Genomic DNA, 227,288 nt, shown 5'->3' with positions numbered 1-227,288 from the left:
GTCCGGTGGCTGGACCGTGGACCAGCCGTTGCCGGCGGGGAGCGTCGAGGTGGTCGGGACGGGCATGATGGCCAGTGCCGAGGTGGCTCACGCCTCAGGCGACAGGGCGACCGCGGGAGCCATCGCCGCGCGCGTTCTCGACGAGGTGCTCGGCACTCTGGCGGGCGCGACGGCGGATCCGACGATGCTGCTCGTCCTCAGTTCCGCGGTGACGATGGCGGCGTCGACCGGTGACGCCGACGCCGCGTACCGGCGGCTCCCGATGCTGCGCGACTTCGTGTCCGCGCAGTTCGAACCGTCCGGCTACCAGGACATCCCGCAGATCGGTGCCTGCGCGCTCGCCTTCGCCACCGCACTCGTCGCCGAGGACCCCGGGTCGGACACCGCGGCGAGGCTCTACGCGCTCGGTGTGCGTTCCTGCGCACGCCTCGACTTCCCGATCCTTCACCACGCCGTCGCGACCTCGAGGTCCCGCGGCGCGGTCGCGGCCGGCGTCTGGGAAGACCTCGACACCGAGATCGGCAGGATGTCCCGGCGGCGTGCCGCCGAGACCATCCTGCAGACCATGATCGAAGCGCTCGCCTAAGCGTTGCGCATGTACGCCCGCACGGTGAGCGGCGCGAAGATCGCGATGAGGACGGCCGCACCGAGCAGCGACCACAGCACGTGGATGCCGACGTGGCCGTTGTTGGTCAGTTCACGCACGGACGTCACCAGATTCGACACCGGGTTGATCTTCACGAACGCCTGCAGCCAGCCGGGCATCGTCTCGGGCTGCACGAAGGCGTTCGAGACGAAGGTCAGCGGGAACAGGATCATCAGCGAGAAGCCCTGCACCGCAGATGCCTTCTTGACCAACATGCCCATGAGGGCCCAGATCCAGGACACCGCGAAGCTGCAGATGATGACCAGGACGGTGGCTCCGATGAGACCCAGCGGTTCGGGGCGCCATCCCATCGCGATGCCGACCACGAACGTGATGACCGTGGCGATCAGGTAGCGCACGACGTCTGCGAGCAGTGCTCCCGCCAAGGGGCTGGTCCGCGCTATCGGCAGCGATGTGAAGCGGTCGAACACGCCCTTGTTCATGTCTTCCCGGAGTTGGGTCCCGGTGACGACCGACGTGGTGATCACGGACTGGACGAGGATGCCCGGGATGATGATCGGGAGATACTGCGACACACTGCCGGCCAGTGCCCCGCCGAAGATGTAGGTGAACATCAACGTGAACACGATGGGCTGGAACACGACGTCGAACAGCTGCTCGGGGTTGTGGCGGATCTTGAGGATTCCGCGGTAACCCATGGTGAGGGACTGGCGGACCGTGTCGAGGAAGCCGACCGAGTGCGGCACCGAGCGGGTGTCGCGGGGATGGGCGGCGGGACGGTCGAGGGTCTGGGTGGTCATGCTGCGTCCTCCTCGGACTCTGTGGCGGAGCCGGATTCGGCACCGTCGGCGGGCTTGCCGGTGATGGTCATGAACACCTCATCGAGGCTGGGTTTGGCCACGGACAGTTCGCGGATGGCGATGTCCGCCGCGACCAGGGCGGTCATCACCTCCGACACGGCATCCGGTCGGGCCAGGGGAACCGCGACCCGTCCGGCCTCCGGGCTCAGCGACCCCTTCTCACCGGTGACCCGTTCGACGATCTGCAGTGTCGCAACGCAATCCGACGACGACGTCGGGCGAACCTGCAACGTGTTGACGCCCACCGAGTCCTTCAGTTCGTCGGCCGTGCCGTCGGCGATCACGACTCCGCGGTCGATGACGGCGATCCGGTCGGCGAGCTGATCGGCCTCGTCGAGGTACTGGGTGGTCAGCAACACCGTCGACCCCTCGGACACGAGCCGACGGATCGTCTCCCACATCTGGGCGCGGGTGCGCGGGTCGAGACCGGTGGTGGGCTCGTCGAGGAACAGCAGCGGGGGAGCGGAGATGAGGCTGGCCGCGAGGTCGAGCCGCCGCCGCATGCCGCCGGAGAACTCGTTGAGCGGTCGGTTCGCCGCCTCTTCGAGACCGAACTCCTCGAGCAGGTCGCTCGCGATGGTCCGTGTCTGCGCCCGGGACTTCCCGAGCAGTCGCGCGAAGATGATGAGGTTCTCGCGAGCGGAGAGGTCCTCGTCGACGGAGGCGTACTGACCGGTGACCCCCACCAGCGACCGGACGGCCACGGGTGCGGCGACCACGTCGTGACCGAAGACGCGCGCCGTTCCGGCATCGGGCCTCAGGAGGGTCGCGAGCATGCGGACGGTGGTGGTCTTGCCCGCGCCGTTGGGGCCCAGCACGCCGTACACCGATCCGGCGGGTACGACCAGGTCGACACCGTCGACCGCATGCGTGTTGCCGAAATGCTTCACCAACCCGCGGGCCTCGATGGCCGGCGCGTCGGAACTGTGAGGTGATGTCATGCCCACGACTGTCCGCGACAGCTCTGTCGTGACGCTGTCGCGGACTGTCGTGGCATGGTTCCCGGCCGACGATCACACTGTGGAGTTGTCAATGTTCGTGCCGTTTCCGCCACAGGGCGGGAGCGTTGGTCCTATGACGGCGCTACGCCGCGATCGGTTCCATGGCCGTCAAAGTTCTTCGGGTGTAGGCCGGTTGCGGTGTGCGGCGGGGATCGACTGTCGGTGGCGGGATGAGCCAGGGGTGTCGGTCGTGGCCCATGACGATGTCCCACCCGGCGGTGTGGACGGCGACGTGGCAGCTACGACAGAGCACGCACCCGTTGTCGACGGTGGTGGGACCGCCGTCGGCGACATGGATGATGTGGTGGACGTCGCACCGGGAGGCCGGAGCTCCACACTTGACGCAGCACCGGTCTCGGGTGAGGACGATCTTCCGGGTGGTGCCGGTGAAGAGCCGTTTCTGCGCGGCGACGGATACGGGTGCACCGTTGAGGTCGACCCCGATTCCCACGACTCGCGCGTCGCAGGCCAGAAGCCGTGCCGCGAGGTCCGAGATCGGTCCGAGCCAGTTGAGCCGGGCTGCGCTCGCGGGGTCCGCCTCGTCGAGGGGGACGGTGACGATCACCTCGGTGGACGGCGGCCCCGACAGGGCGTCGGGTGACAGTCCGCGGGTGCCGGCCTCGAGGAGTTGGGCGAACGCATCGGCTCGTCGCCGGGCCACCGGGCGCGGGTCGGGGGATCCGTCGGGTTCGGGACGGGGTCGTGATGCGGCGTCGAGTGCGGTGACGAGCCGTTCGCCGGTGGCGACGTCGAGGTCGAACTCGCCGGTCAGCCGGCCGTCTCCGGACTGCGACCATCCCAGTTCGTTGAGTGCCGGGTCCTCGGCGACAGGGAGGACGGATGGATCGGCCGGCGAATGGGCGATGGCCACCGCGCGGGCGTCGTCGACGATCTCGGACGGTGTCTTCCCGGCGACAGCGCATCCGATGAGCCGTCGCTCCAGGTTCGACACCACCTCGGAGTCGAGCGCTTCTCCGGTGCGACGCGCGACGTGGTCGACTCCTCGCGCGACGGCGTCGAGATGCTCGGCGGACATACCGCCGTCGCGGGCGTATCGCGCCAGCACCGGGAGGACCTCGGCGGCTCGCCCGAGACGGATCAATCGTGACGCGACGGCCGGTGCGACACCGTTGGCGGCCAACAGCTCCCGCAAAGACATCCCACAGTGCGACGCGACCCCGACGCGTTCGGCCTGCGACGTCAATCGTGTCAACACACCGTCGACGACGGCCCGCAGCGCGACTGCGCCACGGATGGCGGCGACGATCTCGGTGTCGACGTCGGCGACAACTGTTCCCTGTGAACCGAACTCGTCGACCAGTCGGTCGGCGAGCGCGATGAATGATCCCCCGGTCATACTTCGATCGTACATACGTTCGGACTGAGGCGCAAGAGCAAATGTATCGAATAGTATTGAGGGACAACAACATAGAGTGAAACAGACTTCCCCGACGACCAGGCTACGCCTCGGCTCCGACAGAAACAGGGTCGAGAACAGCATCCATCCACAGGAACTCGGACGGATCCGCTCACTCGATGCAGGCAACTGCCCGATCGACGGAGACAACTGCCCGATCGACGCGGATAACTGCCCACTCAGCGCGCTGAGGGTGCGAACAGTCCGAACTGAATCGCCCGAAGCGTCTGTTTCGCAACGTATCCGGTGTTTGAGCGAGTGGCCGAGAACAGGTCCCTCGGATACAGTCGGCGGTTCGCACGCGACCGACCCACCGGATCGGGCCACCCGATCGACAGTGGGACACCAACCATGCCACCCGAGCGTTCACGCAGACATCCCGACGCCGCTGCACGCCGCCACCCGACCGCCGACGCGCCCACCGAGGTCATCGCCCGCGTCCGTCCACGACACCATCGTCGCGCGACCGCACGGCCCGTTCCGCGCCGCCGTTCCGGCCGGGGCCTGGTGCGTCCGCTCGTTGCGCTGGCCTCGTGCGCAGTCCTGCTCGGATCGGGACTCGCGTGGGGCGAGGCGCAGCACATCGGCGGGGGATTCCACACGTCCGACGTGCTGGCCGGCGCGCCGAAGTCGACGGGCAGCGCCGAGAACATCCTCTTGATCGGGCTCGACTCCCGTAAGGACCGCGACGGCAACGACCTGCCGGCGTCGGTGCTCGCCGCGCTGCACGCCGGCGACGGCGACGAGGGCGGCTACAACACGAACACGCTGATCCTCGTGCACGTTCCGGCCGACGGGCAGCACATCACCGCGTTCTCGATCCCGCGCGACGACTACGTCGCGGTGCACGGCATCGACGGGTACGACCACGCGAAGATCAAAGAGGCCTACGGCCTGATGAAGGCGCAGGCCGAACAGAAGCTCGTCGACCAGGGTGTCACCGACCCGGCGACGCTGGAGACCGACGGCCGCGACGCGGGCCGCGCGGAGACCCTGCAGACCGTGCGTGAGCTGACCGGTGTGCCGATCGACCGGTTCGCCGAGGTCAGTTTGGTCGGCTTCTACGACATCGCCAAGGCACTCGGCGGCGTGAAGGTGTGCCTCGATCACGCTGTGAACGACAGCTATTCGGGCGCCCACTTCAGCGCCGGGGTGCACACGCTGAACGCGTCGCAGGCGTTGGCGTTCGTCCGGCAGCGACACGGACTCGACAACGGTGACCTCGACCGCACCCACCGCCAGCAGGCGTTCCTCATCTCGGTGGCGCATTCGCTGCAGTCGTCGGGCATCTTCGGCGATCTCGACAGACTCAACGCACTCGTCGCCGTGGCGCAGCGCGACATCGTGTTGTCGTCGGGCTGGGACATCGTCGACTACGCACACCGCATCGGCGACATCTCGGGTCAGAATCTGGCGTTTCGCACGCTGCCCGTGGTCCGGTACGACACCGTCGACAACCAGGACGTGAACATCGTCGACCCGGCGGCGATCCGCACGCAGGTCCAGACCGCGTTCGGGATCATCCCGCCGCAACCCCCGACGTCCACCGCGACACCGCTCGCGTCGACCGCCGACACGTCGGGCAGCGACACGTCGAGCACCGACAGCGGCTCCACGGACCCCACCTCGCAGGATCCCGCCCCTGATCAGGGCGCCCCGGTCACGAGCACCGCGTCGGGCGTGCCGTGCGTGAACTGAGCGGCAGAACTCAGAGTTCGGAGATGTCGACGATGCCGTCCTGGAGGGCGCGGGCCAGCAGCGATGCCTTCGACGGCGCCGGCCGTCCCACGGCGGCGTACTTCGCGCGGATCCGCGTGATGTGGGTGTTCACCGTCGATTCGGAGATGTAGAGCCGCTTGCCGACCCCGTTCTTGCTGTCGGCGAGAACCCAGGCGCGCAGCACCTCGCGTTCGCGGTCGCTGAGGGCCGGCGGGGTCAGGGTTCGCAGGGGCGATGGGTCGAGAACGGCGGTCATGGAGAGGTCCGATCACAGGGGCGTCGACGGTTCCGACGCGATGGGGCAACGGTAACCAGACGTACCGACACCGAACAGACACATCATCTGGTGTCCCCTGAACGGGGGTCACCCTTAGATGGGGCACGCAATCAGGCGTCGACGTCGACAGGTGAGCGCACGATTTCGGAGCCGTCGGATCCGAAGTCGCGGCGGTACATGTCGCCGCCGTCGCGCACCACGACCGACGCCATCGCCGACCGATTCGGCGGCAGCAGGCGTACACGCACGTCACCCGATGTCGAGGACTCCAGGATGTCGACGATCACGGCGCGCACCCCCACGAGGGCGTCGATCGGCGCCGACCGCATGGGGTCGTCGTCGAGGAGGATCACCTCGACGCCGCGACTGCGCGCCGCCCTCGCCGCATCGGCCACCTCGGTCGTCGCGAGGCCCGGAGCGCGCAACCGGTCGCGCAGGTGCGCCTCGAGCAACCCGCACGACTCACGCTCGGCGGGGGTCAGTTCGTCGCCGGCCGCGATGCGATCGAGCATGGGGCGCGCGAGCTTGTCCAGTTCGGCCAGTTGTGCATCGCGTTCGGCCGCCGCGGCGGTCTGCGCAGCGAGTTCGGCGCTGCGACGTGCGCCCGACCGTCGCAGCTCGAAGATCAGTGTCGCACTGGGGCGCAACGTCAGGCTGAACACCGTGGCCATCGACAGGGGAGCGACGTCGATGAGCGTCACCTGCGGTCCGACGCCGACACGTGCCGGTCCCACGATGGCCGCCACCAGGAACGCGCCGAGCATCAGCGCCATGCCGACCCAGGCGACGTTGGTGCGCCCACGCACGCACAGGAAACACAGGATGGCCGTGCCGAGGGCATGTATCCAGTTCATCCCCGCAGCTCGGGCCGACGGGTCGACAAAAGTCAGCGCGACTCCGCAGCTCACCGCCCCCGCTGACGCCATCGGCACTGCGGCGCGCAGAGGCAGTGGATCGGTGGGGATCACGATGATCCCCACCGTCGCGACGGTGAGGATCAGCAGCGACACCGCGGTGCTCGCGAGCGACGCTGTATCGGGCGGGGTGATGACGAGAATCGCGAACCCGGACAGGCCGAGATAGATCGCGACGACGATCTTCGCCCCGGTGGTGTGCAAGCCGACGAGGGCGCGCGCGTCCTGGGGCGCGTCGGTGTCGAAATGGGTCGCGCGTGGGGTCGTCATCGGGGTCGTGCCCATTCGAGTGTCACCTGGGTGCCCTGCCCGGGGGCCGAACGGATCCCCGCGACACCGCCCGGGAGTTGCTCCATGCGTCCTCGCACACTGACCGCGACACCGAGACGGTGCGGTGGCACGCGGGAGGGATCGAACCCGACGCCGTCGTCGATGATCTCGATGCTCAGCCGATCCGCGGCGATCGCCACCTCGACGGCGGTGCGCGCGTCCGGACCAGCGTGACGGAGGCTGTTGCGCAGGGCCTCGGCCATGGCCGCCGACATCGTGCGCAACACGTCCTGCGGGTAGGTGGTGAGACCCACCGGTGGGTGGCGGATGTCGGTGAACGCGATCGAGTCGTCGATGTCGGTGACGGCGCTCTGCAGCAGGGCGATCGCGGCGGTGGCCGGTACGGAATCGCTACCGGTCTGCTCGGAACCGAGTTCGGCGATCGTGTCGGACGCCAATGCGCGCAGCGACGTCGTCGGACCTTTCCGCGCCGCGCCGAGCAGCACGGTCATCACACCGTCGTGGGTGAGGGCGTCGAAGCGTCGACGTTCGGAGTCGCGGGCTCGGGCCGCGGCCGCCCGCGCCGCGAGATGGAACGCGTCGGTCCGGGTCTCGTCGAGCAACCGAGCAGTGCGCACACCGATGATGACCGCCGCGGTGAACGGCAGGCAGTAGGCGAAGGCGAAGGCGAGATCGGGCCCGAGGGGGACGATGAGGTCGTCGGGGCGCACCACCCGGCTCATGAACGTGGCGATCGTGGTGAGCACGGCGAGGTAGACCAGGGCTCGTGCTCGGGGCCAGGCACCGCCGATCGCGACACCCGCGACGCCGGGGAACTGGGAGAACCACAGTCCGCGCTCGTCGCTGTAGACCCCGTTCTTCCAGGCGACCGGTACCAGCAGCGCCACGATCACGTATGCCGCGACGGCGACGACGATCGTGGGTTTGATCAGATCCTGTTTGCCCAGTGCGGCGACCACACCGATCGCGAGGCCGCTGCCGAAGACGAGGATCGGTCCGCCGAGGGCCCACCAGCTCGACATGTACGAGAACGACTTCACGATGTTCCCGGCGCACAGCAGTCCGTAGGCGATGTAGCCCGCACTCGTGAAGATGGCGAACTGGCGCACGATCCGCCGTTCGGCGTCACCGGGTACGCGGGTCGCGGTGCGGTCGTTCAGTCGCGGGGTCGGCGGGGCATCGGTAGCCATCCGTCCTCCACTGCGCGTTTGTAGAGGTCGGTCTTGGTCGGCGCGGGTCGCCCGGCCGCGGCGTACTTGTTGCGAATGCGACCGAGGTATTGGCTGACGGTGTCCACGGAGAGGCCGGTCAGTTTGGCCACGCGGGCGTTGGCCTCACCGGATGCGTACAGCTCCAACACCTCTCGCTGACGCGGGCTGAGGTTGACCTCCACGAACTCCTGGTCGGCGTCGATGGCGGCGGCCCAGTCCATGGTCGCGATGGTCTCGCCGCGCACGGCGGCACGGATGGCCTCGAGGATCTCCACGGCGCGCGGCGATTTGCGCACCACACCCAGAACGCCTGCGGCAGCGGCCGATCGGACGAGATAGGCCTCCTCGGCGGAGGTGTACACCAGGCACTCGATGCCGTGCGAGCGCAGTTCCTCGACATTCTTGCGCGGGGAGCTGCCGTCGTCGAGACGCAGATCGAGCACCACCAGATCGAGCTCGGTGGTGATCGTCAGCAGGTCCTTCACCGTGGCGCCCCCGCCGACGAAGGCGAGGTCGCTGGTGGTCTCCATCATCGCCTTGAGCCCGAGGATCGCGATCTCGTGGTCATCGATGACTCCGATCCGGGCGGGACGGCCCGGTGGTGGGTCCGGGATGGTCATCGCGTGCCGCGACGGTCGGGTCGAGGCATAGGTGCGGCAGTGCCCGACGCCGTGTCTCGAGGGTGACAGTGCCGATCGACGGTCACAATCGGTTGTTCATAGGAGCGCGCCACCAGTCGATTCTGACCCGAGAAATCGCAGTTCACGGTGCCGCCGCGGAGTCTGCGCAGTGATGTCGTATGAACGGCGTACACGGTTGTTGGGACCGTTCACAAACGGCGAGCCTGGCAGTCTGTACGTATGACGATTCTGGATCTCACGCCCGACGAGCTGCTGACCACCACGCGCACCGTGCGTAAACGTCTCGACCTCGATCGTGAGGTACCCATGGACCTCATTCGCGAATGCCTCGAGGTCGCCCTGCAGGCGCCCAGCGGGTCGAACCGGCAGGGCTGGCAGTGGATGGTGGTCACCGACGCCGACCAGCGCGCGAAGGTGGGGGAGATCTACCGCGAGGAGACCGAGAAGTACCTGGCCTCGCAGGCGTCGGCGGCGAAGTTGTTCTCTGACGATCCCGATCGCTCGCAGGTGCAGCGCAGGGTCGGTACCAGCGTGGAGGTGTTGGGGGAGAACATGGGTCGCGTGCCCGTGCTCCTGATCCCCTGCATCAAGGCCGGCCGGGAACTGCCCGCGGGCAATCAGGCCGGACTGTGGGGCTCACTGCTGCCCGCCGCATGGAGCTACGCCCTCGCGGCGCGTGCGCGTGGCCTCGGAACCGCTTGGACCACACTGCATCTCAACCGCGAAGCCGAGGTCGCCGAAATCCTCGGGATCCCCGCCGGATTCCACCAGGGCGCGCTCATCCCCACCGCCTTCTACACCGGCGACACGTTCAAGCCCGCCCCGCGCGGTGATCTGGACGAGGTCCTGCACATCGATCGCTGGTGACGCCCGATCCGGCACTATCGGGCAATCCGGGTCGCGGGGTGCGGTCGCTGACGGCAGCATGAACTACATGGATTCGCCGAGCCCTGCACGCTCCGGCACCTACCTCGGATGGGCAATGGCGCCTTCTCGTGCCGTCGACCCGACCAGCGGTCACGCTTTCGGCCAGCGCCTCGCTCGCCACACACCGACCGCGGCAATCACCACCGCGGCGAGAGAAAGCAGATCCGACTCGGTGACGCCGTGCTGCAGGGTGAAGCTCAGGATCACGTGGCCCTCGATCGGACCGTTCGCCAGCACCCACGCGACCGCGACGGCGACGAGAACCGCGGACGACGCGAGGCTGGGGCGCGCCAACGACCACGCGGCGGTCACGAACAGCAGGTTCATGATCACCAACGCATGGAAGAACTCCGGCGTGACCGTCATGCGATCAGTGTGCGCGGGATCAGACCCGGTGGTTGCGTGACCGAGAGATTCCGGTGTCGAGCGATCGCGTGGACTTGTCGTCTACGCGGCAGGTGCTTCGCCGTCGATGGCTAGCATCGCCACCGGGAGAGGGGCCTCGATGGATTGCGCGAAGTGGACAGACCTGGTGGAGAGAACCGTCCGCGACATCGATGCGCGGATCCTGAGGGGCGAACTCCCTCACCACGTATTGACCTTCGATGACGCCGCGAAGTGCGCGGCGGCGCCATTCACCTGCATCGATTCGCTGTCCGGAGAAGATCGACAACGCGTCGTCGCGGGAGTCGACGAAGTCCTCCGCATCCGCGCCGGCGGGGTGTGGTGACGGACGTCTGCGGCATCGGTCGGTCAAGCCAGTGCGAGTCGAAGTGCCGCGCGGTCGACCTTACCCGGTCCGCGAAGCGGCAGTGCGTCGACCACGTAGACCTCGCGCGGCGCGGCGGACCGGTCCAGGCGTTCGCTGACCACGGCGCGAATATGTTCGAGGTCGACGGTGCTTCCATTCGACAGCACCACTGCGGCAACGACTTTCTGGCCCAGGCGTTCATCCGGTAGCCCGAGTACCGCGCACTCGGACACCGCTGGATCGCTCAGGATGGCGGCCTCGACGACCTGGGGTACGACGGTCAGTCCTCCGGTGGTGATGGCTTCGTCAGCGCGGCCGATGATGCTCAACACTCCGTCGTCGAGTCGGCCGAGGTCATCGGTGCGGTACTCGCCGGAAACCCTGAACGCACTGTGCTCCGGCATGTTCCGATAGCCGCGCGCCACCATCGGACCTCGCAGGATGACGCGTCCGACGCCGTCGCTGTTGGCCGATTCGAGGACGATCTCGACCCCGTCGAGCGGGACACCGTCATAGACGCAGCCACCACAGGTCTCGCTCATGCCGTAGGTGCGCACGATCGGCACGCCGGCATCAACAGCCCGCTGCTGCAGGCGAATCGGTGTCGCCGCTCCGCCGACCAGCACCGCATCCACCTCGTGCAACGCGGCGGTCGCGTTCGTATCGTCGAGGACCTTGATCAGCTGCGTCGGCACCAGCGAGGTGTAGCGCCGAGGGCCGTCGATCGCATCGATGCCGCGGACGAGATCGGCGGGGTCGAATCCTCTGGACACATCGATGACCACCGGGGTGACACCCCCGCGCAACGAGCGCAGCAGTACCTGGAGGCCGGCGATGTGATGGGGCGGCAGAGCCAGCAGCCAGCCACCCGGCCCGCCCAGGCGAGCGTCGGTGGCTGTGGCCGACGCCTCGAGGGTGGTCGCGGTGTGCAGGGCTCCCTTGGGGACACCGGTGGTGCCGGAGGTGGCGATGACGAGCGCGATGTCGTCGTCGATCTGCTCGCTGGCTCCCAGGGCGGACTCGAGCCGTTCGATTTCTCGCGGGTCAGCGGCGGGGACGGGGAGAGCGGCGATCGATCCGTCGATGATCGCGTGCAGGTCGTCGACGGCGTCGAGAACCGCAGGCCCGGAAGCCAGGGGGAGTGGGGTGAGGCGTCTCAGGACGGACCCGACGTCTCGCCGGGTCGGCCGGTGTCGAACTGCCAACCCGCCTGTTCGAGGAGCCGTCGGACGCGCTCGACGTCGGCGTCGGACGGCATCTCGTCGGTGACCTTGGTGATCAGCACACCGACATCGACGCGGCTGATCGGTTCGTGTGCCGGGTCGGAATCGAACTCGGCGAGCAGCAGGTCGGCGATCTCGTGGACCTCGTCGTCGGTGAGCTGACGACGCAGCAGTGCCATGAGTGGCACGTAATCCTGCTGGGGCACGCCGTTGGGGTATCCGGCGCGCAACCAGTTCATGATCGAGCGCATCAACTGCGGTCGGTCCATGGGTCCCTCCCGGCATACATGGACAACGATGGGTGCGTGGGCGCGGCTACTGCACGCCGATCGCACGATCTTCCCACAACAATGCAGGTGGGAACAGGTGCGCTCAGCGCGCGGGTGCCGCCAGCGGCCAACCGACCGATGCCAGGCGTGACGCCACCTGGTTGATCTCCTCGGGGTTCGGCTCGATCTCGATCACCTTGTGGATCGCGTCGCGGATCTGGTCCTCGGTCACCGGGTCGTCGGTGCCGTGCTCCTTGAAGACTGTGAGGATCGCGCGGGTGACCTGCTCCTCGTCGAGTGAGCGCTTCAGCAGTGCCAGGAGCGGGAAGTAGTCCTTGGGCGGCACGCCCTCGGGGTAGCCCTCGCGCAGCCAGCCGAGGATCGAGTCGAAGGTGTTGCTGTCGGCCATGATCAGCTCACTTCACCGGAGCGAACGGGAAGAGGTTCACCCCGAAGTGATAGTTGATGGTGGTGCGGGTGATCCAGAGGATCCCCACCACGATCACCGCACCGATGAGGACGAACAGCGCGATGCCCGCGGCCCGTAGAGCGGGATTCGTGGATGACGTGCTGCCGTCGGCGTTCACGTCACCGGAGCCGGCGGCGTAGAGGCGCAGACCGATCGCGAACACCGCGGGCAGTCCGGCGCCGAGGATCAGGCCGATCACCAGCACTTTGAAGATCGCTTCGAAGGTTTCCATGTTCAGGTTCCCTGGTTGTCTGTCGGTCCGGCGATCAGCGCGAGCCGACGGTGGACGGGGACTCCGCGGCGACCTCGGCCGGGATCACGGTGTTCGACGTCTCGTCCCATTCGGCGTTGACGTTGTTGTGGTCGACCTTCTGCTGCTGTGCACGCCAGTACATGTAGCCCGAGAGCGCGACCAGGACCACGAAGATGACGATGGCGCCGGGGGCGCCGCCGATGGCGTTGGCGATGAAGAAGCATGCGGCGCCGACCAATCCGGCGAGCGGAAGGGTGGTGACCCAGGCGACGACCATGCGGCCGGCCACACTCCAGCGGACCGAGGCGCCGGGCTTGCCGACACCGGAGCCGAGGATGGAGCCCGTCGCGACGTGTGTGGTCGACAGGGCCATGCCCGCGGCGCTGGAGGTGAGGATGATCGCGGCCGAGGACGCTTCTGCGGCCAAGCCCTGTGGGGCCTTGATCTCGACGAGGCCCTTGCCCAGGGTGCGGATGATGCGCCAGCCACCGAGGTAGGTGCCTGCGGCGATCGCGATGGCGCAGGAGAACACGATCCACACCGGAAGGCCTTCGCTCACCGAGCCGGCGGAGAGGTGACCGGTCGCGATGAGCGCGAGGGCGATGACGCCCATGGTCTTCTGCGCGTCGCCGGTGCCGTGTGCCAGGGAGACCAGCGAGGCGGTCGCGATCTGGCCGGCGCGGAAACCGCTGTCCTTCTTGTTCTCGGCGATCTTCGCGGTGATCGCGTAGATCAGCCACGTGCCGAGGGCGGCGACGACGAGCGCGATCACCGGAGCGAGCAGCGCCGGGATGATGATCTTCTGGGTGATGCCCTCCCAGTTGACGCCCGAGGTGCCGATGGCGGCGAGGCCGGAGCCGATGAGGCCGCCGAACAGGGCGTGCGAGCTGCTCGAGGGCAGCCCGAACAGCCAGGTGAAGAGGTTCCACAGGATGCCGCCGATGAGGCCGGCGAAGATGATGACCAGCGCCTTCTGGCCGTCGAGACCACTGACCAGGTCGCCGGCGTCGGCGCCCTTGGTCTGCTGGATCTTCAGGACGTCCTTGGTGATGGTGGCCGCGACCTGAACCGACAGGAATGCGCCGACGAGATTCAGTACCGCCGCGATGGTCACCGCGACCTTCGGCTTCAGTGCACCGGTTGCGATAGAGGTCGCCATCGCGTTTCCGGTGTCGTGGAAGCCGTTCGTGAAGTCGAATCCCAGTGCCGTGACGACCAGCAACACCAAGATCAGCATCTCTGCGCTCATGACGCTCATTGTGGGGCCACCACTGTGCGAATGTCTAAAGGATCGTGACTGTTACTCACGGCCTGACCTGGCATTTTGTGCTTGCTACAACCCCTGTTTACCGATTGTTCATCTGACCGGACGTCGGGACGCCGCAACGAGCCACATTTACCGCAGACGCGGTGTTGCGCCGCACGCCGGGAACTGCACGTCGTGTCGGCAAAACCGGTGATGCGGCATCATCGATGGAATGCGGGGGAGGAGTCGGTGGTGCGCGACAGCGGTGGCCGGGCTTTCCGCCATCGGTCTGCTGGTCGCTCCCTCAGCACCCGCCGTCGCAGCGGCGTCGTTGTGTGCGCCTGCGGTGGTGATCCCGATCCGGGGTAGCGGTGACGGCAGCATCGGGCCCCAGCGGTATGGCGACATGGTGACCGACGGCTGGGAGGGCGCAACGCTCAGTCGGCTGCTCACCGCCACTTACCGCGATCAGACGGAGATCCGCGCCGTGCCGGTCCTGTCGGTCGGTAGCGGGTACGAGGCCGTCGGCACGGCGGACGGAATCAGGCACCGCAGCTTCGGACGGTCGATGGCGTCAGGGGTCTCGACGGCGGTCGCCGCCTACGACGACGCGCGATCGAAGGGCAGCCCGGGGTGCGCGCCGATGGTCGTGCTGGTCGGGTTCTCCCAGGGCGCGGCGGTGGCCCACCGTGTGGCTGTCGAACTGGCGAAACGCAATGTCGTCGCAGCAGCGTTGTTGATGGGCGACCCCCTGCAGAAGCCCGGCGCTGACGGTGTCGTGGGCACCGGCGATGGCGGAGAGGGCGTCTGGCGGAACCCCGTCGGTGCGTTCGTCAGCGGTGTCGATGATCGGGATGCCGACGCGTACTACGCCCTGGCCGGTGTTCGACGGATGTCGGTCTGCCACTCCAGGGATCCGGTTTGCGACTTCCGCGTCGGCACCGACATCTCCGGCCACCCTCACACGACGTATCTCGCCGACTCGACGACATTCCAGACGTCAGCCGCCACTCCGGCACTCGCGCGGACCGAACTCGCGGTCCTCGCCTCGACCCTTCGCAGCGACATCCGCTGGGCCACCACCCGGTACAACCGGGCTTTCGGTCTGACCGCGATCTGACTCCGACCGCGACTGCTAGGCGGCGGACTCCTCGTCGAGGTCGGTGTCGGCGGCTGCGGGAAGGCCGATGCTCGGTTCGTGGCCACGGAAATTCTCCAGCCACCACCGCCAGTCGTCGGGGACCAGCTCGAAGGGGTTGTCGTAACCGAGTTCGCGTGCGGCCCACACGGGCCAGTGCGGGTTCGACAGGGCCGGACGGCCGAGGAACGCGAGGTCGATGATCCCGCTCCGGATGACCTCGTCGGCCTTCTCGGGGACGCCGAGGTTCCAGCTGGTGGCGATGGGGATGTCGACCTCGGACTTCAGGCGTTCAGCGCGCGACATCATGAACGCCTGCTTACCCATCGGGTTGTTGCGCATGTCGTCGGTGTTGAAGCCGAGCGAGATGTCGGCGAGCTCGAGTCCGTGCTCCTTCATCCAGCCGATCGCGGTGATCGCATCCTCGAACTGGGTGCCGTCGGGGTGGAGGTCATCGGATCCCAGACGCATCGTCAGCGGGTACTCCTCGGGCCACACCTCGCGTACCGCGTCGAGGGCCTCGAGGTGGAACCGCGCCCGGTTCTCGAGGCTGCCGCCGTACTCGTCGCTGCGCTGATTCGCCAGAGGCGAGAAGAAGCTGGCGCCGAGATAGCCGTGGGCGTAGTGCATCTCGAGCCACTGGTAGCCGGCATCCACCGCACGGCGGGCCGCGTCGGCGTAGCTCGTGTAGAGGTCCTTGATCTCGTCGCGGGTGAGTTCGTGGACGGAGAAGTGATGATCTCCGCCGTAGGGGATCGCCGATGGCGCGCGGCACTCCCAGCCCTGCGGGTGGTCGGGCGGAAGCTGGGACCCACCGGGAAATCCGTCGATGGTCTTGTATTTCGGTACTTCGCTGCCCTTGCGGCCCGTGTGGCCCAGCTGAATGGCCGGCACGCCGCCGAACATCTTGATGGTGTCGGTGACCCGTTTGTGGCCCTCGATCTGGCTGTCGTCCCATATACCCGAGCAGCTCGTCGACGTGCGGCCGTCCGGGGTGATGGCGACCTGCTCGGGGAACACCAGCCCGAAACCGCCTGCGGCTCGGGCACCGAGGTAGCTGACGTGGAAGTCGTTCATCTTCCCTTCGGCGGACCGGTACATCGTCATGGGAGACATGACGATCCGATTACGAAGAGTGACACCCTTCAGGGTGTAAGGCGAGAACAGATTGGGCATGGGATCCCCCTGCGGATCGATGCGGCGACTTCGGGCCGCAGGTCACGTCGTCGGATCCTGCGGTGACACCAGTTGACCAAGCATCGGGATCGCTCGCGTTACGGTGCCGGCCCGACTTCGGTAACCGTGTGCTCACCGCAACACGGGAAGTGGTGTGAGCCGGTCACCGCGTGTCCTGGCGTAGAGGGTGATCCGCCGGGATCTCGACGAAGATCAGTTGTCGACCGTCAGGATCGAGGATGTGCATCTCCCTCAGTCCCCACGGCTCCGTCCGTGCCTCGCGGGTGATCGAGACGCCGGCAGACACGAGGTCGCGCTGCGTCGACTCGATGTGCCGCACCTGTAACCACAACGCGGTCGTCGTCTCGTCGCTGTCGAAGGTCATGTGTGAGGCGACCTCGATCAGCGTCGACCCGGCGAAGAACACGACACCGCCCGGATAGGTGCGAGCGATCGCCAGTCCGAGGGTGTCCCGATAGAACGCCAACGTCGCCTCGGGATCGCTCGGACGGAGCAGGACGCGGGCACTCAAGATCTCCATCGACTCTGTCTACCGGCAGAATCGTGGGACATCGAACATAAGTCGGGTTATGGTCGATGGCGATAGTCGACCCGATCGCAGCGTCGGGCATCATCGACCTCAACGTCGAGGAAGGGCAGTCGCATGAGAATCGGTATGGGCATCAACTACGCCGGAGACTTCAGCGAGACCATCAACAACCTGCTCGAGTTCGAGGCCGCCGGCCTCGACCGGGTCGCGGTCCCCGAGGCCTACAGCTACGACGCGGTGAGTCAGCTCGGCTTCATCGCGGCGAAGTCGACCACCCTCGAACTCGCCACCGGCATCCTGCCGCTGTTCACCCGCACGCCCACCAACATTGCGATGACCGCCGCCGGCCTCGACTACATCTCCGGCGGCCGCACCGTGCTGGGTATCGGTGCCTCGGGCCCGCAGGTCATCGAGGGCTTTCACGGCGTGAAGTACGACGCCCCGCTCGGTCGCGCCCGCGAGTACGCCGACATCTGCCGCAAGGTGTGGAAGCGCGAACGCGTGGAGTACGACGGCAAGTACTACAAGCTCCCGCTCACCAAGGAAGACGGTGGCACAGGTCTGGGCAAGCCGCTCAAGCTGATCAATCACCCTGTGCGCGATCGCATCCCGATGGCGCTGGCCGCCATCGGTCCGAAGAACGTCGCGCTCGCCGCGGAGAAGTTCGAGGAGTGGCAGCCGATCTTCTTCCACCCCGATCACGTCGACGCCGCCTTCGGTGAGCCGCTCAAGGCCGGCAAGGCCAAGCGCGACGCCGAGCTGGGGGACCTGCAGATCTCGGTGACCACCGCGCTGCTCATCTCCGATGACGAGACCGCCAAGGACAACGCCCGCGCGCTGGTGTCGCACCAGGTCGCGCTCTACGTCGGAGGCATGGGCGCCCGCGGCAAGAACTTCTACAACGATCTCGCCGTGCGTTACGGCTACGTCGATGAGGCCAAGACCATCCAGGACCTCTACCTCGACGGCAAGAAGCAGGAAGCCGCCGAGGCCGTACCGGACGATCTGGTCCGTCAGATCTCGCTCATCGGGTCGGCATCGGAAGTCAAGGATCGCGTGCAGGCCTTCGAGGCGGGCGGTGTCACTATGGCGCTCGCGACGCCGATGGATGTCGACCATGCGGCCAACGTTCAGCAGATTCGTCTCCTGAAAGAGATGATCAGCTAGACACACGCTGCCGACGACCCACGCGAAGGACTTCGATGCCGTCACCGTTCGATCCCGAGTTGCGCACCTACGACGAGGACCGCGCAATCCACGGCGACTTTCCGCTGAAGCTGCAGATGCTGATGCGGGCGAAGACCATCGTGAAGAAGGCCATCGCGACCGGCACGCCGGTCGAGCCGTTCGACGAGCCGTACACGGTGATCGCCGTCCTCGGCCAGTCGAACGCGGCCGGTGCCGGCAAAGAGGTCGGCGGCACCACGCCCACGCCACCGAACCCCCGGGTACACCAGTGGCCGGGGTGCGGGCGCTATCGCGGACGTAAGCCGCTCGCGGCGGTCGATCCGCTGATCCACGAGGTGCCCACCAACGGTGTCGGCTTCGCGACCGAGTTCGGGTCACTGCTCGCCGACGCCTCGGGCAAGCCGGTACTGCTGGTGCCGACGGCGCGGGGCGACACGTCGTTCTGGCCGAAGAACGGCTACTCGTGGAACCCGGCGAACACCGATGTGCGGGTCAATCTGTTCAAGTACGCGTGCAAGCAGATCGACTCGGCACTGAAGTTCAGTGGCCAACCTTTGAGCGGAATCCTGTGGCACCAGGGCGAATCCGACGGTCCGCTCACGCCGGCCGAGCTCTACCAGGAGCAGTTCGACCTGTTGATCGCCACGCTGCGTGTCCGCTACGGACCGGTGCCGTTCATCCTGGGAGGTCTGAGCCCGGAGTACATGCGCTTCGGCCCGCCGAAGCTCGCCGGTATCGACGCCGTCCACAAGGACACCCCCAACCGGCACCCGAACGCGCGCTTCGTCGACGCGCCCGACGGCATGCTCAACGGGTCGCCGGGCGTTCCCGGCGTCGTGGAAGACCCACACTTCACCGCCGAGGCGGGTCGCCTCATCGGACGTCGGATGTTCGCCGCCTATCGGGAGATGGCCGCCGCCGGCAGTTGAGGTAGGGCTGCGGGCAAAAACGGAAAAATGTACCTTCGTACAGCTCACCCGGCTCTAGGGTCGCGGCATGGACCGGAACACACTCCCATTCCTCCGCGTGGCGGCCCGCACCAGACTTCGCGAACGTAAGCTCCGTCGGATTCTCGGCCCCGACCTGAGCCGACCCGTCTCGTGGCAGGCCACCGACAATCCGTTGGTGGGGGAGACCGCCGAGATCTTCGAGTTGTCGCATGACGTGCACAAGTGGTCGCAGTACTTCGAGGCCTACGATGCCGTGCTCGCCCCGCTGCGAGACCGGCCGATCAGGATGTTGGAGATCGGCGTCTTCCGCGGTGGTTCGCTCGAGATGTGGCGGACGTACCTCCACCCGGACTCGGTGATCGTCGGTGTCGACATCGATCCCGACTGCGCTCGGTTCGACGATCCCGACCGCGACATCCATGTGCGCATCGGCCCGCAGCAGGACACTGCATTCCTGCGACGGGTGATCGACGAGTTCGGTCCCTTCGACGTGATCCTCGACGACGGTTCGCACGTCAACTCCCACATCATCGACTCCTTCACCTACCTGTTCCCGAATGCGTTGGCCGACAACGGCACCTACATGGTGGAGGACATCCACGCCAACTACTGGTGGACGCACGCCGACCGATCCGAGACCTTCGTCGACCTCACCAAGTGGCTCATCGACGCAATGCATGCCCACTACTTCGACAACATCGGGGAGAGCGCCTTTCACGCCGGTGGCGCGGAGCGGAAGCAGGTGGTCCGCGTCCCGTTCGCCACGACGATCGTCGGCAAGATCGAGTTCTACGACTCCGTCGCAGTGATCCATCGCCGCATTCGAGAACTACCGCGCTCGATCTTTCGGGCGTGACTCCCGACGAGGCGCGGCGTCGGTGCGAAGCGGTTCAGGGCGTGCACTGGGTACCGGATCGAAACACCCGTGCCGGGTTGGTCATCGGCTGAACGGGGAGGGTCGGGGCGACCGATGACACCGGTTCGGACAGATCGAATTCCACCGTCACAGGGGTGGCGGGCGGCAGGGTCACCACCGCGTAGCTGACAGGATGGCCGAGTTCGCTGCCGGAGCCGACACCTGTCGGTGTCCCGTCGACCGTGAGACCCGTCAGATGCGACCCCCACGAAGCGTACAGCGACACCGTCACCCGGTTGCTTCGCAGCGGCAGCCGATCGGCCACCGGCAGGAAGGTACCGAGTACCTCGGGTGAGAACCTTTGCATCGGAACGTTGTTCGACAACGTGACGACGACACGGACTCGTTGACGACCATCGGAACAGGTCCCGTAGCGGTATCGGATGTCGCGCGTCAGGTAATAGTCGAGCTTGCTGGCGTAGGAGTTGTTGATCACGACGGCGGCGTAGGGGGCCGGAGAGTAGGGCACGTCGTGTCCCAGCGCGGTCGCCGCGATGCGGGCCTGTTCCGAGGGGCGTTGGCTCCACGCCGCGATCCGCCCGTCTCCGATCGCGTCGGCGAACGCCTTGGCGAGCGCCGTGGTATCGAAGCGTCCGGTGGTGATCCGGTCGATGGTGGCCTCGGCGATGTCGGCCAGATAGGTCTTGCGATCCGACCGATCCCCGTCGAACCGGGCGTACGCGGAGGACTCGGTGAGTTCGACGATGTTGTCGGTGTCAGCGGTGCCTCCGTCGGGGAGTGTGACGGGGCCGGTGACGGCCATGAGCTTGCTGATGCCGACCGGATCGACGCCGACGACGACGTCGGCGGTCACGCCGGTCAGCTGTCGGGCGAGACTTCGCCAGATCTGCGCGGCGTAGGGGAAATGCGGACTCAGATTCGAGTTCTGCCAGATCTGTGTCGGGTCACCCGCGCCGTACAGCGCCTCGTACTGCGGACCGAGATCAATTGACCGGCCTGGCGGCAGCGCCAGGTCTTTCACCACCTGATCGGCGATGATGCGCCCGCGATCGGCGGTCAGCATGATGAACCCGCCCACGAGCCCGCCGGTTCCGCGAGCCTCCGCGTTGTTCTGCAGTGCGATCAGGTAGGTCCGACGACCGTTGGCGCCCAGCATGTCCGGAACCAGGTCCGTTGCGATTCGGGACGCGCGGACGGTGGACTGCAGACGCCCGATCTCGGCGGCGAGGTCGCGTCCGGCGGAGTTCACGGCGGGCAGCCAGGTGTGTACATCGATCCGGCGGACGCGCTCGGCCGCGGCTTCGATCGCCGTCTGCGCGGTGGTGAGCGGTTGGCGAGCATCGACGATCGATTGCAGATCCACCGCACCGGACGCCAACAGCGGACGCCGGGTCAAGGTGCCGGCCGCGGTCGCGGCGGGGGGTAGGGCGTCGCGGGCGACGTCGCGGACCACGTCGGCGATCTGCCGGCCCGACTCGATCGGCTCACCGAGCCAGGGCACCGCGGCCACCTCGTCGAGCAGCCCGTCGTGCGCAGAGTCGGCGGCGCGCGCGGCCGACTCGGTCGCGGTGCGCAGCGACCGATCGACGGCGTCGCGATCCCCGCGTTGCGCGGCGGCCTGGGCCGCACCGACCGCGCTCCGTGCGTCCTGCAGTTGAGTCCGCATCTGCAGGACGTCGTGCGCGGTCCATGCGGCCAGTCCCACGATCGCCACCAACCCACCGACCGCAATCCAGCGAAAGACCCACACGATGATCGCCCGACGGCGTGGACGGGCGTCCACCGCCGCCGCGTCCGACGCACTGTCTTCTTTCGGGTCGCTCACTTCTGTGAATCCCTTCTTTCATGCGCATGCCCGTTGATCATGAACACGTTTCAGGCGACTTCGGGCGGTTTCTCGGAGGGAATTCGGCGGTCGCAAAGAGCGCCGTCGCGAGAAACTCCGCGTGTATGATTTTTCCATCGACAAATGAATGCGGAACTGTTTCGGGCGGCGATTCCGACGACGACAAAACTGGTACGACATTGTGGTTCGACAAGCGTCACCCGGAAAGCGAGGCGAACATCGTGACTGTCGGTGAACAGAGGCGTTCGCGCGGCGCGTGGATCCTGGTGGTAGCGCTGTCGGCCCTCATCCTGGTGTCCGTAGCACCCGCATCGGCCGCGCCCTACCCTCCCGTTCCGCCCACCGGAGGTGTCGTGACCTCTGCCGCCCAGCCGGTCCGTGTCCCGTCGCTCTCGGTCGGCGCCATCGCTCCCGGTTCGTATCCGGTGCAGGCCCGTACCGGTGCCCGCGATGAGCAGCCGAGCGGTTCTTCTGCCTCGGTGGCGACTCCGGTGGCGCTGGTGATCGTCGTCGGCCTCGGCGGCGTCGCCGGCGTTCGAGCCCTCGGCCGTCGCGGATCAGAACCGGTCTGATGCCCGCGAACCGGCGACGCGCGTCCGGTCGCAACCGCAGTCGCTGGGCGTTGCTCGTCGCGGCCGTGGTGGTGGTGGTCGTCGGCGGGTGTTCCGAAGATCGCCCATCTACGCGGCCTTTTCCCGAGGGTGACCGCGCGGCGGCCGCACGTGTGGCCAACCCAGAGGCGACGGTGGTCGATCGAGCCACTCGGTCGCCGACCGTGCCCGGCCACATCTACATCGACGCAATCGGTGTGAACGCCACCGTGATGTCGTTGGGTACCGAGATGGCGCCGGACCCGTTCCTGGGTGGCACCCAGGTGGCCAGTTTCGTGGTGCCGCCCGATCTGGTGCGGGTCGGTTGGTGGTCGGACGGACCGCGCCTCGGCGCGCCCGGGATGGCTGTCCTGCTGGGACACAGTCAGGTGGGCGGCGGCTACGCGGTCTTCAATCGTCTGAGCGCCCTGCGCGACGGCGACAGTGTGACGGTGGAGAACGCATCCGGGACGCGGCGGGTCGACCTGGCTGTCTCGCGCGTGGTCCCGGGCATCGCCAAGAACGACCAGACCGCCTTGCAGACCGTCCTCGCCGACAACGCACGCACCGCGGACCTGGCCATGATCACCTGCAGCGGGAATTTCGATTCGGCGGTGTCAGAGAGTTCAGAGAACACCGCTGTGTTCGCGCGAATCAAGTGAGGGTTCCGTATGTCGTGCGACCGGGATCACCCGAACAATTCGCAAGGCAGGCAAACTGTTTCCCTCACGGGCACCGTCCTCAAACAACTGTGACGAGTCACCACTTCGTGGTAGACAGAATGTGGTTCGGGACCGGCAGATTTCACACGTCGACAGATTTCGAGCACCTGATATGACACCTTCTGTGGAATTCGAGATTCCCACCTCTCGCCCCGTCTACGTGGCGGGGCACCGTGGTCTCGTCGGGTCCGCCATCTGGCGACATCTACGCGCTCGAGGACATGACAACCTCGTCGGCCGCACACACGCAGAATTGGACCTCCTCGACCGGCAGGCCGTGTTCGAGTTCTTCCACACGATCCGTCCGCACACCGTGGTGGTCGCCGCGGCCAAGGTCGGCGGCATCCTCGCCAACAAGTCCTGTCCGCACGACTTCATCTCCCAGAATCTTCAGATCCAGGTGAACGTGCTCGACGCAGCGCTCGCGGTCGAGGTCCCGCGGCTGCTGTTCCTCGGCTCGTCGTGCATCTACCCCAAGTACGCCGCACAGCCGATCCGGGAGGAGTCGCTGCTCACCGGCGACCTCGAGCCGACCAACGACGCCTACGCCATCGCCAAGATCGCGGGCATCCTGCAGGTCCAGGCGACGCGACGTCAGTACGGGCTCCCGTGGATCTCGGCGATGCCGACGAATCTGTACGGGCCGGGCGACAACTTCTCGCCGACCACCTCACATGTGCTGCCGGCGCTGATCCGTCGTTACGACGCCGCACGTCGCGACGGGCTGCCTGTCGTCACCAACTGGGGCAGCGGGACGCCACGTCGGGAATTCCTTCACGTCGACGACATGGCTGAAGCCTGCATGCACCTGCTGCGCACCTACGACGGCGACTCTCAGGTCAACGTCGGGTGCGGCGAGGACCACTCGATCGCGGAGGTCGCCGGGATGGTCGCCGACGCGGTCGGCTACGACGGCATCACCGAGTGGGACACCACCAAGCCCGACGGCACGCCGCGAAAACTACTCGACGTCGGGATCTTGACGACCGGTGGCTGGAAACCGAAGATCCGTCTCGACGACGGCATCCGCTCGGCGGCGCAGTGGTACCGCGAAGAGATGGTCGACGCCTGATCGTCGTCGCTGCGATGCCGGATCGTGGACGCGATCAGGATCCCGATCGCAGTCGCGCCACCACAGGCTTCGGCGTCCAGTCGTGGTCGAACAACCCGAAATTGCGTTCTGCGTCCCTGCTGTCCGGGCTCCAGTCCTTGCTGGTGAAAAGGAACACCGGACCCATGCCGACCTGCGCGCGTAGGTATCGGAGCCCGTCGACGAGGATCTCGGCCTGCTTTGCGGGGGTCACCGACGTCGGTCCCGTGCCGGTCGACTGGCCCCACTCGGTGACCCAGATCCGCATCGCGCCCTGTCGATGTCGCTGCGCTGTCGACCGCAGGGCGGCGATACTCGCGACCCTGTCGAGAGGGTCGGCGGTCAACGGATAGGGGTAGGAGTAGGGGTGTAGGCCGATGGCGTCGAAGAAGCCCCGCCCTCCCGCCCGGTACACGCCCTCGAGGAAGTCGGTGGCGGAGAACCCGCTCGGTCCGGTCGACAGCCCGCCCAGCACGACGGTGGCGTCGCGCTGGACGGCGGTGATGGCTCGATGCGCCGCACGCAGTGTCGCGACGTAACCGGCAGGATCGGGGCGCGCCCAGAACTCGGGGAGGTTCGGTTCGTTCCAGATCTCCCAGTGCGACACCGACGTAGCGAACCTGCGAGCCGCCTGTCCGGCGAACGTCCCGAAGTCGGCGGGCTCGGCGGGCGTTGCGGAACGTGCCTCGACGAACGGGTGTTCCCACCCCGGCGCAGGCCCCGTGAGGAGGGCGAGCACGTGCAGTCCGTGGGCGCGCGCCGAGGTCACGGCGCCGTCGATGCGACCCCAGTCGAAGACCCCCGGCGCGGTCTCGATCTCGTTCCAATTCACCACGATTCGGATCCAGCTCGCCCCGACCGAGACAATGGCTGCGGCTTCGCGGTCGTATCCCGTGATGGTGCGGTCGGTCAGCGTGGCAATGCTCGCGACGCCGAGCGGTGCCGGGGTATCCGCTCGCGCGGGCGCGCAGGCTGCGACGGTGACGGCGAGACACGCGACAAGCGTGGCGATCCCGTGCCGCCTCATCGCGGGGCGCCCGATGTCGAGAGGTCGCGTGCAGGTGATGCCGCGCGAGCGTAGTGAAGCATCGTGCCCAGGATCAACATCTGCGTGGCGACCGGTACCGTCCAGAGCCACCCACCGGGGGCGGTGGCACCCACAGCGACGAGCAGGATGAGACCCACGACCCCGCCGGCGATGAGTGCGCGCGCCGACGATCCGGCGCGGCCCAGCGCCAACAGCTTCGAGTTCGACGCCTGCGCGAAAGCCCCGATCCCGGCGCTGACGATCATCGCGAAGACGAGGAATGTCGCCTCGCGATACTGCGGTCCGGCGAGAAGGGTGACCACGAGGGCGCCTGGCCACGCCAGGGCGGCGACCACGACGAGATAGACCGCCGAGATCCGCACGGAGAACGCGTACAGGGCGTCGAAGGCGCCGCGATCGGAGATGCGCCGCGCCAGTTCGGGGACCAGGACCGCCGACATCGACGCCGTGAGGAGGGTGACCGGGCCGATCACCCTCGTCGCCATCGAGAACTGGCCCACGACGACGGGCGAAGCGATGAGCGCCAGAACGGGGATCTGGATCTGCGGCAACATGGCAGCGAGGGCGTAGACCCAATACCCCGACGCCCCTTGCCGCGCGGCCGACCACATCTGCGCCGATCGGCGACTCGCGTCGGACAGCGGGGCCAGTAGACCGATCACGATCGGTACTACACACACCGTGGTCAGGAGGACGAACCCGACCCTGCCGTCCACCACCAGAGCGACGACGACGACGGCGAGCGGGATGAGACGGTGCGAGGTCACCAGGACGTTGGCGGCCAGCTGCCGATCCCGAGCGGTGAGATGGGCCTGTGCGTAGTTCTGCATCGTGTCCCCCAGCGCGAAGACGATGCCCGCGACGACCACCCACCCGGCTCCGGTCACGGTCGCGACGGCGAGCGCGATCACCGCAGCCGACACCACGAGCAGCGAGTGGACGACGAACAGTGTTCCGGGGAGGTCGGGATGTTCTGCGTCGAGGCGCAGGATGCGGGTGGGGGCACCGAGACCGACCGCCAGACCGACGATCAGACCCGCGGTGTACGCGGTCATCAGATGCCCGAAGTCGGCGACGGTGGTCCCGCGTGCGATGAGCAGCAACGTGATCCCCAGGGCGGCCGAACTCACCGCCCTCGACCCCACCCTCCCGAGGGCGAGCGAGGCGACCCGACGGGTCGTGGTCGGGGTGTCGGTCATCGGATGGATCTCGCGAGAAGACGTCGCACGCGCCGGTATCCCGCAGTCAGTTGAATCCGGAAAGTGACCGCGTAGGCGATGTGGAGACCGGTCATGCCGTAGGAGAGGAGGCGGTCGCGCCCGGTGTGGGCGTACGCCATCCGGACACGGTGACTCTCCCGGACGAACTGCGGCCACAACGTCGCCGATTTCGAGCTCTCGTGGAAGCGCAGCGCGCCGATGGGATCGTCGACGACGACCTGTCGAGGTCGGCTCTGCGCCAACCGGAGTTGCAGTTCGAGATCCATCACGGTGTCGAGGTCCGGGTCGAACCCGCCCGCTGCCCGGAGCAGTTCCGTCCGCATGGCGATCGAGCCCGAGAACGCGACGCAACCGCGCCGCAGGATGTCGCGGACCAGGAGTTCGCGGCCGGGAAAGGTGTCGACGACCGATCCGTCCTCGCGCAGGATTCGGTGTGCGCCCACCACCAGGTCGACCGTCGGATCGGCGCGCACCGCCGCCTGCACGGCCGCGATCCCCCCGTCGATGACCACGTCGTCGGCGTTGAGCCAGATGACGTAGTCGCCGGTGACCCGACCCAACGCCCGGTTGAGGGCATCGGACTGTCCGCCGTCGGGTTCGGAGGTGACTCTCAACCGCGGGTCCGCGCAACTGCGTTCGCGCAGAAGCTCTCGGGTGCCGTCGGTGGATTCGGCGTCCTGTACCACCACCTCGTCGTCACGTCCCAGCTGTCCCAGCACGCTGTTGACCGCGGGAGCGAGATACCGGCCCGGGTTGTAGGAGGGGATGACGACACTGATGCGGGGGACCGCGGGCGCGTTGCTCACAGCGGGGGGTGACCGTTCGATCGGATCGTGCCGTTGACCCGGTGACGCGCGACGTCGAAATCGTCCCGGTCGAGGGTGGTCTCGCCCGGGCGTCGGACATGGTCGTCGCCGACGCCGCGCTCCCGCCGTGGTGTCGGGGAGAACTGCCAGGCGGCGTCGTCGCGGCGGTGACGGCGCGACGGTGCCGCCCGGTCGTCGTCGACGATCACCCGGTGAGGTCGGCGCTGCAGGTGATTCGGTGCGGTCACCGTCGAGTCCGAGAAGCCAGGCATCGGGTACGGATCCGGCTGGTGGGGCCCATGATCGAAAGGCTCGGTTCCGTGGGACATCCCAGGCCGGTGCGTCGCGCCCGAGTTGGTCGGCTCCTCTTTCGGAGCGTGCTGTTCAGGCGTGTCGTCCGCGATGGTCGCGCCGGCCGACGAGTCCGGCCCGACGCCGGCTGCGTCGTCGACCACGGGAGCCGACGCGCGCGTGGGTCGACCGCGGAGCCGGAGGCGCCCGGGCACGAGGATCGCGATGACCGCACCGAGAACCAGTCCTGCGACTCCGAAGATCGCGAGTCGAACCGGTTGAAGTACGGGCACCTTGACCGTGCCGGCGTCGGCGGGCTGCAGTATCAGCAGGCCGAGCGAGGGGTTCCCGCCGCGCAACGGCCGCTCCGCTTGGGAGACGAGGGTCACCAACTCCTGCGCCACAGCGTCGGACAGTGTCGCCGCCTCCTGCGCGCTCGGCGCGGTGGCGGCGATGTCGAGCAGAACCGTCTCGGGGGGCGTGGACACCGAGATGCGCTGTGCGAGTTGTCGACCGTCGATGGACACCCCGGACCGCTGGGCTGCGCGTGCGAGCAACTCGGGGCCGACAGCCATCAAGGCGTAGGTCCGGATACGGGACTGCGCGGCCAGATTTCCCTGGTTCGCGGACGTGACGTCCTGCGCGGAGGTGGCGACGAACAGTCGTGCGGTCGCCCGGTAGGAGTCAGGTGAGGTGGTGGCCAACGCGACCGGGATCGAGACGGCGACGACCGCGCACACGACGATGAACAGCAGACGTCGTCGCAACAGGTCGAGTATTTCGCTCATGGCGCTCCTCGGGTCGTGGTCGCCGGTACGGGGGCGTCGATGTCGAGTGGCCGCCGTCGCCGTCGGAGGACGGCCCGACGGGAGGTGAACCTGCGGGGGGTGAGCAGCCGGCCCGGGCCCATCAGCAACAGGAGCACCGGCGTACACGGCAGGATGCCCAGGAAGTACGGCGTCAACAACGATTCGAGCGTCGAGATCCCGAGCAGTCCGCAGATGAACACGATCAGCGTCGAACGTTCCTCGCCGGTCAGCAGGAACGCCTTCAGTGCGACCGCCGCGACGATGAGCGCGACGCCGGCGACGCCCACCGACAACGTCATGTCGAGCCAGGCGTTGTGCGGTGAGTAGTTCGAGTCGAACACCGAGGTGGTGCCGATGCGCTCCCACGCGGCTGGGCCCTGGCCGAGGACGATCGTGCGTCCGATGAGCAGTTTCGCCTCATTCCAGAGCGTGCCGCGGAAACTGAAAGCCTCGTCGCCGTAGGAGAGCAGCACCGGCGCCAGCGACAGGGCGAGGGACAGACCCAGCCCCAGTGACGCGACGGTGCGCCGTGCGTTCGACAGTCGCAGCGCGATCGTCATCGCGACGACGATCGCCACGCCGAGCAGGGCCGTCCGGCTGCCCGCGAGTTCCCCGAGCGCGACGACCGAGAGCACCAGCGCGGCGGCGGCCGGCCATCGACGGTGCACCAGCGCGAACGGGAGCAGCAGTGCGACGGTGAGACCCAGGACGTTGCCGTTCCCGGCGAACGGCGAGGTGAGGGCCTGCCCCGCCGATCCGCATTTGTCGGTGCGGCATGCGCCCACGGCGCCGGGGACGCCGACCACCGCGGCCACTATGGTCGACGCGATCAGCAGGAGACTCATGCGGCACCCCCAGGCGAGAGCGGCCAGGGTCACGCGCTCGCGCTTGAACGCGGCGATCGCGAGGATGACCGCGGCGAGCACCCAGCGCTGTATCTCGCTCACCGTGCTCCCGGCGAGGAGCAGACCGGCTCCGGCGAGCGCGCTCACCGCGGCGATGATCGCGACCGGCACATCGACGCGGAACCCCCTGGTGTTGAAAGCGTTTCGCATGATCAGCACCGCGATGCCCGCGGACGGGAGATACCAGAGGGTCGGGAACAGGGCGGAGGTCGGCGATCCCACGATGAGCGGGCCCAGGAAGAACGTCCACATCATGGGCCAACCGGTGACCAGCACCACGGCGACGCCGGCCCACCGGTTCTCGTCGGACAGTGCACGGAACTCGCCGCGCCGCACGGTGGCGGCGAGGGCGGCGACCAGCGCGACGGTCGCGTAGACGATGACGAGCATCAGATCACCCCGCGCTCTCGGGGTGGTGCCACCGGAGTATGGATGTCGGTGCGGGTGAACCATGTCCAGCTCGACACGTCCTTCACGGGCCGTGCCGGGGTGCCCGCATACAGCCGGCCGCAGGGGTCGCCCGGGTCGGTCCGTGTACGTGTCGCGCCGGAGGCGAGGAAACTCCGGTCGGGGAGATAGGAATCGGCGACCATCACCACGCCGGTCGCGGTGAAGGTGCGTTCGCCGATCACGATGGTCCCGGCACGCGCGATGTTGTCCTGCAGATCGAGTCCGTGGGTCTGCAGGACCGACCGTATGCCGGCGATCATCGACATCGACCCGACCTCCAGCCGCCCCGAACAGTCGAGGTAGTGCCGGTTGATGATTCCCGCGCCGCGCCGCAGATGCACCGATCCGAGGGTGGGGTCGGCGAGGCGGTACTCGGGAGCGGCGGTGAACTGGTTGAGGTTCCCGATGAAGGCGTCGTCGTCGAGACGGACGAGGCGTAGCCCGCGGATGAGGTTGAGGGTCCCGATCGACGACCCGTCCGCGAGGTGGAACCGTACGGGTCCGAGAACGATGGTCGGGCCGAGGTGCACGCGTCGCCCGATGACGTCTCCGGTCAGGCGAAGCAGCTGGTTCTTGAACCTGCTCGCCGGGAGGAGCCACAGGAACATTCGGACCGCGGTCATGTGAGCACCCCCGGCGCTCGTGGTTCGGCGACGCCGTCGCGGAACCGAGTCGTGAGCAGCGAGACCAGCACTGCTCCGACCACGCCGAGGAACCCGTACAGCGCGATCACCGCGCCGGCGCCGATCCCGTCCGGGCCGGCGGGGGGCATCGCGGCGTCGACGACCGTCACCCTGACGGGCAGCAGGTTCTCCCGCTCCGGGATCACCGTCGCGAGGACGTCGGCGGTCGCATTCGCCATCGTCACCGCCGCGGCCGGATCGGTGGCGCGGACGCTGGTCTCGATCAGGGCGCTGTCCGCCGGGGCGGAGAGGGTGAGATTATCGGCGAGCCGATCGCGATCGATCGGCAACCGATATGTCGAGATGACCCGCTCGAGGAACGAGTCGGTGGTGCCGAAGGCGACGTACTCCGGGACACGGGTCTGCATGAACACGGTCTGGGCGAAACCACCGGTGTCGGTGGAGCCTCCACCGACGGCGGGCAGGACCGTCGCGGTGGCCGTGTAGTACCGCGTCGACGTGTCGGCCACGTACCACCCCGTCGCGAACCCGATGAGGAGTCCGATCACGAGGATTGCCGACCGGGTGCGCAGGAAGGACGCGAGGTCGCCGGCGGTCATGCGACCACCCCGCTCCGGGCGGCGGCGCGGTAAGACTCCTCGAGATCGTCGACGACCGCCGCGATGGAGAACGTCTCGCGGACGCGCGCCCGGCCGCGCTCTCCGGCACGGCGGGCCTCGATCGGATCGGCCAGCAGCGACGCGATCGCGGTGTGCAACGACGACTCCTCGGCGTCGACGACAATCCCGCAGCGGGACTGCTCGACGACGCGGGCGAGCCCACAGGTGTCGGTGACGATGACCGGTACGGCGACCGACATCGCCTCGAGGACCGACATCGGGAACGGTTCGTCGACCGAGGGCAACACGTAGACCGCAGCCCGCGCCATGCGTTCGGTGACCATCTCCGGGGCGACGGCCCCGTCACGACGGACGGCGGTGACGTGCCCGCCATGGCCGATCTCGGCATCGACGGCAGCGGCTTCACCACCGTCGGGACCCACCACGGTGAAGGTCGCGCGGATCCCGGCGTCGAGCAGCGCGTTGGCCACCCGGACGAAAGTGGTCGGGCGTTTGCGACGGTCGAGGCGGGCGAGGAACAAGACCTCCGGCACCGACGACGCCGCGCCGGCGACGACGTCGTGGTCGGGAATCCCGTTCGCGATACGTCTGAACGGCAATTCATGGCCCGCGACGGCGCGCAGTCCGTCCTCCTCGGTGTCGGTCAGGGTGAGTATCTGCGCTGCGCCGTCGAGTGCGGGTCGCGTCGCGAACCGGTCGAGCGGGCCCGCGAGCGCCTTGTCGGACGGGTCGATCATCCCGTGGCACTGCAGGACGTAAGGGACGCCGCGTCGCCGGATCGCTGACACGGCGGGCAGCGTGACGAGGTCGCGCGCGAGGTGGACGTGCACGACATCGACCTCGCTGCAGCATCGTTCGACGAGTCGGCGTACGCCGGGGGCGCGTAGTCCGGCGAACCCGAGGACGCGGGGCGATCGTCGCGGCGGGAACAGTGAGACGGTGACATCGGGGATGTCCACTTCGTGGTCCCAGCCGCTACCTGCGCCTGTCAGGGTGACGTGGTGTCCGCGTCGACCGAGCTCGGCGGCCTGATGGGAGGCCACGCGGGTGGGCCCGCCGAACGCGCCGTCGGGTGTGAAGAGGGTCGCCACGTGCAGGATTCTCATCGGCACGTCCCCGTGACCGGTTGTCCGGCGAAACGTGCCGTGACCCACTGCTGGTCGGTGTCATCGAGGAGTGTGTCGCCGTGTCCTTTCCCGGGTACCGCGCGAGCTGACACCGGGCTGCCGAGGGCGCAGGCGTCGTCGATGGCCGAGCGAACCCACTCGGGAGGGACGAGTTGATCAGCAAGCCCGTACACGACGCGGATCGGGACCTCGGAACGGCGTTGCGGCAGCGCCTGTCGTCGGAGTTCGGTCGTGTACCTGTCCACCGCATCCGCGTTCGGGGCCATGTCGACGGCGCTGGTCTCGGAGAGTGCGCGCGACCGCGCGCCGCTGTCACATCCCACCAGCTCGGCGAGGCGGTCGGGCGGGATCCTCGGCAGGACCTGTGCGACGGTCAGCGCTCCACGGGAGGACCGTGCGGCCCCGACGGCGACCAAAGCCGCGATCGTGCGTTGTTCGGCCGAGAGCCGTTCGTGCTCGGCGAGTTCGGGGACGGGGGTGACGTTGGCGGCCGGCTTGGTCGCCAGTGCGCCGACCAGGGTGAGGCCGGTCCCGAGTGTCGACTGCTGTTCGGCAGCCGACCACACGGCTTGCCCGCCCTGCGAGTCGCCGAACGCCAGCCACCTCGTAGAGACCGTCGATGTCGCGCGGCGCAGTGCCCGTACGGCGTCGATGACATCGAGTGCAGCACTGAGTGGTTCGAGGTAGAGGTGGGCCCCGGACGGGCCGAGACCGCGGTAGTCCGTCGCGGCGACGGCAAAGCCTGCGGAGACGAGAGCAGTCAGGGTGCCGGTGTAGCCGCGGAGGTCCGGCGACTGTGACAGTCCGCAGCCGTTGGCTATGCCGGTGGTGCCGTGGGCGTAGGAGATGACGGGCCACCCGCCGGTGGGTGGCGTCCCCCGGGGTACGAGGAAGGTGCCCGTCACGCGGACCTCGGCGCCGGTCACGGGGTCCACCGAGAGGTAGGTGGCGCGGGCGGCGCTCGAGACGATGCCGGCCACCTCGGGAGTGAGGTCGGTGAGCGGCGTCGCCGACACCACCGTCCCGCGTGCCGAGGCGTGCGGGGACGGTGACGCGGTCACCGGGATCGGTGAGCGGATCGCCTCGGTGGGACCCGAACCGTCCGAGCATCCGACGAGCAGCGCCCCCGCCATGACCGTCGATGCGAGGACGGCCCACGGCGCTCGTCGCGTGCGGGTCACCGTGCACCCGCAGGGGTGAGTGCGTCGCGGATCGCGGCGTCTACGACACGGGCGTCGTGGGTCTCGGCGAAGAAACGCGCAGTGACGAACAGGGTGTCGCCGACCCGGCTGTAGACGAGGTTGAGTTCGTCGCTACGGGTGCAGACCGTGGCCACCGCGTACACGCGGGGTGCGGGCGACAGCGTGTTCCACCGGACCGTGTCGACGGCGGGAGAGGCGGACAGGTCGGAGACGACGAGACGGGTGGGCCCGTCGGCGACGAAGCGGCGCACGTGCGCGGTGCGCAGCGAACGGGGCCGCAGGGCGCCGAGCGCGTCGGCGGCGGCCTGGTGGACGACGAGGTCGGCGCTGTCGATCTGGGCCCGCACGGTGCGGCTCATCGCGACCGGCGACGCGTCGGGGGCGGTGATGGCCCCCACGAAGTTCGAGGTCGACACCACGGTGGCGGGCAGGTAGCGGCGGAGATTCACCATCAGCGTGATCGTCTGTGCGAGCTCGACACCCGCATCGCGCAGGCGGCCGGCGATCAACCAGGTCAATGTCGTCGTGACGCTCGCGCCGGGAAAGTCTCTGTCCCGCAGGGCCCGGAGTCCGGCGGGGAATCCCGGTGGGCTCGACACGCAGATCGTCCGCGTCGCCGCATGCGCCGTCGGTGTGGACGCCGGCGCGGCGTCCGGCGTGGCGACGCGGCGGCCGAATATCGTTCGTGCGGAACGCATCACTGCGGTGGGGTCTCGCCGCAGTGTCGCTGCGAGCGCGTGTGCCGAGGGGCGGCGCACAGGGCGGACCTGGTCGGTGACGAACGGGGGGAAGATGGACGTCTGTTCGTGGGTGAGCGCGGCCACCAATTCGGTGATGAACACACCATCGCCGAGGCCGTGGTCGCAGGTGATCACCAGATGGTCTCCGGTGAGTGAGATGTCGAGTGCCGCGCTAGATTCGTCGCCGCCGCGTTGCATGAGCGCGCCGTGGTCGGTGAGGTCGGTACGTGAGTCGGTGTGGACGGCGACCGCGCGGTCGAGGTCTCGGCGCCAGCGCGACGAGGACAGATCCGGAACGAGCCCGACTCGGGTGTGTCCACCCTGGGACGCGATCATTCGCAGACGTTCCCGGACGCCGGCCTCGCCACCGGGCAGGTCCACAGGACCGAGAAGGGCGGTGTAGCGGGCGCTCGCGAACCGGCGGTCGCTGACGGTCTGCCGCTGCGATCTCATGCCGCACCCACCAATTCGTGGCACCAGAGCGCGTACAAGTTCAGCGCGGCATCCGCGTCGAGTACGGCTGCGGCATATCGCCGACCGTTCTCGGCGAGCGTCTGCATCCGGTCGGCGTCGGGGTGCAGGCCGAGGATGGCATCGAGGAGGGCCGCCGAATCTGCCGGTGCGACCGTGACACCCGCTCCCGAGCGAGCGATCTCCTCTGCGGTGACACCGTTCGGATCCACCGCGGCGATCACCGGCCGACCGCTGGCGAAGTAGCTCGTCAACTTGCTCGGCGACGCCATGTCGGCGACACCGCGCCGTTCGTTGACCAGCAACACGTCAGCGGCGCCGAGCACGGACATGTACTCGGCCTCGGGAAGTGGATCGAGGAACTCGACGGCGCCGACCCCGCGCGCCGCGTCCTGGAGGTGGCGTCGCTGGTTGCCATCGCCGATCAGCACGAAGCGGACGGGCGCGCCGACGGCCGAGGCCGCTGCGGCGGCCTCGATGACGTTCTCGAGTCCCTGTTTGACGCCCATGTTCCCGGTGTGGAGCGCGACGATCTCGCCGGGGCGCCACCCGAGCCGGTCTCGGGTCGCCTCGCGCCGGACCGCGTCGCCGGCCTGCACGTGGGTCCAGTTCCGGATGGTGGTCACTCTGCGCGGGTGGACGCCGAGCGCGGCGATCGACTGTGCGAAGCGATCGTGGATCACCACGACCGCCGTCGCGCGCCGCAGCAGTGCCGCCTCGATCCGGGCGATCAGTGCGCTGGTGCGGCCACGGGCCAGGCCGGTCTCGATGGCGCCCAGGCTGTAGAGGTCCTGCACGATGAGACCGACGGGGATGTGTCGGATCCTGGCATAGCGGCTGACCGCCGCCGCGGCGAGGAGAGGCGGGCTGACCACGATGATGGCGTCGGGACGACCGAGGCCCGCGGCGATCGACCTCGTCGCGAAGCTGATCTCCATGCGTGCGCGCCCGGCGGCGGTCACGATCGACGGGACGTAATGGTTCACGCGTCGGATGATCGGGGTGTCGCCACCCACCGCAGTCGGCGGAGGGACGACTGATTTCCGCCACTGGGGGTAATGCGGCACACCGGTGTGCACCGACACCGCGAAGCCGCGGGCAGAGAGACCTTCGGCCAGGCCCGAGGTGTACGGTCCGATCCCCGTCACCTCGGGGTCGTAATTGATGCCGACGATCGCGATCGACGCACGACCGGGCCTGGCCGCCACCTCACCCGGCCCGCGGTCGGTGCGATGCGAAGCCATCCGGGGGCCTCCTCGGTCGTCGTGCTCTCACCCCCCGGCTGCGGTGCTCCCGCCTGAACTCATATTAGGGAGCATGGCCTCGTCCGGTGTCCATACGACACGACCCGTTGGCGGTGACGATGTGACCGGGTGCGACCGAGGTGCTCACCACCGCTCCCGCGCCGATCGTGGCCCTGTCCCCGATGACGACCCCACGAAGGATCACGGCCCTCGTCGCCACCCAGGCACCGTCGCCGATCGAGATGGGTGCGTTGTCGAACTCGAAGGTCGCCGAGTGCCGGTCGTGGCTGCCGGTGCAGAGCATCGCCTCCTGCGATATGACGGTGTCGCTGCCGATGTGCACCGGTTCGAGATTCAGGATCCAGGCGCCCTCACCGACCCAGGAGTGATCGCCGATGCTCAACTTCCAGGGCCAGTGCACCCGGACCCGATGTCGGATGAGCACCCCGCGGCCGATGTCCGCTCCGAACCACCGCAACAACGCCACCCGCACGCGCGGCGGACACCACCAGGTACAGAAAACCAGGTTCAAGCACGCGAACCACGCGACCTGGACCACCCGCGAACGGCCCTTGTCGTATCCCACGCCGCGGAAGCCCGCGAGCCGGCGGACGGGTGCAGCGTCCACGACTCAGCTCTCCGGTCGGAGGTAGACGGCGTCGAGCTGAAGCATCCGCCCGGTCGTGATGTCGGTGAAACCGGGGTACAGCGCCGCGATCTCGAGACCGTGCTGCGCGGCGAACGCCGCACCGTCCTGCAACGACATCCCCTCGGAGTACATCGGGACGAGCGACAGTTCCAGCTGGACGCCGACGCACCGGTCGGCCACGAATCGTGTCGCGCCCTCGAGCACACGGCGCTCGAATCCCTGGGTGTCGATCTTGAGGAAACACCTCTCGTGGGATGCGATCTCGGCGATGGTCAGCCCGTCGAGTCGGCGGACCGCCACCTCCTCGTCTCCGACGTACCCGATGCCCGGGGCCGCGGCGCGATGGCCGTCGAGCATGTCGAGCATCGAGCTGCTCTCACCGGCGTTGTTGGCGATGTGCATCCGGGCCGTCTCGTCCCTGTCGCCCAACGCATATCGATGTGCAGTCCACAGTGCGTCCCGCCGCGCCTCGGTCTCGAGTCGGGCGAACGGCTCGGACAGCGGTTCGAAGGAGACGATGGATCCGGTCCAGCCCGCGTCGCGGATCTCCCGGCCGTAGCGTCCACCGTTGGCGCCCACATCGATCACGGTCTCGACCCCGGCGTGGTCGAGCATCCGGACGAGCATCACCGCCGGCCCGAGGCCGGGGTAACGGACTACGTCGACGCCCGCCCTGTGCAGGGCCCTGCGGATCGTGCGGACGATGGCCATGGATCACCATAACGCCGGGTCGTGGGCTCTCACGGAAGAAATCATCGAGGCTTCTCGGCCGCGAAGCGGGAAATCGATGGCGTCTGATGGCCCGATCCGAAGACCCTCAGCACCCGTCCTGCGCCACTGCGCGGACGAAACCGCCGGTTTGGTAGAGGTACATGTACGCCCAGTAGAACAGCGGGATGTGCGGGTGATAGTTCACCATCACGAGATCGCCGGTGAAGCACCGCGACACGATGTACTCCGAGCGGGTCACGTGCGGGGTGAAGGTGATGACCATCGCCGACCGCCACCCGTTGGCGGCCGCCTGATCACGCAGGAAGCGGGCCTCACCGCGGGTCGTCTTCGGTGACGGACGAAAGCAGATGACCCGCACGCGGTGCGGCGCATCGCAGATCGCGTCCATGTACTCGTCGGGTTCGTCGTACGGATTCGAGACCAGGACGGTGGACGCGAGACCTCGCTCGGCCAGCGAGATCCCGTAGTCCTCGCGCCCGTCCTGGCGGCCACCGAGCACCATGATCACGTCGACCCTGCGTGGGTTGTCGGCGACCTGCGGGAACACGTACACCGGCAGTCCGGCCGCGGCGATCACGATCACCAGGGCGACCACGCCGAGCGCGATCCTGCGCCCCCGTCGCCTCATGGGCAGAGCGTATCGACTCCCCGCGGTCGCGGCCGGGGCCATGACCGGTGTCACAGACGATGAGACAGCCGGGCCGGCATCATTCCGACCGCATGCACGTACCGATTTGCTTTCGCTGATTTCGGTTGTCGATGGGAATAGGCTGAGCGCGCGGCGCGCGGCGTCGCAGCGGTGACGGGCGAGGTGAGGAGCGCAGACGTGACGACGCGATCGCCCGCACTCGCCCGGTCGCGTCGAGCCAGGCGCACTGTCGTACAGGCGCGTTCCGACGCCTGGATTCACGACTACACACGTCGGGTCACCGTCACCGACACCCTGATCGTCATCGCGGTGGTCTTCGGCGCACAGATGCTGCGCTACGGTCCGGTGTCGTTCGACGATCACGTCGGCCGTGCCCGCGTGCCGATCGGTCTGGTCAGTCTCGGTGTCGTCGCGGCGTGGCTGTTGATGCTGCGGATGCGGCAGTCCCTGGACCGTCGGGTGATCGCCGCGGGGCCCACCGAGTACAGCCGCGTGGTATCGGCCTGCTTCCTCGTGTTCGCGACGTTGGCGATCGTGGACCTGCTCTTCGTTCTGAACATCGCGCGGTCGTTCGTCGCGTTGGCATTTCCCCTGGGGACCGTCGCTCTGCTCACGTCACGGTGGTCGTGGCGCTCGCGGCTCACCCACCGCCGGCGACGCCGACTCGATCTCGACCGTGTAGTCGTGATCGGCGGGATCGCGACCGCGCAGCCGTTGATCGAGCACCTCGACCGCAACCCGGAGCTCGGATACGACGTGATCGGTCTGTGCGTGCCGCCCGAGCAGTCCGAGATCATCGGGCCGCTCGCGGCCAACGGTCGGTCGATCCCGATCCTGGGTGAGTTCGCCGACGCCCGCGCCATCGTCGAGACCGCCGGGGCGAGCACCGTCGCCGTCACCTCGGCCGAGGCTCTGGGCCACTCGGCAATGCGTGAGTTGTCGTGGGACCTCGAGGGTCTCGACGTCCAGATGGTGGTCGCTCCCGGGCTACTCGACGTGGCCGGTCCGCGGATGAGCATGCGCCCGGTCGCCGGCCTGCCGCTCCTGCACATCGACAAGCCCTCCTACAAGGGTGCCAACCGGTTGGCGAAGGCGATGGTCGACCGCATCGGCGCCGTCGCGCTGGTGGTGCTCGTCTCACCCGCGCTGGCGGTCTGCGCGCTCGCGATCACTCTCGACTCCCGCGGGCCGGTGTTCTATCGGTCCGAGCGCATCGGGCCGGGCAACGAACCTTTCCTGATGTGGAAGTTCCGCTCCATGGTGACCGGAGCCGACCGAATGAAGGACGATCTCGCCGACCTCGACGAAGGCGCCGGTGCGTTGTTCAAGATCCGTGAGGACCCTCGCGTGACCAGGGTGGGAAAAGTCATCCGCCGCTTCAGCATCGACGAACTGCCGCAGTTGTTCAACGTGATCGGTGGTTCCATGAGTCTCGTCGGTCCCCGCCCTCCTCTGGCGGAGGAGGTCGAGCGCTACGACGGTCCGGTGGCACGCCGGATGCTGGTGCGTCCCGGCATGACGGGGCTCTGGCAGGTGTCGGGCCGTTCCGACCTCACCTGGGAGGAGTCGGTGCGCCTCGACCTCAGTTACGTCGAGAACTGGTCGGCGATGAGCGACGCCATGATCATGTGGCGCACCCTGCGGGCGGTGGTCGGTCGCTCGGGCGCGTACTGACCGCGGCCCGACCGCTACTGTCGCGGGCATGAGCGCGCCGGTGGTCCCGACCCGAATCCTGTTCGTCTGCACCGGCAACATCTGTCGGTCGCCCATGGCGCAGTACTTTCTCGCCGACCGTGTGCGCGGCGGCGGGGTCGAGGTGTCGGTCGGCAGCGCGGGCACCGCGGCGCTCACCGATCACCCGATGCATGTCCAGACCGAGCGGGTGCTGCGCGAGCGCGGCATCGACTCCACCGACGAGTTCCGTGCCCGCTACCTCACCGCCGACCTCGTGGCCGGTGCCGACCTCGTGATCGGGCTGTCGCGCGAACATCGCGATCACGCGACCGCGGCGGCGCCGATGTCGTGGCGTCGTGTGGTGACCCTGCGGGAACTCGACGCCTACATCGCCGGCGGGGGAGCGCTCACCTCCACCCCGCAGATCGCGGCCGATCGCAACCGCGACGACCTCGACATCACCGATCCCATGCACAAGCCCCCGGCTGCCTTCGACACCCTCGCCGCCGAACTCGATCCGATGATCGACCGGCTCGCGGGATGGCTGCGCGGCTGAGGCGTGGGCCCGGTCAGTAGTAGTAGGGGAACGGGTCCCAGTTCGGGTCGCGCTTCTCGAGGAAGGCGTCGCGGCCCTCGACGGCCTCGTCGGTCATGTAGGCCAGGCGGGTGGCCTCGCCGGCGAACACCTGCTGACCCATCAGTCCGTCGTCGGTCAAGTTGAACGCGAACTTCAGCATCCGTTGTGCGGTCGGTGATTTGGCGTTGATCGCCCGGGCGAACTCGATGGCGGTGTCCTCGAGGTCGGCGTGGTCGACGACCTCGTTGACCGCACCCATGCGCTGCATCGTCTCGGCGTCGTAGGCGCGGCCCAGGAAGAAGATCTCGCGGGCGAACTTCTGGCCGACCTGCTTGGCGAGATAGGCGCTGCCGTACCCGGCGTCGAACGAGCCCACGTCGGCGTCGGTCTGCTTGAACCGGGCGTGCTGGCGTGAGGCGATGGTGAGGTCGCAGACCACATGCAGCGAGTGCCCGCCGCCGGCCGCCCAGCCGTTGACCACGGCGATGACCACCTTCGGCATGGTGCGGATGAGGCGCTGCACCTCGAGGATGTGCAGGCGACCGCCCTCGGCCTGCACGCGCGCGGTGTCGACAGTGTCGGTGGTCTCGCCGCCGGCGTACTGGTACCCCGACCGGCCGCGGATCCGCTGGTCGCCGCCGCTGCAGAACGCCCAGCCGCCGTCCTTGGCGCTCGGGCCGTTGCCGGTGAGCAGGATGGTGCCCACATCGGGGCTGCGCCGGGCGTGATCGAGGGTGCGGTAGAGCTCGTCGACCGAATGCGGTCGGAACGCGTTGCGCACCTCGGGGCGGTCAAAAGCGATTCGCACGATGCCGTTCTCGCGACCCGACCCGACGTGACGGTGATAGGTGATGTCGGTGAGGTCGTCGAACCCGTCGACCGCGGTCCAGTGCTCGGGCGTGAAGGGGTTCGCGGCGTCGTCGCTCATGTGTGAAGAGCGTAGTGGTGGCCCCCGTTCGGGCGTCTCACCTGGGTCGATAACGTTGCGGGCATGACCGATGACCAGCACGAGGGCGGTTTCCGCACCGACATGGCGATCAGCGTCGACAAGGGCGGACCGCGCTACGGCGAGTTCGTGGAATCGGCTCGGCTGTTCATGGACCGGGTGCGGGCGGCGATGCCGACCGAGGAACTGGTCGACGAGCTCATCGACGAACTCGCGGCGATCAACGCCAAGCTCGAGGCCGTCGCCATCGACGAATGGAACTCACCCTCGGGCACGCGGATCGACCTGCCCGCCCGCGGGAACATCACCCTGCCGCCGTATCTGGTGAACCGGGCCGACGCCACGGGAGTCGATGCGACACTACGCTTCACGCGTTTCCACCTCGGCGGCAACAACGCAGCGCACGGCGGCTACATCGGTACCGCCTTCGACGACCTCCTCGGTATGACCGGTGCGCTGGCGACCGGAAAGGTCACGCGCACGGCCTATCTCACGGTCAACTACCGGTCGATCACCCCGCTCTACACCGATCTTTCGGTGACGACGCAGGTCACGAAGGTCGACGGCCGCAAGATCTTCGTCGCCGCGCAGATGCGCGACGGCGACCGGCTTTGCGCCGAGGCCGACGGACTGTTCATCGCCCTCAATCCCGGGCAACCGTAGCGCGAGGGTCTCTCAGGAGCCGTGCACTCCGTCGGTGCAGCCACAGATCTCGCCACCCCACTCCGATTCCGTCGTGACCGGGGCCCGACACATCGCCGGTCGGGCCGGCATCCCGAGAAATCTCGTCGCCAGGCGGCGTCTCGACGCGGTCCAGCGCGCACCGGTCGTCGACGACAGGGGGTCGACCGGATGTTCGCAGGTGGGACAGAGATTGCGTAGCCCCGCTCGGGGTCGAGCGTTGCGGAGTACGGCCACGGTCCGATTGTGCACGCGGCAGGTGGGTGACGATCGCCGATCTGCTGAACCGGTCGATGCCGTGTCACCAGTTCACGAGCGCCTTCGACGCCGCCGAGGCCGTCTCCGGGGTGCGGAGCAGACGCCAGTCCGGGGTGTTCGAGGCATCGATCTCGAACCAGACAATGGCCTCAACCGACGTGGTGGCGAAATAGAGAAAGGCGTCGGTGATCCACTGAGCCTGATCGTCGCCGGGTCGGCAGCCGATCTCATTGACCCACTTCGGACTCGACGGCGCGATCCTGTCGAGTAGTCCCAGTGTTTCGTCGAACAGCGTCCGCGCACTTCCCTCGCCCCGGTTGTAGCCGTCGACCGCCACGATGTCGACGACGTCATCACCAGGGAAACATGCCGTGATCAGATCGGGGCGCTGCTGATGATCGATGTTGGGGCACCAGATCCACCGCACATTGTCGGCGCCGGCGAGATCGAAGCGCGATCGCACCCAGCGGAACGCTTCTCGGTAGTCCCGAGGGCTCCCACCGTTCGACTGCGCGGACCAGGGATACCAGTCGCTGTTCATCTCGTGCGCGAATCGGATGACCAGAGGACCGCCATCGGCTGCGGCACTGTGGGCCCACTGGTCGACGTACGACGCGAAGCTGGTGATCGCGGCCAGTGCGTATTTTGGTTGGGTCACGCCCGCCAGCGGATTCCACGGCTCCCATGTGATCTCCGGGATCGCACCCGTCTTCCGGATCGCCGCCACCGTCTCGAGCGGGTACCCCGTCTGCCACTCCCATGCGACGAAGAAGTTCAGAACGCGGAGTTGTCGACCCAGCCTGGCGGCGACCGTGCTCGACATCGCGACGTCCTCGGCGCGTGACCCGGTGATGGAGATCCCGAAATTTCGCCGCGGGACCGCGTCGCGTGCGCACGACGTGATGGCCAGTCCGCCCGAGGCCGCCAGTGCCGGGGTGAGCAAGCTCGCCCGAAGGGCCAACCGCCGACTGATCACGGGATTCCGAGCGGTACGAGAGCTTTCTCGAACGCGGGCGTCAGCAGACGGACTGCGGTGGCGGACAGATGCGAATCGTCACGATAGAGGAGTGTGCCGTTGCGGACGGCGGGACATGTCGCGCCGTTGCAGAGGTAGCCGTTGAGGTCCACGACGCCGACCTCGGGCAAGGACCCGCGCAGGCTCGCCGAGAGGACCGCGTCGACCTGGTCGTAGGCGGGGAAGCTGCACTTGCTCCAGTCGTCGAGTGCCGACGAGACACATTCGGGAATGTTTCGGCCCGGGTACGGAGTGTCGCGGATGTAGACCAATTTCGCGCCGGACTTTGCCAGTTTTCGCAGACTGCGAGCCCAGTCGTCCTGGACCTCGGACAGTTGAGGGATATATCGGTTTAGTGACGACACGAAAACGATGGCCGGTCGGTCCCGGTCAATCGCAGCGATCTGTGCCCGACGCCAATCCGAACAATAGCGCTGAGAATAGCGGGCTTTCTCACCTACGCGCGGAGCGATCTCAGGCACAGGGCAGCCAGCTTGTGTGACGACCCGGAGCCGCCAATCACGCTGCTTCGCAATGGCTTCTAAGGTTGTCTGCCATTGGTGCGCGTGGCTGTCGCCGAATAGCACCACGGGCAACCCGCCCCGGTCGCCGAACTCGCAGTCGGGCTGGGTTGTCGTCTTGTCCAGTAGACATTCTGATCTCCGGGGCACATCATCTTTTGCCTTGATCGGAGATGGTGTGGTCGAGCCACTGTTCGCCGTCGCGGCTCCGCCGAAGACCTGTGCGAAGTCGGCCGAGGTGGGCGCTTGATTGCCGGTTCCCAACGCGGTCGCCGTCTGAGTTCCCACCGTCATGACCACAGCACACGCGACGAGCGTCGCCGTCAATCCCACCGACGCGGCGGCCTGCGGGCGGACTCGAGCGGACCGTGCGGTCATGATCGGCTTCTCGATCATCTCGTGGGTCGCGGCGGCCAGTGCCAGAGCCGGCGCCATGAGCAGGAGCTTCGCCGTCCACGACAGCTCGCCGAACTGGGCCTCCGCGAGAACCAACACGGGCCAGTGCCACAGGTAGAACGGATAGGACCATCGTCCGATGAGCCGAAGCGGTGCGGTACCCAGTCCTCGCCCCACAACCGATCTGGGACCCGAGGCGATGATCCCCACCACGGCGAGCGTCGGCACCGCTGCGATCCAACCGGGGTACGCCGTGGTCGAGTCGAAGGTGACGACCGCCCAGCCGAGACCGAACACTCCGATGATGCCGACGAGCGACAGCGTTCGGGGCCTGACCCGCTCGAGGACGAACGGTGCGCTCAGGGCCAGCAACGCTCCCACCCCGAACTGCCACACACGCGTATAAGTCGCCATGTACGCCAGCGAAGGGTTGGAGGCGGTGAGCACCGCTCCAGAGATATAAGACGCACCGGACACCGCGGCGATGGTCACCGCGAGAACCGCCGTCGGCCGGGACATTCGCAGCACTCGTGCCAAAAGCGTCACAGCCACCACCAGGGCCGGCCACACCAGATAGAACTGCTCCTCCACAGCGAGCGACCAGAAGTGCAGGATGAGGTTGGTGTCGGCCTGACCGCCACCGAGGTAGTCGTTTCCCTGGGCGATCAGCCGCCAGTTCGCTATATAGAGGATGGCCGAGAGGAAATCGAATGTGGCCTTGTAGGTGGTCAGGGTCGGCAAGATGACGAGGGCGGCCACGCTCGACAGCACGATGACCAGCGCCGCGGCCGGCAGAAGTCGTTTGGCCCTTCGCGCGTAGAAGCCCGCGAACGAAAACCGTCCCGTGCGAGAAACTTCCGCCATGATCAGGCTGGTGATGAGGAAACCCGAGATCACGAAGAATGTGTCCACACCGACATATCCGCCGAGCATGTGCGGGACAGAGCAGTGAAACAGCACGACGGCCAGAACCGCGACCGCTCTGAGGCCCTCGATGTCAGGGCGGTACGTGATCCCGCGGGGTGTCGAATTGATGGGCACTGTTTCGCGATCGACCAGTGAGTTGTGCATGATCAGCTCCAGGGGATGACGAGGTCGAAGTAGCCGCTCGCGATGACAGCCGCGAACAGGATCAGTGCGGAATAGCCGATCGCCTCGAACATGCTGATCCGGTTCTTCCCCGTCTCGAACTGCGTGAACTGCGGAGGTCGAGACGAACTCGGCGCGATGATCCCGAGAACACGAGCGAAGCCGCCGATGAGCGGCACACTCAGGTAGGTGTAGCCGAGAAGAAACAGGCCCATGGTCCAGAACTCGCGCAGACCGTACTGGTAGGTATCGAATCCCCATGCCGCCCAGGAAACCCCGAGGGTCACGATCAGCGTCGCGGCGCCGACCTTGCTGATCGTGCGCGCGAGTGACGACGACTTGCCCACAGCTCCGGTCGCGACCCACCCACGTGTACGACCGGTCAGCTTGTGGGTGATGGCCAGGGCGTGACAGAAGCCATACGCCATCTGAGTCCGCATGACCTCGAATCGCCACTGCCCCACCGAAACACGTGGCATGAGCACGAAATAGACCCACGCGCCCGCCATGAACGGTATGAAGTGCGACGCCCGGATCTGATCGGCGAAGAAGATCGCCATCACCATCGCGGGCACATGCAGGACGAACACGTTCAGTGCCGTGGATATGTAGTACATGAACCCTGCCCAGAAACACAGGCGCTGACGGAGGCTGAGTGGTTGGCGTTGTGCAACCCTGCTCTGCAGCAGGGTGATCGACCCGTTGCACCATCGGTATTGCTGGTTGAGGAACCCGGCGAGGTCCGACGGGCACAAACCCTTGCTGACCAGAATCGGCACGTAGCGAGTTCGATAACCCCCACGGAGCAGAAAGATGCCGGTGTGTACATCCTCGCTGTGTTCGATCTGCGCGAAGCCACCGACGTCGGACAGGGCCTCCCGGCGATACAGGGCACACGTGCCCACGCAGATCGGTGCCCCGGCGCGGTCACGGGATGGTTGCACCCAGCGGTAGAACAGCTCCTGCGTTGCACCCGCTGTGCGCTCCAACCAGTTCATCGACTCCTCGGTCGAGAAGTACTGCGGGCTCTGCACTATCCCCACCTCGCGGTCCTCGGTGTAGGGGACGAGATGTTCCAGGTAGTCGGCCCGTGGGCAGAAGTCGGCGTCGAAGATGGCGATGAAGTCACCGTGACTCTGTCCGAACGCGTACTGCAGGTTTCCTGCCTTCTTCATGTGGCCGCGGTTGGGCCGGACGAGGTAGTCGAACCCGAACTCCTCAGCAGCGGCGCGTACTTCGTCACGGCCACCGTCATCGAGAACCAGCACGCGGAGCTCGCCCCGCCATTGAACGTTCTTCACGTAGGTGTAGGTGTTGAACAGGACGGACATGTCCTCGCCGCAGGTCGGCAGAAAGATGTCCACAGATGGCCACACCGTCCGGTCCGCGTGCCACGCCCGCACGGTTTCCCTGTGTGTTGCCGCGCTGGGGATCCGACTGTTCCAGCCCGACAGGGCGGAGAGCACCGAACCGGTCACGTTCACGGCAAGCACCGCGAGGAGCGGGTAAAGCCACACAGTGTGAATGCTGAAGCGCGCGAGACTGATTCCTGCCAGGACGAAGGCGCAGGCCATGGTGACCTGCACCCATCGCTTCTGTGGGCCCAAGTAGGCGTACAACTCCTGATCGTTCGGGGGAGACACCGATGGTTCGGCGACCGAGACCGGGCGCGCGTGCCTCGGCGATCCGAGCTGGGTGATGCGGGCATCGGTATTCGCGAGTGGAAGTGCCATCCGGCAAGTCCCTTTCGATTCTGGGCAGGGTCAGGACAGCGATCGTCCGCGACAGCGCCGGGGCGCGACTGTGCCGTTGTCCGGCGAGAATCGACAGACAGAGAACAGGAAAGGAGGCGTGGATCGAGCGCATTACGTCGCTGAAATGGTGAACCGAATCTTGACAGGACGCTGGGGGCGTCGCAACAGGAGAGACCGCTGACCTATGACGGGCGTCTCACTGTCGACACTCTCTGATTGATAGAACGTCCCGATATGACGTGTGAAAACGTGTGTAGCCCAACAGCTTCGATCACGTACAGGGTTGAGTGGGTGGCCGGCAGCGTCTCATCTTTTTCGTACGGACGATGTACACCGGGTCCGATCATGGGAATGAATTCCTGCGCACGTAATAGCGCGGAAGATTGCCGATGGTGAATAATCTGTTGGCGCAGAACAATCCGGTTCACTTGCACTGATCGAGATCACTGTGTCGTGCAGAGCCGGCGATCTGGCCGTCGCGCGCTATGGCTCTGTCGAAGACTCTCAGGCGAGCGGACCGGCTTCCAGGGTGAGACCGGCGTCGCGGAGTCGGTCGACGAGGGCGTCGCCCATGGCGGCGGCGGGTGTGAGGACGCCGGTGCGGTTCGGCAGCTTGTCGCGGTCGAGGGCGAGGGTGAGGGCGCTCTCGCCGAGCATCACCGCGGTCGCCTTGTAGCCGGGGTCGCCTTGCGCCTTCACGCGGGACTTGTACCGCTTGCCGGTGGTGGTGCGGGTGTAGACGTCGACGGTGAAATGGCCGTTCTCGCGGGTCTTCTCACTCGGTCCGTCGCCGGCCTTGGGCAGGATGCGGTCGAGGACCTTGCGGGTCGGGGCCATCGCCATGAGTCCGAGGAAGCCGCCGAGACCGACGCTGACGAGCCCTGCGGTCGCGGTCGAGAGCACGGGGTTCTTGCCGACGGCCATCGCCTCGCCGTAGCGGAACTCGGCGCCGTAGGCGTTGCCCAGCAGCGCGTTGGTGCGCCGCACGATGCGGGTGTTGTGTGCGGCCATCACGAACGGCGCCAACGTGCCCTTGATCGACGGGTCGATACTCGATCCCTTGACGATCATGGCGTCGCTGGGCTGCTTGACCGCGGTGCGCAGCCGGTGCTCGCCCGGGCCGGTCGACAACGCCTGCGGGTCGAGCAGGATGCGGCGGGTCTCGGGGTTGCGGGCCTCGGTGGCGATGACACGCATGGAGTCGACGGTGCCGCCGGAGACGCCGCCGGAGAACGAGCTGACCACGAGCGTGGTGTCGGTGAGTTCGCCCTCGCCGGCCTCGGACACGGCTTTGTGGAGCAGGTAGACGCCGATGTCGGACGGCACCGAATCGAATCCGCACGAGTGGACGATGCGCGCGCCGTTCGCCTCGGCCTGCTCACCGAACTTGTCGATGGAGTACCGCACGAAGGGGACCTCGCCGGTGAGGTCGACGTAGTCGGAGCCGGCGTTGACCGTGGCGGCGAGCACCAGCTCGCCGTATTTCAGGTACGGCCCGACGGTGGTGCAGACCACGCGGGTGCGGGCGGCCATCGCGTCGAGCGACGACGCCGAATCGGCGTCGGCGACGATCAACGGCCAGTCGTGCGCCGAGGCGGGCAGCGTGCGCCGCATGGACGCCAACTTCGTCTCGCTGCGTCCGGCCAGGGCGACGCGGGTGCCGGCGGGGGCGTGCCTGGCCAGGTAATCGGCGGTGAGGATGCCCACGAAACCGGTGGCCCCGAACACGACGACATCGAACTCACGAGAGGAATCGGTCATGACACCCGAGGGTAGACCGGCTCGTCGGCGGGCGACACCGGCTCCGGCTGTGCGGCCCCGCGTGACCGCCAACGGTTGTAGAGCCGTGCCGCGAACGGTGCGACGAACAGCATCATGAGCACCCGCACGATCTGCGAGGCGAGCACGAAGGTGATGTTGGAGCCCGACGCCGCGGCGGCCGCCAGCACCGCGTAGATGCCGCCCGGTGTCGTCGCGAGGTACCCGTCGAACATCGACTCCCCGGTCCAGAGGCTCAGCGCCACACCGAGTCCCGCGCTGCCGACGCCGATTCCGACGATGAGGACGACGGCATACGGGAGCACCCGACCGATCGCGCGCAGGCTCTCCTGGGTGAAGCCGAGGCCGGCCTGCCAGCCGATGACCGCGTACCCGGCCGTCACCAGCACGACCGGGACCGAGGCCCCGCCCGCGACGCCGGTCAGTTCGGCGACGACGGTCACGATGAGCGGGCCGAGCAACCCGGCGGCCGGGAGTCGGATGAGGCGGCCCACGCTGATGCCGACGGCCATGGCGCCCGTGAGCAGCAGCAGTCCCCAGAGTTGGTCGCCGGCCGAGGCGGAGTGCGTGGAGGTCGCCGATCCGGTGTGCGCGCCGAACACGGTGGTCGCCACGATCGGCAGGCTCACGGTGACGAGTCCGACGCGGACGTACTGCACCACCGCCACCATCCGCTCGTCGCCGCCGAGTTCCCGGGTGAGTGCGACGAGTCCCGACGCGCCGCCCGCGACGAGGGCCAGCGAGCCGGTGAGCGGGTCGACACGGCGGTGCAGGCCGAGCAGTGCACCGCCCGCGACCGACAACACGAGCGTGCCGAGCGCGATCACGATCACCGGGAGCCACGAGTCGGCGAGACCGGCCAGTACCGACGGCTGCACCATCGTGCCGATGTACACGCCGAGCACACCCTGCCCGGCGATACCGATCGGGCGGGGGAGTGGTGGCTTCTTCGCCGTGCTGCCCTCGGTCCTCGGGGTGCGTTCGCGGGGCGCGAGGCCGGCGAGAGCGAGTGCCGCGGCGACCACGAGCCCCGCGAACAGTGCCGCCGACGGGACGGACAGGTGGTCGAGAAGCGCGGTCGCCGCCGCGGTCACCGCGATCAGTCCGAGCCAGCGCAACAGCATGATGCCAAGACTAGGCTTGCTAATACCTCGGTGTAAACCGATGAAGGCCGGGTGAATGTGAACTATTGTCTTGCCATGACCACGATCGACGTCGCCGAGGCGACCCGCCTGCGGGAGGCGATCATGTCCGTCGCCCGGGCCGCGCGAACCCACCGTCCCGACCACGGTCTCCCGCTCACGCAGATCACGGTGCTGGGCTACCTCGACCGATCGGGCACCACCACCGTCGCCGCACTCGCCGACCGCATGCATGTCCGCGTGCAGTCGTTGACCGTGAGCATGAACAAGCTCGACGACGCCGGCCTCATCGTCCGCCGCACCGACCCCCTCGACCGTCGGCGACAGCTGGTCGAACTCACCGAGGCCGGGCGTGCGCTGATCCTCGACGACCGTGCCCAACGCGACGCCTGGCTCGCGCAGTCGTTCGCCGACAACTTCGACGACACCGAACGTGGGCTGATGATGCTCTGCGTCCCGCTCTTCGAACGCCTCGCCACCGAACGCAGCCGCTGACCGAACCGCCCACCCCGCCAGGTGGGCCGTCGTTTCCGTCAGGTGGGCCGCCGTTTCCGTTGGTTGGGCCGACGTTCGCATCCATCGGGCCGACGTGGCCCGCGCGTACCCTGGCGCACATGCGCAAACCCCTCGTCGCCGTCGTCGGAGTCGTGCTGACGCTCTTCGGACTCGTGTTCGCGCTGCAGGGTTTCGGCGTGCTCGAGGGCAGCGCCATGAGCGACACCGTGCTGTGGTCGGTGCTCGGCCCGATCATCGCGCTCGTGGGAGTCGCGCTCATCGTGGTCGGCGTGCGCGGCAAGCTCCGTTAGCGCCCTCGTGGAATCGTCTGATCACGACACCCGCGTCACCGGCACCCCGGTCGGGCGCCGCGTGGTGCTCGGACTGATCGGACTCGGCGGCCTGGGGATCGTCGCCGGTCCCGCCGCGCAGGGCGGTCTGTCGAAACTCCTCGCGCCGGTACAGGTCCGCGACCCCACCGGACTCATCGCTCTTCTGCCCCTGGGCAACAACTTCCGCTACTACTCCGTCGTCGGATCGGTGGAAGAGGAGTCGTCGACGGACTATCGGCTCGCCGTCGGCGGCGAGGTCGCCACACCGGCCGAGTACACGATGGCGCAACTGGCGCAGCTCCCGCAGACGTCGTTCACCGAGACCTTCCACTGCGTCACCGGGTGGACCGTTCCCGACGTCGCGTGGAGCGGCGTCCGACTCTCGACACTGCTCGACCGTGCCGATCCGAAGCGGACCGCGACCGCGGTGCGCTTCCGTTCGTTCGACGGCACCTACACCGAGAGCCTGCCGATGGAGAAGGCCCGCGGCGACCGCGTGATCGTCGCGTTGCGGATGCTCGACGCCCCGGTCACCCACGACCACGGCGGCCCGGTGCGCATGTACGTCGGCGGGCAGTACGGCTACAAGAGCACGAAGTGGCTGTCGGGTATCGAGCTGACGACCGACGAGATCCCCGGCTACTGGGAGAGGCGCGGGTATGAGCTCGACGGCACCATCGACGACTGACGTCCCCCGTTTCGGCCCGACCGCCCGCTGGGTGCACCGCACGGTCGCGGTGTTGATGATCGCGTGTCTGGTGACCGCGGCGATCCTGTACGTGTCTTCGTTGTCGGTGCTCGTCGGGCACCGACAGATCGTCGAGATCGTGCACGTCTACGGGGGTTTCGCGCTGCCGGTGCCGATTCTCCTCGGGCTGGCGTCGCCGTCGTATCGCGACGACCTGCGTCGGTTGAACCGATTCGCGCCCACCGACCGGCGATGGCTGCGGTCGAAGACCCGTCGCGACGGCACCATCCCGGTGGGGAAGTTCAACGCTGGACAGAAGCTGAACGGCGCGTTGTCGGCGGGGTCGATCATCGTGCTGTTCGTGACCGGAGTGTTGATGTACTTCCCGTCGCTCGTGGGGCTGTCATATCGCACGGGCGCGACCTTCGCCCACGACTGGTTCGCCTTCGGCGTCGGACTGCTCGTCCTCGGACACATGGCCTTCGCCTTCGGTGACGCCGAGGCGCGTCGTGGCATGCGCACCGGTCGCGTCTCGGCGAGCTGGGCCCGCAAGGAACACGGTGACTGGGCCGAGGAGATGGGCGTCGGGACGACGCACGAGCCCTAGCGGGCGGCCACACCGTCGGCGCCGAGCGCTCCGAGGAACGCGAGGCTCTCCGCCGCGGCGGATCCGACCGGCGCGGTGTAGAGGACCAGGTGCTGGTCACCGTCGGCGAGATGTAGGACATCGCAGTCGAGGGTGAGCTCGCCGACGACGGGATGCCGGAAGGTCTTGGTCAGCATCGACGGCGGCTGCACATCGTTGCGGTCCCAGAGACGTGCGAATTCGCGACTGCCATGGCGTAGTTCGTCGACGAGCGCTCGGATCACGGGATCGTCGGGATAGCGGGCCGAGGCGGTGCGCAGTTCCATCACCGCGCTCTGTCGGAATCCGGCGGCATCGGAGATGCCGTAGAGCGCCTCGCCGTCGGGAACCTCCGGCAGGAAGGCGTTCCGGGCCAGGTTCCGGTCGTCGGGCGTGCGGGCGGCGAAGTCCTCCATCAACGCCGCGGCGAGATCGTTCCAGGCGAGGACGTCGAACGCCGCGGACATCACGAACCCGGCCGTCGCCGGGATACGCCGCAGCAGTTCGATGATGCTCGGTCGGACCTGTCGGGAGTGCAGACCAGATCGATTCGGGGCGGTCCCGGCGAGCAGGTGGAGATGGTCGGACTCGGGGCCGGTGAGCCGGAGCGCCCCGACGATCCCGGCGAGCACGTCTGCGGACGGGCGTGGTGCACGGCCCTGTTCGAGGCGGACGTAGTACTCGGTGGAGATGTGCGCGAGCACCGCGATCTCCTCGCGGCGCAGCCCGGGTGTGCGCCGCCGAGGACCCGACGGCAGGCCCACGTCGGCGGGCCGGAGGCGTTCGCGTCGACTGCGGAGGAAGGCACCCAACTCCTGCTTGTCCATGCTCCGAGTGTGCGCGCCGGGCGTCGGCGCAGGGTAGTACCGACTGTGCCTGACTACGGTCCGCCCGCCGTCTCAGGCTGGTGCCATGACGAACTCACACGACAGTGCACCCATCGGACTGCTGGCCGACAAGGTCATCCTCATCACCGGCGCGAGCCGCGGCATCGGTGCGGCGGCCGCCCACCTCTTCGCGGCGGAGGGAGCGGCGGTCGTCCTCGCCGCACGGAGCACCGACGCACTCGATCGCATCGTCGCCGACATCAGGGCCACCGGTGGTGTCGCCGACGCCGTGACCGTGGACCTGGCCGACGCCGCGAGTATCCGCAGCGCGGTCGGGCGCACCGCAGAAATGCACGGACGGCTCGACGGTGCGTTCAACAACGGAGGCATCGTGCAGCAACCCGGTCCGCTCGAGGCCACCAGCGACATCGACCTCGACGACCAGTTCGCCGTCAACTTCCGGGCGCACTGGGTCGCGATGGCCGCCGAGGTCGCCGTGATGCGCACCGGTGGTCGCGGGGCGATCGTGAACACCTCCAGCGTCGGCAGCCGTCGCGCGAACCCCATGCTCCCCGCCTACGGCGCCATGAAGCGTGCACTGAACAGCATCACCGAGTCGGCCGCGGTCAGCTGGGCTCCGGATGGCATACGTGTCAACGGCATCACCCCGGGCGGCACCACCACCGAGATGATGCTCGACTGGGATGCGCGGTCGCCGGGCGTGATCGACGCGACGATCGCGGCGTCCCCGATGGGTCGGATGGCCGCGCCCCGGGAGGTCGCCGAGGCTGCCGCGTGGTTGCTCAGCGACCGTGCCTCGATGGTCACCGGTGCGATACTGCCGGTCGACGGTGGCGGCGGCGCCTGAGCCGGCCGGCTGATCGGCCCGACGGGCGGTGGTCGGGTGTGGGGCACATCGCGTCGACCGCCGGTGATCTGTCGTTAACCTGGAGTGATGAACCCGTCCACCGTGCAGGCCCGCGTGATCGTCGACGAGATGATCCGAGGCGGCGTGCGTGAGGCGGTCCTGTGTCCGGGTTCGCGTAACGCGCCGCTCGCCTTCGCGCTGCACGCGGCCGACACCGCGGGTCTGATCCGCCTGCACGTACGGATCGACGAGCGCACCGCGGGCTTCCTTGCGCTCGGCCTCGCCGTGGCGTCCGGACAACCGGTGCCGATCGTGATGACCAGTGGCACCGCCGTCGCCAACGTGAGCCCGGCGGTCTTCGAGGCCAACTACGCGCGCGTCCCGCTGATCGTGGTCAGCGCGAACCGGCCCTATGAGCTGCTCGGATCGGGCGCGAACCAGACCATCGAGCAGTTCGGCATCTTCGGTACGCAGGTGCGCCTGGCCATCAGCCTCGGGCTCGCCGAGCAGGATCTCGATACCAACAGTCAATGGCGTTCGGGCGTGGGTCGCGCGTTGGCCGCCGCCCGCGGCGCACGCACCGGCAATCCCGGCCCCGTCCAGTTCGACATCCCACTGCGCGAACCGCTCGTCCCCGAGGCGGGTGTGGGGCCCGACGACCCGCTCGACGGTTTCGCCGGCCGCGACAACGGTGCGCCGTGGACCACGGCGGCCGTCGGTCGCCTCGACGTCCCCATCGACATCGACCTGACCGAGCCGACCGTCGTGGTGTCGGGTCACGGTGCGGGTGTGCGACCCGAGCTCGCCGGCATCCCGACGGTCGCCGAACCCACCGCTCCGGCGCCCGAGACCGCGTTGCACCCGCTCGCACTCGGGCTCGTGCGGCCGACGCAGGCGATCATCTGCGGCCGCCCGACGCTGCACCGCGGGGTGTCGCGGCTGCTGGCCGATCCCCAGGTGCGGGTCTACGCCCTCACGACCGGGCCGCGCTGGCCCGACGTCTCGGGCAACGTGCTCGCGACCGGTACCCGCGCGGAGGTGTCGGGCACGCAGTCCGAACAGTGGCTCAAGGACTGCGCCGACGCCCACCAGCGCGCGGTGGGCTCCGTCGACGCCGAACTCGACCGCCCCGGCCCGGTCACCGGCCTGCACGTCGCACGCGTGGTGAGCGCCGCGATGCACCCGGGCGAGCAGCTCGTGGTGGGGGCCTCGAACCCGATCCGCGACGTCGCGCTGGCCGGGCGCGTGTCGCCCGAGGTGCGGGTGTTGTCGAACCGTGGCGTCGCCGGCATCGACGGCACCGTCTCGACCGCGATCGGTGCCGCGCTCAGTGCCGACGGCGTGCGGACCGTGGCGTTCATGGGCGACCTCACCTTCGTGCACGATGCGACCGGCCTGCTGATCGGACCGGCCGAGCCCCGCCCCCGTGACCTCACGATCGTCGTCGCGAACGACGACGGCGGCGGCATCTTCGCGCTGCTCGAGCAGGGTGAACGACGCTTCAGCGGACCCGAATACGACGGCGCTTTCGAGCGCGTCTTCGGCACCCCGCACCGCACCGATCTCGCCGCGGTCTGCGCCGGGTTCTCGGTACCGCACCGCAGGGTGTCGTTGGCGGAGCTGCCCGCGGCGCTGGCCACTGCACCGTCGGCCGCGACCGAGGGTGGGGTCCGGGTGATCGAGGTGTCGACCGACCGGGACCGGCTGCGTGACCTGCACGCGGCCATCGGCGCCGGGCTATAGACCCTGCCCGTCGTGTGGGTGGCCGCCGCGCGCCGGTCGCGTCGGTAGTCTGGCCCGCATGTCCGCCACCGCTCTCCGACGCACGCAGATCGCGCTGCTGCTGATCGGTGCGATCGTCACGATCATGATGGTCGTGGTGGTGGCCGGGTGTTACCGCGACGACTCCTCGATCGACGCCCACCGGGCGACCGCCACCGCCGACGTGGTGACCGCGGGGGCGACCAAGTCGACGGTCCGGTTCTACACCGAGAGCGGCGAACTCCGCAGCCCTCGCCTGGGGATCTTCTACCCGACGGAATTGACTGCCGGACAACGGATCAGCGTCGAGTACGACAGCACGAACCCCGACCTCGTGCGTGTCGCCGGGCGCGATGCGAGCCTCGCGATCATCCCGGCGGTGTCGATCGCCGGCTACACGTGGCTGCTCATCGTGGTCGTGATGGTGCTGCTCGCCGAGGTGACCCGCAGGCGTGGGCGGGCGATCGACGTCTCGCAGCCCACACCGGACACCGTGCGTGCAGGTGACGAACACCGGGTGAACTGACCCGCCGAGCGTTCACGCGGCATTCCGGGCCGTGTCACGTCGAGGTGCCGTGGGAGACAGGTGCGCTGCGCACACTGGGTGCGTGCGAGTGGCGATAGTGGCAGAGAGCTTCCTGCCCAACATGAACGGTGTCGTGAACTCGGTGCTGCGCGTCTGCGAGCACCTGACGGCTCACGGACACGAGGCGATGATCTTCGCCCCCGACACCCCGCGCGGGTTGCCGGCGGCGCCGCGTGAGATCGACGGCGTGCCGGTGCATCTCGTGCCGTCGCTGATGGTGCCGAAGGTGTCGAGCCTCCCGGTCGGCGTGCCGCACCCCTCGCTGTACCGCGCGATGGCCGACTTCGCCCCCGACGTGGTCCACCTCGCGTCGCCGTTCGTGATCGGTGCCGCCGGAGCGCATGCCGCGCGACGCCTCGACGTCCCGACGGTCGCGGTGTTCCAGACCGACGTCGCCGGATTCGCCGCCAGCTACGGCATTGGGATCGGGACGCGCGCCGCGTGGTCGTGGACCCGCCGCCTGCACTCCGCCTGCGACCGCACCCTCGCGCCCTCGACGGTGTCGGTGAAAGCGCTTCAGGACCATGGGGTCCCGCGTGTGTTCCGCTGGGGTCGCGGTGTCGACGCCGAGCGCTTCCACCCCGACCGCCGCGACCACGACCTGCGCGCGCAGTGGAGCCCGAACGGTGTGCCGATCGTCGGGTTCGTCGGACGCCTCGCACCGGAGAAGCACGTCGAGCGCCTCGCGGTGCTCTCGGGTCGGAACGACCGCCAGCTCGTGATCGTCGGTGGCGGACCCGAGCGTGCCCGTCTCGAGAAGCTGATGCCCGACGCGGTGTTCACCGGCGAACTCGGTGGCCTCGACCTCGCGCGCGCCTACGCCAGCATGGACGTCTTCGTGCACCCCGGCGAGCACGAGACCTTCTGCCAGGCGGTGCAGGAGGCGCAGGCCAGCGGTATCCCGGTGATCGGGCCCGACGCCGGCGGCCCCAAGGACCTCATCGCGAACTTCCGCACCGGCTACCTACTGGACGTGCCGACGTTCTCCCAACGCCTGCCCGACGCCGTCGACACCCTCGTCGCCTCGAGCGTGGGCACCGAGTTCGGTGCCGCGGCCCGGCGCGGTGTCGCGGGCAAGACGTGGCCCTCGATCTGCGATCAGCTGCTCGGCCACTACGACGCCGTCCTCGGCCGTGCCGGCAGCCTCGGCGTCCGTCGTTCTGCCTGATCATCGAGCGGTCGGCTGTGGCCGGGCTCTCGATGCGTGCGGGTGGGGCGGGCACGTAACGTTGCTGCCATGACCTCGACCCGCGCCGGCCTCGACAAAGCACCCGCCGATGTCGCCGCGATGTTCGACGGTGTCGCGCGGCGCTACGACATCACCAACACCGTGCTCTCCTTCGCTCAGGACCGCCGGTGGCGCATCGCGACCCGCGAGGCTTTGGGTATCGGGCCGGGTGACGTCGTGCTCGATCTCGCCGCGGGCACGGCCGTCTCGACCGAGGAGCTGGCCCAGTCGGGTGCGCACTGCATCGCCGCCGACTTCTCGCTGGGGATGCTCAAGGCCGGTCACAAGCGGCCCGTACCCAAGGTCGCGGCGGATGCGCTGACGTTGCCCTTCGCCGACGAGAGTTTCGACGCCGCCACCATCTCGTTCGGGCTGCGCAACGTCGCGTCTGTCGACACCGCGCTCGCCGAGCTGTATCGCGTGCTGAAACCTGCTGGGCGACTGGTGATCTGCGAGTTCTCGACACCCACGTTCGGGCCGTTCCGCACGGTCTACATGGAGTACCTGATGAAGGCGTTGCCGTCGGTCGCGACGAAGGTGTCGAGCAACCCCGAGGCGTACGTCTACCTCGCCGAGTCGATCCGCGCCTGGCCCGACCAGTCCGGTCTCGCCGCGAAGATCGAGACCGCCGGATTCGACACCGTCCGCTGGCGCAACCTCACCGGCGGCATCGCCGCGCTCCACCGCGCCGTCAAGTAGCCCGCGCCTCGCCGATCGGGCGATGAATGCCCGGTCAGCGGAAGGGCGGGCGGGAGTCGATCGTGGTCGAGGCGCGGCCCGCGGTGCGCCACAGGCGCGCGACGAGGTCGGAGTCCTCGGGGGTGATCAGGTTGCCCATCACGCGCACCACCATCGACATCAACGCCGCCGAGCGGATACCCGGCCGGCCCAGCACCGGCACCGCCTTCGGGACGGTCAGCACCCCGGCGAGGCGACGGGCGGCGGAGAACGCGGCGCCGTAGTGATCGGCGAGCAGGGCGGGCCAGTCGTCGGTGTGGTCGCGTTCGCCGAGTCGGGCGGCGGCGAAGCGTCCGGTCTCCATGGCGTAGTCGATGCCCTCACCGTTGAGCGGGTTGACGCACGCCGCGCAGTCACCGACCAACATCCAGTTGCGACCTGCCACCCCGGTCACCGCGCCACCCATCGGCAACAGTGCCGAGGTCACGCGCATCGGGTCGCCGTGCAGACCCCAACGCTCGCGCTGCGAGTTCGTGTAATGCCCGACGATCGGCCGTAACGCCATGTGCGCCGGGCGTTTCGCGGTCGCCAACGCGCCGACACCGATGTTCACCAGACCGTCGTCCGAGCCGAGCGGGAACACCCATCCGTATCCGGGGAGCAGGCCGCCGTCGCCGTCACGGAGTTCGAGATCGGACCCCATCCACTCGTCGCCCGCGCGGTCGGACCGCACGTAGGCCCGCGCCGCGACGCCATAGGCGGTGTCGCGGTGCCATTCTCGGCCGAGCTCACGCCCGAGCGGCGAGCGCACACCGTCGGCCACGATGAGCTGACCGACCCGGATCTGCGCTGGCCCGTCGGGTCCGACGACCTCGACCGCGCTCACCCGATCGCCGTCGCGGACCACCCCGACCGCCTTGACGCCCTGCACCATCGTGGCGCCGCGGTCGAGTGCGGCGAGGCGGATGCGATCGTCGAGTTCGGTTCGGGCGATTGCACTTCCGTGTGCCGGGAACCGCCCCGACGGCCACCGGATCTGCTGTGAGGCACCCCAACCGCGCATCGACAGGCCGACGATCTTCGGTCGCGACGACAGGTACGCGCCGAGACCCAGGTGTTCCATCTCGGCGATCGCGCGCGGGGTCAGTCCGTCGCCGCAGGTCTTGTCGCGGGGGAACACTGCGGTGTCGAGGAGCACGACCTGACGACCCGCGGCGGCGGCGTGCGCGGCGGTGGCCGAACCGCCCGGCCCGGCACCGACGACCAGCACGTCGGCGTGCGTCGGGAGGGGCGCGGGAGGCTGCTGCTCCGCGTCGGCGATGGAGGTCACCTGATCCAGTATCACCGAAGCTTCGACGCAACGATTACGCTCGGTCGTAGACGGTCGGGTGAGAACAGTCTCGCCGACCCCGTGGGAGATGGAGCGCCGAGTCGTGCGGACGAGGTTGACGGGAGTCGCGTCGTGAAGACGACGTTCATGGGGCTCGATATGGGCTCCGAGCAGTTCTCCGACGAGATCGGCGGCTCGCTCGCCCGCATCGAGGAACTACTCCTCGCCGAGCTGTCCTCGGGCGAGGACTTCCTCACCGAGGCGGCCACCCACCTCGCCAAGGCCGGCGGCAAACGTTTCCGCCCGCTCTTCGCGCTCCTCGCCGCACAGTTCGGGCCCCGCCCCGACGCGACCGAGGTCATCACCGCGGCCACCGTCGTCGAGCTGATCCACCTCGCGACGCTCTACCACGACGACGTCATGGACGAGGCCGACATGCGACGCGGCACGGTCAGTGCCAATTCGCGGTGGGGGAACAGCGTCGCGATCCTCGCCGGCGACTTCCTCTTCGCCCGCGCCTCACGACTGGTCTCGACCCTGGGTCCCGAGTCGGTGCGGATCATCGCCGACACCTTCGCCGAGCTGGTCACCGGCCAGATGCGCGAGACCATCGGCAACCAGGCGGGCACCGATCCCGTCGACCACTACCTACGCGTGGTGTGGGAGAAGACGGCGTCGTTGATCGCCGCGGCCGGACGGTTCGGCGGTATGACCTCCGGCGCCGCCGACGCCGACATCGAGCGCCTGTCGCGTCTCGGCGACGCCATCGGCACCGCGTTCCAGGTGTCCGACGACATCATCGACATCAGCTCGCAGTCCGACGACTCGGGCAAGAACCCGGGGACCGACCTGCGCGAGGGTGTGCACACGCTGCCGGTGCTGTACGCGCTGCGAGAGTCGGGCCCCGACGCCGACCGGCTGCGCGCCCTGCTCGTGAGCGAGTCCGGTGAGCGGATCCCGCTCGTCGACGACGCCGACGTCACCGAGGCGCTCACCCTCCTCAACGCCTCGCCGGGGATGGATCGGGCCCGCGAGACGCTGCGCGGTTACGCCGACAAGGCCTTCGCCGAGCTCGCCGCGCTGCCGGCCAGCCCGTCGACCGACGCGCTCACCTCGCTGGTCACCTACACCGTCGACCGCATCGGCTGACGCGCTCGGCGTCGGAACTCCCGAGGCAACCTCGAGCGTTGAGCGGGTGAATCCCACCGCTCACCCGAGGAGAACGACCACCATGCACGGGCACGCAAACGGCTTGAAGACGGTGCTGCTGCTGGGCGCCATGTCGGCGATCATCGTCGCGATCGGTGCCGCGTTCCGGAGCCCGGCGATCCTGCTGGTCGCGGTCCTGTTCGCGGTCGGCATGAACGCCTACGTCTACTTCAACAGCGCGAAGATGGCGCTCAAGGCGATGCACGCGCAACCCGTCACCGAGGTGCAGGCACCGGTCATCTATCGCATCGTGCGTGAGCTCGCGACCACCGCGCGCCAGCCCATGCCGCAGCTCTACATCAGCCCGACCGAGGCGCCGAACGCCTTCGCGACCGGCCGCAACCCGAAGAACGCCGCGGTCTGCTGCACCCAGGGCATCCTGCAGATCCTCGACGAGCGGGAGCTGCGCGCGGTGCTCGGCCACGAACTGAGTCACGTCTACAACCGCGACATCCTGATCTCGTCGATCGCGGGCGCCATGGCCGCCGTCGTGAGCGGTCTGGCCAACTTCGCGATGTTCGCCGGGATGTTCGGCGGCAACCGCGACAACGGGCCCAACCCGTTCGCGCTCATCCTCATCTCGCTGCTGGGTCCGATCGCCGCGACCGTGGTGAAGCTGGCGGTGTCACGGTCACGGGAGTTCCAGGCCGACGCCTCGGGCGCCGAACTCACCGGCGACCCGCTCGCGCTCGCCTCGGCGCTGCGCAAGATCTCCGGCGGGGTCCAGGCCGCACCGCTGCCCCCGCAGACCGACATCGCCGCGCAGAGCCACCTCATGATCGCCAACCCGTTCCGCGGCGGCGAGCGCATCGGGAAGATGTTCTCGACGCACCCGCCGATGGAGGAGCGCATCGCGCGCCTCGAGGAGATGGCGCGCGGCGGGCGCTGAGTGCCTACCGGTAGTTCACGAACTGCAGGGCGATCTCGAAGTCCTTGCCCTTGAGCAGTGAGATCACTTCCTGCAGGTCGTCGCGCTTCTTGCTCGACACCCGCAGCTCGTCGCCCTGGATCAGTGCCTTGACGCCCTTGGGACCCTCGTCACGGATGGCCTTGGTGATCTTCTTGGCCTTCTCCGAGTCGATGCCCTGCACGAGCGTGCCCGACAGGCGGTAGCCCTTGCCCGACGACGCCGGCTCGCCCGCGTCGAACGCCTTGAGCGAGATGTCGCGGCGGATCAGCTTCTCCTTGAACACCTCGAGCGCGGCCTCGGTGCGCTCCTCGGTGTCGGAGGTGATCACGATGGTCTCCTCGCCCGACCAGTCGATCTTCGTGTTGGTGCCACGGAAGTCGTAGCGCTGCGAGAGTTCCTTCGCGGCCTGGTTCAGAGCGTTGTCGACTTCTTGCCGATCGATCTTGCTGACCACGTCGAATGATGAATCTGCCATGCGGGCCAGGGTAGTCAGCCTCGTCCGGTTTTCCGATTCGGTGTGCGGCGTTCGCACCGCGTCGTGTCGTTCGCACCACGCTGGGACGGCGCGAACGACACCAGGTGGCGTGAACACCATTGGCAACTGTGGACAACCGGCTGCGGGAGGTCGCTTCGCGGGGCTCGGGACGCCGTGCGTCGCCGAAGCTGAAGCCCATGAGTGCGATTGCGACGACCCGCCGCCGCCTGGCGGCCCAGGGCCATACCCGCGTAGCCGTGGAAGCTGCGCTGCGCGATGGCAGGCTGATCGAGCTCGCGGCCGGTCACCTGCTCCCCGCCGCTGATCTGGGGCCGTTCCCGGAGGATCGACACCACGCCCTGGCGCGGGGGGTGCTTCGGGACCGTCCTTCCGGCGACGCCCTCGCGCGCGTGAGTTCCGCGATCAATCTGAGGCTCCCGGTCACCGGTGCCGATCTCGGCCGGGTGCAGCTCGCACGAGTGGGCGGAACCGCCTCGGGCTCGAAGCGGACGTCAGTGGTGTCGCTGCATCGCAACGTGTCCGCGGCCGACCTGACCGTCATCGACGGGGCCTGGTCGACCACGGCGGCACGCACGGTGGTCGACCTCGCCCGGTCGGAGTCGGTGCGCACGGCGACCATCACCGGAGATGCAGCCCTCCAACGCCGACTGTGCACCATCGAGGAGCTCACCGCGGTCCTGGAGGGCTTGGGGGCCGTCGACGGGTGTGGACGAGCGAGAGCGGTGCTGACCGGGCTCGACGGCCGCGCCGAGAGCCCGCTCGAATCGTGGAGTCGGCTCGTCATCGGTCGCTCGAACCTGCCCACCCCCGACCTGCAACACGAGATCCGTGATCGCGGCCGGCTGGTCGCTCGTGTCGATTTCTGGTGGGAGGAGTTCGGTGTTGTGGGGGAGTGCGACGGGATGGGGAAGTACTTCGGTGAGTACTCGTCGAAGTCGCTTCGCGAGGTCCTCGACGAGGAGAAGTTCCGAGCCCAGGAGCTGGTCGACCTCGGCTACATCGTGGTGCGGTGGAGCTGGAACGAACTCCTGCACCGGCCCGAGGTCGTCATCGAGCGGATCGATCGGGCGCTGCGGAGTCGGTGACCGAGACGTTCGCCCCTGATCGCGTCGTTCGCCCGCATCGAGCGGGGTGCGAACGGCGCGGAACGGTGCGAATCATCGGGACCGGCAAACTGCGCGTGACCACCGGTTTTCGCAACCACGGGGGTGACGTTGTAATCTTCACGGCGTCGCCAGATCGCGTTGAGCGGGTCCGACACACGGCACGTTGCCCGAGCGGCCAATGGGAGCGGACTGTAAATCCGTCGCGAAAGCTACGTAGGTTCGAATCCTACACGTGCCACCACTCATCAAGGACTGTTGAAAGTCCTTGTGAGCTGCGCTTATACGGGCTTGAGCGGCCCGCAGCGAGCGCCGGACCCCAGCGATTTGGCGACACTCGGGGCTGCTGTGTAACCTCGACAAGGCTCTCGGGGCGTCGAACAACGCCTCGGGTCCCGCCCCCTTAGCTCAGTCGGTAGAGCGTTTCCATGGTAAGGAAAAGGTCAACGGTTCGATTCCGTTAGGGGGCTCGCTGGACTCCCAGACCGTCACCGGACTGGGCGGCCATGGCGGTGTAGCTCAGTTGGTTAGAGCGAACGACTCATAATCGTTAGGTCGCCGGTTCGAGTCCGGCCATCGCTACTCCCGAGAGACAAGCTCAGCGGACGCGGCGCCCTCACCGGTGTCGGCATCCGTACCCGAGAACGATTCACCCGAAAGGCAGCCCCGTGGCCTCCTCAACAGATGTGCGCCCCAAGATCACCTTGGCCTGCGAGGTCTGCAAGCACCGCAACTACATCACCAAGAAGAACCGCCGCAACGATCCCGACCGGCTCGAGATCAAGAAGTTCTGCCCGAACTGCGGCAAGCATCAGGGCCACAAGGAATCGCGCTGACCCACCCGTCCCGCCGGTAGCCCGGCGGGACGCGTCGTCTCCGTCGTCGATCGGGTCGAGTACCCGTCGCCCGCGGGAGACGGCGTCCCGGCGACCACGACGCGTGCCGCGATGGTCGCCCTCACGGTCGAGAACCAACACAGATCAGGTCGGTGACACATGAGTGATCAGTCCATTGCGTCGGTCGAGGAACGCCTCGCCATCATGGCCAACCAGACGAGCCTGTCGCCCGAGGAGATCGCCGAGCGCACCGCGGCCCAGGTCGGCTTCCACTACACGGTCGAGGACTACTACGAGGTGGGCCGCGAGAAGGTCCGCGAGTACGCCCGGGCCGTGCAGGACGGCAACCCCGTCCACTGGAACGAGGCCGCGGCCACCGCGAACGGTCACTCGACCCTGATCGCACCGCTGTCGTTCGTCGCCATCCCCGGCATGATCGCCCAGCGCCGTCTCTTCGAGGAGATGGTGGAGGGCTGGGACCTGTGGAAGATGCTGCAGACCGACCAGCGCCTCGTGTTCCACAAGCCCGTCGAGGTCGGTGACCGGCTCATCTGCGTGGTGTCGCTCGACTCGTACCGCCAGATGGGCGGCGCAGACGTGCTCGTCACCAAGAACCAGATCCACAACCAGCACGACGTGCCGGTCATGACCACCTGGACCACGCTGGTGGCCCGCGCCGGCGAGTCCCCCGCGCCGTCGTTCATGCAGACCGTCGCCCACACGATGCTGGTCGAGGGTGCGACCTACGACCACGGTCAGACGATCCCCGACCACAGTGGCTTCTTCACCGAGCCCGATCCGGCCGTCGAGCCCAAGGCCTACGGGGCGATCAGCTTCGACAGCCTGACCGTCGGCCAGGAGCTCGAGCCGCGCACGGTGAAGCTGACCCGCGGCAACCTCATCAACTACGCCGGTGTGGCCGGCGACCCCAACCCGATCCACTTCAGCGACGAGATCGCCGACATCGTCGGCCTCGACACCGTCGTCGCCCACGGCATGCAGACCATGGGCATCAGCGCGGGCTACGTCACCGACTTCGTCGGCGACCCGGGCGCGGTCTACGAGTACAACGTGCGCTTCACCGCGCCGGTCTACGTCCCGCGCGACGGCTACGGGCAGATGGACCTCACCGCCAAGGTGAAGTCGCTCGATCCCGAGACCCGTCGCGGGCAGATCGCCCTCACGGCCAAGTCGAACGGCAAGAAGATCTTCGGCCGCGCACTGGCCAGCGTCCAGTTCTCCTGACCCTCCTCGACCGCCGCGGGCCTGCACGCCCGTGACCACAGCGAATTGGAGTTCGCACGATCGGGTGTCGTACACTCGGTTGTCTGAGGTTCACCGAGCTGCGCGCTGCCCACGGGTGGCGCGTTGATTGTGTGGAACGAAGATGGAATCGGCTCCTCCGGTGCGACGATGGTCGTGCATGTGGAGTCGTGTCCACCGGGTCGGTGCCCGCCACCGGCCCAGAGGGGCGTAGCTCAACTGGCAGAGCAGCGGTCTCCAAAACCGCAGGTTGCAGGTTCAAGTCCTGTCGCCCCTGCCCTCGCCGAGAACGGTGTCATCACGGCTCTCGGTGAACCGCAGGACATCACGCGGCCCGGCCACGTGACGGACACACGTTCGACGAGAGGATGAAGGTGAGCAGACGCGACAGAGCTGCCCGTGCGAAGGGGTCGGTCCCCGATACCGACAACACCGACGCCGAGGCAACCGACGCCGACACCACCGCCAACGCGGACAGCGTTGACGCCACCTCCGCGGACTCCGACGCCCGGCCCAGCGGCAAGCGCTCGTCCACACCGCGTGGCAAGCGTTCGGCCGCCGCCGACACCGACGGTGCCACCACCGCCGGCGGCGTCGCACTGAAGGAACGGTCCACCCGGACCGACACCTCGACGGCCACCAGCCGCAACCCGTTCGTCCGCTTGTGGACGTTCCTGCGACAGGTCGTCGGCGAGCTCAAGAAGGTCATCTGGCCGACCCGCTCGGAGATGGTCCGCTACACGATCATCGTGTTGATCTTCGTGGTCGTGATGACGGCGTTCATCTCGGGCATCGACCTCGGCTTCGCCAAGGCCGTGCTCTGGCTGTTCGGCTGACACCGACCGGTTCGGAGATCACGACGGGCGTTCGCGCCAACCATGGTGTGCCTCGCGCGAAGCGATGTACACGGTAAGCAATGAAAGGGAGCGTGGGCTGCAGTGAGCACCCCTGAGCACGACACCGAGAGCATCCAGGATGCCGACCTCGAGGCCATCGAGTCGGGCAGCGATGTCCTGGACGCGCCGGTCGACGTCGCCGCGACCGAAGAGCTGACCGAGGCCGTCGCCGGATCGATCGTCGACGACACCCCGAGCACCAACGAGGCAGCAAGCACCGACGAGGCGCCCGCCGAGCCCGAGGAGGAGGTCGACCCGGTCGAGGAGCTCAAGAAGGAGCTGCGTCGCGCACCGGGTGACTGGTACGTGATCCACTCCTACGCCGGGTACGAGAACAAGGTGAAGGCGAACCTCGAGACCCGCGTGCAGAACCTCGACGTCGGCGACTACATCTTCCAGGTGGAGGTTCCCACCGAAGAGGTCACCGAGGTCAAGAACGGCCAGCAGAAGAAGGTGCAGCGCAAGGTGCTGCCCGGCTACATCCTGGTGCGCATGGAGCTCAACGACGACTCGTGGGGCGCGGTGCGCAACACCCCCGGCGTCACGGGTTTCGTCGGCATGACCTCGAAGCCGTCGCCCCTGTCGATGAAGGAAGTCCTGCAGTTCCTGCTGCCGCGCGCCGAGGCCAAGAAGCCCGTCGCGGGCAAGGCCGGGGCGGCCTCCGAGGGCGGCGAGACCTCGTCGGCGTCGATCATCGAGGTCGATTTCCAGGTCGGCGAGAGCGTGACCGTCATGGACGGCCCGTTCGCGACGCTGCCCGCCTCGATCTCCGAGGTCAACGCCGAGCAGCGCAAGGTCAAGGTCCTGGTGTCGATCTTCGGTCGCGAGACCCCGGTCGAACTCGGCTTCGCACAGGTCGAGAAGATCTGACCCTTTTCATGACTTCGCGTCTCCAGCGGACGCGGGACGTCCGACACCGGGTGCGACCGGGTCGTCGGACACACACGAAGACAACACGAAGGTAAAAGAGAGATGCCCCCCAAGAAGAAGAAGCTCGCCGGGATCATCAAGCTCCAGATCCAGGCCGGTGCGGCCAACCCCGCCCCGCCCGTGGGTCCGGCGCTCGGTCAGCACGGCGTGAACATCATGGAGTTCTGCAAGGCCTACAACGCCGCGACCGAGTCGCAGCGTGGCACGGTCATCCCGGTCGAGATCTCGGTCTACGAGGACCGCTCGTTCGACTTCAAGCTGAAGACCCCGCCCGCGGCCAAGCTGCTGCTCAAGGCGGCCGGTCTGCAGAAGGGTTCGGGAGAGCCGCACAGCAAGAAGGTCGGCAAGGTCACGATGGACCAGGTCCGCGAGATCGCCAAGACCAAGCAGGAAGACCTCAACGCCAACGACGTCGAGCAGGCCGCGAAGATCATCGCCGGCACCGCCCGGTCGATGGGCATCACGGTCGACGGCTGAGCCGTCCCGCCCGTTTCACACACCAGACAGCGTGGGAGGACCGGCTCGGTCCGCACACCACCCATCCGCAGTAGCTGCGGAGAAGGAATGAATACATGAGCAAGAAGAGCAAGGCATATCTGGCCGCGGCCGAGAAGATCGACAAGGACAACCTGTACAGCCCGCTGGAGGCTGCAGCGTTGGCGAAGGCCACCGGTTCGTCGAAGTACGACGCCACCGTCGAGGTCGCCATCCGTCTCGGCGTCGATCCCCGCAAGGCCGACCAGATGGTCCGCGGCACCGTGAACCTGCCGCACGGCACGGGCAAGACCGCCCGCGTCATCGTGTTCGCCGTCGGCGACAAGGCCGCCGAGGCGACCGCCGCCGGTGCCGACGAGGTCGGCGCCGAGGATCTCATCGAGAAGATCCAGGGCGGCTGGCTCGAGTTCGACGCCGCGATCGCGACGCCGGACCAGATGGCGAAGGTCGGACGTATCGCACGCGTCCTCGGCCCCCGTGGTCTCATGCCCAACCCGAAGACCGGCACCGTGACCCCCGACGTCACCAAGGCCGTCAACGAGATCAAGGGCGGCAAGATCAACTTCCGTGTCGACAAGGCCTCGAACCTGCACCTGGTGATCGGCAAGTCGTCGTTCGCGCCCGAGCAGCTCGCCGAGAACTACGGCGCCGCGCTCGACGAGATCCTCCGCGCGAAGCCGTCCGCGGCCAAGGGCCGGTACCTGAAGAAGGTCACCGTCTCGACCACCTCGGGCCCCGGCATCCCGGTCGACCCGGCCGTCACCCGCAACTACGCGGTGCCCGCGGACGCGCAGGCCTGATCAGGCACCAGCTCCACAAAGAACTCCCCGCGACGATCACGATCGTCGCGGGGAGTTCTTTGTGCTGCGGCGGAACCGAATCGCGGTCTCGATAGTCTGAGGGATATGCGTGACGACAAACTGTTGACCCGGATCGCCGGGTTGCTGCGCCAGGCCGAGGGCACCGACAACGAGCACGAGGCGCAGACCTTCATGCAGGCCGCGCAGCGTCTGGCGACGGCGGCGTCGATCGATCTCGCGGTCGCCCGGGCGCACGATCCGGCCGCGGCGCGCACGGCGCCGGTGGCACGTCAGATCGCGATCGGGACGAAGGGCAAGCGGGGTCTGCGGACCTATGTGGCGCTGTTCGTCGCGATCGCCCACGCCAATGACGTCAAGGTGGATGTCGCGAGCAACTCCACCTTCGTGCTCGCCTATGGCTTCTCCGGCGACATCGACAGCACCGAGGCGCTCTACAGCTCACTGGTGGTGCAGATGGTCGCGGCGAGCGACGCCTACCTCAAGGCCGGCGGCTACAAGAACGAGGTCGCGCACAAGGTGGTGACCCAGCACTCGCGGTGGCGCACCCGCCGTGTGGTCGAGCAGACCCCGCTGTCGCCGATCACCGCGCGACTCAACTTCCAGTCGGCGTTCGCCGAGCGGATCGGTCTGCGTCTCACCGAGGCGCGCGACGAGGCACGGGCCGAGGCCGTCGCGGCGACCTCCGCGCGATCGTCGTCGACCCAGATCGCCCTGCGCGACAAGGAGATCGCCGTCGTCGACTTCCATCGTTCCGAGTCGACCGCGCGCGGTACGTGGCGGGGGGCGAGCGCGAGCGCCGGATACTCCGAGGCGGCGCGGCGCGCGGGGGACACCGCCGGACGTCGTGCCCGGCTCGGCGAACAGGGCCACCTCGACGGGAGCCGCGGCGCGCTGGAATCGGGGTGAGTCCCTCGCGGGGCCGCGACACCCAACGCTCGGCGCTCTACGCCGCCGAGGCGATGGTGTTGTCACTGTTCGAGTCCGAGCAGCCCACCGTCGAACTCGCCGGCACCGCGATCACCCTCCCGCCGGAGGCACGGTTCGGGTCGGTCGAGTCGGTGCGCACCTACGTCGACCGGGTGCTGGCGCGCCCGTCGGTGCAGGAACGGTTCCCGCGGGCGGGTCTCGATGTCGGCGTCCGGGCCCGCCGAGGGCACACCAGTGCGCACTACGAATCGGCGCCGACGCCGGTGATCGCCGTCCCCGAGTCGACGGAAGGGCGCTGGGCGCTGCGGGAACTCGTGGTGCTGCACGAGGTGTCGCATCACCTGACCGAACCCGGTGTCGTGCCCCACGGTCCGGAGTTCGTGGGCACCCTCGTCGACCTGGTCGCCGACGTCCTCGGCCCCGAGGCGGGATTCGTCTACCGCGTGATCCTCACCGACAGCGGCATCGCGTTGCGCTGAGGGGTTCGGCAGATGCCCCACCGAGCGGAACGACGGCCCACCTGGCGGAAACGACGGCCCACCTGGCGCAAATAACGGCCCAACTGACGGAAACGACGGCCCAACTGAGGGCGCGGGGTCACCAGCCGGGGGAGCCGATGGCCTGGAACGTGAGGTAGCTGGGGTGCTTCGGGTCGAGGACGAGGTCCTGCTTGCGACCGTGTGCGCGGATGAGGTCGGGGATCACCGTGAGGTAGCGCGGGACGCTGCCGGCGTAGACGTCGACGCGCAGGCGGTGTCCGATGTCGAGCACGGCGTCGGTGGGGACGAGGTCCACGTCGATGGGCAGCGCGACGTCGGCGGGAACCGGCAGCTTGCGCTTGCGGCTGAGGTAGTGGTGGGCCACCAGCAGCGTGCCGTCCTCGGCGTATTCCGACAGGTCATGGTCGATGGCCCGGTTCGAGACGGTCAGTGCACCGTTGGTGAGGACGCGCGACGTGCCGTCGGGGGCGACGTCGTTGACGGTGACCGCCCAGATGCCTTCCTGACCGGAGGTCGAGACGTGCAGTCGCAGGTTCATCGCACCGCTGATCTGCGTGCGCTCGGTGACCGGCGGCGTGGTGAAGGCGAGCGCCCCGCCCTCCTGGTGACGCGCGTCGGTGGTGAAGTCCTTGCCGAACATCGCGGTGATCCCCGCGGTCACCTGGGTCATGTCCCGCGAGCGCAGCCCGCGCATGTCGGGACGGACGCCGAGCGACCGGGCAGCGGTGACCGGCGATCCGCCGAGCGTGCCGTCGTGGACGGCGTGCCTCGCGGTGCCCGAACGCTTGTCGTCGAGGTAGAGCCGGCGAACCGTCGCGCCGGCACGGGGGAAGGAGTCACCGGAGGTCCACGAGCCGCCCTGCTGCTCGAGGGTCACCGGCCCGTAGTTGTCGACGCCGTTGTCGATCCCCTTGAGCCACTTGTCGAACCACGCGCGCTCGAGGACATCGACACGCGGCGGATGGGTCGGTCCACCGAAACCCGACCCGGCGTCGACGTGATAGCCGTCGGCGACCACGAGCTGCTTGCGACCGGGCTCCATGTCGAGGTGGGAGTAGATCGAGGTGGCGCTGCGACCGAACAGGTCGTGCCATCCGCCGAACAGGAACGTCGGGACGTCGATGCGGTCGACGAGGGGATCGCGCTCGTCGAAGTACGGGTCGTCGTACACGCGGTCGTCGTGCCCGGTGAGGAAACCCCATGCCAGGGAACCGACCTCGGTGGCCGGTGACGCCACGCGGTCGGCGAACCACTTGACGGCGTTGCCGCGCAGGATGTCCCGCACCGACGTCGCCGGGTTCGGGATCCACTTGAGGACGTTGACGATGGACAGCCACATCGGGATGAACGCCGACGGCAGGCCACCGGTGATGTAGATGTCACGGACGATGTCCTCGCACCCCTCGACCGCGAACACCGCCTTGAGTCCCTCGGGTCGCTTGTCGGCGGCCTGCAGCGAGTTGATCGCCGAGTACGACCAGCCCGCCATGCCGTAGGTGCCGTCGCACCACGGTTGCGCGGCGACCCACTTGCAGATCTCCACCGAGTCCTGCTGCTCGCGGGCTCCGAGGATCTGCCACTTGCCGTGCGAGGCACCGGTTCCCCGGACGTCGACGATCACCTGGGTGTAGCCGCTGCGCACGAGGTTGCGGTTGATACCGAAGATGTCCAGCGCGCCACCGGAGAGCGTGCGGGTCACGTCGGTGACCCCCGACAGTGGCGTTCCGGTCATGTTGACGGCGCCCGCGACTCCGCGCACACCGCGGCCGACCACGGGCGAGTGGATGGCCGTGTCGATGACGTCGAGCAGGGCCCGGTTGTACGGGTTGATGTTGACCACGGCCGGATACACCGTCGACACCGCGCGCCGATGATGGTCGGCCGGTCGGATCACGGTGGCACGCAACAGGACACCGTCGGACATCCGGATCTCGACGTCGCGGTCGATGCTGACGTGCGGGTGGCGCAGGGGGCCGTCGACGAGCTGCTTCCACTCGAGGGCGTCGGCGCCACCGGTGGGATCGCCGAGCGGGAGGGTGGGCAGCGGGGTCGGGCGGGTACGGCGGTCGGTCCCCGGCGCGGACGCGGGATGGGCGGGGGCAGGCATCGCGGACCCCGCGGGTACGTCGGTCATCGGCAATTCGGGTGGATCGACCTGCACGCTCATCGCTGTCGCCTCGCTGTGGGGAGCGAGGTCGGCGCAGGGCCGAGATCTCACTGTGTCCACTCCGTCGTGGTCTGGCGTGTGCGCCCCGTCATGTGGCGCAGGTCACGTCAGCTGCTCCCGCCGAATGTAACCCAGCCTATTGGGTATGGATACGGCACCGTAGGAACTTGTGACCAGAGCGGGATGGACGTCCTCCATTTGGTAACGATGTCTACACCTTGGGACAGTCGTACCGGATTTGCGACCGATTCGCCGGCACCGAAGCGCCCGGACCTGCATCGATTTGGTCCATCGCGGCCTTCGCCGCTACTCTGGACGTCGATGCAACCGCGGGCCCTGGCCTGCGGGATCGTCTGTTCAACCAAAGACCGTCGGTCGACGTCTCCCGCCTGGGAGGTGTTCGAAGGTCCGGCTCATCGCCGGCGACCCACGCAGGGTGGACGTGTGAAGTTCGGTGGCCGATGTTCGCGGCCGTCTTTCCTCTACGCCCCGATGCCCTGCGCTCGGGGCGTTCGTCGTGAGTGGGCCCTTCCGGCCGGCACCGAATCGACATGAGAGGAGGCGAAGTATGGCCAAGTCCGACAAGGTCGCCGCAGTTGCGGAGATCGCCGAGCAGTTCAAGGGCGCCACGGCCACAGTCATCACGGAATACCGTGGACTGTCGGTCAAGCAGCTCTCGGAGCTGCGTCGTTCCCTCGGCGAGGGCGCAACCTACTCCGTCGCCAAGAACACCCTCGTCAAGCGTGCCGCCGGTGAAGCCGGCGTCGCAGGCCTCGACGAGCTTTTCGTCGGTCCGACCGCGATCGCCTTCATCGAGGGTGAGCCGGTCGTCGCCGCCAAGGCGATGAAGAATTTCGCCAAGGACAACAAGGCTCTCGTCATCAAGGGCGGCTACATGGACGGCCGCGCGCTGTCGGTGGCCGAGATCGAGCAGATCGCCGACCTCGAGACCCGAGAGATCTTGCTGGCAAAGCTCGCCGGTGCCATGAAGGGCAACTTGGCAAAGGCTGCCGGGCTGTTCAACCAGCCCGCGTCGCAGGTCGCGCGTCTCGCCGCGGCCCTGCAGGAGAAGAAGACCGAGGCCGGCGAATAATTCGCCGTCCCTCGCACCACACCCACCGACACCACACCATTCCCCGTGTGTGGGATCACCCCCACGGGGGACAACAGGAAGGACGCCACCATGGCGAAGCTCAGTGCTGACGAGCTCATCGATCAGTTCAAGGAACTGACCCTGCTGGAGCTCAGCGATTTCGTGAAGAAGTTCGAAGAGGTCTTCGAGGTCACCGCGGCTGCTCCGGTCGCCGTTGCCGCTGCCGGTGCCCCGGCCGCCGGTGGCGCCGAGGCCGCTGCCGAGCAGGACGAGTTCGACGTCGTGCTCGAGGGCGCGGGCGACAAGAAGATCCAGGTCATCAAGGTCGTCCGTGAGGTCGTCTCGGGTCTGGGTCTGAAGGAGGCCAAGGACCTCGTGGAGAGCGCCCCCAAGGCCATCCTCGAGAAGGTCGACAAGGACGCCGCCGAGGCCGCCAAGGCGAAGCTCGAAGAGGCCGGCGCCAAGGTCTCCGTCAAGTAATCCCGTCTGGACGGTTTATTCCGTCGGACTACACAAGGCCACCCCGCAGCGCGGGGTGGCCTTGTCGTATCTGCAGGTCATGACGGTTTTTTCTGGGGTGCGCACGAATTGTCGAGTTGATGTTCGTCGATGGCGAACCGTGGGTTAGAGTGACTCCAACCACAAGTCGGGGTGGCACAGCAGAGGGAGTTTTACGTGGGTGTGGAGGTCAGCGTCGAGGGACTCACCAAGTCCTTCGGATCGCAGAACATCTGGCGCGACGTCACTCTGACGCTCCCCGAGGGCGAGGTGAGTGCGCTGCTGGGGCCGTCGGGTACCGGCAAGTCGGTGTTCCTCAAGGCCCTCATCGGGCTGCTGCACCCGGAGCAGGGTTCGGTGATCGTCGACGGCACCGACATCACCAAGTGCTCCTCGAAGGAGCTCTACGAGATCCGCAAGCTCTTCGGTGTCCTGTTCCAGGACGGCGCGCTGTTCGGTTCGATGAGCCTGTACGACAACACGGCCTTCCCGCTGCGTGAGCACACGAAGAAGTCCGAGAGCGACATCCGGTCGATCGTGATGGAGAAGCTCGACCTCGTGGGTCTGGGTGACGCCGGCGACAAGCTGCCCGGTGAGATCTCCGGCGGTATGCGCAAGCGCGCCGGTCTGGCCCGTGCGCTGGTGCTCGATCCACAGATCATCCTGTGCGACGAGCCCGACTCGGGCCTCGACCCGGTGCGTACGGCCTACATCTCGCAGCTGTTGATCGACATCAACGCTGAGATCGACGCGACGATCCTGATCGTCACGCACAACATCAACATCGCGCGGACCATCCCGGACAACATCGGCATGCTGTTCCGCAAGGAGCTGGTCATGTTCGGGCCGCGTGAGGTCCTCCTGACCTCCGAGGAGCCCGCGGTCAAGCAGTTCCTGTCGGGTGACCGCTTCGGTCCGATCGGCATGTCCGAGGAGAAGGACGACGCGACCGCCGCGCAGGAGCAGGAGCTCGCCGATGCGGGTATCGGTGGCGGCGGGACGAAGGACGATTTCTCGGAGATCATTCCGCAGGTGCAGCCCAATCCCGGTATGCCCGAGCGCAAGGCGTCGGCCCGGCACCGTCAGCGTGTCGAGGACATGATGCACGAGCTGCCGGAGAACGCGCAGCGGGCGATCCGCGAGTCGCAGGAGGCCGAGGACGAGGTCCGCCGCAACAACGCCGAGGCCCACGAGCGTTCCGGTCAGTCCGACCAGTCGCAGAAGGTGGACACCGAGAAACAATTCGCCGGCTCGAACGACAACACCGAGCAGTTCCCCGCCTATCGCGGAGGGAACTGAATGACCGTCGCCTCACCGGCCCCCCGTTCGAGCGAGGGCCGTCGATGAGTTCAGCCACCACGCGTGGCGTCGAGAAGGTGCAGCGGGCCGGTAACTCCGCGCTCACGCAGACGGGCAACATCGTCCAGCTCTTCATCGACGTCGCACGCAACATCTTCGTGCGCCCGTTCCAGTTGCGGGAGTTCATCCAGCAGGCTTGGTTCATCGCCAGCGTCACCATCCTGCCGACCGCACTGATCGCCATCCCGTTCGGTGCGATCGTCTCGCTGCAGACGTCGTCGCTGATCAAGCAGCTGGGTGCCGAGTCGTTCACCGGTGCCGCGAGCGTCCTGATCGTGCTGCAGCAGGCCGCGCCCATCATCACCTCGTTGCTCATCGCCGGTGCCGCCGGTTCGGCTGTCGCCGCCGACCTCGGATCGCGCACCATCCGCGAGGAGATCGACGCGATGCGGGTGCTGGGCATCAACCCGATCCAGCGTCTCGTCGTCCCGCGTGTCCTCGCGATGGTGCTCGTCGGTGCACTGCTCAACGGTCTCGTGTGTGTGGTCGGCATCGGCGGCGGTTACTTCTTCAACGTGGTCGTCCAGAACGGGACGCCCGGCGCGTACCTGGCGTCGTTCAGCGCGCTCGCGCAGCTGCCCGACCTCTACGTCGCCACCCTCAAGGCCGCGATCTTCGGTGTGATCGCCGGCGTCATCGCCGCGTACAAGGGGCTCACCCCCAGCGGCGGCCCGAAGGGTGTCGGTGAAGCGGTCAACCAGAGCGTGGTCATCACGTTCCTGCTCCTGTTCTTCGCCAACCTGATCATCACTGCGGTGTATCTGCAGATCGTCCCCGCCAAGGGTTCGTAGGGGAGTGCACAGATGACCATCGCCAAGAGCCGGGCCGACCAGCTCAACTACCGCATCCGCCAGGGCGTCAACGCGCCGCTGAAGGTGCTCGACGGTGCCGGCACGCAGATGTCGTTCTACGGCCGCGCCGTCGCCTGGACGCCGCGGACCATCAAGCACTACCCGAAGGAGCTGCTGCGTCTGCTCGCCGAGGTCGCCTTCGGCGCAGGCGGTCTCGCGATCATCGGCGGCACGATCGGCGTGATGGTGCTGCTCACCGGCTTCACCGGTGTCGTCGTCGGTCTGCAGGGCTACGCCGCCCTCGACCAGATCGGTTCGCAGGCACTCACCGGCTTCCTCTCGGCCTACGCCAACACCCGTGAGGTCGCACCGCTCGTCGCCGGTCTCGCCCTGTCGGCCACCGTCGGGTGTGGTTTCACCGCCCAGCTCGGCGCCATGCGCATCTCCGAGGAGATCGACGCCCTCGAGGTCATGGCCGTCCCGTCGGTGCCGTTCCTCGTCACCACGCGAGTGATCGCCGGTTTCATCGCGGTCATCCCGCTGTACGTGCTGGGTCTGCTGGCCGCGTACATCGCCACGCGTGTGGTCAACACACAGTTCAACGGTCAGTCGTCGGGGTCCTACGACCACTACTTCAACCTGTTCCTGCCACCGGCCGACGTGTTGTGGTCATTCGGCAAGGTGTTGGTCTTCGCCTTCGTGATCATCCTGGTGCACTGCTACTACGGGTACTACGCGAGCGGCGGACCGGCCGGCGTCGGCGTGGCGGTCGGACGTGCCGTCCGATCGGCGCTGGTGCTCATCGCGGTGCTCGACTTCTTCCTGGGTCTGGCGATCTGGGGAACCAGTACAAGCGTGAGGGTGGCGGGCTGATCCATGAGTGTCCTCCGTACCCGCCTGCTGGGCCTGGTGTTCTTCGTCGTGGTCGCGCTGTTCATCGGCGGCACCATCCTCAAGTTCAACCAGTCCTTCCAGTCGTTCACCGACGTCAACCTGACGACCGATTCCGCCGGTAACGCCCTGCCCGACAAGGCCGACGTGAAGGTCCGCGGCCTCATCGTCGGACAGGTCAACAAGGTCACCGCATCCGACAACGGCGCGGTCACCGTCCAGCTCGGCCTCCAGCCCGACAAGGCGAAGATGCTGCCGGCCGGCACCACCGCCCGCATCCTGCCGAAGACGCTGTTCGGCGAGCGGTACGTGGCGTTGCAGCTGCCCAGCGACACCGCAGGCCCGACACTGACGAACGGCTCGACCATCCGTACCGACTCCAGCGGCAACGCGATGGAGCTGCAGGCACTGTTCGACAAGCTGCTGCCGGTCCTCGAGGCGATCCCGCCGCAGGACCTCAGCGTCACGCTCGGATCCCTCTCGAAGGCGCTGACCGGAAACGGTGAGCGGTTGGGGACCAGCTTCGAGGAGCTGAACAACATCTTCACCCAGTTCAACCGGAACATGCCCGAGTTGCAGGGGACCCTGCGTGGTCTGGCGTCGTTCTCGCAGACCTACTCCCAGGCGCTGCCCGACATCGTCGACGCGCTCGATTCGCTGCGCACCACCACCAACACGCTGGTGGAGAAGCAGGGCGATCTGCGCGGGTTCATCTCGACGGTGACCAAGGCCGCGGTCGACACGACCGACTTCCTGGCCACCAACCGTCGCGACCTGCTGACCCTGGCGATCGACTCCGAGCCGCTGCTCTCGGCGATCGCCGAGCAGTCCCCGGCGTTCGGCTGCACGTTCAAGAACTTCGCGGGTCTCATCCCCGAGGTCGGCAACATCGTCGGCAAGGGCACGAAGAACCCGGGCGTGCGCGTCAGCCTGACGTTCTCCAACCCGCGTGGTCGCTACCTGCCGAACCAGGACGAGCCGCGACTGCTCGAGAACCGTGGACCGATCTGCTACCCGCACCACTACCAGTCGGGTCGGCCGTTCCCGCAGTACCCGGGCGGTTCGCTCAACGACGGCTCCTACCAGCCGCCGTCGCGTAACCCGGGCCCGCGCAACGTCCAGGAGCTCCCGGTCCCGGACTTCTCGGGGAAGCCGGCGGGCACCATCACCCCCAGCGTCTACGACGACCCGCAGAACAAGGTCGCCCTCCAGGCGATCATGGCCTCGGAGGCGGGCACGACACCCGATCAGGTCCCCGGCTGGATCGCGCAGATCGTCGCCCCGGGCATGCAGGGGGCGCAGGTGACCGTCAAGTGAAGAACAACTTCTACTCGCCGCTGATCAAGCTGATCATCTTCGCGGTGATCACCGTGGTCGCGACCGCGACGCTCGGCATCACCATCGCGAACTCCGGCGCAGGCGGCAGCAACGATTTCAAGGCCGTCTTCTCGGATGCGTCGCTGCTCAACCAGGGCGACGACGTCCGCATCGCCGGTGTGCGTGTCGGACAGGTCAAGTCGGTCGAGGTCTACGACCACGACAAGGCGATGGTGGCCTTCTCCATCAACCGCGACAAGCTCCCCGACGGCGTGCAGGCGTACATCAAGTTCCGCAACCTGACGGGCCTGCGGTACCTGGCCCTCGAACGCGGACCCGGCGACAACGGCGCGATGTTGTCGAAGGGGTCGACGATCTCGATCGCCAACACCCACCCGTCGGTGAACCTCACCGATCTCTTCAACGGCTTCCGTCCGCTGTTCCAGCAGCTGACCGCCGAGGACGTCAACAAGCTGTCCGACGAGATCATCAAGGTCTTCCAGGGCGAGGGCGGCACCATCACCGACCTCGTGTCCGACACCGCCGATCTGACGAACACGATCGCCGACAAGGACAAGGTGATCGGTGAGCTGATCACGAACCTCACCACGGTGCTCGACAACATCAACGCCCACGACGACCAGTTGACGTCGCTGCTCACGACCACCGAGAAGTTCGTGACCGGTCTGGCCGCGCAGAAGAACTCGGTCGGCTCGGCGATCACGTCGGTGTCGAACCTGACCGCGGTCACCAACTCGATCCTCACGCCGGTCCGGCCGTCGCTGCAGGGTTCGATCGCGAGCCTCGACCAGCTCTCGCAGCGGATCAACGAGCGGCGCGGCGAGGTCGAGAAGACCCTGACCAACCTGCCCATCAAGGCGGCGAAGATCGGCCGGGCGGCGACGTTCGGTTCGTGGTTCCAGTTCTATCTGTGCGGTATCGACCTCGTGGCCGGCAACGGCAAGTCGACGATGCTCAGCCAGCCGCTGATCCCGCTGCCCGATCTGAACTACGTCTTCTACACCAACGTCGCGACGCGATGCTGGGCCAACGACGATCCGCCGAGCTGAGGGGAGGGACACCATGGCTGACAAGAAAGAGAACCGCCGACCAGACGCCCCTCTGCGGAGTCCGGTCACCGTCGGGGCCCTGGGCCTCGCGATCCTGATCATGGCGGCGCTGTCGTCGTTCTATCTCGCGAACCTGCCGCTGGTGGGCGCGGGAACGGTCTACAAGGCCGACTTCACCGAGGCCGCGGGGCTCAAGCCGCGCGACGAGGTGCGTGTCGCCGGCGTCAAGGTCGGCACCGTGCAGAGCGTCGACATCGTCGACAACAAGGTGCAGGTGGCCTTCGGTGTCGGTGACACCTGGGTGGGCGACCAGACCTCGGCGTCGATCCAGATCAAGACCGTGCTCGGGCAGAAGTACCTCGCCATCGAGCCGCGCGGCGACAAGCTCGCCGATCCGGGCAAGACGATCACCCAGACCACGTCGCCCTACGACGTGATCGAGGCGTTCAACGACGCCTCGGAGAACATCCAGGAGATCGACACCGACCAGCTCGCGACGAGCTTCCGGACCCTGTCGGCCGCGTTCTCCGGGACGCCCGCCGAGCTCGGTGGTTCGCTCGACGGACTGACCCGGTTGTCGACGACGATCGCCAGTCGCGACCAGGAGGTGCGCAAGCTCCTCGACGCGACGAAGGGCACCTCGAAGATCCTGGCCGACCGCAACCAGGAGTTCACCCGCCTGATCGCCGGTGCCGGTGACCTCCTCTCCGAGCTCAACACCCGACAGTCGGCCATCTCGCGGCTGCTGAGCAGCACGTCGCAGCTGTCGACGACGCTGACCGGCATCGTCCGCGACAACGAGAAGCAGATCGGCCCCGCCCTGGAGTCGCTCAAGGGCGTCACCGACCTGCTGCAGAAACAGGATCAGAACCTGCGTGACTCCATCACCAATCTCGCGCCGTTCTACCGGCTCTACGCCAACGTGCTCGGCAACGGCCGCTGGTTCGACTCGGTGATCACGAACATCCTGCCGCCGGGTCTGCCCGCGCAGAACACCACGCGGCCGCCGAACAAGAACCAGCAGCTCAACAACGGTGGAACGGGGGCGACGGGATGATGACGACGAACGCACCCCGCCACGACCTGCGCGACTCCTCGGGTCCCGGTCGCTGGTTCACCCCGCGCCACATCGCCTTCCTGGTGGTGGGCGTCGTGGTGGCGCTGATCATCGCCGGGTCGCTGTGGTGGCTGTTCACCTCGCTGAACCAGACGAAGGTCACGGCCTACTTCAAGTCGAGCGTCGGCATCTACTCCGGCACCGACGTCCGCATCATGGGCGTCAAGGTCGGCTCGGTCGACACCGTCGACCCGCAGGGCGACAAGGTGAAGATCGTCTTCACCGTCGACGGCGGACACGATCTGCCCAAGGACGTGCGGGCGGTGCAGATCACCCCGTCGGTGGTCGCCGACCGCTACATCCAGCTGACCCCGACCTACCAGGAGGGGATGCCGAAGGCCGGCGACGACATCACCCTGAGTCTCAACGAGACGATGGTGCCGGTCGAGATCGACCAGCTGTACTCGAGCGTGCAGAAGCTGTCGAACTCCCTCGGCCCGCAGGGCGCCAACAAGACCGGCGCGCTGAGCCAGGTCATCACGACCGGTGCGAAGAACCTCAAGGGCAACGGCGAGAAGCTGGGCGCCACCATCGACCAGCTCTCCAAGGCCGCTCTCACGCTGAGCGACTCGCGGGGCAGCCTCGTCGACACCGTGAAGAACCTCGACGTGTTCGTCGGTGCACTGGCCGAGAACGACGCGCAGGTGCGGCAGTTCAACACCCAGCTCGACTCGTTCTCCTCGTTCCTCGCCGGTGAGCGCTCGCAGCTCGGTGAGGCTCTGAACAAGCTGTCGGTCGCCCTCGGTGATGTCGCCGGCTTCGTGCAGGACAACCGCATCGCGCTCGGCGACCGCGTGAAGGAACTGATCCCGACCGCGCAGACCCTCGCCGACACCACCGACCAGCAGAAGGAACTGCTGACGGTCCTGCCGGTGACGATCAACAACCTCATCAACGCCTACAACGCCGAGTCGGGAACCCTCGACCTGCGTGTGGTGCTGCCGGAGTTGCAGAACCTCGCCGGTGCCGGCTGCAAGCTGCTCGACCTGGGCAAGCTCAAGCCGGGCGACCCCGCGTTCACGCAGTTCAGCAACACGCTGCGTCCGCTGCTCGACCAGTGCGGCAACATCACCGACCAGATCAACAAGGGCATCACCACCCCGACGCTCAACCTCCCGTTCGGCATCATGAGCGGCGAGAACCAGCAGCGGCGTGGACCGGTCCCCGGGACCCGTCCCGGTACGCCCTCGCCCGGATTGACAGGTGGCTGAGCCGATGTCCTCTCTGAAGTCTCGGACCCCCAAGACGTCGGTTCTGCGCCGTCGCGGCATTGTCGCGGCCGGTGCGGTCGCGATGACGTCGATGATCGTGCTCACCGGGTGTTCCAACGGCGTCTACTCGCTGCCGTTGCCCGGTGGTGCCGACGTCGGCGACAACCCGCGCACGTACAAGATCCAGTTCGCCGACGTGCTCGACCTGGTCCCGCAGTCGGCCGTGAAACTCGACGGTGTGGTCGTCGGCAAGGTCACCGACATCGGTATCGCGCCCGATCAGTGGTCGGCGCAGGTCACCGTCGAGGTGAAGAACAAGATCGATCTGTCGAACAAGGCCGAGGCCAACGTCTCGCAGACGAACCTCCTCGGTGAGAAGTTCATCGCGCTCGTCGATCCCAAGGACAACGTCTCCGCGCCTCGCCAGCCGGCCCAGCAGGCCATCCCGGTGGCCCGGACGCGGACCGCGACGGACATCGAGCAGGTCCTCGGTGCGCTGTCGATGCTGCTCAACGGTGGTGGCATCGCGCAGATCAAGCCGATCGTCGACGAGCTCAACAACGCGTTCGACGGCCGCACGTCCACGGTGAAGTCGCTGCTGAACCAGACGTCGCGACTGATCAAGACCCTCGACGACCAAAAGAACAACATCACCCGGGCCATCGACGGGTTGGCGACGTTGTCGACGCGGACCGAGGCGCAGACCGCGCAGATCAACCGCATCCTCGACCAGCTGCCCGCCGGCGTGAAGGTGCTCGAGGACCAGCGTCCGCAGTTCGTGAACCTGCTGCAGAAGCTCGACGGTCTCGGCCAGGTCGGTGTCGACATCCTCGGGCGTGCCCGCCAGGAGATCATCACCGATCTCCGGTCGCTGCGTCCGACGTTGTCGGCGCTCGCCTCGGCGGCGCCCGACATCATCACCGCGCTGCCGCTGTTGCCGACCTACCCCTTCCCGGACGATCTCCTGCCCGGTGTGCGCGGTAGCTCGACGAACCTGTTCCTCAGCGTCGACCTCCGGCTGCTCAACCAGCTCGAGGCGCTCGGTGTGGGACAGCCGGAGCCGAAGTACACACCGGTGCGGTCGGGTCCGCAGCCGCGGATCGATCCGCGCAACCCGTACTACAACGGCAACGGCGCACGGTTGGGCTTCCCGACCATCACACTGCTGCCGCTGCTGAACTCCCGACCGGGACCGAACACGCCGCCGTCGGGTGGCCAGTACGCCCTGCTGCCCTCGCCGAAGCAGGGGCAGACGGCACTGACCGGACCCATGGCGATGCTGCAGGGTGCGAACGGGGGGACCGGCCGATGATGTCGAGGCTCGTCAAGTGGCAGTTGATCGTCTTCACGCTCGTGGGCGTGCTGGCCATCATCTATGTCGGCGCCACCTACGCCCGTCTCGACAAGCTCGTCGGCGTGGGCCTCTACACCGTGCACGCGGACTTCAAGGACTCCGGCGGCATCTTCACCAACGCCGAGGTCACCTATCAGGGTGTCCCGGTCGGCCGTGTCGGCTCGTTGCAGCTGCGGCCCGACGGTGTACGCGTCAACCTCCAGCTCGACTCCGGCGGCCCGAAGGTGCCGGCGACGGCACAGGCGGTCGTCGCGAACCGGTCGGCGATCGGTGAGCAGTACGTCGATCTGCGGCCGTCGAGCGTGGGTGGGCCCTACCTCAAGGACGGGTCGGTCATCTCCAACACGACCATCCCGACCCCGGTGCAGGACGTCATCGCCTCGGCGGTCGACTTCACCGAGTCGGTGCCGCTGGGCGACCTCAACACCGTGATCACCGAGCTGGGCAAGGCGTTCAACGGCAACGGCGAGAACCTGCGGGTGCTGGTCGACTCGTTGGCGAACCTGTCGAAGTCGGGCAACGACAACCTGCCCCAGACCATCTCGTTGATCCGCAACAGCGACACCGTGCTGACGACCCAGGCCGATCAGTCCGACGCGATCCTCGACTGGTCGAAGAACCTCGGACTGGTGACCGCGCAGCTCGCCTCCAGCGACCCCGATCTGCGGCGTCTGCTGACCACCGGTCAGACCAGCGCCACCCAGATCTCGGCGCTGCTGCAGCGCAGCGGCGGCGACCTCACGTCGGTGGTGCGCAACCTCGCGCTCGACGTCCGCAACGTGAAGGGCACCTACCAGGGTGTCGGTCCCGGCTTGGCGATGCTCTCGGCCCTGTCGAGTGGCAGCTACACCCCGGCGCCCGGCGACGGCACCATCCACTTCGGTGCGGTGCTCGAGACGAACAACCCGGCGTCCTGCACGGTCGGCTACGAGAGCACCGACGCGATCATCGCCGAGGAGAAGCGCAAGAACCCGAACTTCGACATCAACTACGACGACTTCCCGTTCAACAAGGACGCGAAGTGTGCCGTGGCGCAGGGTAATCCGACAGCGGTGCGTGGTGCGGAGAACGCGAAGTACGCGGACCCGTATTACACGCAGCCCTGGGATCGCAATCCCAAGAAGGATCCCGACAAGCTCAACCTGAACCCGTTGGCCACGCAGCTGTCCTACCTGCTCGGCGTCGTTCCTCGCTGACCCGTCGCCGTCACCCGCGCACCCGCGGGTGATGGTGCACACAGGTTGACTGACTACAGTGGCGCCCGATGAAGTCGAAGAAGCGTGTGAACTCTCCTGAACCGAACGAGCCGGAGGCTGCCACGGAGTCGGTGTGGCGCCGCCGCCTGACCGTCGTGGGACTGCCGGTGGCCGGCGTCGTCGCGGTGGCCGGTCTGATCGCCGCCGTGGTGTTCACGGGGATCTTCGGTTACCGCTGGTACGACGACGCGGTCAACAAGCAGCCCGTGCAGTCCGCCCGCGACGACGCCCTCGGTGGGGCCGAGCAGGCGATGCTCAACGTGCTCAACATCGACCTCAAGGACAGCAAGGGCTACCAGGCCCGGCTGCAGGACTCGGTCACCGGCAACGCGCGCACGCAGTTGCTCGGCAGCACCGGTCTCACGGAGCTGCAGAAGCAGGCCGGTGACCCGTCGAAGGCGGCGACGCTGAGCGCGAAGCTGCTGCGCAGCTCCGTCGTGGAACTCAACACCGACGACAACAGCGCGAAGACCCTCGTGTTCATCGCCGTGACCTCGTCGCGCCCGAACGAGGCGTCCTCGAGTCAGACCATGGGATTCCAGGTGGAGGTGACCAAGGAGGGCGGTATCTGGAAGGCGAGCAACATCCAGCCGCTCGACGCCGTCGCCATCGACAGCACCGACCCGGCCGCCGGTGGCGCCGCCCCCGCGGCGTCGGGCGCACCCTCGGCCCCGGCCGCGTCTGCACCTGCGACCCCCGCGCCCGGAGGAAACTGATGACCACCCCTCGCCCGCCGCGTCGCGGAACCACCGGTAAGCGTGTCCCCAAGGTCGCCGGACACACCCCGGCCAAGGCCGTCCCCGAGAAGGCCCAGCCGACCCAGCCCCAGCCCACGAAGCCCGAGCCGAAGAAGCCCGAGCCGAAGCGCGAACCGGTCGCGAAGAAGGCCCCACCGGCGCCCGCGCCCACCCCGGAGCCCGCTTCGACAGCCGACGCTCCGTCGACCCCGGACGCCACCGTCGACGCGGGGGAGTGGACGTCGGCCGACGCCACGAGCACCGCCCCGACCGAGACCGAGACCACCGACATGGTCGCCGACACCTCGGCGACGACGCCCGGTGCGGACACGCCGGCGCCCGACGCGACTGCCGAGGCCGCCGTCGGCCCGCGTGGCAAGCGACCGCCCGCGGCGAAGGTCTCGACCATCAAGCCGCAGCGCGCCGGGGCGACGGCGACCACCCGCCCCGCCGCGTCGACCGACACCGCGGAGACCTCGCGACGTCGTCTCCGACTCGCGGCGCCCGGGTGGCGCGCGGTGTCGATCGTCGCCGCGCTCGCGGTCGTGTTCGGCATCATCGCCGCCATCTCCGCGGCCAAGCCCGGCGTCTCGCTCAGCGCGAACCAGGCCTTCGTCGATCCCGGCATCACCAGCGAGGTCACCTCGCAGGCGAAGTCGCGCATCTGCTCGGTGTTCGCGGTGAACTACGCGAAGATGGACGAGTGGCAGGCGACCGCCGCGGCCAACGTGACCGGTGAGGCCGCTCAGCGGTTCTCGCAGTACAACACCGCGGTGCGCGACGCCCTGCAGCAGACGGGTCTCACCGCGGGCGGTGTCGACTGCCGCGTCGACTCGGTCGGTGTGAAGACCATCCAGGACGGCAACGCACTGTTGATCGTCAACCTGATCATCAGTCAGACGCAGGACCAGCAGGCCGCGGGCAGTGGCACGAAGCGCTACCAGGTGTCGATGAAGCAGGTCAACGGCAAATGGTTGATCAGCAATTTCGCCGATTTCTGATCGTCTTGACGCAATTTCTCCACACCGACCTGCGCGTTCCTCTTGACTCACACGCCCCGTGGTTGCACGCTTGTCTGCAGCGACGGATCACCGGCAGCCACTGGTAGAGCCCCAAGCGCACGAGGTCTTCTGACGACCTCCCCGCGGCTTGACACGCGGAGTTGTTTTTCTGATACAGTTGGACGTTGCGCTGGCTGCCTCCTGTCCACATCACGATTTCCTTTCTCGGCCACATCTGTGTGCTGCGTCCGGTGATCGCCGATATCGACCAAGGTCGCTTCCGGCGCCGCCACCAACGCCTGCCGACGCACTCCGCGTCGATCGGCACACAGAAGCTCGGCACCTAAAAGATTTCGTGTTGGAAGGACGCATCTTGGCAGTCTCCCGCCAGTCCACATCAACCATTCCCGGCGCTCCGCGCCGTGCATCGTTCGCAAAGCTCAGCGAGCCCCTCGAAGTTCCCGGTCTGCTCGACGTGCAGCTCGAGTCGTTCCAGTGGCTCGTCGGATCTCCGGAGTGGCATGCCCGCGCGTTGGCGCGCGGCGAAGAGAACCCCAGCGGAGGCCTCGACGACATCCTCGCCGAGCTCTCCCCGATCGAGGACTTCTCCGGCTCCATGTCGCTGTCGTTCTCCGATCCCCGCTTCGACGAGGTGAAGGCCTCGGTCGAGGAGTGCAAAGACAAGGACATGACGTACGCGGCGCCGCTGTTCGTCACCGCCGAGTTCATCAACAACAACACCGGTGAGATCAAGTCGCAGACCGTCTTCATGGGCGACTTCCCGATCATGACCGACAAGGGCAGCTTCATCATCAACGGCACCGAGCGTGTCGTGGTGAGCCAGCTCGTCCGCAGCCCCGGCGTGTACTTCGACGCCAACATCGACAAGGCCACCGAGAAGACGCTGCACAGCGTCAAGGTGATCCCGGGTCGTGGCGCATGGCTCGAGTTCGACATCGACAAGCGCGACACCGTCGGCGTCCGCATCGACCGCAAGCGTCGCCAGTCGGTCACCGTGCTGCTCAAGGCGCTCGGGTGGACCACCGAGCAGATCACCGAGCGTTTCGGTTTCTCCGAGATCATGATGTCGACGCTGGAGAAGGACAACACCGCCGGCACCGACGAGGCACTCCTCGAGGTCTACCGCAAGCTGCGTCCGGGCGAGCCGCCCACGAAGGAGTCTGCGCAGACCCTGCTGGAGAACCTGTTCTTCAAGGAGAAGCGCTACGACCTCGCCCGCGTGGGTCGCTACAAGTTCAACAAGAAGCTCGGTCTCACCGACAACCCGATGGTCGGGTCGTCGGTGCTGACCGAGGAGGACATCGTCGCGACGGTCGAGTACCTCGTCCGCCTGCACGAGTCCGAGCCCAACGTGCCCGCGATGATGACCGTCCCCGGCGGCGTCGAGGTGCCCGTCGAGGTCGACGACATCGACCACTTCGGCAACCGGCGTCTGCGCACCGTGGGTGAGCTGATCCAGAACCAGATCCGCGTGGGCCTGTCCCGCATGGAACGTGTGGTCCGCGAGCGGATGACCACCCAGGACGTCGAGGCCATCACGCCGCAGACCCTGATCAACATCCGTCCCGTCGTGGCCGCGATCAAGGAGTTCTTCGGGACCTCCCAGCTGTCGCAGTTCATGGACCAGAACAACCCGCTGTCGGGCCTGACCCACAAGCGCCGCCTGTCGGCGCTGGGCCCCGGTGGTCTGTCGCGTGAGCGCGCCGGCCTCGAGGTCCGTGACGTCCACCCGTCGCACTACGGCCGCATGTGTCCGATCGAGACCCCCGAGGGCCCGAACATCGGCCTGATCGGGTCGCTGTCGGTGTACGCGCGGGTCAACCCGTTCGGCTTCATCGAGACGCCGTACCGCAAGGTCGTCGACGGACAGGTGACCGACCAGATCGACTACCTGACCGCCGATGAGGAGGACCGGTACGTCAAGGCCCAGGCCAACGCCGTCCTCGACAACGACAACCGCTTCACCGAGTCGCGGATCCTCGTGCGCAAGAAGGGTGGCGACGTCGAGTTCGTCGGACCCGACGGCGTCGACTACATGGACGTCTCGCCGCGCCAGATGGTGTCGGTGGCCACGGCCATGATCCCGTTCCTCGAGCACGACGACGCCAACCGCGCCCTGATGGGTGCGAACATGCAGCGTCAGGCGGTGCCGCTGGTGCGCAGCGAGTCGCCGCTGGTCGGTACCGGCATGGAGTTGCGTGCCGCGATCGACGCCGGCGACGTCATCACCACCGAGAAGGCCGGCGTGATCGAGGAGGTCTCCGCCGACTACATCACCGTGATGGCCGACGACGGCACCCGCGACACGTTCCGGATGCGCAAGTTCGCGCGCTCGAACCACGGCACCTGCGCCAACCAGCGTCCGATCGTGGACGAGGGCCAGCGTGTCGAGGTCGGACAGGTCCTGGCCGACGGCCCCTGCACCGACGACGGTGAGATGGCCCTGGGCAAGAACCTGCTCGTGGCGATCATGCCGTGGGAGGGCCACAACTACGAGGACGCGATCATCCTGTCGCAGCGCCTCGTGGAGGAGGACGTCCTCACCTCGATCCACATCGAGGAGCACGAGATCGACGCCCGCGACACCAAGCTCGGTGCCGAGGAGATCACCCGGGACATCCCGAACGTCTCCGACGAGGTGCTCGCCGATCTCGACGAGCGCGGCATCATCCGCATCGGTGCCGAGGTCCGCGACGGCGACGTGCTGGTCGGCAAGGTCACGCCGAAGGGCGAGACCGAGCTGACCCCCGAGGAGCGCCTGCTGCGCGCCATCTTCGGGGAGAAGGCGCGCGAGGTGCGCGACACCTCGCTCAAGGTGCCCCACGGTGAGACCGGCAAGGTCATCGGCATCCGCGTGTTCTCGCGCGATGACGACGACGATCTGCCCCCCGGTGTCAACGAGCTCGTCCGCGTGTACGTGGCGCAGAAGCGCAAGATCCAGGACGGCGACAAGCTCGCCGGCCGTCACGGCAACAAGGGCGTCATCGGCAAGATCCTGCCCGCCGAGGACATGCCCTTCCTGCCCGACGGCACCCCGGTCGACATCATCCTGAACACCCACGGTGTGCCGCGTCGTATGAACATCGGTCAGATCCTCGAGACCCACCTGGGGTGGATCTCGAAGACCGGCTGGAACATCGACGTCGCGCAGGGGACACCGGAGTGGGCGCAGGGACTCCCCGAGGACATGCTGTCCAACGGTCCCGACACCCGCACCGCGACCCCGGTGTTCGACGGTGCGCGCGACGAGGAGCTGACCGGACTGCTGTCCTCGACGCTCCCCAACCGCGACGGCGAGGTGATGGTCAACGGCGACGGCAAGGCGACGCTGTTCGACGGTCGCTCCGGCGAGCCGTTCCCGTTCCCGGTGGCCGTGGGCTACATGTACATCATCAAGCTGCACCACCTGGTCGACGACAAGATCCACGCCCGTTCGACCGGTCCGTACTCGATGATCACCCAGCAGCCCCTCGGCGGTAAGGCCCAGTTCGGTGGCCAGCGCTTCGGCGAGATGGAGTGTTGGGCCATGCAGGCCTACGGCGCGGCGTACACGCTGCAGGAACTGCTGACCATCAAGTCCGACGACGTCGTGGGCCGCGTGAAGGTCTACGAGGCGATCGTCAAGGGCGAGAACATCCCCGAGCCGGGTATCCCCGAGTCGTTCAAGGTGCTTCTCAAGGAGCTGCAGTCGTTGTGCCTGAACGTCGAGGTGCTGTCCTCGGACGGTGCCGCGATCGAGATGCGCGACGGAGACGACGAGGACCTGGAGCGCGCAGCGGCCAACCTCGGCATCAACCTCTCGCGCAACGAGTCCGCCACAGTCGACGATCTCGCCAACTGATCACCCTGATTAAGAGCTAGGAAGGTTACAACTTGCTCGACGTCAACTTTTTCGACGAACTGAAGATCGGTCTGGCGACCGCCGACGACATCCACAAGTGGAGCTTCGGCGAGGTCAAGAAGCCCGAGACGATCAACTACCGCACGCTCAAGCCCGAGAAGGACGGCCTGTTCTGCGAGAAGATCTTCGGACCGACTCGCGACTGGGAGTGCTACTGCGGCAAGTACAAGCGTGTGCGCTTCAAGGGCATCATCTGCGAGCGCTGCGGCGTCGAGGTCACTCGCGCCAAGGTGCGTCGTGAGCGCATGGGCCACATCGAGCTCGCCGCGCCGGTCACCCACATCTGGTACTTCAAGGGTGTCCCGTCGCGTCTGGGTTACCTCCTCGACCTGGCGCCGAAGGATCTCGAGAAGATCATCTACTTCGCCGCCTACGTCATCACCGCGGTCGACGACGAGCTCCGTCACAACGAGCTGTCGACGCTGCAGGCCGAGATGGAGGTCGAGAAGAAGGGTGTCGCCGACACCCGTGACTCCGACCTCGAGGAGCGCGCCAAGAAGCTCGAAGAGGATCTGGCCGAGCTCGAGCGCGAAGGCGCGAAGGCCGATGCCCGCCGCAAGGTGAAGGACGGCGGCGAGCGCGAGATGCGCAAGATCCGCGACACCGCGCAGCGTGCCCTCGACGACCTCGAGGAGATCTGGGACAAGTTCACCAAGCTCGCTCCCAAGGACATGATCATCGACGAGCGGCTCTACCGTGAGCTGCAGGATCGTTACGGTGAGTACTTCACCGGCGCGATGGGTGCCGAGGCGATCAAGAAGCTCCTCGAGACCTTCGACATCGAGGCCGAGGGCGAGATCCTGCGCGACACGATCCGCAACGGCAAGGGCCAGAAGAAGCTGCGTGCGCTCAAGCGACTCAAGGTCGTCGCGGCGTTCCAGCAGTCGGGCAACTCGCCGCTGGGCATGGTCCTCGACGCGGTGCCGGTGATCCCGCCGGAGCTGCGCCCGATGGTCCAGCTCGACGGTGGCCGCTTCGCGACCTCGGATCTCAACGATCTGTACCGCCGCGTCATCAACCGCAACAACCGCCTCAAGCGACTGATCGACCTCGGTGCCCCCGAGATCATCGTCAACAACGAGAAGCGGATGCTGCAGGAGTCGGTCGACGCCCTGTTCGACAACGGTCGTCGTGGCCGGCCCGTCACCGGGCCGGGCAACCGCCCGTTGAAGTCGTTGAGCGATCTGCTCAAGGGCAAGCAGGGTCGTTTCCGTCAGAACCTCCTGGGCAAGCGTGTCGACTACTCGGGCCGTTCGGTCATCGTCGTCGGCCCGCAGCTCAAGCTGCACCAGTGCGGTCTGCCGAAGCTGATGGCGCTCGAGCTGTTCAAGCCGTTCGTGATGAAGCGACTGGTCGATCTCAACCAGGCGCAGAACATCAAGTCCGCCAAGCGGATGGTCGAGCGTCAGCGCCCGGCCGTGTGGGACGTCCTCGAAGAGGTCATCGCCGAGCACCCGGTTCTGCTGAACCGTGCGCCGACGCTGCACCGCCTCGGTATTCAGGCGTTCGAGCCGCAGCTCGTGGAGGGCAAGGCCATCCAGCTGCACCCGCTCGTCTGTGAGGCGTTCAACGCCGACTTCGACGGTGACCAGATGGCGGTGCACCTGCCGCTGTCGGCCGAGGCGCAGGCCGAGGCCCGCATCCTGATGCTGTCCTCGAACAACATCCTGTCGCCGGCGTCGGGCCGTCCGCTGGCCATGCCGCGTCTGGACATGGTCACGGGTCTGTACTTCCTGACCGCGCTCAAGGACGACAAGGTCGGCGCGTACACGGCGTCGTCGAACGACGACGTCGAGCGCGGTGTCTACTCGACCCCGGCCGAGGCCATCATGGCGATGGACCGTGGCGTGCTCAGCGTGCAGGCGCCGATCAAGGTCCGTCTGACCGATCAGCGGCCGCCCGCCGACATCGAGGCCGAGCAGTTCCCCGACGGCTGGACCTTCGGTTCCCCGTGGACGATCGAGACCACCCTGGGTCGCGTGCTCTTCAACGAGCTGCTGCCGCGGGAGTACCCGTTCGTCAACGAGCAGATGCCGAAGAAGCGTCAGGCCGTGATCATCAACGATCTCGCCGAGCGCTACCCGATGATCGTGGTCGCCCAGACCGTCGACAAGCTCAAGGACGTCGGCTTCTACTGGGCCACCCGTTCGGGTGTCACCGTGTCGATGGCCGACGTGCTCGTGCCGCCGACCAAGGGCGCGATCCTCGACAAGTACGAGGAGCGGGCCGACGGTCTGGAGCGCAAGTTCCAGCGTGGTGCTCTCACGCCGGAAGAGCGTCGTGACGCCCTCGTCGAGGTCTGGAAGCAGGCCACCGAAGAGGTCGGTGCCGCGATGGAGGCGTACTACCCCGAGGACAACCCGATCGCGATGATCCCGAAGTCGGGTGCGACGGGCAACATGACCCAGGTTCGTAACCTGTCGGGCATGAAGGGGCTGGTGACGAACCCGAAGGGTGAGTTCATCCCGCGCCCGATCAAGTCCTCGTTCCGTGAGGGTCTGACCGTTGCGGAGTACTTCATCAACACGCACGGCGCCCGTAAGGGTCTGGCCGACACGGCGCTCCGTACGGCCGACTCGGGTTACCTGACCCGTCGCCTCGTCGACGTCAGCCAGGACGTCATCGTGCGCGAGACCGACTGTGGCACCGAGCGCGGCATCATCACCACGCTCGCGGAGAAGGCGGCCGACGGCACGCTGATCCGGGACGCCCACGTCGAGACCTCGTCGTACGCGCGCACCCTGGCGACCGACGCGGTCGACGCGAACGGCACCGTCGTGGTCGAGCGTGGCCAGGATCTCGGTGACCCCGCGATCGAGGCCCTGCTGGCCGCCGGCATCACCGAGGTGAAGGTCCGCTCCGTGCTGACCTGCACCACCGGTACCGGCGTCTGCGCGTCCTGCTACGGCCGCTCGATGGCGACCGGCAAGCTCGTCGACATCGGCGAGGCGGTCGGCATCATCGCCGCGCAGTCGATCGGTGAGCCCGGTACCCAGCTGACCATGCGTACGTTCCACCAGGGTGGTGTCGGCGACGACATCACCGGTGGTCTGCCGCGTGTCCAGGAGCTGTTCGAGGCCCGTGTCCCCAAGGGCAAGGCCCCGATCGCCGAGGTCACCGGACGCATCCGCCTCGAGGACGACGATCGTTTCTACAAGATCACCATCGTCCCCGACGACGGTTCGGAGGAGGTCGTCTACGACAAGATCTCCAAGCGTCAGCGTCTGCGTGTGTTCAAGCACGAGGACGGCTCGGAGCGTCTCCTCACCGACGGTGACCACGTGGAGGTGGGACAGCAGCTCATGGAAGGTGCTGCCGACCCGCACGAGGTGCTGCGGATCATGGGTCCCCGTCAGGTGCAGGTGCACCTGGTCAACGAGGTCCAGGAGGTCTACCGGAGCCAGGGTGTGTCGATCCACGACAAGCACATCGAGACGATCGTCCGTCAGATGCTGCGTCGCGTGACGATCATCGACTCCGGCGCCACCGAGTTCCTGCCCGGTTCGCTCACCGAGCGCGCCGAGTTCGAGGCGGCCAACCGTCGCGTCGTGTCCGAGGGCAACGAGCCCGCGGCGGGACGTCCGGTGCTCATGGGCATCACGAAGGCGTCGCTGGCCACCGAGTCGTGGCTGTCGGCGGCGTCGTTCCAGGAGACCACCCGCGTGCTGACCGATGCGGCCATCAACAGCCGCAGCGACAAGCTGGTGGGCCTCAAGGAGAACGTGATCATCGGCAAGCTGATCCCGGCCGGTACGGGTATCAACCGCTACCGCAACATCACGGTGCAGCCGACCGAGGAAGCTCGTGCCGCGGCGTATGCGGTGCCGTCCTACGACGACACCTACTACAGCCCGGACGGCACCTTCGGTGCTCCGGCCGGCGCTGCGGTGCCGCTCGACGACTACGGTTTCTCGTCTGACTACCGCTAGTCCATGATCGACAGAACGGCCCTCACCTTCGGGTGGGGGCCGTTCTGCATTCCCGAGCGTGCCGACGGTGCGCTTCGACCGTGCCGTAACTCTCCGCCGAGCGTGCCGAAGTTGCGCCCCGACCGTGCCGAAACTCGCCGGCGATCGTGCCGAAGTTGCGCTTCGACCGTGCCGAAACCCGCCGCCGATCGTGCCTATCGCCGGCGCCGGCGAGCGCGTTCGTCGAGTTGCCGAGTCACTTCTGCGAGGAAGCCGTGTGGGTCGAATGACAGTTGTGCACTGTTGCGCCGGATCGTCGACCACCCGAGCCGTGCGGTCTCCCGATCGCGGGCCGTATTCGCGGCACGCTGTTCGGCGGTGTAGTGATACTCGAACCCGTCGAACTCGATGCCGATCTTCTCCTCCCGGTACGCATGGTCGAACTTGGCGACGATGTCGCCGTGCTCGTTGTAGACCCTGACCTGGGTCTCCGGGCGCGGCAGGTCATCGCTCAGGATCAGGTGGCGCATCCAACTCTCGCCGGACGACTCGGCTCCAGGGTCGATCCACGGGACGAGACCCCGAATCTGTCGGATGCCTCGAACGGCCGGATGGGAGACGATGAAGCGCCACAGCGCGCCAAGATCCAGATCTGTTGCTGCGGTCAGGTCGTCGAGGTAGGCGAGTCCCAACCAGGCGGGTCCGCGACGACCGAGATCGAACGCGGTTCGAATGGGGGAGGTCACCGGCATCCCGTGGGCTTCGACGACATCTGCGGGATCGACGTCGGCCCGCACGACGCGAACATGGCGCTTTCTCCGGCCCTGGCCTGTGGGATGCCGGAGCAGTTCGACATGGTCGCCGTGATCGAAGAAGGTCGACCCGTGCAGGATCGAGGCGCTGACTCCGCCGACTGTGGCGTCGGGTCACGATCGCAGCCAGGCGGCACGAATCGATTCGATCGGATCGAGCGGAAGCGCGGGGTCGGCATAGACCCCTCGGTGCACGCGTCGGAAATCGCGCGCGATGTCGCGGGGCGTCACCGTCGCGGGAAGTCCGCTGTCGGATAGGTGGAAAGGGCGATTCGTGTCGATGCTCATCCACTTGTGACGTGCGCGGGCGCGATCTGGATCCGTCCGTACTCGGCGAAAGTGTCGCCGCACGCTCGACAAAACATTTCGGCACCCTCGGTGTTCCTTTTTGGCACTCTCGGTGTTCCTTTGTGGCACGCTCGGCTATGGTTTTTGGCACGCTCGGGGTCAGAGGCGGTAGACCCTGCGCGCGTTGCCGTGGGCGATCATGTCGATCACGCGGATCGCGTCGGCTCTCGACCACTCGTCAGCATCGACGAAACTCTGTACGGCGCGGGCGATCCCGGTCCGCCAGAGCGCGGCGCCGAGATGGTGGAACTCGGCCGGGCCGCAGCCGTCGGAGGAGTACAGCAGCTTCGAGAAGGGCGCCATCTCGAGCAGGCGCGCGATGAACGCACCCGACCGCGCGCCGAGGTGGTGGATGGCGAGCCCGCCGTCGAGGTGGACGTTGCCGAACGCCTGCGCGAGGTAGCCGGCCTCGCGTTCGAATGGGTAGCAGTGCAGCAGCATGATCGGGGTGTCGCCGCTGTCGCGCAGGAAGTCGGTGAGCAGCAGCGGGTTCGACGCGGCGAGGTCGGCGTCGCGGTCACCGAAACCGATGTGGAACTGCAGCGGCAACCCCAGGTCGAGGGCGCGGTGCAGCCCGAACCGCAGCAGGATCCGGTCGGTGAGGCGGACGCCACCGTCGTCGCGCCAGCGCTGCGCGGCCAGTTCCACGAGCGCCGGCGGCGGATCGCCGAGATCGCCGCCGAACCCGCCGCGGTAGGCCAGGATCGACTTCGTGGCCACGGCGCCCGCGGCGCGACGGTGGAGGATCTCGACGAACGCATCCGCGTACCCGCCGGACGCGGCCGCGGCATCCTCGGCGATCTGTTCCAGGCGCACCACCTCGTGGGCGACACCCCCGCCCACCGCGGCGAGCTCTTCCGGCGACACCAGGCCGACGTCGAAACCGGTGTCCACCAACCACTGTGCGACACCGGCCGCGGGCAGCAGCGCCTGCGCGACACCGGTCTCGCCCAGCTCCCGTCGGCGGCGGAGATAGTCGGTGGCGCTGCAGTGACGCTCGAGCCCCAGTAGCGGCGCGCAGTGCGCGCGCACGGCAAAACCGACCTGCGTGTCGAACCCGTCGTCGAGCGACCGCACGGCGGCGGTGTCTGCCTCGAGGAGCGCCGAGGCGAACCGGGTGTCGTGAGCATCGGGGGAGTCCGCGGCCCAGAAGCCGTGCACGTGATGGTCGATCAGCGACACCGACGCGGCGTGCTCACCGATCGTGCCCATCAGACGCTCCAGGTCATCCGGAACGTCTCGGCGATCTCGCCGGGGGAGAGATGCCCGAAGTTCGCGACCTCGTACCGGCGTACCGCGACCGTGGCGTCGACGACGTCGTCACCGAGCACCGAGCGCGCCACCGCCGATGCGTCGAGGGCGTCGACGATGGCGCCCTGATCGACCGGCAGCAGCACGGTCCCGGCCGAATCCCGTTGCGCGTCGGTCTGTGACGCCGGATCGACGAGAGTCTCCGGCGGCAGCGCGAGTCCACGATCGATGCCGTCGAGGGCCGTCCCGAGGATCGCCGCGGAGGCGAGGTACGGGTTGGCCGACGGGTCGACGATCTTCACCTCGACGTTCGCGCCGTGGGGGTTCGCCGGTCGGGCCTCGATGAAACGGACGGCGGCCTCACGGTTCTCGGTACCCCAGCATGCGTAGGCACCCGCCCAGTAGCCCGGCAGCATCCGCAGCACCGACACGATCGAGCCGCACAGGATGCCCTGGATGTCGGGCAGCCCCGCCACGACACCGGCGATGGCCGCGGACCCCGTGTCGGTCAGACCGTGCGGCCCACCGCCGCCGGAGAACAGCGGACCGTCGGCGCCGGTCAACGAGAAGTGTTGATGTGCACCGTTGCCGACGCCGTCGGCGATCGGCTTGGGGGAGAAGCACGCCCGCAGTCCGTGACGCCTCGCGACCCGACCGATGACGAGGCGCGCCGCCACGAGCTGATCGGCCGCGGCGACCGGCGGCAACGGAGCCAACGACACCTCGAACTGGTTGCCGCCGTACTCGGGGTGCAGTTGCGCGATGTCGATCTCGGCGTCGCGGGCCGCGCCGAGCACATCGCGCACGAAGCCCTCGTGTTCGAGCACCCCGGCCAAGCCGTACTGCGCCCACAGCGTCGCCGGGATCGGCTCGGCGTCGGCCCCGAACAACCCGAATTCGAGTTCGTGCCCGACCAGCGCGGTCAGCCCCCGCTCGGCGAGCCTGGCCTCGATGTCGCGCACCGTGCTCCGCGAGCACGCCGACACCGGGGAGAGGTCCTGATCCACGAAATCGGCCGGTGCCCAGGCCATCCCGTCGCCGATCACGCGCGCGGCGTCGAGATCGACCCGGATGCGTTCGTCGCCGACGGCGCCGAAGCGATCGGTGTAGGCGATGCCCACACGGTCGGTGGTGAACACATGCCACACCGGGCTCACGCCGAGACCGGTCTCGGCGAAACCCCCGGCGCGATCGATGTCGACGGTCTTCGCGTGCACGAGACCCGCCGGGTTCACCACCGTCCCGACGAGGAACTGCGTTCCGGCGCTACGGAGTCGGCCCAGGGCGTCGATCGTGGTGGATGCCATGGGCCACAGTCTGCCCGGTCAGCCGTGTCGATAGGGGAGATACTGCAGCGACCACTCGTTGCCGTCGGGATCGGCGAAGTAGACGAAGTGGCCCCACGGTTCCACCGCGACCTCGCTGACGTCGACGCCGGCGTCGATCAGATGGGCACGGACGGCCTCGGTGTCGGTCACGCACATCATCAGGCCCTTCACCGATCCCGGCTCACCCTCGACCAGCCCGTCGCCGAAGGCGATCGAGCAGTTCGATCCGGGCGGCGTCATCTGTACGAACCGGATGTCGGTGTCGCCGGCGTTGCCGGGTGCGCCCGGTGGGACGACGTGGTCGTGGTCGGGGGTGAAGCCGACGCGGGTGTAGAACTCCTTGGCCCGGTCCGCGTCGTTCACGGGCAACATCACCACCTCCAGCGTCCAGGGGCCGCCGGGGATGGTGGTGCGCTCGGTCGTGGTGCTCATGTCGATTCCTGTCGTCGATGGGCTGGTGTGGCCATTCTCTCGACCAACGAGGACAGGAACGGTCCTCGATCAGAATCCGACAGGAAAAGAACTCGGCTCAGCCGTTGCGGAACCAACCGGCGCGCTCGATGCGACCGACCTCGGTCTGCCAGAACTGCCAGGCGTGGATGCCGACCGGCCAGAAGCTGCTGCGCACATTCGCACCGGCCGCGCGTGCGGCGACGGCGAAGGTCTGTGACTGCTCCATCGAGACCACCTCGAGCGCCGAGCCCGACAGGCCGGTGCCGAAGGTGGCCACGCTGGTCGGCGGCCCGTTCCAGACGCCGGCCGCGGCGTAGACCCAGAGGTGCTTGCCGCGCATCGCGCCGAGGTTGAGCCAGGGGTCGTTCTGGAACGCCCGCACGTTGGGGAAGATGCCCCACATGTTGTTGAGATCGAAGCGGCCCGAATCGAACGCGGCCGCACGCAGCATGGTCTGCATGCCCGGTGCGGTCGGGTGCGGGAAGCCCGAGATGGACGCGGCGCGCGAGTAGAGGTCGGGGCGGGTGGTCGCCAGCATGATCGCCGGGCTCGCCGCCATCGAGAGGCCGACCAGCGTGCGGTTACGCGAGAAGCCCAGCGAGTTCAGGTATGCGGGCAGGCTGCCGGTGAGCACGCTGTTCCAGCGGTAGGGGCGGGTCTGGCCTGCGGTCGGGCTCGGGTTGTCCCAGTCGGCGTAGAAGCTGGACTGCCCGCCGACGGGCATCACGACGTTGTACCCGCGCTGGCTGAGGTAGGCGACGTTCGTCTCCTTCTCCCAGCCGTTGACGTCGTTGGTGGCACGCAGACCGTCGAGGAAGATGATGGTCGGCGCCGCGGACGGCTTCGTGGTGGTCGAGGCCCAGGTGCGGATGACCGGGTCACCCATGCCGTAGCCGTCGATCTTCGCGGCGCGGAAGGTGGGGGCGGGGTTGGGGCCCCACGCCGAGGCGGTGCCGGTCCCGACGACGAGCATGCCGACGGCCAGCAGCAGCGACACGATCACGACGACGAGCGGTCGCCGTCGCGAGGTCACGCCGGTTCGCTTCGACACTCGGCGTCCGTCAGACGTCATCACACACACCACTCCTGTTTTGTTCGCTTCGGGGGGCGATTTTTCCACGACTCGTCCGTGTTCGTGCATCCCCGCCCGCACGGATCGCCCCGGACAGGGTCGCACACGGGGGACAATCGGGTCGTGCATGTCCCCGACGTCACAGGTGACGGACAGCCTCCCGCGGCCCCGACCCCACAGCGGCACCGGTGGATCCTGCACGTCGATCTCGACCAGTTCCAGGTGTCGGTGGAGCGCATCCGTGACCCCGATCTCGTCGGTGTCGCGGTGATCGTGGGCGGCTCGGGCGACCCCGAACAACCCCGCACCGTGGTGACGTGTGCGTCGTACGAGGCCCGTGAGCAGGGTGTACGGGCGGGTATGCCGATGCGGGCGGCGCTGCGGAAGTCCCCCGATGCGGTGTTCCTGCCGACCGACCACGCCACCTACGACGCCGCGTCGGCGAGGGTGATGGACGCGATCGCCTCCCTCGGACACCCGGTGGAGGTGTGGGGGTGGGACGAGGCCTACGTCGGTGTCGACGCCGACGATCCCGTCGCGGTCGCCGAGGCGGTGCGGGAGACGGTCGCCGCGGTGACCGGGCTGCGGAGCGCGGTGGGGATCAGCGACAACAAACAGCGCGCGAAGATGGCCACCAACATCGCCAAGTCGCGACCCGTGGACGGCGACCCCGCGGCTCGGGTGTTCGTGTTGACCGGCGAGAACTGGATGGCCGAGATGGGGGACCGACCCACCCGCGACCTGCACAGCGTCGGACCGAAGACCGCGGCCAAGCTCGCCGCCGCAGGAGTCGACACCGTCGCCGACCTCGTCGCCACATCGCGGCAGGACCTGATCGACCTGTTCGGTCCGCATCAGGGCACCTGGCTATCCGTGCTCGCCCGCGGCGGAGGCGACGCGACGATCACCGCGGAGCCCGCGCTCGCGCGGTCGCATTCGAAGGTGCAGACCTTCCCGACCGACCTGACCGACGTCGCGCAGATGCACGACCGGCTCGCCGAGCTCACCGAGAGCCTGCTCGAGCAGATCGTCGGCGAGGGCCGTGTCGTGTTCCGGGTGGCCGTCACCGTGCGCACGACGACCTTCTTCACCCGGACGAAGTCACGCAAGCTCCCCGCGCCGACGACGTCGCTCGCGGACATCGAGCCCGCCGTCCATCTCCTGCTCGACAGATTCGACCTCGACCGCCCCGTCCGATTGCTCGGCGTCCGACTCGAATTGACCGATCCGGACACCTGATCGCGACCTTCACGACAAGTCGCCCGCACGATATGACATCGACAGGTGCGCGAGGCCACGATGGCTGCCGTGAGCACGCTGACCTACACCCAGTCCGTCGTCATGGGCCTGCTGCAGGGCGTCACCGAGTTGTTCCCGGTGTCGAGCCTGGGGCACTCGCTGATCGTCCCGGCCTGGATCGGGGGCAGCTGGGAGAAGCTCGTCACCGAGTCGAACAGCCCGGGGCACACGCCGTTCCTCGCGTTCCTCGTCGCGCTGCACGTGGCGACCGCGCTGGCGTTGATCGTCTACTACCGCCGCGACTGGGTCGCGATCATCGGTGGGGTCATCGGCTCGTTGCGAACCCGCTCGGTGGACACCCCCGAGGCGAAGCTGGGGTGGCTGATCGTGATCGCGACGATCCCGGTCGGCATCGTGGGGCTCGTCGCCGAGAAGCCGCTGCGCGAGGTGTTCGCCACGCCGCTGATCGCCGCGGTGTTCCTCTTTCTCAACGGACTGGTGCTGCTCGCCGCCGAGGTGCTGCGCCGCCGCACGCCGGCCACCTCGGGCAGACACGCCACCTCGGGCGCCGTCGGGTCCGGGAACGCGAAGGATGACGTCACCGATCTGAGTTATCCCGACGGCGCGCTGATCGGTGCGTTCCAGATCCTCGCGCTGCTGCCCGGGATCTCGCGGTCGGGTGCCACGATCTCCGGCGGCATCCTGCGCGGACTCGACCACGAGGACTCTGCGCGCTTCGCGTTCCTGCTCGCCACCCCGGTCATCCTGGCCGCCGGTGTGCTGAAGATCCCGGAGTTGTTCGGTCCCGCCGGAGACGGCATCGGTGGGCAGGTGCTGGTCGGGTCGGTGTGCGCGTTCGTGGCCGCACTCGCCGCGGTCGCCTTCCTCGCGCGCTTCTTCCGCACCCGCACGCTGTACCCGTTCGTCGCCTACTGCCTCGTCGCCGGCGGGATCAGCATCGCGCTGTTCGCCTGAGGCCGGCGCTACAGCGCGAGGAACCCGTCGAGCAGACGACCGCACCGGGTGCTCAGGGTCGCCGAGTCACGCTCGATGCGCGCGGCGAGGTCGTCGACGTCGATGCCGAAGTCGCGTTCGACCTCGATCTCGGACTCCCGCGTCCAGCCCAGTCGCCATGCCGCGAACGACCCCGCCGAGATCTCCGGATGGAACTGCAGGCCCAGATTGCGGCCGGAGACGAATGCCTGTGCGCCGTTCGCGTTGTGGGCGATCAGTTCGGCGCCGGGCGGCACGGTGAAGTGGTCGAAGTGCCACTGCATCCACGGTCCGGAGTCGATGAAGTCGCGGGTCGACTCCACCGTCGCGAACCCGACCTCGGGGTGAGGTGACCGCGTGACGACGCCGCCGAGCACCCGGCTGAGCAGCTGCCCGCCGAAACACACGCCGAGCACCGGGGTGCCGGCGTCGAGAACCGCGGCCACGTAGGCGCGTTCGGGCGCCAGCCACGGCAGGGAATCGTCGTCGGCGGCGTGGGCCGACCCGAGCACCGTCACGAAGTCGACGTCGGTCGGGTCGGGCAGGTCGTCGCCGGGGTGGGCGACGATGACGTCGAAGCCGCGGTCGCGGGTGTTGTCGGCGAGCGATCCGGCCTCGACGCGTCCGCGCGCACGGTCGTCTTCGTGGGCGAGGAACAGTGCGGTGGTCACCGCACCATCCTCGCAGCACCGCCCGCGACGGGCAGGGCTCAGTCCTCGAGCACCAGCAGCGTGTAGATGCCCAGTGCGGCGTAACCGAGGGCGACCGTGGTGGTCAGCAGTCGGGTCGTCAGCGGCACACCCTTGGTGACCGCGAACGACACCGCGTCGACGGTGTCGAGCGCGACGCCGGCCTCGATGGTCGAGGTGAGCACCGCCGGGCTCGCCGACGTCGCGGCCAGCACGCCACCGCCGACGAAGACCTCGCGCGCCGCGAACAGCCGTGTGGACACCTTCATCATCGGCAGCGTCGCGTCGGCGCCGGCGATGAGCGCGTTGGTCCTGGCCGGCGCCAACAGCATCGACAGGCCGAGCGCGACACGGCCACCGCCGAGGACGAGTGGCAGCACGGTCTTGGCGCGGTCGGTGGAGCGGGACTTCCGGGACAGCTTCTTCGTCACGGTGTCGATCGCGGAGGGGGTGATGGTCATGCCGCGATCCTAGGGAGCCGGACCCGGCACCGGCCGCGGATACGCTGAACCGGTGACCGATGCGAGCGCGCGACCGACGTCCCCGCGCGCATGAACACCGTCCCCGTGGAGATCGCCTGCGCCGACGGGTTCGTGCTGCGCGGGCACCACTGGCCGGCATCGGAGGCCACCCCCGCGCGACCCGGCGTCGCGATCATCACCGCCGCGACCGGCGTGCTCGCCCGCTACTACCACCGCTACGCCGCGTTCCTCGCCGAGGCCGGGTTCGAGGTGATCACCTTCGACTACCGCGGTATCGGCGGATCTCGACCGACCAGGTTGCGCGGCATGCGGTGTCGGTGGCAGGACTGGGGCCGCAAGGATCTCGACGCGGTCCTCACCGACGCCCGGCGTCGATGGCCCGGGGCGCCGATCTCCGTCGTCGGACACAGTGTCGGCGGCGTGGTCCCGCTGTGGGCGCCGCGCAACACCGAGATCGCCCGCGTGCTCAGCGTCGGCGGGCAGTACGCCTGGCGCGGCGACTTCGCGCCGTGGGCCCGGCGGCGGTTGATCTGGCGGTGGCGGGTGGTCGGACCCGTGCTCACCTCCGTGTGCGGCTACTTCCCGGCGCGGCGTCTCGGGTGGATGGAGGACCTGCCGCGCGGCGTCGCGATGGAATGCGCGCGGCGCCGCCCGCGGATGGAGGACAACTACCCCCGCGCCGAACGCGACGACGTCGTGGCCGTCGCCGCCGCGATGACGGCACCGGTTCTCGCCGTCGCCACCACCGACGACGAGTACGCGACGCCCGCGGCCGTCCGACGGGTGCTGGGCTACCTGCGCAACGCGCCGCACGAGTTCGTCCTCCTGTCGCCGGATGCGCTGGGCCACAGCGCCATCGGGCACTTCGGGCTGTTCCACAGTCGTCACCGCGACGACTTCTGGGCCGACTCGTTGCGCTGGCTGCTCGACGGCGAGAACCCCTGGCCCGGCCACGTGGAGCCAGGGCACGCCGAGCCGGGGCACGTACGGTGAATCGATGAGCACCGAACACGCCGTGGACACGCCGGTGACCGTCGTCGGGGCGGGGATGTCGGGCGCGGCGTGTGCCGCCGCATTGGTCGCGGCGGGCGTACCGGTGCGGGTGCTCGACCGCGGACGCGCGCCCGGGGGACGGATGGCCTCACCGGAATTGCACGGCCGACGCGTCGACGTCGGGGCCGGGTATTTCACCGTGCGCGACAACGGTTTCGAGTCTGTGGTGGGGGACTGGCGCGACCGCGGTCTCGCCCGGGAGTGGACCGACACCTTCGGCGTGCTGGCCACCGGTGCGCCGCCGTCGACCTCGACGGGACCGATGCGCTGGGCCACACCCGGCGGCCTGCGATCGTTGGTCCGCGACGTCCTCGGCGACATCGACGTCACCACCGACGATCTCGAGGCACTGCCCGACGGCGACGTCGTGGTCGCGATGCCCGATCCCCAGGCGGCGCGGCTGGTCGACATCGACGATCCGGTCGGCTGTGACCCGGTGATCGCGGTCGCCGTCGGTTTCGCGCCCGACTCGGTGCGGGATCTGCCGTTCCTCCACGCGGCCTTCGTCAACGAGCACCCGTCGGTGTCGTTCGTCGCCGACGACGGCTCCCGCCGCGGCGACGGCGCGGCGGTCCTGGTCGCCCACACCACACCCGAACTGGCCGCCGCGCACCTCGACGACCCGGACTCGGTGACCGGCGAGGTCGTCGCGGCGCTCGCCGACCTCCTCGACATCAGCATGGCCTCGCCCGAGTGGACCCACGCGCATCGGTGGACCTTCGCCAAACCGACCGGGGCCCACGACGCCACCCACTCCCTGCGACGGGTCGACGGTCGGCTCATCGGTCTCGCCGGCGACCAGTGGTGTCCGCAGGGGTCGCCGCGGATCGAGAGCGCGTGGCGTTCGGGAACCGACCTCGCGGCCGCGATCGTCACCGACCGTCGTGCCTGAGGTCGGCTAGCGCGGGATGTTCATCGACACCAGCTCGGCGGTGTCGTCGGGCGAGCGGCCGATGCGGTCCCACGGCGCCGAGACGCGGAGCACCGCGTACGCCGAGGTGGGGAACACGTCGATGTCGGCCGACGGGTCGAGGGCGACGGCGGTGGCGGGCATCCCGGGTTCGTGACCGACCACCAACACCGTCTCGGCGTCGGCGGGCACGTGCTCGCGGATCGCGGCCAGGATGTGTTCGGGCATGCCCCCGTACACATCGTCGACATAGTCGACCGAGGCGGCGTCGACCCCGGTGCACTGCAGGGTCTGCCGGGTGCGGGTCGCGGTGGAGCAGACGACGGCGTCGACGTGGAGCCCGTCGCGGGAGAACCACTCACCGGCCAGCGTCGCCTGCGCGATGCCGCGCTCGGCGAGCGGTCGTTCGTGGTCGCCGATGCCCTCGGGGTATCCCGACTTGCCGTGGCGCATGAGGATGAGGGTGCGCGTCATGCCGTACGCGCCGCCGCGGACCGCGCGGCACCGGGGACCTCGCGCAGCAACCGCGCGGTGTGCCTCCACGCCGACGCCTCCTGCTCGCAGGCCCGCGCGTGTTCCTCGTCGCCGCGATCGAGCGCCGCTGACGCGGCCTCGCGCAGCTCCAGATCCTCGTCGAGGCTCAGTTCGATCAGGCCGTCGCGGGCGGTGGCCTCGGTCAGCGCGCGATCGATCTGCGCACGCGACAGGGTGAGGAGTTGTTCCAACTCCTCGGAGATCCCCCGCGTCCCCGTCCTGCGTGATGCCACCCGATGACGGTAGATCCGATCCCCGACATCGGCGAAACACCTCCGGCGGCGTGGCGCGAAGTCGCTGCGGATGTGACCTGTCGCGAAGCCGGACATCACCCCGGGTGCGGGTGCTACCTTCCGCTAATGAGAACACGTTCTCGTTTTGCGCTCGTGCGCGGCATCGTCGGTCTCCTGCTCGCGGCGGCCGCGGTCGCCGCGTCGGTCGCGCCCGCCGGCGCCGCGCCGTTGCCGGTGTCGTACAGCTTCTTCTCCGGCATCCCGTACGCGCTGGGCCATCCGGGTGGATCGCTGCCCGGCTCGAACGATTTCGGTTGCCGGCCGACGGCCGAGCATCCCGACCCGGTGGTGCTGGTCCACGGGACCGGCGGCGGGAGCATGACCAACTGGGGGACCTACGTCCCGCTGCTGCGCAACGAGGGGTACTGCGTGTTCGCCCTCACCTACGGCACCGTCACGTCGGTGGCGCCGTTCGACCAGGTCGGCGGGATGGGGCGGATCGAGACCAGCGCCGCGCAGTTGCGCACCTTCGTCGACCGCGTGCGCCGAGCCACCGGGGCGGCGAAGGTCGACCTCGTCGGGCACTCGCAGGGCACGCTGATGCCGAGCTGGTACGTGAAATACCTCGGCGGCGCGTCGTCGGTCGCCCGTTATGTCTCGATCGCCCCGCTGTGGAACGGGACGGGCGGACCGGTGGCCGCGCAATCGGGTGCGTTCCTGCGCCGTCTGGGGCTCGCCGAGACCGGCCTGCCCATCTGCGCCGCGTGCGGTCAGATGCAGACCGGTTCGCCGCTGCTGGCGAAGATCTCCGCGGGCGGCGGACCGTACGTCCCCGGGATCGCGTACACGAACATCTCCACGAGGTACGACGAGGCCGTCATCCCCTACACCTCCGGCCAGGTCGCGGGCCGGGTAGGCGACGACGTCACGAACATCGTTGTGCAGAACGGTTGTTCGATCGACCACAGCGATCACGTCGCGGTCGCCGCGTCACGGCGGGCGGCGACCTACGTGCTCAACGCCCTCGATCCGGCGCACCCGCGCCCGGTGCCGTGTCTGCCGGTCGCGCCGATCGTCGGGTGACCCGTCACACCCTCCGGGACGGCTCTCGATAAGACTTCGTTGAGAATCCTCGCCGGGGACGCCGAGGAGGGCGCAACCACCTCGGCGGGCCAGTAGCGTGGGCGCGATGCACCTGTTCCTGCCCGCGACCCTCGCCGTGCTGTCGGCGTTGCTGGTCGCGTCGGGAACCCTGGTGCGGCAGCGGTCGTCGACGCCGACCGGGGGCATCACCCGGCGCTGGTGGCTGGGGGTGTTGATCGCCGCGGGTGGGTTCGCCCTGCAGGCCGTCGCCCTGGGTCTGGGCACCCTGCTCCTGGTGCAGCCGCTGATCGTGCTGTCGGTGCTGTTCGCGCTGCCGATGGAGGCCTACCTCGACCACCGTCGGCTCACGTTCCAGGAGTGGAAGTGGGGCATCGTCCTCACCCTGTGCATCGCGGCCTTCGTGCTCATCGCGATGCCCACCCCGTCGGAGTCGTCACCGGGCCCGTGGGTGTTCGTCGGCACCGTCGTCGCGGTCCTCGTCGTCCTCGCCGGACTGGTCGTGGGCGCGAAGTTCGTGTCGCTGCACTACCGGGCCCTGCTGTTCGGATCGGCCTCGGGCCTGCTGACCGGTGTGCAGTCGTTCCTCGTGAAGGGTGTCGTCACCCAGATGGGCGACGGGATCCTGCACATCTTCGTCCACCCCGAGCTGTACCTGATCATCGTCGTCGCGGGCGGTTCGGTGTGGGCGCAGCAGCTGGCCTTCGCCGCCCACGACCTGCAGACCTCGTTCCCCGCGATGACCGTGATGGAACCCGCGGTGGCGATGGCGCTCGGCGTCCTGTTGCTCGGCGAGCGCGCCGACGTCGACGTCGTCGAGGGTGTCTTCGCCGGCGGTGTGTTGATCCTCATGTTCTACGCGGTGGTGGTGCTGGCCAAGCACGCGGCAGCTCGGGAAACGGAGTTCGAGTCGCCACCGGAACTGGTGTCCTCGGGTGCCACCGGCGTTTCCCTGGGTGGCACATCCCGGGCCGGCCACTAACCTCGAACACGTGCACACCTGGCTCCCGGCGCTGCTGGCGGTCGGCGCGGCAGCGCTGATCGCAGCGGGAACCGTTCTGCGTCAGCGCGCCTCGTGCGAGGGTGGCGCCATCACCGTCCTGTGGTGTCTCGGTGCGGGCATCGCGCTCGGTGGGTTCGCCCTCCAGGCGGCGGCCCTCGGACTGGGATCGATCCTGCTGGTGCAACCGCTGGTGGTCCTCGCGGTGCTCTTCGCCTTGCCGCTCGAGGCGTGGCTCGATCACCGGCACCCCAGCCGTTACGAGTGGGCCTGGGGAGGCGTGCTCGTCTCCTGCGTCGGCATCTTCCTGTTCATCGCCGATCCCCGCGAGGTCGACCGACGGCCCGACCACGTGCTCATCGTCGCCACGATCGCCGCCATCATCGCGCTGCTGATCGTGCTGGTGGTGGTCGCAGAGCGGTCGAGCGATCACAACCGGGCCCTGTTCTACGGCCTCGTCGCCGGTGCGCTGTTCGGGATCGGCGCCCTGCTCATCAAGACCGTCGTCTACGTGGCGTTGCACGATCCGCTGAACCTCTACGCGCGCCCCGAGGTCTACCTGTTCGCCGTCGTCGCGGTCGGTGGTGTCGTGGCCCAGCAACGCAGCTTCGTCGCCGGGGAACTGCAGACCTCGTTCCCTGCGATGACGGTGATGGAGCCCGCGGTGTCGATGGCGCTCGGTGTCACCCTGCTCGGCGAGGCGGTCGTCGTCGGCTGGTGGCAGACCACGGTGATGGTGATCGTGCTCGTCGTCATGGTCCGCGCCGTCATCACCCTCGCCACCCTGTCGGCGGTGCGCGGTGTCGACACGCCCGCGCCGACGACCACCCGTGACAGCGAGCTCATCGCGTAGCAGGCTGGGTCGATGACCGACACCTACGACGTCATCGTCATCGGCGGCGGGCCCGCCGGTGAGGTGGCCGCCCAGTTCGCCATCGCCGGATCCGACCGCACCGCCGCCATCGTGGAGGCCGAGCTGCTCGGCGGCGAGTGCTCCTATTGGGCGTGTATGCCCAGCAAGGCCCTGCTGCGGCCCGTCGAGGTGACCGCCGCCGGTCGACACCTCGAGGGGGTGTCGGTCGGCGATCTCGACACCGCCGCCCTGCTGGCCCGCCGTGACACCTGGGTGAGCGGCTACGACGACTCCGGACAGCGGTCCTGGGCCCAGGGCATCGACATCGACGTCATCTCCGGCCGCGGCGCCCTCGCCGGCGACCGCACCGTCCGGGTCACGAGCGACGACGGCGAGCGCACCCTCACCGCACGCCGGGCCGTGGTCCTGGGCACCGGGAGCACCGCGAGCATCCCCGGCATGTTCGCCGACCTGCACCCCTGGACCTCACGGGACGCGACCGGCGTCCGGGAGGTGCCCGAGTCGCTGATCGTCATCGGCGGCGGTGTCGTGGCCTGCGAGGCGGCGACGTGGATGAACGCGTTGGGCACCTCGGTGACCATGCTGGTGCGTGGACGGGTGCTCGGCGCCCTCGACGACCTCGTCGGCGACGCCGTTATCGAGGGGCTGCGCGCCGCCGGTGTCGAGGTGCGCACCGGGGTGAGCATCACCGATCCGCGCCGCGACGGCGTGCTGACCGACGCCGGGGACGGGTCGTCGGTGGGTGTCTCCCATGGTGGTCCGGTCACCGTCACCGTCGACGGCGAGGAACTCACCGCTGCCGAGATCCTGGTCGCCGCGGGCCGCACGCCCGCCACCGACGGACTCGGACTCGACTCCGTCGGCATCGACGACCCGTCGGTGCTGTCCGGGGTCGACCCCGGTGGACACGACTGGCTGTACGCGGTGGGCGACGTGTCGTTCGGTCCGATGCTGACCCACTGGGGCAAATATCAGGCCCGGATCGTCGGGGCGCGTATCGCCGCCCGCGCCGAGGGGCGCACCCCGCCGCCGGTCCGCGACGACGTGCCGGTGCCGCAGGCGGTGTTCACCGACCCGCAGGTCGGCAGCACCGGGCTCACCGTCCGCGACGCACGCGAGCGGGGACGGTCGGTGACCGTGGTGAGCCAGCCGATCACCGCGGCGTCGGGTATCGGGTTAATGCGTGACGACGCGACCGGTACCGCGCAGATCGTCGTCGACGACGAGACCCGCACGCTCGTGGGCGCCACCTTCGTCGGCCCCGAGGTCGGCGAACTCATCCACGCGGCGACGATCGCCATCGTCGGCGCGGTGACCGTCGACGATCTCTGGCACGCCGTCCCGTCGTATCCGACGGGCAGTGAGATCTGGCTCCGCCTGCTGGAGAAGTACTTCGGCTACTGAGCGGCCGTCTCAGAACATGGTGCCCGGGTTCATGAGGTGGTCGGGGTCGAGGGCTTGCTTGATCCGACGGCTGATGTCCATGACGTCGTCGCCGACCTGATCGGGCAGCCACGGCTTCTTCAATCGGCCCACGCCGTGTTCGCCGGTGATGGTGCCGCCCAGTCCGATCGCGAGATCCATGACCTCGCCGAACGCGAGCTGCGCACGGGCGGCCTGCTCGGTGTCGGCGGGATCGAACACGATGAGCGGGTGGGTGTTGCCGTCGCCGGCGTGGGCAATGACCGAGATCATCACCGCGCGATGCTCGGCGATCGCCGCGATCCCGTCGACGAGGTCGGGCAGTTTCGGCAGGGGCACGCCGACGTCCTCGAGGAGCAGTGACCCCAACTTCTCCACCGCGGGGATCGCCATCCGCCGGGCCACGGTGAACGCCTCGCCCTCCTCGGCGTCGTCGGTGGCGAACACCTCCGAGGCGTTGTTGGCCTCGAACGCCGCAGTGATGACGGCGATCTCCTCGGCGGCCGCCGCGCCGGGGGAGTCGCTCTGGGCCACGAGCATCGCGCCCGCCGACCGGTCGAGGCCCATCTTGAGGTGATCTTCGACGGCGTTGATGGCGACCGAATCCATGAACTCGAGCATCGCCGGGCGGATCCGGTCGGTGATCGCGAGGACCGCCTCGGTCGCGTCGTGGACGCTGGCGAAGCTCCCGACCACTGTCGACGCCGCCGGTTGCGGCGGCAGCAGTCGCAGCGTGACCTCGGTGATGATGCCGAGGGTGCCCTCGCTGCCGACGAACAGCTTCGTCAGCGACAGGCCCGCCGAGTCCTTGAGGCGAGGGCCGCCGAGTCGCACGGCGCGACCGTCGGCGAGGACCACCTGCATGCCCAGCACGTAATCGGTCGTCACGCCGTACTTCACGCAGCACAGGCCGCCGGCGTTCGTGGCCGCGTTGCCACCGATCGAGCAGATCTCGAACGACGACGGGTCGGGCGGATACCACAGGCCCTGTTGTGCGGCAGCTGCTTTCACCTCGGCGTTGAGCAACCCGGGCTGGACCACCGCGACCCGCATCACGGGGTCGATGTCGATGGCGCGCATGCGTTCGGTGGAGATGGTGATCGCGCCGTTGACGCCGCCCGATCCACCCGACAACCCGGTGCCCGCCCCGCGGGGCACGATCGCGACGCGGTTCTGTGCGCACCAGCGCACGGCGGCCACGACGTGGTCGGTCGACTCCGCGCGCACCACCGCCAGGGGGATCGCCGCATCGGGATCGAGCGCACGGTCCTGCCGGTACCCGCCGCAGATGTCGGGATCGGTGACGACCATCCCCTCGGGGAGCGCCGCGATGAGGTCGTCGAGGGCGAGTGTGCGCGTCATGACCCCACGCTATCGACCGTCGAGGAGGAGGGTTCGCGGAATTCGACGAGCGAACCCTCGCCGCCACCGGTCTCGAGCCCGCCGCTTTCGAGATGTCGTAGTTCGACCCGGCGGATCTTGCCGCTGATCGTCTTGGGCAGCTCGGCGAAGGTGATGCGGCGGACCCGCTTGTACCCGGCGAGCTGGGCGCGGCTGTGTTCGAAGATCGCGTTCGCCGTCTCCTCGGTCGGTTCGTGGCCCGGGGCCAAGACGATGTAGGCCTTCGGCACCGACAGGCGCAGCTCGTCGGGGGCGGGGACGACGGCGGCCTCGGCGACGGCGTCGTGTTCCAGCAGAACCGATTCCAGCTCGAACGGGCTGATCCGGTAGTCGCTGGACTTGAAGACGTCGTCCGTGCGGCCGACATAGGTGATGTAGCCGTCGGCGTCGCGGCTGCCGACGTCACCGGAGTGGTAGTAGCCGCCGGCCATCGCGGTCGCGGTCCGCTCGGGGTCCCCGTGGTAGCCGACCATGAGTCCGAGCGGCCGGTGCGCGAGGTCGATGCAGATCTCGCCCTCGTCGACCCCCGGCGTCCCGGTCGCCGGGTCCACGAGTTCGATCCGGTAGCCGGGACACGGTCGGCCCATCGACCCGTCCTTGAGCGGCTGACCCGGCGAGTTGGCGATCTGCACGGTGGTCTCGGTCTGCCCGAAGCCGTCGCGGATCGTGACACCCCACGCGCGGCGTACCCGGTCGATGACCTCCGGGTTGAGCGGCTCACCCGCACCGACGGCCACGCGTGGCGGGGTGGTGAGGTGCGAGAGGTCGGACTGGATAAGCATGCGCCACACCGTCGGTGGTGCGCAGAAACTCGTGACTCCACAGCGCTGCATCTGATCCATCAGCGCCTTCGCGTCGAACCGCGCGTAGTTGTAGATGAACACGCACGCCTGCGCGTTCCACGGCGCGAAGACGTTCGACCACGCGTGTTTCGCCCAGCCGGGGGAGCTGACGTTGAGGTGGATGTCGCCGGGCCGCAGGCCGATCCAGTACATCGTCGACAGGTGGCCCACCGGGTACGAGACGTGGGTGTGTTCCACCAGTTTCGGCTTCGACGTCGTGCCGGAGGTGAAGTACAGCAGCAGCGTGTCGTCGGCGTGGGTGGTGTGGCCGGGTGTGAGATCTGCTGAGCTCTGGGCGGATTCGGCGTACGGAGTCCAGCCGTCGACGGTGTCGCCTACCGCGATCCGGGTGTGCTGTGCGCCGACCGCGTCGAAGGTGGCGGCGAGTTCGCTGCGCGCGATGACGTGGGCGACACCCCCGCGCTCGATCCGATCGGCGATGTCGGCCTCGGAGAGCAGGGTGGTCGCCGGGATCACGACGGCCCCGATCTTCATCGCCGCCAACATCACCTCCCAGAGTTCGACCTGGTTGGCCAACATCAGCAGGATCCGGTCACCGGGCGCGACACCGAGTCCGTCGAGCCACCCCGCCACGCGGGTGGAGCGGGTGCTCATGTCGGCGAAGCTGTGGATGGACTCGCTGCCGTCCTCCTCGACGATCCACAGCGCAGGTGCCTCGTTCGGCGAACCGTCGGAATTACGGGCGATCGCGTCGAACCAGTCGATCGCCCAGTTCCACTCGTCGAACTGCGGCCATCGGAACTCGGAGACTGCGGTCTCGTAGTCGTCGGCGTGGCGCACCAGGAGGTCGCGCGCCGATCGGAAGGTCTCGGTTCTGGATTCCTGCGGATCGGTCACTGGCCACCCTCTGACGTCGGATTCCCGGCCGGGTTGGACACCTGGCGGGCAAACACTAGGATATGCAAGTATACCGTGACCGGGGACACACCCCGTCCACTCTCACCACATCGAGTCGGAGACACGCCATGACCTCAGAGATCCCGCATTTCGTCGACGGTGCCCGGCGGCCGGGCACATCCGGTCGCAGCGCCGACGTGATGAACCCGTCCACCGGTGCGGTGCAGGCCACGGTCCCCCTCGCCTCGGTCGACGAGGTCAACGAGGTGGTCGCGTCGTCGGTCGCCGCCCAGCGCGTGTGGGCCGCATGGAACCCGCAGAAGCGGGCGCGGGTGATGATGCGGTTCGTCGATCTCGTGAACCAGAACGCCGACGAGCTCGCCGAGCTGCTGTCGATCGAGCACGGCAAGACGATCGCCGACGCCCACGGCGACATCCAACGTGGTGTCGAGGTCATCGAGTTCGCGATCGGGATCCCGCACCTGCTCAAGGGTGAGTTCACCGAGGGCGCAGGCACCGGCATCGACGTCCACTCGGTCCGCCAGCCGCTGGGAGTGGTCGCCGGCATCACGCCGTTCAACTTCCCCGCGATGATCCCGTTGTGGAAGGCCGGCCCCGCGCTGGCGTGCGGCAACGCGTTCATCCTCAAGCCCAGCGAGCGCGACCCGTCGGTCCCGTTGCGGCTGGCCGAATTGTTCCTCGAGGCAGGTCTGCCCGCCGGTGTCTTCCAGGTGGTGCACGGCGACAAGGTCGCCGTGGATGCGTTGCTCACCCACCCCGACGTCCAGGCGCTCGGTTTCGTCGGGTCGTCGGACATCGCGCAGTACATCTACGAGACCGCGGCAGCGAACGGCAAGCGGTCGCAGTGCTTCGGTGGCGCGAAGAACCACATGATCATCCTTCCCGATGCCGACCTCGACCAGGCCGTCGACGCGCTGATCGGCGCCGGCTACGGCAGCGCCGGTGAACGCTGCATGGCGATCAGTGTCGCGGTTCCCGTCGGCGAGGAGACCGCGAACCGGCTGCGCGACAGGCTCGTCGACCGGGTGACCGCGCTGCGCGTCGGGCACAGCCACGACCCGAAGGCCGATTACGGTCCGCTGGTCAGCGGGGCCGCGCTCGAGCGGGTGCGCGACTACATCGGGCAGGGCGTCGAGTCCGGAGCCGACCTCGTCGTCGACGGGCGTGACCGCGCCAGTGACGATCTCACCTTCGGCGACGAGCAGCTCGAGGGCGGTTACTTCATCGGGCCCACCCTGTTCGACCACGTGACCAAGGAGATGTCGATCTACACCGACGAAATCTTCGGACCGGTCCTCTGCATCGTGCGCGCCGGTGACTACGAGGAGGCCCTGGCGCTCGCGTCGGATCACCAGTACGGCAACGGTGTCGCGATCTTCACCCAGGACGGCGACGCCGCCCGCGACTTCTGTGCGCGGGTCCAGGTGGGCATGGTGGGCGTGAACGTCCCGATCCCGGTTCCCGTGGCCTACCACACCTTCGGCGGCTGGAAGCGCTCCGGATTCGGCGACCTCAACCAGCACGGGCCCGCGGCGATCCAGTTCTACACCAAGGTGAAGACCATCACGACGCGGTGGCCGTCGGGCATCAAGGACGGGGCCGAGTTCTCCATCCCCACGATGCAGTGAGCGTCCTCGACTCGGCGCTGTCGGCCGACGACCGCGTCATCACCGAGACCGCTGCCGCGTTCGCCGCGAAGCGGATCGCGCCGCACGCACTCGACTGGGACGCCGAGAAACACTTCCCCGCCGACGAGCTCCGCGAGGCGGCGGAACTGGGCATGGCGGCGATCTACTGCTCCGAGGAGTTCGGTGGTAGTGGCCTGACCCGTCTCGACGGCGTGCGCATCTTCACCGAGCTGGCCGCCGCCGACCCGACGACCGCAGCGTTCCTCTCGATCCACAACATGGCCACCTGGATGGTCGACTGTTACGGGACGGCCGAGCAGCGAGCGCAGTGGGTTCCGCGGATGGCGAGCATGGAGGCCGTCGCGAGCTACTGCCTCACCGAGCCCTCGGCAGGGTCGGACGCGGCGGCGCTGCGGACCCGCGCCGACCGCGACGGCGACGACTTCGTGCTCAACGGTGTCAAGCAGTTCATCTCCGGCGCAGGCACATCGGATGTGTACATCGTGATGGCCCGCACCGGTGGCGACGGACCGAAGGGCATCTCCACCTTCATCGTCGAGAACGGCACCCCGGGCCTCTCGTTCGGCGCGCAGGAGAAGAAGATGGGGTGGCACGCCCAGCCGACCGCGGCCGTCGTGTTCGACGACGTCCGCGTCCCCGCGGCCAACATGGTCGGCGGTGAGGCCGGTGAGGGGACCGGCTTTCGCATCGCGATGAACGGACTCAACGGGGGCCGCATCAACATCGCGGCGTGCTCGCTCGGCGGCGCGCAGGACGCCATGGCCCGCACACGCCGGTATCTCCGTGAGCGCGAGGCCTTCGGCGGCAGTCTCATCGACGAACCCACCATCCGATTCACATTGGCCGACATGGCGATCGACCTCGAGGCGTCGCGGCTCATGCTGTGGAACGCGGCGTCCGCCCTCGACGCCGATCACCCCGACAAGGTGACGAGCTGCGCGATGGCGAAACGGTTCGTCACCGAACGCTGCTTCGCCGTCGCCGACCAGGCCCTGCAGCTGCACGGCGGGTACGGCTACCTGCACGACTACGGCCTGGAGAAGATCGTCCGCGACCTGCGTGTGAACCGGATCCTCGAGGGCACCAACGAGATCATGCGCATGGTCGTCGGCCGCGCCATCGCCAAGGAGAACCCATGACCACCATCGCGTTCCTCGGACTCGGCAACATGGGTGGACCCATGGCCGCCAATCTCGTTGCCGCAGGACACGCCGTCGCCGGATACGATCCGGTGCCCGCTGCCGCGGCGGCGGCCGCCGAGAACGGGGTGCTCGTCGCGGAATCCGCCGTCCAGGCGGTGGAACGGGCTGCTGTCGTGATCACGATGCTGCCCAGCGGTGCACTCGTCCGGTCGGCGTACGCGGAGATACTCCCCGTCGCCCAGGACGGGGCGGTGTTCATCGACAGCTCCACCATCTCCGTCGACGACGCCCGGGACATGAACACCCTTGCCGCGGAACACGGTTTCGCCCAGGTCGACGCCCCGGTCTCGGGCGGCGTGAAAGGGGCGACAGCCGGGACGCTGGCCTTCATGGTGGGCGGTATCGACGACGCGTTCGCCGCGGCCTCGCCTGTTCTCGAACCCATGGCGGGCAAGGTGATCCACTGTGGTGGTCCCGGGAGCGGCCAGGCGGCGAAGGTGTGCAACAACATGGTGCTCGCGGTGCAGCAGATCGTCGTCGGCGAGGCGTTCGTGCTGGCCGAGAAGCTCGGCCTGTCGGCGGAGTCGCTGTTCGACGTCATCACCGGCGCCACCGGCAACTGCTGGTCGGTGCACACCAACTGTCCGGTGCCCGGTCCGGTGCCGACGTCGCCCGCCAACAACGACTTCCGACCCGGCTTCGCGACCGCGCTGATGCACAAGGACCTCGGCCTGGCCATGGACGCGGTCTCCTCGACCGGCGCTACCGCACCTCTGGGCACCCACGCCGCGGAGATCTACGCCGCGTTCGCGGAGGACAACGGAGACAAGGACTTCAGCGCCATCATCGAGACCTTGCGCTGACACAATTGCGGGGCGCCCGGCCGCGATTCACACTGTGGAGTTGTCAAGGTTCGTGCCGCTCCCGCGACTGGGCGGAGGCGTTGGTTCTATGACGGCGCTATGCCGCGGTCGGTTCCATCGCGGTCAAAGTTCTTCGGTTGTATGCGGGTACCGGGGTTCGCTTCGGGTCGATGGTCGTCGCCGGGATGAGCCAGGGGTGGCGGTCGTGGCCCATGGCGATGTCCCAGCCGGCGGTGTGGACGGCGACGTGGCAGCTCCGGCAGAGGAGGCACCCGTTGTCGACGACGGTGGTGCCGCCGTCGGCGTAGTGGGTGATGTGGTGGACGTCGCACCACGCCGCGGGTGCCCCGCACTTGATGCAGACCTGGTCGCGGGGTGAGGACGACTTTCCGTGTGGTGCCGGTGAAGGTGCGTCGATCAGGCGGTCGGCAATGGTGGTGAATGATCCCCCGGTCATGCACCGATCGTACATGCGTGCGAACAACGGCGCAGGCGTCGGGACAATCAAGAGCGATGTCGGACAATCGAATTGCGGATGGGCAACGCCCCCGTTCACCAGCCTACGGTCTGACTCTGACACCGAGAAGCCGTCGCCCTACATTTATCCACAGCCCGCCTGCGCTGTGTGCCCACTCGACGTGAACAACTGCCCGATCGACGGCGACAAATGCCGGTCGCCCGAACGTTCGGGCGGTGACGAACTGCTCAGGGCAGCACCAGGATCAGAAGTCGCCGGCGGAACGGCGGAGGGTCTCGATGGCGTCGACGAGTGCGCGGGCCTGATCGTCGGGAACGCCGATGTCGGCGAACACGTCGTCGTTGAGGGTGCTCGTGGCCTCCTCGACGGTGGAGCGGCCGATGTCGGTGATGCGGACGAGGGTGGTTCGTCCGTCGGTGGGGTGGGGGATGCGCTCCACCAGGCCGGCCGATTCGAGACGGCGGATGGCGTGCGTGACGCTGGTGACGTGGACCTGCAGCCGCACACTGGCTTTGGTGATCGGGAGCGCGCCGGTGCGGCTGAACGCCAGCAGTCGCAGGAGTTCGAAGCGGGAGAAGCTCAGATCGAACGGCCGCAGCGCGGCTTCGACGCGTGCGAGCAGTATCTGGTGTGCTCGCATCACCGACGTGATGGCGACCATCCCGTCGGCGACGTCGCCCCACCCCGCGTTCGACCAGTTGTCGCGGGCCTTCGCGATCGGGTCGAAGGTGGGGCCGTCGGGGGACATGAGACCCATTGTCCTCCACCGGCGGCCTTCGCCGTCACAACCCGGCGTAATCGGCTGCCGCGCGGAGGACCGCCTCGAGCATCGCCGGGGTGAGACGACCGGTGAAGGTGTTCTGCTGGCTGACGTGGTAGCTGCCGAACAGTCGGATCGGGGGCAGGCCGGCGCCGGTGAGATCGACCCACACGCCGTGACCGAACGTCGGGCGCGGCAGCGGGATCGTGTACCCGTGGTCGCCGAGCGCGGTGAGCGCAGCCCGCCAGCCGAAGGCGCCGAGTGACATCACCGCCCGCACCGTCGGGGCGAGCAACGTCAGTTCCGACTGCAGCCAGTGCGAGCACTCGTCGCGCTCGGCGGGCGTCGGCTTGTTCGCCGGGGGAGCGCAGTGCACCGGCGCGGTGATCCGCGTCCCGCGCAGCGTCAACCCGTCGTCGGCGGACACCGACGTCGGTTGATTCGCCAGCCCGACCGCGTGGAGCGCCGCGAAGAGGACGTCGCCGCTGCGGTCGCCGGTGAACATGCGCCCGGTTCGATTCGCGCCGTGCGCCGCCGGTGCGAGTCCGATGATGAGGAAGGCTGCGTCAGCCGGTCCGATGCCGGGTACCGGGCGGCCCCAATAGGTCTCGTCGGCGAAGGCGCGACGCTTCTCGCGGGCGACCCGTTCGCGCCACTCGACCAGACGCGGGCACGCACGGCACTCCGTGACGGCCGCGTCGAGTGCCGCGAGGTCGGGGAAACGTGTCACACCCCGACGCTACGCCGAGGTGTGGACCGCACCGTCATGGTCATCCGGCGACGATGACCAGGCGCCGGGTGGCCCGGGTCATCGAGACGTAGCGGTCGACCGCGCCGGTGACGCCGTCACCGAACGCCTCGGGCTCGACGAGCACGACGAGGTCGAACTCCAGACCCTTCACCAGCTCCGGAGGCAACGATCGGACCCGGTCGGTCGCGGGGAACGTCGGGTCGCCGATGACACAGGCGATGCCGGTCTCGTGATCGGCGAGCCACTCGTCGACAACGCACCGCAGCGCACTGCGGGGCCGATGGTCCACCGTCATGCCGTCACGACGGATCGAGGTCGGCACGTTCGCATCGGGCAGCACCGCCCGGATCACCGGCGATGCGACATCCATGATCTCCCCGGGCGTGCGGTAGTTGATCCGCAGCGACGCCACCTCGACCCGTACGAGACCGATCCGTCCGAGGCGCTCGTGCCAGCTCTCGGTGAACCCGCCACGGGCCTGGGCGCGATCCCCGACGATCGTGAAGCTCCGTGACGGGCATCGCGACACGAGCATCTGCCACTGGGCGTCGCTCAACTGCTGCGCCTCGTCGACCACGACGTGCGCGAACGGCCCCGCCAACCGGTCGGGGTCGGTGGTCGCCCGCGCGGCCTCGTCGACGAGGACATCGTGGAGATGCCCACCGCGCAACATGGTGACCAGGCTCGTGCTGTCGCCGTCGCCGTCGGAGTCCCCGCCGTTCGTGTCGGCACCGTCGGCCGCGATCAGATCGTCGACGACGGCTGCTCTGCGTGCGCGTTCCGCGGCGATCGCCGCGTGTTGCGACGACCGACGCCGCGACGCCTCGGGGTCTCCGAGCCGCCGCCGCGCAGCATCGAGAAGTGGCAGATCGGCGTCGGTCCACGGGCCGGACACCGGCCGTCGGACCGCGGCGACCTCCTCGGCGTCCAGCCACCGGGCGCACGCACGCAGATACGCGGGCACCGACCACAGGTCGGCGACGAGGTCGGCCGCCTCGATCTTCGGCCGCGCCCGCACCACCGCGGTCGACAGATCACGATTGCCCTGCAACGACTCTCGCAGCGCCTCCCGTGGCACATCGTCGATGTGCTCACCGACGATGTCGACCAACGCCTCCCAGATGCCCTCGTGGGCGTCGTTGTGCGGCGTGCCCCGCTCCACGGCGTCGAATGCGGCCGCCCAGTCCGACGGACGCACCTCGACATCGGCCCACTCGGTCTCGACCGTCATCCCGACCGTTGGTGGCTCCTCGTAGAACGCCACCGCGGCCTCGATGGCGTCGAGCATCGGCAGCGACGACTTGACCCTCGCCGCAACGCGATCGGTCTCGACCGCGGCGCCGACGCCCTCGGTGACCAGATCCCGCAGAGTCGCCGTCTGCACGCCCTCCTCGCCGAGGCTCGGCAGGACGTCACCGATGTAGGCGAGATACGGATCGTGCGGACCGACGAAGAGGACCCCACCACGATGGTGGCCGAGCCGCGGATCGGCGTAGAGCAGATACGCCGTGCGATGCAGCGCCACCACGGTCTTCCCGGTACCCGGGCCACCGTCGACGACGAGCGCACCCTGCGACCCGGCACGGATGATCGCATCCTGATCGGCGGCGATCGTGCCCAGCACGTCACGCATCCGCGGTGAGCGATCCGCCCTCAGGGTCGCGATGAACGCGGACAGATCGTCGAGGGCCGCGTCCGACCGGTCGCCTCCGTCGCCCGAATCGGTGAACACCTCGTCCCAGTAGTCCGTGACGCGACCGAGATCCCACCGGTACCGCCGTCGGCGGGCGAGTCCCATCGGGTTCGCGTGGGTGGCCCCGAAGAACGGTTCGGCGGCCGGCGCGCGCCAGTCGACCAACAGCGTCCTGCCCGACTCGTCGGTCAACCCGAGACGACCGATGTAGACCGGTTCGTCGTCGTCCGCGGTCACCATGTGGCCGAGGCACAGGTCGATGCCGTGACGACGCAACGCCCCGAGGCGCGCGGTGAGGCGATGGATCTCCATGTCGCGGTCCATCGCGGCGCGACCGGAACGGCCGGTACTCGTGCGCAGGAGCGCGATCCGTCGGGTCAGCTCGGTCGTCGACGCGTGGAGGGTGGTCGCGATGGCAGCGAAATGGCGCTCGTCGCGGCCTATGAGGGCCGGGTCGGCCTTCGCGGCGCGACTGTCGGGCAGGGCGAAAGCGGGAGGGGTCCCGAAGGGCACGTGAGGGTCTCGTTTCACTCGATCGGCGGTGTGGCCGGTGAGTATGCAACGCGCACAGGGCCTTGCGGCAAGCCCCCCACTGAGCTATATCTTGAAAGTGGAAGAGGATGTCATCACGACATCACATGCCCCGTACCTTCCGCCCCCAGGCCATGATCTCCGGATCGGTGAGCGCTGCGGTGAGGAAGTCGCCGGTCAACGTCGCGCCCGCCTGCGACGGCACCGTGATCACGAACGCCCCGGATGCCTGCGCCGCGGCCACTCCGGTCGACGAATCCTCCAGCGCCACGCCATCGGACGGTTCCGCCCCGAGGCGCCCGAACGCCACGAGATAGGACTCCGGATGTGGTTTGGGAAAGGCGACGTCGTCCGCGGTCACCGCGACCTCGAAGTAGCCCCCGAACCCCGATGTGTCCAGAGCCGCGGACAGCAGTGACCGTGGGCTGTTGGTCGCCACCGCGATCGGTACCCGTCCGGCCACGGACTCGAGCAGAGCCCCGGCCCCGGGCATCGGTGCGACCCCCTGGGCCAGCTCGGCTTCCACCCGGGCCAGCAGGTCCGCCTCGATGCGGGGACCGTCGTCGGGACGACCGAAGAAGCGCGCGAGCTCCGCGCACGCGGCGGGTACCGACCGCCCGATGAGCATGTCCTTCTCGGCCGGCCCGAACCCGTGGCCGTACTCGGCGAACAACGCCGCCTCGGCACGAGACCAGCAGGACTCCGTGTCGAGAAGCAGCCCATCGCAATCGAACACGATCGCACTGACCCGGGGCGGCAGCATCATCCCCGCATCGTAACGACTTGGCTCAGCCGACGAGCTCGACCACCTCGGGTCCCACGTACGTCGCGCGGGGTCGGATGATCTTGCGACTCTGCGCCTGTTCGACGATGTTCGCGCACCAACCGACGACACGACTCACCGTGAACGTGGGGGTGAACAGGGTGCGCGGGATACCGCAGCGATCCATCACCACGCCCGCGTAGAACTCGACGTTGGCGTACAGCGGGCGGTCGGGGTGGTGTCGCGCCAACTCCGACACCACCGTCCGCTCCACCTCCACGGCGAGATCGACCGTGTCGCCACCGAGACCGATCGCGATGTCCCGCAGCAACTCCGATCGGGGATCGACGGTGCGGTACACCGCGTGACCGAATCCCATGATCCGTTCGCCCTGCGCGATCCGCGTGCGGGTCCAGTCCGCGGCCGCATCGGCCCCACCGGCGGCGACGATGTCGTCGAGGGCATCGAGCGCCCGGTCGGGAGCCCCGCCGTGCAGCGGACCGGAGAACGCACCGATCGCCCCACAGACGGCCGACACCAGATCGGCTCCGGTCGAGGCGATCACCCGCGCGGTGAAGGTCGACGCGTTGAAGCCGTGGTCGATGGTCGCGATCAGGTACTGCTCGACGGCCCGGGCGTGGTCGGGTGTCGGGACCTCGCCGGTGACCGCGTACAGCCAGTGTGCGGCGGTGTCGAGATCGTCGCGCGCGGGAACCGGCTCGTCACCGTTCGAGATGCGATGCAGCGCAGCCAGAATGGTCGGTGTCACGGCGCAGACTCGTAACGCGTGCGCGATGCGGGTGTCGGGATCGGCGTCCCACAGCGGTGCCATCCCCTCGAGGTCGGCGAGCGACGACAGCACGGTCCGCAGGCCGATGAGGGGTCGCTCACCGCCGCCGGCCCCGGCGACCACGCGGATCACCGACATCAGGTCGTCGCCGATCGCGCGCATCGATCGCACCTCCCCGACGAAACGGTTCAGCTCGCACTCCTCGGGGAGGTGACCGTGGACGAACAGGAACCACACCTCCTCGAACGTGCGATACCGGGCGAGGGAGACCGCGTCGAACTGCCGGTACTGGTAGAAACCCTCCTCGCCGCGAACGTCGCCGATCTCGGTGTGTGCCACAGACACATTGGACAGGCCCGGCTCCGCCACGATGACACTCATGTTTCCTCGTCTCTCCTCGACTTCTGCACCGTTGTGCCCCTACATTCGGCGCAAGAGCAGCACCGGTCAATGTTGATCGGATCAACATCGGCGACGGAGGTCCGAACATGGCACGGCGACATCCGCACCGATGGCCCACGGCGATGCGACACGACGGCCGTGACTACCTCACCACCGCGCAGGTGTCCCGCGCGTTGGGGATACAACCCGCATCGGTGTACGCCTACGTCAGTCGCGGACACCTCGAGAGCGTGCGGATAGCGGGCATCCGTGGCAGCCTCTTCGCCGTCGGCGAGGTCGAGGCCCTGCGGCGTCGCACCCAGCGACGGCCCCCGGCCGGGGTGGTGGAACGCATCCGCACCGAGATCACCCTGCTCGACGACGATCACCTCTACTACCGCGGCCGCGACGTCACCGAACTCGCGTTCGCCGCCGATTTCCTCGAGGTCGTCGACATGCTGTGGGCGACGACGGGCACCGGGGCCGGGCGCGATGCCGCACCGGCCATCACCCCACCGACCCTGCCCGGGACCGGTCGACGTCTCGACGGGATCCGTGTGACCGTCGACCTCCTCGGAGCCGCAGATGAGTTCCGCGGCCGTATCGCCACCGACGACGTCGCCGACAAGGCAAAAGGTGTGATCGATGCAGTCGTCGACACCATGCCCGTGGTGGCCGGGTACGACACCGGTTCGACGGTGGCACAACGGTTGTGGTGTCGGCTGTCGCCCATGGCCCCGACCCCGCGGCGGGTCCGTCTGCTCGATGCGGCGTTGATCCTGCTCGCCGATCACGACCTCGCCGCGGGCACGGTCGCGGCACGGGTCGCCGCCAGCGCACGCGGCAGCATCTATGCGGTCATCTCGGCCGGTCTCGGTGCGTTCGACGGACCCCTGCACGGCGGCGCCACCACCCTCGCCTACGAGTTCCTGGCCTCGGTGCTCGCCGACGCGGAAGGGCCGGAGCACGCCGTCGCCGACCACCTCCGCGGTCACGAGCTGCCGCCGGGGTGTGGTCACGTCGTCTACCGACACCGCGATCCGCGGGCGGTTGCGCTGCTGGACGGACTGGCCGCCGACGGTGGTGGGCGCGACGTCCTCGCCGCGGTCGACGCCGTGCGCGCAGGTGTCGCCGGGCGGCCCCGAGGGTTCGTGAACTCCGATCTCGCGTTGGCCGCGTTCACCCTGCGCTACCGCATGGTGCCCGACGCCGCCGAGACGATCTTCGCGATCGCCCGCATCGCCGGCTGGGTCGCCCACGCCATCGAGGAGTACCGCGCACCGCGCTTGCGATTCCGGCCGGAAGGTGTGTACACGGGCGTCCGACCCGCGACGTGACGGCGGTCACGGCACCGTTACCCTCGCAAAATGACCTCGAACACGGTCGACGAGATCGACGACGGCTACCAGCGCGGCCTCTCGGCCCGCACCGTGCAGATGATCGCCCTCGGCGGCGCCATCGGGACCGGCCTGTTCTACGGCGCCGGTGGCGCGATCGAGGACGCCGGGCCTGCGCTCATCCTGGCCTACCTCGTCGCCGGGCTCGCGATCTTCGTCGTCATGCGCGCCCTCGGCGAGCTGCTCATCTACCGGCCCGTCGCCGGGTCCATCTCGGAGTACGCCCACGAATTCCTCGGGCGATACCTGGGTTTCACCAACGGGTGGACCTACTGGGCGGTGTGGACCACCACCTGCATGGCCGAGATCACCGTCGCCGGGAAGTACATCAACTACTGGTTCCCGTCGATACCGGTGTGGGTCACCGCGCTCGTTGTCCTCATCGCCCTGTTCGCGGCCAACCTGATCTCGGTCAAGGTCTTCGGTGAGGCCGAGTTCTGGTTCTCGATGATCAAGGTCGCGGCGATCATCGCGATGATCGGCATCGGCACCCTCGTGCTGCTGCCCATCGCGGGCATCGGCCCCGAGACCGGGCCGTCGCTGACCAATCTCTACAACGACGGCGGCTTCTTCGCCACCGGGTTCGGCTCGGCTCTGCTGAGCCTGCAGATCGTGGTGTTCGCCTACGTGGGCGTCGAACTCGTCGGCGTCACCGCCGGTGAGGCCGCCAACCCGAAGGTGACACTGCGCAAGGCGATCAACACACTGCCGTTCCGGATCGGCCTGTTCTACGTCGGCGCGCTCGTGGTCATCCTGTCGGTGCGCGGTTGGCGTGAGTTCTCCGACGGCAACAGCCCGTTCGTCGAGGTGTTCGGCTACATCGGCATCCCCGGTGCCGCGGGCATCGTCAACTTCATCCTCCTGACCGCGGCGTTGTCGTCGTGCAACTCCGGTATCTACTCGACCGGGCGCATGCTGCGCAGCCTCTCCCAGCGGGGCGAGGCGCCGGAGAGGCTGTCGACGTTGTCGAACCGGCACGTGCCGATCGGCGGGATCGGGCTCTCGGCCGGGGTGATGGTGATCGGCGTGATCGTCAACATCATCAGCCCCGACCGCGCGTTCGCCTACATCACCTCGGTCTCCACCGTCGGCATCATCTTCGTGTGGAGCTCGATCCTCATCAGCCACATGATCTATCGCTCACGGGTGGCCGCGGGAACCGTCGAGGCATCGGACTACCGACTGCCGTGGGCTCCCATCAGCACCGTGATCGCGTTGGCGTTCTTCGCCATGGTGATCGTGCTGCTCTTCTTCAGCGACTCCGGCCGCATCGCGGTCGTCGTCGGCGCCATCTGGTTCGCCGGGGTCACCGTGGGCTACGTCGTCTCGACGCGCCGAGGCAGCCGCACCGCGGCGTGAGGATCCTCCACGCCGAGGGGCGGATGTGGCGATCGTTGCTCGCGTGGGCACGCACGGACCGTCCGGACGGTGTCCGCACGTTCGGGTACGGACGACAGGTCCGGCCGCTGCTCTACGCCGTCTGTGCACTCGCGGTCGTGGAGGGTGTCGTCATCGATTTCCTCATCGGCCTGGTCACCTCCTCGGCGACCGCCGCGATCGTCGCCGCGGTCATCCACGTCTACGCGCTCTGCTGGCTGTTGGGTATCGTCGCGTCGTTGCGCACGAGACCCCATGCGCTCGACGACGGTCGACTCGTGCTGCGCAACAGCGTCTTCTCCGGTCTCGACGTCCCGCTGTCGGCGATCGAGACCGCCGAGGTGTGTCGCGTCGACGGCTCCGGGTTCTCCGGCGTCGAGGTCGATGGGGACTCCCGGACCGCGACGCTGCGCCACGGGGACGCGACGGTGCGCCTGCATGTGCGGTCCCTCGAGATCGCCGGTGTCGTCGTCGATCGCCTCGACGTGACCGCCGACGATCCGGCGGCCCTCGTCCGGGCCGTCCGCGGAGCCCACACCGCGTGATGCGACGCCGGCCCCGATCAGGCGGGATGCGTCGCGCGTGCCTCCGATGACCGGGTACCGATCATGGCCCCGATGTCGTCGATGAGCGTCGTCATCATCTCGACGTATCCGGAGTGTTCGGGTCCCAGGTCGGCGAGCGCACCGGCACGCGCCCGTGCGGCGTCGAGGTGATCGGCCGCGGCGTCGAACGATCCGAGACGACGGAGGTTGTCGGCGATGTTCAGATGCAGCGACGGGTAGAACGCGGCGACCTGGAGGCTCACGTGGTGCTCCTGCGCGCAGGCGTCGTCGAGGACATCGGCGGCGTCGAGTGCGCGCACATCCCACATGAGCGCCTGCGCAGGATCGTCGACCATGTCGGCGAGGTGGTGGGCGAGGACGCAGCGGTGGAACGGGTCACCGCCGGCGGTGATCTCCGACCAGAGGTCGACGAGGGCGGCGCGATGGCGGGGGTCGCGGTCGACGCGATGCGCCCCGACCGCGCCGACGATGCGGTCCATGATCGGGTCGGTCGAGGCCGCCGGTGTGGTCATCGCGCCATCGTGGCAGCTCGTTCCGACACCCGACACCCGACACCCGACACCCGCCCGTCGCGGTGAGCTAGAGCCGCAGGTCGACCCACACCAACCGGTGGTCGCTGCTGACCGTCGGCGGCATCAGTTCGGCGCCGGGCTGCCCCGGCGCGGGCCAGAAGACCGCGGCGCCGGCCACCGGGAGGTCCCTCGAGGGCAGGACGTAGTCGACCCGCAGGTTGCCGGGAACCGGGTCGGAGAAGTCGGCGGTACGCAGCTGTGGTGGCGTGCGGTGACCCGTCTCGCCGACCGAGGCGACCACGGCACCCGCCGAGGTGGGCAGCGTGTCGCGCACCCGCGGCAGCGACAACACCTGAGTGATCGCACCGACGCCGGGTCCGGGCGGTCCGCCGTCGAGCGGGTCACTGTTCTGGTCGCCCACCATCACGAAGGATGCGCCGGGATCGAGACCGCCACGGCGGCCGGCGTCGTCGCGGATGTACTGCGCGCGTGCACCTCCGGCGATGTAGTCGGCGGAGAACCGCACCTCGTCGTGATTGCGCCGCCCGTTGCGGTCCTCGGGCCCGTCGAAACTCGGGGGAGTGGGATGCGACGCCAGCAGATGAATCCGTCGGCCGCGGACGTCGATGGGCAGATCCCAGTGCGACTTGCTCGACAGCCGCAGGATGTCTGCGTCGGCGCCGTAGTAGTCGCGCGGGATCAGGTTGCCCGGCTGGTCTTTCCACAGAAACTTCCCGAACGTGCGCACCTTCGCGGTGTCGATGGGGAATCTCGAGAGCACGAGCATCCCGTACTGGCCGGGGAAGGCCCCGAAACCGTAGGCGTCGTCGGGACCGTCGGTGCGCCCGTCGCCGTTCAGATCGCGTCCGGTCGGCACGCCGGTGTTCACCGGCGCGGTGTACATGAACGGGTAGTCGACGGGGGCGTGCCCGTTCTGCGACCGCTCGAGGTAGTTGTCGGTGAACGCCCTGGCGGCCGCGAGGCCCGGGTAGTAGTCGAACTCGTTGAGCAGCAGGATGTCCGGATGGTTGATCTGGACGATCTGGGCGATGACCTTTGCCTGGGCGTTCGATCCCGACTGCAAATCCGACAGCAGTGCGCCGGGCGAACCGCGGTTGAGGCTGGCGTTGAAGGTCGCGACCCGCACCGTCGACGGATCCCCGGACGATCCGAAACCGGTTGCGTCCGCGGCCGAGGTCGCCGTCACCGCGCCGAGACCGATGACGATCGCCGCGAGGAGGGCCGTACGCATGCGCATCGGGCGAACATTAGCGCCGGACAGCAAACGTGAGGTCACGCAACGGTGAACTCCCCGCTCGTACCGCTGATCGGCGTGACCGCGCCGTTCGCCGCCTTGCGGTTGCCGAGGTAGCGGATGCGGAACCGTCCGGCGGTTCCCTGGGGCACGGTCCACCGCACCGACACCACCGATGCGGTCGTCGAACCGGCCGGTCGGCGCCAGTGGAACTCGGTGCACCAGTCGTCGTCGTCGAACACGCGCGTCCATCGACCGTCCACGGAACGCTCGACCGCGAGGTAGGTGTCATCGGTGCGGAAATCGTTCGTCGGGTGCGCACCCACGAAGTCGGCCACCACCGTCGATCCGGGGGAGTAGGTCGCCCGCGGCGCGCTGAGCACGTCGCCGAAGCGACGCCCGGCGACCGCGGTGTCGGGCGGGACCGCGGGCAGCAGATCGGGTTGAATCGAGGACTTGTCGAGCGGCGCCGGGCCCCGACCGATCGCGGCTCCCGACGCCATCGACCGGGCCAGGCGGTCGAACTCCTGCAGATAGGCCGACAGCGTCCAGCGACCGAACTGCGTCTCACCACCCTCGTACTGCTGGGCGTCGTACTCCTCGGGGGTCGTCACATACTGGCTGTAGCCGTTGGCGTAGCCCTGCAGCAGGACGTCGTCGATGTCGATGCCCAGTGCCGCCGCGACCGTCCGGCGCACCCGTAGACCGGCGACGATCGTGAACTCCGCTGCCGCCGAGGCCAACACGAGATCTCCGAGACGGATCAGCTGGATGGGGAGGATCTGCGGGATCCACGGCCACGGCGGTAACAGGCCCAGCGGCGCCACGATGAGCTTCGGCGCCTGGATGTCGCGCAGCGACGCCGGGATCGGCGTCTTCTGGCCCTCGTCGAACAACGGGACCGGCAGGTTCCAGTTGTCCTCACGGCTCGTCCCGAACGCGGCGGCACCCATACACGCCGCGCCGGTCCGCGCGGGTCGGCCGTCGGGTGTGTAGCGGCCGTCGATCGCGACGGCGGCGAAATCGACGAAGGTGATCGTCGAGGCGACCCCGGTGCGCGACATCGGCCGGGCCGCACCGAGAGCCGTTGCGCCGGCGCGGTGTTGCCGATCACCGATGATGAGACAGTTCGTGCGGTTGTCGGCCGTCGGTCCACCCGGCCGCAGCGGACGCACCCACAGGTTGGGTGTCATGTCGCCGGCGTTGGTCTGCGGGAACGACGCGACGACCCCGGGTGTCTCGGCCTCGGCGCGGTAGCTGGCGTACCCCTTGTTGTCCCCGGAGATGAGCGTGTTGCGGTCGGTGAGCGATGTGCCGTGGGTGGCGAACCAGGTGATGTGCCCGATGTCGGTGCCGTCGTCGTGGCGCAGTCGCAGGGAGGTGACGGCCGGATCGATGGCCCGGGGGAAGACACGGCGATCGGAGGCGGGATTGCGGTCGAAGGCGATCCGTGACCGGTTGGCGCTCGCGTCGCCGAGTTCGGTGCGGCCCAGTGTGATCGAGCCGGGCGCCAGGTCGGCGTGTGCCCGATCGATCGCCGCGACGATGCCGTCGACCTCGGCACGGTAGGACCGCTTCTTGAAGCCGTATGCGGCGAGAGTGTAGGCGTAGTCCCACGCCGTCCCGCCGCATGAGTTGTGGTTGTGCGTCGCGTTGAGATTCACGTTGCGCTCGGTGTACACGCCGCCGAGACGTGTTCGCAGCGCCGCGATCACGCCGGAGTGCACCGACTGGAACAGGCACGCGATGTCGACGTTGACGAAGGCGACACGCTCACCGGTGGCGCGGTCGACGACGATGTACGCCCGCGCCCAGCATCGCGACAGCAGCCCGGTCGACACCTGCTCCTGCTCGGAGTATCCCATCATCCCCTCGCCCGCGACGGCGCCGGTGACGTCGGCCTTGCCCGCCCCGACCAGCATCCCGCTCGGCGCGGCGGTGGCGGGGCCGGCGATCGCGCCCGCGGCGCCGATGGCGGCGCCCGCGGCGAGGCCACCCAGAACGGTCCGACGCGAGAACTCGGTGGTCATCGGCCCAGCACTCCTGTCAGGTGATCGTTCGCGAACACGCGGTCGGGATCGAACATGTCGCGCACGGCGAGGAATTCGTCGAAACGGGGGTACACCGCGCGGAGGTCGTCGGCGGTGCGAGTGTGCATCTTGCCCCAGTGCGGTCGACCGTCGCGGGCGAACAGGATCTTCTCGACCTCGGTGAAGTAGTCGTCGTGCCGGTCGCCGTGGAACCGGTGCACCGCGATGTACCCGGTGGTGCGCCCCGACGCCGTCGACAGCATCAACTCGTCGGCCGCGGCGGCCCGCACCTCGATCGGGAACGACACCCGCCATCCCCGGGTCTCGATCAGATGCCGGATCTCGGCGACCGCCTCGGGGATCTCCGCGAGCGGGATCGCGTACTCCATCTCGCGGAATCGCACTCTGCGGTCGGAGACGAAGACCTCGTGGGAGGCGTCGACGAATCGTCGCGCCGACAGTGCCCCGCCGGCGATCCGCGCCAATCGTGGTGTGAGCGCCGGCATCCGCGCGCCGGCCGAGCACATCGCCCCGAACACCGAGTTGCTGAGCACCTCGTCGTCGAGGTAGCGCCGCACCTTGCCGGGTCCTGCGGCGGGGGTGTCGGCGGGCAGGCGCCGATTGGTCTTCGACAGTGCCACGTCGGTGTGCGGGAACCAGTAGAACTCGTGGTGGTCGTGGGTCGCGACGGCGTCGAGGAAGTCGGCGATGGCGTCGTCGACCGGCAGGGGCCGTTCGACGGCTTCGAGCGCGAACGCCGGGACGCACGCGAGGGTGATGTCGGTGATGATGCCCAGGGCGCCGAGGCCGAGGGCGGCGGCCTGCAGCGTGGTCCGGTCGTCGTCGGTGACGGTGACCGTCTCGCCGGTGCCGGTGACCAGGGTGAGCCCGACGATCTGGGTGGCGAGACCGCCGAAGTTGCGTCCGGTGCCGTGCGTGCCGGTCGAGGTCGCGCCGGAGATGCTCTGGGCGTCGATGTCCCCGAGGTTGGGCATCGCCAGTCCCAGTGGTTCGAGCAGTGCGGGCAGGTCGTGCAGGCGGGTGCCCGCGCGCACGGTGACCCGGCGGGTGGCGGGGTCGGCGTGGACGATCCCGCTCATCGCGGTCGTGTCGACCTGGATACCGGGCGCGACGGCGAGGCCGCTGAAGCTGTGCCCGGAGCCGACCGCCTTGACCGTGACCCCCTCCGAGCGTGCTCGGCGCACGACCGCGCAGACGTCGTCGGTGTCGGTCACGGTGACCACCTCGCGTGGTGTCACCGACTGCGTGCGACCCCAGTTGGTCCACGGCACGGTCGTCGTCACAGGAAACACTTCCCTTCACCTCGGTAGGTCGGCACGGTGTCGACGACCTCATCGCCGTCGACGATCACGATCGCCGCGCTGTGTTCGGCGGGTTCACCGGATTTGGTGTGGCGGAACCACACCCGGTCGCCGATCGAGAGGGTGTCGGCGACGTCGCCGTGCAGAGGGGTCTGCACCTCTCCCGCCGCCTCCCGGTCGATATAGGCCAGTCCCGGTGGCCACACGGGCAGGGGGAGTCGGTCGGGCGCCGGTGGACCCGACGCGATCCACCCGCCGCCGTGGCAGGTGACGATGCCCGGGCGCGGGCGTCGCACGACCTGCAACCCGAATCCGAGGGCGGGCTCGGGACGGAAGTGCGAGTAGGTGTCGAAGAGGTGTCCGCCGAAGAACCCACTACCCGCCGCGATGTCGGTGACCGACGGGTCGGCCGCGGTCACCTCCAGCGATCCCGTGCCGCCGGCGTTGACGAACTGGAGGTCACACAGATCGCGGATCGCGGCGATGGCGGCGCCACGGCGTCGTCGCAACTCGGCCATCGAGGCGGTCTGCATCGCGCGGATCATCCGGTTGCGCACCGGTGCCCCGCTGCTCAGGCCACCGGGCGCGGCGTCACCGACCCCCGCGATCTGGGCCTCGTACGACATCACCCCCACCAGCGTGACGCCCGGGCGGGCGATCACCGCCCGGGCCAGCGCCACGGCGTCGTCGACACTGTGGACCGGGGAACGGTGGACGCCGATGTGGCCCAGTACGGGGGCGTCGAGAGAGGCGTCGAGGTCGATCGCGACCCGGATCGGGTGTGCGCGAGCGGACACGGCGGCGTCGATGAGATCGAGGTGATCGGTCGAGTCGACGAGCAGGGTCACCCGCGCCGCGGCGACCTCGTCGGCGGCCACCGCCGCGATCGAGGCGCGGCGCGCGGTCGGATATCCCATGACGACGTCGGTGACGCCGGATCGGTTGGCGAGCCAGATGGCCTCGTCGATGTCGTAGGCCAACACCCCGGCGAAGCCGTCCCGGGCGAGGATGTCGTCGATCACCGATCGCACCCGCAACGATTTCGACGCGACCCGGATCGGCACCCCACCGGCGCGGCGACGCAGGTCGGCGACGTTGGCCTCGAACGCCGCGCGGTCGAGGGCGACGACGGGACCGTCGAGGTGTGCGGTGGCGCGGTCGATCCGGTCCCAGCGGTCGACTCCGACGGCGGTGGGGGTCATCGGACCGACCGGACGCGCAGCACCGACAGTCCGCCCGCGATGCCCAGGATCGCCGACACGGTGAACAGGGCGACGAAACCCCCTGTCGCGGCGACGATCCCGGCACCGAGCAGAGGTCCGAGGGCCTGGGGTACGGCCATGGCGATGTTCATGATGCCGAGGTCCTTTCCGGTGTGTTCGAGCGAGGGGAGCACCTGCGTGGCCAGGGCCTGATCGACCCCGAGGAAACTGCCGAAACCCGCCCCGAGCAGGGCGGCGGCCACCATCGTCGTCGAGACACCCGCGGCGATCGCGATGGTCGCCGCCGCAAGGCCCTGCAGCGCCCCAGCGGTCAGGACGAACGGTTTCCGGCGTCCGATCCGGTCGCTGAGAATGCCTGACCCGATGGCCGCCGAGATCACGAACACCATGTAGATCGCGGTGAGCAGCAACAGATCACCCTCGGCGTCGTCGACGCGGAGACCGAACTGCAGGTAGTAGAGGAGCAGGGACGTGCCGAGCGCGTTGCCGAGGTTGACCAGGATCCGGCCGAGCAGGGTCCACCCGAAGTCGGGGTGCTCGCGTGGCGACACCCACAGGTCTGCCACGACGCCGGCCACGGTGAGGCGTCGGCGGTCACGGGTCCGGTGGGGCGGGTCGTCGACGGTGACCGCGAACGGCAGAACGCACGCGACCAGCAGCACGGCGACCACGAGATTGCCTGCACCGGTGGACAGTCCGAGCGCCGAGATCAGTGCGATGCCGACGATGACGCCGATCGCCTGGGGTGCCGACACCCAGCTCGACACCACCCCGCGCTGTTCCACGGGTACCCGATCGCCGATCAGTGCGGTCAACGCCGCGGAGGCGGCGCTGAACCCGACGATGGCCACACACCACCAGACGGTGATGCCCACCAGCCCGTGTCGTGTCCCGAGGATCGCCAGAGCTGCGGCGAACACGCCCACCCCGCCCACGATCCACGGACGGCGTCGGCCGAAGCGGCTCGTGGTGCGATCCGACAACGCGCCGGTCAGGGGGAACGCGATCAGCGCGAACACCGCCGAGATCCCCGACACGACACCGAAGGTGGTGACGCTGTGCTGCCACGTGTCGTCGGTGATCGTGTCGCCGATCCCGAGGTGGTCGTTGATCTGCTCGGGCAGGCTGAGTTGGAACGGCGTCAGCTGCGCCATCCAGATCCCCACCCAGGCGACGGCGAACAGGCCGATCCACCGCGCGTCGACGCGGGCTCGCACCGCCATGGCGGGGCCGGTCACGCCGGCTCCAGATGGGTGAGCAGCACGGTCACGCAGGCATCGACGATCCGGCGGGCGTTCACCAGGTCGCCGGTGGTGAGGTAGGCGGCGGTCAGCCCGTCGGTGGCCGCGACGACCACCGGGGCCAGCTCGGCGGGCGGCGTCCGCCACCGACGCCCCGAGGCCTCGGCGGCGGCGGTCAGTGCGCGGGTGGCGAGGTGGTAGTAGCGCTCGTAGGTCCGTGCGGCCAGGGCCTCGAGACCCGGTGTGCGGCGGGCGTAGTGGGTCAGCGCCATCATGGCCTGTTCGCGCCCCGGGTCGACGACGACGCTGTCGAGGTACCCGGTCAGGCCGCCCCGTAGGAGTTCTTCGACGACCGGCCGGTCTGCGGAGTCGGTGTCCTGTGCGCCGTCGGTGGTGGCGAGCACAGCGTGCACTGCGGAGTCCTCGCTCGACAGCCCGGCGACGACCAGCGCCTCGAGCAATGCCGCCCGCGAGTCGAAGGCGTAGTGGAAGCTCGCCAACGACATCCCGGCCTCGGCACAGATGCGACGCGTCGTCGCGGCGTCGACACCGTGGTCGGCGACCACCCGGAACGCCGCCTCGACGAGGCGGTCGCGACGTTGGTCGACGGGTATGCGGGCGATGGTCGGCTCCTCGACGGGCTCAAGTGGGTCAAGTGACCCAGTTGGCGAGAACCGTAACCGACGGCGGCCGAGTGCGCGAGCATTATCGTGGGCGTCATGTCCGGCCCGGTCCCGAATTCCGCGCTCCCCAGTACGCGCGTCGACAGCTGGATCTGGGCGGTGCGGCTGACCAAGACGCGATCGCAGGCGGCGTCGGCCTGTCGCGGCGGGCACGTGAAGGTCAACGGCACACCCGCCAAACCCGCCCACCACGTCGCCCCCGGTGACGAGGTGCGACTGCGCGTCGGTGGCCGCGATCGCATCGTCGAGGTGGTGACCGTGCTGTCGAAACGGGTCGGGCCACCGGTGGCCGCGGCGGCGATGATCGACCGCAGCCCGCCACCGCCACCGCGGGAGGTGCTGGCGTCGATCCCCGTGCGCGATCGCGGTGCGGGGCGGCCCACCAAACGCGAACGTCGCGACACCGACCGCCTGCGCGGGCGTGGGGACGCGCCGTGGCCACCCGGCGAGAACCCGTCGTGATCGCATCCGGCGGCCCTACACTCGGCGGTGTGCTCCGACCCCCAGCAGCCCCGCGGTCGCTCGTCGCGATCGTGGCTGCGGTGATCGCCGTAATGGCACTGGTGTCGGGGTGTTCGGACTCCGGCGGCGGCGACTCCGCGCCGGCCTCGGCCAGCGCGGCGTCGGCCGCGGGCTCAGGCCCCTTCTTCGGCGAGTGCGGCGGGGTCACCACCGCGGAGGTGTCGCAGATCGTGGGCATCGCAGGTCTCACGAACACCACGAACAACTCGTCGGGATGCGAGTGGGTGACCAGTGCCGACCAGCTCGGCCCGCAGTTCTCCTTCAACTGGTACCGCGGCAGTCCGATCGGCCGCGAGCGCGCCACCGAACAGCTCTCCCGGGAGTCGGTCTCCGACCTCTCGATCAACGGCGCCAAGGGCTTCATCGCCTCCGACGTCGGTATCTGCGAGATCGGCATGGAGTTCGGCGGCGACTTCTTCGAGTGGTCGGTCAGCTACGGCCTGCCCGCCCCCGGGGTGACGCAACGTTCCACCGATCAGGTGTGCGGCGCGGCCAAGCAGCTGTCCACGATGTCGATCGAGCGTGCGAAGTGACGCGGCGGACGCTCGCGGTGGTGGTCGCGGTGCTCGGAGTGTGCCTGCTGGTGTTCACCGGGTGCAGCCGGTCGGTCGACGGCACCGCCGTTCCCCTGGGCGGCGGATCCGGGACCGATCCCGGTTCTGTCGACACCGACAAGTACGACGGACTGACCCTCGAGTGCACCCGGTTGCTGAGCCTCGACCAGATCGCGACCACCGTCGGTGGCACCACCGCCGAGTCGACCTTCAACGGCGCGATCTGCCGATGGGTCGTCACCGGCGCGGTCGTGACCGGCGTGACGTTCAACTGGTTCGAGACCGGCACCGTCTCGGTCGAGAAGGAGACCGCGAAGAAACTCGGGTACGAGACCGAGAACGTGCGGATCGCGAGCACCGCCGCCTTCACCCAGCGCGATCCCCGCCGGCCCGCCGCATGCGGTGTCACCGCGAACTCGCCTGCGCGCGGCGTCTACACGTGGTGGGTGGAGCCGCGCACCACGGCCGCGGCCGCCGACCCCTGTGCGGCGCCGACGAAGCTGATGGAACTGGTGCTCACCGGGGGGCAGTAGCCGCCCGTCGCGGTCATGCGGCCGCGGTGACGCTCACCGTCGCGGCGACCTGGTCGTCGACGATCAGCCACATCAGCAGCTCGTCGCCCACACGACGTCGTCGCAACGTCATCTGCGCGCCGGGGGTCACCGGGCGCAGGTACTCGATGATCGCGCGATGTCGGCGGTCGACGAGGTCGGGGTGATCGATCAGCTCGTCCTCCACCGCCTCCCAGTACGCCGCGTTGTTGAGGTGTTTGAACGGGTCGAAGTCGGTGCTGCGCAGCACGTGGACGCGGTCGGTGCCGTCGTCGTCGGGCAGCGGGGTCGGGTGCATCGTCTTCCACCGCAGTCGGTGTTCGTCGGTCATCTCGGCGAGCATGTCGAAGGCCTCGTCGGTGATCCGCGACGGCATGCCCTGGTCGTTGACGTTGATCCAGAACGCCTGCGTCTCGATCAGACCGGGCGGTCGCATCTCGGGGTTGAAGCGGTTCGTCTCGTGCTCGGCGGTGATCCGCACCCGCATGTTCGTCCATCGGGTCGACAGCGCGCCGCACCACCGCTGCAACGTCACCGTCGCCGGCCAGGTGATCGGCTCGATCACGTCGATCACCGTGCGGCGCACGATCCAGAACGGATCGGAGTCGTGGAAGTCGGTGGCCTCGATGTTGTCGTTGGCGATGTCCTGCAGGTAGCGCGCCGCACCGTCGAGACGCACGCGCATCTCCTGATCGACATCGCCGGTGCGGACCCGATAAGAGGCCTCGAAGTACTGCGCCTTGGCCAGTCGGTCGGCCAGTTCGGGATCGAACGGATACCCCGACGCGACGACGGCACTCGCAGGGACGTGGGGGGCCTCGGTCACGCAGAACACCTTCTTCACCGCTGGGGGATGGGCGTGCCCACGAGTGTCTCGTGACCCTCGGCACGCCCGGCTCGACCCTCGGAGCATAGGCTCTCCGACAGGACACGGACCGTTGTCCTGGTCTGCCTGCAGGCCGCGGCTACAGTGTCCACAACGCATACAAACTAGAACACGTTCCACCTCGGGTGGGCGCGTGGCGAGCGAGCCGAGGTCGAGACTCTCATGGCGCATGTGATCACACAGCCGTGCTGCAACGATGCGAGCTGCATCTCCGTCTGTCCGGTGAACTGCATTCATCCGACACCCGACGAGCCGGAGTTCGTCACAGCGGAGATGCTCTACATCGATCCCGACACCTGCATCGACTGCGGTGCGTGCATCGACGAGTGTCCGGTGGAGGCGATCTTCCCCGACGACCAGCTCGACACCAAGGGCGAGCGATACCTGCAGATCAACGCCGACTACTACACCGACCACGACGTCTCCGGCGGCCTGGTCCCCCCGCGCAAGCAGCCCCCGCTGCCGCAGGGCAAGGAACTCCACGTCGCCATCATCGGCGCCGGTCCGGCCGCGTTCTACGCCGCCGAGGAGCTCGTCCGTCATTCCGCGGTCCGCGTCGACATGTTCGACCGTCTGCCCACCCCGTACGGACTGGTGCGTGCCGGCGTGGCGCCCGACCATCCCTCGACGAAGGGTGTGGAGAAGCAGTTCGCCGCGACCGCCAACAAGCGCACCTTCGAGTACTTCCTCAACGTCGAGGTCGGCACCCACGTCAACCACGACGAACTGCTCGAGCACTATTCGGCGGTCATCTACGCCGTCGGCGCCTCGACCGACAAGCGCCTGGGCATCCCCGGTGAGGACCTGCCCGGGTCGATCCCCGCGACGGAGTTCGTGGCCTGGTACAACGGCCACCCCGACTACGCCGACCTCGACTTCGACCTGTCGAGCGAACGCGCGGTGGTCGTCGGCAACGGCAACGTGGCCCTCGACGTCGCGCGCATCCTGCTGACCGATCCCGACACCCTCGCCACGACCGACATCGCCGACCACGCGATCGAACGCATGCGGACGAGCAACGTCCGAGAGGTGATCCTGCTGGGTCGACGCGGCATCGCCCAGGCGGCCTACACCAACGCGGAGTTCCTCGCGATGGGTGATCTGGCCGGTGTCGACGTCGTCATCGACCCGGCCGAACTGACGCTCGACGCCGCGTCGGAGGAGGGCCTGGCCGACGGGACGCTCGACTCCACCATCGCCGCAAAGATCCGTATCGCCCGGGAGTTCTCCGAGCGTGGCGAGACCGGTGCGGCCAAGCGTGTGGTGTTCCGCTACCTGGTGTCGCCGGTCGAGTTGAGCGCAGACGGCCCCGAGGGCGAGGCGGGTGCGGTCTCGAAGCTGGTCTGTGTGCGCAACGCACTCGTGGACGGTGAGCGTGTCGCGGTCACGCCGACCGACGAGACCTTCGACATCGAGACCTCGATCGTCATGCGGGCCATCGGATATCGCGGGGTGCCGGTCACCGACCTGCCGTTCGACGAGGCCCATGGCGTGGTGCCCAACGCCGAGGGACGTGTGCTCGCCGAGGTCGACGGGGACGTGCTGCCCGGGGTGTACGTCACCGGGTGGATCAAGCGCGGTGCGACCGGCGGCATCGGCATGAACCGCCTCGACGGCCAGCAGACCGCGCTCGCGGTGCTCGCCGATTTCACCGAGGGCGTGTTGGGCGAGCCGTCCTCGCCGCGTGAGAAGATCGCCGAACTCGTCTCCGGTCGCGGTGCCCACCGCATCGACGGCAGCGGGTGGAAGAGTATCGACGCCGCAGAGAAGTCCGCGGGTCGCGAGGCGGGCCGCCGCCGGGTGAAGTTGGTCCGTGTCCACGAACTCGAGGGCGCCGCCGCAGGCTGATCGCTTCGCCCCGTCCGAGAAAGACTCCCACCAGAAAGAGGGTCGTGCGTGCGCATCGCTCTGCTGTCCTACCGGAGCAAACCCCACTGCGGTGGCCAGGGCGTCTACGTCCGCCATCTCGCGCGTGAACTCGCCGTCCTCGGCCACAGCGTGGAGGTGTTCTCCGGTCAGCCCTACCCCGACCTCGACGAGGTCGCCTACGACCACGGCGTGCGCCTGACGAAGGTGCCGAGCCTCGATCTCTACGGTGAGCCCCACCCGTTCCGCACCCCGCGTCCCCGCGAGATCCGCGACTGGATCGACGTGCTCGAGGTGGCGACCATGTGGACCGCGGGCTTCCCCGAGCCGCTCACGTTCAGCCTGCGGATGGCGCGAATCCTCAAGGCGCGGCGTGACGATTTCGACGTCGTGCACGACAACCAGTGTCTCGGTTGGGGTCTGCTCGACATCCAGCGTCGCGGTCTGCCGGTGGTCGCGACCATCCATCACCCGATCACCCGCGACCGGACGCTCGCGGTGAAGGCCGCGCGTGGATGGCGGAAGCTGACCGCGATCCGCTGGCACGCCTTCGCCCGGATGCAGGGCAGCGTCTCGCGCCGGATCCCCGCGCTTCTCACGGTGTCGAAGAGCAGTGAGGTCGACATCCGCAAGGCGTTCGACATCGAACCCGGTGTGATCGAGACGATCCCGCTCGGCGTGGACACCGAGATCTTCCGGCCCCGCGGAGAGCGTGTGGCCGGTCGGGTGGTGTGTGTCGCGAGTGCCGACGCCCCGCTCAAGGGTGTGTCGTACCTGCTCGAGGCGGTAGCCAAGCTGGGGGCCGAGCGTGCGGTCGAACTGGTGCTGGTGTCCAAGCTCGATCCCGAGGGCCCGAGCGCACGGATGATCAGCGACCTCGCCATCGCCGACCGCGTGTCGGTCGTGTCGGGACTCACCGATACCGAACTGGGAGAGCTGATCTCGTCGGCCGAGGTCGCCTGCGTGCCCTCGCTGTACGAGGGTTTCTCGCTACCGGTCATCGAGGCCATGAGCTGCGGCACGCCGTTGGTGGTCACCACGGCCGGGGCCATCCCCGAGGTCGCCGGTGCCGACGGCGAGGCCGCACTGCACGTGCCGCCCATGGACTCCGGCGCGCTCGCGTCGGCGATCGGACGACTGCTCGACGACCCCGCCCTGCGGACACGGCTCGGTGCCGGAGGTCGTGCCCGCGTCCAGTCGCGCTACAGCTGGTCCGCCGTCGCCGCGCGGACCGCCGCCCACTACACGCGTGCGATAGCCGCGAAGACAACAGGAGATGCTCGTGCTGACAGTTGATTTCGACCGCCTCGGCGTCACGTCGGGAACCACGGCGATCGACATCGGTGCCGGACAGGGACGACACTCCTATGAGATGTTCCGGCGCGGTGCCGACGTCATCGCCTTCGACCAGTCCGAGTCGGACATGGGCGAGGTGTCGGAGATGTTCGATGCCATGATCGCCGAGAAGCAGGTGCCCGCCTCGGCCAAGGCGCGCACCGAGGTGGGCGACGCACTCCATCTCCCGTACGCGGACAACAGCTTCGACGTGGTGTTGATGTCGGAGATCCTCGAGCACGTGCCCGCCGACACCGAGGCCATGGCCGAGATGGTGCGCATCCTCAAGCCCGGCGGACGTGCCGCGGTGACCGTGCCCCGATACTGGCCCGAACGTGTCTGTTGGGCGTTCTCCGACCAGTACCACGCCAACGAGGGCGGCCACGTGCGCATCTACCGCGCGTCGGAACTCGCGGCGAAGCTCGCCGCGGCCGGCCTCGAGGTCACCGGTACCGATCACCGCCACGCGCTGCACGCACCGTACTGGTGGCTCAAGTGCGCCGTCGGTGTCGAGAACAACGACAACCCGCTGGTGAAGGGGTACCACCGGATGTTGGTGTGGGACATGATGAGTGCCCCGGCACTCACCCGGGTCGCCGAGCGCGCGCTGAACCCGTTGGTCGGCAAGTCCGTCGTCCTGTACCTCACGAAACCCGCCTGAGGTATGGCCCGGACACCTTCCGTACCGGGCGTCCTGACCTCCGAGCAGTGCCGCGAGACCGGCGCCGCGATCGCGGCGATGCAGGAGCCCTCCGGTGCGCTGCCGTGGTTTCCCGGCGGCCAGACCGACCCCTGGGATCACATCGAGTCGGCGATGGCGCTGTCGGTGACGGGGATGCTCGCCGAGGCCGAGAAGGCCTACGAGTGGTCGCGACGGACCCAGCGACCCGACGGGTCGTGGCCCATCAAGTTCGTGAACGGCCGTGTGGCCGACGCCAACACCGACGCGAACTTCTGCGCCTACATCGCCGTCGGGGTGTGGCACCACCACCTCATCACCGGTGATCGTGCGTTCCTGGAACACATGTGGCCCACGGTGTGGTCGGCGATCGACCTCGTCCTGCGTTTCCAGGCCCCCAGTGGTCAGATGTACTGGGGCGGTGGACATCCGTTACCGCACACCGGCGGACAGTTCGGTCTCGCCGACGGCGTCTTCGAGTCGGCGATGCTCACCGGCAGCGCCAGTATCCATCAGGCGCTGGGATGTGCCGCGCTCATCGCCGAGGCGGTCGGTCAGCCGGCGCCGGCCTGGCGCGACGCGCAGATGCGGCTCGGGCACGCGCTGCGCCGGCACACAGCACATTTCCTGCCGCCGTCGGACCACTCGATGGACTGGTACTACCCGGTGCTCGGCGGCGCGGTGCGCGGTCGGGCCGGGCAGGAGTTGATCGCGCAGCGGTGGGACGAGTTCGTCGTGGACGGCCTCGGTATCCGGTGCGTCGATCACCGTCCGTGGGTGACCGGGGCGGAGACGTGCGAGCTGGTGTTGGCGATGGACTGCCTGGGCGACGACGCCGACGCCTGCCGGCTGTTCGCCGACATGCAGCATCTGCGCGACCCCGACGGTTCGTACTGGACGGGTCTGGTGTTCTCCGACGGCAAACGGTGGCCGGTGGAGAAGAGTTGCTGGACGTCGGCGGTGGTGGTGCTCGCCGCCGACGCACTGAGTCGTACCTCGCGCGCGAACGGCATCTTCCGCGACGCCGATCCGCTGCGCGACGTCACCGTCCCGGCCGCCGACGTACCCGGCCTTTCCTGCGACTGCACAATTGCCTAGACTGGTGTCCAGACGCGCGTCGAGCTGACGGGCGCGGACTCCGGAGGACCGATGGAATACGGAATCGTGCAGTTCACGAGCGACCGCGGTCTCCGGCCCGCGGTGCTGGCCCCGCTCGTGGAGGACGCGGGTTTCGCCGCGTACTTCGTGCCCGAACACAGCCACATCCCGACCCGACGCGATGCGGCCCACCCGCAGACCGGTGACGCCTCGCTGCCCGACGACCGTTATATGCGCACGCTCGACCCGTGGGTGTCGCTCGGCGCGGCCGCCGCGGTGACCACGAGGATCCGGCTCGGTACGGCGGTCGCACTTCCCGTGCAGTCCGACCCGCTCACCCTCGCCAAACAGATCGCCACCCTCGACCACCTGTCCGACGGACGCGTCACCCTCGGTGTCGGATTCGGCTGGAACCTCGACGAACTCGGCGACCACCACGTGCCGGCCGGTCGGCGTCGCACCATGCTGCGCGAGTACCTCGAGGCGATGCGCGCGCTGTGGTCGCAGGAGGAGGCCGAGTACTCCGGGGAGTTCGTGCAGTTCGGTCCGAGCTGGGCGTGGCCCAAGACCGCCCAACAACCCGGCGTACCGGTGATCGTCGGAGCCGGCGCCACCGAGAAGAACTTCACCTGGATCGCCAAGAACGCCGACGGATGGCTCACCACCCCCACCGACACCGACATCGACGACTCGGTGCGCCTGCTCCAGAAGATCTGGGCCGACCACGGACGGACCGGGGCGCCGCAGATCGTGGCGCTCGACGGCAGGCCCGACCCCGAGAAGCTCGCGCGCTGGGACGATCTCGGTGTCACCCTCGCGCTGTACGGCGTCCCCGACCAGGACGTCGAGACCGCCCGCGGCTACCTCGCCAAGCGGGCCGGCCAACTCGGTCTCGCCTAGAACTCCGCGGAGATCGTCCGAATACAGGGCCGCCTCCGGGTATACGCCGGAGGCGGGCCTCAGCTCGGACGATCTCGGCGCATCCGATGGCGTTCGGGCAGCGTGATCGCGCGGATCGACCCGAGCACGCCGTCCCAGTCGTAGAGGATGTCGTCATAGGTGAGACGCATGGTCAGCCAGCCACGTTCGAGCGCGACCCGGTCACGACGGCGGTCGTTGCGGTAGTTCGCCAGACTCGTGTGATGGGACTTGCTGTCGCATTCGATGAGCAGCTTGCCCACCCGCAGATCGACCCTGCCGACACCCGGGATCCGCGGCTGGACGATCACCACGAAGTTCAGCGCACGCAACCGCACCCGCACCAACGATTCCGTGCCCGACTGTGAGTGCTCGTCGCACTTGTCCAGCACTGCGCGACCGCGGGGACCGAGGACGGACACGATGTCGGCACGATGAGCGAGGGATGATTCCAGCACCGAGTCGCACGCCGCGATCCAGTGCTCCTCGGTCATACATCGGCGCGCGTACCCGAGCGCGACATCGACGGGATCGACCGCCACGGCGGTCGGCGGTGGCGGTCCGTCGCCGCGGCAACTACGTGCCGCTGATGCGCGCAGGCTCTTGCTGGTGCGGACGTGCGTGACGTCGTGACCCGGGGCGATCCACGCTCCGTGGGCCCGCAACGCCGAGACGCACCCGAGGACGCCGCCGCTGCAGACCGCCGAGACCACGGTCGGATCGGCGTCCGGGCGTGCGTACCAGCCCGGACGCAGACGAATCAGGTCGCCGGCGTGCGTTGCGCGGCGGATCTGCGACTGCGAGGCTCCGAGCCGCAGGAGGTGGGCGGTGGTGAACACTCCGTGGTCCATACGGTCTCGGACGCGTGGAGTGCCCGGAAGGATCCACCGAGATCGTCCGAATACAGGGCCGCCTCTGGGCATACGCCGGAGGCGGGCCTCAGCTCGGACGATGTCGGCGCGGGGTCAGCGGATCCGTTCGAGTACGCGCAGCGAGCCGTGGACACCGACCTCGGTGAAATCCCCCGAGGCCAGGGCCTTCTCGTAGATCTCGAACGGGGGCCTGCCGCCGTCGGCGGGATCGGGGAACACGTCGTGGATAAGCAGGGCGCCACCGACGCGGACCCAGGGCGACCACGCGGCGAGATCGCCCTGGGCGGCCTCGCTGCTGTGGCCGCCGTCGATGAAGACGAAATCCGCCGGCCGGCCCCACACGCGTGCGGCGGTGGTCGACCGGGTCAGCATGCCGATCACCGTCTCCTCGAGACCGGCGTCGAACATGGTGCGGCGGAACCGCGCCGAGGTGTCGAGGGTGCCGGTGTGGGGGTCGACCAGCGCGGTGTCGTGGTACTCCCACCCGGGCTGGTGTTCCTCGGACCCACGGTGGTGATCGACGGTGACCACGGTGGCCCCGAGGGGTTGCGCGGCCGCGCCGAGGTACACCGTCGACTTGCCGCAGTAGGTGCCGATCTCGACACCGATCCCGACCGCGTCATCCTTCGACAGGTACTGTCGCGCAACGTCGTACAGGGCCATGGCCTCGTCGGCGGGCATGAAGCCGGGAGCGGCGTCGGCGGCGGCGATCTGGGTCTGCGTGGGCGCGACGCCGGCGTCGGCACGAGGTGTGGTCATGACGCTGATCCTATTCCGCCCGCCCGCGTAGGGTTACCCGCATGAAGGCACAGGTGCTCACCTCCGAGACCGGCCCGGGCGGGCTGGCACTGACCGACGTCGACGACCCGACCCCCGCGGAGGGTCAGGTGCTCGTCGACATCAAATCGTGCGGGGTCTGTTTCCCCGATCTGCTCATGTCGCAGGGCAAGTACCAGCTCCGCCTGCCCACACCGTTCACGCCCGGCACCGAGGTCGCCGGCGTGGTCGCCGAGGCCCCCGAGGGATCGGGGTACTCGGTGGGGGATCGGGTGTTGGTGATGTCGGTCGTGGGCGGCTTCGCCGAGAAGGTCGCCGCGGCGCCCGCGCAGCTGCTCCCCATCCCCGAGGGCCTGACGTTCGACGAGGGCGCGGCGCTGGGCATCAACTTCCAGACCGCCCTGTTCGCACTGCAGACCCGCGCACACCTGCAACCCGGCGAGACCGTCGGCGTGCTCGGCAGTGCCGGTGGTGTCGGCGTCGCGACCATCGCCGTCGCCAAGGCGCTCGGCGCCCGGGTCATCGCGATCGTGCACCGCACCGGCGCCGAGGACATGCTGAGGGCCACCGGGGCCGACGAGGTCGTGTCGCTCACCGAGGGCTGGGGCGACCGGGTGAAGGAACTCACCGGCGGCACCGGTGTCGACGTCCTCATCGACCCGGTGGGTGGCGAGGTGTTCGACGAGGCGCTGCGACAGGTGGCGATCGACGGCCGCTTCGTGGTCATCGGGTTCGCCGCCGGCGGCATCCCGCAGGTGAAGTTGAACCGTGTTCTGTTCCGCAACATCGCGGTCGTCGGGGCCGCGTGGGGCGAATACCTGCGCACCCACCCGAACCTCCCGACCGAGCTGCACGAGCAGTTGACCACCATGATCGCCGACGGGATGCGCCCGCCGGTCAACCGGACCTATCCGCTCGCCGAACTGCCGCAGGCACTCTCAGATCTCGAGAACGGGCAGATCCTCGGCAAGGCGGTCATCCACATCGCCGACTGATCGCACCCACCCTCCATCCTGGGGAGACATCATGTGTCGCAACATCACCGAGCTGCGCGGACTGGAACCGCCGGCGACCGTGGTCGAGATCGAGGCCGCATCGAGGCAGTACGTGCGCAAGGTCAGCGGGATCGCGAAGACCTCGCCGGCCAACATCGAGGCGTTCGAGGCCGCGGTGGCGACCGTGACCGCGGCGACCACGGCGCTGCTCGACGCGCTGCCTGCGCGACGTCAGCCGCCCCGCACGGTGCCGCCGCTGCGGAGGCCCGAGGTACAGGCCCGCATCGCCGCCCGTGCGGCGGCCGGTCAGGCGCGGTAGTCGACCGGTAGCGCTTTCACCCCGTTGATCCACCCCGACCGAAGGCGCGTGGGGTCGGCCAGCTTGGTGATGTCGGGCGCGAGGTCGGCGATCGCGTTGAACATGATGTCGACCTCCATGCGGGCCAGGTTCGCGCCGACGCAGTAGTGTGCCCCGCTGCCCCCGAATGCCAGATGCGGGTTCGGGTTCCGGGTGATGTCGAACGTCCGGGGGTTCTCGAACACCTCGTCGTCGAAGTTGGCGGAGCTGTAGAACATCCCGACCCGCTCGCCCGCACGGACGGTGACGTCGCCGAGGGTGACGTCGTTGATCGCCGTGCGTTGGAAGCAGTGCACCGGGGTCGCCCACCGGATCACCTCGTCGGCGGCGGTGGCGGGTCGCTCGCGCTTGAACAGCTCCCACTGGTCGGGGTGGTCGAGGAACGCGTTCATGCCGTGGCTGATCGCGTTGCGGGTGGTCTCGTTACCGGCCACGGCGATCAGGATGACGAAGAAGCCGAACTCGGCCTCGTCGAGCGCCTCACCGTCGACATCGGCGTTGACCAGGGTGGTGATGATGTCCTCGGCCGGATTCTTGCGACGGTCCTCGGCCATCGCGTAGGCGTAGCCGAGCAGCGCGGCGTTTGCCTCCGCGGCGTCGATGTCGCCGTAGTCGGGGTCGTCGGTGTTCATCACCGCGTTGCTCCACCTGAACAACTTCTCGCGGTCCTCGGCGGGCACCCCGATGAGGTCGGCGATGGCCGACAGCGGGAGGCCCACGGCGACGTCGTCGACGAAATTGCCGGTACCGTCGGCGATCGCGGCCGTGACGATCTCGCGGGCACGCGCGTCGAGGACCTCGTGCAGCGCGTTGACCGCGCGGGGGGTGAACAGGCGCGACACCACCTTGCGCAACCGGGTGTGCTCCGGCGGATCATGGTTGATCAGCATGGCCTTGGTGTACTCGAGCAACTCCGGGGTCATCATGTCCGGCAGGCGCATCACCGCGCCCTGGGTGTTGGACGACCAATCCGTGGAGTTCTTCGAGATGGCCCGGATGTCGGAGTGTCGGGTGGCCACCCAGTAGCCGCGGTCGCGGAACGGCCCGACCTCAGGATCTTGGTCGATCCAGAAGATGCGCCTGCTCTCGCGCATCCGGGTGAACTCGTGGTGCGGCATCCCGTTCTCCAGAAGGGTCGGATCGGTGAGATCCCAGTCGGCGCCGAACGGACAACGGGTGGGCAGTTCGGTCGTCATCGGGTTCCTTTCTTCTGGGGCTCGATGAAGATGCCCTCGGCGGTCACCGTGATGCCCTCGGCGTCGGACAGCGAACCCCGGACGGTGCGTTTCCGGCCCTCGGACGCGACCACCTCGGCCTCGAGGTGCACCGCTCCCAACGGGGTTGCGCGGACGTATCGCAGGGTCAGAGTCCCTGTCATCGCGCTCGCGGCCTCGCCCAGGATGTGATCGAGCAGCAACGCACAGATGCCGCCGTGCACGAGTCCGGGTGGGCCTTCGTAGGCCGCGCCCAGTACGACGTCGGCCACGCGCCGACGATCACCGTCACGGGTCACCACCATCGGGGGCGCGATCGCGTTGCGGATGCCGATCGCCGGGTTGCCCCAGGGCATCCCGGTCCCGTCGGCGGTGTACCGCACGCCGTGCGGACCGTCGCTCTGCTGGGCGCGCAACAGGGCCGAGGCCCGATCGATCAGCTCACGCGCCGCACCGATGGAGTCGGGATCGACCTCGGTGCGGATGGTGGCGTCGACAAGCCCCCGCACCGAGTCGGTCAGGGGTGTGTAGACGCCGGTGCGTCGTGCCACCTCCTCGGACGTGATGTCCTCGAAGACAAACTGCCTCAACGATTCTTCTCGAAGTTGTCGATGACCCTACCGAAGGTGAAGTTCAGCTTCGTGCCGAGCGGCCACCCGATGTAGTAGCAGAGGAACAGGGCGATCTCGCGGAGCTGATCGGGTTCGAGCTCCCCGTTGCCCAACGCGGCCCCGGCCTGGATCTCGGCGACATCGTCGAGGCCGGAGGCGGCGAGCGCGCCGAGCAGCAGCAGGCGACGGTCGCGGACGGTGAGCCCCTCCCGGGTCCACACCTCGCCGAACAGGTGATCAGCGGTGTGCGCGAAATAGTCGCCCGGGCCGTCGGACAGGTCGAAGCCATAGACCTCGGCCATCTTGGCCAGACCCCTACGGCGTTGTTCGGACTGGGGTTGTTCGCTCATCTCGGTCATCGGGTGACTCCGTTCTGATGGTGGGTCGCGATGTCGCCCGGTCCCACGCCGAGCCCGTCACCGAGTCGTTCGAGTGAGATGCGGCCGAGGGGGAGGTCGACGTCGAGGTCATCGGCGAGATCGAGCGCGAGCGCGACATCCTTCTCGCCGAGTCCGCGCACGTGGGTGAACACCGAGTGCCAGAAGTCGTCGTCGTCGATCGGTGCGGTGGTGTCGCGCAGCATGATCGCCCCGGCGCCGCCGGTGATCGCGTCGGTGTGGCGCACGACCTTGCCCAGTTTCACGATGTCGATCCCGGCGGCCTCGGCCAGTCGACTCGCCTCGGTCGCCGCGGTGAACGAGATGAAGTGGAGGAGGTTGCGCGCCAACTTCATCCGGGTGCCCGCGCCGACATCTCCGGCGTGGATGGTCATGTCCGATGCCAGGGCGAACACGGGCTCGACCGTCTCGTAGGCGGTACGCGGACCGCCGACCATGATGGCGAGTCGGCCCTGCTCGGCGCCGGGTGCGCCTCCGGACACCGGTGCGTCGACGAGGTCGACGCCCTGTTCAGCGCAGATCTCGGCGAGTTCGACGGCTGTGGCCGGCGCGATGGTCGAGTGCACGGCGATCACGGTTCCGGGCGTGGCTGTCTCGAGGATCCCGCCGGGACCGGTCACCACCGACCGGACCTGCTCATCGTCGAGGACGGTGATCGAGATGACGCGTGCGGTGGCTGCGACCTCGGCGGCCGTCGCCACGGCGGTGGCGCCCGCGGCGACCACCTTCTCGGTCGCCTCGGGGCGGGCATCGCAGACCACGAGGCCACCCGGCCATGCGACGAATCGCTGGGCGATGGGCCCACCCATGTTGCCCAGGCCGATGAACCCGACGGGGAACGCCGTGTCAGTATCCGCGGCGGTCATGACCGGATGATCTGTCCGCCATCGACGTTGAAGATCTGCCCGGTGATCCAGGAGGCCTCGTCGGACAGCAGGAACAGGCAGGTGCCCTCGAGGTCCTGCGGCGTGCCCATGCGCGACAGCGGCAGCTTCTTGACGATGTCGGCGACCATCTTTCCCGGAGTCGTGGTGCGGGTGGCCTCGGTGTCGATGGGGCCGGGCGCGATCGCGTTGACCCGGATCCCGGAACCGCCGAGCTCGGTCGCGAGTTGCTGGGTCAGGCCGTTGATCCCGACCTTGGCCAGGCCGTAGAAACCGCTGTAGAGCCATGCCGCGGTGGAGGACTGGTTGACGATGGCGCTGCCCGGCTGCATGTGGCCGTAGACCGCGCGGGTCACGTTGAGCGCCCCGTCGAGGTTCACACTCATGAACTTCTTGTAGTAGTCCCACGGAACGGTGACGAGGAAGTCGAGTTGCATGCCGCCATAGATGGCGGCGTTGTTGATCAGGTAGTCGATCTGGCCGTAGGCCTCGAGGGTCGCCTGTGCGAGAGCCTTCGCAGACGCCTCGTCGGCGACGTCGGTGTGGACGTAGAGCCCGCCGACGTCGGCCGCGACCTTCTCACCCGCCTCGTCGGACAGATCGGCGACGACCACGTGGGCGCCCTCGGCGGCCAGTGCGCGTGCGTAGCCCTCGCCGATGCCGCCCGCGGCTCCGGTGACGATGGCGGTCTTACCTTCGAACCTCATCAATTGCTCTTCTCTGCAGGGGTGTTCGTGGGTGGGAACGGTCAGGCCGGGGTGGCGACGGCCTTGGTCTCGAGGTACTCCTCGAAGCCGAGTGCGCCCATCTCGCGTCCGATGCCGGACTGTTTGTATCCGCCGAAGGGGACGTCGGCGCCGTACCAGATGCCGCCGTTGACGCTCATGGTCCCGGTGCGCACGCCGTCGACGACGTGGTCGATCCGGTCGGGGTCGGTGCCCCACACCGCGCCGGACAGGCCGTAGGGGGAGTCGTTGGCGATGCGGATCGCGTCGTCGTCGCCGTCGTGCGGGAGGATCACGAGCACGGGACCGAAGATCTCCTCCTGCGCCGCACGGGCTGAGTTGTCGAGACCCGAGATGAGGGTGGGTTCGACGAAGAACCCCTTCGGATGTTTTGCCGGTCGGCCACCGCCGATCTCGACGGTGCCGCCCTCCTCGACCGCGATCGCGATGTAGGACTCCACCCGATCACGCTGCACGGCCGAGATCACCGGACCGCAGATGGTGCCGGGATCGGTGGGGTCCCCGGCCTCGAGGCCCGCCATGGACTTCCGGGTGTAGCGGATGGCGTCGTCGTACCGCTCGCGGGGCACCACCAGCCGGGTGGTGATGGCGCAGCCCTGCCCGGCGTGGGTCACGACACTGAACCCGGCCATCGAGCAGGCCGCCATGAGGTCGGCGTCGTCGAGCACGATGAACGCCGACTTGCCGCCCAGTTCGAGGAAGACTTTCTTGAGAGTGCCTGCAGCGGCGGTCATCACGGCTTTGCCGGTGGTGGTCGAGCCGGTGAACGAGATGATGTCGACGCGCGGGTCCTCCGACAGCATCGCCCCCACGGAGTGGTCGCTGGAGGTGACGATGTTGATGACGCCGGCGGGGATGTCGGTCTCGGTGGCGATGACCGAGCCGACCAGAGCCGCACACCACGGGGTGTCGGGGGCGGGCTTCAAGACGACCGTGCACCCGGCGGCGAGCGCGGGGCCGATCTTCGCGAAGTTGATCTGGTGGGGGAAGTTCCACGGGGTGATCGCGCCGACGACCCCCACGGCCTCCCGCTTGATGATCCGCTGATTGGGGATGCCCATGGGTTCGGCGCGACCGAGGTCGGTCTCCCACGCGAAGCTCTCGGCGAGGTCCGCGCAGTAGCCGAGGTCGGCGATCGGGCCCTCGAGCTGCGGTCCGGTGGTGAGGAACGCCGGAGCCCCCACCTCGGCGATGGTGATCTCTCGGAGCTCCTCGATGTGGCCCTGCAACGCATCGCGCAGTTGGCGCAGGCATCGGGCACGGAAGGCGTGGTCGCGTGACCAGGTGGTGGTGTCGAAAGCCGTTCGCGCAGCGGCGATCGCGGCGTCCATGTCGTCGGCGGTGCCGTCGGCGGCGAGGCCGATGACCTCCTCGGTCGCCGGGTTGACGATCTCGAACGTCCCGCCCGATCCGGGACGCAGCTCCCCGTCGATGAGGAGGTCCGAGCTCACCGCCGGGCGGAGGTTCCGTACCGCGACGTCGGGCTGCACCATGGGCCGAACTCCTATCTGGACACGTGTCTGGACTCGCGTTCAAAGCTAATGTAGCGTGGCGGTCATGTCCACCCCCGTATTCGGTGAATCCGGCCCCAGTTCGCACGAGTCCACGCGTCGCAGGCTGACGAACCAGCAGGCCGAGACCGTCGCGAAGCTGACCGAAGCGGCGCGGGAGGTGTTGGGCGAGGACGGTTTCGAGGGGATGACGATCCGCTCGGTCGCCAAGCGCGCCGGCGTCGCACCGGCCACGGCCTACACCTACTTCAGCTCGAAGAACCACATCGTGGCCGAACTGTTCTGGCGCATGCTGGTCACCTCGGTGCCCGAACCCGATGTCACGTCACCGCCCGCGGCACGAGCAGCCGACGTGTTGCGCCACGTCGCCCTCGTGGTGGCGGGGGAGGACCAGCTCGCCGGTGCGGTGACGGTCGCGCTGCTCGGCACCGACCCCGACGTCGAGCATCTGCGGTTGCGGGTCGGGGTATTCATCCGGGAGCGTCTCGCGGCGGCGCTCGGCGTGCCCATGGACTCCGACGACCGCCGGATCGAGCTGCTCGAGATGCTGTACTCCGGTGCCCTCGTCCGTGCGGGCATGGGCTATGGCTCGTACTCCGACATCGCCGACCGGTTGGCCGACGCCGCCAAGCTGCTCCTGGAGGAGCTCGCGTGACCACCGGCACCGACACGGCGGGCATGGAGAGCCGGGTTCCGTTCGACCCGTACGACTACGCGTTCCACGAGGACCCGTACCCCACCTACGCGCGCCTGCGCACCGAGGCGCCCGTGTACTTCAACGCGGAGAAAGATTTCTGGGCGCTGTCACGACATGCCGACGTCCGCGCGGCGTTCCGTGACGCGCCGCGGTTGTCGAACAGCTGGGGTGTGTCGATGGATCCCGCGGCGTACGGTCCGGATGCGCACCTGGCCATGTCGTTTCTCGCGCTCGACGACCCGAAACACATGCGCATCCGCAAGCTGGTGTCGAAGGGGTTCACACCGAACCGGGTCAACCAGCTCACCGAACGCATCACCGAGCTGACCCACCAGCACTGGGACCGCTGCCTGCAGAAGGGCGAGTTCGACTACGTCTCCGACTTCGCCGGTCTGCTGCCGATGGACGTGGTCTCCGAACTGCTGGTGGTGCCGCAGGCCGATCGGGCCAGGCTCCGACAACTCTCCGATGACCTCATCCATCGTGACGAGGGCGTCCATGACGTCCCGCCCGCCGCGGTCGAGGCGTATTTCGCTCTGGCGCAGTACTACTCCGACCTCATCGAGGACCGCCGGAAGAACCCCGGGACCGACATGGTGTCGGTCCTCATCGAAGCCGAAGTGCAGGACGACGCAACCGGCGCGCCGACGCAGCTGACGTCGGACGAGATCATCGGCTTCCTCATCCTGATGATCGTGGCCGGCAACGAGACCACCACGAAATTGCTCGCGAACGCGATGTACTGGGCGTTCGTCAACCCCGACGAGTTCACGAAGGTGTTCGCCGACCCCGAACTGACCCCGGCGTGGACCGAGGAGACGTTGCGCTACGACAACTCCACGCAGATCGTGCTGCGGCGTGTCCTCGAGGACGTGGAGTACGGCGGGTACACGATCCCGGCCGGACAGCGGGTCCTGCTGCTGTTGGGCTCGGCCAACCGCGACGACGAGGTGTTCGACGACCCCGACGCCTACCGCATCGGACGGGACAGTTCGCAGGCGCTCACCAGTTTCGGTCTGGGCACCCACTTCTGCCTCGGTGCCCATCTCGCGCGTCTCGAGGCCAACGTCGCGCTGTCGGAGATCATGCGGTCGGCGTCGGGCATCGATCTCGATCTCGACCGCGCGGTCCGCGTGCACTCGGTCAACGTGCGTGGGTTCGCCTCGCTCCCGATGTCCGTGACGGCGCGGTAGATGCCACGCTTCCCCGCGCACCCCGACCGCCGACCTGTCCTCATCGCCGGCGGGTCGTCGGGCATCGGTGCCGCCACCGGCGTGATGCTCGGTGCCGCCGGGTATCCCGTCGCCCTCGGCGCGCGCCGAGTGGAGAAGTCGCAGGAGTTCGCCGACCAGATCGTCGCGGCGGGCGGCGAGGCGATCGCGGTGCCCCTCGACGTCACCGACGTCAGCTCGATCGACGAATGTGTCACGAGAGCCGAGGCCGAACTCGGCCCACTCGAAATCGTGGTGTCCGGCGCCGGCGACCTGTGGCCCGGGCGCACCCACGAGATGTCCGACGAGGAGTTCGCCGACCAGGTCGCGATCCATCTCCTCGGTGCGCAGCGGCTCTACCGCCGCATCGTTCCGGAGATGATCGATCGTCGGCGGGGCGATGTCGTGTTCATCAGCTCCGATGTGGCCGATGATCCCCGCCCACACATGGGTGCCTACGCCGCCGCCAAGGCCGGTGTCGAGGCGTTGGCCCGCGTCGCACGACAGGAACTCGAGGGCACCGGGGTCCGCGCCAGCCTGGTCCGTCCCGGCCAGGTGATGACCGGGATGGGCATGAACTTCGAACCGGAGATGGCGGAGGCGATGCTCACCGACTGGGTGTCGTTCGGGTTCGCCCGCCACGGTTTCTTCCTCAAACCGGTCCACCTCGCGACCGCCATCACCACCATCGTCAGGATGCCGCGCGGGTCGCACATGCGCCTGGTCGAGGTGGAAGCCGAGGCGCCGATAGTCGATACGCCGCACAGGAATCCGGACCAGCAAGGAGACAACCCATGACGCTCACCAGACCCGCACGGGTGTCGGGAGGTGAGGGCGAACACGGCCACCTCGACGAACTGGCCGCCGACCCGATCGGCCTGTTCTGGCGGATCCGCGAGGAGTGCGGCGATGTCGGGCAGTTCCAGCTCGCCGACCGCGAGATCGTGCTCGTGACGGGGGCCACCGCCAACGAGGAGTTCTTCCGTGCGCCCGAAGAGGACCTCGATCAGGCGGCCGCGTACCCGTTCATGACGCCGATCTTCGGTGAGGGCGTCGTCTTCGACGCGAGCCCGGAGGAACGATCGCAGGCCATCCACAATTCGGCGCTCAAAGCGCAGCACATGAAGCAGCACGCGATCACGATCCCGAACGAGGTCGAGCGCATCATCGCCGACTGGGGCGACGAGGGCGAGATCGACCTGCTGGAGTTCTTTGCAGAGCTGACGCTGTACACGTCCTCGGCGTGCCTGATCGGTCGAAAGTTCCGGGAGCAGTTGACCGGTCACATCGCGCATCTGTTCCACGACCTTGAAAAGGGCACCGACCCCATCGCCTACGTCGACTACCACGCCGACATCGAGAGCTTCCGCAAACGCGACGAATCCCGCACCGAACTGCAGGCGTTCATCCAGGGTGTGATGAACGAGCGGATCGCCCATCCGCCGGAGAACAAAGACGACCGGGATCTGATGGACGTGCTGGTGTCGGTGGGGTTCGACGCCAACACCATCACCGGCATGTTCATCTCGATGATGTTTGCGGGCCACCACACCACCTCGGGCACCGCCGCCTGGACGCTCATCGAACTGCTGCGCCACCCCGACCACATGGCGCAGGTGGTCGCCGAGCTCGACGAGATCTTCCGCGACACCCCCGCCGGCGAGCGACCGGAGTACACCTTCGCCCACACCCGGCAGATGCCCAAGGTGGAGGCCGCGCTCAAAGAGGCGCTGCGCCTGCACCCTCCGCTGATCATCCTGATGCGGGTGGTCCGCAACGACATCCACATCGAGGGGGTCGAGATCGCCGCCGGCCAGTCCATCGCGGTGTCGCCCGCGATCTCGAACCGTCTGCCCGAGGATTTCCCCGATCCCGACACCTTCGATCCGGAGCGGTACGCGAAGCCGCGACAGGAGGATCTCGCGAACCGGTGGACCTGGATCCCGTTCGGCGCCGGCCGACACCGCTGTGTCGGAGCGCAGTTCGCCGTCATGCAGCTCAAGGCTATCTTCTCGGTGCTGCTGCAGAACTACGAGTTCGAGATGACCCAGCCGTCGGACTCCTACCGTAACGACCACTCGAAGATGGTGGTCCAGCTGCAGCAGCCCTGTCGGGTCGCCTATCGCAGGCGCGTCCGGTGAGGATCGAGGTCGACCGCGACATCTGTCAGGGACACGGCATGTGCGAGATGGAGGCGCCGGAGTTGTTCCGGGCGAAGGCCGACACCGTCGACCTCCTCGACCCCGCTCCCGACGAGTCGCGACGCGACGAGGTCGAACGTGCCGTCCAGTACTGCCCCACCCAGGCCCTGCGCATCATCGACGACCAGGAAGGCTAGATCTCCATGGCTTTTGACCGATCCGAACTCGACGAGATGGTGCAGCGGTGGCTGCAGGCGAACCGTGACGGCGAGAAGGCGGGGAACTGGCGCAATCTCGCCGAGTTCTACACCGCCGACGCCACCTACGGGTGGAACTACGGTCCGAAGGACGACTTCATGGCCGTCGGCCGTGACGAGATCCGCGACATCGCCATCGGGCTCGAGATGGACGGACTCGACGGGTGGACCTATCCGTACCAGTCCTGGGTGATCGACGAGACCACCGGCGACATGCTCGGTCTGTGGAAGCAGGTCTTCGACGCGACTCGCGCCGACGGCACCCGCTACGCCCTCGAGGGCATCCAGGGCAGCTGGTTCAAGTACGGCGGGAACTTTCAGTTCCGTTGGCAGCGCGACTTCTTCGACTACGGGAACGTCGTCGCCCTGTTCATGGAGATGATCACCGACGGCGTCCTGACCGAGGGCATGAGTGCACGGATGAACCGGGTGGCGAACGCGACCGAACGGCTGCCGGGCTGGTATCCGCTCGGCAAGACCCCCGTCCCGATGTGGTGAGGGCTGCCTGACGTGTCGTATTCCGAACTGTCCCAGGAAGAACTGGCCGTCCTCGTCCCCGAACTGCTGCTCGCCGGCCAGCTGATCGACCGCAGCGCGATGGCCCACGTCATCGGCGACTTCGGCCGGGACGTGATGGCGCAGGTGGCCATCGAGGAGTGGATGGCGGCGAGCCCGGTCTACACCGCGCGGATGCGCCGCGCCATGGGCGTCGACGGTGACGGTGTCGTGGACATGTTCAAGTGTCTGCAGCTCGACATCGGGGCCCCGCCACAGTTCATGGACTTCCGCTACTCGGTGATCGACGAGTACCACGGGAGTTTCGTGCTCGACCACTGCGGTGCGCTGATGGACGTCGAACCGATGGGCGAGGACTACGTGACCGCGATGTGTCACGACATCGAGGACCCCACCTTCGACGCCACGGCGATCGCCACGAACCGGCGGGCCCGCATCCGTCCGGTGCACCGGCCGCCCCGCCGTCCGGAGAACCGCACCCCGCACTGCGAGTGGCTCGTGACCATCGAGCCCGACCGCGACGAACTCGAGCTCCCGGACTACACGCACGCGATGTTCGCCACCCGCGCAGCCGATCTCGAGCTCTCGGAGATCGACCGTTCCGAGAAGGGGTGGATCGACTACTCGGGCGACCTCCTCGACGATCTGCAGTTCCGCGACTGGGCGCACAGCACCCTGGTGCGCACGGCCGAGGAGGTGGCCGTACAGCACCAGTTGCTCATCATGGGATTCATCGGTGCGGTGTCGCGCCGTACGTCGGACACCCACGCGCGCGAACTCCTCGGCAAGGCGGTCACCGGGATCGCCGGTCTGACCGCGGAGCGCATCCGGGTCGCCCTCGGGATCGGCGGTGACGCAGCCGGTCTGGCGCGCGTGCTGTCACTGCACCCGGCCCTGGGGCCAGAGCAGTACGTGGGGCTCGGGATCATCACCACCGGCACCGGTGCGAGTGCGGGTGTGTCGGTGCGTATCCCTCAGGGCAGTGCGGCGGTCGCCGACCAGAGCTGGCTGGTCCACCTCGACCCCGACAACCTGCTCCCGCTGCAGGCGATCGCGACCGCGGTCGACCCGCACTGGGTGGTGCAGGGTGCTCGGGTGGAAGCGGGCTTCCTCACCGTCGACATCGGCTGGGGCGCCGAGCAGCGCGAACGCAAGGAGGTCGCCGTGGTCCGCTTCAGCGGCGGCGCGAGCTTCCGGTTCGACGATCGCGGCGCGCCCAGTTCCATCATGCCCCTGTCGATCACACCGGTGTAGGAGCTCTCCCGTGGCGCAGAACCTGGCCGACCTCTTCGAGCACGCCGTCGATGCCGTCCCCGATCGGGTGGCGGTCATCGACGACGACACGCCGCACACCTACCGCGACCTCGAGGGCAGGGCCAATCGCTGGGCGCGTCTGTTGACCGACCGCGGCGTGCGCCGGGGCGACCACGTCGGCGTCCACATGTACAACGACGTCGATGCGCTCGCCGTGTTCCTGGCCGCCTACAAGCTCCGCGCGGTCCCGGTGAACGTCAACTACCGGTATCGGCCAGACGAGGCCGCCCACATCTATTCCGACGCCGGTGTGGTGGTCGTGGTGGCGCAGGCCGACCTGGCCGAGGTCGCCGACGAGGCGGCCACGCTCGTCGGTGGCGTCCGGCCGACCGTTCTCGTCACCGGCCCCGATCTCGACGAGCACCTGCAGGGCACCTCCGCCGACCGCGAGCCGGTGGACCGGTCGGGTGACGATCTGTTCCTGCTCTACACCGGCGGCACCACGGGGGCGCCGAAGGGCGTGATGTGGCGCCAGTCCGACATGTGGCGGGTGCTCGGCGGCGGCATCGACTTCTACTCCGGGGAGCCGCTGCCCGACGAATGGGCGCAGTCGGCCCGGGCGGCCGAGAGTGCCGACGGGATGCGCTTTCTCATGCTGCCGCCGTTGATCCACGTCTCGGGGCTGATGCCGACACTCGGTGCGCTGTTCTCCGGGAACACGGTCATCCTGCAGGCCCGTTTCGACGCCGCCCGGGTGTGGCGGGTGGTCGACCGGTGTCGGCCGAACATCATGGTCATCACCGGCGACGCGATGGGGCGACCGCTGATCGACGAGCTGGTGGCGCGCGACGCCGCCGGCGACCGGGTCGACACGTCGTCTCTACTCGCCGTCAGTTCCGGTGCGGCGCTGTTCTCCCCGGCGCTCAAGGCGCGCCTGCTGGACCTTGTGCCCTCGGTGGCCATCAGCGACTCCATCGGGTCGTCGGAGACGGGTTTCGGCGGGATACGCGTGTACTCGGCCGCCGACACGGGTTTCGTCACCGCCGATCACGCCGGAGGACCGCGCGTCCCCGCGGGTCGCGGCGCGACGGTGATCGACGACGACGGCGTGCCGCTCACCGAGCCGGGGGAGGGGTGGTTCGCCAAGACCGGACACCTGCCGATCGGGTATCACGGCGATGCGGTGACATCCGCCTCCATCTTCCGCGAACACGAAGGTGTCCGCATGGTGGTCAGCGGTGACCGCGCCCGGCTCGAATCCGACGGCGCCATCACTCTTCTGGGGCGGGGTTCGCAGGTGGTGAACACCGGCGGCGAGAAGGTGTTCGTCGAGGAGGTCGAGGGCGTGCTGAAGTCGCATCCCGCGATCGGCGACGCGACGGTCCTCGGTGTCCCCGACGACCGCTACGGACACCGGGTGGCCGCCGTGATCGCCCCGCGGGGCCCCATCGACCTCGACGCCGTGGCCGCGCATCTGCGGGGGACACTCGCCGGATACAAGGTGCCCCGCGTGTGGTGGCTCGTCGACGACATTCGACGAACGCCCAGCGGCAAGCCGGATTACCGCTGGGCGCAGTCGGTCTCGACCTCGCAGAACCCCGCCCGCGACGACCGTGGGGAATGACCGACCGGCCGTCGACCACACGGTCAGCATTCTTTCCCGCTCAGTGGGAACTTCTGCTGACCATCGACCGGATCTGAGCAACGACGTGGTGTGGCCTTTCGGTGAGGTCGGCCCAGGTGAAGCGCAGGATGGTCCAGCCGTTGGCGGCCAGGACGTTCTGTCGCGTCCGATCGTGCTGGAACGCGTGTGCATCGGAGTGGAACGCGAACCCGTCGACCTCCACGATCACCTTCTGCGCGGCGAACATGACGTCGACCGGGTACCCGCACACCGTCTCGTTGCCGACCCATCCGTCGATGCCGAACCGGCGCAGCAGATCCAGGAGCATTCTCTCGGCCTCTGACCGCGCGCCGCCGGCCGCGGCTGCCAGCTGCCGCTCCGACAGGGTCGCACCGTGACGTCCCGGGTATCGACGGTGCGCAGCGACGAGCTGCTCGAGGGATACCCGGCCCCGCAACAGGGCCGCGTCGAGGATCTTGCTGCCGGCGACCCCGGCGGCGTCGAGAACGGTGAGAGGGATTGCAGTCACCTTCAGACCCGCACGTTCGATGATGTCGACTCCGTGGAGGTCCCGGAGGAGCACCGACACACCGGAGATGCGCCCGGAATGTCGCGAGCGTGGTGCGGTCACCGTGATCGTCTCGGGTGGTCGCGGTTCCAATTGGTGCCACCACGCCGCAGACGGGCCGGACAGTACGGCGCGGCTGCCCACTCGTGCGCAGGCGATCCGCACGCGTGCGCGATGCGACATCGCGCGGTCGGTCGCGAAGTAGACGCCGTTGCCGACCCGCTGCCAGTTGCCGCTGTCGTGCAGTCGGCCGATCGCCGAACTCCCCAGTCCTGCGTCGAGCGCCTGCCGACGGGTGATCACACCGTCGTGGTCGGCGAGGAGTTGTCGGAGGTGCGCGTTCATCGCCTTCTGACGCGGTGGTCACCCGATCGGTTCCCACCATGCACCCGTCAGCATTCTTTCCCGCTCAGCGGGAAAGAATGCTGACCATCGACGGCTCAGCCGATCAGGGCGGCGAGCAGACCGGTGATCACCACGGCGACCGGTCCGCGGACCATGGCGAGCAGCAGTAGCGGCTGCGTGGCTCCGCCCTGACCGGTCACGTACACCGGGGCGTCGAACGGCAGATCGGGTCGGGTGGCGCGACGCACCGTCGCGATCGCCGAGCCGACGGCCACGACGAGTACCGCCGGCAGCGACAGATGCCAGGTGAGGGCGATGACCGCGCAACAGATCACGACACCGGACACGGGGATCACGGCGTGGATCGCGGTCACCTCGGCGTCCGACCCGCCGAGCGCTCGTCGCAGTGCGGGGACCTCGGTCAGCCGTCGCAGTCCGCCGGCCCACGCGCACCCGGCGCGGTAGGCGAGCACTGTCGCGACCACCGGTGCGATCGAGGTCAGGTACAGCGTCTCCGGCAGTGCGAGGGCCACCGCGAGCACCACGAGACCCAGCGCGAGATCGCCACGCCGACGGGACAAGCGGAGCGCGTCGGCCGATATCAACGCTCGGATGCGACCGCCGTCGAGGCGGCGGCTGCGTGCCCACGAGTACGCGAGCTGCCACCGGACGACCCGCGCGGTGTCGATCCATCCGAGGTCGAGCGTCACCGCCGCGAGGCGCGCCGCGGCGATGAAGCCGTCGTCGGGTGCGAACGCGTCGCGGTGCAGACGCGCCGGCGACCATCGGTGCCGCCCCCGCATCCGTGCGCGGCGCGACAGGCGCTCACTCGAACGGTGTTGGTGCACGGTGGCGGCCGCGAAGATCGCCACCGCCGCAACGACACCCGTGCCGAGGAGGGCCGGTGTCGTCGACCAGTCGAGCACGGCCACGACGGTCGCGGTGGCGAGGCACCCGAGGAGGGTGACGAGACCGGCTCGGCGACGGCGAGCGCTCAGGACGGGACCACGGTCGCCGGGACCCGACAGGTGCCACATCGCCTCGGCGCGGGAGAGTCGGATGGGGCCCCACCACCAGACCGCGGTCCCGACCACGAGTGCGCACAGTGCGATCGCCCACCCCACCAACACGATGCCCGGGTGGCCGATGCCGTGGGCGACCCCGATCACCGTCGCGACACGTTCGGGCTGCAGCAGGTACCACCCGAGGCCGGCGACCACCGCGCCCGTCATCACGATCCCGGGGGCGTCGTCGCGGGTGACGCTCATCGGCCGACCGTCACCGTCGTATCGGCGCATCGCGCGACGAGCTCGGCGCTGTGGGTCGCGACGACCACCGACTGCCCCTCGGTGACGGCGCGTTCGATCCGCTGCGCCACCCAGTCGCGCCCGGCGACGTCGAGCCCGGCCTCGGGTTCGTCGAGCACGATCAACCGAGCAGGGCGGATCCACACCGCGCACAACGCGAATCGCTGGCGCTGGCCCGTCGAGAGAGTGTGCGGGAAGCGATCGGACAGCTCGGCGATGCCCGCGTCGGCGAGGACGTCGGTCGCGATGCCGTCGTCGACGCCATGGGCTGCGGTGAGCAGCCGGAGGTGTTCGGCCAGCGTGAGTTCGGCGTAGGTGGCGTCGTCCCCGAGCTCGACGGCCACGAGTGTGCGGAAGCGGCTGTCGGTGTCATCGGCGACCACGTCGTCGGTGGCCGAAGCGCGAAGGGTGACGGTCCCCGAGTCGGGATGCCGGAGACCGGCGATGGCGCGCAGGAGGGTCGACTTCCCGGAACCGTTGGCCCCGGTGACGGCGAGGCAGTGCCCCGCCTCGAGATCGAGGGTGAGATCGGTGACGAGTTCGGCGTCGCCGGCGGACAGGCAGAGACGATCGATGTGCAACACGGTGAGACTTTCGGTGCGTGGGGTCAGGGGGTGTCGAAGACCGCCTGACGCAACGAGAGTCGCGATCAGGCGGTGACGAACCCCTGGCCGGGCGCGCGGGGACGAGCCACACGCACGAGTGCGAGCTCGTGGGAGGCAGGCGTGCGGACCGCGAGATGGGCACGTGACCAGCGATGGGCGACGCCCGGAGGTGGAATGCGTCGGCCGACCGCGATCTGTCGGAACACCCAGCGCGACAACAACGATCGCAGCTGCGGGTGCGAGGCGACGATGACGACCGCCGCACCCAGGGCGACCGAGGTCAGTGCGACAGCGATGTGGGGCAGCGTGGGCGTCGTGAGCCCGATCATGGTCAGCCACCAGGCGATCGCGAGCACCGCGGTCGCCATCACCGACGTGGCCGGCAGGGCCGCGACGGGTGTGCGGGTCGCGAACGAGTGTGTTCTCTCCCTCATTCGCCACCTCCCCGATCGTCGAACGGAACCGCCGTGGGATACGAGTGTAGCCATGACACCGCCCGTGGACGCCCTGGCCGCTTTCGGGGTCGGAGGCGACGCTCCCTCCGGACCCGTCGCGACGATGCACCAACGCCTCGGGCCGACGTTGGTCGATCACCGCGGACGGGTCGAGCTCGCCGCCTACGCGGTCCTGGTCGACACCGTCGGCGGCGGGCCCTTCGTGGTGGCCACCGGTCCCGATCGTGGCGTGGTGCAGGCCCGCCTGGCGTTCGCGACCGCCGGCGGCCCCATCGAGGCGGAGGGGGTGCTGACCGCCGAGGCGACGCTGCGGGATGACGGAGGGCAGTTCGGCCTGACGACGGTCGAGGTGACCGACTCCGCGGGTCGGTTGCGCGGATCGGTCCTCGTCCGTAACGCCCGCACGGGCCGGGTCTTCGATCCGGAGCTGCTCGCCCGCGGTCGCAGTCCGTACGACGTCGACGGCGGGCGACCGGTCCCCGACACGTTGGGCAGCGCGTCGGACGTACCGCCTCGGATCGATCCCGCACTCACCGGCGCGCAGGTCGTCGAGGCCGTCGCGGCCGGTCGGCTCGCCGCCGGTCCGCTCGCCGAACTGCTGTCGCTGTCGATCACGCCGGGCGATCCGGCCCGCGGTACGGGACCCGGCGTGGTGTGCACGCCCGCGCCGTGGATGGCCAACCCGCTGGGGACCATGCACGGGGGCGTCATCGCCGCGATCATCGCGCAGGGCTGCTCGCTGGCCGGTCAGGCCCACACGGCGCCCGGCCAGAGCCACACCGTCAGCGACTTCGCGGTCGACTTCTTCCGCTCGCCACCTCTGGATGCCGGGGACCTGCTGGTCACCACCCGCCCGGAACGGATCGGGCGGCGCCTCGGTGCGGTGTCGGCGACGTTCACCCAGGCCGACGGCACGCTGCTCGCGAGTGCCACGGCAAACGTGCGTTTCGGCTGATCCGGCGCGGTCCCGGGACAAAACAAGCAAGCGCGCTTGCTTTTTATGGGGACACCTGTGACCCTCGACGCATGAGCGTTGTGCACGACCTCGTGGCCGACATGACCGCGGAGGCCGCGTCGCTGGACGATCTGGTCGCCGGGCTCGACAGCGCCGACTGGGCGACCCCGACACCCGCCGAGGGCTGGACCATCGCCCATCAGGTCGGGCACCTGTGGTGGACCGATCGGATGGCCACACTGTCGGCGACCGATCCGCGCGGATTCGACGACATGCTCGGCGTCGCCGCGAACGACCCGGCGAACTTCGTCGACGACGGAGCCGCCGAGGCCGCGCAGATCCCGCCGGCGGACCTGCTGGCGCGCTGGCGGGAGGGCCGCGCCACGGTGGCCGAGGCACTCGTGTCGGTCCCCGAGGGCACCAGACTCGCGTGGTTCGGACCCCCGATGTCGGCAGCGTCGATGGCCACCGCCCGCATCATGGAGACCTGGGCCCACGGCCTCGATGTCGCCGACACCCTCGGCGCCGAACTCCCGCCGACGTCGCGACTGCGCAACGTCGCCCACATCGGGGTGCGGACGCGCGACTTCGCCTACATCCTCCACGGGCGCACCCCGCCGACGACGCCGCTGCGCGTCGAACTCACCGCACCCGACAGCGATGACATCTGGGAGTGGGGACCGGCCGACGCCGACAACCGCGTGACCGGCCCCGCCGAGGACTTCTGCCGCCTGGTCACCCAGCGCCGGGCGCCGGACGATCTCGACCTCGTCGTCACCGGCCCCGACGCGATCGAATGGTCGCAGATCGCACAGTGTTTCGCCGGGGCCCCCGGCACCGGCCGCGCACCGCGGGGCTCCACCTCGACGGCAGGACACCGATGACCGACCATCACGATGCCCTCGCGCCGGTACGGATCGGCAACGCGTCGGGTTTCTACGGCGACCGCTTCTCGGCGATGCGCGAGATGCTCGACGGCGGTGACCTCGACTTCGTCACCGGTGACTACCTCGCCGAACTGACCATGCTCATCCTCGGCCGCGACCGGTTGCGCGATCCGTCACGCGGCTACGCCTCGACGTTCCTGCGTCAGATGCGGGAGTGTCTGGCCCTCGCGCAGGAACGCGGCGTGCGGATCGTCGCGAACGCCGGCGGCCTGAACCCGAAGGGACTCGCCGCCGATCTGGGCGAACTCGCCGCCGACCTCGGCGTGAGCGTGGCGATCGCCCACGTCGACGGCGACGACCTCGTCGACCGGGCCGACGAGCTCGGACTCGGCACACCGCTCACCGCCAACGCCTACCTCGGGGCCTTCGGTATCGCCGCGGCCCTCGACGCCGGCGCCGACATCGTCGTCACCGGACGCATCACCGACGCCTCCCTCGCGGTCGGACCCGCTGTCAGCCACTTCGGGTGGGGCCACGACGATCTCGACGCCCTCGCCGGAGCCGTCGCCGCCGGGCACGTCATCGAGTGCGGAACCCAGGCCACGGGCGGCAACTACGCCTTCTTCACCGAGATCGACGACCTGTCGCGACCGGGATTCCCCATCGCCGAGATCGCCGCCGACGGCAGCTCGGTCATCACCAAACACCCCGGCACCGGGGGAGCGGTCACCGTCGGGACCGTCACCGCACAGCTGCTGTACGAGATCACCGGCCCTCGCTACCTCGGACCCGACGTGACGACGCGGATGGACTCGATCGCCCTCGAGCAGGTCGGCGCCGACCGCGTCCGTATCAGCGGCGTGCGCGGCGAGGCCCCGCCCGACACGCTGAAGGTGTCGCTCAACATGCTCGCCGGTTTCCGCAACGAGGTCACCATGGTCCTCACCGGCCTCGACATCGATGCCAAGGCGCGCCTCGTCACCGAACAGTTCGAATCGTCGCTGACGACGAAACCCGAGACCCTCACCTGGGAGCTGTCGCGCACCGACCGTGCCGACGGTGCCACCGAGGCACAGTCGAGCGCGCTCCTGCGGGTGATCGGCAAGAGCCCCGATGCCGACGTCGTCGGCCGCCACTTCTCGGCCGCCGCAGTGGAACTCGCGCTGGCCAGCTATCCCGGTTTCACCATGACCACCCCGCCCGGCAAGGGCAGCCCCTACGGGGTGTTCGAGCCGGGGTACGTCGCGGCCGATGCCGTGACACACCGTGTGACCCTGCCCGACGGCTCGGTGACGCTGATCGAGCCGAGCCCGCTGCGCGGCCCGTCGACCCCGGACGCACCCGAGACGCCGTCGCCGGCCCGCGACTGGGGCCCCACCACCCCGGCGCCCCTCGGCCTGATCGCCGGAGCGCGCAGTGGCGACAAGGGTGGTAGCGCCAACATCGGTGTGTGGGTGCGTGATCCCGAGCACTACGCATGGCTCGAGGAGACCCTCACCGTCGACGAACTGCGCCGACTGCTCCCCGAGACCGAGCACCTCCGGGTCGCCCGGTACCGCCTGCCCAACCTGCTCGCGGTGAACTTCGTGATCGAGGAGATCCTCGGTCGCGGCGTCGCCGACAACGTCCGCTTCGACCCGCAGGGCAAGGGTCTCGGCGAATGGCTACGCGCCCGCGTGGTCGACATCCCCGATCGATTCGAGGTCATCTGAATGAGTCTTGCGACACCCGCCTGGGACACCCCGGAACGCCGCGAGTTGCGCAGCACCGTCGCCGGATTCGTCGAACGCCACATCCTCCCGTTCCAGAACGACTGGGAGCGCGACGGTCTCATCCCGCGCGAACTGCACCTCGAGGCAGCCAAGCTCGGCCTGCTCGGCGTCGGGTTCCCCGAAGCCGTGGGCGGATCGGGTGGCGACCTCGTCGACGCGACCATCGCCGGCGAGGTGCTGCACGAACGCGGTGCCGCCGGGGGCATCTACGCCTCGCTGTTCACCCACGGCATCGCCCTGCCCCACCTCATCGCCGCCGGCGATCCCGACCAGATCGACCGCTGGGTGCGACCGACGCTCGCCGGGGAGAAGATCGGCAGCCTCGCCATCACCGAACCCGGCGGCGGCAGCGACGTCGGCCACCTCACCACCAAGGCGGTCCGCGACGGTGACCACTTCGTGGTCAACGGCGCGAAGACCTACATCACCTCCGCGGTCCGCGCCGACTTCATCGTCACCGCGGTCCGTACCGGCGGCCCCGGCGCGGGCGGTGTGTCGCTGCTCGTGATCGACACCGACACACCGGGGTTCTCCGTCAGTCGCAAGCTCGACAAGATGGGGTGGCGCTGCTCGGACACCGCCGAACTCAGCTTCGTCGACGCCCGCGTCCCGGTGGCCAACCTGGTGGGTGCCGAGAACAGCGGGTTCACCCAGATCGCCGCGGCGTTCGTCACCGAGCGCGCCGGGCTCGCCACGCAGGCGTACGCCAGCGCGCAGCGATGCCTCGACATCACCCTCGAATGGGTCCGCACCCGCGAAACCTTCGGCAAACCGCTCATCGCCCGACAGTCGGTGCAGGACAGCGTGACCGAGATGGCCCGCCGCATCGACATCGCCCGCACCTACACCCGCGCCGTCGTCGACCGGAAGGTCAGCAGCACCGACGACCTCATCGCCGAGGTGTGCTTCGCCAAGAACACCGCCGTCGAGACCGGCGAATGGGTGGCCAACAGGGCGATGCAGCTCTTCGGTGGGCTGGGGTACATGGCCGAGTCGGAGATCGAGCGGCAGTACCGCGACATGCGCATCATCGGCATCGGCGGCGGTACCACCGAGATCCTCACCGGCCTCGCCGCGAAACGACTGGGCTTCCAGGCATGAAGGGCAGCAAGGCGTGACCACACTCCGTTCCGCGCTCGACCCCACCGATCCCGGGTACGCCGACGCCGCATCCACCATGGCCACCAAACTCGCCGAGCTCGAGGCGGAGTTCGCGACCGCGCTCGAGGGAGGGGGCACGAAGAAGGTCGCCCGCCACCACGAGCGCGGGAAGATGCTCGCCCGCGAACGCATCGAGATGCTCATCGACGAGGACTCGGCCTTCCTCGAGCTGTGCCCGCTCGCGGCGTACGGATCGGACTTCCAGGTCGGCGCCTCGATCATCACAGGGATCGGCGTCGTCGCCGGTGTCGAGTGCATGATCGTCGCCAACGACCCGACCGTCCGCGGTGGCACGTCGAATCCGTGGACCCTGCGCAAGGGATTCCGCGCCAACGAGATCGCCATGGAGAACCGCCTCCCGTGCATTTCGCTGGTCGAGTCCGGCGGCGCCGACCTCCCGACCCAGAAGGACGTGTTCATCCCCGGCGGACGCATGTTCCGCGACCTCACACAGCTCTCCGCGGCGGGCATCCCCACCATCGCGCTGGTGTTCGGCAACTCCACCGCCGGAGGTGCCTACGTGCCGGGCATGTCCGATCACGTCGTGATGATCGAGAACCAGTCGAAGGTGTTCCTCGGTGGTCCACCACTGGTGAAGATGGCGACCGGTGAGGACAGCGACGACGAATCACTGGGCGGTGCAGGCATGCACGCCCGGCAGTCCGGCCTGGCCGACTACTTCGCCCGCGACGAACAGGACGCCATCCGCATCGGACGGCGCATCGTCGGACGGCTCAACTGGCGCAAGGCCGGCCCGGGACCCGTCGCCGAACCGACCGAACCCCGCTATGACCCCTCCGAACTCGTCGGCATCGTGCCCGGCGACCTGAAGATCCCGTTCGACCCCCGCGAGGTCATCGCCCGGGTCGTCGACGACAGCGACTTCGACGAGTTCAAGGCCGAGTACGGGTCGTCGCTGTGCACCGGATGGGCCCGCGTACACGGCTACCCCGTCGGCATCCTCGCCAACGCCCAGGGCGTGCTGTTCTCCGCCGAGGCGCAGAAGGCGACCCAGTTCATCCAGCTGGCGAACCGTTCGAACACGCCGTTGTTGTTCCTGCACAACACCACCGGGTACATGGTGGGCAAGGAGTACGAGCAGGGCGGCATCATCAAACACGGATCGATGATGATCAATGCCGTGTCGAACTCGACCGTGCCGCACATCTCGCTGCTGGTCGGTGCGAGCTACGGCGCCGGTCACTACGGCATGTGTGGACGGGCGTTCAACCCGCGTTTCCTCTTCGCCTGGCCGAGTGCGAAATCCGCCGTCATGGGTGCCGCACAGCTCTCCGGCGTCATCTCGATGGTGTCGCGGGCGGCGACGGAGGCCCGCGGCGGCGTCGTCGACGAGGAGGCGGACAAGGGGATGCGGGCGATGATCGAGGCCCAGATCGAGGCGCAGTCGGTGCCCGCGTTCCTCTCGGGCATGCTCTACGACGACGGCGTCATCGACCCCCGTGACACGCGCACGATCCTGGGGATCGCGTTGTCGGCCATCGACTCCGCGCCGGTCGAGGGGACGTCGAGCTTCGGCGTCTTCCGGATGTGAGCGCCGCGATGACCTCTCCCACACCAGCCCCCATCACCTCGGTGCTCGTCGCCAACCGCGGCGAGATCGCCCGACGCGTGTTCGCCACCTGCGCACGCATGGGTCTGTCGACGGTCGCGGTGTTCTCCGACCCCGACGCCGACGCCCCACACGTCACCGCCGCCGACCGGGCCGTCCGGTTGCCGGGGGAGACCTCGGCGCAGACCTACCTCGACGGCGCGGCGATCATCGCCGCCGCCGTGGCCGCCGGTGCGGACGCGATCCACCCCGGATACGGATTCCTCTCCGAGAACGCGGCGTTCGCGAGCGCGGTGATCGACGCCGGCCTCACCTGGATCGGGCCGCCGCCGGAGTCGATCGCCGCGATGGGATCGAAGGTGAACGCCAAGGAGATCATGGCTGGTTCGGGTGTCCCCGTGCTCGGCGATCTCGACCCCGCCACGCTCGGTCCGTCCGACCTCCCCGTCCTCATCAAGGCCTCGGCCGGTGGCGGTGGGCGCGGCATGCGGATCGTCCGCGACATCGGCGCGCTGAGCGATGAACTCACCGGGGCCGCCCGCGAGGCCGCATCGGCGTTCGGCGACGACACGGTGTTCTGCGAGCCCTACGTCGAACGCGGCCACCACATCGAGGTGCAGATCCTCGCCGACACCCACGGTCGGGTGTGGGCGGTCGGCGAACGCGAGTGCTCGATCCAACGCCGACACCAGAAGATCATCGAGGAGGCCCCCGCGCCTCTCGTGGAACGGATCGGCGGCGATCTGCGGGCCCGGCTCTACGACGCGGCGCGTCAGGCGGCCACCGCCATCGGATACGTCGGCGCGGGGACCGTCGAGTTCCTCGCCGACGGGACCGGTCGGTTCTACTTCCTCGAGACCAACACCCGATTGCAGGTCGAGCACCCGGTCACCGAGGCGACCACCGGACTCGACCTCGTGGAGTGGCAGATCCGGATCGCCGAGGGGGAGCGACTCGGCGACGAGCCGCCGCCCACCACCGGTCACGCCATCGAGGCGCGCCTCTACGCCGAGGATCCTGCCCACGGATGGGCGCCGCAGTCGGGCACCGTGTTCTCCCTCGACCTGCCGGCCGACTCCCGCTTCGGGCCGCTGACGCGACCCGGGGTCCGCGTCGACTCCGGCATCGAGTCGGGCAGCGAGATCTCGGTGTTCTACGACCCCATGATCGCGAAGGTGATCAGCTGGGCCCCCGATCGTCGGCGGGCGAGTGCCATGCTCGCCGGGGCGCTGGCCCGTGCCCGCGTGCACGGACCGGGCACCAATCGCGATCTGCTGGTGACGATCCTGCGGCATCCGCAGTTCCTCGGCGGTGACACCGACACCGGCTTCATCGACGCGATCGGTCTCGACGTGCTGGCCCGTCCCCGCGCCGACACCGTCGCGGTCCGCCACGCCGCGATCGTCGCCACACTGGCCGCGGCACAGGCCAACCGGGACCGGGCGTCGGTGCAGCCACGGGTCCCGTCCGGATGGCGGAACCTGTTCTCCCAGCACGCGGTGAAGCGTTTCGCCGATCCGGCCGACGACACCGCGGCCGACATCGAGGTGCGGTATCGATTCGACCGCGCCGGCGTGGACCTGCCCGACGACCCGACCGTGACGGTGATCGACGCACACCCGTTTGCGGTGACCCTCGAGATCGACGGTGTCCGCACGCGGTTCACCGCCGACCGGTACACCGACACCCAACGCCGCTCGGTGTGGTTCGTCGACTCCGACTCGGCGTCGGTCACTCTCGTCGCCCGTCCCCGGTTCGTCGACCCGTCTGCGGTGGGTGCACCGGGTTCGCTGCTGGCACCCATGCCGGGATCGGTGATCCGGATCGCGGTGGCCGTCGGCGACGAGGTGACGCAGGGCCAGCCGCTGCTGTGGCTGGAGGCGATGAAGATGGAACACACCGTGCACGCCCCGTCCGACGGGGTCGTCACCGAACTCGCAGTGATCGCCGGCCAACAACTCGCCGTGGGCGACGTCCTGGCCGTGATCGGCGACCGCGCACACGACGCATCAGGCAGTATCGAACAGTCCGACCCGAAGGAGACCCCATGACCACATTCGCAGACGCGCCGACCGACACCACGCCGGTCAACCCGTTCGTCGAGACCGCCGAGCGTGCCGCGTTGCGTGCCTCGGTGGCGGCCCTGGCCAAGCGCTACGGCCAGGAGTACTTCATGGAGTGCGCCCGGACGGGGAAGAAGACCGACGAACTGTGGCGCGAGGCAGGACAACTGGGCTTCCTCGGCGTGAACCTGCCCGAGGAGTACGGCGGCGGTGGCGCCGGCATGTACGAGCTCGCCATCGTGATGGAGGAGATGTCGGCCTCAGGCGTCGGACTGCTCATGATGGTCGTGTCCCCGGCCATCTGCGGCAACATCATCGCCCGATTCGGCACCGACGACCAGAAGCAGCGGTGGCTTCCGGGCCTCTCCGACGGGTCGATCACCATGGCGTTCGGCATCACCGAGCCCGAGGCGGGATCGAACTCGCACCAGATCACCACCACCGCCCGTCGCGACGGGTCCGACTGGCTGCTGACGGGCCGCAAGGTGTGGATCTCCGGGGTCGACCAGGCCGATGCGGTGCTCATCGTCGCGCGCACCGAGGACGCGAAGACCGGCAAGCTGAAGCCCGCCCTGTTCATCGTGCCGACCGACGCCGAGAACTTCGAGTACAAGCAGATCGCGATGGAGCTGATCAACCCCGAGAAGCAGTTCCAGCTGTTCCTCGACGACGTCCGGCTGCCGTCGGATGCGCTCGTCGGCTCGGAGGACGCCGCGCTGGGACAGTTGTTCGCCGGTCTCAACCCCGAACGCATCATGGCCGCCGCCTCGGCCATAGGCATGGCCCGCTTCGCACTGGGCAAGGCCGTCGACTACGTGAACAACCGCACGGTGTGGAAGACCCCCATCGGCGCGCACCAGGCGATCGCACATCCGTTGGCGCAGGGCAAGATCGAGCTCGAGATGGCGAAGCTCATGATGCAGAAGGCAGCCACCATGTACGACGCCGGGGATGACTGGGGCGCCGCGGAGCCGGCCAACATGAGCAAGTACGCCGCGGCCGAGGCCTGCGTGAAGATCGTCGACCAGGCGGTGCAGTCCATGGGTGGCAACGGGTTGTCGACCGAGTACGGCATCGCGCCGCTGCTCAACCTGTGCCGTGTCGCCCGCGTGGCCCCGGTGAGTCGCGAGATGGTCCTCAACTTCGTCGCGCAGACCAGCCTGGGTCTGCCGAAGTCGTACTGAGCGCCGTGTCCGAGATCGTCGTCACCCGATCCGACGAGTCCGGTGTCGCCACCCTCGCCCTGGACTCGCCCGGCAACCGGAACGCGTTGTCGCCGGCGCTGACCGGGCAGCTGAGGGAGCATCTCGCGGCCGTCGACACCGACCCGTCGGTGCGGTCGGTGGTGCTCACCCACACCGGTGGGACCTTCTGTGCGGGGGCCGATCTCTCGGCGGCGATGTCCTCGGGACTCTCCCCGCAGGAGGCGTCGGCGGCGGGCACCGAAGCGATGATCGCCATCCTCCGGGCGATCATCACCTCGACGAAACCCGTGATCGCCCGGATCGACGGCCATGTACGGGCAGGCGGTCTGGGGATCGTGGGGGCGTGCGACATCGTCGTCGTCGGTCCCGCGACGACGTTCGCGCTGACTGAGGCACGGTTGGGGCTCGCGCCGTCGATGATCTCGCTGACCCTGCTCACGAAGATGGATTCGCGCGCCGCGAGCCGCTACTTCCTCACCGGCGAGAAGTTCGGGCCGCGCGAGGCCGCCGACATCGGTCTGGTGACCGTCGCCGAGGGTGACGCCGATGCTGTCGCGACGACGGTGGGTCGGCTGACCGCCGACATCGCCAAGGCGTCGCCGCAGGGCCTGCGGGAGTCGAAGAAGGTCGTCAACAGCGTGGTGATCGAGCTGTTCGAGCGCTACGCCGAGCAGCGACGCACCGAGTCGGCGGAGTTGTTCGCCTCCGACGAGGCCCGCGAGGGCATGTCGGCGTTCCTCGAGAAGCGTCCGCCCCGGTGGGTGCTCGACCCGGCCGTGTCGTGAACAGCCGACTGCCGCAACAGGATCGGTCGCGCGCCACCCGGGAGCGCCTGATCGCCTCGACGATCGACGTGCTGGCGTCGGACGGGTGGGCCGCGGCGACCGTGTCGGTGATCGCCGAACGGGCCGGGGTGTCGCGCGGCGCGGCACAGCATCACTTCCCGACGCGGGAATCGCTGGTGATCGCGACCCTGGAGCAGACGTTCGACGAGTTGACGACGCGCGCGGCTGACGGCGAGGAGACGCTGCCCGAGGGCCCGGGGCGTGTCGAGGCCGTGGTGACTCGCGCCGTGGAGGTCTACACCGGTACGCAGTTCAAGGCGCTGCTGCAGGTGTGGAGTGCGGCGGCGTCCGATCCCGCGCTGCGCGAGACGATCCTGCCGATGGAACGCCGCTTCGCCCGTGCCGCACACCGGCTCACGATGCAGTCGCTGGTGGGTGGTTCCGCCGATCCTGCCGTGCACCGGCTGGTGCAGGCCACCCTCGACATGGCGCGCGGTCTCGGCCTGGCCGACACGCTCTCCGACGACTCGGCGCGACGCAAGCAGGTCATCGCGACGTGGTCGGAAGTCCTTGCTGCAGCGCTGAACTGAGGTCGGCGACAGGCTCCGCCAGGTGGCGGAGATCGGCGACGACGGTGTCCGGCGACGGCATCGACTCGATCTCGGTGACCATCGCGCGTCGACGCTGCGCCGCGGTGACGGTCGGCGCGAGAAGCGCACCGACGGCGGCTCGGACGGATTCCGGATGGGCCCGCTCACCGATCAGCTGTGTTGCGAGACCGGCGTCGGCGAGTGCGGCGGCGTTGTCGAACTGATCGGCCCCCTGCGGCAGCAGCAGTTGCGGGAGGCCTGCGGCGAGGGCGGCCAGCGTGGTGCCCGACCCACCGTGGTGCACGATCGCCGACGCGTGGTGCAGCACCGCGGCCTGGGGGACCCACGGCTCAACGGCGATGCCCTCGGGCAGCGGACCCAGCGCGTCGACCGGTACCGACGGGCCCAGTGCGATGAGGACGCGGGTGCCCAGCGACGCGATGCCGGTGGCCACCTCGCCGAGCACGCGGGCATCGCCGAACTCGGTGCCGAGGGTGACGTAGACGAGCGGCCGGTGATCGTCACCGTCGAGGACGATCGGCGGCAACGGGCCGTCGGCGGCGAACGCGATGGGGCGCAACGGGACACGGCCGCGACGCGCCAGCACGTCGGGGTGCTGGAGCGAGGGTGGGCAGATGTCGAGGAGGGCGACCTCGGGGGTGTCGTGGTCGAAGGCGAACCCGCGGCCGACACCGTGCGTCACCACGTCGATTCCCGCGGTCTGCGCGGCGGTGACGGCGCCGATGGCCGCGGACTCCGCCACGATCAGGTCGGGCGCGACCCGGTCGATCACCGGCGCCAGATCGGTCTCGAACGACCGGGGGATCAGCTCGGTGAACGCCCGGCGGGTCACGTGACGGTGGGCCACGGTGTCGGCCTTCACCTGTTCGACGGACGTCACCGAGGCGTCCTCGGCCACGGCGCGTTCGAACGCGGCGCGGATGGACATACCCGCCGCCCAGGGCGTGAAGCCCTGCTCGGCCAGCGCGGGATGCAGCCGTTCCCCGACTGCCCAGTGCACGGTGTGGCCTGCTCCCTGCGCAGCGAGGGCCAACGGGACGAGCGGAAAGGTGTGCCCGTAGGCCTCGAGTGACGAGAACAGGATCCGCATGACGTGAAAGCTTAGCGGCACTAAATGGCAGCGGGCCTCCCGCGCCCGGTGGTGATCACCGCCACCAGTCGTCGTCGGGTGCCACCGCGGGGCGTCGCTTGTGTCGGGTCCGCGAGTAGGCCGCCTCGATCGTCTCCGCCGCCGCGGCGGGCACCTGACGACCCTCGAGGTACCCGTCGATGTCGCGGTAGCTGACACCCAACGCGTCCTCGTCGGGCAATGCGGGACGATCGTCCTCGAGGTCCGCCGTGGGGACCTTGTCCCAGGTGCTCTCGGGAGCTCCCAGGGTGCGGAGGAGTTCGGCACCCTGTCCTTTGGTCAGGCCGGTCAACGGCGTGACATCGGCCGCGCCGTCGCCGTGCTTGGTGAAGAACCCCGTCACCGCCTCCGCGGCGTGATCGGTACCCACCACCAGCAGTCCGCGTTCACCGGCGATGGCGTATTGGGCGATCATGCGTTCGCGCGCCTTGATGTTGCCCCGGTTGAGGTCGCTGAGGCGGTCGATGTGGAGGGCGTCTGCGACGGCCTGCGCCCCGGCGTCGACCGCGGGCGCGATGTCGATCGACGTCACCATCGTCGGCGCCACGAAGTCGAGCGCGATGTCGACGTCGGCAGCGTCGGCCTGGTCGCGGTACGGGAGCCGCACACCCACGAACTCGGCCTCGACGCCGTCGTCGACGAGCCTGTCGACGGCGAGCCGGCACAGGCGACCGGCCAGGGTGCTGTCCTGGCCGCCGCTGATCCCGAGGGTGAACCCCCGGGTGCCGGTGGCCCGGACGTAGTCGGTCAGGAACGTCACGCGACGGTCGATCTCGTCGCGTGGGGTGGTGGTCGGGCGGACACGCAGCTCGTCGATGATGTCGTGCCGCACCGTCATGATGGGCTCCCGGTGTCGGAGGTGTGACCGTCGACGGCGTCGCGGAGATGGTCCAGGAGGAAGTGCAGGCTCTCGCCCACGGTCGCAGCGAGCACGTCGGGTGGGTCACCGTCGAACACGCGGTGCGCGGTGTGTACGGCACCGCGGTCGAACAGGCCGAACCAGACGGTGCCCGGTGGCACGTCCTCCTGGGTCTCTGGTCCGCCCTCGCCGGTGACCGCGACGGCGATGTCGGCCCCGAACAGTTCGGCGGTGGAGCGGGCCATCGCGCGTGCCGCGTCCTCGGTCACGACCGGTCCGTCGGGGACCTTCAGCAACGAGTGCTTGACCTCGGGTCGATAGGCGATCACACCGCCGCGGTACCAGTCGCCCGACGATGTCGCCCTACCCAGATGGGTCGCGATGTTGCCTGCGGTGAGCGACTCCGCCGTCGCGATCGTGATGCGACCCTCGTCGGCGAGAGAGGCCAGTTCCTCGCACAGATCGCCGATGTCGTCGTCGGTGGGCAGTCGGTCGTCGGGATCGCTGATCATGTGACCCGCTTACCCGGCGGTCGAGGGGCTCAATCCACTCGATCCCGCGATGATCGCTTGCTCCACCGGTGATCGTGGATGGTCGAGATCGAACTGCTCGGTGAGCATCAGGCCCGGTTGCGACAGGAACCGTGGCCGGGTGCCTCGATGCTGTTGTGCCGCGTGGACGAGGAACGGGTGACAGAGGTGGACGTCGCCGGCGGCGCCGGTGGCGAGGACCTCGGGACGCTCGGGCGTCTCGCGGGAGCCGATGGCGTCGAGTTCCCCGGCGATGTCGAACATGTCGACGCCGGCCTCACCGAACGGGGCCAGGAGGTGCGGCACGTCGAGGTGGGAGCCGGAACGGATGCGCGTCGGTGCGTCGTCGTCCCCCACGTCGGACAGCAGGAACAGCATCAGCAGACCGCGGTCGCGGGAGGACACGTTGACGAAGTACCGACTCGCCCCGGGCGGCAGGAAACTCGCGTCGATGTGCCAGCCGGTGTCGCGGGATTCGGTGGCGGTGGGGAAGCGGACCGCGACGTTCCCGAGTTCGATCCGTTGCGTCCAGCGACCGGGCCCGACGAGCTGGTCGTAGGCCTCGGTCAGTGCCGGCGACCGCGCCGCGGCCGCGAACGACGGGGTCATCGGACTGTCGACGCGACGGACCGGCTCGGTCCACGACAGGGGGTCGTCGGGCGACTCGGCGAGGAGATCCCACAGCTGTGCGCGGCAGTCGTCGACGGTCGCGCGGTCGACGGCGCCGCGGATCGCGATGTGGCCGTCGCGGGCGAACGTCTCGAGGTCGGTGTCGGTGAGCGTCATCGCCGATCAGTGTGGACACGTGGACCGTGGGCGGGCAATCGTTTTTCCACCGACTAGGTTCTCCGACATGCCGACTCTGTCCGTACGGACGACCAGGATCGTTGTCGTCTCCCTCGTCGCGCTGGCGACCATCGCCTCCGGCGTCGCCAGCTACGTGGTCGGACGGCACTACGACGAACGCCGCGAGGCCGACGCGGTGCGGTCACTCGGACTCGGCGTCCGCCCGACGCCGCTCTGGACACTCGACGTGCAGCGCGTGGCGACCGGGCCCGGCGACACGCTCCTGTCGGTCGCGACCCCGGACACGAACACGAGCGGCTACGGGTTCCTCGTCGACGCGGCCGACAACCTGATCGCCGCGGTGGGACGGCCGCGGGCCTACACCGAGGTCGCCGACGTGACGCTGGTGGGCATCGGTCGCACCGATGGAGCACCGATCTGGAGGCGGCCGGTCGGTCCGATCACGAGCTGCACCGGCGGTCCCCTCGCGGGATCCATCGCCTGCTGGTCGCCGACCCGCGTGATCGTCGTCGACACCGCGACCGGCCGCGTGCGCGGCCAGGCCGATCCGGACTTCACCGTCTCGGGCGTGACGGTCGCCGGCGACGCGACCTATGTGAGCGGCACCCGGGGAACCGGACCCGCGGCGTCGGTCGTGCTGGCCACGGGCACCGTGGGCGCGCCGACCGCGAGCGTCCGGACCATCACCGATGCCGGTCCCGGGGCGTCGATCAGCGACGTGGCACCCGACCGCAGGGTCTTCATCGTCCGGGCCGCGGCCGACGGCGACATCGGGTTCGCCTCGGCGGTGTACTCGCTCGACACCGGGACGCGGCGCTTCGCCGCCGACGGCATCGTCACCACGATCGGCGACACCCTGTTCCGCGCCGAGACCTATCCCCAGGGGATCGAGCGTCTGCTCACCGACGACGGGACACAGGTCGCGACCCAGCGCCTGAGCCTTCCGGACGGGTCCTTCCGACCCCAGGTCACGGCAACCCCTTTCGCCCCGATCGTCATGGGCAACGGGGTGTTCGATCCGCGCTCCGGCGCACTGCTCTGGCGCGACCCGGTCCTCGACTGGGGCAAGGCGGACGGCGGCATCGCGCCGGCCGTCGTCGGTCCCACCCTCATCGCCGCATCGTTGGACGGGAATCTGATCGGCTTCGACGCCCGCTCGGGCCGTCGAATCTGGACCACCCCGTGGCCCGCCGCGTTCGTAGTCCGTTCCGGTATCTCCGACGGCCGCTTCTTCGTGTTCGGCGATGCCAGCGGCATGCACTCGCTCGACGCTGTCACCGGTCGGATCGTGTGGTCGGTGGTGTCCCGGTCGCCGTCGGCGGGCACTCTCGCGCTGACCGCCGTCTCCGGCTCCGGCGGCGACATCGTTCGGGCGGAGGGGGATTCGCTGTCGGTGTGGCGGGCCCGGAAGGGCGAACAGGGGTGAGTCGGCCGCGAGGGGGATTCAGTGGCGCGCGCGAGCCTCGCGGACACCCATCACGGTGACCGTCACGGCGACGATCGCCAGGCCCGCCCACTGCGACCAGGCCAGCGTCGTGCCCAACACGAGCACCCCGACGACGGCCGCGGTGGCCGGGAAGGCCAGTTCGCCGAGTGTCGCCCGGGACGCGGGGGTCGACTGCAGCGCGCGGTAGTAGAGGGTCAGGGCGAGCAGGCCCGGGATGAGGGCGAGCAGGACCAGGCCGACCGCGTCGCCCCATGCCGGCAGCAGGGGAGCGCCGGTGACACCGACGACGCCGAACGCCCCGACCGTGCCGAACCCGAGTCGCAGGGTCGTGAGGTGGCGGGGTGACAGCGAGGGCGACACCATGCGCCCGAGGACGGTGCCGACCGCCCACAGTGCCGCTGCGCCGAGGGCGAGCAGGGCCGGCTCGAGTTCGGACACGGTGAGGTGCAGCGGGTCGGCGAAGGCGAGCAGCCAGGCCCCGACGAGGGCGGGAATCGCGTAGAGCGCGAAGCGGGGTCGCAGGCGTTCGCCGAGGAGCAGCACCGCCAGGGCGATGGCGAGGACCGGCTGCAGCTTCTGCAGGACGAGCGGGGTGATGAAGTCGCCGCTGCTCCCGGCGATCGTGAACGCGCGCGTGAACAGTGCCGTCGCCACAGCCGAGGACCCGATGCCGATGACCACCACCGCGACCTTGTCGCGCACGCCGAGTCGCAGGAAGGCACGGATCGCCGACGGCAGGAACGGGGCGAGCAGAACCATGGGGAGGATGTGTTCCCACAGCACGATGGTGCCCGCGGCGAGGTCGGACGCCAGCGGCTTGCGCAACAGGCCGTCGAGGCCCCACAGCGCCGCCGACACCGCGATCAGCCAGGTCGCGTCACGGCGCCCACGCAGGCTCGACGACCCGCCGGCGTCGGCGACGACGACGGTCTCGTTCGAGGTCCCCCCGGCGACGGTCACCCGCCGACGCTGATGTCCACGCGGTCGGGATAGAACGCGACGTGGTCGACGATGTCGGCGACCGCGTCGTGGGGCCGGGGGTACACCCAGACCGTGTCGGCCTGCTCGGTGCCGTCGACGACGAGGTCGTAGTACGAGGCCTCGCCCTTGTAGGGGCAGTAGGTGTGCGCATCCGACGCCCGCAACACCGCGGGGTCCACATCGGCGATCGGGATGTACTGCACGGGTGGGTAGCTCGCCTCGCGCAGCGTCAGCGCCGCGTCGGACGCGGCGATCTGTCGCCCGTCCACGCTCACGGTCACGCGCTGACCGGTGGGCGTCACGGTGATGGGGTGGTCGGGACCGGGGACGAGCGGGGTGCGTGCCATGCGGGGATCAACGACGACGCGTGGCCGGCTGTTCCCGCCGGCCCGTGACGGCGATGTGCCCCGGAGACCGTGGGGTCTCCGGGGCACACCGACCCCGCGTGGGGTCACCGACGGGTGAGGTCAGCTGTCGTGCAGGATCACGCCGCGGATGTTCTTGCCGTCGCGCAGGTCCTGGTAGCCCTCGTTGACCTGCTCGAGGGTGTAGGTCGAGGTGACCAGCTCGTCGAGCTTGAGCTGACCCGCGTCGTACAGACGCAGCAGGCGCACGATGTCGTACTGCGGGTTGGCCGACCCGAACAGTGAGCCCTTGATCGTCTTCTCGTTGAGGGTCAGGTCGATCCCGGGCCAGTGCACCGTGAACTTCTCCGGGCTCGACAACCCGGTCAGCACGACCGTGCCGCCCTTGCCGACCGCGCCTATGGCCGCCGACACGACGTCCTCCTCGACGGTGCCGACGGTGACGATCGCGCAGTCGGCACCCTGGCCCCAGGTGAGCTCGGTGACCTTCTCCTGCGCCTCGGCCGGATCGGCGAAGGTGTGGGTCGCACCGAACTTGGTGGCCGTGTCGCGTTTGAACGCGATCGGGTCGACCACCACGACGTACTTGGCGCCGGCGTGCACGGCGCCCTGCACCGAGTTGATGCCGATGCCGCCGATGCCGTAGATGACCACCGTGTCGCCGGCGCGCACGTTGCCCGCGTAGACGACCGATCCCCATCCGGTGGGCACACCGCAGCCGACGAGCACGGCCTTGTCCAGCGGCAGCCAGTCGTCGACCTTCACCACCGAGTACTGGGAGATCACGGCGCGCTCGGAGAAGGTGCCGAGCATGCACATGCCGCCGAAATCGTCACCGCCGGCGTGGAATCGGTAGGTGCCGTCGGGCAGGCACCCGTCGAGGATGGTCGCACCGACGTCACACAGCGACTGTCGGCCGGTCGAGCAGTAGCGGCATGTCCCGCAGTTGGGGATGAAGCTGCACACCACGTGATCGCCGGGCTTGACCTTGGTGACGCCCGCACCGACCTCCTCGATGATGCCCGCGCCCTCGTGGCCGCCGACCATGGGGAAGCGCGGCGGGAGGTCGCCGTCGGTGAGGTGCAGATCGGAGTGACACAACCCCGCGGCGGTGAACTTGATCAGGACCTCGCCGTCCTTGGGCTTGTCGAGGTCGAGTTCGAGGATCTCGAACGGCTTTCCGGCGTCGAACAGTACGGCTGCCTTGGTCTTCATGGTCGAAGTCCCTCCTCCTCGGCGCACCGATCGGGGTCAGGGGTGCGCTCTGTAGGCCATGGTGACGCGCGTCACTCGATGGAGGTGTCCAACTTTTGGACAGGCTGGACGGGTCAGCCGTCGTGTCTCTGGACGACTCAGCCGTCGATGCCGAGTTCGCGCATCCGCTTGTAGAGGGTGGTGCGACTCATCCCGAGCGCCTGGGCGGTGCCGCGCTTGTTGCCGTCGTGGCGGTCGAGTTCGGAGACGATGGCGTCGCGGGTCGCGCGGTCGAGGGCGTTGAGGACCGCCACCCCGTCGTCGATGAGATCGATCTCGATGACGAAACCACCGCCCTCGGGCCGCTCCCACCGCAACGACGCCGCGTGTCCCGAGCTCAGCATCACCCGCGGCACGTGGCCTCGGCGGTTCATGGCGCCGTCGGTCAGGGCGCGCAGTGCGCTGTGGTCGGCCGGCCCGACGAGCTGACCGGCCGAGGCGTTCTCGAGAACGATCTCGTCGGCGATGGCGACGACCGGGGCGCCGCGCCGACGAGCCCCGGCGCGTTGGAAATGCCGCAGGAGCAGGTGCTCGCCGCTGCGGGTCTGTTCGAGGAGGCGTTCGGTGATGTCGTGTGCCGCCTGGACGAGCAGGGGTTGCAGCAACGGGTTGTCGTCGGACTGCAGGAAGGTGATGTCGAGGATCCCCTCGATCCGCCGGGTCACCGGGTTGTGGAGCGGGTGGCCGTAGCAGCTGAAGCGCTTCAATTCCTCGATGTAGTGCTCGTCGCCGCGCACGGCGAACGGCGACCGCAACGCGTGCACCGTGGCGATCGAGTTCGTGCCGGAGGTCTCCTCGGTGAACGACCGGCCGATCTGCACGCCCACCTCGGCGACGACGTCGTGGACCTGGTGGGAGCCGAAGCGCATGTCGACGAGCCGGGCGTCGCGGTCGGCGAGCAGGACGCAGAAGCCGCTCCCGGTCAACACACTCTCCATCCGGTCGAGGACGGGGGTGGCGGCGGCGAGGAGTCGACTCCGACGGTCGACCTCGGAGACACTGAACCGGGTCGCCGAATCGGCAGGCTGGAGTCCGGCCCGTTCCGCGCGCTGCCACGAGCGGGCGATCTCGGCCCTGACGAACTCGGACCCGGCGACCTCGGACATGCCCGAAAACATACGTCCAACGGCGCATATGCCGAGGTGAAATCGGTCGTCGAGGTGCCCGGGGATCGTTTTTGACCTGACCTGACGCGGTCGGTACAGTTGAGCGCTGGTGCCTGGCAACAGCCGGGCTGATCCGTATGCCATCGATCGCCGGTCTGTTTCCGCCGGCGAGGGCAGTGTGCGGGTGACACGACCACCACCTGTCGGCAGATTCGACACGCCCGACAGTGGGGTGAACAAACTAGTACTGACCAGCGCTTTCGGGCCTGGTGGGGCGAACTGTGGAGTTGCGCCGGAGTTCATCTCCGGTTCACCTGCCCGGAGCACCAACCACAGTGGACAACGAACACCGCCGAACCTAAGGACGAACAACCAGTGCCAACAATCAACCAGTTGGTCCGCAAGGGCCGCCACGACAAGCCTGCCAAGCAGAAGACGGCAGCGCTGAAGGGCAGCCCGCAGCGGCGTGGCGTGTGCACCCGCGTGTACACCACCACCCCCAAGAAGCCGAACTCCGCGCTCCGCAAGGTCGCCCGCGTGCGCCTGACGAGCTCGGTCGAGGTCACCGCCTACATCCCCGGTGAGGGTCACAACCTGCAGGAGCACTCGATGGTGCTCGTCCGCGGCGGTCGTGTGAAGGACCTCCCGGGTGTGCGGTACAAGGTCATCCGCGGCTCGCTCGACACCCAGGGTGTCAAGGGCCGCAAGCAGGGACGCAGCAAGTACGGCGCGAAGAAGGAGAAGGGCTGATGCCACGTAAAGGACCCGCCCCGAAGCGCCCCCTCATCAACGACCCGGTCTACGGCTCGCCGCTGGTCACCCAGCTGGTGAACAAGATCCTCCTCGACGGCAAGAAGTCGACCGCCGAGCGCATCGTCTACCGCGCACTCGAGCAGGCTCGCGAGAAGACCGGCACCGATCCGGTCATCACCCTCAAGCGCGCCCTCGACAACGTGAAGCCCGCGCTCGAGGTCAAGAGCCGCCGCGTCGGTGGTGCCACCTACCAGGTGCCCATCGAGGTCAAGCCCAACCGTGCGAACACCCTCGCCCTGCGCTGGCTGGTCACCTTCAGCCGGCAGCGTCGCGAGAAGACCATGGTCGAGCGTCTGGCCAACGAGCTGCTCGACGCCAGCAACGGTCTCGGCGCAGCAGTCAAGCGTCGCGAGGACACCCACAAGATGGCCGAGGCCAACCGGGCGTTCGCGCACTACCGCTGGTGACAATCCCTATCAACATCTTCTACGCGAAAGAGCGAGGCAGATAAGTGGCACAGGACGTGCTGACCGACCTGAACAAGGTCCGCAACATCGGCATCATGGCCCACATCGATGCCGGCAAGACCACCACCACCGAGCGCATCCTCTTCTACACCGGTATCTCGTACAAGATCGGTGAGGTCCACGACGGCGCAGCCACCATGGACTGGATGGAGCAGGAGCAGGAGCGTGGCATCACGATCACCTCTGCTGCCACCACCTGTTTCTGGAACGACAACCAGATCAACATCATCGACACCCCGGGCCACGTCGACTTCACCGTCGAGGTCGAGCGCTCGCTGCGCGTCCTCGACGGCGCGGTCGCGGTGTTCGACGGCAAAGAGGGTGTCGAGCCGCAGTCCGAGCAGGTGTGGCGTCAGGCCGACAAGTACGACGTGCCGCGTATCTGCTTCGTCAACAAGATGGACAAGCTCGGCGCCGACTTCTACTTCACGGTGCAGACGATCAAGGACCGCCTCGGCGCCAAGCCGCTGGTCATCCAGCTGCCGATCGGTGCCGAGAACGACTTCGAGGGCATCGTCGACCTGGTCGAGATGAAGGCGAAGGTCTGGCGCGGGGAGACCAAGCTCGGTGAGTCCTACGAGACCATCGACATCCCCGAGCACCTCGTCGAGCGTGCCGAGCAGTACCGCGAGGAGCTGCTCGAGACGGTCGCCGAGTCCGACGAGGAGCTTCTCGAGAAGCACTTCGGCGGCGAGCCGCTCACGATCGAGGAGATCAAGACCGCCATCCGCAAGATGACGGTGAACTCCGAGATCTACCCGGTGCTCTGTGGTTCGGCGTTCAAGAACAAGGGTGTGCAGCCCATGCTCGACGCCGTCATCGACTACCTGCCGTCGCCTCTCGACGTCGAGTCGGTCACGGGTCACGCGGTGGGCGACGAGGAGAAGCTCCTCACCCGCAAGCCGTCGTCGGACGAGCCGTTCGCGGCGCTGGCGTTCAAGATCGCCACGCACCCCTTCTTCGGCAAGCTGACCTACGTCCGCGTGTACTCGGGCAAGGTCGACTCCGGCGCCCAGGTCATCAACTCGACCAAGGGCAAGAAGGAGCGTCTGGGCAAGCTCTTCCAGATGCACTCCAACAAGGAGAACGCGGTCCCGACCGCGTCCGCCGGGCACATCTACGCCGTGATCGGACTGAAGGACACCACCACCGGTGACACCCTGTGCGATCCGCAGGATCAGGTGATCCTGGAGTCGATGAGCTTCCCTGACCCGGTCATCCAGGTCTCGATCGAGCCCAAGACCAAGTCCGACCAGGAGAAGCTGGGCACCGCGATCCAGAAGCTCGCCGAAGAGGACCCGACCTTCTCGGTGAAGCTCGACGAGGACACCGGCCAGACCGTCATCGGCGGCATGGGCGAGCTCCACCTCGACATCCTGGTCGACCGCATGAAGCGGGAGTTCAAGGTCGAGGCCAACGTCGGCAAGCCGCAGGTGGCCTACCGCGAGACGATCCGCAAGACCGTCGAGAAGCACGACTTCACCCACAAGAAGCAGACGGGTGGATCGGGCCAGTTCGCGAAGGTCATCGTCAAGCTCGAGCCGCTGGTCGACGCCGAGGACGGCGCGACCTACGAGTTCGTCAACGCCGTCACCGGTGGTCGCGTGCCCCGCGAGTACATCCCGTCGGTGGACGCCGGAGCCCAGGACGCCATGCAGTACGGCGTGCTGGCCGGCTACCCGCTGGTCAACCTGAAGTTCACGCTTCTCGACGGCCAGTACCACGACGTCGACTCCTCGGAGATGGCGTTCAAGATCGCCGGTTCGCAGGCACTCAAGGAGGCCGCCCGCATGGCCGGCCCCGTGATCCTCGAACCGCTGATGGCCGTCGAGGTCATCACACCCGAGGACTACATGGGTGACGTGATCGGCGACCTCAACTCGCGCCGTGGCCAGATCCAGGCCATGGAGGAGCGCAGCGGTGCCCGTGTCGTCAAGGCGCAGGTCCCGCTGTCGGAGATGTTCGGCTACATCGGAGACCTCCGGTCGAAGACCCAGGGCCGGGCGAACTACTCCATGGTGTTCGATTCGTACGCGGAGGTTCCCGCGAACGTCTCGAAGGAGATCATCGCGAAGGCGACCGGCGAATAGATCGTCGATGCGTCGCGACAACCGTCGCGACGCACACCAGCAAACAACCAATCTTTGCGGCTGAGAAAGCCTCAGGCGCATGACAGTCCAGGAGGACATCAAGTGGGTAAGGCGAAGTTCGAGCGGACCAAGCCGCACGTCAACATCGGCACCATCGGTCACGTCGACCACGGCAAGACCACGCTGACCGCGGCCATCACCAAGGTTCTGCACGACAAGTACCCGGACCTCAACGCCGCGTTCGCGTTCGACCAGATCGACAAGGCGCCGGAGGAGAAGGCTCGTGGTATCACGATCAACATCTCCCACGTCGAGTACCAGACCGAGAAGCGTCACTACGCGCACGTCGACGCCCCCGGTCACGCCGACTACATCAAGAACATGATCACCGGTGCCGCCCAGATGGACGGCGCGATCCTGGTCGTGGCGGCCACCGACGGCCCGATGCCCCAGACGCGTGAGCACGTGCTGCTCGCCCGCCAGGTCGGCGTGCCCTACATCCTGGTCGCGCTGAACAAGGCCGACATGGTCGACGACGAGGAGATCATCGAGCTCGTCGAGATGGAGGTCCGCGAACTGCTGGCCGCCCAGGACTTCGACGAGGACGCGCCGGTCGTGAAGGTCTCCGCTCTCAAGGCCCTCGAGGGTGACGAGAAGTGGGGCGAGTCGATCGCCGAGCTCATGGCCGCCGTCGACGAGTCGGTGCCGGACCCGGTCCGTGAGACCGAGAAGCCCTTCCTCATGCCCGTCGAGGACGTCTTCACCATCACCGGTCGTGGCACCGTCGTCACCGGTCGTGTCGAGCGTGGTTCGGTCAACGTGAACGAGGACGTCGAGATCGTCGGCATCCGCGAGAAGTCGACCAAGACCACCGTCACCGGCATCGAGATGTTCCACAAGCTGCTCGACTCGGCCGAGGCCGGCGACAACGCCGGTCTGCTGCTGCGTGGCCTCAAGCGCGAGGACGTCGAGCGTGGCCAGGTCATCATCAAGCCGGGTACCACCACCCCGCACACCGAGTTCGAGGGCCAGGCGTACATCCTGTCGAAGGACGAGGGTGGTCGCCACACCCCGTTCTTCAACAACTACCGTCCCCAGTTCTACTTCCGTACGACTGACGTGACGGGCGTCGTGACCCTGCCCGAGGGCACCGAGATGGTCATGCCCGGTGACAACACCGAGATGAGCGTCAAGCTGATCCAGCCGGTCGCCATGGACGAGGGCCTGCGCTTCGCGATCCGTGAGGGTGGCCGCACCGTCGGTGCCGGTCGCGTCACCAAGATCAACAAGTGACACCCTCCCGCGTCTGACGCGGGACCGCATCACCGAGAGCGCCCGATCCCGCAAGGGGTCGGGCGTTCTCGCGTTCGCACCCGTTGACCGGGCGGGTGCTGTGGCTGTCGAATACTGTCGACCACCGTGACGACTATCCGCGCCGACGAACGGATCGGCAGTTCGAGCCGCTTCACGCGAGACGAACTACCTCGCCTCGGAGTGATGGTCGCGTTCCTGGTGGTCCTCCATCTGATCGGATGGGGGCTGTTCGCCCACTACAATTCGATTCCGCGTATCCACGACCTCACCGGTTCGGACGGGACGCTGGTCTACGCAGGCGCGGGGCTGCTCGCCTACACGTTGGGGATGCGGCACGCCTTCGACGCCGACCACATCGCCGCCATCGACGACACGACGAGATTCCTGCTGCAGAAGGGACGGCGGCCGCTGGCCGTCGGATTGTTCTTCTCGCTGGGTCACTCGACGGTGGTGCTGGTGTTCGTAGGTGCGATCGCGATCGTCGCCGCACAGGCCACGGCTTTCCAGGAGGCATTCGCCGGACCGGGCGGAATCGTCGGCACGCTCGTCTCGGGCACCTTCCTCTACCTCATCGCGGCGCTGAACGTCATGGTGTTGTTCGGCATCGTGAAGGTGTGGCGGCGAGCCAGGCGCGGCGAGTTCTCCGACGAGTCCCTCGACGAACTACTGGCCAAGCGCGGTCTGATGAATCGATTGTTCCGGGGGCGGTACGACAGGCTCATCGACCATTCCTGGCAGATGTACCCGCTCGGACTGCTGTTCGGGCTCGGGTTCGATACCGCCACGCAGGTCGGTCTGCTCGCGGTCGCAGGCACCACCGCCATCGCCGGTGGGCTGCCACCGTTGGCGATCATCGCGTTGCCGGTGTTGTTCGCCGCCGGGATGACCACGATGGACACCCTCGACGGCGTGTTCATGTCGAAGGCCTATGGCTGGGCGTTCGTGACGCCGGCCCGCAAGATCTACTACAACATCACGATGACCGGGCTGACGGTGTTCCTCGCCCTCGTCGTCGGGACCCTGCAGATCCTGACCCTGCTGGCCGACGAACTCGGTCTGACGGGCGGCGTCTTCGATGTCGTCGCCGCGTTCGATCTCGAGCGCATCGGGCAGCTCGTCGTCGCCACCTTCGTTGTCGTGTGGATCGGGGCGGTGCTCTACTACCGTCTGGCGCGGGTCGACAGGCGGTTCGCCGCCGCGCTCGATCAGACCGCGTCGACCGGGTCGAAGTGAGTGACCTCGGGGAACGGATCGTAGAAGTGGTGCAGCAGTTCCCGCCATCGCCGGTACTCGGGTGAATCGCGGAATCCCTCGGTGTGATCGGTGAGCTGGTCCCACTCGATCAGCAGCAGATAGGTGTCGGGGTCCTCGATGCCCCGCGACAGCCGCAGGCCCACGAAACCGGGCATCGACGCCACGATGGCCTTCGCCTCGGCGAACGCGGCGCGGAACTCGTGCCCTCGGCCCGGGGCCACCGGCAGCAGTGCGTGTTCGACGATCATGGGCTCACTCTCGCATGGCACGCTGGGGTGTGTGAGCGATGACGAGACGATGACCGGTGTCGGAGTGACCACGCAGGCGGGTGTGGTGCGGGGTCGCCGCGTCCGCACCGGCGACACCGAGGTGCACGCGTTCCTCGGGATCCCCTACGCCGCGCCCCTCGTCGGCGCCGCGCGGTTCGCGCCCCCGGGGCCGGTCGAGCCGTGGGACGGTGAGCGATCGGCCACCGAGCACGGGCCCACCCCGCCGCAGGGCCCGTACCCGCCGCCCACCTCGGAGCTGTTGCCCAGCGTCATCGTCGAGGGCGACGAATCGCTGAACCTGTCGGTGTGGACGCCCGACCCGGGTGCGTCGGGTCTGCCGGTGATGGTGTGGATCCACGGCGGCGCCTTCGTCCGCGGGACGCATCGCCTCGCCACCTACGACGGCGCCGCGTTCGCCCGCGACGGTGTCGTGATGGTCGGCGTGAACTACCGTCTCGGCGCGCTGGGCTTCCTCAGCCTTCCCGGGGCGCCGGACAACCGGGGTCTGCTCGACCAGATCGCCGCCCTGGCATGGGTACAGGCGAACATCGCGGCGTTCGGCGGCGACCCCGATCGGGTCACCGTGTTCGGGGAGTCCGCGGGCGCCATGAGCATCGCGGCGCTGCTCGCGTCACCTGCGGCCGAGGGATTGTTCACCCGCGCGATCCTGCAGAGCGGCAACGGGATCAGCGCGGCCGATGTCGCCGACGCGCGCCTGGTGACCTCGGAGTTCACCGAGACGTTCAGCCTGCCGCCGACGGTCACCGGTGTCGCCGACCTCGAGACGGCACAGTTGCAGCGCGCCCAGGATGCGGTCGCGGCGATGGTCGTCGGCGACCCGAACCCCCATAGGTGGGGAGCGTCGATCATGGCGCGGGGGCTCGGCGTGATGAGTCTGTTCCCGACCATCGACGGCACCGTTCTCCCCGCGCTGCCCATCGACGCGATCCGCGCGGGGGCCGGTCGCGGTGTCGACATCCTCGCCGGGACGACCCGCGACGAGATGCGCTTCTTCCTCGTGCCCAGCGGCCTGGCGGGGATGGTGACCGCCGAGATGTTGCCCGCGCTGCTGACCCGGTTCGGTGTCGATCCCGACGCCGCGGCACCGTATCTCGCGAACCGTCCCGACGAGTCGCCGGGCGACGTGCTGTGCTCGGTGCTCACCGATCACGCCTTCCGGGCACCCACGGCCGACGTCGTCGACGCCGTCGTCGCGGGTGGAGCGTCGGCGTGGCAGTACGAATTCGCCTGGCGCACACCGGTCCGCGACCTGCGGGCGTGCCATGCACTCGAGCTGGCGTTCGTCTTCGACAACCTCGGCGGCTCGGCTGCGCTCACCGGCGACGCCCCGCCACAGGCGCTCGCCGACGAGATGCACGCGACCTGGGTGCGATTCGCCACCACCGGCGACCCGGGGTGGGACCGTGTCGGCGACACCCGCCCGGTACGGACCTTCGGCGACGCCGATCTGGAGGTCGATGCGGTCGTCGTCGATCCGCGCGCCGACGAGCTCGCCGCCGTCCGTCACCCCTGACCGCCCGAATCCCGGTCGACGGGGGCGGCGGGTCGATCTGAACGCGCGCCGACCGTGCAGCCGCGCGCGATGCGGGGCGCGCAGACGAACGGTGGGCGTGCGACGGCGATGAGTCAGGTGTCGGCGCGGTTGTGCAGGCGGCGCGGATCGACACCGGCGGCGGTCCAGGCCTCGTGGGCCCAGGGTGTGTACAGCCACCTCTGGGGGAGACGGTTCACGAGCGGGTTGATCGCCCGCATGAACGCGGCGAAGCGTTGGAACCGCCGCTCCTGGCGCGGCGACCACTCCAGGCGGCAGACCGTGCGCATCTGCTCCGGCAGCGTCCCGATGACGATCGTGCGCAGGGCCGCGTTCAGCGGCACCGACACCACCCGCCAGACCGGCGCCGGCACACGACGCGGTCGTGGGAGCCCCTGTCGCAGATAGCCGGTCGCGTAGACGATCGTCTTGTGCGGCACGAACCGTTCCAGCATGCGCTCCCAGTAGGCGCAGAACTCGTCGTAGGTCTGCGGTTGGTCACGCGCACTGATGCCGTAGAGCGCGTACCAGGTCTTGCTCTCGTCGAAGATCCGGCACTTCTCGGCGTAGGACAGCCGCCGGATGAAGGTGTCGGTCACGTAGAGCACCTGGTCGACGAAAGTCGCGTGCGCCCAGTAGAACAACTCGGGATTGAGGGCGTGATAGCGCGACCCGTCACTGATGGTGCCCTTGATGTCGCGATGGAAGTCGCGCACCGTCGCACCCCAGTGCGCGGCGTCGGCGGCATAGACCGTCCGCATGATGGGCGGACCGGTGCGCCGGGCGCGGCCGAGGAAGTCGTCGAAGATCACTGAGTGGTCGGCGACGCCCTGCCCGAGTTGTTCGATGCAGTTCTCGGTGCCGGCGAGACGTTGGAACCCCAGCAGTCCGCGCATGTCGCCGTAGAACTTCCAGATCAGGGTGTCCGGGCCGAGCCGTGCCCCGGTCGCCGACTCGATGTCGCGGTCGGCGAGCACCGGTTCCGCCTCACGGATCCGTGCGTCGAAGCCGTCACGCGCCGAGATCACAACATCGCTCATGAGACGAATACTAACATTCGTCTCATGTGGCAGCGTGAGCGATGTGAACATCCCCCCGGTCGCCGACATCCTCGACACCGCCGTCGTCGTCGCCCTCCCGATGCGCCAACGGTTCCGCGGTATCACCGTGCGCGAGGCGCTGATCTTCTCCGGCCCCGCCGGCTGGGGTGAGTTCGGCGCCTTCGTCGAATACGACGACGCCGAGGCGGCGTGGTGGCTCGCCGCCGGCATCGAGGCCGCCCACCAGGGGCCACCCGCCGCGCTGCGCGACGAGGTCGCGATCAACGCGACGGTGCCCGCGGTCCCCGCCGAGGAGGTGGCGGCCATCCTGGCCCGTCACCCGGGCGTGAGCACGGCCAAGGTCAAGGTGGCCGAGCCCGGCGACACCCTCGACGACGAGGTGGCGCGGATCGAGGCGGTACGTGCCGTCGTGCCGACCGTCCGTGTCGACGCGAACGGCAAATGGTCGGTGCCGCAGGCGATCACCGCGATCCGAGCCCTGGGCGAACTCGAGTACGTCGAGCAGCCGTGCGCGTCGATCGAGGAACTCGCGGCCGTGCGCGCCGCGGTCACGACCCCCATCGCCGCCGACGAGAGCATCCGTCGTGCCGAGGACCCACTGCGCGTGGTGCGCGCCGGGGCCGCCGACGTCGCGGTCCTGAAGGTCGCGCCGCTGGGTGGGATGCGACGCTTGCTGGCGTTGGCCGAGCAGATCGACCTCGATGTGGTGATCTCCAGCGCCCTCGACACCGCCGTCGGGATCTCGGCGGGCATCGCGACCGCCGCGGCCCTCCCGACCGCGCCGCCCGCGTGTGGACTGGGTACCGGGAGCCTGTTCGAGATCGACGTCGCGCCGACGTCGCCGTCGGTCTCCGGCGTCCTCGCGCCGCGCATCGTCACCCCCGACGGGCGCGCCCCATTGGCCGCGCCGGCCCGCCGTAAGTGGTGGATCGACCGGGTCCGCAGGGTGCACGCGCTGCTCGCCGAGGGCCATCCGGCCGCCCGATCGTGATGTGACCCAGTAGACAATCCCGGGGCCCAAAGATACAGTTGCTGGCATCTGTTCCAATGGAGGTGCACAGCGATGACAACGGTTGACTCGGACATCCCGGCCGGAAGCGAACTGAAGAAGGTGCCGTTCTCGACCCGGAGCGGCATCGCGACGGTGCTCGGTATGCGCCGCGACCCCTTCGGTTTCCACGAGAAGCGAGTCGCCGAGTTCGGTGAGATCTCCGGCATGAGCGCGTTCGGTCGCAAGTGGGTCGTGGCGTCGGGCCCCGAGGCGGCCGAGGAGGTGCTGATGAATAAGAAGCGCACCTTCGCCAACGCGCCGGCGTGGTCGTACCTCATCGGCCCGTTCTTCAACCGCGGCGTGATGCTGATGGACTTCGAGGAGCACCGCAGCCACCGCCTGATCCTCCAGCAGGGCTTCAGCCCGGTCGCGATCCGCCAGTACATGGATCTGATGCAGCCGATGATCGCCAAGCGGATGCAAGACTTCCCGACCGGGAAGATCCTGTTGTTCAAGGAGTTCAAGGCACTCACCCTCGACGTCGCGCTCGAGGTGTTCCTCGGACTGGAACTGCCCAAGGCCGAGGCCGACCGCATCAACGGCGCCTTCCTCGACACGGTGCAGGCCGGTGTCGCCGTCATCCGCAAGCCGGTCCCCGGCACCCGGTGGTGGAAGGGGATCCGCTCGCGGAAGATCCTCGAGGAGTTCTTCTACTCCCACATCCCCGCCAAGCGGGCCACCGCGACCCCCGACCTCTTCTCGGTGCTGTGCCACGCGGAGAGCGACGAGGGAGCGACGTTCTCCGATGAGGACATCGTCAACCACATGATCTTCATCCTCATGGCCGCGCACGACACCTCGACCATCTCGATGACCCAGATGTGTTACCGGATGGCGAAATCGCCGGAGTGGCAGGCGAAGGCACACGAGCAGTCGATGACCCTCGACTCCGAACTCACCTACGACGACCTCGGGTCGCTGACCGTGCTCGACGCGGTGTTCAAGGAGTCGCTGCGCATGTGCACCCCGGTGCCCGCGCATCCGCGGATGGCGGTGGCCGACACCGAAATCCAGGGGTACTTCGTCCCCGAGGGGTCGATGGTGACCGTGCCGTCGCTGTTCAACCACTACGACGAGCGCATCTACAGCGACCCGTGGACCTTCGATCCGGAGCGCTTCGGACCCGACCGCGCCGAGGACAAGAAGTTCCGCATGGGATGGAGCCCGTTCGGCGGTGGCGTGCACAAGTGCATCGGCCTCTACTTCGGGCAGATGGAGATCAAGACGATCATGCATCAGCTGGTGCGGAACTTCGAGTGGTCGGTCCCCGCCGACTACGAGATGCCGATGGACTACAGCTCGCTGCCGATCCCGAAGGATCGCCTCCCCGTCACCCTGCGTCGCCGGTGAGCTCGGACGTCTCGGCGTCGGGCCGCAAGACCCGCAACACCGACAGTCCCGGCGACCAGGAGGACGCGATCCTGTCGGCCGCGGCCGCAGAGTTCACCGACACCGGTGTGCGGCGCGCCTCGGTCGACGAGATCGCCAAGCGCGCCGGGGTCAGTCGCAGCACGCTCTACCGACGGTTCCCGAACAAGGAGTCGCTGTTGCTCGCCGTCGCGACGCGTCTCTACCAGGACGGGATGCGGGCACTCGAGCTGTCGATCACCGGCCTCTCGCCGAAAGAAGCCATCGCCGAGGCGTTCTCGGTCGGAGCGCAGCTGATCCAGAAGGATCCGCTGATGCATCGCCTCGTGATCGAGGACGCCGACATGAAGGGCATCACGTCGTCGTCGGTGACGTCGATGTTCATCGACGCGGTCACCGACCGCACCGTCCGCGCCCTGCGCAGCGTCGGTGCCACCCGTCCCGATCCCGACCTGCGCGATGCGGTCGAGATCGTCGTGCGGCTGGTGATCTCCCAACTCGAGGTCCCGGCGTCGGACCCGATGAAGCAGGAACCCGAGTGGGTCCGCGCCTTCGCGGCCACCCACCTCGCCCCGATGATCTGGTGACCGCGGAGACCGCATCCGCCACGGCCACCCCGGTCGGCACCACCACCCACCCCACCGCGTGCGACGCCTCGTCGCGCGCCGAACAAGGAGTCACCCATGGCACGTAGGAACAAGAAGACGACCGACGTTCGCGGCCTCGTCATCGCGATCACCGGCGCCGCCCGCGGTATCGGTTTCGAGACGGCGACCCGGCTGCGCGATCTGGGCGCGACCGTCGTCATCGGCGACATCGACGACGAGGCGGTCGGCAAGGCGGCCGCGGACCTGGGCCACGACGGGTTCTCGCTCGACGTCACCGACCCCGCGTCGTTCTCGGCGTTCCTCGACTCGGCCGAGGCCGCGGCGGGACCCATCGACGTTCTCATCAACAACGCCGGGATCATGCCGACCGGTCCGCTGCTGAGCTACGACCTCAACGTCGTCAAGCGCAACTTCGACATCGACCTGCTCGGTGTCGTGATCGGCACCCAGGAGGCGGCCAAGCGGATGATCGCGCGCGGCGGCGGCCAGATCATCAACATCGGGTCGGTGGCCGGGCGGTTGCCCGTTCCCGGACTCACCATCTACAACGCCGCCAAGGCGGGGGTCATCGTGTTCTCCGAGGCGTGCGACAACGAGCTGTCGCCGCAGGGTGTCCGCGTCAAGACCGTCAACCCGACGTTCACCCGCACCGCACTCATCTCCGGGATCACCACGAACCGGTTCGTGCAGACGGTGGGACCGGAGCAGGTCGCCGAGCAGGTCGTCAACAGCATCGAGGGCACCAAGACCCACCTGACCGTCCCGCGGTCGATGGCGTGGGTCCACGCGAACGCGGTCATGCCGCCGGCGATGAAGCGGTCGTCGAGCAAGCTCACCGGCATGGACCGCATGTTCCTCAGCTACGACGATGTCGAGCGCGCCGAGTACCTCAAGCGGGTCAACGGCGTCCCCGCCGCACCCGGCAAGCCCTGACCCATACGCCCGCACGACGACACCGCCCACTCGACGACGAGGCCCCCTCCCGGACACATCGGGAGGGGGCCTCGTCGTCGAGTGCGGCGTCAGCGCCGGGCGGTCACCACTGATCGAGGGTGGTGTACCCGTCCTGGATGGCGCGCGCGAAGAGGTTCGCCTTGGAGCGGGCCGGACGGCCGATGGCGGTGTACTTCGCGCGGATGCGCGTGAGGTGGGTGTTGACCGTCGAGGCGGTGATGTAAAGGCGCTCGGCGGCCTCGGCCTTCGAGTCGGCGGCCAGCCAGCCGAGCAACACCTCGACCTCGCGGCGCGAGAGTGCGGGGCGGTCGTCGGTGACGACGCGCAGGGTCACGGTGCGCTGGGGCCGGTGCGCGGTGGTGCTGGAATCCGAGTCGTCGAAGTCGTGGGCGACGGACATGGGTACGATCCTCCCGATTGAACTGCTGCACACATGTGCGATGCAGAAATGATCCTTCGCGGTCGTTCGAGGCGCCAGCTGGACGCTTGTTTCACGCCAAGTCCATACGAAGGTCCATACGTTTCCTGCGGGAACGCTGCACGTCAGGGGAGGGTGGGGGATGAGACCAGACGATGTCCGTACACGTGAGGACCTCGCCCGCGCCCTCACCGAGATCCGCTCGGCAGCGGGTCTCTCCATCCGCGAGACCGCCGCGCGGGCGGGGGCACTCACCCCCACGGTGGGCGGCTGGTTCTCCGGCCAGCACGCCCCCACGGCGTCGAGCGAACCCACCCTGCGCAAGGTGTTGACCGTCTGCGGTGTCGAGGGGCCCGCGGACCAGGCGCCGTGGATCGCCGCCGCCGAACGCGCCCGGCGCCCGGGCGGGCGACGGACACCGTCGACCCCCACCCCATACCTCGGGTTCTCCGCCTTCGGCGTCGAAGACCACGACTGGTTCTTCGGACGCGACGACCTCACCGATCTCGTGATCGGCACCGTGCTCGAGCAGGCCGGCCACCCCACGGCGACGATGCCGGGCGCCGACCGCATGCCGATCGTCACCCTCATCGGACCGTCGGGGGCCGGCAAGTCGTCGGTGTTGCGGGCGGGACTGCTCGCCCAGATGGAGACCGAGAGCGGCTTCTCCGGCTGGCGGCGCACCGTGATGACCCCCGGCGCCGACCCCGTCGGATCCCTCGAGGCCGCGATCGCGGAGCTGCCGCCGGGCGACGGCCCGGTGCTGCTCGCCCTCGACCAGGCCGAGGAGATGTGGACCCTGACGCCCGATCCCGACGCCCGCCGAGGCTTCACCGATCGGCTGATCGAGGTGAGCGACGAGTACGAACTGCTGGTCGTGGTGGCGACTGTGCGAGCAGATTTCTATGGAACGCTGGCTGCCCTGCCCCGCCTCACACGGCCCCTGCAGAACGCACACATCCTGGTACCCGCCCTCGACGAGAGGCAGGTCCGTGAGGTCATCCTCGAACCGGCGCGTGTCGCGGGACTCGAGGTGGCCGATGACCTCGTCGACCTGCTGCTCAGTGATGTGCGTCCCGGTGCGGCGGGGATCGGTGCGGGATCGCTGCCGCTGCTGTCGCACGCTCTGCTGTCGACCTGGACGCAGTCGGACAAACGCACCCTGACCGTCGGCGACTATCTCGCGACCGGCCGCATCAGCGGCGCGGTGGAGCAGACCGCCGAACGGGTCTACGCCGAACTCGACTACGCCGAGAAGGGCGTGGCGCGGCGTCAGCTGCTCGCCATGGCCCACGTCGACGAGGACTCGGCGTCACGCAGGCGAGCGCCGCTCACCGAACTCGGTTTCCCGACCAACGTCGAATTGGCCGAGACCCGCCGCGACGTCCGTCAGCGGCGCGCGGCCGGTGTCCTCGACCGCTTCGCCGCCGCCCGACTGGTGACCGTCGGCGACACCTATGCCGAGGTCACCCACGAGGCGCTCCTGTCGGCGTGGCCGCGCCTGCGCCAGTGGATCTCCGAGGATCGCGACAACCTGCTCGAGCACCGTCGCCTGCAGGCGGTGCTGGCGGTCTGGTCGGACTCCGACGAAGCACCCGAACTCCTCCCGTACGGCGGTCGCCTGGACCTGTTCAACGAATTCGCGCAGTCACCGGAGAACGGTGCGCGGATCAGTGCGGACGAACAACGATTCCTCGATCTCGCCAACGCCCGCAGTGCGCGCCTGCAGTCGGTCGACCGTCGACGGATCCGACAGCTCCGTACCTACGCCGCCGCCGCGACGGTGTTCGCCGTCGTCGCGTTGCTGGCCGCGGTGGTCGCCGTCGTCGCGCGCACCGACGCAGTCGACCAGAAGGAGACCGCCGAGACACTGCGTCAGGATGCGCTGTCGACCCGTCTCGCAGTGCAGGCCGATCAGCAGCGCCTCATCGACCCTGCGTTGTCGATGCAGCTGGCCATGGTCGCCTACCGCATCTCGCCGACCGTCGAGGCGCGGTCTGCGCTCATCGACAACAGTGCCTCGCCGATACCGACCCGACTGCTCACCGCCGAGGGGCCCGCCAAGGTCGCGGCGTCGCCCGATGGATCGCTCGTCGCGGTGGTGGGCTCCGACGACCGGATCCGGCTGTACCGGACCGGACCCCGGGGGATCGATCGGCAGATCGCGACGTTCGGCAGGGGACAGAAGGACAAGCCGCTGTACGGGGTCGCGTTCGGCGCCGATTCCCGCCAGCTGTTCGTCGGCGGAAGCGACACCCTGACGCTGTGGGACCTGTCGAACCCGACGGCTCCGCGGGTCACCACCGATGCTCCGGAGGTCAGCGGCGTCGTCCGCGACATCGCCGTCAACCGCCGGGGGAATCTGCTCGCGGTCGCCGTCGACGGTGCGGGGGTACTGCTCTTCCGGCTCTCGGCGGCGATCCCGGCCAGCTCGACCCCGGCGGCGATGGTGCCGCGGACCCGATGGGACCCGGTCGCGTTGCCCGACAGCGTCGTCGGGGACGGCACGACGGTCGCGTTCTCCCCCGACGGACGTCGTCTCGCCGCGGCCAGCGGCAAGAACCGTTTCGACATCTACTCCCTCGACACCCCGAGCGTGCGAACGCTGGCGTCGGTGGTGCTGCCGGGGGCGATCAACGTCGCCGCAACCGACCTCGCGTTCTCTCCGTCGGGGGATCTCGCGGTGGGGGTCAACAGCCGCGACATCAAGATCTACTCGCTGGCCGATCCCTCCCGCCCCGTCCCGACCCGTGACCTGACGTCGTTCGAGAGCTACGTCAATGGGGTCGATTTCAGCGCCGATGGCCGGTACGTGCTCGGTGCGAGCTCGGACAACACCACCCGAGTCTTCGACCTCACCGGTGGTGAGGATCCACGCGTGCTGCGCAGCGGGGCCGTCGTCGACTCCGCGGTGTTCGTGGGGAACAGGGTGGTGGCGGCGTCGGAGGACGGGACCGTAAAGGTCTGGCCGCCTGGTCAGCCGTCGGTGCAGGCCGGCGTCGACTCGACGTTCCAGTTCGCCTTCGACGCCGACGGGTCGCACTTCATCACCGGTAACGCTGCATCCGACGGTTCGCTGAGCCAGTGGACGGTGGCCCCCACCGGGGCCATCAGTCGCCGCGGCCCGCTTCTCGCGGCGCCCGCCGGCCAGAAGTTCACGTCGCTGTCGTACACCGCCGACGGCGCCACGGCCGCCATCGGTTCCGGAGACGGACAGTTCTATCTGGGCGACTACTCCGACCCCGCCCGTCCGCGCCTGGTCGGATCGACCGCGCCCGCGCTCGGCGGCCTGACCGAGACCGTCGACGTGAGCGACCGATCGAGGCTCGCGGTGGCGGGCACCCTCGCGTCGAATTCGTTGGTGGTCATCGACATCGCCGATCGTGCACGGCCCCGTCGGGTGTCGGCGGTCGACGTCGGATCGGGTGTGGCGTGGACGGCTTTCGCGCCCGACGGCCGTCGCGCCGTGGTCTCGACCACCAACGGCGACGCCGTCCTCGTCGACTTCTCCGACCCGTCGAGACCGAGCATCCTGTCGTCCACCCGACTGTTCGCCTCCTACGCGCTCGCCGCGCGGTTCAGCCCCGACCAGCGACGGCTGGTGGTCACCTCCTCCACGAAGGAGGTGAAGGTGCTCGATGTGTCCGAGCCCCGCCGCCCTGTCGTCACCGACACCCTCACCGGGCCCAACAGCACGATCTACGGGGGAGCCTTCTCCCGGGACGGGACGCAGGTCGCCGCCGCCGGCGCCGACGGCAAGGTGTGGATCTGGGATGTGCGCCGACCGGGGCGCGCGCAGGTCCGTGCACAGCTCCAGGCCTATCCGGGCCGGATCTACGACGTGATGTTCGGACCCGAGGACCGCACGGTGCTCGCGACCGGTGCACGCGGGATCATCCAGGCCTGGCGCCTCGACCCCGACGACATCGTCTCGCAGGTGTGCGCGTCGGGAACGGCACCCATCACCGAGTCCGAGTGGTCGCGTTTCCTGCCCGGCGAGACCTACCGACCGACCTGCCGCTGAGGGGTGGTCCTCTTCCTCAGCCAGGCAGGACGATCGTGGGAACCGTGGCGCCGCTGAGGATCCGGGTCGCCGTCGAACCCAGGAAGACCCGTGCGACACCACTGCGCGGGGTGGTGCCCAACGCGAGGACCTCGCCGGCGGGCCAGTCCACGGAGGCCAGCGCGGCGGCGTGATCGGTGCCGGTGCCCACGACGGTCTCGGTGTCGGCGCCGACGACCCCCGAGGTCACCAGCCGCGCCAACGCGATCCGGGCCTGTTCGGTCCACGCGGCGAGCACCTCACGCTCGGCGCCGAAACCGACCTCGGGTGGGTACATGTCGGCCGGTGCGACCCCGAAACTGGCCACCCGCAGGCGAACCCCGGCGTCGGCCGCGATCGCCGCGGCACGCGCGACGGCCTGATCGCCCTCCGCGGTCGCCGAGTAGGCGCACGTGACGCCGGTGATCCCCGGGCGCTGCGCCGTCGCCTCGTACCCGGGCGGGGCGAGCGCGAGCGGGGTCTCGCTGAAGTGCACCAACCGTCCCGTCGTCGAGCCGAGGGTGATGTGACCGCCGGTCTGGCGACGGGTGCCCATCACCAGCATCGTCGCCCCGAGTCGGCGGGTGGCGGTGATGAGCGCCGCGCTCACCGACCGCTCGGCGATGCGGTGCACCGTGACCGCGGTCGGCAGCGGGTGTCGTTCCAGTGCGGCGCGCGCCGACGATTCGGCGTCGTCGCCCAGACGCCGTGCGTAGGCGGCGAACTCGGCGTCGACCTTCGCCATCGACGGCACCGGCCAGGGCCGGGGGAGTGCGATCACGACGGCGAGATCGCGTCGCAACGACCGACACAGCTCGGTCGCGAGCGCGAGACCGGCCTCGCCGCCGAGCCCGGGCCGGTACCCGACGACGATCGTCACGGCGCGGACTCCAGCGGATCGGCCGAGGTGTTCAGAGCCGAATGGTGACGCCCCCACAGCAGGTAGAACACCAGCACCGCCGACACCCACAGTCCGAAGAAGACGAAGGTGTACCAGTGCAATCCGTAGAGGATGTAGCCACACGCGGCGATGGCCAGGATCGGTGTCAGCGGGTACAGCGGCACCCGGAACGGTCGGTCGAGATCCGGTTCGCGACGACGCAGGATGATCACCCCGAGGCTCACCACGATGAAGGCGACGAGGGTGCCGATGGACACCATGTCGGCGAGGTAGTCCAGCGGGATGAAGCCGGCGAGGATGGCCACGACCACCGCGACGACGATCGTGTTGTTCACCGGGGTCAGCGTCCGCGGGTTCACGCGGGTGAAGAACGACGGCAGCATGCCGTCGCGACCCATCGCGAACAGGATGCGGGTCTGTCCGTAGAGGGTCACCAGGGTGACCGAGAAGATCGAGATCACCGCACCCGCCGAGAGGACCAGCGACGGCCACGTGGCCCCGGTGACGTTGTTCAGGATCTGCGCGAGGCCCGCGTCCTGCTGGGCGGCGAACTCGCTCGACGGCTGCGCCGCCACCGCCGCCAGCGACACCAGCACGTACACGAGGACGACGGTGATCAGCGCGGCGATCAGTGCGCGCGGCATGGTGCGCTGCGGATCCTTCACCTCCTCGCCGGCGGTGGAGATGGTGTCGAGCCCGATGAAGGAGAAGAAGATCGTGCCCGCGGCGAGGGTCACCCCGTGCGCCCCGTCGGCGAAGAACGGCGTCAGGTTGCCGTCGTCGAACGCGGTGAAGGCGATGATCGCGAACATCGCGAGGACGCCGATCTTGATGAACACCATGATCGCGTTCGCGCGGGCCGACTCGCTGGCGCCGCGGATCAGCAGGATCGCGCACATCCCGACGAGAATCATCGCCGGCAGGTTGATCGCACCGGGGTCGTCGTCGAACGGCGCGGCGCTCAGGACGTGCGGTATCTGCGGTAGGTGCAGGTCGCCGAGGAGTTCGTTCAGATACCCGCTCCAGCCGACCGACACCGCCGCCGTCGACACCCCGTACTCCAGCAGGAGGCACCCGGCGACGGCCATGCCGGCGAACTCACCGAGCGTCGCGTAGGCGTAGGAGTACGTCGACCCCGAGACCGGCACCGACGACGCCATCTCGGCGTAGCAGAGGGCGGCGAGTCCGGCGGCGATGCCCGCGAACACGAACGAGATGATGACCGACGGCCCGGCCTCGGGGACCGCCTCGGCCATCACGAAGAAGATGCCGGTGCCGATGGTCGAGCCGATGCCGAAGCTCGCGAGCTGAACGGTGGTGATGTTCCGTTCGAGTCCGGTGTCGGCCTCCGCCTTCCACCCGGTGGGGATCGGTTTGCGCCGCAGCAGGGTGGCGCGCGTGAGGGGTGCGGGGCGGGGTGATCGTGTGGCCACTGCGACTCCTCCGGCGGGGACCTCGACGACGGTCGAGAACCCATCAAAGCATCGCGAGGGCGTCCGCGCGGGGTGGATGCGCCGGTCGGTGCACCTCGCGCCGCTACTGTGGTCGCGAGGTCGGCACTGCAGGTGGGCGTGGAGGTGATCGTGGCGCGCTCGACTCGTTCTGCCCGTCGCGAGGCGCGACGCGAGGTGACGGCGGCGCGTCGAGACCTCGACCGTCTGCTCGGTACCGGCGCCCCGCGCGACCGCACGCCCCGATGGGTCCTCGCCGCGGGTGTCGTGGTGGTGGCGCTGGTGATCGCCACGGTCGCCGTCCTCGTGGTGCGCCATGGCCAGACCCGGTACCGCGACACCGACTTCACCTCCGTCGCACAGACCACGGTGTCGGCGCTGCTGTTGCCCGACGCACGTGACCCCGACCGCGCCCGACAGATCCTGGACGCCTCGACGGGATCGTTCCGCGACGAGTTCGCCCAGTCGACCGGCGCCTACCGCACGCTGGTGACGCGTCTGGGGACGGTCGCGAGCGGCGGTGTCGACGGTGTCGCCGTGGCCTCACGCGACGCCGACGTCGCCGAGGTCCTGGTCACCGCGGTGGTCCTCACCCGTTCGGGGACAGGCGGTTCCGCGTCGGCGCAACCGGGGGGCGCGCCGAATCGCTTCCGGCTGCTCGTGCGCATCGAGCCCGACTCCGGCGAGCTGAAGGTGTCGCGCGTGGAGTTCCTGCCGTGACGGCCCTCGGCTCCCGGATGGCGGTGCCCGGTGTGGGCATCGCGGCGGGCGCGGCCGCGGTGTGGCTCGGTGCGCTGGTCGGTTGGGCACCGTGGTGGGTGTCGTCGGTGGTGACGGTGATCGTGGTCGGTGTCCTCGTCGGTGTGTCGGCACCGGCCGCGCGACGTCGCCGGAATGTCCTCGCGGCAACGACTCTCGCGCTCGTCGTGACCCTCGGCGCGGTGGTCGCGGTGAGTGCGACGCACCTGATCGATCGGCGGGCGGTCGATCACGCCGCCGACGCGGTGGCGCGCGAGGCCGGGCCGCTGGTGTGTCGCATCGTCGACCGCGGAACCGCCGCCGACCGCACCTCGGCCCTCGATGCCGCGACCGACGAGCTCGCCGACCGGTTGCGGTCCGGCGCCGGTGCCCTCGAGGAGGCGCAGGCGCCCGCCGCCGACGTGACCGCCGGATGCGTCCCCGTCGAGACCGGTGTCGGCGGCGTGTCGGCAGATGGTGCGGATGTGGTGGTCGCGGTGAACGTCACCGAACGGCAGGGGGCCGACACCGCCACGCTGGGAAGGGTTCTCGCGGCCCACCTGCGTCGCGTAGACGATCGCTGGCGCGTCTCGAGCGTGGAGGTGCTGCGATGAGTTCACCCGAATCGGCACGGGTGACCGCCGCCCGCGAGCGCCTGGAACGAGCCGTGGCCGCGGTGGAGGCGACGCGGCCCGACGTCGTCCCGCGGCGGCCCCGCGACCCTGCGGCCGGGCATCGCCTGCGTCGCCTGGCGCCGGCGGTCACGATCGCCGTGGTGGTGGCGACGACCGTCGCCGGGATCGTCCTCGGCGTGCTCGCGGCCCGGGCCGACGACGAGCGGGGCCGCGCCGCGTCGGTGGTCGCGGCGACGCGCAGCGCCGTGGCGACCGTGTTGACCGCCGATCCCCGTGACCCCGAGCGCTATCTCGCGTCGGTGCGCCGGGTGAGCAGCGGCGAGTTCCGTCGCCGGATCGACGGCGCGGCCGCCGAGATCACCGCGGCCGTTGCGGCGCAACGGCTGCCCGGCACCGGTCAGGTCGTGGCGGCCGGCGTCGTCGGTGGTCCGGGCGGCTCCGGATCCGCTGACGACCGTTCCCCGGACTCCCGGTCGACGGTCGACCTGCTCGTCGTCGCCGAGGCCACCAACCCCTCGTTGCTCGGCGGGTCCGCGGCCGACGGACGTCTGGTCCTCGATGTCCGTATGGTCCACGGCGCGCAGGGGTGGACCATCGACCGGGCGCAGCTGCGATGACCACCACGCCACGGGTGTCGACGCCGACCGTCGTTTTACGGGCCGTGATCGGTGTGGCCGCGATCGCGGGTATCGGTGCAGCTCTCGTGGTCCTGGGTGCACCGACCTGGGCGTGGCCGCCGGCGGTCGCGGTCGCCCTCGCCGTCGCTGCGCAGCTGGGGACCGTCGTGGTGCACAGACGCCCGGTCGACCGGCGCGACGCGGTGGTCGTGGCCGTGGCGCTGGTGGCCGTGACGACCACCCTCGTGGGTGCGTCGCTGCGGCCCGGCCAGGACGACGCCGGCCCCGACCCGACCCTGCTGGACACGACGCGGTCGACGATGACCGCGCTCTTCGATTTCGTCCCCGCCGATTTCGCCGCCGCTCCCGCCGCTCGCCGCGCCGCGGAGATCACGCCGCTGCTGACCGGTCGACTGCTCGCCGACTACCGCAGTCAGGGCCCCAACGTCGCACTGGCGTCGGCGGTCGAGACGGGTGCGTCGTCGTCGCTCGCGATCACCGGCGTGGGGGTGGCACCCACCGCCCCCGACCCCGACGACACCGACGGACAGAGCATGCGGCTGTTGGTGTTCGCCACCCAGATGATCGAGATCCCCACGGCCGCGCCGTCGCGCGCCACGGTGCCGATCGCGCGGTGGGTCGTGATGCGTAGAGTCGACGACAGGTGGCGCATGGCCGATCTGTACCCCGTGGGGATCGACGGATGAGTGGTGCGTCCGCTCTCGATGCGAGGAGATGTGGATGAGCGGTGGAGTGGTCGTTGTCGGTGCGGGACTCGCGGGTGCGCGTCTCGCGGAATACCTTCGGCAGGCGGGGTTCTCCGACGCCATCACGTTGATCGGCCGCGAGGAGCACATCCCCTACGACCGCCCGCCGCTGTCGAAGGCCGTCTTGCGCGGCGAACGTGATCTCGTGGAACTCAAACCCGAGCAGTGGTACACCGACAACCACGTGACCCTCACTCTGGGCGTCGAGGTGACCGATGTCGACGCGGGAGCCCGCACGGTGTCGGTCGGTGACGGTGTCACGGTCGACTACGACTCCCTGGTGCTGGCAACGGGTCTCGATCCGCGCATGCTGCCCGGAACCGAGAGCCTGACGGGTGTGCACGTGCTGCGCACCTACGATGATGCCGTCGCCCTGCGCGCCGAGGCCACCGACGGGGCCCGCGTGGTGGTGGTCGGGGCCGGGTTCATCGGGTGCGAGGTCGCGGCGAGCCTCTCGACCGCCGGCGCGTCGGTGACCATCGTGGAACCCGCCGACACCGCGTTGAGCGCGGCGCTGGGACCCGTGATCGGCAAGCGTGTCGAGAGATTGCACACCGACCGCGGCGTCACCGTGCGCACCGGTGTCGGTGTCAACGAGATCGTCGCCGAGTCCGGTGTCGTGACCGCGGTTTCCCTCGACGACGGCACCCGGATCGACACCGACATCGTCGTCCTCGGGATCGGCTCGACCCCGATGACGGGACTCGCGGAATCGATCGGTCTCGATCTCGCCGATCGCGCCCACGGTGGTGGGATCGCCTGTGACGCACGGGGGAAGACCTCGGTCGACGGGATCTTCGCGCTGGGCGACGTCGCCATCTGGTCCGACGAGTCGGGTGTGTTCGGCCATCGTGTCGAACACTGGAACCACGTGGTGGAGCAGGCGAAGGTGCTCGCCGACACCCTTGTCGGGGCGGACGCTGCCTCGAAGACCCCGGTGGTGCACTACTTCTGGACCGATCAGTTCGATCTGAAGATCCAGTGCCTCGGCTCCCCGGCGGCCGACGACGAGGTGCACATGGTCGACTCCGACGGTGACAAGTTCCTCGCCTACTTCAGCCGCGACGGCGTGCTGACCGGTGTCGTGGGTGCGGGACGTGCGGGTGCGGTCATGAAGATGCGCGCCACCGTCGCCGCCGACACCCCGATCGCCGACCTGCTCTCCTGAGGGGTCGCGGTGGGGGCTGTCGGGCGCGACGCGACCGCGGTGATGGCCGCGGTCGATGCGCTCGGCGACCCCGACCGCGCCGCCGGGTCGCTGCGGTTCTTCAAGTCCGGTCCCGGCGACTACGGCGAGGGTGATCGCTTCGTCGGCGTACCCGTCCCACGGCTGCGGTCGCTCGTGCGGTCGTTCCGCGGCCTCGACGCGCCCGGGGTCGTCGACCTGCTCGACAGTCCCGTGCACGAACACCGACTCATCGGCCTGTTCCTCCTGCGCGACGGCTTCGAACGCAGCGACACCGAGGCCGACCGGGCGGCCTGGGTCGAGGTCTACCTCGACGCCATCGCCCGCGGGCGGGTGAACAACTGGGACCTCGTGGACAGTTCCGCCGACCCGATCCTCGGCGTGTGGCTGCTCGACCGCCCGCGGGAACTGCTCACCCGTTTCGCCGCCGACGACGACCTGTGGTGCCGGCGGGTCGGGATCGTCGCCACGTTCGCGTTCATCCGCCGCGGCCGTGCGTCGACGCTGTACGAGATCGCGCCGCTGGTCATCGCCGATCGCCGCGACCTCATCCAGAAGGCGTTCGGCTGGATGCTGCGGGAGGCCGGAAAACGCTGCGACCGAGATGAACTGGTGGGTTACCTCGAGTCCCACGCCGCCGCGATGGGTCGCACGGCCCTGTCGTACGCGACCGAACACCTCGACGCCGACCATCGCGCCGCGCTGCGGGCACTGCGGTAGTCGACGGGCTTCCCCTCCGGGGGCCGTCGAGTCCGATAGCATCCGATCCGAGCAGAAGTCTGAGGGGGAAATCATGCGGCGTGGAGTCGTGCACGTGACCGGGCGAGCGGGGTCGCTCGCCGCGCTGGTGGTCACCGCGGTCGTGGTGGTCTCCGGCGGCGGGACGGCGGTGGCGAACGCCGGTCCGGAGGCGAGCTATCGGGTGACGGTCGGTCAGAACGGTGCGATGACGTCGACCCTGTCGGGCGCCACCTTCGCGCGCACGTCCGACGGCCTCGTCGTCACCGACGACCACGGTCACGCGATCGACCGAGTTCCCGCGGCGCTCGCCCTCGACGGGGTCGACGTCCCGTTGCGGACGACGGTGGCGGCGAACGGCCGCACCGCCACGATCGCGCCGGACCTGACACCGGGCGTGACCGCTGCGATCAAGCGTGGGGCACATCCGGTCTCGGCGCGAAAGGACCGCGCGTACTACGCCATGTTGTTCCACGTCGCCAACGGGCTGAACCGTGCGGGCACCGTCTCGGCGGCCGCGGGTGCGGGTGTCGGCACGGTCGTCGGTGCCGCGGTGGGGCTCGTCGTCGGGTGCTCGGTTCTCGGTGCCTGTCTCCTGGCGATCCCGGCCGCGGCCGCGGGCGCCGCGATCGGTGCGACGGTGGCCGGTGCGATCGGCACCCAGTACGGCGACCCGAAGGCCGCGCAGTCGGTGCTGACCTGGCTCACCACCCGCTGAGCGCCGGCGGGCCGGCTCAGAATTCGCGCCGGCGGGCCGGCTCAGAATTCGATCGTGAGGTGGTCGGAGGTGGGGCGGGCCTGGCAGCCGAGGATGTACCCGTCGTCGATGTCCTCCTGATCGAGGGCGCCCACGTTGGCCATCTCGACGGTGCCGTCGACGACGGTGCATGCACACGAACCACATTCACCTTCGCGGCACGAGTACGGCACGTCGAGTCCGGCCGCCATCATGATGTCGACCAGTGTTTGGCTGCGGGGCCACGACAACTCGTGGACGGTGCCGTCGAGCTCGACCGACACCGATGCGGCGTCGGCGGACTCCTCGGCGCTGACGACCGCGACGTCGGGATCGTCGAACGGATCTCCGGACAGGGAGGTGAAGACCTCGGCGTGCACCTGCTTGTGGCCGAAACCGGCGTCGGCCAGTGCGGTGTGCACGGCGTCCATGAAGGGGCCGGGTCCGCACATGTACGCGTGGTGGGCGGCGTAGGGCCGGAGCAGAGCGGTGAGCGCGGCGACCCCGGGCAGGCCCTGCACGGTCTCGAGCCAGTGGATGACGGTGAGTCGCTCCGGGTGCGTCGCGTGCAGGGCGCGGATCTCCTCGGCGAAGATGACGTCGTCCTGGCTGCGGTTGGCGTAGAACAGCACGACCGGTCCCGATCCGGTCGTGAGCGCGGCCTTGAGGATCGACATGATCGGCGTGATGCCGCTGCCGGCGGCGAGCAACAGCAGGGGGGTGTCGAGGTCGGCGGGGGTGAACACGCCCGACGGCGGGAGGACCTCGACCTCGTCGCCGGGTGAAGCGTTGTCGCACAGCCAGTTCGACCCGTATCCGTCGGCGGTGCGTTTGACGGTCACCTTCGGTTTCGCGTCGGTCGACGGCGACGATGCCAGCGAGTAGCACCGGGCGACCGAGCCGGTCCGATCGCTGGGGATACGCAGCGTGAGGAACTGGCCGGGCTTGTAGTCGAAGCGGTCGGTGTGTTCGGCGGGCACGTCGAACACCAGCGACCGGGCGTCGGCGGTCTCCTCGATCACCTCGGCGATCGTGAGGACGACGCTCCGGGTGCTGTGGGGCGTGATCGCCGTCATCGGCCACCTCTCTCGCAAAATGAGAACACGTTCTAGTTTTGAGGATACCTATCGCGCGGTGCCCTCCGCCAGGGTGGTGTGGGCCGATGGACTCGAGCCCTTCAGGTCGGGGCCACCGCCGGCCACCGCGACGCCGGTCGACTACAGCGCCCGTAGACCCCGATCGAGAATACGGCTGCCGTCTGTCAGCAGGGTGGCGAGGTCGGCCGCGGGGTCGGTCAACCATTGTTCGTAGGCGGCGAGCGCGACACCGAGCATCAGCCACCCGGCGGTCTGCGGGAGGTGGTCGTCGCGCGACGCCCCGGTGCGCCGGGCGACGAAATCGGCGATCACGTCACGCCAGCCGGTGTACATCAGCATCGAATGCGCCTGCAGCGCAGGGACCTCGAGCAGGAGTCGCATGCGACGCCGGTGACTGCTCAGGTGGTCGGCATCGACGCGGTTGAACTCGACCAGGGCGGTCTGCAGCGCGACCGCGACGGGCAGATCGTCGCCGAGGGCGTCGAGGTGGGCGCGCATCGCGCCGAGGTGCACATCGAAGTCCCCCCAGGGGATCGCGTTCTTCGACGGGTAGTAGCGGAACAGTGTGCGGCGGGCTATCCCCGCGGCCTCGGCGACGTCGTCGACGCTCGTCTCGTCGAATCCCTGCCGAGTGAACAGGTCGATGGCGACCTCGCTGATCACCGCGCGCGTCGTACGCGGACGGCGTCCGAGCTGCGGAGACGTCATCGCCGCCTTTCGTGGGACGGCTGCGCCGGGAGATCGGTTCGGCCGAGGTCTGGATTTTCTGCACTCGGTGCCATTATAGTCCGTCGTGACCCACGTCACCATCGAGAGGACATCATGAGCGAAAACACATCCGTCCCGTCCACCGACGTCACCGCACCCGTGACCGACGACGCCGAACTCGTGACCGAGAGCCTGGTCGAAGAGGTCTCCATCGACGGCATGTGCGGCGTCTACTGACATGACGGCCGCCGTCACGGCCGACCGGTTCGATCTCGGTGCCCCCTGGATGCTCAATCCCAGTGTGGCGCTGCGTCCGGAGCCGTTCGGGGCGCTGCTGTACCACTTCGGGACCCGCAAGCTGTCGTTCCTCAAGAACCTGATCGTCGTGGACCTCGTGAGGTCGCTCGCCGAGCACCCCAGCGCCGAGGCGGCGCTGGCCGCGTGCGGCATCGCCGACGCCGATCGTCCCCTCTACCTCCAGGCACTCACCTCGCTCGCGGCGTCGGCGACGATCGTGCCCGCCGACCGTCCCCGGGAGTCCGCATGACCGCCACGATCGATCGTCCCGCTGCATCGCAACCCGTCGGTCGTCTCGTCGACCAGTTCGAGAAGGGGCTCGATGCGCCGATCTGTCTGACGTGGGAGCTCACCTACGCCTGCAACCTGGCGTGTGTGCACTGCCTGTCGTCGTCGGGCAAGCGTGATCCGCGTGAGCTGAGCACCGAGCAGTGCAAGGCGATCATCGACGAGTTGCAGCGGATGCAGGTGTTCTACGTCAACATCGGCGGCGGTGAGCCCACGGTGCGCCCGGACTTCTGGGAGCTCGTGGACTATGCGACGAGTCATCAGGTGGGAGTGAAGTTCTCCACCAACGGATTACGGATCGACAAGGCCGTCGCGGCGCGGTTGGCGGCGTCGGACTACGTCGACGTGCAGATCTCGCTGGACGGCGCGACCGCGGAGGTCAACGACGCCGTGCGCGGCCCGGGGTCGTTCGACATGGCCATCCGCGCGCTGGAGAACCTGTCCGAGGCGGGTTTCGCCGACGCCAAGATCTCGGTGGTCGTCACACGGCACAACGTGTCCCAGCTCGACGAGTTCAAGGACCTGGCCGATCGATTCGGCGCGACGTTGCGGATCACCCGTCTGCGACCGTCGGGTCGCGGCGCGGACGTGTGGGACGACCTGCACCCGTTGCCGTCTCAGCAGCGTGAGCTCTACGACTGGCTCGTCGCCCGCGGCGACGGCGTCCTCACCGGCGACTCGTTCTTCCACCTCGCCGCGTTCGCCGAGCCCGGTCAGGGCGGCCTGCCCGGACTGAACCTGTGTGGAGCGGGTCGAGTGGTCTGCCTCATCGACCCGATCGGTGACGTCTACGCCTGCCCGTTCGCGATCCACGAGAACTTCCTGGCCGGGAACATCCTGGCCGACGGCGGTTTCGCGACCATCTGGCAGCAGTCCGAGTTGTTCGGAGAACTGCGCGAACCGCAGAATGCCGGCGCGTGCACGAAGTGCGCACACTTCGACGCCTGCCGCGGCGGCTGCATGGCGGCGAAGTTCTTCACCGGGCTGCCCCTGGCGGGTCCGGACCCCGAATGCGTGCAGGGGTTCGGCGAGGAGTTGCTCGCCGGCGAACGCACCGCCCCGACGGCCAACAAAGACCACTCGCGTGGCGTTCCGCTCACTCTGATGACTCGACCGCCGAGCCGTGACTGTGACGAGAACCCGCTCGCGGGTTTCGCTCCCGCCTGACCCTCATCTGACGAAAGTAGTTGCTCGACATGGTCAATCCCTGGTTCGAAACCGTTCTCGAGGCGCAGCGCCGCGCGAAGAAGCGGCTGCCCAAGTCGGTGTACTCCTCGCTCGTAGCCGGCAGTGAGAAAGGCATCACGCTGCACGACAACGTCGAGGCGTTCGCCGAGATCGGTTTCGCCCCGCATGTCGTCGGTGCACACGCCGAGCGTGAGCAGGCGACATCGATCATGGGCCAGGAGATCTCGATGCCGGTCCTCATCTCGCCGACCGGTGTCCAGGCAGTCGACAAGGAGGGTGAGGTCGCCGTCGCACGCGCGGCGGCGGCCCGCGGGACCGCGATGGGGCTGTCGAGTTTCGCCAGCAAGCCGATCGAGGAGGTGACCGCGGTCAACGACAAGATCTTCTTCCAGGCCTACTGGCTCAACTCCCGCGAGGACATCCTCAAACGCGCCGAGCGGGCCCGCGCGGCAGGGGCCAAGGGTCTCATCGTCACCACCGACTGGTCGTTCTCCATGGGGCGCGACTGGGGGAGTCCGGAGATCCCCGAGAAGGTCGACCTCAAGGCTCTGCTGAAACTGGCGCCCGAGATCGCGATGCGCCCCCGGTACGCGTGGGACTGGTTCAACAAGGGCAAGCCGATCATCCCGGATCTCACCGCCCCCAACGTCGTCGACAAGGGGCAGACCGGTCCGACGTTCTTCGGCGCCTACGGTCAGTGGATGGCGACCGCGCCGCCGTCGTGGGAGGACCTCGCGTGGCTGCGTGAGCAGTGGGGCGGACCGTTCATGGTCAAGGGCATCACCCGACTCGACGACGCCAAGCGTGCCCGCGACATCGGCGCCACGGCGCTGTCGGTGTCGAATCACGGTGGCAACAACCTCGACGGCACCCCGGCCACCATCCGCATGCTCGGACCGATCGCCGACGCCGTCGGCGACGACATGCAGGTCCTGCTCGACGGCGGCATCCGCCGCGGCAGCGACGTCGTCAAGGCGCTCGCCCTCGGCGCCGACGCGGTCATGATCGGACGGGCCTACCTCTGGGGCCTGGCCGCCAACGGCCAGACCGGCGTCGAGAACGTCCTCGACATCCTGCGCGGCGGCATCGACTCCGCCCTGATGGGGCTGGGTCGCAAGAGCATCCACGAACTGACCCGCGGCGACATCATCATCCCCGAGGGATTCGAGCGTCGGTTCGGCGACACGACCGATCGGGAGACCGCGGAGCTCGCGTCGAAAACAAACTAGAACACGTTCCAGTTTGGGGTAGTCTGACCCGATGGGACGTTTCGACGGCAAGGTCGTCTACATCACCGGCATCGCCCGGGGCCAGGGTCGCAACCATGCAATCCGCTTCGCTGAGGAGGGTGCCGCGGTGATCGGCCTCGACATCGCCGGACCGGTCGCCGACCACACCACCTACCCCCACGCGACCGCCGACGACCTGGCCGAGACCATCGCGGCGGTCGAGGGCGCCGGCGGCAAGATCCTTGCGCGCCAGGGCGACACCCGTGATCTCGCGTTCCAGGAGCAGTTGGTCGCCGACGGTCTGGAGCAGTTCGGTGCGATCGACCTCGTCATCGCGAACGCCGGCATCCTCACGTGGGGGCAGTCGTGGGAGCTCACCGAGGCGCAGTTCTCCGACGTCATCGACGTGAACGTCGGCGGTACGTGGAAGACGCTGCGCGCGACCCTGCCGACGATGATCGACGCGGGCAACGGGGGCTCGATCGTGGTGGTCAGCTCCTCGGCGGGTCTCAAGGCCATGCCGCTGCAGGCCTCCTACACCGCGTCGAAGTTCGCACTCACCGGAATGGCGCAGACGGTGGCGAAAGAGGTGGGGGAGTACAAGATCCGCGTCAACACCATCCACCCCTACGCCGTCGACACCCCGATGGCGTTCGAGGACACCTCGGCCCAACACGCCTTCACCATCAGGAAGTACCAGCCGCATTTCGCGCCGATCCTCAACGAGCCGTTCTTCTCGTCCCGCGACGAGGTGACGTCACTGGTGATGTACCTCTGCAGCGACGACGCGCGCACCATCACCGCATCGACCTTCTCGATGGACCAGGGGAGCGTGAAGGTCTAGGCAGATCGCGCACGGAGCAGGCGGGTCTGCGTCGGCGTCAGTCGGCCCAGACCGCTGTGAGCTCGGTGGCCGAGCGTGCCGGCGCCACCGGTGCGCCGGTCCGTGTGCGCGAGAAGCGTGGTGCGGGAGCGGCTTGCATCACGTCGTCCATCTCCTGCAGGTTGGCGCGCGCGGCCATGTGTGGGTCGGCCGGGGCCTCGGCGAAGGTCAGGACCGGGGTCGTGCAGGCGTCGGTGCCGGCGAAGACCTCCGCCCACTCGTCACGGGTGCGCGAGGCGAAGGTCTCGGTGAACACCGTGCGCAACTCGTCCCAGCGGGCGATGTCGTTCTGATCGGGGATGTCGGCGTCGGCGAGCCCGAGACCGGCGATCAACTGCGCGTAGAACTGGGGCTCGATCGCCCCGACCGCCATGTACTTCCCGTCGGAGGTCTCGTACACCTCGTACCACGGTGCGCCGGTGTCGAGCATGTTGACGCCGCGCTCGTCACGCCAGAGGCCGGTGCCGCGGAAGGCCCACATCATCTGTCCCAGAACCGAAGCGCCGTCGACCATGGCCGCGTCGACCACCTGGCCCGCGCCGGAGACCGCGCGCTCGACGAGCGCGGCGAGCACACCCTGCACGAGGAACATCGACCCGCCGCCGAAGTCGCCGACGAGGTTCAGCGGCGGCACCGGTCGCTCGCCCGCACGACCGATGGCGTGCAGCATGCCGGTCATCGAGATGTAGTTGATGTCGTGCCCGGCGCGGTCGGCCATCGGGCCGTCCTGGCCCCAACCGGTCATGCGGCCGTAGACCAGGCGGGGGTTCACGCCCAGGAGGTCGTCGGGTCCGAGGCCCAGGCGCTCCATGACGCCGGGCCGGAACCCCTCGAGCAGCACATCGGCCCGCTCGACGAGACGGATCACCTCGGCCCTGTCGTCGGGCGACTTGAGGTCGGCCTCCACGACCGCCGACCGGCCCCGCAGGAGTTGGTCGGCGTTGCGACCCGGGGCCGGCAGGGTCCCGGCGCGCTGGACGCGGACCACGTCCGCCCCGAGGTCGGCCAGCATCATCGCGGCGTGCGGGCCGGGCCCGATGCCCGCGAACTCCACGACCCGGATGCCCGTCAGCGGGCCCTGGCGTCGGTCGTTGCTCGACTGCTCACTCGAACTCATCGAAGTACCTCGTGGTCGGTTGCCGGTGGAAGGACCGAGCGCTCGCTCTGTCGCTGTCAGCATCGCATGCGGCCGTGGTGATCGCTGTCACCGGGTGGTTTGCCGGCCGGTCCGGCGCGCCGGGTCGCGAAACGCCGCCAACGGTGAAAAGCGTTCGCCGCTTCGTGTGTTCAGGAGCGCTTGCGGTGGCTAGCATTGTCCGAATGATCTGCTCCGGTGGGCTCGGCGTGCAGACCTGGACCGAACTGGACGATCGCCACGTCACGCTGGTCGTCCCGGTGGGTTCGGTGGAGCAGCACGGCCCACATCTCCCGTTGGACACCGACACGCGTATCGCCGGTGCCGTGGCGAACGGTGCCCGCTCGGCGCTCGGGGACGACGAGGAGATGCTGATCGCCCCGGCGCTCGCCTACGGTGCCAGCGGCGAACACGAGGACTTCCCCGGGACCGTGTCCATCGGACACGAGGCGTTGCGACTGGTCCTCGTGGAGTACGGGCGCAGCGCGTGCCGGTGGGCCGCCCGCATCGTCTTCGTCAACGGCCACGGCGGCAACGTCCCCACCCTCGTCGACGCGGTCGGTCTGCTGCGCGACGAGGGGCGCGACGTGGCGTGGTTCCCCTGCGCGGTCGCCGGTGCCGACGCGCATGCCGGAGCGACGGAAACGGCTCTCCTGCTGTATATCTCGCGAGATCTCGTGCGATCGGACGCGGTGGCGGTGGGCAACACCGGTGCGGTCGCCGACCTCATGCCCCGCCTGCGTTCGGCGGGTGTGCGTGCGGTCAGTCCGAACGGGGTGCTGGGCGACCCGCGTCGTGGGGACCCGGGCGACGGCCGGGCGCACCTCGACGCGATGTCGACCCGTCTCGCCGCCGCGCTGCGTCGATGGTCCCCCGACGACCACGGCATGCTCCGATGACCCGCCGCCCCGACGCCGCCCCCGAAGCCGGGATCACCGACACCGACGCCCCCGATCCCGACACCGCAGGCGAGGCTGTCGAGTCCGCGGAGACGGCGGAGGACACGCCGGTGCGTCCCGCGCAGGAGTTGCCCGACGGGTTCCAGGTGCAGCTCGACATGTCCACCGTCGTCAACCCCGCCTCGCGCAGGCATCTCCTCGGCGGATCGCCGATGCGTCTGCTGACGCTGTCGCCCGCAGCGGTCGACATGATCGACGCCGACGGCCGACTGGTGGTCTCGGGACCCTCCTCGGCGACCCTGGGCCGGCGATTGCTCGGTGCCGGCGTCGCCCACCCGCGGCCGATGTTCGGACCGCACGCCGAGGACGTCACCGTCGTGATCCCGGTGCGCGACAACCAATCCGGGCTCGACAGGCTGCTCGACGCCGTGGTCGGCGTCCGTGTCGTCGTGGTCGACGACGGATCGGCGACACCCGTCGTGGTCGACGAAGCGCGACGTGCCGAAGGTGTCGAACTCCTCCGTCTCGACCACAGCGTCGGTCCGGCGGCCGCGCGCAACCACGGTGCGCGCCACATCGAGACCGACCTGATCGCCTTCGTCGATTCCGACGTCGTCCCCGAATCCGGTTGGCTGTTCAAGCTTCTCGCGCATTTCTCCGACGACCGGGTCGCCATGGTGGCACCGCGCATCGTCGCGATGACACCCGATGGCGGCCCCATGGCGCGGTACGAGGCGCTGTGTTCGTCGCTCGACATGGGACGTCGCGAGAGCGCCGTCGCGCCGGGCACGCGGGTGCCGTACGTCCCGAGTGCGGCGATCATCGTGCGCCGCAGCGTGTTCCGTGAGGTCACCTCAGGTGGGTTCGACGAGTCGTTGCGCGTGGCCGAGGATGTCGACCTGTGCTGGCGCATGACGTCGGCGGGCTGGGTCATCCGGTACGACCCCATCGCCGTGGCCGCCCACGATCACCGCGACCGGCTCGGCCCGGCATTGCGACGACGACGCTTCTACGGCACCGGTGCGGCCCTGCTCAGTGATCGCCACCCCACCCTCGCGGCCCCGGTCGTGATGACGGTGCCGTTGGCGGTCGCGGCGCTCGGTGTCCTGACCCGCTCGCGCTGGGGGCTGGGCCTGCTGGTGGCCATGGTCGCGATCATCGGGCGACGACTGCACGGCCGGGTCTCGCACGTCCCGGACGCGATGTCCGTGGCGGCGAAGTTGACCGCGCAGTCGGTGGGATTCGGCTTCCTGCAGTTCGCCTCGGCGCTGTGTCGGCACTACTGGCCGCTGTCGGTGGTGCTCGCGGTGTTCTCGGCCCGCTTCCGTCAGGTGTTGCTCGCCGTCGCCCTCGCCGAGGGGCTCGTGGAATGGGTGCGCTCGGAGATGCTCAACCCCGACCCCGTGGAGCGTCTGGGCATCGCACGGTTCGTCGTCCTCAAGCGTCTCGACGATCTCGCCTACGGCGCCGGGCTCTGGGAGGGCGTGGTGGCCGCGCGTGCGACCGGTGCGTTGCGTCCGGTCATCGGGTCCGTCCACGCGACGCAGCGGCGCGCGGTCTCCGAACGGGCCGCACAACCCCTGTCGTGACCGGGTTGTCGTGACCACCCGGCACGTCGTCGTGGTCGGTGCGGGTAGCTGTGGATGTGTGGTGGCCGAACGTCTCTCGCGCGTCGACGACGTCGTCGTGACCCTGATCGAGGCGGGTCGCGACCGCCCGGGTGATGAGGACCTGCGCCGTGATCGCCTCCCGGTGGGACCCGATGCCCCTCGCGTGCGGCGCCACTCGACGGTCGACGGCCTCGACCTCGTCCGCGGTCGGGGGGTGGGCGGGTCGTCGGTCGTCAACGGCGGCTACTTCCTGCGTGGTCACCGCACCGATCTCGACGGATGGGATCGCCGTTGGTGGGACGCCGACACCGTCGAGCGCTTCCATCGCACACTCGACGGCGGCGGCACCGGCGGGGTGATGTCGGTCCGTCGCGTCGACGACGCCGATCTCCATCCGCGTGCGGTGGCTTTCGAGAATCACTGGGAGGCACTGGGATACGACGTCGTCGACGCCGTGTGGCCGACGGTCGGGATCAACCGCATACGCATGAACGCCGACGCTGCGGCCCGCGTGTCGGCCGACCGGGCGTTCCTCACCGACGCGGTGCGCGCGAGATCGTCGCTCCGGATCGTCGCCGACACCACCGTCGACGAGGTGGTCCTGTCCGGGGGAGTGGCGCGGGGTGTGCGTGCCGGTGGCGACACGCTCGCCGCCGACGAGGTGATCCTGTGCGCGGGCACCCTGGCGAGTGCGGCACTTCTCGCCCGGTCGGACGGGTGGTCGACCTCGACTTTCCCGTTGTCCGAACACCGCGAGATCCTCCTCCGGTACCGCGACCGGTCCGGCGTGCCCGGGGGCGCCGCCGGCGTCCCGTTGCTCCCGACGGTGCTGCACACCGAGGACGGTGTCGAGATCCGCTGCTACAACTCCGATTTCGCCGACCACATCGACGGCGTCCCACGCTCGGGTCCGGCGGTCGGGGTGGCGGGGATGGTCCCGGGCGCGAGCGGGCACCTGACAATGGACGCCGGCGGCACCGTCACCCTCGACGTCGGTGGAACGCAGGTCGCCACCGATGCCATGCGGCGGTGGTCACACCGGGTCGTCGACATGCTCGAGAGCTCCGACCACGCCGACCTCGTCGAGGCGGGCAGCGTGAGCATCGACCCGGTGCTCGCCACGTCACACCACGCGTGGGGCACCCTGCCGATGGGTGCGGCCACCGACGCTCTCGGCGGGGTGATCGGTGTCGAGGGTCTCCGCGTGGTCGACGGATCGATCCTCCCCACCGCATTGTCGAGTGGCCCACACGCGACGACGATGATGATGGCCGCGCGGATCGCCGAAGCCATCTCCGGACCCGACAGCACCCGACCCGCCATCCCCGGACGAGGGCCGGGCGGCGGCGGTATCGTCGGGTCGTGACCTCACTCGGCGACCCGGCGGTCCGGGAGTTCCTGTCCACCGGAACCCGCACGGGCATGCTCGGTTTCACCGCGTCCGATGGTCGCCCGCTCGCCGCGCCGGTGTGGTTCGTGCTCGACGAACGGACCTCCGTGAGTGGGGAGGGCGGACTGCGCGTCGCGTTCAACACCGGCGCCGACACCGCGAAAGGCCGGGCACTGCAGCGGGATCCGCGGGTGGTGCTCTGCGTCGACCTGCCCGAGCCGCCGTACGCCTTCGTCCAGGTCCAGGGACGCGTGGAGATCAGCGACGACCTCGATGAGGTGCGGCGTATCGCCACCGCGGCGGGCGGACGCTACATGGGTGCCGACCGCGCCGAGGAGTTCGGCGCCCGCAACGGGGTGCCCGGGGAACTGGTCCTGTGGATCGAGCCGACGAAGGTGATCGCCTCCCTCGACGTCAGCGCCTGAGGCCGGATCCGACCACGCGGACAACGACGCGTCCGAGGTCCCGCGATCGGGGCCGTCAGTCCCGCGACACGGCCGCCCGACGGTAGGCGCGCAGTGCCGGGTAGCCGAACACGACGAGCCCGCCGACCGCCCACAGCACCGTCTTGACGAGACTCTCGGTCACCGGACCGCCGATCGCCAACGCGCGCATGGTGTCGATCGCGCACGTCATGGGCTGATTGGAGACGAGCGGCTGCAGGACCTCCGGATAGGCACTGACGGGGGAGAACCCGGAGTTGAAGAACATGAACAGGCTCGCGATGAGCGAGAGGATCGGCACGAGCGGGATGTTCGACGACGACAAGGCGAGCGCCAACACGATCGTGAAGAACGCGGCCCCGTAGAGCAGTGCGACCGCGAAGATGCCCAGCGCTGGGAGAAAGCCCTGGTCGAACCGCCAGCCGATGATCATCCCGAAGAAGGTCAGGATCACCGTGCCGACCAGGATGCGCATCAGTTCGGCCGCGATCCGGGAGCTGAAATCGGCCCCGCGGTGGACGGGGAGGACGTAGAGGCGGGTGAGCAACCCCGACTTGCGCTCGGAGGTCAGCCGCACGCCGCCGGCCATCGAACCGAACATCGCACCGACGAGGACCACCAGGGGGACGGTGCCGAACGCACTGTTCTGACCGGTCGCCTGCCCGATGGCGTCGCCGAGCACGACCTTGAACATGATCATGCTCAGGGCCGGGAACAGCAGGGTCTGCAGCAGGGTGACGCGGTCACGCAGGACGACGAGGGTCTGCCGTCCGGTGAGGATGCCGGTGTGGGAGAACCATGCGCGTAGTCCGCGTTCGGTGTGGCGGCCGACCTCGGGGAAGCGCGTGACCATCAGGTTGCCGACGGCCGGCGCCCGCGTGGCGACGGCGCCGTCGGTGTGGTCGAGCGGCGTCGTCCGCAGGCGGGTCGTGGGGGCGTCGTCGACTGCGGTGGCGCCGCGGTCGCGCAGGGGGATGCGGGTCGTCGGCCGTTCGGCGTCCTCGGGTGCGAGAACGGTCCACGGGCCGACCACCGCGCGGATCGACCCGGTGCCCGGGAACAACACCTGTCGCGCAGGTGTCATGTCCGTGCGACGGGTCTCGGTGTCGTCGGGGTCGACCGATCTGCGCGAGACGGGTCGGTTCTCCGACCGCCACCAGTGGTCGTGATCGGTCTGCCCCGGCGAACGGTGGCGCGGCCGACGGGGAAGGCGGGTGGTGGGTTCGTCGCCCGAGGGCGTCCCGGTGATCTCCCAGTTCATCGTCGCGCACCCCGCATGATCACGTACGCGCCGCCGGCGACGGCGAGGACCGCGACGCTGCCGGCCCAGATGAGCGGCGCCTGCGCGACACCCCAGGTGAGACGACCGTTGTCGAACGCTCGCATCAGCTCGGTGAACTGCGAGATGGGCTGGTTGCGCGCGAAGGGGCGGATCCACTCGGGGAACGACGCCTCCGGCACGAACCCGGTCGAGAGCATGCCGAGGATGAGCTGCGGGAGCGCCAGGGCCTGGCTCGTCGCCTCCGGGTTGCTGGCGACGACCCCGATCGCGTCGGCCCCGAGCGCGAGCAGCAGACCCACGACGAACGCGACGGCGAGGAACCCGGCCATGTAGAAGACGCCGTGTTCGGGCCGCCACCCGATGACCAGTCCGGAGATGACCGCCCAGAACAGCGAGATGACCAACAGGATCGCGTTGGCGACCAGCCGCGCCGCCATCGGGATCACCGCGTTGACCGGCATGCTGCGCAGTCGGTCGGTGATCCCGGCGCTGCCGTCGGTGGCGGCGCGCATCGCCGCCGATGTCGCCACGAAACCCACCGATTGCAAAAGGATGACCGGCATCAGGAACTGCGCGTAGTTGACCCCGGGAAAAGCGTCGAAAATGCTGCGCAACGGCACGTAGAAACAAATGGTCAGCATCACCGGGGCGACGATTCCCAGCACGAACTCGCCCTGCCGGAGCATTCCGCGCAGCGATCTCTCGGTGAGCGCCAGCGTCTGGCCCACCGGGTTGATCGTCCCGGTGGCGAGCCCGCCGATCACCAGCGGCCGAGGAGCCGTGGTCGTCACCGCGCGCCCTCGTTCCCCGAGGTGACCCCCGCGGGTGTCGGGGCCTCGGTGTCGGTCGGTGCGGTGAGTTTGAGGAAGACGTCGTCGAGGGACGGACGCCGCAGACCGACGTCCGACAACTCGATCTCGGCGTCGTCGAGCCGCCGGACGATCTCGACGAGGGTCGCGGTGCCGCGGACCGCGGGGACGGTCAGCGCGGTCCCGCCCGACGCGCTGCGGATCTGGTCGCGGGGGACGAGATCGGCGAGTAGCGCGGTGATCTTCTCGATGTCGTCGGGGTAGCTGGGGACGACCTCGCAGAACGTGCCGCTGACGCGCTCCTTGAGTTCGTCGGCGGTGCCCTCGGCGATCACGCGGCCCTTGTCGATGACGACGATGTTGTCGCTGAGGAGATCGGCCTCCTCGAGGTATTGCGTGGTCAGCAGCGTCGTGATGCCCAGTTCGCGCAGGTTCGTGACGATGTTCCACACGTCCTGCCGACTCCGCGGGTCGAGGCCGGTCGTCGGTTCGTCGAGGAACACCACCTCGGGGCGGACGACGAGTCCACAGGCGATGTCGATACGTCGCCGCATGCCGCCGGAGAACTTGCCGACCCGACGCCCGGCGGCCTCGGTGAGGTTGAACGCCTCGAGCAGTTCCGCCGCGCGCAAGCGGGCGGCCTTCTTGTCCAGGCCCATGAGCCGCCCGAACAGGACCAGGTTCTCCTGGCCGGTCAGGGACTCGTCGAGGGCGGCGAACTGCCCGGTCAACATGATCGATCGACGTACCTGTGCGCGGTCGGCCACCACGTCGTGACCGGCGATGCGGGCCGACCCTGCGTCGGGGATCAGCAGTGTGGCCAGCATGTTCACCGTCGTGGTCTTGCCGGCGCCGTTCGGACCGAGCAGTCCGAGCACCGTTCCGGGGGCGACCTCGAACGACACGCCGTCGACGGCGGTGAAGTCGCCGAACCGCTTCACGAGTCCGTCGGCGACGACGCTCGGTCGCGTCCCCGCGTGCTCCGTGCCGCCGGGCGGGTCGCCGGCCGCGATCCATCCACCGGACTGGCTGCCCTGCATCTGTGGTCCTGTCGTCGGGGGGAAGAGGGGGAACGCGGGGTCGACGGCTCCCGTTCGGGTCGACGACCGCCGACCCGGTGGCGAGTGTATTCGTCCGGCGAACGTGTTCCGTGTGATCGGCGCGGTGTGTAACGCTCCGTGACATTTCGCCGATATCGAAATCGGAAAAAGAAATCGATGACCGATTAGTTTTGGGTCGTGGGATTACCGGTACGCTTTATATCGGCCCGCGCACCGACATCGAGATCGTGATCGGCAACCGTGATGTGTGACCACCGAGGACCGGTGATCGACGTCGCGGCGGGAGAATGGGAGAGCAACGTGGCGATGCAGCTTCGTTCGCAGAAGACGGGCACCGGTCGGGTGCGCGTGAGCCAGATCGACGACACGCGCACGCTGGGCCAGCTCGTCGGCGCAGCCGCCGCGATCGCCCCGGGACAACCCGCGATCTGCAAGCCGGGCCTCACCATCACCTTCGGCCAGCTGGCCACCTCGGCGGTCGGCGCGGTCGGTGCGATGTCGGGTGGAGACGTCATCGACGATTCCGCCCTCACCGTCGCCCTGATGATGAACGTGCCCGGCCTCGCTTTGTCGGGCCCCACCGGCCTGGCCGCTACATTGATCTCGTTGCGTGTGCAGGCGTCGGTGGCCCTCGCGGGTGCCGAGCGCGCCTGATCCCCCTCAGGGTCCGCGACACCGCCCGATCCACGAACCGACGACCGCGCCCGGTGCGCCGGTCGAGAGCAGACAGAGAGTGGGACCGCACCCATGAGCAATCCCTTCGATGACGAGAACGGTCGCTTCTTCGTGTTGGTCAACGCGGAGAACCAGCACTCCCTGTGGCCCACGTTCGTCGACATCCCGGCGGGGTGGGACAAGGTGTTCGGGGAGTCGTCTCGTGCGGAGTGCCTCGACTACGTCAACGAGCACTGGACCGACCTGCGGCCCAAGAGCCTGATCGAGGCCATGGAGGCCGATTCCGCGCAGTGACGAGGGTGTTCAGAGCCCTCTCGGGGCCCTCGACACGCCCACGCAGAGACACGATTCGCCCTCGAATGTGACACGGATCACCTGTCAATGTAACGAGATCGACATCTATTTCAGACCCGAAAGTGCAGCTCAGAGCGCCTTTTGTGGAGAAGTGCCAGTGTTTACCGTTCCAGTCTGTAACGAAACGGATACCCACACGACCCCTACCACCCGTTAGTGTGTCCATACACCAAGCAGGGTGACCGGAATCAGGGGTTCAACATGGCATTCGCAGCAGTTCGGTCGGGGGGAACGACCGTGGAGCACGACCTCGACGAAGCCCGCGGTGTCGCGTCGTCGGATCTGATCGGCGCGGTCCGTCGAATTGCGGAGACCGCAGCCAACCGGGTCGTCTGCCGGTATCACTACCGGTCGCTCAACTACCGGGAACTCGACGCCGCCATCGAGCTGATGGTGCCCGTCACCCGTAGCCAGCAGATGGACGACCGGGCCGCCATCGTGGCCGCCGTGTTCGCCGGGATGCCCGCCTTGTCGACCGAGCGCGACCCCGCAACGGTCGCCTCCGTCGTCGACGGCACCTTCGCCCGGATCATGCAGGATCTCGCCGAGCTCGAGATCGCCGCCACCGCCACCCCGGTCCGCACCATGCGTACCAGCGAGATCGACCTGCGCGGGATCGCGAGCAGGCTCACCGGCGCCTGAGCGTCCGGTCCTTTCTCGGCCCGGTCCCGGGCCGCTGTACTCCATCCTTCCTTCACGCTCGTGTAGCATCGGAAGTCGTTTTGCCATCGTGAAATGTGGCATCACGACCCGCGATGACTGCTCGAGAAGTCGGCGAAATCGCCCGTTCGCGCCAGCGTGTCACCACGTCCGGCGAGGAGCGTTGGTGAAACCATCGTGAGGTGACGCGGATGACTCTCCGCGGTCATCGTCGTTAGTTGTCACGACGGCCGTCGAACGGGATCGGAGCACGAGAATCTTGGTTGCGGGTGGCTCCGAGCAGATGCCGGCAGGCGCGTTCGAGCTCTCGGCGGCGCAGCGCGGGATCTGGTTCGCCCAGCAGGCTCTCGGCTCCATCCCGATCAACATCGCCGAGTACGTGGATCTCCGCGGTCCGGTCGATGCGCAGGCCCTGACCGCGGCGTCCAACGCCGGCGGCCGCGACGCCGGATCGGGCTTTCTCCGTCTCGTCGACACCGGCGACGTACCCATGCAGGTCGTCGAGTCCGACCACGACGACGCCATCACCCTGCTCGACTTCTCCGAACACGCCGACGCCGTCGACCGCGCGCTGGAGTGGATGCGCGCCGAGTACAGCCGTCCGATCGACGTCCTCACCGACCGCCTCACCGTCAGCGCGCTCATCCGGGTCGGGCCCGACCGTCACTTCTGGTACTGGCGCGCCCACCACATCGCCACCGACGGGTTCGCCGCCACCGCGATGCTCTCCCGGGTCGCGGCCATCTACTCCGCACGCCAGGCCGGCGTCGAGCCCCCGGCCTGGCGCGGTGCGTCGCTGACCGACCTGGTCGAGGGCGAGCGCACCTACCGCGACTCCACCCGTTTCGACAACGACCGCGCCTACTGGGCCGAACGCAACGAGGGGCTCCCGGGCGCGGTGTCGCTGGCAGCGCGTCGCGAACCCCCCGGCGCCTTCTCCCGTCTGGCGTCGGTCGAGCTGCGCGGCCGCGTCGGTGAACTGGTGGACGCCGCCGCCGCGGAGTCCTCGGGGAGCGCGGCGCCGGCCGTCATCGCCGCGTTCGCCACCTACCTGTCGCGCATGACCGACACCGACGACGTGGTCCTGAGCCTGCCGGTGTCGGCGCGCAACACCGCGAAGCTGCGGCTGGCCGCGGGCATGGTCTCCAATGTCGTCCCGTTGCGCGTCGGGGTGTCCGACGAGGTGTCCGTCGGTCGGTTGATCACCGACGCCCAGACCGCTCTGACCGGCGCGCTGCGCCGCCAGCTGTACCGCCACGAGGACATGCGCCGCGACATCGGTCAGGGCACCGGCGAACGCGGGCTCTTCGGACCGTCGGTCAACCTCATGATGTTCCAGTCCGAGGTCGACCTCGGCGACACCGTCGGGCAGATGCACGTCCTCACGACAGGCCCGGTCGAGGACCTCGCGGTCAACATCTACCCCGGGGCCGACGGCAACGCGCTGCGCCTCGACCTCGAGGCCAACCCCCGCCTGTACTCCGACGACGACCTGCGACGCCACCTCGACCGGTTCGTCGACCTCGTCGAACGGATGCTCGGCAGCGACCGCGCGCGACCGGTCGGCGAGATCACCGTCGGCTCGGCGGACGAGATCGCGATGATCACCGACGAGTGGAACGCGACCGACCACCCGGTGGAGTCCGACGTGCTCCCCGACATCTGGCGTCGACAGGCGCTGGCGACCCCGGACGCACCGGCCCTGCACTTCGGCGAGCGGACACGGTCGTACGCCGAGTTCGGTGCCGACGTCGCCCGCCTCGCCCGTCACCTCATCGCGCTGGGTATCGGCCCGGACGATCGCGTCGCCATCGCGATGCGGCGCTCGTTCGACCTCTTCGTCGCCGTCCACGCGGTGCTCGAGGCCGGCGGCGCCTACGTCCCGCTCGACCTCGACAGCCCCGGCGACCGGCAGGCCGCCGTGTTGCGGGGGAGTGGCGCCCCGGTCGTACTCACCACGCGTGCAGACGGTTTCGCGGTCCCCGACGGACTCCCGCAGACCCCGATCGTCGTCGAGGTCGACACGGTCGATCTCGACGACCACGCCGACACCGCGGTGTCGGCGGGCGAGCGTCGTGGTGTGCTGCGCCCCGACGACACCGCCTACGTCATCTACACGTCCGGTTCCACCGGTGCACCGAAGGGTGTGGCGGTCAGCCACCGGGCGATCGTCAACCGGCTGCGCTGGATGCAGGGGGAGTACCCCCTGGCCGCCGACGACGTCGTCCTGCACAAGACGCCGGTCACCTTCGATGTGTCGGTGTGGGAACTGTTGTGGGCCCTGCAGGTCGGCGCCTCGGTGGCGATCGCCGTGCCCGACGGACACCGCGATCCCGAGTACCTCGCCGACCTCATCGCCGAGCGCGGGGTCACCGCCGTGCACTTCGTGCCGTCGATGCTGGCGTTGTTCGTCGAGTCGGCGCCGGCGGAGGCGTTGACCGGACTGCGCGCGGTGTTCGCGAGCGGCGAGGCCCTGACCCCGTCGGTCGCCGAACGACTCGCCGACATCACCGGCGCGGCACTGCACAACCTGTACGGCCCCACCGAGGCGGCGGTCGACGTCACCTATCACCGGTACACCGCCGCCGATGTCGACTCGGTGCCCATCGGCCGACCCGTGTGGAACACCCGGGTGTGGGTGCTCGACCGCGCGTTGCGGCCGGTGCCCGTCGGCGCGGTGGGGGAGCTGTATCTCGGTGGCGTGCAACTGGCCCGGGGCTACGTCGGCGACCCGGTCCAGACCTCCGGACGCTTCGTGGCGTGTCCCTTCACGCCGGGCCCGTCGCGGATGTACCGCACCGGCGATCTCGTCCGGTGGACAGTGGACGGTGCGCTGGACTATGTGGGACGCAGCGACTTTCAGGTGAAGGTCCGAGGTCTGCGGATCGAACTCGGTGAGATCGAGTCGGCCGTGCTCGGCGCCCCCGGTGTCCGCGAGACGGTCGTGACGGTCCATCAGAGTGCCCAGGGCCAACGCCTCGTCGCCTACGTGGTCGCCGCGGTCGGGCAGACCGTCGACACCGCGGCCGTGGTCGGTGCCGTCCGTGGCCGTGTCCCCGCCTACATGGTCCCCGACGCCGTCGTCACCCTCGACGAGATGCCGCTGGGTACCAGCGGCAAGGTCGACCGGAAGGCGTTGCCCGAGCCCGACTTCTCGGCGCACGCGGCCCCGTTCCGGGCGCCGACCACCGACGTCGAACGCGCGGTGGTGGGTCTCGTCGAGGATCTGCTGGGACGTGACGGTGTCGGCCTCGACGACTCGTTCTTCGGGCTCGGCGGCGACAGCATCATGTCGATCCAGCTCGTCTCCCGGGCCCGGGCCGCCGGACTGCACTTCACCTCCCGACAGGTGTTCGAGCACAAGACGATCGGCGACCTCGCCGCGGTCGTCCGCACCGACGACGACGCCGTCGCGGCCGTCGAGCTGCCCGGTGGTGCGGTCGGCGAGGTCGACCTCACGCCCATCGTCCGGTCCATGATCGAGGTACCGGAGTCGGTCGGCCCGTTCGCGCAGTCGGTCGAGGTCCCCCTGCCCGAGCCCTACGATCCCGACACCCTGCAGGTGGCCGTCCGTGCGGTCATCGAGCGGCACGACATCCTGCGATCGCGGTTGTCGGTCGACGACGAGGGCCGGTGGCACCACGTCGTCGGTGAGTCGACCGATCCGCCCGGCATGCCCGAGATCACCACTGTCGACGTGATGGCCGAGCCCGGGAGCGTCGCCTTCGCCGCCGGGGTGGACGCGGCCGTCCGCGCGGCGACCGACGCGCTCGACCCCGCGACCGGACGGGTCGCACAGTTCGTCGTCGTCCACTCCCTCACCGCCGAGTCGACCGCACCCGGGTCCGCCACCGGCGCACGGCGTCTGGTGATCGTGCTGCACCACCTCGTCGTGGACGGGGTGTCGTGGCGCATCCTGCTGCCCGATCTCGCCACCGCATGGGCCCAGCACGCGGCGGGCGTCGCCGTCGACCTCGCGCCGGTGGGCACCTCGATGCGTCGGTGGGCGCACGGGATGACCGAACTGGCCGCGACCCCGGCGATCCGCGCCGAACTCGCGCACTGGCGCGCGGTCACCGAGGGGCCCAACTCGGTGCAGCTGCCCCTCGATCCGCGACGCCACGTCGTCGCCACGCTGCAGCGCCGCGAACTCCACCTCACCCCCGAGCTCACCGAGACCCTGCTGACCCGGGTCCCGCAGGCGTTCCACGCGGGCGTGAACGACGGACTCCTCGCCGCACTCGCACTGGCCGTCTCGGCGTGGCGGACCCCCGGCGCCGACGACGCGCGACGCTTCCTCGTCAGCATGGAGGCGCACGGCCGCGAGGAGGAGCTGCTGCCGGGCTCGGATCTCTCGCGGACCGTCGGGTGGTTCACCACCGTCTACCCCGTGGCGCTCGACCTGGGCGGGGTCGATGTCGAGGCCGCGCTGTCGGGTGGTCAGGCCGCCGGGGTGGCGATCAAGACGGTCAAGGAGCAACTGGCCTCGGTACCGCGCCGCGGTGTCGGGTACGGGCTGCTCCGCCACCTCGACGCCGAGGGCGCGCAGGTGCTCGCCGCCACGCCGGAACCCTCGATCAGCGTCAACTACCTCGGTCGCCTCGCCGGGACGAACGCATCGGGTCCGTGGGTGCCCGAGGGCGATCAGGCGTTGCGCGGGTGTCGCGGGGCCACTGTGCCTGTGCGCCATGCTCTCGACATCAACGCGTCGGTCGTCGAGACCGCCGCCGGACCCCAGCTGCGTGCCACCATCGACCACCCCGACGGTGTCCTGACCGACGAGGAGGCCGACGAGCTCGCCGACCTCTGGCACCGTGCCCTCGAGGCCGTCGCCCGTCACGCGGCGTCGGGTGACGCGGGCGGGTTCACGCCGTCCGACCTCGATCTCGTCGCGGTGACCCAGGCCGACGTCGACGCCGTCGAGGCGCGCTACGACGTCGTCGACGTGTGGCCGCTCGCGCCGCTGCAGACCGGTCTGCTGTTCCACTCCGAGTTGTCGGTCGGTGCGGTCGACCTCTACACCGCGCAGATGGTCCTCGACCTGACCGGCGTCGACGCCGACCGGATGCGCCGCAGCGCACAGGCTCTCGTCGACCGGCACCCCACACTGCGCACCGCCTTCGTGACCGCTGCCGACGGGACCCCCGTCTCGGTGGTGTCGGCCTCGGTGCCGGTGCCGTTCGTGGTCCACGACCTGTCCGGGGCCGGTGGTGACGCGGCGACTCGCGCGGCCGACATCGCCCGCACCGATCGTGTGACCGCGTTCGACATGGCGACACCGCCGCTGGTGCGATTCGCGTTGATCGCACTCGGCGACAACCGTTTCCGCATGATCGCGACGAACCACCACATCCTGCTCGACGGATGGTCGATGCCGGTGTTCATGAGCGATCTGTTCGCGCTGTACGCCGCGGGTGGTGACGCGCAGGCCCTCCCGGCGCCACCGGCGTACCGCACCTACCTCACCTGGCTGGCGGCGCAGGACCCCGGCGCCTCGATCGCGGCGTGGGCGACCGCGCTGGCCGGACTCGACGAACCGACACTGCT

The 227,288-nt window shown here is 68.7% G+C and carries 219 protein-coding genes, 4 tRNA genes and 1 pseudogene (2 of these 224 running past the window's edge); 128 read left to right on the top strand and 96 right to left on the bottom strand.

What is annotated here, in order from left to right:
- Positions 1–586, top strand: partial view of a BTAD domain-containing putative transcriptional regulator gene (locus tag ACQ7HM_RS01910; RefSeq protein WP_434214548.1) — the 3' portion only. It extends 2,711 nt beyond the left edge of the window; only the last 586 of its 3,297 coding nucleotides appear in the window; its start codon lies off the left edge, out of view; its stop codon occupies positions 584–586.
- Here the strand turns inward: ACQ7HM_RS01910 and ACQ7HM_RS01905 are convergent.
- The 3 genes from ACQ7HM_RS01905 to ACQ7HM_RS01895 form a co-directional block, all read right to left on the bottom strand.
- Positions 583–1,407 carry an ABC transporter permease gene (locus ACQ7HM_RS01905; RefSeq protein ID WP_434214547.1) on the bottom strand — a complete coding sequence of 275 codons (825 nt, stop codon included), beginning with the start codon at positions 1,405–1,407 and terminating at the stop codon, positions 583–585. The genes ACQ7HM_RS01910 and ACQ7HM_RS01905 overlap by 4 nt on opposite strands.
- Positions 1,404–2,408, bottom strand: a complete 1,005-nt coding sequence (locus ACQ7HM_RS01900) for an ATP-binding cassette domain-containing protein (RefSeq protein ID WP_434214546.1) — start codon at positions 2,406–2,408, stop codon at positions 1,404–1,406. Before ACQ7HM_RS01900 ends, ACQ7HM_RS01905 begins: the two co-directional genes overlap by 4 nt.
- A 142-nt stretch (positions 2,409–2,550) precedes the next feature.
- Positions 2,551–3,825: a DUF222 domain-containing protein gene (locus ACQ7HM_RS01895; protein WP_434214545.1), complete on the bottom strand. Its 1,275-nt coding sequence runs from the start codon at positions 3,823–3,825 to the stop codon at positions 2,551–2,553.
- A 411-nt stretch (positions 3,826–4,236) separates the two neighbouring features.
- Between ACQ7HM_RS01895 and ACQ7HM_RS01890 the strand changes: the two genes are divergently transcribed.
- On the top strand, positions 4,237–5,583 hold the full coding sequence (locus ACQ7HM_RS01890; RefSeq protein ID WP_434214544.1) for an LCP family protein: 1,347 nt from the start codon (positions 4,237–4,239) through the stop codon (positions 5,581–5,583).
- 10 nt (positions 5,584–5,593) lie between these two features.
- Here ACQ7HM_RS01890 and ACQ7HM_RS01885 read toward each other — a convergent pair whose 3' ends face one another.
- The 4 genes from ACQ7HM_RS01885 to ACQ7HM_RS01870 form a co-directional block, all read right to left on the bottom strand.
- The gene (locus tag ACQ7HM_RS01885; protein WP_434214543.1) at positions 5,594–5,860 is read right to left on the bottom strand and encodes a LuxR C-terminal-related transcriptional regulator; all 267 of its coding nucleotides are present in this window, start codon (positions 5,858–5,860) and stop codon (positions 5,594–5,596) included.
- Between the two features lie 131 nt (positions 5,861–5,991).
- Positions 5,992–7,065 (bottom strand): hypothetical protein, encoded by a 1,074-nt coding sequence (locus ACQ7HM_RS01880; protein WP_434214542.1) that lies wholly within the window; start codon positions 7,063–7,065, stop codon positions 5,992–5,994.
- A complete protein-coding gene (locus tag ACQ7HM_RS01875; protein WP_434214541.1) occupies positions 7,062–8,276 on the bottom strand; it encodes a sensor histidine kinase in 1,215 nt (404 codons plus the stop codon). The genes ACQ7HM_RS01880 and ACQ7HM_RS01875 overlap by 4 nt, the downstream gene beginning before the upstream one ends.
- On the bottom strand, positions 8,243–8,917 hold the full coding sequence (locus ACQ7HM_RS01870; RefSeq protein ID WP_434214540.1) for a response regulator transcription factor: 675 nt from the start codon (positions 8,915–8,917) through the stop codon (positions 8,243–8,245). The genes ACQ7HM_RS01875 and ACQ7HM_RS01870 overlap by 34 nt, the downstream gene beginning before the upstream one ends.
- Positions 8,918–9,157: 240 nt before the next feature.
- On the opposite strand from ACQ7HM_RS01870, the gene ACQ7HM_RS01865 reads away from it, so the two are divergent.
- Positions 9,158–9,805, top strand: a complete 648-nt coding sequence (locus tag ACQ7HM_RS01865) for a nitroreductase family protein (RefSeq protein WP_434214539.1) — start codon at positions 9,158–9,160, stop codon at positions 9,803–9,805.
- A 150-nt stretch (positions 9,806–9,955) separates the two neighbouring features.
- On the opposite strand, the gene ACQ7HM_RS01860 is transcribed toward ACQ7HM_RS01865, so the two are convergent.
- Positions 9,956–10,231: a hypothetical protein gene (locus tag ACQ7HM_RS01860; RefSeq protein ID WP_434214538.1), complete on the bottom strand. Its 276-nt coding sequence runs from the start codon at positions 10,229–10,231 to the stop codon at positions 9,956–9,958.
- A 106-nt stretch (positions 10,232–10,337) separates the two neighbouring features.
- Between ACQ7HM_RS01860 and ACQ7HM_RS01855 the strand changes: the two genes are divergently transcribed.
- Positions 10,338–10,595: a hypothetical protein gene (locus tag ACQ7HM_RS01855; protein ID WP_434214537.1), complete on the top strand. Its 258-nt coding sequence runs from the start codon at positions 10,338–10,340 to the stop codon at positions 10,593–10,595.
- A gap of 23 nt (positions 10,596–10,618) precedes the next feature.
- On the opposite strand, the gene menE is transcribed toward ACQ7HM_RS01855, so the two are convergent.
- From menE to ACQ7HM_RS01830, 5 genes are all read right to left on the bottom strand, one after another.
- Positions 10,619–11,776, bottom strand: coding sequence for an o-succinylbenzoate--CoA ligase (menE, locus tag ACQ7HM_RS01850; RefSeq protein ID WP_434215601.1), 1,158 nt, complete (start codon positions 11,774–11,776; stop codon positions 10,619–10,621).
- Complete coding sequence (locus tag ACQ7HM_RS01845) at positions 11,773–12,108, bottom strand: DUF3349 domain-containing protein (protein ID WP_434214536.1); 336 nt, start codon at positions 12,106–12,108, stop codon at positions 11,773–11,775. Before ACQ7HM_RS01845 ends, menE begins: the two co-directional genes overlap by 4 nt.
- Positions 12,109–12,211: 103 nt before the next feature.
- Positions 12,212–12,517, bottom strand: a complete 306-nt coding sequence (locus ACQ7HM_RS01840; protein ID WP_434214535.1) for a DUF3349 domain-containing protein — start codon at positions 12,515–12,517, stop codon at positions 12,212–12,214.
- 7 nt (positions 12,518–12,524) lie between these two features.
- Positions 12,525–12,809 carry a hypothetical protein gene (locus ACQ7HM_RS01835; RefSeq protein WP_434214534.1) on the bottom strand — a complete coding sequence of 95 codons (285 nt, stop codon included), beginning with the start codon at positions 12,807–12,809 and terminating at the stop codon, positions 12,525–12,527.
- Positions 12,810–12,843: 34 nt separating this feature from the next.
- The gene (locus ACQ7HM_RS01830) at positions 12,844–14,079 is read right to left on the bottom strand and encodes an inorganic phosphate transporter (RefSeq protein WP_434214533.1); all 1,236 of its coding nucleotides are present in this window, start codon (positions 14,077–14,079) and stop codon (positions 12,844–12,846) included.
- Positions 14,080–14,341: 262 nt separating this feature from the next.
- On the opposite strand from ACQ7HM_RS01830, the gene ACQ7HM_RS01825 reads away from it, so the two are divergent.
- The gene (locus ACQ7HM_RS01825; RefSeq protein WP_434214532.1) at positions 14,342–15,196 is read left to right on the top strand and encodes a cutinase family protein; all 855 of its coding nucleotides are present in this window, start codon (positions 14,342–14,344) and stop codon (positions 15,194–15,196) included.
- 15 nt (positions 15,197–15,211) lie between these two features.
- Here the strand turns inward: ACQ7HM_RS01825 and ACQ7HM_RS01820 are convergent, their stop codons facing one another.
- Both ACQ7HM_RS01820 and ACQ7HM_RS01815 read right to left on the bottom strand, forming a co-directional pair.
- Positions 15,212–16,390, bottom strand: coding sequence for an NADH:flavin oxidoreductase/NADH oxidase (locus tag ACQ7HM_RS01820; RefSeq protein WP_434214531.1), 1,179 nt, complete (start codon positions 16,388–16,390; stop codon positions 15,212–15,214).
- Positions 16,391–16,553: 163 nt separating this feature from the next.
- Positions 16,554–16,931 (bottom strand): VOC family protein, encoded by a 378-nt coding sequence (locus ACQ7HM_RS01815; protein WP_434214530.1) that lies wholly within the window; start codon positions 16,929–16,931, stop codon positions 16,554–16,556.
- A gap of 123 nt (positions 16,932–17,054) precedes the next feature.
- Here ACQ7HM_RS01815 and ACQ7HM_RS01810 point away from each other — a divergent pair, with 123 nt between their 5' ends.
- The 3 genes from ACQ7HM_RS01810 (at position 17,055) to ACQ7HM_RS01800 (ending at position 19,934) form a co-directional block, all read left to right on the top strand.
- The gene (locus ACQ7HM_RS01810) at positions 17,055–18,107 is read left to right on the top strand and encodes an LLM class F420-dependent oxidoreductase (protein ID WP_434214529.1); all 1,053 of its coding nucleotides are present in this window, start codon (positions 17,055–17,057) and stop codon (positions 18,105–18,107) included.
- Between the two features lie 35 nt (positions 18,108–18,142).
- A complete protein-coding gene (locus ACQ7HM_RS01805; protein ID WP_434214528.1) occupies positions 18,143–19,057 on the top strand; it encodes a sialate O-acetylesterase in 915 nt (304 codons plus the stop codon).
- A gap of 67 nt (positions 19,058–19,124) precedes the next feature.
- Complete coding sequence (locus ACQ7HM_RS01800; RefSeq protein ID WP_434214527.1) at positions 19,125–19,934, top strand: class I SAM-dependent methyltransferase; 810 nt, start codon at positions 19,125–19,127, stop codon at positions 19,932–19,934.
- A 34-nt stretch (positions 19,935–19,968) separates the two neighbouring features.
- On the opposite strand, the gene ACQ7HM_RS01795 is transcribed toward ACQ7HM_RS01800, so the two are convergent.
- Positions 19,969–21,780 (bottom strand): DUF4012 domain-containing protein, encoded by a 1,812-nt coding sequence (locus ACQ7HM_RS01795; protein WP_434214526.1) that lies wholly within the window; start codon positions 21,778–21,780, stop codon positions 19,969–19,971.
- 20 nt (positions 21,781–21,800) lie between these two features.
- Between ACQ7HM_RS01795 and ACQ7HM_RS01790 the strand changes: the two genes are divergently transcribed.
- From ACQ7HM_RS01790 to ACQ7HM_RS01780, 3 genes are all read left to right on the top strand, one after another.
- A complete protein-coding gene (locus ACQ7HM_RS01790; RefSeq protein ID WP_434214525.1) occupies positions 21,801–22,373 on the top strand; it encodes a hypothetical protein in 573 nt (190 codons plus the stop codon).
- Positions 22,373–23,053 carry a class F sortase gene (locus ACQ7HM_RS01785; RefSeq protein WP_434214524.1) on the top strand — a complete coding sequence of 227 codons (681 nt, stop codon included), beginning with the start codon at positions 22,373–22,375 and terminating at the stop codon, positions 23,051–23,053. Before ACQ7HM_RS01790 ends, ACQ7HM_RS01785 begins: the two co-directional genes overlap by 1 nt.
- Before the next feature lie 172 nt (positions 23,054–23,225).
- Positions 23,226–24,185 (top strand): GDP-L-fucose synthase family protein, encoded by a 960-nt coding sequence (locus tag ACQ7HM_RS01780; protein ID WP_434214523.1) that lies wholly within the window; start codon positions 23,226–23,228, stop codon positions 24,183–24,185.
- Positions 24,186–24,219: 34 nt separating this feature from the next.
- Here ACQ7HM_RS01780 and ACQ7HM_RS01775 read toward each other — a convergent pair whose 3' ends face one another.
- From ACQ7HM_RS01775 to ACQ7HM_RS01710, 14 genes are all read right to left on the bottom strand, one after another.
- The gene (locus ACQ7HM_RS01775) at positions 24,220–25,230 is read right to left on the bottom strand and encodes a beta-1,4-xylanase (RefSeq protein ID WP_434214522.1); all 1,011 of its coding nucleotides are present in this window, start codon (positions 25,228–25,230) and stop codon (positions 24,220–24,222) included.
- Entirely contained in the window at positions 25,227–26,450 is a 1,224-nt protein-coding gene (locus tag ACQ7HM_RS01770) for a lipopolysaccharide biosynthesis protein (protein WP_434214521.1), read from the bottom strand. The genes ACQ7HM_RS01775 and ACQ7HM_RS01770 overlap by 4 nt, the downstream gene beginning before the upstream one ends.
- Positions 26,447–27,277 (bottom strand): glycosyltransferase, encoded by an 831-nt coding sequence (locus tag ACQ7HM_RS01765; protein WP_434214520.1) that lies wholly within the window; start codon positions 27,275–27,277, stop codon positions 26,447–26,449. The genes ACQ7HM_RS01770 and ACQ7HM_RS01765 overlap by 4 nt, the downstream gene beginning before the upstream one ends.
- Positions 27,274–28,356, bottom strand: a complete 1,083-nt coding sequence (locus tag ACQ7HM_RS01760) for a YveK family protein (protein ID WP_434214519.1) — start codon at positions 28,354–28,356, stop codon at positions 27,274–27,276. The genes ACQ7HM_RS01765 and ACQ7HM_RS01760 overlap by 4 nt, the downstream gene beginning before the upstream one ends.
- Entirely contained in the window at positions 28,353–29,672 is a 1,320-nt protein-coding gene (locus ACQ7HM_RS01755; protein WP_434214518.1) for an O-antigen ligase family protein, read from the bottom strand. The genes ACQ7HM_RS01760 and ACQ7HM_RS01755 overlap by 4 nt, the downstream gene beginning before the upstream one ends.
- The gene (locus ACQ7HM_RS01750) at positions 29,672–30,355 is read right to left on the bottom strand and encodes an acyltransferase (protein ID WP_434214517.1); all 684 of its coding nucleotides are present in this window, start codon (positions 30,353–30,355) and stop codon (positions 29,672–29,674) included. The genes ACQ7HM_RS01755 and ACQ7HM_RS01750 overlap by 1 nt, the downstream gene beginning before the upstream one ends.
- Positions 30,352–30,975: a YveK family protein gene (locus ACQ7HM_RS01745; RefSeq protein ID WP_434214516.1), complete on the bottom strand. Its 624-nt coding sequence runs from the start codon at positions 30,973–30,975 to the stop codon at positions 30,352–30,354. The genes ACQ7HM_RS01750 and ACQ7HM_RS01745 overlap by 4 nt, the downstream gene beginning before the upstream one ends.
- The gene (locus ACQ7HM_RS01740; RefSeq protein ID WP_434214515.1) at positions 30,972–32,102 is read right to left on the bottom strand and encodes a glycosyltransferase; all 1,131 of its coding nucleotides are present in this window, start codon (positions 32,100–32,102) and stop codon (positions 30,972–30,974) included. The genes ACQ7HM_RS01745 and ACQ7HM_RS01740 overlap by 4 nt, the downstream gene beginning before the upstream one ends.
- On the bottom strand, positions 32,099–33,304 hold the full coding sequence (locus ACQ7HM_RS01735; protein ID WP_434214514.1) for an alpha/beta hydrolase family protein: 1,206 nt from the start codon (positions 33,302–33,304) through the stop codon (positions 32,099–32,101). The genes ACQ7HM_RS01740 and ACQ7HM_RS01735 overlap by 4 nt, the downstream gene beginning before the upstream one ends.
- Complete coding sequence (locus ACQ7HM_RS01730) at positions 33,301–34,518, bottom strand: hypothetical protein (protein ID WP_434214513.1); 1,218 nt, start codon at positions 34,516–34,518, stop codon at positions 33,301–33,303. The genes ACQ7HM_RS01735 and ACQ7HM_RS01730 overlap by 4 nt, the downstream gene beginning before the upstream one ends.
- Entirely contained in the window at positions 34,515–35,780 is a 1,266-nt protein-coding gene (locus tag ACQ7HM_RS01725) for a glycosyltransferase family 4 protein (RefSeq protein WP_434214512.1), read from the bottom strand. Before ACQ7HM_RS01725 ends, ACQ7HM_RS01730 begins: the two co-directional genes overlap by 4 nt.
- Positions 35,781–35,844: 64 nt before the next feature.
- The gene (locus tag ACQ7HM_RS01720; protein ID WP_434214511.1) at positions 35,845–36,408 is read right to left on the bottom strand and encodes a DapH/DapD/GlmU-related protein; all 564 of its coding nucleotides are present in this window, start codon (positions 36,406–36,408) and stop codon (positions 35,845–35,847) included.
- A 3-nt stretch (positions 36,409–36,411) separates the two neighbouring features.
- Complete coding sequence (locus tag ACQ7HM_RS01715) at positions 36,412–37,140, bottom strand: FkbM family methyltransferase (protein ID WP_434214510.1); 729 nt, start codon at positions 37,138–37,140, stop codon at positions 36,412–36,414.
- A 106-nt stretch (positions 37,141–37,246) separates the two neighbouring features.
- On the bottom strand, positions 37,247–37,789 hold the full coding sequence (locus ACQ7HM_RS01710) for a YdcF family protein (protein ID WP_434214509.1): 543 nt from the start codon (positions 37,787–37,789) through the stop codon (positions 37,247–37,249).
- A gap of 198 nt (positions 37,790–37,987) precedes the next feature.
- On the opposite strand from ACQ7HM_RS01710, the gene ACQ7HM_RS01705 reads away from it, so the two are divergent.
- Positions 37,988–39,484 carry a sugar transferase gene (locus ACQ7HM_RS01705; RefSeq protein WP_434214508.1) on the top strand — a complete coding sequence of 499 codons (1,497 nt, stop codon included), beginning with the start codon at positions 37,988–37,990 and terminating at the stop codon, positions 39,482–39,484.
- Between the two features lie 28 nt (positions 39,485–39,512).
- Entirely contained in the window at positions 39,513–40,040 is a 528-nt protein-coding gene (locus ACQ7HM_RS01700) for a low molecular weight phosphotyrosine protein phosphatase (RefSeq protein WP_434214507.1), read from the top strand.
- A gap of 13 nt (positions 40,041–40,053) precedes the next feature.
- Here ACQ7HM_RS01700 and ACQ7HM_RS01695 read toward each other — a convergent pair whose 3' ends face one another.
- Positions 40,054–40,989: a 1,4-dihydroxy-2-naphthoyl-CoA synthase gene (locus ACQ7HM_RS01695; protein ID WP_434214506.1), complete on the bottom strand. Its 936-nt coding sequence runs from the start codon at positions 40,987–40,989 to the stop codon at positions 40,054–40,056.
- A 63-nt stretch (positions 40,990–41,052) separates the two neighbouring features.
- Between ACQ7HM_RS01695 and ACQ7HM_RS01690 the strand changes: the two genes are divergently transcribed.
- Positions 41,053–41,670, top strand: coding sequence for a PaaI family thioesterase (locus tag ACQ7HM_RS01690; RefSeq protein ID WP_434214505.1), 618 nt, complete (start codon positions 41,053–41,055; stop codon positions 41,668–41,670).
- Between the two features lie 319 nt (positions 41,671–41,989).
- Here ACQ7HM_RS01690 and ACQ7HM_RS01685 read toward each other — a convergent pair whose 3' ends face one another.
- The 5 genes from ACQ7HM_RS01685 to ACQ7HM_RS01665 all read right to left on the bottom strand — a co-directional run bounded on the left by ACQ7HM_RS01685 (position 41,990) and on the right by ACQ7HM_RS01665 (position 49,621).
- Entirely contained in the window at positions 41,990–42,922 is a 933-nt protein-coding gene (locus tag ACQ7HM_RS01685) for a glycosyl hydrolase (protein WP_434214504.1), read from the bottom strand.
- Positions 42,919–44,949: an acyltransferase family protein gene (locus tag ACQ7HM_RS01680; RefSeq protein ID WP_434214503.1), complete on the bottom strand. Its 2,031-nt coding sequence runs from the start codon at positions 44,947–44,949 to the stop codon at positions 42,919–42,921. The genes ACQ7HM_RS01685 and ACQ7HM_RS01680 overlap by 4 nt, the downstream gene beginning before the upstream one ends.
- A 2-nt stretch (positions 44,950–44,951) precedes the next feature.
- A complete protein-coding gene (locus ACQ7HM_RS01675) occupies positions 44,952–46,553 on the bottom strand; it encodes a glycosyltransferase family 2 protein (protein ID WP_434214502.1) in 1,602 nt (533 codons plus the stop codon).
- Positions 46,554–47,225: 672 nt separating this feature from the next.
- The gene (locus tag ACQ7HM_RS01670) at positions 47,226–48,482 is read right to left on the bottom strand and encodes a saccharopine dehydrogenase family protein (RefSeq protein WP_434214501.1); all 1,257 of its coding nucleotides are present in this window, start codon (positions 48,480–48,482) and stop codon (positions 47,226–47,228) included.
- Positions 48,479–49,621, bottom strand: a complete 1,143-nt coding sequence (locus tag ACQ7HM_RS01665) for an AbrB family transcriptional regulator (RefSeq protein ID WP_434215600.1) — start codon at positions 49,619–49,621, stop codon at positions 48,479–48,481. The genes ACQ7HM_RS01670 and ACQ7HM_RS01665 overlap by 4 nt, the downstream gene beginning before the upstream one ends.
- A 78-nt stretch (positions 49,622–49,699) precedes the next feature.
- Here ACQ7HM_RS01665 and ACQ7HM_RS01660 point away from each other — a divergent pair, with 78 nt between their 5' ends.
- The 4 genes from ACQ7HM_RS01660 (at position 49,700) to ACQ7HM_RS01645 (ending at position 51,764) form a co-directional block, all read left to right on the top strand.
- Positions 49,700–50,137 carry a MarR family winged helix-turn-helix transcriptional regulator gene (locus ACQ7HM_RS01660; protein ID WP_434214500.1) on the top strand — a complete coding sequence of 146 codons (438 nt, stop codon included), beginning with the start codon at positions 49,700–49,702 and terminating at the stop codon, positions 50,135–50,137.
- A 119-nt stretch (positions 50,138–50,256) separates the two neighbouring features.
- Positions 50,257–50,448 carry a hypothetical protein gene (locus tag ACQ7HM_RS01655; protein ID WP_434214499.1) on the top strand — a complete coding sequence of 64 codons (192 nt, stop codon included), beginning with the start codon at positions 50,257–50,259 and terminating at the stop codon, positions 50,446–50,448.
- Positions 50,449–50,455: 7 nt separating this feature from the next.
- Positions 50,456–51,157, top strand: a complete 702-nt coding sequence (locus ACQ7HM_RS01650; protein ID WP_434214498.1) for a molybdopterin-dependent oxidoreductase — start codon at positions 50,456–50,458, stop codon at positions 51,155–51,157.
- Positions 51,129–51,764: a cytochrome b/b6 domain-containing protein gene (locus tag ACQ7HM_RS01645; protein ID WP_434214497.1), complete on the top strand. Its 636-nt coding sequence runs from the start codon at positions 51,129–51,131 to the stop codon at positions 51,762–51,764. Before ACQ7HM_RS01650 ends, ACQ7HM_RS01645 begins: the two co-directional genes overlap by 29 nt.
- Here ACQ7HM_RS01645 and ACQ7HM_RS01640 read toward each other — a convergent pair.
- Positions 51,761–52,609 carry a helix-turn-helix transcriptional regulator gene (locus ACQ7HM_RS01640; RefSeq protein ID WP_434214496.1) on the bottom strand — a complete coding sequence of 283 codons (849 nt, stop codon included), beginning with the start codon at positions 52,607–52,609 and terminating at the stop codon, positions 51,761–51,763. The genes ACQ7HM_RS01645 and ACQ7HM_RS01640 overlap by 4 nt on opposite strands.
- A gap of 85 nt (positions 52,610–52,694) precedes the next feature.
- On the opposite strand from ACQ7HM_RS01640, the gene ACQ7HM_RS01635 reads away from it, so the two are divergent.
- The 5 genes from ACQ7HM_RS01635 (at position 52,695) to ACQ7HM_RS01615 (ending at position 57,751) form a co-directional block, all read left to right on the top strand.
- Positions 52,695–53,477 (top strand): SDR family NAD(P)-dependent oxidoreductase, encoded by a 783-nt coding sequence (locus ACQ7HM_RS01635; RefSeq protein ID WP_434214495.1) that lies wholly within the window; start codon positions 52,695–52,697, stop codon positions 53,475–53,477.
- 87 nt (positions 53,478–53,564) lie between these two features.
- Positions 53,565–55,220, top strand: a complete 1,656-nt coding sequence (gene menD / locus ACQ7HM_RS01630; RefSeq protein ID WP_434214494.1) for a 2-succinyl-5-enolpyruvyl-6-hydroxy-3-cyclohexene-1-carboxylic-acid synthase — start codon at positions 53,565–53,567, stop codon at positions 55,218–55,220.
- Positions 55,221–55,278: 58 nt separating this feature from the next.
- Positions 55,279–55,764: a hypothetical protein gene (locus tag ACQ7HM_RS01625; protein WP_434214493.1), complete on the top strand. Its 486-nt coding sequence runs from the start codon at positions 55,279–55,281 to the stop codon at positions 55,762–55,764.
- Between the two features lie 82 nt (positions 55,765–55,846).
- Complete coding sequence (locus ACQ7HM_RS01620) at positions 55,847–56,992, top strand: glycosyltransferase family 4 protein (protein ID WP_434214492.1); 1,146 nt, start codon at positions 55,847–55,849, stop codon at positions 56,990–56,992.
- A 69-nt stretch (positions 56,993–57,061) separates the two neighbouring features.
- Positions 57,062–57,751: a demethylmenaquinone methyltransferase gene (locus ACQ7HM_RS01615; protein ID WP_434214491.1), complete on the top strand. Its 690-nt coding sequence runs from the start codon at positions 57,062–57,064 to the stop codon at positions 57,749–57,751.
- Between the two features lie 34 nt (positions 57,752–57,785).
- Here the strand turns inward: ACQ7HM_RS01615 and ACQ7HM_RS01610 are convergent, their stop codons facing one another.
- Positions 57,786–59,060, bottom strand: coding sequence for a geranylgeranyl reductase family protein (locus ACQ7HM_RS01610; protein ID WP_434214490.1), 1,275 nt, complete (start codon positions 59,058–59,060; stop codon positions 57,786–57,788).
- A 132-nt stretch (positions 59,061–59,192) separates the two neighbouring features.
- On the opposite strand from ACQ7HM_RS01610, the gene ACQ7HM_RS01605 reads away from it, so the two are divergent.
- Positions 59,193–60,209, top strand: coding sequence for a polyprenyl synthetase family protein (locus ACQ7HM_RS01605; protein ID WP_434214489.1), 1,017 nt, complete (start codon positions 59,193–59,195; stop codon positions 60,207–60,209).
- Positions 60,210–60,291: 82 nt separating this feature from the next.
- A complete protein-coding gene (gene htpX / locus ACQ7HM_RS01600; protein WP_434214488.1) occupies positions 60,292–61,158 on the top strand; it encodes a zinc metalloprotease HtpX in 867 nt (288 codons plus the stop codon).
- 4 nt (positions 61,159–61,162) lie between these two features.
- Here the strand turns inward: htpX and ACQ7HM_RS01595 are convergent, their stop codons facing one another.
- Positions 61,163–61,654 carry a YajQ family cyclic di-GMP-binding protein gene (locus ACQ7HM_RS01595; protein WP_434214487.1) on the bottom strand — a complete coding sequence of 164 codons (492 nt, stop codon included), beginning with the start codon at positions 61,652–61,654 and terminating at the stop codon, positions 61,163–61,165.
- Between the two features lie 197 nt (positions 61,655–61,851).
- On the opposite strand from ACQ7HM_RS01595, the gene ACQ7HM_RS01590 reads away from it, so the two are divergent.
- The 13 genes from ACQ7HM_RS01590 to ACQ7HM_RS01530 all read left to right on the top strand — a co-directional run bounded on the left by ACQ7HM_RS01590 (position 61,852) and on the right by ACQ7HM_RS01530 (position 69,425).
- Entirely contained in the window at positions 61,852–62,760 is a 909-nt protein-coding gene (locus ACQ7HM_RS01590; RefSeq protein ID WP_434214486.1) for a hypothetical protein, read from the top strand.
- A gap of 178 nt (positions 62,761–62,938) precedes the next feature.
- Positions 62,939–63,022, top strand: a tRNA-Tyr gene (locus tag ACQ7HM_RS01585).
- A gap of 153 nt (positions 63,023–63,175) precedes the next feature.
- Positions 63,176–63,248, top strand: a tRNA-Thr gene (locus tag ACQ7HM_RS01580).
- 38 nt (positions 63,249–63,286) lie between these two features.
- Positions 63,287–63,360 (top strand) — tRNA-Met (locus tag ACQ7HM_RS01575).
- An 86-nt stretch (positions 63,361–63,446) separates the two neighbouring features.
- Positions 63,447–63,614: a 50S ribosomal protein L33 gene (gene rpmG / locus ACQ7HM_RS01570; RefSeq protein ID WP_045823858.1), complete on the top strand. Its 168-nt coding sequence runs from the start codon at positions 63,447–63,449 to the stop codon at positions 63,612–63,614.
- 159 nt (positions 63,615–63,773) lie between these two features.
- Positions 63,774–64,859 carry a fused (3R)-hydroxyacyl-ACP dehydratase subunits HadA/HadB gene (locus ACQ7HM_RS01565; protein WP_055792888.1) on the top strand — a complete coding sequence of 362 codons (1,086 nt, stop codon included), beginning with the start codon at positions 63,774–63,776 and terminating at the stop codon, positions 64,857–64,859.
- A gap of 222 nt (positions 64,860–65,081) precedes the next feature.
- Positions 65,082–65,154 (top strand) — tRNA-Trp (locus tag ACQ7HM_RS01560).
- A gap of 97 nt (positions 65,155–65,251) precedes the next feature.
- On the top strand, positions 65,252–65,713 hold the full coding sequence (gene secE, locus ACQ7HM_RS01555; protein WP_434214485.1) for a preprotein translocase subunit SecE: 462 nt from the start codon (positions 65,252–65,254) through the stop codon (positions 65,711–65,713).
- A gap of 102 nt (positions 65,714–65,815) precedes the next feature.
- Complete coding sequence (gene nusG, locus ACQ7HM_RS01550) at positions 65,816–66,643, top strand: transcription termination/antitermination protein NusG (RefSeq protein ID WP_434214484.1); 828 nt, start codon at positions 65,816–65,818, stop codon at positions 66,641–66,643.
- Between the two features lie 102 nt (positions 66,644–66,745).
- Positions 66,746–67,180: a 50S ribosomal protein L11 gene (rplK, locus tag ACQ7HM_RS01545; protein ID WP_434214483.1), complete on the top strand. Its 435-nt coding sequence runs from the start codon at positions 66,746–66,748 to the stop codon at positions 67,178–67,180.
- Between the two features lie 95 nt (positions 67,181–67,275).
- A complete protein-coding gene (rplA, locus tag ACQ7HM_RS01540) occupies positions 67,276–67,998 on the top strand; it encodes a 50S ribosomal protein L1 (RefSeq protein WP_055792882.1) in 723 nt (240 codons plus the stop codon).
- 105 nt (positions 67,999–68,103) lie between these two features.
- Positions 68,104–68,925, top strand: coding sequence for a DUF2786 domain-containing protein (locus ACQ7HM_RS01535; RefSeq protein WP_434214482.1), 822 nt, complete (start codon positions 68,104–68,106; stop codon positions 68,923–68,925).
- Positions 68,922–69,425 carry a TIGR04338 family metallohydrolase gene (locus ACQ7HM_RS01530; RefSeq protein WP_434214481.1) on the top strand — a complete coding sequence of 168 codons (504 nt, stop codon included), beginning with the start codon at positions 68,922–68,924 and terminating at the stop codon, positions 69,423–69,425. The genes ACQ7HM_RS01535 and ACQ7HM_RS01530 overlap by 4 nt, the downstream gene beginning before the upstream one ends.
- Positions 69,426–69,543: 118 nt before the next feature.
- On the opposite strand, the gene ACQ7HM_RS01525 is transcribed toward ACQ7HM_RS01530, so the two are convergent.
- A complete protein-coding gene (locus ACQ7HM_RS01525) occupies positions 69,544–71,553 on the bottom strand; it encodes a CocE/NonD family hydrolase (RefSeq protein ID WP_434215599.1) in 2,010 nt (669 codons plus the stop codon).
- Between the two features lie 628 nt (positions 71,554–72,181).
- Between ACQ7HM_RS01525 and rplJ the strand changes: the two genes are divergently transcribed.
- The 16 genes from rplJ to ACQ7HM_RS01445 all read left to right on the top strand — a co-directional run bounded on the left by rplJ (position 72,182) and on the right by ACQ7HM_RS01445 (position 93,159).
- Positions 72,182–72,706, top strand: a complete 525-nt coding sequence (gene rplJ, locus ACQ7HM_RS01520) for a 50S ribosomal protein L10 (RefSeq protein WP_434214480.1) — start codon at positions 72,182–72,184, stop codon at positions 72,704–72,706.
- A 90-nt stretch (positions 72,707–72,796) separates the two neighbouring features.
- Entirely contained in the window at positions 72,797–73,186 is a 390-nt protein-coding gene (gene rplL / locus ACQ7HM_RS01515; RefSeq protein ID WP_045823850.1) for a 50S ribosomal protein L7/L12, read from the top strand.
- A gap of 195 nt (positions 73,187–73,381) precedes the next feature.
- Positions 73,382–74,503, top strand: a complete 1,122-nt coding sequence (locus ACQ7HM_RS01510; RefSeq protein ID WP_434214479.1) for an ABC transporter ATP-binding protein — start codon at positions 73,382–73,384, stop codon at positions 74,501–74,503.
- Between the two features lie 44 nt (positions 74,504–74,547).
- Positions 74,548–75,354: an MlaE family ABC transporter permease gene (locus ACQ7HM_RS01505; RefSeq protein WP_434214478.1), complete on the top strand. Its 807-nt coding sequence runs from the start codon at positions 74,548–74,550 to the stop codon at positions 75,352–75,354.
- 12 nt (positions 75,355–75,366) lie between these two features.
- Entirely contained in the window at positions 75,367–76,227 is an 861-nt protein-coding gene (locus ACQ7HM_RS01500) for an MlaE family ABC transporter permease (RefSeq protein WP_434214477.1), read from the top strand.
- A gap of 3 nt (positions 76,228–76,230) precedes the next feature.
- Positions 76,231–77,562 (top strand): MCE family protein, encoded by a 1,332-nt coding sequence (locus ACQ7HM_RS01495; RefSeq protein ID WP_434214476.1) that lies wholly within the window; start codon positions 76,231–76,233, stop codon positions 77,560–77,562.
- Positions 77,559–78,632, top strand: coding sequence for an MCE family protein (locus tag ACQ7HM_RS01490; protein ID WP_434214475.1), 1,074 nt, complete (start codon positions 77,559–77,561; stop codon positions 78,630–78,632). The genes ACQ7HM_RS01495 and ACQ7HM_RS01490 overlap by 4 nt, the downstream gene beginning before the upstream one ends.
- A 13-nt stretch (positions 78,633–78,645) precedes the next feature.
- Positions 78,646–79,689 (top strand): MCE family protein, encoded by a 1,044-nt coding sequence (locus ACQ7HM_RS01485; RefSeq protein ID WP_434214474.1) that lies wholly within the window; start codon positions 78,646–78,648, stop codon positions 79,687–79,689.
- A complete protein-coding gene (locus tag ACQ7HM_RS01480) occupies positions 79,686–80,960 on the top strand; it encodes an MCE family protein (protein ID WP_434214473.1) in 1,275 nt (424 codons plus the stop codon). Before ACQ7HM_RS01485 ends, ACQ7HM_RS01480 begins: the two co-directional genes overlap by 4 nt.
- Positions 80,961–80,964: 4 nt before the next feature.
- A complete protein-coding gene (locus ACQ7HM_RS01475) occupies positions 80,965–82,272 on the top strand; it encodes an MCE family protein (protein ID WP_434214472.1) in 1,308 nt (435 codons plus the stop codon).
- Positions 82,269–83,510, top strand: a complete 1,242-nt coding sequence (locus tag ACQ7HM_RS01470; protein ID WP_434214471.1) for an MCE family protein — start codon at positions 82,269–82,271, stop codon at positions 83,508–83,510. The genes ACQ7HM_RS01475 and ACQ7HM_RS01470 overlap by 4 nt, the downstream gene beginning before the upstream one ends.
- A 68-nt stretch (positions 83,511–83,578) precedes the next feature.
- On the top strand, positions 83,579–84,286 hold the full coding sequence (locus ACQ7HM_RS01465; RefSeq protein WP_434214470.1) for a hypothetical protein: 708 nt from the start codon (positions 83,579–83,581) through the stop codon (positions 84,284–84,286).
- Entirely contained in the window at positions 84,286–85,308 is a 1,023-nt protein-coding gene (locus ACQ7HM_RS01460) for a hypothetical protein (protein WP_434214469.1), read from the top strand. The genes ACQ7HM_RS01465 and ACQ7HM_RS01460 overlap by 1 nt, the downstream gene beginning before the upstream one ends.
- A gap of 185 nt (positions 85,309–85,493) precedes the next feature.
- Positions 85,494–85,655, top strand: a complete 162-nt coding sequence (locus ACQ7HM_RS01455; protein ID WP_434214468.1) for a hypothetical protein — start codon at positions 85,494–85,496, stop codon at positions 85,653–85,655.
- An 8-nt stretch (positions 85,656–85,663) separates the two neighbouring features.
- On the top strand, positions 85,664–89,170 hold the full coding sequence (rpoB, locus tag ACQ7HM_RS01450) for a DNA-directed RNA polymerase subunit beta (protein ID WP_434214467.1): 3,507 nt from the start codon (positions 85,664–85,666) through the stop codon (positions 89,168–89,170).
- A gap of 32 nt (positions 89,171–89,202) precedes the next feature.
- Positions 89,203–93,159: a DNA-directed RNA polymerase subunit beta' gene (locus tag ACQ7HM_RS01445; protein WP_434214466.1), complete on the top strand. Its 3,957-nt coding sequence runs from the start codon at positions 89,203–89,205 to the stop codon at positions 93,157–93,159.
- Positions 93,160–93,353: 194 nt separating this feature from the next.
- On the opposite strand, the gene ACQ7HM_RS01440 is transcribed toward ACQ7HM_RS01445, so the two are convergent.
- Complete coding sequence (locus ACQ7HM_RS01440) at positions 93,354–93,935, bottom strand: hypothetical protein (RefSeq protein WP_434214465.1); 582 nt, start codon at positions 93,933–93,935, stop codon at positions 93,354–93,356.
- Between ACQ7HM_RS01440 and ACQ7HM_RS01435 the strand changes: the two genes are divergently transcribed.
- Positions 93,894–94,208: a hypothetical protein gene (locus tag ACQ7HM_RS01435; protein WP_434215658.1), complete on the top strand. Its 315-nt coding sequence runs from the start codon at positions 93,894–93,896 to the stop codon at positions 94,206–94,208. The two genes, ACQ7HM_RS01440 and ACQ7HM_RS01435, sit on opposite strands and share 42 nt — an antisense overlap.
- Positions 94,209–94,397: 189 nt before the next feature.
- On the opposite strand, the gene ACQ7HM_RS01430 is transcribed toward ACQ7HM_RS01435, so the two are convergent.
- From ACQ7HM_RS01430 to ACQ7HM_RS01415, 4 genes are all read right to left on the bottom strand, one after another.
- On the bottom strand, positions 94,398–95,510 hold the full coding sequence (locus ACQ7HM_RS01430) for an amidohydrolase family protein (RefSeq protein ID WP_434214464.1): 1,113 nt from the start codon (positions 95,508–95,510) through the stop codon (positions 94,398–94,400).
- Positions 95,510–96,856, bottom strand: a complete 1,347-nt coding sequence (locus ACQ7HM_RS01425) for a glutamine synthetase family protein (protein WP_434214463.1) — start codon at positions 96,854–96,856, stop codon at positions 95,510–95,512. The genes ACQ7HM_RS01430 and ACQ7HM_RS01425 overlap by 1 nt, the downstream gene beginning before the upstream one ends.
- Before the next feature lie 18 nt (positions 96,857–96,874).
- A complete protein-coding gene (locus ACQ7HM_RS01420; protein WP_434214462.1) occupies positions 96,875–97,309 on the bottom strand; it encodes a VOC family protein in 435 nt (144 codons plus the stop codon).
- A gap of 97 nt (positions 97,310–97,406) precedes the next feature.
- Positions 97,407–98,381: an alpha/beta hydrolase-fold protein gene (locus tag ACQ7HM_RS01415; RefSeq protein ID WP_434214461.1), complete on the bottom strand. Its 975-nt coding sequence runs from the start codon at positions 98,379–98,381 to the stop codon at positions 97,407–97,409.
- A gap of 144 nt (positions 98,382–98,525) precedes the next feature.
- Here ACQ7HM_RS01415 and ACQ7HM_RS01410 point away from each other — a divergent pair, with 144 nt between their 5' ends.
- Positions 98,526–99,641, top strand: a complete 1,116-nt coding sequence (locus ACQ7HM_RS01410) for a DNA polymerase IV (protein ID WP_434214460.1) — start codon at positions 98,526–98,528, stop codon at positions 99,639–99,641.
- Between the two features lie 69 nt (positions 99,642–99,710).
- Positions 99,711–100,616 carry an undecaprenyl-diphosphate phosphatase gene (locus tag ACQ7HM_RS01405; protein WP_434214459.1) on the top strand — a complete coding sequence of 302 codons (906 nt, stop codon included), beginning with the start codon at positions 99,711–99,713 and terminating at the stop codon, positions 100,614–100,616.
- A gap of 8 nt (positions 100,617–100,624) precedes the next feature.
- On the opposite strand, the gene ACQ7HM_RS01400 is transcribed toward ACQ7HM_RS01405, so the two are convergent.
- The gene (locus tag ACQ7HM_RS01400; protein WP_434214458.1) at positions 100,625–101,305 is read right to left on the bottom strand and encodes a type 1 glutamine amidotransferase; all 681 of its coding nucleotides are present in this window, start codon (positions 101,303–101,305) and stop codon (positions 100,625–100,627) included.
- Between the two features lie 38 nt (positions 101,306–101,343).
- Positions 101,344–101,784 carry a hypothetical protein gene (locus tag ACQ7HM_RS01395; RefSeq protein ID WP_434214457.1) on the bottom strand — a complete coding sequence of 147 codons (441 nt, stop codon included), beginning with the start codon at positions 101,782–101,784 and terminating at the stop codon, positions 101,344–101,346.
- A 90-nt stretch (positions 101,785–101,874) separates the two neighbouring features.
- Between ACQ7HM_RS01395 and ACQ7HM_RS01390 the strand changes: the two genes are divergently transcribed.
- Entirely contained in the window at positions 101,875–102,798 is a 924-nt protein-coding gene (locus ACQ7HM_RS01390) for an alpha/beta hydrolase family protein (RefSeq protein WP_434214456.1), read from the top strand.
- Positions 102,799–102,802: 4 nt separating this feature from the next.
- On the top strand, positions 102,803–103,750 hold the full coding sequence (locus tag ACQ7HM_RS01385) for an NAD(P)/FAD-dependent oxidoreductase (RefSeq protein WP_434214455.1): 948 nt from the start codon (positions 102,803–102,805) through the stop codon (positions 103,748–103,750).
- 6 nt (positions 103,751–103,756) lie between these two features.
- Here ACQ7HM_RS01385 and ACQ7HM_RS01380 read toward each other — a convergent pair whose 3' ends face one another.
- Together ACQ7HM_RS01380 and ACQ7HM_RS01375 are read right to left on the bottom strand one after the other, a co-directional pair.
- A complete protein-coding gene (locus tag ACQ7HM_RS01380; protein ID WP_434214454.1) occupies positions 103,757–104,242 on the bottom strand; it encodes a SixA phosphatase family protein in 486 nt (161 codons plus the stop codon).
- Entirely contained in the window at positions 104,239–104,535 is a 297-nt protein-coding gene (locus ACQ7HM_RS01375) for a hypothetical protein (RefSeq protein WP_434214453.1), read from the bottom strand. Before ACQ7HM_RS01375 ends, ACQ7HM_RS01380 begins: the two co-directional genes overlap by 4 nt.
- 126 nt (positions 104,536–104,661) lie before the next feature.
- On the opposite strand from ACQ7HM_RS01375, the gene ACQ7HM_RS01370 reads away from it, so the two are divergent.
- The 4 genes from ACQ7HM_RS01370 to ACQ7HM_RS01355 all read left to right on the top strand — a co-directional run bounded on the left by ACQ7HM_RS01370 (position 104,662) and on the right by ACQ7HM_RS01355 (position 108,914).
- A complete protein-coding gene (locus ACQ7HM_RS01370) occupies positions 104,662–105,618 on the top strand; it encodes an esterase/lipase family protein (protein ID WP_434214452.1) in 957 nt (318 codons plus the stop codon).
- A gap of 106 nt (positions 105,619–105,724) precedes the next feature.
- The gene (locus tag ACQ7HM_RS01365) at positions 105,725–106,618 is read left to right on the top strand and encodes a DMT family transporter (protein ID WP_434214451.1); all 894 of its coding nucleotides are present in this window, start codon (positions 105,725–105,727) and stop codon (positions 106,616–106,618) included.
- A 10-nt stretch (positions 106,619–106,628) separates the two neighbouring features.
- Positions 106,629–107,489, top strand: coding sequence for a DMT family transporter (locus ACQ7HM_RS01360; protein ID WP_434214450.1), 861 nt, complete (start codon positions 106,629–106,631; stop codon positions 107,487–107,489).
- Between the two features lie 12 nt (positions 107,490–107,501).
- Positions 107,502–108,914 carry a dihydrolipoyl dehydrogenase family protein gene (locus ACQ7HM_RS01355; protein WP_434214449.1) on the top strand — a complete coding sequence of 471 codons (1,413 nt, stop codon included), beginning with the start codon at positions 107,502–107,504 and terminating at the stop codon, positions 108,912–108,914.
- Positions 108,915–108,923: 9 nt separating this feature from the next.
- Here ACQ7HM_RS01355 and ACQ7HM_RS01350 read toward each other — a convergent pair whose 3' ends face one another.
- Together ACQ7HM_RS01350 and ACQ7HM_RS01345 are read right to left on the bottom strand one after the other, a co-directional pair.
- Positions 108,924–110,294 (bottom strand): FAD-binding oxidoreductase, encoded by a 1,371-nt coding sequence (locus ACQ7HM_RS01350; protein ID WP_434214448.1) that lies wholly within the window; start codon positions 110,292–110,294, stop codon positions 108,924–108,926.
- On the bottom strand, positions 110,291–112,033 hold the full coding sequence (locus ACQ7HM_RS01345; protein WP_434214447.1) for an AMP-binding protein: 1,743 nt from the start codon (positions 112,031–112,033) through the stop codon (positions 110,291–110,293). The genes ACQ7HM_RS01350 and ACQ7HM_RS01345 overlap by 4 nt, the downstream gene beginning before the upstream one ends.
- Positions 112,034–112,161: 128 nt before the next feature.
- Here ACQ7HM_RS01345 and ACQ7HM_RS01340 point away from each other — a divergent pair, with 128 nt between their 5' ends.
- From ACQ7HM_RS01340 to mmsB, 3 genes are read left to right on the top strand one after another with little or no spacing between them, the layout of a single operon-like run.
- Positions 112,162–113,682: a CoA-acylating methylmalonate-semialdehyde dehydrogenase gene (locus ACQ7HM_RS01340; RefSeq protein WP_434214446.1), complete on the top strand. Its 1,521-nt coding sequence runs from the start codon at positions 112,162–112,164 to the stop codon at positions 113,680–113,682.
- On the top strand, positions 113,679–114,842 hold the full coding sequence (locus ACQ7HM_RS01335) for an acyl-CoA dehydrogenase family protein (protein ID WP_434214445.1): 1,164 nt from the start codon (positions 113,679–113,681) through the stop codon (positions 114,840–114,842). Before ACQ7HM_RS01340 ends, ACQ7HM_RS01335 begins: the two co-directional genes overlap by 4 nt.
- Positions 114,839–115,708: a 3-hydroxyisobutyrate dehydrogenase gene (gene mmsB, locus ACQ7HM_RS01330; RefSeq protein WP_434214444.1), complete on the top strand. Its 870-nt coding sequence runs from the start codon at positions 114,839–114,841 to the stop codon at positions 115,706–115,708. The genes ACQ7HM_RS01335 and mmsB overlap by 4 nt, the downstream gene beginning before the upstream one ends.
- Before the next feature lie 97 nt (positions 115,709–115,805).
- Here the strand turns inward: mmsB and ACQ7HM_RS01325 are convergent.
- From ACQ7HM_RS01325 to ACQ7HM_RS01300, 6 genes and pseudogenes are all read right to left on the bottom strand, one after another.
- A pseudogene (locus ACQ7HM_RS01325) lies at positions 115,806–116,121 on the bottom strand (HNH endonuclease); the annotation flags it as partial.
- A 309-nt stretch (positions 116,122–116,430) separates the two neighbouring features.
- A complete protein-coding gene (locus ACQ7HM_RS01320; RefSeq protein ID WP_434214443.1) occupies positions 116,431–116,934 on the bottom strand; it encodes a MarR family winged helix-turn-helix transcriptional regulator in 504 nt (167 codons plus the stop codon).
- Between the two features lie 34 nt (positions 116,935–116,968).
- On the bottom strand, positions 116,969–117,676 hold the full coding sequence (locus ACQ7HM_RS01315; protein WP_434214442.1) for a uracil-DNA glycosylase: 708 nt from the start codon (positions 117,674–117,676) through the stop codon (positions 116,969–116,971).
- Between the two features lie 40 nt (positions 117,677–117,716).
- On the bottom strand, positions 117,717–119,903 hold the full coding sequence (gene helR, locus ACQ7HM_RS01310; RefSeq protein ID WP_434214441.1) for an RNA polymerase recycling motor ATPase HelR: 2,187 nt from the start codon (positions 119,901–119,903) through the stop codon (positions 117,717–117,719).
- Between the two features lie 121 nt (positions 119,904–120,024).
- Complete coding sequence (locus ACQ7HM_RS01305) at positions 120,025–120,687, bottom strand: HAD family hydrolase (protein WP_434214440.1); 663 nt, start codon at positions 120,685–120,687, stop codon at positions 120,025–120,027.
- Between the two features lie 22 nt (positions 120,688–120,709).
- The gene (locus ACQ7HM_RS01300) at positions 120,710–121,855 is read right to left on the bottom strand and encodes a citrate/2-methylcitrate synthase (RefSeq protein WP_434214439.1); all 1,146 of its coding nucleotides are present in this window, start codon (positions 121,853–121,855) and stop codon (positions 120,710–120,712) included.
- Between the two features lie 107 nt (positions 121,856–121,962).
- Between ACQ7HM_RS01300 and ACQ7HM_RS01295 the strand changes: the two genes are divergently transcribed.
- Genes ACQ7HM_RS01295 through ACQ7HM_RS01285 form a run of 3 tightly spaced genes read left to right on the top strand, consistent with a single transcriptional unit; the run spans position 121,963 to position 125,174 of the window.
- Positions 121,963–123,192, top strand: coding sequence for a citrate/2-methylcitrate synthase (locus ACQ7HM_RS01295; RefSeq protein WP_434214438.1), 1,230 nt, complete (start codon positions 121,963–121,965; stop codon positions 123,190–123,192).
- Between the two features lie 30 nt (positions 123,193–123,222).
- Positions 123,223–124,611, top strand: a complete 1,389-nt coding sequence (locus ACQ7HM_RS01290; protein WP_434214437.1) for an amino acid permease — start codon at positions 123,223–123,225, stop codon at positions 124,609–124,611.
- Positions 124,608–125,174 (top strand): hypothetical protein, encoded by a 567-nt coding sequence (locus ACQ7HM_RS01285; protein WP_434214436.1) that lies wholly within the window; start codon positions 124,608–124,610, stop codon positions 125,172–125,174. Before ACQ7HM_RS01290 ends, ACQ7HM_RS01285 begins: the two co-directional genes overlap by 4 nt.
- 17 nt (positions 125,175–125,191) lie before the next feature.
- Here ACQ7HM_RS01285 and ACQ7HM_RS01280 read toward each other — a convergent pair whose 3' ends face one another.
- The 7 genes from ACQ7HM_RS01280 to ACQ7HM_RS01250 all read right to left on the bottom strand — a co-directional run bounded on the left by ACQ7HM_RS01280 (position 125,192) and on the right by ACQ7HM_RS01250 (position 133,392).
- Positions 125,192–125,707, bottom strand: a complete 516-nt coding sequence (locus tag ACQ7HM_RS01280; RefSeq protein ID WP_434214435.1) for a hypothetical protein — start codon at positions 125,705–125,707, stop codon at positions 125,192–125,194.
- A 67-nt stretch (positions 125,708–125,774) separates the two neighbouring features.
- A complete protein-coding gene (locus ACQ7HM_RS01275; protein WP_434214434.1) occupies positions 125,775–126,965 on the bottom strand; it encodes an endonuclease/exonuclease/phosphatase family protein in 1,191 nt (396 codons plus the stop codon).
- Positions 126,966–127,000: 35 nt separating this feature from the next.
- Positions 127,001–128,992, bottom strand: a complete 1,992-nt coding sequence (locus ACQ7HM_RS01270; protein WP_434214433.1) for a neutral/alkaline ceramidase — start codon at positions 128,990–128,992, stop codon at positions 127,001–127,003.
- On the bottom strand, positions 128,989–130,296 hold the full coding sequence (locus tag ACQ7HM_RS01265; protein ID WP_434214432.1) for a D-arabinono-1,4-lactone oxidase: 1,308 nt from the start codon (positions 130,294–130,296) through the stop codon (positions 128,989–128,991). Before ACQ7HM_RS01265 ends, ACQ7HM_RS01270 begins: the two co-directional genes overlap by 4 nt.
- The gene (locus tag ACQ7HM_RS01260; protein ID WP_434214431.1) at positions 130,293–131,516 is read right to left on the bottom strand and encodes an alanine racemase; all 1,224 of its coding nucleotides are present in this window, start codon (positions 131,514–131,516) and stop codon (positions 130,293–130,295) included. Before ACQ7HM_RS01260 ends, ACQ7HM_RS01265 begins: the two co-directional genes overlap by 4 nt.
- Positions 131,513–132,775, bottom strand: a complete 1,263-nt coding sequence (locus tag ACQ7HM_RS01255; protein ID WP_434214430.1) for an MFS transporter — start codon at positions 132,773–132,775, stop codon at positions 131,513–131,515. The genes ACQ7HM_RS01260 and ACQ7HM_RS01255 overlap by 4 nt, the downstream gene beginning before the upstream one ends.
- Positions 132,772–133,392, bottom strand: a complete 621-nt coding sequence (locus ACQ7HM_RS01250) for a TetR/AcrR family transcriptional regulator (protein WP_434215598.1) — start codon at positions 133,390–133,392, stop codon at positions 132,772–132,774. Before ACQ7HM_RS01250 ends, ACQ7HM_RS01255 begins: the two co-directional genes overlap by 4 nt.
- 105 nt (positions 133,393–133,497) lie before the next feature.
- On the opposite strand from ACQ7HM_RS01250, the gene ACQ7HM_RS01245 reads away from it, so the two are divergent.
- From ACQ7HM_RS01245 to ACQ7HM_RS01235, 3 genes are read left to right on the top strand one after another with little or no spacing between them, the layout of a single operon-like run.
- A complete protein-coding gene (locus ACQ7HM_RS01245; RefSeq protein ID WP_434214429.1) occupies positions 133,498–133,923 on the top strand; it encodes an RNA-binding S4 domain-containing protein in 426 nt (141 codons plus the stop codon).
- A 29-nt stretch (positions 133,924–133,952) separates the two neighbouring features.
- Positions 133,953–134,516, top strand: coding sequence for a DUF3558 domain-containing protein (locus ACQ7HM_RS01240; RefSeq protein ID WP_434214428.1), 564 nt, complete (start codon positions 133,953–133,955; stop codon positions 134,514–134,516).
- Positions 134,513–135,070, top strand: coding sequence for a DUF3558 domain-containing protein (locus tag ACQ7HM_RS01235; protein WP_434214427.1), 558 nt, complete (start codon positions 134,513–134,515; stop codon positions 135,068–135,070). Before ACQ7HM_RS01240 ends, ACQ7HM_RS01235 begins: the two co-directional genes overlap by 4 nt.
- A 13-nt stretch (positions 135,071–135,083) precedes the next feature.
- On the opposite strand, the gene ACQ7HM_RS01230 is transcribed toward ACQ7HM_RS01235, so the two are convergent.
- Positions 135,084–135,848 carry an acyl-[acyl-carrier-protein] thioesterase gene (locus ACQ7HM_RS01230; protein ID WP_434215597.1) on the bottom strand — a complete coding sequence of 255 codons (765 nt, stop codon included), beginning with the start codon at positions 135,846–135,848 and terminating at the stop codon, positions 135,084–135,086.
- 288 nt (positions 135,849–136,136) lie between these two features.
- Between ACQ7HM_RS01230 and ACQ7HM_RS01225 the strand changes: the two genes are divergently transcribed.
- Genes ACQ7HM_RS01225 through ACQ7HM_RS01205 form a run of 5 tightly spaced genes read left to right on the top strand, consistent with a single transcriptional unit; the run spans position 136,137 to position 141,852 of the window.
- The gene (locus tag ACQ7HM_RS01225; protein ID WP_434214426.1) at positions 136,137–137,822 is read left to right on the top strand and encodes an FAD-dependent oxidoreductase; all 1,686 of its coding nucleotides are present in this window, start codon (positions 136,137–136,139) and stop codon (positions 137,820–137,822) included.
- 48 nt (positions 137,823–137,870) lie between these two features.
- Positions 137,871–139,136 carry a glycosyltransferase family 4 protein gene (locus ACQ7HM_RS01220; RefSeq protein ID WP_434214425.1) on the top strand — a complete coding sequence of 422 codons (1,266 nt, stop codon included), beginning with the start codon at positions 137,871–137,873 and terminating at the stop codon, positions 139,134–139,136.
- Positions 139,123–139,836: a class I SAM-dependent methyltransferase gene (locus ACQ7HM_RS01215; protein ID WP_434214424.1), complete on the top strand. Its 714-nt coding sequence runs from the start codon at positions 139,123–139,125 to the stop codon at positions 139,834–139,836. The genes ACQ7HM_RS01220 and ACQ7HM_RS01215 overlap by 14 nt, the downstream gene beginning before the upstream one ends.
- Positions 139,837–139,839: 3 nt before the next feature.
- On the top strand, positions 139,840–140,952 hold the full coding sequence (locus ACQ7HM_RS01210) for a prenyltransferase (protein ID WP_434214423.1): 1,113 nt from the start codon (positions 139,840–139,842) through the stop codon (positions 140,950–140,952).
- A gap of 51 nt (positions 140,953–141,003) precedes the next feature.
- Positions 141,004–141,852, top strand: a complete 849-nt coding sequence (locus ACQ7HM_RS01205) for an LLM class F420-dependent oxidoreductase (protein ID WP_434214422.1) — start codon at positions 141,004–141,006, stop codon at positions 141,850–141,852.
- A 59-nt stretch (positions 141,853–141,911) separates the two neighbouring features.
- Here ACQ7HM_RS01205 and ACQ7HM_RS01200 read toward each other — a convergent pair whose 3' ends face one another.
- Both ACQ7HM_RS01200 and ACQ7HM_RS01195 read right to left on the bottom strand, forming a co-directional pair.
- Positions 141,912–142,709 (bottom strand): hypothetical protein, encoded by a 798-nt coding sequence (locus ACQ7HM_RS01200; protein WP_434214421.1) that lies wholly within the window; start codon positions 142,707–142,709, stop codon positions 141,912–141,914.
- A 126-nt stretch (positions 142,710–142,835) separates the two neighbouring features.
- Positions 142,836–143,501, bottom strand: coding sequence for a class I SAM-dependent methyltransferase (locus ACQ7HM_RS01195; protein ID WP_434214420.1), 666 nt, complete (start codon positions 143,499–143,501; stop codon positions 142,836–142,838).
- A gap of 41 nt (positions 143,502–143,542) precedes the next feature.
- Between ACQ7HM_RS01195 and ACQ7HM_RS01190 the strand changes: the two genes are divergently transcribed.
- Complete coding sequence (locus ACQ7HM_RS01190; RefSeq protein WP_434214419.1) at positions 143,543–144,514, top strand: NADPH:quinone oxidoreductase family protein; 972 nt, start codon at positions 143,543–143,545, stop codon at positions 144,512–144,514.
- 31 nt (positions 144,515–144,545) lie between these two features.
- Complete coding sequence (locus tag ACQ7HM_RS01185; protein ID WP_434214418.1) at positions 144,546–144,833, top strand: DUF2277 domain-containing protein; 288 nt, start codon at positions 144,546–144,548, stop codon at positions 144,831–144,833.
- On the opposite strand, the gene ACQ7HM_RS01180 is transcribed toward ACQ7HM_RS01185, so the two are convergent.
- Genes ACQ7HM_RS01180 through ACQ7HM_RS01155 form a run of 6 tightly spaced genes read right to left on the bottom strand, consistent with a single transcriptional unit; the run spans position 144,821 to position 150,218 of the window.
- Positions 144,821–146,068, bottom strand: coding sequence for a cytochrome P450 (locus ACQ7HM_RS01180; RefSeq protein ID WP_434214417.1), 1,248 nt, complete (start codon positions 146,066–146,068; stop codon positions 144,821–144,823). The two genes, ACQ7HM_RS01185 and ACQ7HM_RS01180, sit on opposite strands and share 13 nt — an antisense overlap.
- Positions 146,065–146,676: a PaaI family thioesterase gene (locus ACQ7HM_RS01175; protein ID WP_434214416.1), complete on the bottom strand. Its 612-nt coding sequence runs from the start codon at positions 146,674–146,676 to the stop codon at positions 146,065–146,067. Before ACQ7HM_RS01175 ends, ACQ7HM_RS01180 begins: the two co-directional genes overlap by 4 nt.
- Positions 146,673–147,056 carry a carboxymuconolactone decarboxylase family protein gene (locus tag ACQ7HM_RS01170; protein ID WP_434214415.1) on the bottom strand — a complete coding sequence of 128 codons (384 nt, stop codon included), beginning with the start codon at positions 147,054–147,056 and terminating at the stop codon, positions 146,673–146,675. Before ACQ7HM_RS01170 ends, ACQ7HM_RS01175 begins: the two co-directional genes overlap by 4 nt.
- Positions 147,053–147,961, bottom strand: a complete 909-nt coding sequence (locus ACQ7HM_RS01165; protein WP_434214414.1) for an NAD(P)-dependent oxidoreductase — start codon at positions 147,959–147,961, stop codon at positions 147,053–147,055. The genes ACQ7HM_RS01170 and ACQ7HM_RS01165 overlap by 4 nt, the downstream gene beginning before the upstream one ends.
- Positions 147,958–148,686 carry an SDR family oxidoreductase gene (locus tag ACQ7HM_RS01160; RefSeq protein WP_434214413.1) on the bottom strand — a complete coding sequence of 243 codons (729 nt, stop codon included), beginning with the start codon at positions 148,684–148,686 and terminating at the stop codon, positions 147,958–147,960. Before ACQ7HM_RS01160 ends, ACQ7HM_RS01165 begins: the two co-directional genes overlap by 4 nt.
- Positions 148,687–148,727: 41 nt before the next feature.
- Positions 148,728–150,218 (bottom strand): aldehyde dehydrogenase, encoded by a 1,491-nt coding sequence (locus ACQ7HM_RS01155; protein ID WP_434214412.1) that lies wholly within the window; start codon positions 150,216–150,218, stop codon positions 148,728–148,730.
- A gap of 64 nt (positions 150,219–150,282) precedes the next feature.
- Between ACQ7HM_RS01155 and ACQ7HM_RS01150 the strand changes: the two genes are divergently transcribed.
- From ACQ7HM_RS01150 to ACQ7HM_RS01115, 8 genes are read left to right on the top strand one after another with little or no spacing between them, the layout of a single operon-like run.
- On the top strand, positions 150,283–150,891 hold the full coding sequence (locus ACQ7HM_RS01150; RefSeq protein WP_434214411.1) for a TetR/AcrR family transcriptional regulator: 609 nt from the start codon (positions 150,283–150,285) through the stop codon (positions 150,889–150,891).
- A gap of 23 nt (positions 150,892–150,914) precedes the next feature.
- Positions 150,915–152,126, top strand: a complete 1,212-nt coding sequence (locus ACQ7HM_RS01145) for a cytochrome P450 (protein ID WP_434215596.1) — start codon at positions 150,915–150,917, stop codon at positions 152,124–152,126.
- Complete coding sequence (locus ACQ7HM_RS01140) at positions 152,127–152,942, top strand: SDR family oxidoreductase (RefSeq protein WP_434214410.1); 816 nt, start codon at positions 152,127–152,129, stop codon at positions 152,940–152,942.
- Positions 152,939–154,285, top strand: coding sequence for a cytochrome P450 (locus ACQ7HM_RS01135; protein ID WP_434214409.1), 1,347 nt, complete (start codon positions 152,939–152,941; stop codon positions 154,283–154,285). Before ACQ7HM_RS01140 ends, ACQ7HM_RS01135 begins: the two co-directional genes overlap by 4 nt.
- Positions 154,282–154,482, top strand: a complete 201-nt coding sequence (locus ACQ7HM_RS01130) for a ferredoxin (protein WP_434214408.1) — start codon at positions 154,282–154,284, stop codon at positions 154,480–154,482. Before ACQ7HM_RS01135 ends, ACQ7HM_RS01130 begins: the two co-directional genes overlap by 4 nt.
- A gap of 6 nt (positions 154,483–154,488) precedes the next feature.
- On the top strand, positions 154,489–155,040 hold the full coding sequence (locus ACQ7HM_RS01125) for a nuclear transport factor 2 family protein (protein ID WP_434214407.1): 552 nt from the start codon (positions 154,489–154,491) through the stop codon (positions 155,038–155,040).
- A gap of 3 nt (positions 155,041–155,043) precedes the next feature.
- Positions 155,044–156,312 carry a hypothetical protein gene (locus tag ACQ7HM_RS01120; RefSeq protein ID WP_434215595.1) on the top strand — a complete coding sequence of 423 codons (1,269 nt, stop codon included), beginning with the start codon at positions 155,044–155,046 and terminating at the stop codon, positions 156,310–156,312.
- A gap of 10 nt (positions 156,313–156,322) precedes the next feature.
- Positions 156,323–157,936 carry an AMP-binding protein gene (locus ACQ7HM_RS01115; protein ID WP_434214406.1) on the top strand — a complete coding sequence of 538 codons (1,614 nt, stop codon included), beginning with the start codon at positions 156,323–156,325 and terminating at the stop codon, positions 157,934–157,936.
- A 40-nt stretch (positions 157,937–157,976) separates the two neighbouring features.
- On the opposite strand, the gene ACQ7HM_RS01110 is transcribed toward ACQ7HM_RS01115, so the two are convergent.
- The 4 genes from ACQ7HM_RS01110 to ACQ7HM_RS01095 form a co-directional block, all read right to left on the bottom strand.
- Complete coding sequence (locus ACQ7HM_RS01110; protein ID WP_434214405.1) at positions 157,977–158,849, bottom strand: DUF559 domain-containing protein; 873 nt, start codon at positions 158,847–158,849, stop codon at positions 157,977–157,979.
- Positions 158,850–158,944: 95 nt separating this feature from the next.
- Positions 158,945–160,117 carry a DUF6297 family protein gene (locus tag ACQ7HM_RS01105; protein WP_434214404.1) on the bottom strand — a complete coding sequence of 391 codons (1,173 nt, stop codon included), beginning with the start codon at positions 160,115–160,117 and terminating at the stop codon, positions 158,945–158,947.
- Entirely contained in the window at positions 160,114–160,740 is a 627-nt protein-coding gene (locus tag ACQ7HM_RS01100) for an ABC transporter ATP-binding protein (RefSeq protein ID WP_434214403.1), read from the bottom strand. The genes ACQ7HM_RS01105 and ACQ7HM_RS01100 overlap by 4 nt, the downstream gene beginning before the upstream one ends.
- A 65-nt stretch (positions 160,741–160,805) precedes the next feature.
- Positions 160,806–161,195, bottom strand: a complete 390-nt coding sequence (locus ACQ7HM_RS01095) for a hypothetical protein (RefSeq protein ID WP_434214402.1) — start codon at positions 161,193–161,195, stop codon at positions 160,806–160,808.
- 52 nt (positions 161,196–161,247) lie between these two features.
- Between ACQ7HM_RS01095 and ACQ7HM_RS01090 the strand changes: the two genes are divergently transcribed.
- From ACQ7HM_RS01090 to ACQ7HM_RS01050, 9 genes are all read left to right on the top strand, one after another.
- Complete coding sequence (locus ACQ7HM_RS01090; RefSeq protein ID WP_434214401.1) at positions 161,248–162,171, top strand: PaaI family thioesterase; 924 nt, start codon at positions 161,248–161,250, stop codon at positions 162,169–162,171.
- Positions 162,172–162,242: 71 nt separating this feature from the next.
- Positions 162,243–163,055: a TIGR03084 family metal-binding protein gene (locus ACQ7HM_RS01085; protein ID WP_434214400.1), complete on the top strand. Its 813-nt coding sequence runs from the start codon at positions 162,243–162,245 to the stop codon at positions 163,053–163,055.
- On the top strand, positions 163,052–164,770 hold the full coding sequence (locus tag ACQ7HM_RS01080; protein WP_434214399.1) for an acyclic terpene utilization AtuA family protein: 1,719 nt from the start codon (positions 163,052–163,054) through the stop codon (positions 164,768–164,770). The genes ACQ7HM_RS01085 and ACQ7HM_RS01080 overlap by 4 nt, the downstream gene beginning before the upstream one ends.
- The gene (locus ACQ7HM_RS01075) at positions 164,771–165,931 is read left to right on the top strand and encodes an acyl-CoA dehydrogenase family protein (protein WP_434214398.1); all 1,161 of its coding nucleotides are present in this window, start codon (positions 164,771–164,773) and stop codon (positions 165,929–165,931) included.
- A 13-nt stretch (positions 165,932–165,944) separates the two neighbouring features.
- Positions 165,945–167,543 (top strand): acyl-CoA carboxylase subunit beta, encoded by a 1,599-nt coding sequence (locus tag ACQ7HM_RS01070; RefSeq protein ID WP_434214397.1) that lies wholly within the window; start codon positions 165,945–165,947, stop codon positions 167,541–167,543.
- Positions 167,544–167,551: 8 nt separating this feature from the next.
- Positions 167,552–169,612 carry an acetyl/propionyl/methylcrotonyl-CoA carboxylase subunit alpha gene (locus ACQ7HM_RS01065; protein WP_434214396.1) on the top strand — a complete coding sequence of 687 codons (2,061 nt, stop codon included), beginning with the start codon at positions 167,552–167,554 and terminating at the stop codon, positions 169,610–169,612.
- A complete protein-coding gene (locus ACQ7HM_RS01060) occupies positions 169,609–170,808 on the top strand; it encodes an acyl-CoA dehydrogenase family protein (RefSeq protein WP_434214395.1) in 1,200 nt (399 codons plus the stop codon). The genes ACQ7HM_RS01065 and ACQ7HM_RS01060 overlap by 4 nt, the downstream gene beginning before the upstream one ends.
- A 5-nt stretch (positions 170,809–170,813) precedes the next feature.
- The gene (locus ACQ7HM_RS01055) at positions 170,814–171,614 is read left to right on the top strand and encodes an enoyl-CoA hydratase family protein (RefSeq protein WP_434214394.1); all 801 of its coding nucleotides are present in this window, start codon (positions 170,814–170,816) and stop codon (positions 171,612–171,614) included.
- Entirely contained in the window at positions 171,611–172,204 is a 594-nt protein-coding gene (locus ACQ7HM_RS01050; protein ID WP_434214393.1) for a TetR/AcrR family transcriptional regulator, read from the top strand. Before ACQ7HM_RS01055 ends, ACQ7HM_RS01050 begins: the two co-directional genes overlap by 4 nt.
- Here the strand turns inward: ACQ7HM_RS01050 and ACQ7HM_RS01045 are convergent.
- Genes ACQ7HM_RS01045 through ACQ7HM_RS01030 form a run of 4 tightly spaced genes read right to left on the bottom strand, consistent with a single transcriptional unit; the run spans position 172,161 to position 175,529 of the window.
- Complete coding sequence (locus ACQ7HM_RS01045) at positions 172,161–173,315, bottom strand: glycosyltransferase (protein ID WP_434214392.1); 1,155 nt, start codon at positions 173,313–173,315, stop codon at positions 172,161–172,163. The two genes, ACQ7HM_RS01050 and ACQ7HM_RS01045, sit on opposite strands and share 44 nt — an antisense overlap.
- 55 nt (positions 173,316–173,370) lie before the next feature.
- Entirely contained in the window at positions 173,371–174,195 is an 825-nt protein-coding gene (gene nadE, locus ACQ7HM_RS01040) for an ammonia-dependent NAD(+) synthetase (protein WP_434215594.1), read from the bottom strand.
- Entirely contained in the window at positions 174,189–174,725 is a 537-nt protein-coding gene (locus ACQ7HM_RS01035; protein WP_434214391.1) for a CinA family protein, read from the bottom strand. Before ACQ7HM_RS01035 ends, nadE begins: the two co-directional genes overlap by 7 nt.
- Before the next feature lie 9 nt (positions 174,726–174,734).
- Positions 174,735–175,529, bottom strand: a complete 795-nt coding sequence (locus tag ACQ7HM_RS01030; RefSeq protein ID WP_434214390.1) for a phytanoyl-CoA dioxygenase family protein — start codon at positions 175,527–175,529, stop codon at positions 174,735–174,737.
- A 67-nt stretch (positions 175,530–175,596) separates the two neighbouring features.
- Between ACQ7HM_RS01030 and ACQ7HM_RS01025 the strand changes: the two genes are divergently transcribed.
- A complete protein-coding gene (locus tag ACQ7HM_RS01025; protein ID WP_434214389.1) occupies positions 175,597–176,976 on the top strand; it encodes a PQQ-binding-like beta-propeller repeat protein in 1,380 nt (459 codons plus the stop codon).
- An 18-nt stretch (positions 176,977–176,994) separates the two neighbouring features.
- Here the strand turns inward: ACQ7HM_RS01025 and ACQ7HM_RS01020 are convergent, their stop codons facing one another.
- The 4 genes from ACQ7HM_RS01020 to ACQ7HM_RS01005 all read right to left on the bottom strand — a co-directional run bounded on the left by ACQ7HM_RS01020 (position 176,995) and on the right by ACQ7HM_RS01005 (position 180,703).
- On the bottom strand, positions 176,995–177,957 hold the full coding sequence (locus ACQ7HM_RS01020; RefSeq protein WP_434214388.1) for a DMT family transporter: 963 nt from the start codon (positions 177,955–177,957) through the stop codon (positions 176,995–176,997).
- Positions 177,954–178,325, bottom strand: a complete 372-nt coding sequence (locus ACQ7HM_RS01015) for a DUF427 domain-containing protein (RefSeq protein ID WP_434214387.1) — start codon at positions 178,323–178,325, stop codon at positions 177,954–177,956. Before ACQ7HM_RS01015 ends, ACQ7HM_RS01020 begins: the two co-directional genes overlap by 4 nt.
- Before the next feature lie 120 nt (positions 178,326–178,445).
- Positions 178,446–179,558, bottom strand: a complete 1,113-nt coding sequence (locus ACQ7HM_RS01010; protein ID WP_434214386.1) for an NDMA-dependent alcohol dehydrogenase — start codon at positions 179,556–179,558, stop codon at positions 178,446–178,448.
- Positions 179,559–179,695: 137 nt separating this feature from the next.
- Positions 179,696–180,703 (bottom strand): helix-turn-helix domain-containing protein, encoded by a 1,008-nt coding sequence (locus tag ACQ7HM_RS01005; RefSeq protein WP_434214385.1) that lies wholly within the window; start codon positions 180,701–180,703, stop codon positions 179,696–179,698.
- A 375-nt stretch (positions 180,704–181,078) separates the two neighbouring features.
- On the opposite strand from ACQ7HM_RS01005, the gene rpsL reads away from it, so the two are divergent.
- From rpsL to ACQ7HM_RS00980, 5 genes are all read left to right on the top strand, one after another.
- On the top strand, positions 181,079–181,453 hold the full coding sequence (gene rpsL / locus ACQ7HM_RS01000; protein WP_045823748.1) for a 30S ribosomal protein S12: 375 nt from the start codon (positions 181,079–181,081) through the stop codon (positions 181,451–181,453).
- Complete coding sequence (gene rpsG, locus ACQ7HM_RS00995; protein ID WP_045823747.1) at positions 181,453–181,923, top strand: 30S ribosomal protein S7; 471 nt, start codon at positions 181,453–181,455, stop codon at positions 181,921–181,923. Before rpsL ends, rpsG begins: the two co-directional genes overlap by 1 nt.
- A 44-nt stretch (positions 181,924–181,967) precedes the next feature.
- Positions 181,968–184,073, top strand: a complete 2,106-nt coding sequence (gene fusA, locus ACQ7HM_RS00990; protein ID WP_434214384.1) for an elongation factor G — start codon at positions 181,968–181,970, stop codon at positions 184,071–184,073.
- A 102-nt stretch (positions 184,074–184,175) separates the two neighbouring features.
- Positions 184,176–185,366 (top strand): elongation factor Tu, encoded by a 1,191-nt coding sequence (gene tuf / locus ACQ7HM_RS00985; RefSeq protein WP_434214383.1) that lies wholly within the window; start codon positions 184,176–184,178, stop codon positions 185,364–185,366.
- 126 nt (positions 185,367–185,492) lie between these two features.
- Entirely contained in the window at positions 185,493–186,620 is a 1,128-nt protein-coding gene (locus tag ACQ7HM_RS00980) for a HoxN/HupN/NixA family nickel/cobalt transporter (RefSeq protein ID WP_434214382.1), read from the top strand.
- Here the strand turns inward: ACQ7HM_RS00980 and ACQ7HM_RS00975 are convergent.
- On the bottom strand, positions 186,593–186,889 hold the full coding sequence (locus ACQ7HM_RS00975; RefSeq protein ID WP_434214381.1) for an antibiotic biosynthesis monooxygenase family protein: 297 nt from the start codon (positions 186,887–186,889) through the stop codon (positions 186,593–186,595). The genes ACQ7HM_RS00980 and ACQ7HM_RS00975 overlap by 28 nt on opposite strands.
- 49 nt (positions 186,890–186,938) lie before the next feature.
- Here ACQ7HM_RS00975 and ACQ7HM_RS00970 point away from each other — a divergent pair, with 49 nt between their 5' ends.
- A complete protein-coding gene (locus ACQ7HM_RS00970; RefSeq protein WP_434215593.1) occupies positions 186,939–188,444 on the top strand; it encodes a carboxylesterase/lipase family protein in 1,506 nt (501 codons plus the stop codon).
- A 113-nt stretch (positions 188,445–188,557) separates the two neighbouring features.
- Here the strand turns inward: ACQ7HM_RS00970 and ACQ7HM_RS00965 are convergent, their stop codons facing one another.
- The gene (locus ACQ7HM_RS00965; protein ID WP_434214380.1) at positions 188,558–189,502 is read right to left on the bottom strand and encodes an oxygenase MpaB family protein; all 945 of its coding nucleotides are present in this window, start codon (positions 189,500–189,502) and stop codon (positions 188,558–188,560) included.
- On the opposite strand from ACQ7HM_RS00965, the gene ACQ7HM_RS00960 reads away from it, so the two are divergent.
- From ACQ7HM_RS00960 to ACQ7HM_RS00945, 4 genes are all read left to right on the top strand, one after another.
- Positions 189,501–190,514, top strand: coding sequence for an o-succinylbenzoate synthase (locus ACQ7HM_RS00960; protein WP_434214379.1), 1,014 nt, complete (start codon positions 189,501–189,503; stop codon positions 190,512–190,514). The two genes, ACQ7HM_RS00965 and ACQ7HM_RS00960, sit on opposite strands and share 2 nt — an antisense overlap.
- A gap of 72 nt (positions 190,515–190,586) precedes the next feature.
- Positions 190,587–191,924: a cytochrome P450 gene (locus ACQ7HM_RS00955; RefSeq protein ID WP_434214378.1), complete on the top strand. Its 1,338-nt coding sequence runs from the start codon at positions 190,587–190,589 to the stop codon at positions 191,922–191,924.
- Positions 191,921–192,529 carry a TetR/AcrR family transcriptional regulator gene (locus ACQ7HM_RS00950; protein ID WP_434214377.1) on the top strand — a complete coding sequence of 203 codons (609 nt, stop codon included), beginning with the start codon at positions 191,921–191,923 and terminating at the stop codon, positions 192,527–192,529. Before ACQ7HM_RS00955 ends, ACQ7HM_RS00950 begins: the two co-directional genes overlap by 4 nt.
- Before the next feature lie 96 nt (positions 192,530–192,625).
- On the top strand, positions 192,626–193,483 hold the full coding sequence (locus ACQ7HM_RS00945) for an SDR family oxidoreductase (protein ID WP_434214376.1): 858 nt from the start codon (positions 192,626–192,628) through the stop codon (positions 193,481–193,483).
- Between the two features lie 103 nt (positions 193,484–193,586).
- Here ACQ7HM_RS00945 and ACQ7HM_RS00940 read toward each other — a convergent pair whose 3' ends face one another.
- On the bottom strand, positions 193,587–193,904 hold the full coding sequence (locus tag ACQ7HM_RS00940; protein WP_434214375.1) for a LuxR C-terminal-related transcriptional regulator: 318 nt from the start codon (positions 193,902–193,904) through the stop codon (positions 193,587–193,589).
- Positions 193,905–194,064: 160 nt separating this feature from the next.
- On the opposite strand from ACQ7HM_RS00940, the gene ACQ7HM_RS00935 reads away from it, so the two are divergent.
- Positions 194,065–197,946: an nSTAND1 domain-containing NTPase gene (locus ACQ7HM_RS00935; RefSeq protein ID WP_434214374.1), complete on the top strand. Its 3,882-nt coding sequence runs from the start codon at positions 194,065–194,067 to the stop codon at positions 197,944–197,946.
- A 16-nt stretch (positions 197,947–197,962) separates the two neighbouring features.
- Here the strand turns inward: ACQ7HM_RS00935 and ACQ7HM_RS00930 are convergent, their stop codons facing one another.
- Together ACQ7HM_RS00930 and ACQ7HM_RS00925 are read right to left on the bottom strand one after the other, a co-directional pair.
- On the bottom strand, positions 197,963–198,844 hold the full coding sequence (locus tag ACQ7HM_RS00930) for a universal stress protein (protein WP_434214373.1): 882 nt from the start codon (positions 198,842–198,844) through the stop codon (positions 197,963–197,965).
- Positions 198,841–200,253, bottom strand: coding sequence for an amino acid permease (locus ACQ7HM_RS00925; protein ID WP_434215592.1), 1,413 nt, complete (start codon positions 200,251–200,253; stop codon positions 198,841–198,843). Before ACQ7HM_RS00925 ends, ACQ7HM_RS00930 begins: the two co-directional genes overlap by 4 nt.
- Before the next feature lie 195 nt (positions 200,254–200,448).
- On the opposite strand from ACQ7HM_RS00925, the gene ACQ7HM_RS00920 reads away from it, so the two are divergent.
- From ACQ7HM_RS00920 to ACQ7HM_RS00890, 7 genes are all read left to right on the top strand, one after another.
- The gene (locus tag ACQ7HM_RS00920) at positions 200,449–201,036 is read left to right on the top strand and encodes a hypothetical protein (protein WP_434214372.1); all 588 of its coding nucleotides are present in this window, start codon (positions 200,449–200,451) and stop codon (positions 201,034–201,036) included.
- A complete protein-coding gene (locus tag ACQ7HM_RS00915; RefSeq protein ID WP_434214371.1) occupies positions 201,033–201,668 on the top strand; it encodes a hypothetical protein in 636 nt (211 codons plus the stop codon). Before ACQ7HM_RS00920 ends, ACQ7HM_RS00915 begins: the two co-directional genes overlap by 4 nt.
- On the top strand, positions 201,665–202,306 hold the full coding sequence (locus tag ACQ7HM_RS00910; protein ID WP_434214370.1) for a hypothetical protein: 642 nt from the start codon (positions 201,665–201,667) through the stop codon (positions 202,304–202,306). Before ACQ7HM_RS00915 ends, ACQ7HM_RS00910 begins: the two co-directional genes overlap by 4 nt.
- Positions 202,303–203,013, top strand: a complete 711-nt coding sequence (locus tag ACQ7HM_RS00905; protein WP_434214369.1) for a hypothetical protein — start codon at positions 202,303–202,305, stop codon at positions 203,011–203,013. Before ACQ7HM_RS00910 ends, ACQ7HM_RS00905 begins: the two co-directional genes overlap by 4 nt.
- Before the next feature lie 34 nt (positions 203,014–203,047).
- Positions 203,048–204,241 carry an NAD(P)/FAD-dependent oxidoreductase gene (locus tag ACQ7HM_RS00900; RefSeq protein WP_434214368.1) on the top strand — a complete coding sequence of 398 codons (1,194 nt, stop codon included), beginning with the start codon at positions 203,048–203,050 and terminating at the stop codon, positions 204,239–204,241.
- 42 nt (positions 204,242–204,283) lie between these two features.
- The gene (locus ACQ7HM_RS00895; protein WP_434215591.1) at positions 204,284–204,979 is read left to right on the top strand and encodes a DNA alkylation repair protein; all 696 of its coding nucleotides are present in this window, start codon (positions 204,284–204,286) and stop codon (positions 204,977–204,979) included.
- Positions 204,980–205,073: 94 nt separating this feature from the next.
- Positions 205,074–205,715 (top strand): hypothetical protein, encoded by a 642-nt coding sequence (locus ACQ7HM_RS00890; RefSeq protein WP_434214367.1) that lies wholly within the window; start codon positions 205,074–205,076, stop codon positions 205,713–205,715.
- A gap of 41 nt (positions 205,716–205,756) precedes the next feature.
- Here the strand turns inward: ACQ7HM_RS00890 and ACQ7HM_RS00885 are convergent, their stop codons facing one another.
- Positions 205,757–206,809, bottom strand: coding sequence for a 2Fe-2S iron-sulfur cluster-binding protein (locus ACQ7HM_RS00885; protein ID WP_434214366.1), 1,053 nt, complete (start codon positions 206,807–206,809; stop codon positions 205,757–205,759).
- Between the two features lie 141 nt (positions 206,810–206,950).
- Positions 206,951–207,538, bottom strand: a complete 588-nt coding sequence (gene mftR, locus ACQ7HM_RS00880; protein WP_434214365.1) for a mycofactocin system transcriptional regulator — start codon at positions 207,536–207,538, stop codon at positions 206,951–206,953.
- Between the two features lie 159 nt (positions 207,539–207,697).
- Here mftR and mftA point away from each other — a divergent pair, with 159 nt between their 5' ends.
- The 5 genes from mftA to ACQ7HM_RS00855 are packed head-to-tail and all read left to right on the top strand — an operon-like array spanning position 207,698 to position 211,384.
- On the top strand, positions 207,698–207,775 hold the full coding sequence (gene mftA, locus ACQ7HM_RS00875) for a mycofactocin precursor MftA (RefSeq protein ID WP_434215590.1): 78 nt from the start codon (positions 207,698–207,700) through the stop codon (positions 207,773–207,775).
- Between the two features lies 1 nt (position 207,776).
- Positions 207,777–208,085 carry a mycofactocin biosynthesis chaperone MftB gene (mftB, locus tag ACQ7HM_RS00870; protein ID WP_434214364.1) on the top strand — a complete coding sequence of 103 codons (309 nt, stop codon included), beginning with the start codon at positions 207,777–207,779 and terminating at the stop codon, positions 208,083–208,085.
- Positions 208,082–209,290 (top strand): mycofactocin radical SAM maturase, encoded by a 1,209-nt coding sequence (mftC, locus tag ACQ7HM_RS00865; protein ID WP_434214363.1) that lies wholly within the window; start codon positions 208,082–208,084, stop codon positions 209,288–209,290. The genes mftB and mftC overlap by 4 nt, the downstream gene beginning before the upstream one ends.
- A gap of 29 nt (positions 209,291–209,319) precedes the next feature.
- Positions 209,320–210,540 carry a pre-mycofactocin synthase MftD gene (gene mftD / locus ACQ7HM_RS00860; protein WP_434214362.1) on the top strand — a complete coding sequence of 407 codons (1,221 nt, stop codon included), beginning with the start codon at positions 209,320–209,322 and terminating at the stop codon, positions 210,538–210,540.
- 31 nt (positions 210,541–210,571) lie between these two features.
- Positions 210,572–211,384 carry a mycofactocin-coupled SDR family oxidoreductase gene (locus ACQ7HM_RS00855; protein ID WP_434214361.1) on the top strand — a complete coding sequence of 271 codons (813 nt, stop codon included), beginning with the start codon at positions 210,572–210,574 and terminating at the stop codon, positions 211,382–211,384.
- 37 nt (positions 211,385–211,421) lie between these two features.
- Here ACQ7HM_RS00855 and ACQ7HM_RS00850 read toward each other — a convergent pair whose 3' ends face one another.
- The gene (locus ACQ7HM_RS00850; RefSeq protein ID WP_434214360.1) at positions 211,422–212,540 is read right to left on the bottom strand and encodes a CaiB/BaiF CoA transferase family protein; all 1,119 of its coding nucleotides are present in this window, start codon (positions 212,538–212,540) and stop codon (positions 211,422–211,424) included.
- A gap of 203 nt (positions 212,541–212,743) precedes the next feature.
- Here ACQ7HM_RS00850 and mftE point away from each other — a divergent pair, with 203 nt between their 5' ends.
- The 4 genes from mftE to ACQ7HM_RS00830 are packed head-to-tail and all read left to right on the top strand — an operon-like array spanning position 212,744 to position 216,882.
- Positions 212,744–213,457, top strand: coding sequence for a mycofactocin biosynthesis peptidyl-dipeptidase MftE (gene mftE, locus ACQ7HM_RS00845; RefSeq protein ID WP_434214359.1), 714 nt, complete (start codon positions 212,744–212,746; stop codon positions 213,455–213,457).
- Positions 213,454–215,046: a mycofactocin biosynthesis glycosyltransferase MftF gene (gene mftF, locus ACQ7HM_RS00840; RefSeq protein WP_434214358.1), complete on the top strand. Its 1,593-nt coding sequence runs from the start codon at positions 213,454–213,456 to the stop codon at positions 215,044–215,046. Before mftE ends, mftF begins: the two co-directional genes overlap by 4 nt.
- Positions 215,047–215,056: 10 nt before the next feature.
- Positions 215,057–216,433 carry a mycofactocin system GMC family oxidoreductase MftG gene (gene mftG / locus ACQ7HM_RS00835; protein ID WP_434214357.1) on the top strand — a complete coding sequence of 459 codons (1,377 nt, stop codon included), beginning with the start codon at positions 215,057–215,059 and terminating at the stop codon, positions 216,431–216,433.
- A complete protein-coding gene (locus tag ACQ7HM_RS00830) occupies positions 216,430–216,882 on the top strand; it encodes a PPOX class F420-dependent oxidoreductase (protein WP_434214356.1) in 453 nt (150 codons plus the stop codon). The genes mftG and ACQ7HM_RS00830 overlap by 4 nt, the downstream gene beginning before the upstream one ends.
- 55 nt (positions 216,883–216,937) lie before the next feature.
- Here the strand turns inward: ACQ7HM_RS00830 and ACQ7HM_RS00825 are convergent, their stop codons facing one another.
- Genes ACQ7HM_RS00825 through ACQ7HM_RS00815 form a run of 3 tightly spaced genes read right to left on the bottom strand, consistent with a single transcriptional unit; the run spans position 216,938 to position 220,031 of the window.
- Positions 216,938–218,161 (bottom strand): ABC transporter permease, encoded by a 1,224-nt coding sequence (locus tag ACQ7HM_RS00825; RefSeq protein ID WP_434214355.1) that lies wholly within the window; start codon positions 218,159–218,161, stop codon positions 216,938–216,940.
- Positions 218,158–218,973 (bottom strand): ABC transporter permease, encoded by an 816-nt coding sequence (locus ACQ7HM_RS00820; protein WP_434214354.1) that lies wholly within the window; start codon positions 218,971–218,973, stop codon positions 218,158–218,160. The genes ACQ7HM_RS00825 and ACQ7HM_RS00820 overlap by 4 nt, the downstream gene beginning before the upstream one ends.
- On the bottom strand, positions 218,970–220,031 hold the full coding sequence (locus tag ACQ7HM_RS00815; RefSeq protein ID WP_434214353.1) for an ATP-binding cassette domain-containing protein: 1,062 nt from the start codon (positions 220,029–220,031) through the stop codon (positions 218,970–218,972). Before ACQ7HM_RS00815 ends, ACQ7HM_RS00820 begins: the two co-directional genes overlap by 4 nt.
- Before the next feature lie 285 nt (positions 220,032–220,316).
- Here ACQ7HM_RS00815 and ACQ7HM_RS00810 point away from each other — a divergent pair, with 285 nt between their 5' ends.
- From ACQ7HM_RS00810 to ACQ7HM_RS00795, 4 genes are all read left to right on the top strand, one after another.
- A complete protein-coding gene (locus tag ACQ7HM_RS00810) occupies positions 220,317–220,706 on the top strand; it encodes a hypothetical protein (RefSeq protein WP_434214352.1) in 390 nt (129 codons plus the stop codon).
- A gap of 93 nt (positions 220,707–220,799) precedes the next feature.
- Positions 220,800–221,021: an MbtH family protein gene (locus ACQ7HM_RS00805; protein ID WP_434214351.1), complete on the top strand. Its 222-nt coding sequence runs from the start codon at positions 220,800–220,802 to the stop codon at positions 221,019–221,021.
- Positions 221,022–221,282: 261 nt separating this feature from the next.
- Positions 221,283–221,723 carry a hypothetical protein gene (locus ACQ7HM_RS00800; protein WP_434214350.1) on the top strand — a complete coding sequence of 147 codons (441 nt, stop codon included), beginning with the start codon at positions 221,283–221,285 and terminating at the stop codon, positions 221,721–221,723.
- A 301-nt stretch (positions 221,724–222,024) separates the two neighbouring features.
- Positions 222,025–227,288, top strand: partial view of a non-ribosomal peptide synthase/polyketide synthase gene (locus tag ACQ7HM_RS00795; RefSeq protein ID WP_434214349.1) — the beginning only. 28,606 nt of this gene lie beyond the right edge of the window; the window shows 5,264 of its 33,870 coding nt (coding positions 1–5,264); it begins with the start codon at positions 222,025–222,027; its stop codon lies off the right edge, out of view.

The sequence above is a fragment of the Williamsia sp. MIQD14 genome, assembly GCF_051025635.1.
GTDB lineage: Bacteria > Actinomycetota > Actinomycetes > Mycobacteriales > Mycobacteriaceae > Williamsia_A.
Note: the sequence above shows the minus strand (reverse complement) of the source record. Positions and strands in the feature narration are given on the sequence as shown.

Bases quoted from the DNA above. Each gene is read 5' to 3' on its own strand.
- ACQ7HM_RS01805 (WP_434214528.1), top strand. From the start codon at position 18,143: ATGCCGTCACCGTTCGATCCCGAGTTGCGCACCTACGACGAGGACCGC.
- ACQ7HM_RS01145 (WP_434215596.1), top strand. From the start codon at position 150,915: ATGGAGAGCCGGGTTCCGTTCGACCCGTACGACTACGCGTTCCACGAG.
- ACQ7HM_RS00970 (WP_434215593.1), top strand. From the start codon at position 186,939: ATGACCGGTGTCGGAGTGACCACGCAGGCGGGTGTGGTGCGGGGTCGC.
- ACQ7HM_RS00945 (WP_434214376.1), top strand. From the start codon at position 192,626: ATGGCACGTAGGAACAAGAAGACGACCGACGTTCGCGGCCTCGTCATC.
- ACQ7HM_RS01225 (WP_434214426.1), top strand. From the start codon at position 136,137: ATGGCGCATGTGATCACACAGCCGTGCTGCAACGATGCGAGCTGCATC.
- ACQ7HM_RS00960 (WP_434214379.1), top strand. From the start codon at position 189,501: ATGAGACGAATACTAACATTCGTCTCATGTGGCAGCGTGAGCGATGTG.
- menD (WP_434214494.1), top strand. From the start codon at position 53,565: ATGAACCCGTCCACCGTGCAGGCCCGCGTGATCGTCGACGAGATGATC.
- ACQ7HM_RS00895 (WP_434215591.1), top strand. From the start codon at position 204,284: ATGGCCGCGGTCGATGCGCTCGGCGACCCCGACCGCGCCGCCGGGTCG.
- ACQ7HM_RS01725 (WP_434214512.1), bottom strand. From the start codon at position 35,780: ATGGCTTCGCATCGCACCGACCGCGGGCCGGGTGAGGTGGCGGCCAGG.
- ACQ7HM_RS01365 (WP_434214451.1), top strand. From the start codon at position 105,725: ATGCACCTGTTCCTGCCCGCGACCCTCGCCGTGCTGTCGGCGTTGCTG.
- ACQ7HM_RS01775 (WP_434214522.1), bottom strand. From the start codon at position 25,230: ATGAGGCGGCACGGGATCGCCACGCTTGTCGCGTGTCTCGCCGTCACC.
- ACQ7HM_RS01195 (WP_434214420.1), bottom strand. From the start codon at position 143,501: ATGACCACACCTCGTGCCGACGCCGGCGTCGCGCCCACGCAGACCCAG.
- ACQ7HM_RS01260 (WP_434214431.1), bottom strand. From the start codon at position 131,516: ATGACCCCCACCGCCGTCGGAGTCGACCGCTGGGACCGGATCGACCGC.
- ACQ7HM_RS00825 (WP_434214355.1), bottom strand. From the start codon at position 218,161: ATGAACTGGGAGATCACCGGGACGCCCTCGGGCGACGAACCCACCACC.
- ACQ7HM_RS01295 (WP_434214438.1), top strand. From the start codon at position 121,963: ATGGCACGGCGACATCCGCACCGATGGCCCACGGCGATGCGACACGAC.
- ACQ7HM_RS01865 (WP_434214539.1), top strand. From the start codon at position 9,158: ATGACGATTCTGGATCTCACGCCCGACGAGCTGCTGACCACCACGCGC.
- ACQ7HM_RS01300 (WP_434214439.1), bottom strand. From the start codon at position 121,855: ATGAGTGTCATCGTGGCGGAGCCGGGCCTGTCCAATGTGTCTGTGGCA.
- ACQ7HM_RS01800 (WP_434214527.1), top strand. From the start codon at position 19,125: ATGGACCGGAACACACTCCCATTCCTCCGCGTGGCGGCCCGCACCAGA.
- ACQ7HM_RS01060 (WP_434214395.1), top strand. From the start codon at position 169,609: ATGACCACATTCGCAGACGCGCCGACCGACACCACGCCGGTCAACCCG.
- ACQ7HM_RS01505 (WP_434214478.1), top strand. From the start codon at position 74,548: ATGAGTTCAGCCACCACGCGTGGCGTCGAGAAGGTGCAGCGGGCCGGT.
- ACQ7HM_RS01095 (WP_434214402.1), bottom strand. From the start codon at position 161,195: ATGAGGGAGAGAACACACTCGTTCGCGACCCGCACACCCGTCGCGGCC.
- ACQ7HM_RS01080 (WP_434214399.1), top strand. From the start codon at position 163,052: ATGACCGACCATCACGATGCCCTCGCGCCGGTACGGATCGGCAACGCG.
- ACQ7HM_RS01900 (WP_434214546.1), bottom strand. From the start codon at position 2,408: ATGACATCACCTCACAGTTCCGACGCGCCGGCCATCGAGGCCCGCGGG.
- ACQ7HM_RS01890 (WP_434214544.1), top strand. From the start codon at position 4,237: ATGCCACCCGAGCGTTCACGCAGACATCCCGACGCCGCTGCACGCCGC.
- ACQ7HM_RS01690 (WP_434214505.1), top strand. From the start codon at position 41,053: ATGACCGATGACCAGCACGAGGGCGGTTTCCGCACCGACATGGCGATC.
- ACQ7HM_RS01170 (WP_434214415.1), bottom strand. From the start codon at position 147,056: ATGACCGAGATGAGCGAACAACCCCAGTCCGAACAACGCCGTAGGGGT.
- ACQ7HM_RS00855 (WP_434214361.1), top strand. From the start codon at position 210,572: ATGGGACGTTTCGACGGCAAGGTCGTCTACATCACCGGCATCGCCCGG.
- ACQ7HM_RS01290 (WP_434214437.1), top strand. From the start codon at position 123,223: ATGACCTCGAACACGGTCGACGAGATCGACGACGGCTACCAGCGCGGC.
- ACQ7HM_RS01245 (WP_434214429.1), top strand. From the start codon at position 133,498: ATGTCCGGCCCGGTCCCGAATTCCGCGCTCCCCAGTACGCGCGTCGAC.
- ACQ7HM_RS01500 (WP_434214477.1), top strand. From the start codon at position 75,367: ATGACCATCGCCAAGAGCCGGGCCGACCAGCTCAACTACCGCATCCGC.
- ACQ7HM_RS01730 (WP_434214513.1), bottom strand. From the start codon at position 34,518: ATGAGATCGCAGCGGCAGACCGTCAGCGACCGCCGGTTCGCGAGCGCC.
- ACQ7HM_RS01820 (WP_434214531.1), bottom strand. From the start codon at position 16,390: ATGCCCAATCTGTTCTCGCCTTACACCCTGAAGGGTGTCACTCTTCGT.
- ACQ7HM_RS01840 (WP_434214535.1), bottom strand. From the start codon at position 12,517: ATGGCCGACAGCAACACCTTCGACTCGATCCTCGGCTGGCTGCGCGAG.
- ACQ7HM_RS01480 (WP_434214473.1), top strand. From the start codon at position 79,686: ATGATGACGACGAACGCACCCCGCCACGACCTGCGCGACTCCTCGGGT.
- ACQ7HM_RS01190 (WP_434214419.1), top strand. From the start codon at position 143,543: ATGAAGGCACAGGTGCTCACCTCCGAGACCGGCCCGGGCGGGCTGGCA.
- ACQ7HM_RS01320 (WP_434214443.1), bottom strand. From the start codon at position 116,934: ATGTCCCCCGACGGCCCCACCTTCGACCCGATCGCGAAGGCCCGCGAC.
- ACQ7HM_RS01425 (WP_434214463.1), bottom strand. From the start codon at position 96,856: ATGGCATCCACCACGATCGACGCCCTGGGCCGACTCCGTAGCGCCGGA.
- rplL (WP_045823850.1), top strand. From the start codon at position 72,797: ATGGCGAAGCTCAGTGCTGACGAGCTCATCGATCAGTTCAAGGAACTG.
- ACQ7HM_RS01380 (WP_434214454.1), bottom strand. From the start codon at position 104,242: ATGACGCGCACCCTCATCCTCATGCGCCACGGCAAGTCGGGATACCCC.
- ACQ7HM_RS01615 (WP_434214491.1), top strand. From the start codon at position 57,062: ATGACCTCGACCCGCGCCGGCCTCGACAAAGCACCCGCCGATGTCGCC.
- ACQ7HM_RS01495 (WP_434214476.1), top strand. From the start codon at position 76,231: ATGAGTGTCCTCCGTACCCGCCTGCTGGGCCTGGTGTTCTTCGTCGTG.
- ACQ7HM_RS01790 (WP_434214525.1), top strand. From the start codon at position 21,801: ATGCGCATGCCCGTTGATCATGAACACGTTTCAGGCGACTTCGGGCGG.
- ACQ7HM_RS01475 (WP_434214472.1), top strand. From the start codon at position 80,965: ATGTCCTCTCTGAAGTCTCGGACCCCCAAGACGTCGGTTCTGCGCCGT.
- ACQ7HM_RS01465 (WP_434214470.1), top strand. From the start codon at position 83,579: ATGAAGTCGAAGAAGCGTGTGAACTCTCCTGAACCGAACGAGCCGGAG.
- ACQ7HM_RS01885 (WP_434214543.1), bottom strand. From the start codon at position 5,860: ATGACCGCCGTTCTCGACCCATCGCCCCTGCGAACCCTGACCCCGCCG.
- ACQ7HM_RS01140 (WP_434214410.1), top strand. From the start codon at position 152,127: ATGCCACGCTTCCCCGCGCACCCCGACCGCCGACCTGTCCTCATCGCC.
- ACQ7HM_RS00850 (WP_434214360.1), bottom strand. From the start codon at position 212,540: ATGAGTTCGAGTGAGCAGTCGAGCAACGACCGACGCCAGGGCCCGCTG.
- ACQ7HM_RS01470 (WP_434214471.1), top strand. From the start codon at position 82,269: ATGATGTCGAGGCTCGTCAAGTGGCAGTTGATCGTCTTCACGCTCGTG.
- ACQ7HM_RS01280 (WP_434214435.1), bottom strand. From the start codon at position 125,707: ATGACCACACCGGCGGCCTCGACCGACCCGATCATGGACCGCATCGTC.
- ACQ7HM_RS01090 (WP_434214401.1), top strand. From the start codon at position 161,248: ATGACACCGCCCGTGGACGCCCTGGCCGCTTTCGGGGTCGGAGGCGAC.
- ACQ7HM_RS01125 (WP_434214407.1), top strand. From the start codon at position 154,489: ATGGCTTTTGACCGATCCGAACTCGACGAGATGGTGCAGCGGTGGCTG.
- ACQ7HM_RS01205 (WP_434214422.1), top strand. From the start codon at position 141,004: ATGGAATACGGAATCGTGCAGTTCACGAGCGACCGCGGTCTCCGGCCC.
- ACQ7HM_RS01385 (WP_434214455.1), top strand. From the start codon at position 102,803: ATGAGCACCGAACACGCCGTGGACACGCCGGTGACCGTCGTCGGGGCG.
- ACQ7HM_RS00910 (WP_434214370.1), top strand. From the start codon at position 201,665: ATGAGTTCACCCGAATCGGCACGGGTGACCGCCGCCCGCGAGCGCCTG.
- ACQ7HM_RS00900 (WP_434214368.1), top strand. From the start codon at position 203,048: ATGAGCGGTGGAGTGGTCGTTGTCGGTGCGGGACTCGCGGGTGCGCGT.
- ACQ7HM_RS01460 (WP_434214469.1), top strand. From the start codon at position 84,286: ATGACCACCCCTCGCCCGCCGCGTCGCGGAACCACCGGTAAGCGTGTC.
- mftB (WP_434214364.1), top strand. From the start codon at position 207,777: ATGACGGCCGCCGTCACGGCCGACCGGTTCGATCTCGGTGCCCCCTGG.
- ACQ7HM_RS01595 (WP_434214487.1), bottom strand. From the start codon at position 61,654: ATGGCAGATTCATCATTCGACGTGGTCAGCAAGATCGATCGGCAAGAA.
- ACQ7HM_RS01835 (WP_434214534.1), bottom strand. From the start codon at position 12,809: ATGGAAACCTTCGAAGCGATCTTCAAAGTGCTGGTGATCGGCCTGATC.
- mmsB (WP_434214444.1), top strand. From the start codon at position 114,839: ATGACCACCATCGCGTTCCTCGGACTCGGCAACATGGGTGGACCCATG.
- ACQ7HM_RS01355 (WP_434214449.1), top strand. From the start codon at position 107,502: ATGACCGACACCTACGACGTCATCGTCATCGGCGGCGGGCCCGCCGGT.
- ACQ7HM_RS01855 (WP_434214537.1), top strand. From the start codon at position 10,338: ATGGCTAGCATCGCCACCGGGAGAGGGGCCTCGATGGATTGCGCGAAG.
- ACQ7HM_RS00815 (WP_434214353.1), bottom strand. From the start codon at position 220,031: ATGCAGGGCAGCCAGTCCGGTGGATGGATCGCGGCCGGCGACCCGCCC.
- ACQ7HM_RS01210 (WP_434214423.1), top strand. From the start codon at position 139,840: ATGGCCCGGACACCTTCCGTACCGGGCGTCCTGACCTCCGAGCAGTGC.
- ACQ7HM_RS01160 (WP_434214413.1), bottom strand. From the start codon at position 148,686: ATGAGGTTCGAAGGTAAGACCGCCATCGTCACCGGAGCCGCGGGCGGC.
- mftD (WP_434214362.1), top strand. From the start codon at position 209,320: ATGGTCAATCCCTGGTTCGAAACCGTTCTCGAGGCGCAGCGCCGCGCG.
- ACQ7HM_RS01860 (WP_434214538.1), bottom strand. From the start codon at position 10,231: ATGACGGTCACGCCGGAGTTCTTCCATGCGTTGGTGATCATGAACCTG.
- ACQ7HM_RS01185 (WP_434214418.1), top strand. From the start codon at position 144,546: ATGTGTCGCAACATCACCGAGCTGCGCGGACTGGAACCGCCGGCGACC.
- ACQ7HM_RS01905 (WP_434214547.1), bottom strand. From the start codon at position 1,407: ATGACCACCCAGACCCTCGACCGTCCCGCCGCCCATCCCCGCGACACC.
- ACQ7HM_RS01165 (WP_434214414.1), bottom strand. From the start codon at position 147,961: ATGACCGCCGCGGATACTGACACGGCGTTCCCCGTCGGGTTCATCGGC.
- rplA (WP_055792882.1), top strand. From the start codon at position 67,276: ATGAGCAAGAAGAGCAAGGCATATCTGGCCGCGGCCGAGAAGATCGAC.
- ACQ7HM_RS00885 (WP_434214366.1), bottom strand. From the start codon at position 206,809: ATGACGGCGATCACGCCCCACAGCACCCGGAGCGTCGTCCTCACGATC.
- ACQ7HM_RS01395 (WP_434214457.1), bottom strand. From the start codon at position 101,784: ATGACCATCACCCCCTCCGCGATCGACACCGTGACGAAGAAGCTGTCC.
- ACQ7HM_RS01390 (WP_434214456.1), top strand. From the start codon at position 101,875: ATGAACACCGTCCCCGTGGAGATCGCCTGCGCCGACGGGTTCGTGCTG.
- ACQ7HM_RS01745 (WP_434214516.1), bottom strand. From the start codon at position 30,975: ATGACCGCCGGCGACCTCGCGTCCTTCCTGCGCACCCGGTCGGCAATC.
- ACQ7HM_RS01830 (WP_434214533.1), bottom strand. From the start codon at position 14,079: ATGAGCGCAGAGATGCTGATCTTGGTGTTGCTGGTCGTCACGGCACTG.
- ACQ7HM_RS01815 (WP_434214530.1), bottom strand. From the start codon at position 16,931: ATGGAGATCTTGAGTGCCCGCGTCCTGCTCCGTCCGAGCGATCCCGAG.
- mftC (WP_434214363.1), top strand. From the start codon at position 208,082: ATGACCGCCACGATCGATCGTCCCGCTGCATCGCAACCCGTCGGTCGT.
- ACQ7HM_RS01645 (WP_434214497.1), top strand. From the start codon at position 51,129: ATGAGCTCGACGGCACCATCGACGACTGACGTCCCCCGTTTCGGCCCG.
- mftE (WP_434214359.1), top strand. From the start codon at position 212,744: ATGATCTGCTCCGGTGGGCTCGGCGTGCAGACCTGGACCGAACTGGAC.
- ACQ7HM_RS01030 (WP_434214390.1), bottom strand. From the start codon at position 175,529: ATGACGCTCACCGACACCGACCTCGAGACGTTCGCCCGCGACGGCCAC.
- ACQ7HM_RS01750 (WP_434214517.1), bottom strand. From the start codon at position 30,355: ATGACCGCGGTCCGAATGTTCCTGTGGCTCCTCCCGGCGAGCAGGTTC.
- ACQ7HM_RS01640 (WP_434214496.1), bottom strand. From the start codon at position 52,609: ATGGACAAGCAGGAGTTGGGTGCCTTCCTCCGCAGTCGACGCGAACGC.
- ACQ7HM_RS01015 (WP_434214387.1), bottom strand. From the start codon at position 178,325: ATGGCACGCACCCCGCTCGTCCCCGGTCCCGACCACCCCATCACCGTG.
- ACQ7HM_RS01150 (WP_434214411.1), top strand. From the start codon at position 150,283: ATGTCCACCCCCGTATTCGGTGAATCCGGCCCCAGTTCGCACGAGTCC.
- ACQ7HM_RS00955 (WP_434214378.1), top strand. From the start codon at position 190,587: ATGACAACGGTTGACTCGGACATCCCGGCCGGAAGCGAACTGAAGAAG.
- ACQ7HM_RS01155 (WP_434214412.1), bottom strand. From the start codon at position 150,218: ATGGTGCAGCCCGACGTCGCGGTACGGAACCTCCGCCCGGCGGTGAGC.
- mftF (WP_434214358.1), top strand. From the start codon at position 213,454: ATGACCCGCCGCCCCGACGCCGCCCCCGAAGCCGGGATCACCGACACC.
- ACQ7HM_RS01785 (WP_434214524.1), top strand. From the start codon at position 22,373: ATGCCCGCGAACCGGCGACGCGCGTCCGGTCGCAACCGCAGTCGCTGG.
- ACQ7HM_RS01695 (WP_434214506.1), bottom strand. From the start codon at position 40,989: ATGAGCGACGACGCCGCGAACCCCTTCACGCCCGAGCACTGGACCGCG.
- ACQ7HM_RS01535 (WP_434214482.1), top strand. From the start codon at position 68,104: ATGCGTGACGACAAACTGTTGACCCGGATCGCCGGGTTGCTGCGCCAG.
- ACQ7HM_RS01085 (WP_434214400.1), top strand. From the start codon at position 162,243: ATGAGCGTTGTGCACGACCTCGTGGCCGACATGACCGCGGAGGCCGCG.
- ACQ7HM_RS01270 (WP_434214433.1), bottom strand. From the start codon at position 128,992: ATGACCACCGAGTTCTCGCGTCGGACCGTTCTGGGTGGCCTCGCCGCG.
- ACQ7HM_RS00975 (WP_434214381.1), bottom strand. From the start codon at position 186,889: ATGATCGTCGAACACGCACTGCTGCCGGTGGCCCCGGGCCGAGGGCAC.
- ACQ7HM_RS01635 (WP_434214495.1), top strand. From the start codon at position 52,695: ATGACGAACTCACACGACAGTGCACCCATCGGACTGCTGGCCGACAAG.
- ACQ7HM_RS01670 (WP_434214501.1), bottom strand. From the start codon at position 48,482: ATGACCGATTCCTCTCGTGAGTTCGATGTCGTCGTGTTCGGGGCCACC.
- ACQ7HM_RS01045 (WP_434214392.1), bottom strand. From the start codon at position 173,315: ATGCGGATCCTGTTCTCGTCACTCGAGGCCTACGGGCACACCTTTCCG.
- ACQ7HM_RS01010 (WP_434214386.1), bottom strand. From the start codon at position 179,558: ATGAAGACCAAGGCAGCCGTACTGTTCGACGCCGGAAAGCCGTTCGAG.
- ACQ7HM_RS01340 (WP_434214446.1), top strand. From the start codon at position 112,162: ATGACCTCAGAGATCCCGCATTTCGTCGACGGTGCCCGGCGGCCGGGC.
- ACQ7HM_RS01005 (WP_434214385.1), bottom strand. From the start codon at position 180,703: ATGTCCGAGGTCGCCGGGTCCGAGTTCGTCAGGGCCGAGATCGCCCGC.
- ACQ7HM_RS01350 (WP_434214448.1), bottom strand. From the start codon at position 110,294: ATGACGCGCACACTCGCCCTCGACGACCTCATCGCGGCGCTCCCCGAG.
- ACQ7HM_RS01770 (WP_434214521.1), bottom strand. From the start codon at position 26,450: ATGACCGACACCCCGACCACGACCCGTCGGGTCGCCTCGCTCGCCCTC.
- ACQ7HM_RS00800 (WP_434214350.1), top strand. From the start codon at position 221,283: ATGGCATTCGCAGCAGTTCGGTCGGGGGGAACGACCGTGGAGCACGAC.
- ACQ7HM_RS01895 (WP_434214545.1), bottom strand. From the start codon at position 3,825: ATGACCGGGGGATCATTCATCGCGCTCGCCGACCGACTGGTCGACGAG.
- ACQ7HM_RS01655 (WP_434214499.1), top strand. From the start codon at position 50,257: ATGCGCAAACCCCTCGTCGCCGTCGTCGGAGTCGTGCTGACGCTCTTC.
- ACQ7HM_RS01110 (WP_434214405.1), bottom strand. From the start codon at position 158,849: ATGAACGCGCACCTCCGACAACTCCTCGCCGACCACGACGGTGTGATC.
- ACQ7HM_RS01075 (WP_434214398.1), top strand. From the start codon at position 164,771: ATGAGTCTTGCGACACCCGCCTGGGACACCCCGGAACGCCGCGAGTTG.
- ACQ7HM_RS01875 (WP_434214541.1), bottom strand. From the start codon at position 8,276: ATGGCTACCGATGCCCCGCCGACCCCGCGACTGAACGACCGCACCGCG.
- ACQ7HM_RS01565 (WP_055792888.1), top strand. From the start codon at position 63,774: ATGAGTGATCAGTCCATTGCGTCGGTCGAGGAACGCCTCGCCATCATG.
- rplK (WP_434214483.1), top strand. From the start codon at position 66,746: ATGCCCCCCAAGAAGAAGAAGCTCGCCGGGATCATCAAGCTCCAGATC.
- ACQ7HM_RS01760 (WP_434214519.1), bottom strand. From the start codon at position 28,356: ATGAGCGAAATACTCGACCTGTTGCGACGACGTCTGCTGTTCATCGTC.
- rplJ (WP_434214480.1), top strand. From the start codon at position 72,182: ATGGCCAAGTCCGACAAGGTCGCCGCAGTTGCGGAGATCGCCGAGCAG.
- ACQ7HM_RS01525 (WP_434215599.1), bottom strand. From the start codon at position 71,553: ATGCCTGCCCCCGCCCATCCCGCGTCCGCGCCGGGGACCGACCGCCGT.
- ACQ7HM_RS01590 (WP_434214486.1), top strand. From the start codon at position 61,852: ATGAGTGCGATTGCGACGACCCGCCGCCGCCTGGCGGCCCAGGGCCAT.
- ACQ7HM_RS01755 (WP_434214518.1), bottom strand. From the start codon at position 29,672: ATGCTCGTCATCGTCTACGCGACCGTCGCGCTGGTCGCCGCCCTCGCC.
- ACQ7HM_RS01180 (WP_434214417.1), bottom strand. From the start codon at position 146,068: ATGACGACCGAACTGCCCACCCGTTGTCCGTTCGGCGCCGACTGGGAT.
- ACQ7HM_RS01430 (WP_434214464.1), bottom strand. From the start codon at position 95,510: ATGGGCACGATCGGTGAGCACGCCGCGTCGGTGTCGCTGATCGACCAT.
- ACQ7HM_RS01105 (WP_434214404.1), bottom strand. From the start codon at position 160,117: ATGAGCGTCACCCGCGACGACGCCCCCGGGATCGTGATGACGGGCGCG.
- mftR (WP_434214365.1), bottom strand. From the start codon at position 207,538: ATGACGTCTCCGCAGCTCGGACGCCGTCCGCGTACGACGCGCGCGGTG.
- htpX (WP_434214488.1), top strand. From the start codon at position 60,292: ATGCACGGGCACGCAAACGGCTTGAAGACGGTGCTGCTGCTGGGCGCC.
- ACQ7HM_RS01810 (WP_434214529.1), top strand. From the start codon at position 17,055: ATGAGAATCGGTATGGGCATCAACTACGCCGGAGACTTCAGCGAGACC.
- ACQ7HM_RS00805 (WP_434214351.1), top strand. From the start codon at position 220,800: ATGAGCAATCCCTTCGATGACGAGAACGGTCGCTTCTTCGTGTTGGTC.
- ACQ7HM_RS01880 (WP_434214542.1), bottom strand. From the start codon at position 7,065: ATGACGACCCCACGCGCGACCCATTTCGACACCGACGCGCCCCAGGAC.
- ACQ7HM_RS01740 (WP_434214515.1), bottom strand. From the start codon at position 32,102: ATGAGAATCCTGCACGTGGCGACCCTCTTCACACCCGACGGCGCGTTC.
- ACQ7HM_RS01485 (WP_434214474.1), top strand. From the start codon at position 78,646: ATGGCTGACAAGAAAGAGAACCGCCGACCAGACGCCCCTCTGCGGAGT.
- rpsG (WP_045823747.1), top strand. From the start codon at position 181,453: ATGCCACGTAAAGGACCCGCCCCGAAGCGCCCCCTCATCAACGACCCG.
- ACQ7HM_RS01780 (WP_434214523.1), top strand. From the start codon at position 23,226: ATGACACCTTCTGTGGAATTCGAGATTCCCACCTCTCGCCCCGTCTAC.
- ACQ7HM_RS01305 (WP_434214440.1), bottom strand. From the start codon at position 120,687: ATGATGCTGCCGCCCCGGGTCAGTGCGATCGTGTTCGATTGCGATGGG.
- ACQ7HM_RS01660 (WP_434214500.1), top strand. From the start codon at position 49,700: ATGACCACGATCGACGTCGCCGAGGCGACCCGCCTGCGGGAGGCGATC.
- ACQ7HM_RS01710 (WP_434214509.1), bottom strand. From the start codon at position 37,789: ATGAGGCGACGGGGGCGCAGGATCGCGCTCGGCGTGGTCGCCCTGGTG.
- ACQ7HM_RS01715 (WP_434214510.1), bottom strand. From the start codon at position 37,140: ATGGCCATCGTCCGCACGATCCGCAGGGCCCTGCACAGGGCGGGCGTC.
- ACQ7HM_RS01135 (WP_434214409.1), top strand. From the start codon at position 152,939: ATGACGCTCACCAGACCCGCACGGGTGTCGGGAGGTGAGGGCGAACAC.
- ACQ7HM_RS00935 (WP_434214374.1), top strand. From the start codon at position 194,065: ATGAGACCAGACGATGTCCGTACACGTGAGGACCTCGCCCGCGCCCTC.
- ACQ7HM_RS01625 (WP_434214493.1), top strand. From the start codon at position 55,279: ATGTCCGCCACCGCTCTCCGACGCACGCAGATCGCGCTGCTGCTGATC.
- ACQ7HM_RS01870 (WP_434214540.1), bottom strand. From the start codon at position 8,917: ATGACCATCCCGGACCCACCACCGGGCCGTCCCGCCCGGATCGGAGTC.
- ACQ7HM_RS01065 (WP_434214396.1), top strand. From the start codon at position 167,552: ATGACCTCTCCCACACCAGCCCCCATCACCTCGGTGCTCGTCGCCAAC.
- ACQ7HM_RS00965 (WP_434214380.1), bottom strand. From the start codon at position 189,502: ATGAGCGATGTTGTGATCTCGGCGCGTGACGGCTTCGACGCACGGATC.
- ACQ7HM_RS01845 (WP_434214536.1), bottom strand. From the start codon at position 12,108: ATGGACCGACCGCAGTTGATGCGCTCGATCATGAACTGGTTGCGCGCC.
- ACQ7HM_RS01025 (WP_434214389.1), top strand. From the start codon at position 175,597: ATGCCGACTCTGTCCGTACGGACGACCAGGATCGTTGTCGTCTCCCTC.
- ACQ7HM_RS01370 (WP_434214452.1), top strand. From the start codon at position 104,662: ATGAGAACACGTTCTCGTTTTGCGCTCGTGCGCGGCATCGTCGGTCTC.
- ACQ7HM_RS01275 (WP_434214434.1), bottom strand. From the start codon at position 126,965: ATGCGCATGCGTACGGCCCTCCTCGCGGCGATCGTCATCGGTCTCGGC.
- ACQ7HM_RS01035 (WP_434214391.1), bottom strand. From the start codon at position 174,725: ATGATCAGCGATCCCGACGACCGACTGCCCACCGACGACGACATCGGC.
- ACQ7HM_RS00905 (WP_434214369.1), top strand. From the start codon at position 202,303: ATGACCACCACGCCACGGGTGTCGACGCCGACCGTCGTTTTACGGGCC.
- ACQ7HM_RS01420 (WP_434214462.1), bottom strand. From the start codon at position 97,309: ATGAGCACCACGACCGAGCGCACCACCATCCCCGGCGGCCCCTGGACG.
- ACQ7HM_RS01680 (WP_434214503.1), bottom strand. From the start codon at position 44,949: ATGCACAACTCACTGGTCGATCGCGAAACAGTGCCCATCAATTCGACA.
- ACQ7HM_RS00940 (WP_434214375.1), bottom strand. From the start codon at position 193,904: ATGTCCGTCGCCCACGACTTCGACGACTCGGATTCCAGCACCACCGCG.
- ACQ7HM_RS01700 (WP_434214507.1), top strand. From the start codon at position 39,513: ATGAGCGCGCCGGTGGTCCCGACCCGAATCCTGTTCGTCTGCACCGGC.